167 protein-coding genes and 2 pseudogenes (1 of these 169 cut by a window edge) are annotated in these 182,445 nt (G+C 63.8%); 67 read left to right on the forward strand and 102 right to left on the reverse strand.

What is annotated here, in order from left to right; genetic code table 11:
- The 10 genes from WHT83_RS24955 to WHT83_RS25000 all read right to left on the reverse strand — a co-directional run.
- Nucleotides 1-1,824, reverse strand: partial view of a 3-hydroxyacyl-CoA dehydrogenase NAD-binding domain-containing protein gene (locus WHT83_RS24955; RefSeq protein ID WP_341878592.1) — the 5' portion only. It extends 144 nt beyond the left edge of the window; the window shows 1,824 of its 1,968 coding nt (coding positions 1-1,824); it begins with the start codon at nt 1,822-1,824; its stop codon lies off the left edge, out of view.
- Between the two features lie 6 nt (nt 1,825-1,830).
- Entirely contained in the window at nt 1,831-2,226 is a 396-nt protein-coding gene (locus WHT83_RS24960; RefSeq protein ID WP_108610340.1) for a RidA family protein, read from the reverse strand.
- A complete protein-coding gene (locus WHT83_RS24965; RefSeq protein WP_268738268.1) occupies nt 2,219-2,635 on the reverse strand; it encodes a thioesterase family protein in 417 nt (138 codons plus the stop codon). The genes WHT83_RS24960 and WHT83_RS24965 overlap by 8 nt, the downstream gene beginning before the upstream one ends.
- An 11-nt stretch (nt 2,636-2,646) precedes the next feature.
- Complete coding sequence (locus WHT83_RS24970; protein WP_406874081.1) at nt 2,647-3,840, reverse strand: acyl-CoA dehydrogenase family protein; 1,194 nt, start codon at nt 3,838-3,840, stop codon at nt 2,647-2,649.
- A gap of 3 nt (nt 3,841-3,843) precedes the next feature.
- Nucleotides 3,844-4,692, reverse strand: coding sequence for an enoyl-CoA hydratase family protein (locus WHT83_RS24975; RefSeq protein ID WP_341878593.1), 849 nt, complete (start codon nt 4,690-4,692; stop codon nt 3,844-3,846).
- On the reverse strand, nt 4,689-5,480 hold the full coding sequence (locus WHT83_RS24980; RefSeq protein ID WP_341878594.1) for an SDR family NAD(P)-dependent oxidoreductase: 792 nt from the start codon (nt 5,478-5,480) through the stop codon (nt 4,689-4,691). The genes WHT83_RS24975 and WHT83_RS24980 overlap by 4 nt, the downstream gene beginning before the upstream one ends.
- Entirely contained in the window at nt 5,477-7,804 is a 2,328-nt protein-coding gene (locus tag WHT83_RS24985) for a bifunctional salicylyl-CoA 5-hydroxylase/oxidoreductase (protein WP_341878402.1), read from the reverse strand. The genes WHT83_RS24980 and WHT83_RS24985 overlap by 4 nt, the downstream gene beginning before the upstream one ends.
- 183 nt (nt 7,805-7,987) lie before the next feature.
- Nucleotides 7,988-8,512 carry a MarR family transcriptional regulator gene (locus WHT83_RS24990; protein WP_341878403.1) on the reverse strand — a complete coding sequence of 175 codons (525 nt, stop codon included), beginning with the start codon at nt 8,510-8,512 and terminating at the stop codon, nt 7,988-7,990.
- A gap of 99 nt (nt 8,513-8,611) precedes the next feature.
- The gene (locus tag WHT83_RS24995) at nt 8,612-9,580 is read right to left on the reverse strand and encodes a pyridoxal-phosphate dependent enzyme (RefSeq protein ID WP_341878404.1); all 969 of its coding nucleotides are present in this window, start codon (nt 9,578-9,580) and stop codon (nt 8,612-8,614) included.
- Nucleotides 9,577-10,356, reverse strand: a complete 780-nt coding sequence (locus tag WHT83_RS25000) for a GntR family transcriptional regulator (protein WP_183263896.1) — start codon at nt 10,354-10,356, stop codon at nt 9,577-9,579. The genes WHT83_RS24995 and WHT83_RS25000 overlap by 4 nt, the downstream gene beginning before the upstream one ends.
- 158 nt (nt 10,357-10,514) lie before the next feature.
- Between WHT83_RS25000 and WHT83_RS25005 the strand changes: the two genes are divergently transcribed.
- The 4 genes from WHT83_RS25005 to kynU all read left to right on the forward strand — a co-directional run bounded on the left by WHT83_RS25005 (nt 10,515) and on the right by kynU (nt 14,540).
- Nucleotides 10,515-11,501, forward strand: coding sequence for an ABC transporter substrate-binding protein (locus WHT83_RS25005; protein WP_108610332.1), 987 nt, complete (start codon nt 10,515-10,517; stop codon nt 11,499-11,501).
- 64 nt (nt 11,502-11,565) lie between these two features.
- Entirely contained in the window at nt 11,566-12,345 is a 780-nt protein-coding gene (locus tag WHT83_RS25010) for an ABC transporter ATP-binding protein (protein ID WP_108610331.1), read from the forward strand.
- A 5-nt stretch (nt 12,346-12,350) separates the two neighbouring features.
- A complete protein-coding gene (locus WHT83_RS25015) occupies nt 12,351-13,274 on the forward strand; it encodes an ABC transporter permease (RefSeq protein ID WP_108610330.1) in 924 nt (307 codons plus the stop codon).
- 18 nt (nt 13,275-13,292) lie between these two features.
- Complete coding sequence (gene kynU, locus WHT83_RS25020; RefSeq protein ID WP_341878405.1) at nt 13,293-14,540, forward strand: kynureninase; 1,248 nt, start codon at nt 13,293-13,295, stop codon at nt 14,538-14,540.
- Between the two features lie 49 nt (nt 14,541-14,589).
- Here the strand turns inward: kynU and WHT83_RS25025 are convergent, their stop codons facing one another.
- From WHT83_RS25025 to WHT83_RS25055, 7 genes are all read right to left on the reverse strand, one after another.
- Nucleotides 14,590-15,276 carry an ABC transporter ATP-binding protein gene (locus tag WHT83_RS25025; protein WP_108610328.1) on the reverse strand — a complete coding sequence of 229 codons (687 nt, stop codon included), beginning with the start codon at nt 15,274-15,276 and terminating at the stop codon, nt 14,590-14,592.
- Entirely contained in the window at nt 15,273-16,022 is a 750-nt protein-coding gene (locus WHT83_RS25030) for an ABC transporter ATP-binding protein (RefSeq protein WP_341878406.1), read from the reverse strand. Before WHT83_RS25030 ends, WHT83_RS25025 begins: the two co-directional genes overlap by 4 nt.
- Nucleotides 16,015-16,986, reverse strand: coding sequence for a branched-chain amino acid ABC transporter permease (locus WHT83_RS25035; RefSeq protein WP_341878603.1), 972 nt, complete (start codon nt 16,984-16,986; stop codon nt 16,015-16,017). Before WHT83_RS25035 ends, WHT83_RS25030 begins: the two co-directional genes overlap by 8 nt.
- Before the next feature lie 26 nt (nt 16,987-17,012).
- Complete coding sequence (locus WHT83_RS25040; RefSeq protein WP_341878407.1) at nt 17,013-17,933, reverse strand: branched-chain amino acid ABC transporter permease; 921 nt, start codon at nt 17,931-17,933, stop codon at nt 17,013-17,015.
- Nucleotides 17,934-18,099: 166 nt separating this feature from the next.
- Nucleotides 18,100-19,236: an ABC transporter substrate-binding protein gene (locus WHT83_RS25045; protein WP_341878408.1), complete on the reverse strand. Its 1,137-nt coding sequence runs from the start codon at nt 19,234-19,236 to the stop codon at nt 18,100-18,102.
- Between the two features lie 42 nt (nt 19,237-19,278).
- A complete protein-coding gene (kynA, locus tag WHT83_RS25050; protein WP_268738084.1) occupies nt 19,279-20,115 on the reverse strand; it encodes a tryptophan 2,3-dioxygenase in 837 nt (278 codons plus the stop codon).
- Nucleotides 20,112-21,737 carry an AMP-binding protein gene (locus WHT83_RS25055; RefSeq protein ID WP_341878409.1) on the reverse strand — a complete coding sequence of 542 codons (1,626 nt, stop codon included), beginning with the start codon at nt 21,735-21,737 and terminating at the stop codon, nt 20,112-20,114. The genes kynA and WHT83_RS25055 overlap by 4 nt, the downstream gene beginning before the upstream one ends.
- Nucleotides 21,738-21,864: 127 nt before the next feature.
- On the opposite strand from WHT83_RS25055, the gene WHT83_RS25060 reads away from it, so the two are divergent.
- Nucleotides 21,865-22,026, forward strand: a complete 162-nt coding sequence (locus WHT83_RS25060; RefSeq protein WP_159091755.1) for a hypothetical protein — start codon at nt 21,865-21,867, stop codon at nt 22,024-22,026.
- Nucleotides 22,027-22,051: 25 nt separating this feature from the next.
- A complete protein-coding gene (locus WHT83_RS25065) occupies nt 22,052-22,882 on the forward strand; it encodes an alpha/beta hydrolase (RefSeq protein ID WP_406874061.1) in 831 nt (276 codons plus the stop codon).
- A gap of 21 nt (nt 22,883-22,903) precedes the next feature.
- Here WHT83_RS25065 and WHT83_RS25070 read toward each other — a convergent pair whose 3' ends face one another.
- The 5 genes from WHT83_RS25070 to WHT83_RS25090 form a co-directional block, all read right to left on the reverse strand.
- Nucleotides 22,904-24,097 (reverse strand): Zn-dependent hydrolase, encoded by a 1,194-nt coding sequence (locus tag WHT83_RS25070; protein WP_406874082.1) that lies wholly within the window; start codon nt 24,095-24,097, stop codon nt 22,904-22,906.
- A gap of 264 nt (nt 24,098-24,361) precedes the next feature.
- A complete protein-coding gene (locus tag WHT83_RS25075) occupies nt 24,362-24,910 on the reverse strand; it encodes an L-2-amino-thiazoline-4-carboxylic acid hydrolase (protein WP_406874083.1) in 549 nt (182 codons plus the stop codon).
- Between the two features lie 109 nt (nt 24,911-25,019).
- Nucleotides 25,020-25,931, reverse strand: coding sequence for a LysR substrate-binding domain-containing protein (locus WHT83_RS25080; RefSeq protein ID WP_108610320.1), 912 nt, complete (start codon nt 25,929-25,931; stop codon nt 25,020-25,022).
- 173 nt (nt 25,932-26,104) lie between these two features.
- Entirely contained in the window at nt 26,105-27,139 is a 1,035-nt protein-coding gene (gene ftsZ, locus WHT83_RS25085) for a cell division protein FtsZ (protein ID WP_108610319.1), read from the reverse strand.
- A gap of 159 nt (nt 27,140-27,298) precedes the next feature.
- Nucleotides 27,299-27,988 (reverse strand): alpha/beta hydrolase, encoded by a 690-nt coding sequence (locus WHT83_RS25090; RefSeq protein ID WP_341878412.1) that lies wholly within the window; start codon nt 27,986-27,988, stop codon nt 27,299-27,301.
- A 345-nt stretch (nt 27,989-28,333) separates the two neighbouring features.
- Between WHT83_RS25090 and WHT83_RS25095 the strand changes: the two genes are divergently transcribed.
- Nucleotides 28,334-29,722, forward strand: coding sequence for a PLP-dependent aminotransferase family protein (locus tag WHT83_RS25095; protein ID WP_341878413.1), 1,389 nt, complete (start codon nt 28,334-28,336; stop codon nt 29,720-29,722).
- Here WHT83_RS25095 and WHT83_RS25100 read toward each other — a convergent pair.
- From WHT83_RS25100 to WHT83_RS25115, 4 genes are read right to left on the reverse strand one after another with little or no spacing between them, the layout of a single operon-like run.
- Nucleotides 29,689-30,630 carry a hypothetical protein gene (locus tag WHT83_RS25100; protein ID WP_341878414.1) on the reverse strand — a complete coding sequence of 314 codons (942 nt, stop codon included), beginning with the start codon at nt 30,628-30,630 and terminating at the stop codon, nt 29,689-29,691. The two genes, WHT83_RS25095 and WHT83_RS25100, sit on opposite strands and share 34 nt — an antisense overlap.
- Nucleotides 30,631-30,652: 22 nt before the next feature.
- Complete coding sequence (locus WHT83_RS25105; RefSeq protein WP_341878415.1) at nt 30,653-30,796, reverse strand: DUF2474 domain-containing protein; 144 nt, start codon at nt 30,794-30,796, stop codon at nt 30,653-30,655.
- Nucleotides 30,796-31,803, reverse strand: coding sequence for a cytochrome d ubiquinol oxidase subunit II (gene cydB / locus WHT83_RS25110; RefSeq protein WP_341878416.1), 1,008 nt, complete (start codon nt 31,801-31,803; stop codon nt 30,796-30,798). Before cydB ends, WHT83_RS25105 begins: the two co-directional genes overlap by 1 nt.
- Before the next feature lie 3 nt (nt 31,804-31,806).
- The gene (locus WHT83_RS25115; RefSeq protein WP_341878417.1) at nt 31,807-33,237 is read right to left on the reverse strand and encodes a cytochrome ubiquinol oxidase subunit I; all 1,431 of its coding nucleotides are present in this window, start codon (nt 33,235-33,237) and stop codon (nt 31,807-31,809) included.
- A gap of 352 nt (nt 33,238-33,589) precedes the next feature.
- Between WHT83_RS25115 and WHT83_RS25120 the strand changes: the two genes are divergently transcribed.
- Nucleotides 33,590-34,042, forward strand: coding sequence for a DUF983 domain-containing protein (locus WHT83_RS25120; protein ID WP_341878418.1), 453 nt, complete (start codon nt 33,590-33,592; stop codon nt 34,040-34,042).
- Between the two features lie 319 nt (nt 34,043-34,361).
- Nucleotides 34,362-34,535: a hypothetical protein gene (locus tag WHT83_RS25125; protein WP_341878419.1), complete on the forward strand. Its 174-nt coding sequence runs from the start codon at nt 34,362-34,364 to the stop codon at nt 34,533-34,535.
- Nucleotides 34,536-34,586: 51 nt separating this feature from the next.
- Here the strand turns inward: WHT83_RS25125 and WHT83_RS25130 are convergent, their stop codons facing one another.
- Nucleotides 34,587-35,753: an MFS transporter gene (locus WHT83_RS25130; protein ID WP_341878420.1), complete on the reverse strand. Its 1,167-nt coding sequence runs from the start codon at nt 35,751-35,753 to the stop codon at nt 34,587-34,589.
- 102 nt (nt 35,754-35,855) lie between these two features.
- Nucleotides 35,856-36,053 carry a DUF1127 domain-containing protein gene (locus tag WHT83_RS25135; RefSeq protein WP_341878605.1) on the reverse strand — a complete coding sequence of 66 codons (198 nt, stop codon included), beginning with the start codon at nt 36,051-36,053 and terminating at the stop codon, nt 35,856-35,858.
- A gap of 174 nt (nt 36,054-36,227) precedes the next feature.
- Here WHT83_RS25135 and WHT83_RS25140 point away from each other — a divergent pair, with 174 nt between their 5' ends.
- From WHT83_RS25140 to WHT83_RS25170, 7 genes are all read left to right on the forward strand, one after another.
- Nucleotides 36,228-37,748: a winged helix-turn-helix domain-containing tetratricopeptide repeat protein gene (locus WHT83_RS25140; protein ID WP_341878421.1), complete on the forward strand. Its 1,521-nt coding sequence runs from the start codon at nt 36,228-36,230 to the stop codon at nt 37,746-37,748.
- Nucleotides 37,749-38,185: 437 nt separating this feature from the next.
- Nucleotides 38,186-39,220 carry an ABC transporter permease gene (locus WHT83_RS25145; RefSeq protein ID WP_406874062.1) on the forward strand — a complete coding sequence of 345 codons (1,035 nt, stop codon included), beginning with the start codon at nt 38,186-38,188 and terminating at the stop codon, nt 39,218-39,220.
- Nucleotides 39,217-40,116, forward strand: a complete 900-nt coding sequence (locus WHT83_RS25150; protein WP_268738097.1) for an ABC transporter permease — start codon at nt 39,217-39,219, stop codon at nt 40,114-40,116. Before WHT83_RS25145 ends, WHT83_RS25150 begins: the two co-directional genes overlap by 4 nt.
- Before the next feature lie 50 nt (nt 40,117-40,166).
- Complete coding sequence (locus tag WHT83_RS25155; RefSeq protein WP_341878423.1) at nt 40,167-41,174, forward strand: BMP family protein; 1,008 nt, start codon at nt 40,167-40,169, stop codon at nt 41,172-41,174.
- Nucleotides 41,175-41,183: 9 nt separating this feature from the next.
- Nucleotides 41,184-42,716: an ABC transporter ATP-binding protein gene (locus WHT83_RS25160; protein WP_341878424.1), complete on the forward strand. Its 1,533-nt coding sequence runs from the start codon at nt 41,184-41,186 to the stop codon at nt 42,714-42,716.
- Between the two features lie 265 nt (nt 42,717-42,981).
- Nucleotides 42,982-44,169: a urate hydroxylase PuuD gene (locus tag WHT83_RS25165; protein ID WP_341878425.1), complete on the forward strand. Its 1,188-nt coding sequence runs from the start codon at nt 42,982-42,984 to the stop codon at nt 44,167-44,169.
- Complete coding sequence (locus WHT83_RS25170) at nt 44,166-45,107, forward strand: polysaccharide deacetylase family protein (protein ID WP_406874063.1); 942 nt, start codon at nt 44,166-44,168, stop codon at nt 45,105-45,107. The genes WHT83_RS25165 and WHT83_RS25170 overlap by 4 nt, the downstream gene beginning before the upstream one ends.
- A 128-nt stretch (nt 45,108-45,235) precedes the next feature.
- Here the strand turns inward: WHT83_RS25170 and WHT83_RS25175 are convergent, their stop codons facing one another.
- Nucleotides 45,236-45,655 (reverse strand): hypothetical protein, encoded by a 420-nt coding sequence (locus WHT83_RS25175; protein ID WP_406874086.1) that lies wholly within the window; start codon nt 45,653-45,655, stop codon nt 45,236-45,238.
- Here WHT83_RS25175 and WHT83_RS25180 point away from each other — a divergent pair.
- From WHT83_RS25180 to WHT83_RS25225, 10 genes and pseudogenes are all read left to right on the forward strand, one after another.
- Entirely contained in the window at nt 45,641-46,582 is a 942-nt protein-coding gene (locus WHT83_RS25180; RefSeq protein WP_406874084.1) for a leucyl aminopeptidase family protein, read from the forward strand. The two genes, WHT83_RS25175 and WHT83_RS25180, sit on opposite strands and share 15 nt — an antisense overlap.
- A gap of 18 nt (nt 46,583-46,600) precedes the next feature.
- The gene (locus WHT83_RS25185; protein ID WP_341878428.1) at nt 46,601-46,990 is read left to right on the forward strand and encodes a RidA family protein; all 390 of its coding nucleotides are present in this window, start codon (nt 46,601-46,603) and stop codon (nt 46,988-46,990) included.
- Nucleotides 46,991-47,049: 59 nt separating this feature from the next.
- Nucleotides 47,050-48,396: an amidase gene (locus WHT83_RS25190; RefSeq protein ID WP_341878429.1), complete on the forward strand. Its 1,347-nt coding sequence runs from the start codon at nt 47,050-47,052 to the stop codon at nt 48,394-48,396.
- On the forward strand, nt 48,381-49,127 hold the full coding sequence (locus tag WHT83_RS25195; protein WP_341878430.1) for a fumarylacetoacetate hydrolase family protein: 747 nt from the start codon (nt 48,381-48,383) through the stop codon (nt 49,125-49,127). Before WHT83_RS25190 ends, WHT83_RS25195 begins: the two co-directional genes overlap by 16 nt.
- A gap of 92 nt (nt 49,128-49,219) precedes the next feature.
- Entirely contained in the window at nt 49,220-50,386 is a 1,167-nt protein-coding gene (locus WHT83_RS25200) for an alanine--glyoxylate aminotransferase family protein (protein ID WP_183263924.1), read from the forward strand.
- Between the two features lie 105 nt (nt 50,387-50,491).
- Nucleotides 50,492-50,890, forward strand: a complete 399-nt coding sequence (locus WHT83_RS25205; RefSeq protein WP_108610299.1) for a heme-binding protein — start codon at nt 50,492-50,494, stop codon at nt 50,888-50,890.
- A gap of 59 nt (nt 50,891-50,949) precedes the next feature.
- Entirely contained in the window at nt 50,950-51,972 is a 1,023-nt protein-coding gene (locus WHT83_RS25210; protein WP_183263925.1) for an NAD(P)-dependent oxidoreductase, read from the forward strand.
- A 213-nt stretch (nt 51,973-52,185) separates the two neighbouring features.
- Nucleotides 52,186-52,239 (forward strand): annotated as a pseudogene (locus tag WHT83_RS25215) (hypothetical protein); the annotation flags it as partial.
- A gap of 104 nt (nt 52,240-52,343) precedes the next feature.
- Nucleotides 52,344-53,258, forward strand: coding sequence for an amidohydrolase family protein (locus WHT83_RS25220; RefSeq protein WP_406874064.1), 915 nt, complete (start codon nt 52,344-52,346; stop codon nt 53,256-53,258).
- 159 nt (nt 53,259-53,417) lie between these two features.
- On the forward strand, nt 53,418-54,368 hold the full coding sequence (locus WHT83_RS25225; protein WP_183263927.1) for a LysR family transcriptional regulator: 951 nt from the start codon (nt 53,418-53,420) through the stop codon (nt 54,366-54,368).
- Nucleotides 54,369-54,615: 247 nt separating this feature from the next.
- On the opposite strand, the gene WHT83_RS25230 is transcribed toward WHT83_RS25225, so the two are convergent.
- Nucleotides 54,616-57,801 carry an efflux RND transporter permease subunit gene (locus tag WHT83_RS25230; RefSeq protein ID WP_341878431.1) on the reverse strand — a complete coding sequence of 1,062 codons (3,186 nt, stop codon included), beginning with the start codon at nt 57,799-57,801 and terminating at the stop codon, nt 54,616-54,618.
- Entirely contained in the window at nt 57,798-59,036 is a 1,239-nt protein-coding gene (locus WHT83_RS25235; RefSeq protein WP_341878432.1) for an efflux RND transporter periplasmic adaptor subunit, read from the reverse strand. The genes WHT83_RS25230 and WHT83_RS25235 overlap by 4 nt, the downstream gene beginning before the upstream one ends.
- Nucleotides 59,037-59,554: 518 nt before the next feature.
- Here WHT83_RS25235 and WHT83_RS25240 point away from each other — a divergent pair.
- The 5 genes from WHT83_RS25240 to WHT83_RS25260 all read left to right on the forward strand — a co-directional run bounded on the left by WHT83_RS25240 (nt 59,555) and on the right by WHT83_RS25260 (nt 62,417).
- On the forward strand, nt 59,555-59,791 hold the full coding sequence (locus WHT83_RS25240) for a DUF1344 domain-containing protein (RefSeq protein ID WP_183263929.1): 237 nt from the start codon (nt 59,555-59,557) through the stop codon (nt 59,789-59,791).
- 474 nt (nt 59,792-60,265) lie between these two features.
- Nucleotides 60,266-61,000: a septum site-determining protein MinC gene (gene minC / locus WHT83_RS25245; protein ID WP_268738110.1), complete on the forward strand. Its 735-nt coding sequence runs from the start codon at nt 60,266-60,268 to the stop codon at nt 60,998-61,000.
- 40 nt (nt 61,001-61,040) lie between these two features.
- Nucleotides 61,041-61,856, forward strand: a complete 816-nt coding sequence (gene minD, locus WHT83_RS25250; protein WP_108610289.1) for a septum site-determining protein MinD — start codon at nt 61,041-61,043, stop codon at nt 61,854-61,856.
- The gene (minE, locus tag WHT83_RS25255; protein WP_108610288.1) at nt 61,853-62,116 is read left to right on the forward strand and encodes a cell division topological specificity factor MinE; all 264 of its coding nucleotides are present in this window, start codon (nt 61,853-61,855) and stop codon (nt 62,114-62,116) included. The genes minD and minE overlap by 4 nt, the downstream gene beginning before the upstream one ends.
- Before the next feature lie 91 nt (nt 62,117-62,207).
- On the forward strand, nt 62,208-62,417 hold the full coding sequence (locus WHT83_RS25260) for a hypothetical protein (RefSeq protein ID WP_341878433.1): 210 nt from the start codon (nt 62,208-62,210) through the stop codon (nt 62,415-62,417).
- Between the two features lie 249 nt (nt 62,418-62,666).
- On the opposite strand, the gene WHT83_RS25265 is transcribed toward WHT83_RS25260, so the two are convergent.
- Entirely contained in the window at nt 62,667-63,842 is a 1,176-nt protein-coding gene (locus tag WHT83_RS25265; protein WP_341878435.1) for a M20 aminoacylase family protein, read from the reverse strand.
- 154 nt (nt 63,843-63,996) lie between these two features.
- Between WHT83_RS25265 and WHT83_RS25270 the strand changes: the two genes are divergently transcribed.
- From WHT83_RS25270 to WHT83_RS25305, 8 genes are all read left to right on the forward strand, one after another.
- Nucleotides 63,997-65,151: a M20 aminoacylase family protein gene (locus WHT83_RS25270; RefSeq protein ID WP_183263932.1), complete on the forward strand. Its 1,155-nt coding sequence runs from the start codon at nt 63,997-63,999 to the stop codon at nt 65,149-65,151.
- 224 nt (nt 65,152-65,375) lie between these two features.
- The gene (locus tag WHT83_RS25275) at nt 65,376-66,113 is read left to right on the forward strand and encodes an IclR family transcriptional regulator (protein WP_341878436.1); all 738 of its coding nucleotides are present in this window, start codon (nt 65,376-65,378) and stop codon (nt 66,111-66,113) included.
- 18 nt (nt 66,114-66,131) lie between these two features.
- Nucleotides 66,132-69,983, forward strand: coding sequence for a hydantoinase B/oxoprolinase family protein (locus WHT83_RS25280; protein WP_341878437.1), 3,852 nt, complete (start codon nt 66,132-66,134; stop codon nt 69,981-69,983).
- 85 nt (nt 69,984-70,068) lie between these two features.
- Nucleotides 70,069-71,637, forward strand: coding sequence for an ABC transporter substrate-binding protein (locus tag WHT83_RS25285; protein WP_341878438.1), 1,569 nt, complete (start codon nt 70,069-70,071; stop codon nt 71,635-71,637).
- Between the two features lie 57 nt (nt 71,638-71,694).
- A complete protein-coding gene (locus tag WHT83_RS25290) occupies nt 71,695-72,702 on the forward strand; it encodes an ABC transporter permease (protein ID WP_341878439.1) in 1,008 nt (335 codons plus the stop codon).
- The gene (locus WHT83_RS25295) at nt 72,699-73,595 is read left to right on the forward strand and encodes an ABC transporter permease (RefSeq protein ID WP_341878440.1); all 897 of its coding nucleotides are present in this window, start codon (nt 72,699-72,701) and stop codon (nt 73,593-73,595) included. Before WHT83_RS25290 ends, WHT83_RS25295 begins: the two co-directional genes overlap by 4 nt.
- Nucleotide 73,596: 1 nt before the next feature.
- Nucleotides 73,597-74,634, forward strand: a complete 1,038-nt coding sequence (locus WHT83_RS25300) for an ABC transporter ATP-binding protein (protein ID WP_341878441.1) — start codon at nt 73,597-73,599, stop codon at nt 74,632-74,634.
- Nucleotides 74,627-75,451 carry an ATP-binding cassette domain-containing protein gene (locus WHT83_RS25305; protein ID WP_341878442.1) on the forward strand — a complete coding sequence of 275 codons (825 nt, stop codon included), beginning with the start codon at nt 74,627-74,629 and terminating at the stop codon, nt 75,449-75,451. Before WHT83_RS25300 ends, WHT83_RS25305 begins: the two co-directional genes overlap by 8 nt.
- Here the strand turns inward: WHT83_RS25305 and WHT83_RS25310 are convergent, their stop codons facing one another.
- The 12 genes from WHT83_RS25310 to WHT83_RS25365 all read right to left on the reverse strand — a co-directional run bounded on the left by WHT83_RS25310 (nt 75,452) and on the right by WHT83_RS25365 (nt 87,863).
- On the reverse strand, nt 75,452-76,129 hold the full coding sequence (locus tag WHT83_RS25310; RefSeq protein WP_341878443.1) for a class II aldolase/adducin family protein: 678 nt from the start codon (nt 76,127-76,129) through the stop codon (nt 75,452-75,454).
- A gap of 3 nt (nt 76,130-76,132) precedes the next feature.
- Nucleotides 76,133-76,450, reverse strand: coding sequence for an L-rhamnose mutarotase (rhaM, locus tag WHT83_RS25315; RefSeq protein ID WP_341878444.1), 318 nt, complete (start codon nt 76,448-76,450; stop codon nt 76,133-76,135).
- 13 nt (nt 76,451-76,463) lie between these two features.
- Nucleotides 76,464-77,744, reverse strand: a complete 1,281-nt coding sequence (rhaI, locus tag WHT83_RS25320) for an L-rhamnose catabolism isomerase (protein WP_406874085.1) — start codon at nt 77,742-77,744, stop codon at nt 76,464-76,466.
- Between the two features lie 28 nt (nt 77,745-77,772).
- A complete protein-coding gene (locus WHT83_RS25325) occupies nt 77,773-78,612 on the reverse strand; it encodes a TIGR01459 family HAD-type hydrolase (RefSeq protein WP_341878446.1) in 840 nt (279 codons plus the stop codon).
- The gene (locus tag WHT83_RS25330) at nt 78,609-79,886 is read right to left on the reverse strand and encodes an FGGY-family carbohydrate kinase (RefSeq protein ID WP_341878447.1); all 1,278 of its coding nucleotides are present in this window, start codon (nt 79,884-79,886) and stop codon (nt 78,609-78,611) included. The genes WHT83_RS25325 and WHT83_RS25330 overlap by 4 nt, the downstream gene beginning before the upstream one ends.
- 1 nt (nt 79,887) lies before the next feature.
- A complete protein-coding gene (locus tag WHT83_RS25335) occupies nt 79,888-80,949 on the reverse strand; it encodes a class II aldolase/adducin family protein (protein WP_341878448.1) in 1,062 nt (353 codons plus the stop codon).
- A 103-nt stretch (nt 80,950-81,052) separates the two neighbouring features.
- Nucleotides 81,053-82,159, reverse strand: coding sequence for a substrate-binding domain-containing protein (locus tag WHT83_RS25340; RefSeq protein WP_341878449.1), 1,107 nt, complete (start codon nt 82,157-82,159; stop codon nt 81,053-81,055).
- 59 nt (nt 82,160-82,218) lie between these two features.
- Nucleotides 82,219-83,166: an ABC transporter permease gene (locus WHT83_RS25345; RefSeq protein WP_341878450.1), complete on the reverse strand. Its 948-nt coding sequence runs from the start codon at nt 83,164-83,166 to the stop codon at nt 82,219-82,221.
- Nucleotides 83,167-83,177: 11 nt separating this feature from the next.
- Nucleotides 83,178-84,179, reverse strand: a complete 1,002-nt coding sequence (locus WHT83_RS25350; protein ID WP_341878451.1) for an ABC transporter permease — start codon at nt 84,177-84,179, stop codon at nt 83,178-83,180.
- Complete coding sequence (locus tag WHT83_RS25355) at nt 84,176-85,684, reverse strand: sugar ABC transporter ATP-binding protein (RefSeq protein ID WP_341878452.1); 1,509 nt, start codon at nt 85,682-85,684, stop codon at nt 84,176-84,178. Before WHT83_RS25355 ends, WHT83_RS25350 begins: the two co-directional genes overlap by 4 nt.
- Nucleotides 85,681-87,090, reverse strand: coding sequence for a carbohydrate kinase (locus WHT83_RS25360; protein ID WP_341878453.1), 1,410 nt, complete (start codon nt 87,088-87,090; stop codon nt 85,681-85,683). Before WHT83_RS25360 ends, WHT83_RS25355 begins: the two co-directional genes overlap by 4 nt.
- Nucleotides 87,087-87,863: a DeoR/GlpR family DNA-binding transcription regulator gene (locus WHT83_RS25365; RefSeq protein ID WP_341878607.1), complete on the reverse strand. Its 777-nt coding sequence runs from the start codon at nt 87,861-87,863 to the stop codon at nt 87,087-87,089. The genes WHT83_RS25360 and WHT83_RS25365 overlap by 4 nt, the downstream gene beginning before the upstream one ends.
- 234 nt (nt 87,864-88,097) lie before the next feature.
- Between WHT83_RS25365 and WHT83_RS25370 the strand changes: the two genes are divergently transcribed.
- Nucleotides 88,098-90,200 (forward strand): bifunctional rhamnulose-1-phosphate aldolase/short-chain dehydrogenase, encoded by a 2,103-nt coding sequence (locus tag WHT83_RS25370; RefSeq protein WP_341878608.1) that lies wholly within the window; start codon nt 88,098-88,100, stop codon nt 90,198-90,200.
- Between the two features lie 161 nt (nt 90,201-90,361).
- Here the strand turns inward: WHT83_RS25370 and WHT83_RS25375 are convergent, their stop codons facing one another.
- Both WHT83_RS25375 and gcvA read right to left on the reverse strand, forming a co-directional pair.
- Nucleotides 90,362-91,420, reverse strand: a complete 1,059-nt coding sequence (locus tag WHT83_RS25375; protein WP_341878454.1) for a GlxA family transcriptional regulator — start codon at nt 91,418-91,420, stop codon at nt 90,362-90,364.
- Nucleotides 91,421-91,557: 137 nt separating this feature from the next.
- Nucleotides 91,558-92,442: a transcriptional regulator GcvA gene (gene gcvA / locus WHT83_RS25380; protein WP_268738124.1), complete on the reverse strand. Its 885-nt coding sequence runs from the start codon at nt 92,440-92,442 to the stop codon at nt 91,558-91,560.
- Nucleotides 92,443-92,545: 103 nt separating this feature from the next.
- Here gcvA and WHT83_RS25385 point away from each other — a divergent pair, with 103 nt between their 5' ends.
- The 4 genes and pseudogenes from WHT83_RS25385 (at nt 92,546) to WHT83_RS25400 (ending at nt 98,233) form a co-directional block, all read left to right on the forward strand.
- The gene (locus WHT83_RS25385; protein WP_341878455.1) at nt 92,546-93,745 is read left to right on the forward strand and encodes an aromatic ring-hydroxylating dioxygenase subunit alpha; all 1,200 of its coding nucleotides are present in this window, start codon (nt 92,546-92,548) and stop codon (nt 93,743-93,745) included.
- Nucleotides 93,746-93,922: 177 nt separating this feature from the next.
- On the forward strand, nt 93,923-94,879 hold the full coding sequence (locus tag WHT83_RS25390) for a PDR/VanB family oxidoreductase (RefSeq protein ID WP_183263954.1): 957 nt from the start codon (nt 93,923-93,925) through the stop codon (nt 94,877-94,879).
- A gap of 74 nt (nt 94,880-94,953) precedes the next feature.
- Nucleotides 94,954-97,374 carry an FAD-dependent oxidoreductase gene (locus WHT83_RS25395; RefSeq protein WP_341878456.1) on the forward strand — a complete coding sequence of 807 codons (2,421 nt, stop codon included), beginning with the start codon at nt 94,954-94,956 and terminating at the stop codon, nt 97,372-97,374.
- Between the two features lie 77 nt (nt 97,375-97,451).
- Nucleotides 97,452-98,233, forward strand: a pseudogene (locus WHT83_RS25400) (DeoR/GlpR family DNA-binding transcription regulator).
- 52 nt (nt 98,234-98,285) lie between these two features.
- Here the strand turns inward: WHT83_RS25400 and WHT83_RS25405 are convergent.
- The gene (locus WHT83_RS25405) at nt 98,286-98,945 is read right to left on the reverse strand and encodes a dihydrofolate reductase family protein (protein ID WP_268738129.1); all 660 of its coding nucleotides are present in this window, start codon (nt 98,943-98,945) and stop codon (nt 98,286-98,288) included.
- Between the two features lie 215 nt (nt 98,946-99,160).
- Between WHT83_RS25405 and WHT83_RS25410 the strand changes: the two genes are divergently transcribed.
- Complete coding sequence (locus WHT83_RS25410) at nt 99,161-101,638, forward strand: FAD-dependent oxidoreductase (protein ID WP_341878457.1); 2,478 nt, start codon at nt 99,161-99,163, stop codon at nt 101,636-101,638.
- Nucleotides 101,639-101,696: 58 nt separating this feature from the next.
- On the opposite strand, the gene WHT83_RS25415 is transcribed toward WHT83_RS25410, so the two are convergent.
- Nucleotides 101,697-102,026, reverse strand: coding sequence for a multidrug efflux SMR transporter (locus WHT83_RS25415; protein WP_341878458.1), 330 nt, complete (start codon nt 102,024-102,026; stop codon nt 101,697-101,699).
- A gap of 2 nt (nt 102,027-102,028) precedes the next feature.
- Nucleotides 102,029-102,655 carry a glutathione transferase GstA gene (gene gstA, locus WHT83_RS25420; protein WP_341878459.1) on the reverse strand — a complete coding sequence of 209 codons (627 nt, stop codon included), beginning with the start codon at nt 102,653-102,655 and terminating at the stop codon, nt 102,029-102,031.
- A 139-nt stretch (nt 102,656-102,794) separates the two neighbouring features.
- Between gstA and WHT83_RS25425 the strand changes: the two genes are divergently transcribed.
- Entirely contained in the window at nt 102,795-103,703 is a 909-nt protein-coding gene (locus WHT83_RS25425; RefSeq protein WP_341878460.1) for a LysR family transcriptional regulator, read from the forward strand.
- Between the two features lie 14 nt (nt 103,704-103,717).
- On the opposite strand, the gene WHT83_RS25430 is transcribed toward WHT83_RS25425, so the two are convergent.
- Nucleotides 103,718-105,340 carry an ABC-F family ATP-binding cassette domain-containing protein gene (locus tag WHT83_RS25430; RefSeq protein WP_341878461.1) on the reverse strand — a complete coding sequence of 541 codons (1,623 nt, stop codon included), beginning with the start codon at nt 105,338-105,340 and terminating at the stop codon, nt 103,718-103,720.
- Nucleotides 105,341-105,524: 184 nt separating this feature from the next.
- Here WHT83_RS25430 and WHT83_RS25435 point away from each other — a divergent pair, with 184 nt between their 5' ends.
- Complete coding sequence (locus WHT83_RS25435; protein ID WP_341878462.1) at nt 105,525-105,908, forward strand: YciI family protein; 384 nt, start codon at nt 105,525-105,527, stop codon at nt 105,906-105,908.
- A 100-nt stretch (nt 105,909-106,008) separates the two neighbouring features.
- The gene (locus WHT83_RS25440) at nt 106,009-106,800 is read left to right on the forward strand and encodes a hypothetical protein (RefSeq protein WP_341878463.1); all 792 of its coding nucleotides are present in this window, start codon (nt 106,009-106,011) and stop codon (nt 106,798-106,800) included.
- A 17-nt stretch (nt 106,801-106,817) separates the two neighbouring features.
- Here the strand turns inward: WHT83_RS25440 and WHT83_RS25445 are convergent, their stop codons facing one another.
- Nucleotides 106,818-107,687, reverse strand: coding sequence for a LysR substrate-binding domain-containing protein (locus WHT83_RS25445; RefSeq protein ID WP_341878464.1), 870 nt, complete (start codon nt 107,685-107,687; stop codon nt 106,818-106,820).
- A 141-nt stretch (nt 107,688-107,828) separates the two neighbouring features.
- Between WHT83_RS25445 and WHT83_RS25450 the strand changes: the two genes are divergently transcribed.
- The 8 genes from WHT83_RS25450 to WHT83_RS25485 all read left to right on the forward strand — a co-directional run bounded on the left by WHT83_RS25450 (nt 107,829) and on the right by WHT83_RS25485 (nt 119,082).
- Complete coding sequence (locus tag WHT83_RS25450; protein WP_341878465.1) at nt 107,829-109,496, forward strand: Na/Pi cotransporter family protein; 1,668 nt, start codon at nt 107,829-107,831, stop codon at nt 109,494-109,496.
- Between the two features lie 120 nt (nt 109,497-109,616).
- Nucleotides 109,617-110,819: a 2-aminoethylphosphonate--pyruvate transaminase gene (locus WHT83_RS25455; protein WP_341878466.1), complete on the forward strand. Its 1,203-nt coding sequence runs from the start codon at nt 109,617-109,619 to the stop codon at nt 110,817-110,819.
- A 31-nt stretch (nt 110,820-110,850) separates the two neighbouring features.
- Entirely contained in the window at nt 110,851-112,107 is a 1,257-nt protein-coding gene (phnA, locus tag WHT83_RS25460; RefSeq protein ID WP_341878467.1) for a phosphonoacetate hydrolase, read from the forward strand.
- A gap of 13 nt (nt 112,108-112,120) precedes the next feature.
- A complete protein-coding gene (gene phnY, locus WHT83_RS25465) occupies nt 112,121-113,578 on the forward strand; it encodes a phosphonoacetaldehyde dehydrogenase (protein WP_341878468.1) in 1,458 nt (485 codons plus the stop codon).
- A gap of 166 nt (nt 113,579-113,744) precedes the next feature.
- On the forward strand, nt 113,745-114,581 hold the full coding sequence (locus WHT83_RS25470) for a DMT family transporter (protein ID WP_268738140.1): 837 nt from the start codon (nt 113,745-113,747) through the stop codon (nt 114,579-114,581).
- 228 nt (nt 114,582-114,809) lie between these two features.
- Complete coding sequence (locus tag WHT83_RS25475; protein WP_108610246.1) at nt 114,810-115,832, forward strand: putative 2-aminoethylphosphonate ABC transporter substrate-binding protein; 1,023 nt, start codon at nt 114,810-114,812, stop codon at nt 115,830-115,832.
- Nucleotides 115,833-115,904: 72 nt separating this feature from the next.
- Nucleotides 115,905-117,068 carry a putative 2-aminoethylphosphonate ABC transporter ATP-binding protein gene (locus WHT83_RS25480; protein ID WP_183263972.1) on the forward strand — a complete coding sequence of 388 codons (1,164 nt, stop codon included), beginning with the start codon at nt 115,905-115,907 and terminating at the stop codon, nt 117,066-117,068.
- 1 nt (nt 117,069) lies between these two features.
- Nucleotides 117,070-119,082 (forward strand): putative 2-aminoethylphosphonate ABC transporter permease subunit, encoded by a 2,013-nt coding sequence (locus tag WHT83_RS25485; protein WP_341878469.1) that lies wholly within the window; start codon nt 117,070-117,072, stop codon nt 119,080-119,082.
- Nucleotides 119,083-119,084: 2 nt separating this feature from the next.
- Here WHT83_RS25485 and maiA read toward each other — a convergent pair whose 3' ends face one another.
- From maiA to hmgA, 3 genes are read right to left on the reverse strand one after another with little or no spacing between them, the layout of a single operon-like run.
- Complete coding sequence (gene maiA / locus WHT83_RS25490) at nt 119,085-119,720, reverse strand: maleylacetoacetate isomerase (RefSeq protein WP_341878470.1); 636 nt, start codon at nt 119,718-119,720, stop codon at nt 119,085-119,087.
- A gap of 6 nt (nt 119,721-119,726) precedes the next feature.
- Nucleotides 119,727-120,743 carry a fumarylacetoacetate hydrolase family protein gene (locus WHT83_RS25495; protein ID WP_341878471.1) on the reverse strand — a complete coding sequence of 339 codons (1,017 nt, stop codon included), beginning with the start codon at nt 120,741-120,743 and terminating at the stop codon, nt 119,727-119,729.
- 13 nt (nt 120,744-120,756) lie between these two features.
- Nucleotides 120,757-122,106, reverse strand: coding sequence for a homogentisate 1,2-dioxygenase (gene hmgA / locus WHT83_RS25500; protein ID WP_341878472.1), 1,350 nt, complete (start codon nt 122,104-122,106; stop codon nt 120,757-120,759).
- An 84-nt stretch (nt 122,107-122,190) separates the two neighbouring features.
- Here hmgA and WHT83_RS25505 point away from each other — a divergent pair, with 84 nt between their 5' ends.
- Entirely contained in the window at nt 122,191-122,634 is a 444-nt protein-coding gene (locus WHT83_RS25505; protein WP_341878473.1) for a MarR family transcriptional regulator, read from the forward strand.
- A 5-nt stretch (nt 122,635-122,639) separates the two neighbouring features.
- Here the strand turns inward: WHT83_RS25505 and WHT83_RS25510 are convergent, their stop codons facing one another.
- Nucleotides 122,640-123,107, reverse strand: coding sequence for an Lrp/AsnC family transcriptional regulator (locus tag WHT83_RS25510; protein WP_108610379.1), 468 nt, complete (start codon nt 123,105-123,107; stop codon nt 122,640-122,642).
- Between the two features lie 125 nt (nt 123,108-123,232).
- Between WHT83_RS25510 and hppD the strand changes: the two genes are divergently transcribed.
- Together hppD and WHT83_RS25520 are read left to right on the forward strand one after the other, a co-directional pair.
- A complete protein-coding gene (gene hppD, locus WHT83_RS25515; protein WP_341878474.1) occupies nt 123,233-124,342 on the forward strand; it encodes a 4-hydroxyphenylpyruvate dioxygenase in 1,110 nt (369 codons plus the stop codon).
- Nucleotides 124,343-124,508: 166 nt separating this feature from the next.
- Nucleotides 124,509-124,934 carry a hypothetical protein gene (locus WHT83_RS25520; RefSeq protein WP_268738146.1) on the forward strand — a complete coding sequence of 142 codons (426 nt, stop codon included), beginning with the start codon at nt 124,509-124,511 and terminating at the stop codon, nt 124,932-124,934.
- A 1-nt stretch (nt 124,935) separates the two neighbouring features.
- Here WHT83_RS25520 and WHT83_RS25525 read toward each other — a convergent pair whose 3' ends face one another.
- From WHT83_RS25525 to WHT83_RS25570, 10 genes are all read right to left on the reverse strand, one after another.
- On the reverse strand, nt 124,936-125,199 hold the full coding sequence (locus WHT83_RS25525) for a hypothetical protein (RefSeq protein WP_108610237.1): 264 nt from the start codon (nt 125,197-125,199) through the stop codon (nt 124,936-124,938).
- A 9-nt stretch (nt 125,200-125,208) separates the two neighbouring features.
- Nucleotides 125,209-125,907: a hypothetical protein gene (locus WHT83_RS25530; protein ID WP_108610236.1), complete on the reverse strand. Its 699-nt coding sequence runs from the start codon at nt 125,905-125,907 to the stop codon at nt 125,209-125,211.
- Nucleotides 125,908-125,968: 61 nt separating this feature from the next.
- A complete protein-coding gene (locus WHT83_RS25535; protein WP_108610235.1) occupies nt 125,969-127,366 on the reverse strand; it encodes an APC family permease in 1,398 nt (465 codons plus the stop codon).
- 10 nt (nt 127,367-127,376) lie between these two features.
- Complete coding sequence (locus tag WHT83_RS25540) at nt 127,377-127,544, reverse strand: hypothetical protein (RefSeq protein ID WP_108610234.1); 168 nt, start codon at nt 127,542-127,544, stop codon at nt 127,377-127,379.
- 12 nt (nt 127,545-127,556) lie between these two features.
- Complete coding sequence (locus WHT83_RS25545; protein ID WP_183263981.1) at nt 127,557-127,937, reverse strand: hypothetical protein; 381 nt, start codon at nt 127,935-127,937, stop codon at nt 127,557-127,559.
- Between the two features lie 11 nt (nt 127,938-127,948).
- Nucleotides 127,949-128,266, reverse strand: coding sequence for a hypothetical protein (locus WHT83_RS25550; RefSeq protein WP_108610232.1), 318 nt, complete (start codon nt 128,264-128,266; stop codon nt 127,949-127,951).
- 383 nt (nt 128,267-128,649) lie between these two features.
- Nucleotides 128,650-129,585 carry an esterase-like activity of phytase family protein gene (locus tag WHT83_RS25555; RefSeq protein WP_341878475.1) on the reverse strand — a complete coding sequence of 312 codons (936 nt, stop codon included), beginning with the start codon at nt 129,583-129,585 and terminating at the stop codon, nt 128,650-128,652.
- An 11-nt stretch (nt 129,586-129,596) separates the two neighbouring features.
- Nucleotides 129,597-130,409 (reverse strand): polyphosphate polymerase domain-containing protein, encoded by an 813-nt coding sequence (locus WHT83_RS25560; protein WP_183263983.1) that lies wholly within the window; start codon nt 130,407-130,409, stop codon nt 129,597-129,599.
- The gene (locus WHT83_RS25565) at nt 130,387-130,902 is read right to left on the reverse strand and encodes a DUF4956 domain-containing protein (RefSeq protein ID WP_183264015.1); all 516 of its coding nucleotides are present in this window, start codon (nt 130,900-130,902) and stop codon (nt 130,387-130,389) included. Before WHT83_RS25565 ends, WHT83_RS25560 begins: the two co-directional genes overlap by 23 nt.
- 532 nt (nt 130,903-131,434) lie before the next feature.
- Entirely contained in the window at nt 131,435-132,862 is a 1,428-nt protein-coding gene (locus tag WHT83_RS25570; RefSeq protein WP_341878476.1) for a S8 family serine peptidase, read from the reverse strand.
- 157 nt (nt 132,863-133,019) lie between these two features.
- On the opposite strand from WHT83_RS25570, the gene WHT83_RS25575 reads away from it, so the two are divergent.
- On the forward strand, nt 133,020-133,559 hold the full coding sequence (locus WHT83_RS25575; RefSeq protein ID WP_341878477.1) for an RNA polymerase sigma factor: 540 nt from the start codon (nt 133,020-133,022) through the stop codon (nt 133,557-133,559).
- Entirely contained in the window at nt 133,556-134,335 is a 780-nt protein-coding gene (locus WHT83_RS25580) for an anti-sigma factor (protein WP_341878478.1), read from the forward strand. The genes WHT83_RS25575 and WHT83_RS25580 overlap by 4 nt, the downstream gene beginning before the upstream one ends.
- Before the next feature lie 31 nt (nt 134,336-134,366).
- Here the strand turns inward: WHT83_RS25580 and WHT83_RS25585 are convergent, their stop codons facing one another.
- The 3 genes from WHT83_RS25585 to WHT83_RS25595 all read right to left on the reverse strand — a co-directional run bounded on the left by WHT83_RS25585 (nt 134,367) and on the right by WHT83_RS25595 (nt 139,139).
- Nucleotides 134,367-135,014, reverse strand: coding sequence for a response regulator transcription factor (locus WHT83_RS25585; protein WP_341878479.1), 648 nt, complete (start codon nt 135,012-135,014; stop codon nt 134,367-134,369).
- Between the two features lie 83 nt (nt 135,015-135,097).
- Nucleotides 135,098-136,402 carry a serine hydroxymethyltransferase gene (glyA, locus tag WHT83_RS25590; protein ID WP_183263987.1) on the reverse strand — a complete coding sequence of 435 codons (1,305 nt, stop codon included), beginning with the start codon at nt 136,400-136,402 and terminating at the stop codon, nt 135,098-135,100.
- A gap of 43 nt (nt 136,403-136,445) precedes the next feature.
- On the reverse strand, nt 136,446-139,139 hold the full coding sequence (locus WHT83_RS25595; protein ID WP_108610224.1) for a phosphoenolpyruvate carboxylase: 2,694 nt from the start codon (nt 139,137-139,139) through the stop codon (nt 136,446-136,448).
- Between the two features lie 374 nt (nt 139,140-139,513).
- Here WHT83_RS25595 and WHT83_RS25600 point away from each other — a divergent pair, with 374 nt between their 5' ends.
- Entirely contained in the window at nt 139,514-139,894 is a 381-nt protein-coding gene (locus tag WHT83_RS25600) for a hypothetical protein (protein WP_108679493.1), read from the forward strand.
- Between the two features lie 155 nt (nt 139,895-140,049).
- Here WHT83_RS25600 and WHT83_RS25605 read toward each other — a convergent pair whose 3' ends face one another.
- The 15 genes from WHT83_RS25605 to WHT83_RS25675 all read right to left on the reverse strand — a co-directional run bounded on the left by WHT83_RS25605 (nt 140,050) and on the right by WHT83_RS25675 (nt 157,769).
- Nucleotides 140,050-140,682, reverse strand: a complete 633-nt coding sequence (locus WHT83_RS25605) for a sarcosine oxidase subunit gamma (protein WP_406874065.1) — start codon at nt 140,680-140,682, stop codon at nt 140,050-140,052.
- Complete coding sequence (locus WHT83_RS25610) at nt 140,675-143,734, reverse strand: sarcosine oxidase subunit alpha family protein (RefSeq protein ID WP_341878481.1); 3,060 nt, start codon at nt 143,732-143,734, stop codon at nt 140,675-140,677. Before WHT83_RS25610 ends, WHT83_RS25605 begins: the two co-directional genes overlap by 8 nt.
- Before the next feature lie 2 nt (nt 143,735-143,736).
- The gene (locus tag WHT83_RS25615; protein WP_108610222.1) at nt 143,737-144,045 is read right to left on the reverse strand and encodes a sarcosine oxidase subunit delta; all 309 of its coding nucleotides are present in this window, start codon (nt 144,043-144,045) and stop codon (nt 143,737-143,739) included.
- 16 nt (nt 144,046-144,061) lie between these two features.
- Nucleotides 144,062-145,315: a sarcosine oxidase subunit beta family protein gene (locus WHT83_RS25620; RefSeq protein ID WP_108610221.1), complete on the reverse strand. Its 1,254-nt coding sequence runs from the start codon at nt 145,313-145,315 to the stop codon at nt 144,062-144,064.
- Between the two features lie 82 nt (nt 145,316-145,397).
- Complete coding sequence (gene glnT / locus WHT83_RS25625) at nt 145,398-146,741, reverse strand: type III glutamate--ammonia ligase (RefSeq protein WP_108610220.1); 1,344 nt, start codon at nt 146,739-146,741, stop codon at nt 145,398-145,400.
- A gap of 29 nt (nt 146,742-146,770) precedes the next feature.
- Nucleotides 146,771-148,099 carry an FMN-binding glutamate synthase family protein gene (locus WHT83_RS25630; RefSeq protein WP_055976086.1) on the reverse strand — a complete coding sequence of 443 codons (1,329 nt, stop codon included), beginning with the start codon at nt 148,097-148,099 and terminating at the stop codon, nt 146,771-146,773.
- A gap of 8 nt (nt 148,100-148,107) precedes the next feature.
- Nucleotides 148,108-148,845, reverse strand: coding sequence for a GXGXG domain-containing protein (locus tag WHT83_RS25635; protein WP_108610219.1), 738 nt, complete (start codon nt 148,843-148,845; stop codon nt 148,108-148,110).
- A 4-nt stretch (nt 148,846-148,849) separates the two neighbouring features.
- A complete protein-coding gene (locus tag WHT83_RS25640; RefSeq protein WP_108610218.1) occupies nt 148,850-149,746 on the reverse strand; it encodes a glutamine amidotransferase family protein in 897 nt (298 codons plus the stop codon).
- Between the two features lie 399 nt (nt 149,747-150,145).
- Nucleotides 150,146-150,883 carry an XRE family transcriptional regulator gene (locus WHT83_RS25645; protein WP_341878482.1) on the reverse strand — a complete coding sequence of 246 codons (738 nt, stop codon included), beginning with the start codon at nt 150,881-150,883 and terminating at the stop codon, nt 150,146-150,148.
- A gap of 163 nt (nt 150,884-151,046) precedes the next feature.
- On the reverse strand, nt 151,047-152,348 hold the full coding sequence (locus WHT83_RS25650; protein WP_341878483.1) for a DUF4147 domain-containing protein: 1,302 nt from the start codon (nt 152,346-152,348) through the stop codon (nt 151,047-151,049).
- Nucleotides 152,348-153,316, reverse strand: coding sequence for a D-glycerate dehydrogenase (locus WHT83_RS25655; protein ID WP_183263992.1), 969 nt, complete (start codon nt 153,314-153,316; stop codon nt 152,348-152,350). The genes WHT83_RS25650 and WHT83_RS25655 overlap by 1 nt, the downstream gene beginning before the upstream one ends.
- A 164-nt stretch (nt 153,317-153,480) precedes the next feature.
- Nucleotides 153,481-154,380, reverse strand: a complete 900-nt coding sequence (gene sucD / locus WHT83_RS25660) for a succinate--CoA ligase subunit alpha (protein WP_108610214.1) — start codon at nt 154,378-154,380, stop codon at nt 153,481-153,483.
- A 12-nt stretch (nt 154,381-154,392) separates the two neighbouring features.
- Entirely contained in the window at nt 154,393-155,577 is a 1,185-nt protein-coding gene (locus WHT83_RS25665; protein WP_108610213.1) for a malate--CoA ligase subunit beta, read from the reverse strand.
- A gap of 13 nt (nt 155,578-155,590) precedes the next feature.
- Nucleotides 155,591-156,556: a CoA ester lyase gene (locus WHT83_RS25670; RefSeq protein ID WP_108610212.1), complete on the reverse strand. Its 966-nt coding sequence runs from the start codon at nt 156,554-156,556 to the stop codon at nt 155,591-155,593.
- A gap of 22 nt (nt 156,557-156,578) precedes the next feature.
- The gene (locus WHT83_RS25675) at nt 156,579-157,769 is read right to left on the reverse strand and encodes an aminotransferase class V-fold PLP-dependent enzyme (RefSeq protein WP_108610211.1); all 1,191 of its coding nucleotides are present in this window, start codon (nt 157,767-157,769) and stop codon (nt 156,579-156,581) included.
- 297 nt (nt 157,770-158,066) lie between these two features.
- Here WHT83_RS25675 and WHT83_RS25680 point away from each other — a divergent pair, with 297 nt between their 5' ends.
- Complete coding sequence (locus WHT83_RS25680; protein WP_341878484.1) at nt 158,067-159,308, forward strand: S41 family peptidase; 1,242 nt, start codon at nt 158,067-158,069, stop codon at nt 159,306-159,308.
- An 11-nt stretch (nt 159,309-159,319) separates the two neighbouring features.
- Here the strand turns inward: WHT83_RS25680 and WHT83_RS25685 are convergent, their stop codons facing one another.
- Entirely contained in the window at nt 159,320-160,645 is a 1,326-nt protein-coding gene (locus WHT83_RS25685) for an FAD-binding oxidoreductase (RefSeq protein ID WP_341878485.1), read from the reverse strand.
- 134 nt (nt 160,646-160,779) lie between these two features.
- Between WHT83_RS25685 and WHT83_RS25690 the strand changes: the two genes are divergently transcribed.
- The 3 genes from WHT83_RS25690 to WHT83_RS25700 are packed head-to-tail and all read left to right on the forward strand — an operon-like array spanning nt 160,780 to nt 163,413.
- On the forward strand, nt 160,780-161,721 hold the full coding sequence (locus WHT83_RS25690) for a nucleoside hydrolase (RefSeq protein ID WP_341878486.1): 942 nt from the start codon (nt 160,780-160,782) through the stop codon (nt 161,719-161,721).
- A 14-nt stretch (nt 161,722-161,735) separates the two neighbouring features.
- Nucleotides 161,736-162,332 carry a TetR/AcrR family transcriptional regulator gene (locus tag WHT83_RS25695; protein ID WP_341878487.1) on the forward strand — a complete coding sequence of 199 codons (597 nt, stop codon included), beginning with the start codon at nt 161,736-161,738 and terminating at the stop codon, nt 162,330-162,332.
- Nucleotides 162,333-162,363: 31 nt separating this feature from the next.
- Nucleotides 162,364-163,413, forward strand: a complete 1,050-nt coding sequence (locus WHT83_RS25700; RefSeq protein ID WP_341878488.1) for a histidinol-phosphate transaminase — start codon at nt 162,364-162,366, stop codon at nt 163,411-163,413.
- A 137-nt stretch (nt 163,414-163,550) separates the two neighbouring features.
- Here the strand turns inward: WHT83_RS25700 and WHT83_RS25705 are convergent, their stop codons facing one another.
- The 9 genes from WHT83_RS25705 to WHT83_RS25745 form a co-directional block, all read right to left on the reverse strand.
- Nucleotides 163,551-164,948 carry an NAD(P)(+) transhydrogenase (Re/Si-specific) subunit beta gene (locus WHT83_RS25705; RefSeq protein WP_341878489.1) on the reverse strand — a complete coding sequence of 466 codons (1,398 nt, stop codon included), beginning with the start codon at nt 164,946-164,948 and terminating at the stop codon, nt 163,551-163,553.
- Between the two features lies 1 nt (nt 164,949).
- Nucleotides 164,950-165,372: a proton-translocating transhydrogenase family protein gene (locus WHT83_RS25710; RefSeq protein ID WP_268738159.1), complete on the reverse strand. Its 423-nt coding sequence runs from the start codon at nt 165,370-165,372 to the stop codon at nt 164,950-164,952.
- A complete protein-coding gene (locus WHT83_RS25715; protein WP_341878490.1) occupies nt 165,372-166,673 on the reverse strand; it encodes a Re/Si-specific NAD(P)(+) transhydrogenase subunit alpha in 1,302 nt (433 codons plus the stop codon). The genes WHT83_RS25710 and WHT83_RS25715 overlap by 1 nt, the downstream gene beginning before the upstream one ends.
- 158 nt (nt 166,674-166,831) lie before the next feature.
- Nucleotides 166,832-167,632: an ABC transporter ATP-binding protein gene (locus WHT83_RS25720; RefSeq protein ID WP_108610204.1), complete on the reverse strand. Its 801-nt coding sequence runs from the start codon at nt 167,630-167,632 to the stop codon at nt 166,832-166,834.
- A 55-nt stretch (nt 167,633-167,687) separates the two neighbouring features.
- Complete coding sequence (locus WHT83_RS25725; RefSeq protein WP_183264772.1) at nt 167,688-168,464, reverse strand: ABC transporter permease; 777 nt, start codon at nt 168,462-168,464, stop codon at nt 167,688-167,690.
- A 64-nt stretch (nt 168,465-168,528) separates the two neighbouring features.
- Nucleotides 168,529-169,437 carry an ABC transporter substrate-binding protein gene (locus WHT83_RS25730; protein WP_245440017.1) on the reverse strand — a complete coding sequence of 303 codons (909 nt, stop codon included), beginning with the start codon at nt 169,435-169,437 and terminating at the stop codon, nt 168,529-168,531.
- Nucleotides 169,438-169,875: 438 nt separating this feature from the next.
- Nucleotides 169,876-170,874 carry a GTP-binding protein gene (locus WHT83_RS25735; protein WP_341878491.1) on the reverse strand — a complete coding sequence of 333 codons (999 nt, stop codon included), beginning with the start codon at nt 170,872-170,874 and terminating at the stop codon, nt 169,876-169,878.
- Nucleotides 170,875-170,876: 2 nt separating this feature from the next.
- A complete protein-coding gene (locus WHT83_RS25740) occupies nt 170,877-171,344 on the reverse strand; it encodes a RidA family protein (protein WP_341878492.1) in 468 nt (155 codons plus the stop codon).
- A gap of 25 nt (nt 171,345-171,369) precedes the next feature.
- On the reverse strand, nt 171,370-172,110 hold the full coding sequence (locus WHT83_RS25745; protein WP_108610200.1) for a GntR family transcriptional regulator: 741 nt from the start codon (nt 172,108-172,110) through the stop codon (nt 171,370-171,372).
- Between the two features lie 299 nt (nt 172,111-172,409).
- On the opposite strand from WHT83_RS25745, the gene WHT83_RS25750 reads away from it, so the two are divergent.
- On the forward strand, nt 172,410-173,774 hold the full coding sequence (locus WHT83_RS25750; RefSeq protein WP_341878493.1) for a cytosine deaminase: 1,365 nt from the start codon (nt 172,410-172,412) through the stop codon (nt 173,772-173,774).
- 104 nt (nt 173,775-173,878) lie between these two features.
- Here WHT83_RS25750 and WHT83_RS25755 read toward each other — a convergent pair whose 3' ends face one another.
- From WHT83_RS25755 to WHT83_RS25795, 9 genes are all read right to left on the reverse strand, one after another.
- Complete coding sequence (locus WHT83_RS25755) at nt 173,879-175,072, reverse strand: amidase (protein WP_406874066.1); 1,194 nt, start codon at nt 175,070-175,072, stop codon at nt 173,879-173,881.
- Nucleotides 175,073-175,182: 110 nt separating this feature from the next.
- Nucleotides 175,183-176,172, reverse strand: a complete 990-nt coding sequence (locus tag WHT83_RS25760; protein ID WP_268738162.1) for an ABC transporter substrate-binding protein — start codon at nt 176,170-176,172, stop codon at nt 175,183-175,185.
- A gap of 456 nt (nt 176,173-176,628) precedes the next feature.
- Nucleotides 176,629-177,618: an isochorismatase family protein gene (locus tag WHT83_RS25765; protein ID WP_108610197.1), complete on the reverse strand. Its 990-nt coding sequence runs from the start codon at nt 177,616-177,618 to the stop codon at nt 176,629-176,631.
- Nucleotides 177,615-177,815: a 2-hydroxymuconate tautomerase gene (locus tag WHT83_RS25770; protein ID WP_108610196.1), complete on the reverse strand. Its 201-nt coding sequence runs from the start codon at nt 177,813-177,815 to the stop codon at nt 177,615-177,617. The genes WHT83_RS25765 and WHT83_RS25770 overlap by 4 nt, the downstream gene beginning before the upstream one ends.
- A 1-nt stretch (nt 177,816) precedes the next feature.
- Nucleotides 177,817-178,500 carry a resolvase gene (locus WHT83_RS25775; RefSeq protein ID WP_341878495.1) on the reverse strand — a complete coding sequence of 228 codons (684 nt, stop codon included), beginning with the start codon at nt 178,498-178,500 and terminating at the stop codon, nt 177,817-177,819.
- A complete protein-coding gene (locus WHT83_RS25780; RefSeq protein WP_341878496.1) occupies nt 178,497-179,843 on the reverse strand; it encodes an amidohydrolase family protein in 1,347 nt (448 codons plus the stop codon). Before WHT83_RS25780 ends, WHT83_RS25775 begins: the two co-directional genes overlap by 4 nt.
- Complete coding sequence (locus WHT83_RS25785; RefSeq protein WP_341878497.1) at nt 179,840-180,730, reverse strand: dipicolinate synthase subunit DpsA; 891 nt, start codon at nt 180,728-180,730, stop codon at nt 179,840-179,842. The genes WHT83_RS25780 and WHT83_RS25785 overlap by 4 nt, the downstream gene beginning before the upstream one ends.
- A complete protein-coding gene (locus WHT83_RS25790; protein WP_183264767.1) occupies nt 180,727-181,815 on the reverse strand; it encodes an NAD/NADP octopine/nopaline dehydrogenase family protein in 1,089 nt (362 codons plus the stop codon). Before WHT83_RS25790 ends, WHT83_RS25785 begins: the two co-directional genes overlap by 4 nt.
- Nucleotides 181,816-181,987: 172 nt before the next feature.
- A complete protein-coding gene (locus WHT83_RS25795) occupies nt 181,988-182,419 on the reverse strand; it encodes a heme-binding protein (RefSeq protein WP_108610191.1) in 432 nt (143 codons plus the stop codon).
- Nucleotides 182,420-182,445: the final 26 nt, after the last annotated feature.

Genomic DNA, 182,445 nt, shown 5'->3' on the forward strand with positions numbered 1-182,445 from the left:
GAGCAATCGAGTGACGATTTCCTCCGCCGAGAAGTGGCGTGGTTCAATGTCCTTGGCCGCGCGCGCAGCCTCGATAAGCGCCGTGACTTCCGGATCGACGGCACGCTCGCCGCTCGCATAGTCGTACCAGCCGCGGCCGGCCTTGCGGCCGAAACGCTCGGCTTCACATAGCTTGTCGGCGATCTCGACATACCGCGCCTTGGGATCGCGGGTCGCAGCCTGGCGCTTGCGCCGCGCCCAGGCGATTTCCAACCCTGCCATGTCGTAGACGGCGAAGATGCCCATCGGAAATCCATAGGCTTCGAGCGCGGCATCTATCTCGTGCGGGGCAGCGCCATCCTCGACCATGAATTCGGCTTCGCGGCGGTAGGCCGAAAAGATGCGGTTGCCGATGAAGCCTTCCGTCACGCCGCAGACGATGGGCAGCTTGCCTAGCCGCTTGGCGAAGGCGAGGGCGCTGGTTAGCACATCGGGCGAAGTCGCCTTGCAGTCGACGATTTCGACCAGCCGCATGATGTTGGCCGGCGAGAAGAAGTGCAGGCCGACAACGCGTTCGGAATGCGCCGTTGCAGCCGCAATCTCGTCGGGGTTCAGGTAGCTGGTGTTGGTGGCGAGGATGGCGTCCGGACTGACGATACCGTCGAGTCGCTGGAACAGATCGGTCTTGACGGTGAGATCGTCGAACACGGCTTCGATGACGAGATCGGCGGCGGCAAGCTCGCTGGCATCGGCAGTGATCGCAAGCCGGGCAAGGCAATCGTCCCGGCCCGCAGCCGCCAGACGCCCTGATTGAACCGACTTGTCGAGCGTGCCTGCGATACGCTCGCGCCCCTTGTCGGCGGCCTCATGCGTCTGCTCGACACCGATGACGCGATAGCCAGCGGTAAGTGCCGCAACAGCGATGCCGGCGCCCATCAGACCGGTACCGACGATGCCGACTGTCTCGATCTTGCGGGCTGCGATGCCGTCGAGCTTGTCGACCTTGCCTGCCTGCCGTTCGGCGAAGAACACATGGCGAAGCGCTGCCGCCTCCGTGGAATCGCGCAGCCGCAAGAACGTCGCGCGCTCGTCGGCGAGGCCCTGCTTCAGATCGACCTGAGCGGCCGTCTTGACGAGGCGAACGGCCTCGGCGGGCGCAGTCTGCCCTCGCGCTTTGGACAGCACCTTTTTCGCCGCTGCATCGACGGCTGCCTGTTCGGCGGCCGGCACGTCGAGCAGGCCTGTCCGCCGCAGCGGCCCTCCGGCGAGGTCGTGGACAAGGCTGAGGGCTGCGTCGAGATGATCAGCGGCCACACCGTCGACGAGGCCGAGCGAAAGCGCTTCTGCGGCCTTGATCGTACGGCCGCTGCCGATCAGGTCGATGGCGGCGATTGTGCCGATCAAGCGGGGCAGGCGCTGCGTACCGCCTGCGCCCGGCACGATGCCGAGCTTGACCTCGGGCATGCCAAAACTAGCCTTGTCGCTGGCGACGCGGCCATGGCAGGCGAGCGCGAGCTCGCAGCCGCCGCCGAGTGCCGCACCATTGACCGCGGCGACGATGGGCTTGTCGCAGCTCTCGATGCCCTCGATGACCTCCGGCAGGGTCGGCTCGACCGGGGGCTTGCCGAACTCCTTGATGTCGGCGCCGCCGACGAAGGTGCGGCCAGCGCCCGTGACGACGATGCCGACCACCAGACCCAGCGATACGCCATGGTCGAGCGCCTCGACCAGCCCCTGGCGGACATGCGCCGAGATGGCGTTGACCGGAGGATTGTCGATGGTGACGACGAGCACGCCGTCCTGGATCGTGCCCGTGACGCTTTCGGAAAACCGCATCGCGCTCATCGGGCCTTACTCGGGAATGACGGCGGTGGCCTGGATCTCGATCTTGGCGCGGTCCTCGACCAGCGCCACGACCTGCATGGCGGCCATGGCCGGGAAATGACGGCCGATGACATCGCGATAAGCCTGGCCGAGGCCGCGCAGGTTTTCGGTGTATTCCTTCTTGTCGGTGAAATACCAAGTCATGGTGGTGATGTGGCGCGGCTCGGCGCCGCCGGCCTTCAGCACGGCGACGACGTTTTCCAGCGTCTGGCGCACCTGGCCGACAAAATCGTCGGTTTCGAATTCGCAATTGCCGTTCCAGCCGATCTGGCCGCCAACGAAGATCGTGCGACCGGTGGCTGCAACGCCATTGGAGTAACCGATCGGCTTGGTCCAGCCCTCGGGCTGCAGGATCTCATGCATCTGACGTCTCCAGATATTTTTCGAGCGCGGCGCGGAGGTCGTCCGGCCAGGCGAGCGATTTGTGGGTGTCGAGCGAGGTCGCGACCACGCTGTGGCGAGCGCTCCAAAGCAAGGTGCCGCCGGCCGTGATCCTGTGTTCGAGATCGAGCGACGAACGGCCGACGCGGCGGACGAAAAGCGCGAAGTCGAGGGTGTCGCCATGGAAGCCCGGATGGACGAAGGTCAGGTCGAGCCTGACCGTCGGCGTGCCGATGCGGCGCTCGCCGACGAGCTGTTTCCACGGTGCGCCGATCGAGCCGAAGAACTCCTCGAGAACACCGACGAGGATGTTCAGGTAGGACGGGAAATAAGCGATGCCGGAGGGATCGCAGTCCCCGAAACGCAACGGCCGGCTGGTGCGGAAGGGCATGGCAGCGCTCCCTATCTTGCGGCCTTCATCAGCTCGCGGCCGATGATCAGTTTCTGCACCTCAGTGGCGCCTTCATAAATGCGCAGGGCGCGGATCTCGCGATAGAGCCGCTCGGTGATTTCGCCGACGCGCACGCCGCGGCCGCCGAACATCTGCAGCGCCTGGTCGATGACCCACTGGGCGTTTTCCGTCGCCGTCAGCTTGGCCATGGCCGCTTCCCGCGTGATCGGCAGCTTCTGCACGTCGCGGCGCCAGGCAGTGCGCACGGTGAGCAGCGAGGCGGCGTCGATGGCGGTCGCCATCTCGCCCAGCGTGCTCTGTGCCGTCGGCAAGTCGGCGAGCGTCGCCCCGAACATCTTTCGCGACTTGGCGTGGGCCACGGCCTCGTCGAGCGCGCGGCGGGCAAAGCCGAGTGCTGCGGCGGCAACCGACGGGCGAAAGATGTCGAGCGTGCGCATGGCAATCTTGAAGCCTTCGCCCGGCTCGCCCAGAAGCTGGGATGCCGGGATGCGGCAATTGTCGAAACGGACACGCGCCAGCGGATGCGGCGCGATCGTCTCGATGCGTTCTACGATGGAGAAGCCCGGGGTGTCGGCAAAGACGACGAAGGCCGAGATGCCGCGCGTGCCGGGCGCCTCGCCGGTGCGGGCAAAGACCGTGTAGACATCGGCGATGCCGCCATTGGAGATGAAGATCTTCTCGCCGTCGAGCACATAGTCGTCGCCGTCGCGGCGCGCGGCGGTAGCCATCGCCGCAACGTCGGAGCCGGCTTCCGGCTCCGTCAGCGCAAACGCCGAGATCAGCTCGCCCTTGGCGATTTTCGGCAGGATGGCCTGCTTGAGTTCATTCGAGCCCGAAAGGCTGATGGCGCCGGTGCCGAGACCCTGCATGGCGAAGGAGAAGTCGGCGAGGCCGTCGGCATAGGCCAGCGTCTCGCGGATCAGGCACAGCGAGCGGCTCTCGATTTCTTCGGATACGCCGCCGAATGCCGCCGGCACGCAGTTGCGCAGGATGCCCGCATCCCCCAGCACTTTCACCAGCTTCTTGCAGGCGCCATCGGCATCGGCATGGTCGATTTCGCCGAGGCCGCCCCTTGATATGAAGCCGTCAAGCTCGGCCGCAAGCGCGCGGTGGCTGTCGGCGAAGAACGGCCAGTCGAGGTGGTCACGGGCCGGCGCACTGGTCGGCATCAAATGCGCGGCCATGGCTCAGTTCCCCTTGAATTCGGGCTTGGCCTTGGCGGCGAAAGCTTCGAAGGCGCGGCGGAAGTCGCCTGTCGCCATGCAAATCGCCTGGGCCTGCGCTTCGGATTCGATCAGTTGGTCAATGCCCATCGCCCATTCCTGGTCGAGCATCTTCTTGGTCATGGTGTGGGCGAACCACGGGCCGTCGGCAATGTCGCGGGCGAATTTCTGCGCAGCGCCCAGCAAGGCAGGGCGCTCGTGCAACGCGTTGTAGAAGCCCCAGGCATGGCCCTCGGAGGCGGTCATGACGCGGCCGGTGAACAGGAGTTCGGCGGCACGGCCCTGGCCGATGATGCGCGGAAGGATGCCACAGGCGCCCATGTCGGCGCCGGCGAGGCCGACGCGATTGAACAGGAAGGCGGTCTTGGCTTCGGGCGTGGCGACGCGATAGTCGGACGACATGGCGAGGATGGCGCCGGCGCCGGCGCAGATGCCGTCGACGGCAGCGATGATCGGCTGCGGGCAGGCGCGGATCTGGCGCACCAGGTCGCCGGTCATGCGGGTGAAGTCGATAAGGTCAGGCATCGACATCTTGGTCAGCGGCTCGATGATATCGAAGACGTCGCCGCCCGAGGAGAAGTTGTTTTCCGCACCTGTCAGCACGACGGCGCGGACATCGCTGGCGCGGCCGAGCACACGAAACAGGTCGGTAAGTTCCTCGTAGCTTTCGAAGGTCAGCGGATTCTTCTTCTCGGGACGATTGAGCGTGACGGTGGCGACGCGGCCGTCGGCATCGGTCTCGAACAGGAAGTGCTTCGCCTGGTGGCCCTGGAACGGACGCTTCTTGTCCTGCATCGGGTTGGTCATCGTCATCCTCCCAGAACTTCGCCGCCGGCGACCGGAATTGCCTGGCCTGTGATTGCAGTTGCCTTTTCCGAGGCGAGCCAGAGCACGGTGTGAGCCACTTCCTCGGGCGTGACCAAGCGTCCCTGCGGGTTGGCACGGGCAAGGCTTGCGCGGGCCTCGTCGGCCGTGCGGCCGGTCTTGCCGGTGATCGTTTCGACCGCACCTTCGAGCAGCGGCGTGTCGGTGAAGCCGGGGCAGACGGCGTTGACAGTCACGTCGGTGCGGGCGAGCTCCAGCGCCAACGCCCGGGTCATACCGACCACGCCATGCTTGGAGGCGCAGTACGCGGAGACGTAAGGGTAGCCGGTCAGGCCGGCGGTGCTGGCGACGTTGACGATACGTCCGTTGCCGGCTCGCTTGACCGAGGCAAGGGCTGCCTGGGTGACGAGATAGGTGCCGGTCAGGTTGATGCCGATCACCCGGCTCCACATGCCAAGGTCGGTCTTGTCGAATGGTGCTGACGGCGCTTCGCCGGCAGAATTGACCAGCACGGCGATGTCGCTGGCCTGAGCAATCGCCTTGGCGATACCTGTCTCGACCGACTGCGCGTCGGTGACGTCGAAGCCATCAAGTACAAAGGCTTCGCCACCGGCGGCGGCGATCTCGGCACGCACGGCCTCGAGCGGTGCAGCACGCCGGCCGCACAGGCTGACGCGGTGGCCGTTGCTCGCCAGCGCAAGAGCGATGGCGCGGCCGATGCCGCTGCCCGCACCGGTGACGAGGGCGTGGCGCCCGTTCTTGCTCTGATTGCTCATGCCTTGCCCGTGGGCGCTGCAGCCGCAGCGCGTGCAAGGTTGTTCTCGTATTGCGCGCGAGCGGTCCGGTACTGCTTCGGCCAGGCCTGCTCGGCGTAGCCGATCTTCGCCGCCTCATGCATGACGAAGGACGGGTCGGCGAGGTGGGGGCGGGCGACGGCGCAAAGGTCGGCGCGGCCGGCGGCGATGATCGAATTGGCGTGGTCGGCTTCCGAAATGGCGCCCACCGCGATGGTCGGCACCTGGATCTCGTTGCGGATCTTGTCTGAGAACGGTGTCTGGAACAGGCGGCCATAGACCGGCTGTTCTTCCTTCACCACCTGGCCCGACGAGCAGTCGATCATGTCGGCGCCTGCGTCCTTGAACATCTTCGCAAAGATCGCGGCATCGTCCGGCGTGTTGCCACCCTCGTACCAGTCGTGGGTGGAGAGGCGCACCGAAATCGGCCTGTCCTCCGGCCAGACGGCGCGGATCGCGTTGAACACCTCAAGCGGATAGCGGGCGCGGTTCTCGTGGCTGCCGCCATACTCGTCGTCACGCAAATTGGTCAGCGGCGACAGGAAGGACGACAGCAGATAGCCGTGGGCGGCGTGCAGTTCGAGGATATCGAAGCCGAGGTCGCGCGCACGCTCCGTGGCGCTGACGAAGTCGGCGGTCACCCGGTCCATGTCATCGCGGGTCATTTCGCGCGGCATGTCGGAATGCTTGAGATAGGGCAGGGCGGAGGCCGAGATCAGCGGCCAGCCGCCTGAGGTCACCGGCTGGTCGATGCCTTCCCAGGCAACCTTTGTCGCCCCCTTGCGGCCGGCATGGCCCAGCTGGATGCCGATCTTCGCCGGTGTTTGATGGTGGACGAAATCGACCATGCGCTTGAAAGCGCTGGCCTGCTCGTCGTTCCACAGGCCGAGGCAGCCGGGCGTAATGCGCGCGTCCGGCGAGACGCAGGTCATTTCGGGGAAGACGAGGGCAGCACCGCCCATGGCGCGCGAGCCGATATGGACGAGGTGGAAGTCGTCGGGCAGGCCATCGGTCGCCGAATACATCGCCATCGGCGACATGACGATGCGGTTCTTCAAAGTCATCCCGCGAATGCTGAAGGGCGTGAACATCGGCGGCGGCACCGAGCCGTTCGGCGCCGGGCTGACGCCGGCGCGCTCGGCGAACCAGCGCTCGTAGCCTTCGAGCCAGTCCTTGTCGCGCAGGCGCAAGTTTTCATGGCTGATGCGCTGCGAGCGGGTCAGCATCGAATACATGAACTGCTCGGGTTCCAAAGTGTCGGCATAGCGCGTGCCGACGACTTCGAACCACTCCATGGCGTTGCGCGCCGCATTCTGGATCCGGGCGACGTCGACGCGGCGCACGTCCTCATAGGCTTCGAGCACGGCCGGGATGCTGGCCTTGTCGTGGCCGATGAGGTCGAATTGTCGGGTCAGTTCGATGGCGTCGTCGATGGCAAGCTTGGTGCCCGAGCCGATGGCGAAGTGTGCGGTGTGGGCGCTGTCGCCCATCAAAACGACATGGCTAGTGCCGTTGAAATGGCTCCACTTGTCGCAGATCAGGCGGCCGAAATTCAGCCAGGCCGAACCGCGCAAATGGCGCGCGTTGGTCATCAACCTGTGGCCATCGAGCGTGCCGGCAAAAAGCTTCTCGCAGAACGCGATGGACTGGTCCTGGTCCATCTCGTCGATGCCGTGTGCCTGGAACACGTCGTCGGTGGTCTCGACGATGAAGGTCGAGGTATTGTCGTCGAAGCGATAGATGTGGGCCTGGAACCAGCCATGCTCGGTGCGCTGGAAATCGAAGGTGAAGGCGTCGAAGCGCTTGTCGGTACCGAGCCAGATGTAGCGGTTGGGCCGCATCACCATGTCGGGCTTGAAGACGTCGGCATATTTGTGCCGGATGCGCGAATTGACGCCGTCGGAGGAAATGATCAGGTCGGCGTCCGGAAAATCCTGGTCGCCCTGGACGTCGGTTTCGAACACCAGCTCGACGCCGAGTTCGAGGCAACGCTCCTGCAGGATGTTGAGCATCTTCTTGCGGCCGATACCGACGAAGCCGTGCCCGGTGGTGCGGATCTTGCGACCCTTGAACACCAGCTCGATGTCGTCCCAGTGGTTGAAGGCGACTTCGATGGTCTCAGCCGTCTGGGGGTCCCACTGGCGCATCGACTGCATGGTGGCGTCGGAGAACACCACGCCCCAGCCGAAGGTGTCGAAGGGGCGATTGCGCTCGACGACGGTGACCTGGTGCGCAGGGTGCTGCTTCTTCATCAGCAATGCGAAATAGAGACCGGCCGGCCCGCCACCGATACAGACAATGCGCATGCCGTTCTCCTCCGAAGGTGATGCAGCCGCCAGGACAGGGCTCGCCCGACCTTGACCGTACCGGCACCATGGACTCGTTTCAGAGAAACTTCAAGCTTAAAGTTATTTTCGCGATGGGCACTTCAGCCCGTCGTCAGTGATGAGTGCGGTGAAGACTACAGGGGATAGCGCGCGTAGCTGGGGTCAGCTCCCCTTGCCGAGCGACGCGACGATGGAGCGCTTGAGCTTGGCGAGTTCGTCGAGCAGGACCGCACCGTCCTTCGCGGCAAGGCCGCCAAACAGGTCGGCGATCCAGTCGGCATGCGCCGACGCCATCTTTTCAAACTCGGCGCGGCCGAAAGGGGTCAGCGCGATGATCTGGACGCGCCGGTCGGTCGGCGAGGTCGTGCGGCTGATATGGCCGCTTTCGGCCAGCCGCTCAACCAGCACGGTGATGTTGCCGGGCGACACCATCATGCGCTTGGATACTTCGCCCAGCACCATGCCGTCACTGGCGCGCTCGAGCTGGGCCATCAGGTCGAAGCGGGGCAGAGTGGAATCGAATTCCTCACGCAGCCGGCGCCGCACCTCGGTCTCGATCAGGGTCGAACAGGTGAGCAGCCTGAGCCACAGCCGCAACTCGGCGCCATGGTCGCCGGGTGCTTCGAGAACCTTGGTCTCGCCGTCGACCCATCCGCTGGCGTTCGTCGTTTCTTCGCGCTCGTCCATCTTCAGCCCGGTCTTTCCCAACCTCGCAGACCGGGGAAGCCAGCCGGTCCGAACAGGCTTTGTAGTGCCGTTTCGCCGGTTCGTACAAGCTTGAAAGATTTAGGGCGCAGGAATGCCGCCGCCGAGCACCGTGGCATAGGCCGCGGCGTCGATGTTGCCGCCCGACACGACGCAGACGACATTGCCCCTGGCGTGCTCGCTTGACAGCGCGGCAGCCAGAGAGGCCGCACCCGCGCCCTCGGCAACGACCTTGGCCTTGGTGAACAGCAGGCGCATCGCCTCGGTCACCTGCGCCAGACTGACGGTGATCGCGCCGTCGATCAGTTCGCGGGCCACCGGCCAGAGTTGCGGCACCAGCGAAGGCCCGCCGATGCTCTTGATGAAGGAGGGGCGTGTTTCGATCTCGACGATGCGGCCGGCAGCAAGCGCCGCCGTCACTGGCGCCGCGTTCTCGTCCTCGACGGCGAAGATTTTTGCCTGCGGCCGCAGCGCCTTGACGGCACTGGCGACGCCTGAGGTCATGCTGCCGCCGCCATAGGGAGTGAGCACCACGTCGACTTCGGGCAGGTCTTCCAGAATTTCCGTGCCGATCGAGCCGTTGCCCGACAGCACGGCCTGGTCGGTCACCGGATTGATCAGCAATTCGGGAAAGTCGGGCAATTCGGCACCGATGATGTACTGCCACCAGGTTTCCATCGAGATGAAACGCACCTCGCCGCCGAGCCGCCGCACCCCGTCAATCTTGGTCTGTGGCGCACCTTGGTACATGTAGGCGGCCATCGGCACACCAAGTCTGTTCGCCGCCCAGGCCATGCCGTAGGCCATGTTGCCCGAACTGACCGTGGCGACACCATTGCGCAAGACGTCGGCGTCGCGCGACAGCAGCGCATTGAGCGCCGGGCGAAGTTTGAATGCGCCGATCGGCGACAGCGTTTCGAGCTTGAGGAATATCTGGCGGTCCGGCAGGCCGAGATCGAGACGCATCATGGGCGTGCGCGCCATGTGGGGTGCCAGCCGCACGCGCGCCGCGGCAATCTCTTCCAGCGTCGGGCGATGCGGCGCGCTCATTCGGCTGCCGTAGGCGATTTCACGCGGCCGGTGCGTGCAGCCAGTTTGCCTCCGCTGCCGTCTTCGGTATGGACATAGACATGCAGCGTATAGCCGATGTGGTCGATCATCAGCTTCTTGGCCCGCTCGACGTCGCGGTCGAGTGCCGCCTCCATCAGTGCCGTATGGTGCTCGATCGCCATGGCCTCGCGCAGGGCGGCAACCGCCGCCTCGTAGCCGTTCTTCTGGCCGGCAGCAGCCTTCATCGTCGGCGACAGACCGAGGAAGCGGTGGTGGCGGCGTAGCTGGTCCGAGACCGTCGAGCGGAAGCGCAACAGCCAGTTCGACGTCGCCGCGCTCAGCAATGCTGTGTGAAAGGCCTCGTGCTTTTCGTCCCATTCGTCGACCGCTTCGTCGGAGGGGTCGTCGGGTGCGATCTTGCAGCGGGAGAGCCGGTAATGCGCCGTGACAACGGCTGCTTCCCAGTCGGCGTCGCCCTTGTCCATGGATTCGAGCAACAGTGGAATCTCGACCACCATCCGGGCACGGGCAAGGTCTTCGAGTTCGCCGCGCGAAACGGGCGCCACGGCAAAACCGCGATTGGAAATCGCCGTCACCAGGCGCTCGGCCTCCAGCCGCGACAGCGCCTCGCGCAGCGGCGTCCAGCCGACACCGTAGGTGTTGCGAAGCACGCTTAGCTTGAGCGGCGCACCCGGCATCAGGCGCGTGGTCAGGATATCGCGACGCAGCAGCCGGTAGGCCGCTTCCGTCTTGGTGGAGTGCTCGTCATCCTGCATCTCTATCCATCCGCGAGACCGCTTGACTCGAAAAATTATATATCATGGGAGCAGCTTGCAAGAATTATATATAATGTTGACAGGCGCGCTGCGACTGCGCATGATCTTGTCCATGCCGCCGTTCAGTGAGCGGCGCCTTGTCAATCTGGGAGGAATAGATGAGAAACCTGAAGTCCGGCCTGCTGTCGGGCCTGTTCGTGGCCGGCGCTCTCGCCGCCAGCCTCGGTGCTGCCATTGCCGATCCGATCAAGATCGGCATCGCCAATTTCGGCGAGCATCCGCAGCTCAACGCCTCGATCGCCGGCTTCAAGCAGGCGCTGTCGGAGAACGGCTTTGTCGAAGGCAAGGACGTCGTCTACACCGAGAGCCACACCAATTTCGACGCCTCGCTGGTGCCGCAGATGATCGCCAAGCTCCAGGCCGAACAGCCGAAGCTGATCTACACCGTCACCACCCCGGTCTCGCAGATCGCCAAGAAGGCGCTCGCCGGCTCCGGCATTTCGGTCGTCTTCTCGGCCGTCACCGATCCGGTCGCCGCCAAGCTCGTTCCGTCGTGGGATGCGGGCGACGAAGGCATGACCGGTGCCACCGACCTGCAGGACATGGCAGCCGTCATGGAATTCACCAAGAAGCTGCTGCCCAACGCCAAGCGCTTTGGCGTGCCCTACAATCCGGGTGAGGCGAACGACGTCGCCCTGCTCGAAAAGATCAAGGAAGTGGCACCCGCTGCCGGCTTCGAGGTCGTCGCAGTGGGCGTCGACAACGTCAACGACATCCAGCAGCGCATCGCTTCCTTCGCCGGCAAGGCCGACGTGATCTACACGCCTGCCTCGAACCTGCTCCAGCCGGCGGTTGCCGCCGTGTCGGCAGCAGCGCGCCAGGCCGGCATCCCGATCGTCAACTCCGACGACGGCGCAGTCCGCAACGGCGTTGTGCCGGCAAGCTTTGCCGTGAACTACACCCAGGTAGGCATGAACGCCGGCAAGATCGCTGCCGAGATCCTCAAGGGTGCAGATCCCAAGACCATTGCACCGTCGCGCCCGGCCTATGCCGACCACGCCCCGACGATCTCCAAGAAGGCGATGGCGGCGTTCGGCATCGAGATCCCCGAGACGCTGGCCGATTGCGGCTGCATCGTCGACTGACATAGCACTTCGTCAAAACAGGCGGCGGCGTCCTTGGCGCCGTCGCCTCGTTCGGGAGGGACGGATGCTCGAAATCCGATCTGCACGTAAAGTTTTCTACAAGGGCCAGGCCGACGAAAAGGTCGCGCTGGACAGCCTCAGCCTGAAACTCGCCACCGGCGAGTTCGGTGTCGTCATCGGCTCCAACGGCGCCGGCAAGAGCAGCATGCTGAACGCCATATCAGGCGCGCTGGTGCTCGATTCCGGCCAGGTCATCATCAACGGCGACGATGTGACGGCCATGCCCGTCCACAAGCGCGCCATGCGGCTTGCACGCGTCTTCCAGGACCCGATGAAGGGCACCGCCGCCTCGATGACGGTCGCCGAGAACATGCTGCTCGCAGATCTGCGCAGCCAGAAGCGCACCTTGCGCCAGGGCCTCAATGCGACCCGCCTTGCCACCTACAAGGAACGTCTTTCGCTCCTCGGTCTCGGCCTCGAAAACCGCCTCGACACCCGCGTCGAGCTGCTTTCGGGCGGCCAGCGCCAGTCGCTATCGCTGATCATGGCGGTCGGCGGCTCACCCGACCTCTTGCTGCTCGACGAACATACGGCCGCGCTCGACCCGCGCACCGCCGACATCGTCATGCAGGCGACCGTTCGCGCCGTCGATGCGTTGAAGCTCACCACGCTGATGGTGACCCACAACATGCAGCACGCCGTCGATTTCGGCCACAGCGTCATCATGCTCGACGCCGGCAAGCTCCGGCTCGAAATCTCCGGCGAGGAAAAAGCCAAGGTGACGGTTGTCGACCTGATCGGCCATTTCTCCGTGAAAACCGACCGCATGCTGCTGGCGAGCTGATCATCATGGACCTTATCCAGAACATCTTTTCGAGCTTCGTCGCGCTCGTCCCCGTGACCCTGGCGCAGAGCCTGATCCTGGCATTCGTCGTGCTCGGCATCATGATTCCATTCCGCACGCTCAACTTCCCCGACCTCACCAGCGAGGGCGCATTTCCGCTGGGCGGCTGCGTCTGCGGTGTGCTGCTGGCGGGCGGCGCTTCGCCGCTGACGGCGATTGCGGTTGCCGTCATCGCCGGCTTCCTCGCCGGCTGCTGCACCGCCTTCATCCATTTACGCTTCCGCATCCACACGCTGCTCGCCGGCATCCTGATGATGACGATGCTCTACAGCATCAACCTGCGCATCATGGGCAAGTCGAACCTCTCGGTCTTCGGTTCGCCTAGCGTGTTCGACTGGGCGCCATATCTGCAACCCGGTTTCCCGGCGAGCAAGATCGTCATTGCGGGCCTGATCGGCGCTGCCGTCTTCATCCTGCTCAACATGTTCTTCAAGACCGAGAAGGGCACTGCAATCCGCGCCGTCGGGGCCAACCCCGACATGGCCGAGGCCCAGGGCATCAATGTCTGGGTCGCCACCATCGGCGGCGTCGGCCTCGCCAGCGCGTTCTCGGCAACGAGCGGCGCCTTGATGGTGCAGTCGCAAGGTTTTGCCGACGTCAATATGGGCCTCGGCATCCTGATCAACGGCCTTGCGGCACTGATGATCGGCGAAGCCATCGTCGGCAAGCAGACCGTGCTGCGCCAACTCGCCGCCCCGTTCGTCGGCGCGGTCGTCTATTACCAGCTGGTCTCGTTCTGCCTGGCGGCCGGCATGCCGCCCCCCGATCTCAAGCTCGCCACCGGCCTGTTCGTGCTCGCCATGCTTGCACTGCCAAGCCTCAAGCGCAGCCGCGGGTCGGCGCCCGCACGCGAAACCATTCGCGAATAATCGAGGATAGGCCGCATCATGAGTGGAACTCCTGATTTCGTCGCGATCGAGGCGATGGATGCAGCCGATGTGCTGCGTCCGATGCGTGATCGTTTCGTGCTGCCCGAGGGGCTGATCTATCTCGACGGCAATTCACTGGGCGTGGCATCACCTGCGGCTTTCAACGAACTTGCCGAGGCCGCCAAACAGGAGTGGGGCCAGGACCTCATCCGCAGCTGGAACAAGGCCGGCTGGTTCGACATGCCAGTCGAACTGGGCGACCAGATCGGCTGCCTCGTCGGCGCCGCACCAGGCCAGACGGTCGTCAGCGACACGACTTCGATCAACATCTACAAGGCGCTGCATGCGGCGATGGGGCTCCGGTCCGAGCGTTCGGTGATCGTCGCCGAGGGCGGCAGTTTCCCCACCGACCTCTACATGGCCGAGGGCGTCGCCTCGACACGAGCCGGCGCCGTGCTCAGGCTCGAGGGCGTCGACGCGCCGTCGATCGAAGAGCTGATCGACGAAAGCGTGGCCGTCGTCCTGGTCAATCACGTCAACTACAAGTCGGGCGAACTGCGCGACATGGCGGCGTTGACGAAGAGGGCCCATGAGGCTGGTGCACTGATCGTCTGGGACCTCTGCCACACCGCCGGCGCACTGCCGGTCGATCTCGACGGTTCGAACGCCGACTTCGCCGTCGGCTGTACCTACAAGTACCTGAATGGCGGTCCCGGCGCGCCGGCCTTCATCTACGTCGCCAAGCGACATCTGGCGGAAGCGCGCCAGCCACTCAGCGGCTGGTGGGGGCATGCCAGGCCTTTTGCCTTCGAGCAGAGCTATGCCGCCGACGCCGGCATTCGCCGCTTCCAGTGCGGCACCCAGCCGATCCTGTCGCTGCGGGCGCTGAAAGGCGCGCTCGACATCTGGAACGACGTCGACATGAAGGCGCTGCGGGCCAAGAGCATCGCGCTCACAGACCTGTTCATTCAGCTCGTCGAAGCGAAATGCGCCGGCTACGGTCTCGAGCTTGAAAGCCCGCGCGACGGCACAAGGCGCGGCAGCCAGGTCTCTTTCGCGCATGATAACGCCTACCAGATCATGCAGGCGCTGATCGAGCGCGGCGTCATCGGCGACTTCCGTGCGCCAGCCACGCTCCGCTTTGGCTTCACGCCACTCTATGTCGGCTTCAAGGATGTCTGGCAGGCCGTCGAGGTCCTCGAAGACATCCTGCGCACCGGTGCCTGGAAAGAAGCGCGTTTCGCCGTCAAGTCGGCGGTGACCTGAACGGCCAGAACCAAGAGATCAAGGAAAAGGGCGGCCGGGCCGCCCTTTTTCATACCCCGAGATAACGGTCCTGAAGTTCAGGCGTCAGCGCCTCGGGCGCGCCCGAAAAGACCGCCACGCCCTTTTCCAGGACGAAGCAGCGGTCGGCCACCGGCAGCAATTCGGACAAAGTCTTGTCGACGACCAGGATCGACTGGCCTTCAGCCTTGAGCTTGCGGATCGCCGCCCAGATATCCTGGCGGATGACCGGCGCCAGGCCCTCGGTCGCCTCGTCGAGGATGAGCAGGCTGGGATTAGTCATCAGCGCCCGGCCGATGGCCAGCATCTGCTGCTCGCCACCCGACAGCGTGTTGGCGTATTGGTCGCGGCGTTCGCCGAGACGCGGGAACAACTCCACCACCTTGTCGTAGGTCCACTCGCTGCCGCGGGCTGCGGCGACGAGATTTTCGAACACCGTGAGGTTGGGAAAGCAGCGCCGTCCCTCGGGCACCAGCCCGAGACCGAGACGCGCAATGCGGTGCGGCCGCATGCCGGCGACCTGGCGGCCGCCGAAGCTGATCGTGCCCGAGCGTGGTTTCGCCAAGCCAAGTATGGAATTGATCGTCGTCGTCTTACCCATGCCGTTGCGGCCCATCAGCGCCACGACTTCGCCCTCGCTGACGTCGAGCGTAACGCCGAACAGCGCCTGCGAAGCGCCGTAGAAAGTCTCGACGCCCTTGAGTTCGAGCAGGCTCACGCGGCTTCTCCGAGATAGGCCCGGCGGACTTCGGGGTCGTTGCGGATCTCGTCCACCGTGCCGGTAGCGACGACGCGGCCATAGACGAGAACGGAGATGCGGTCGGCGAGCGCGAACACCGCATCCATGTCGTGTTCCACCAAAAGGATCGGCGCCTCGTGGCGTAGGCCGTCGAGAAATTTTGTCAGGCTTTTCGAGCCTTCCGGGCCCATGCCGGCCATAGGCTCGTCGAACAGGAAGGCTTTCGAGCCAAGCGCCAGCGCAATGGCTATTTCGAGCTGGCGGCGCTCGCCATGCGACAGCTCGGCGGCGGGCATGTGCGCACGCCCGGCCAGGCCGACGCGTTCCAACATCGCCATCGCCGGCTCGGTCAGCGTCGGATCGCCCATGACGGGGCGGAAGAAGCGGAAGCTCGAACCTTGCCGCGCCTGCACCGCCAGCATGACATTGCGCAGCGCTGAAAATTCCTGCACCAGCGACGATATCTGGAAACTGCGCCCAAGCCCCAGCCGGGCGCGTGCGGCCATGTCGAGCCCGGCCATGTCCTGGCCGAGGAAACGGATCGTGCCACTATTAGGCCTGATCGAGCCCGAAATCTGATGGATCAGCGTGCTCTTGCCCGCACCGTTGGGACCGATCAGCGCGTGGATCTCGCCCGGCATCAGCGTTAGGCTGACGCCGTCAGCCGCCTTCAGCGCGCCGAAGGTCTTGCGCAACTCCAGGATTTCGAGGACCGGCTCAGCCATGACGCGCCTTTCCTGCCAAAAGGCCGAGCAACCCGCCGCGCGCAAACAGCACGACACCGAGCAGGATAAGGCCGAGGAAGAACTGCCAGCGTTCGGTGATGCCACCAAGCGCGAATTCAAACAGAACATAGAGCATGGCGCCCGCGACCGGCCCGAACAGCCGGCCTTTGCCGCCGAGGATGATCAGCACGATCAGTTCGCCCGACATGTGCCATGACATCATCGACGGGCTGACGAACTTGTTGAGGTCGGCAAACAGCGCGCCGGCCACACCGGTGACCATCGCCGAGACGGCGAAGGCGACCAGCCTGATGTTGAACGGCGCGATGCCCACCGCAGACAGCCGCGTTGCATTCTGCCGGGCTGCCTGCAGAGCAGCGCCAAAGCGCGATCCGCGCAGCAGCCAGAACAGGCCCAGCGCTGTCATGAGCACGGCATAGCAGATCAGGAAGAACGGCAGCGGCTGGGCGGTGTTGGCACCGGGAAAGGCACTTCGGACGTAGATCGACAGCCCGTCCTCGCCGCCATAGGCCGGCCAGGAAATGGCGAAGTAGTAGATCATCTGCGCGAAGGCGAGCGTGATCATGATGAAATAGACGCCAGTCGTGCGCAGGCTGATCGCACCAATGGGCAAGGCGAGGAGCCCGCAAACCACCACCGTGACGAGCCAGATGATCGGCATCGAATCCGTGCCCGGGATGCCGGCGAAGAGCGGCACGCCGTCGAAGGCATGGGTCGCGAGGATGCCCGCCGCATATCCGCCAAGGCCGAAGAATGCGGCATGGCCGAACGAAACCAGCCCGCCAAGGCCGAGCGCGATGTTGAGGCCGACGGCGGCCAGCGCCAGCACAGCGATGCGCGTCGCAAGCGTGATGTAGAACGGTTCGCCCATGGCGGAGGCGCCGAGCGGGATCGCCAGCAGCAGCAGCGCCAGGAGAACGTTGACGATGGTTTCGCGTGTCATCAGGGATGCGTTTGTCATGGCCGGCCTCACGACTGCGCCGCGAACAGGCCGCTCGGCCTGAAAGCGAGGATCAGCGCCATGACTATGTAGATCAGCATCGAGGCGAGGGCGGCGCCGATCGGGCCAGCCTGCGCCGCAGGTATCATCAGAGCGAGCGCCTTGGGCAGCAGGAAGCGGCCCATGGTGTCGACGACGCCGACGAGGATGGCGCCGAACAGCGCGCCCTTGATCGAGCCTATGCCGCCAATGACGATGACGACGAAAGCGAGGATGAGCGCCGGTTCGCCCATGCCGACCTGCACCGACTGCAGCGCGCCGACAAGTGCTCCGGCGAGACCAGCGAGGGCGGCACCCAGCGCAAAGACCACGGTGTAGAGCGTGCGGATATCGACGCCGAGGGCTGCAATCATCTCGCGGTCGGATTCGCCGGCTCGGATGCGCATGCCGAGACGGGTGCGCGAGATCAGGAAATAAAGCCCGACTGCGACCACGATGCCGACGCCGATGATGGCGAGGCGATAGAGCTGATATTGCCCGCCGCCGGGGAGCGGAACGGCTCCCTGGAGCAGCGGCGGAATGTCAAGATAGAGCGGGAACGATCCGAACAGCCAGCGCGTGCCTTCCGAAAAGATCAGGATGAGCGCGAACGTCGCCAGCACCTGGTCGAGATGGTCGCGGTCATAGAGCCGGCGAATGACGGTCACCTCCATGATCGCGCCCGCAGCGGCTGCCGCTATCAGGCTGGCGACGAGGCCGATCCAGAACGAGCCGGTGGCGGCTGCCACCGCCGCACAGGCGAAGGCGCCGACCATGTAGAGCGAGCCATGGGCGAGGTTGATTAGGCCCATGACGCCGAAGATCAGCGTCAGGCCGGCGGCCATGAGGAACAGCATTACGCCGAGCTGCAGCCCGTTCAGAATTTGCTCGATGAGCAGTGCGATGGACAAGGGGACGCTTTCGCTGGCTGGGTTTAAAGATGCGACGAAGACGCCTCCCTCTCCCCGTTTGCGGGGAGAGGGTAAGGGTGAGGGGCAATGTTGAGGTTTGCGGGCGCCGCTCCGCCCCTCATCCGCCTGCCGGCAACTTCTCCCCGCATGCGGGGAGAAGGGAAGCCTACATCTTGCACTGTTCGGCGTAGGCGTCGCCGTGCTTCTCGAAGGCAGTGGCAACGATCTTGTTGGTCAGGACGTCGCCTTCCTTCACCACCTCGCGCACGTAGATGTTCTGGACCGGGTGGTTGTTGGTGTTGAAAGTGAACTCGCCACGAACCGACTTGAAGTCGGCTGCCTTGAGGGCGGCGCGGAAGGCGTCCTTGTCCTTGACGCTGGCCTTGCCGAGCGCCGACAGGATCAGGTTTGCGGTGTCCCAGCTCTGGGCGGCATAAACCGAGGGCAGGCGCTTGTACTCGGCCTGGAAGGCTTCGACGAACGCCTTGTTGGCCTCGTTGTCGAGGTCCTTGGACCAGCTTGCCGAGTTCTTGACGCCGAGGGCCGCATCGCCAACCGCAGGCAGGATGTCCTGGTCGAAGGAGAAGCCGGGGCCCATGACCGGGATGTTCACACCGGACTGGGCGTATTGCTTCATGAAGGAGATGCCCATGCCGCCGGGCAGGAAGAAGAACACCGAGTCGGCGCCGGAATCGCGGATCTGGGCAATCTCGGCGGCGTAGTCGGTCTGGCCGACCTGGGTGTAGGTCTCGCCGGCCAGTTCACCCTTGTAGTAGCGCTTGAAGCCGGTCAGCGAATCCTTGCCGGCCGGATAGTTCGGGGCGAGGATGAAGGTCTTCTTGTAGTCCTTGTTGGCGTACTGCCCCATCGCCTCATGGAAATTGTCGTTCTGGTAGGCGACGTTGAAGTAGTTCGGGCTGCATTTGGCGCCGGCAAGGGCCGACGGGCCCGCGTTCGGCGACAGGTAGATCACGTCCTGCGCGACCGCGTTCGGCACCACGGCCATGGCGAGGTTCGACCAGATGATGCCGGTAAGCAGGTCGACCTTGTCGCTCTGGATCATCTTTTCGGCGAGCTGCACGGCAATCTCGGGCTTCTGGGCATCGTCCTCGATGACGAGTTCGACATCCTTGTTGCCGGACTGCTTCATGGCCAGCGCAAAGGCATCGCGCATGTCAACGCCAAGGCCCGCACCACCACCCGAAAGCGTGGTGATGACGCCGATCTTGACCGGTTCGGCATAGGCCAGGCCGGATGTCGCCAGCGACAAGCCGAAGATGCCGGCTGCAATAATCTTCTTCATTAGGTTCTCCCTCCGAGTGTTCTCGTTGTAATCAAAAAAGCTTCAGAGCCGGGTGCGAACTTTCCAGAGTTCAGGGAACAGTTCAACCTCCAGCATCTTCTTCAGATACGATGCGCCCGACGTGCCGCCGGTGCCGCGTTTCATGCCGATGATGCGTTCGACCGTGGTGACGTGGTTGAAGCGCCAGCGGCGGAAATAATCCTCGAAGTCGACCAGCTTCTCGGCCAGTTCGTAGAACATCCAGTAGCGCTGCGGGTCGCGGTAGATCGCCTGCCAGGCGACAAGCACTTCCTCGCTCTCGGTGCGGGTCTCGCGCCAGTCGGTCTTCTTCGCCTCGGCGCCGACGTCGAAGCCGTTGCGAGCGAGCAGAAGGATCGCCTCGTCATAGAGCGAAGGCTGGGCTAGCACCGCTTCCAGTTTCTCGGTTAGTTCCGGCTGATGCGCATGCGGGCGCAGCATCGCCACGTTGCGGTTGCCGGCCATGAACTCGATCGCCCGGTACTGCCAGGACTGGAAGCCCGAGGACTGGCCGAGCGAGTCGCGGAACTCGGTGTATTCGCTCGGCGTCATCGTCCTGAGCACGTCCCAGGCATTGTTCAATTGCTCGAAGATGCGCGATACGCGCGTCAGCATCTTGAAGGACGGTTCGAGGCGGTCGGCACGGATGGACCGGATCGCCGAGCTGATCTCGTGCAGGGCGAGCTTCATCCACAGCTCCGAGGTCTGATGCTGGATGATGAACAGCATCTCGTCGTGGGCAGTGGATAGGGGCTCCTGCGCGTCCAGCACCTTTTCCAGGTGCAGGTAGTCGCTGTAGGACATGCGGTCCTTGAACGACATCTGCGCGCCCTCGGCCGAGGGATCGTATGGCTTGCTCAATTCATCTTCTCCGCGCGGAGCCGGAAGCGCTGGATCTTGCCGGTCTGGGTCTTGGGCAGGGCGTCGATGAATTTCACCGAGCGCGGATATTTGTACGGTGCGATCGTTGCCTTCACATGGTCCTGCAGGCGCTTGATGGTTGCAGCATCCGCCGCCACGCCTTGCACCAGCACGACATAAGCCTCGACGATCTGGCCGCGATCGCCGTCCTCGGCGCCGATCACGGCGCATTCGGCGACTTCCGGGTGCGAGAACAACGCCGCCTCGACCTCGGGTCCGGCGATGTTGTAGCCGGCGCTGACGATCATGTCGTCGGAGCGGGCGGCGAAGTGGAAGAAGCCGTCCTCGTCCTGCAGGAAGGCGTCGCCGGTCAGGTTCCAGCCGTCGCGGACATATTCGAGCTGGCGGGCATCGGACATGTAGCGGCAGCCGGTCGGGCCGCGCACGGCAAGCTTGCCCACGGTGCCGCGCGGCACCTCGTTCATGTTCGCGTCGACGACACGCGCCTCGTAGCCACCGACCGGCTTGCCGGTGGAGGCGGGCTTCATGTCCTCGAAGCGGTTGGAAATGAAGATGTGCAGCATCTCGGTGGCGCCGATGCCATCGAGGATCGGCTTGCCGGTCTTTGCGGTCCATTCGTCGAAGACCGGTCCAGGCAGCGTTTCGCCGGCAGAGACCGCGACGCGCAGCGACGACAGGTCGGCGCCTTCGTCCATCGCCTTCAGCATCGCCCTGTAGGCGGTGGGCGCGGTGAACGAGATCGTCGCTTTGTAGGTCTCGATGATGTGGACCATGTTCGGTGGCGTCGCCTGCTCAAGCAGCGTCGCGGCCGCACCGAAGCGCAGCGGGAAGATGGCGAGGCCGCCGAGGCCGAAGGTGAAGGCGAGTGGTGGAGAGCCGACGAAGACGTCGTCCGACGTCACCGACAGGACCTCCTTGGCATAGGCGTCGGCGATGATCAGAAGGTCGCGATGGAAATGCATCGTCGCCTTCGGAACTCCCGTCGTTCCGGAGGTGAAGCCGAGCAAAGCGACGTCGTCGCGGCCGGTCTTCACTGCTTCGAAGATCACCGGCTTGTCGAGGGCGACGCGGTCGAGCTCGGCATCATGATTGGCGGTGCCATCGAAGCCGATGACTTTTCTGAGGAAGGGGCTGTCCTTGGCGCAGGCGACCATCTCGTCCATCAGGCGGGTGTCGCAGAGCGCGATAGTGATCTCGGCCTTGTCGACGATCTTGGCCAGCTCGCCGGCACGCAGCATCGGCATGGTGTTGACGACGACGGCGCCGGCCTTGGTGGCAGCCAGCCAGCAGGCGACCATGGCCGGATTGTTGGCCGAGCGGATCAGCACCCGGTTGCCCGGCTTGACGCCGTAATTCTCGACCAGCGCATGCGCCAGCCGGTTGGTCCAGTCGGACAGTTCCTTGTAGGTGCGGCGGCGGCCGTTGCCGATCAGCGCCGTGTGGTCGCCCAGTCCTTTTTCGACCAGCCGGTCAGTCAGCTCAACGCCGGCATTGAGGTGTTCGGGATAGTCGAAACCGTTGAGCAGGAACGTCGGCCATTGGTCCTCGGGCGGGAGGTTGTCGCGCGTGAAAGTGTCGATATGCGCTGACGGTCCAAGCATTCTGCGGCTGTTCCCTATCTGCTTCCTCACCGTGGCGCGACTGTGCCCGGCTTCGTTGTTATCTGCATTCTCTGGGGGAGGGGTCGCATCGGCGGCCGCTGCGCAGTGCCTTCGAGAGAAGGCGGGCGTGGAAGAAACTTCGGCACGTCTTGCGAGCGGCGCAGCGAGACCTCCCATTCTCGACTGGACGGCAGGAGAATGGCATCAGTCCAAATTTATTTCAAGCCTAAAGTTTTTGGCGCGCAAAGCATTGACGCCGCCGCTGGCGCTGGCCATTGCTACGACCTGAAACGATGCCGCCAGGGAGTGCGCCGGTGCTCGAACATCACATCAACGATTGGGACAATGCCTATACCAATGGCGCCAACATCCCCGGCGGCGACCGCTGGCCGGCGGCGTGGGTGGAGCCGGCGCAGGCGTTTCGCGACGCGCTGGCTTCAGCCGGGCGGGCCAAATTCGACATTGCCTACGGCGACAAGCCGCGCAACCGCCTCGATCTCTTCCTGCCCAAAGCTGCGCCGACGGGGCTCGTCGTGTTCGTGCATGGCGGCTACTGGATGGCGCTCGACAAGAGCTTCTGGTCGCACCTGGCGGCCGGCCCGGTTGCCAACGGCTATGCTGTGGCGATGCCGTCCTACACGCTGTGTCCCGAAATCCGCATCGCCGGCATCGTCAAGGAGATTGGCGCGGCCGTCGGCAAGGCCGCCGAGATGGTGGATGGCCCCCTGATGCTGACCGGGCATTCGGCCGGCGGGCATCTGGTTTCCCGCATGGTCGCGGCCGGCTCCCCGCTTGCGCCGGAAGTCCAGGCCCGCATCCGCCATGTCGTATCGATCTCGGGCCTGCACGACCTGCGCCCGCTGATCAACACTGGTATGAACGGGACACTCCGGATCGACGAAGCCGAGGCACTGGCCGAGAGCCCGGCCTTGCTGCGGCCGATGGAAAATGCCCGCATCACCTGCTGGGTAGGCGGTGGTGAGCGCGCCGAATTTCTGCGCCAGAACGCGCTGCTCGCCAATATCTGGACCGGCCTTGGCGCCACGACGTCGGCCGTGGTCGAGCCCGACCGTCACCACTTCAACATCATCGATGGCCTTGCCGATGCGAACCACCAGCTGACCCGCACCCTGCTTTCGGAATAGCCCCTTCCGGCTCGGGGCAAATCAGCCCGTTACGACAGCCGCCTCCAGCACGGCGTGCAAAAGCACATCGCAGCCGGCGGCTGCCCATTCCGGATCTATCTCCTCGGCCTCGTGGTGTGACAGGCCGTCGACGCAGGGGCAGAAGATCATCGCCGTCGGCGTCACGCGGTTGAGCCAGCAGGCGTCGTGTCCAGCGCCCGAGACGATGTCGCGGTGGCTGTAGCCGAGCCCTTCGGCGGCATTGCGCACCATCTGCACGCACTCGCTGTCGAAGGCGACGGGATCAAAGTGGCCGACCTGCTCGACATCGTGCCCGATGTCGAGCGCCTCAGCGATCAGGGCGATGCCCTCGCGGATGCGCTGGTCCATGGCATCGAGCACGTCCTTTTCGGGCGAGCGGATGTCGATGGTGAGAACGGTGCGGCCGGGAACGGTGCTGCGCGAGTTGGGATGAACTTCGACGTGCCCGACATTGCCCACCGCGTCGGGCTGGTAGTCCATCGTCACCTCCTGGACCAGCTCGATCACCCTGGCCATGCCGAGCGCGGCATTGCGGCGCTTGTACATGGGCGTGCCGCCCGAATGCGCTTCCTTGCCGACCAGCGTCACCTGCAGCCACTTCAGGCCCTGGCCGTGGGTGACCACGCCGATGTCGATGCCTTCGTCCTCGAGGATAGGCCCCTGTTCGATGTGCAGCTCGAAATAGGCCTTCATCTTGCGGGCGCCGGTCTTCTCCGTCCCCTTCCAGCCAATCCGCTCGAGTTCGTCACCGAAGCGCTTGCCCTTGGCGTCCTCGCGGGAATAGGCCCAATCCTTGTCGATGGTCCCGGCGAAGACGCCCGACGCGACCATGGCGGGCACGAAGCGACAACCCTCCTCATTCGTCCAGTTGGTAACGACGATGGGGTGCCTAGTCTGGATGCCCAGGTCATTCAGCGTGCGCACGACCTCGAGGCCGCCGAGCACGCCCAGCACACCGTCGAACTTGCCGCCGGTCGGCTGGGTGTCGAGGTGGCTGCCGATGTAGACCGGCAGGGCGGCGGGATCGGTGCCCGCGCGGCAGGCGAACATCGAGCCCATGTCGTCGACGCCCATCTCCAGCCCGGCCTCGTCGCACCATGTCTTGAACAGGCGGCGGCCCTCGGCGTCCTCGTCGGTCAGGGTCTGCCTGTTGCTGCCGCCGGCGATGCCGGGTCCGACCTTCGCCATTTCCATCAGCGAATCCCAGAGCCGGTCCTGGTCGATCCTGGCGTTCGTGCGGGTCACTGGCTTGTCCAACTTTCCAACTCCTCGTTTTGCCCGCGCAGAACAGCCTTGCCGTGGCGGGGGCACCGCATCGGCATTTGGCCTTTCGCATCGCAAGGTCAAAGAGCCAGTGCATGAACCCCAGATCGGAAGCGATTCCGAAAGGATCATGCACAGGTTCAAAGTTCTGCAGCGCCCATTGCGCGTCCAGTTGGGCGTACAGCGCCGTAGCGTCTAGCTGCTCGTGTTGGCGTCGTCGTTGCTGTTCATCCGATACCTGAAGTCGCAGCTGCCGTTGCCTTCCATGATGGTGCGGGTGCGCGTCATCGAAATGCGCGGATCGTAGCCTTCGCAGAACGTGCCGTCGCGCTGGCAGGACAGCAGCGTGCCGATCTCGCCGAGGCCCATCGAATGATACATCTCTGCATAGCGGCAGCGGGTGACGTTGTAGTCGAACTGGTCGGCCGTCTCGGTCAGCACTTCGAAATGCAGCGCATCGTCCTGGCGCCATTTCGGCTGCAGCGCTGCGAACGACTTGAGGTCGACCGGCCCCTTCTCGCCCGCGGCAAACTTCTTGCCGGCCTCGATCGCCGCATTGGTGATTGCCGTACGCAGCGTTTCGCGCGCCGCCTCGCGGCCGAAGCGCGCCACCATCTCCTCGTAGATCGGCTTGATGATCTCCGCCTCGATGCGGCGGCGGGCAAGGATGCCCAGGCCATCGATGGCTGCCTGCACGTTCGACTGGGGATCGAGCGGATCCCGTTCGGGCGTGGTGGGTTGCATGTCGGTCATTTGAGCCTCTGCAGTTGCGCCCATATGGGCGTCTCGAGGCGAGACTAGAGATTGCGCCAGACCATGACCATCGCAGATCCCTCAACTGCTGAGCTCAATTTCACGATTGCAACTGGTGTTTGTCGCGTTCGGCCCGCATCCAGGCGACGAAGCGGCGGGACATCTGCGGCAGCTCCCGGTCGGTCCTGGTACAGAGATAATAGTTCCGGCCGTCGTCCAGCGAGCGGTCGGAAAGCACGACCAGCCTGCCATGCGTAATGTCGTCGGCGACGAGCGGCAGCCGGCACAGGGCAGCGCCTAGGCCGGAGACGGCAGCGGCGCGGACCAGCAACCCGTCCTCGAACAGCGGGCCGGAAAGATGCTGGTGATCCGCCCGCACGCCGGCCGCGCGAAACCAGTTCAGCCAATGGTCGCGGCTTTCGTCGTGGATCAGCGGCAGCCCGGCAATCGTTTCCTCGCCCGGCAATCGGTCGCGGCCTTGCAGCAGGGCAGGGCTCGCCACCGGCACGACGGCGCCGCTGAGGAAGAGCTCGCTCTTGTAGCCCAGCCAGGCGCCAGCGCCGAACCGCACCGATATATCGGCCGCATCGCTCGAATAGTTGCGGTTCTGGGCATAGGTCACGCGGACGTCGATATCGCGGTTCTGGCGGCTGAACCCGGCAAGACGGGGGATCAGCCAGCTTACGGCAAACAGCGGGATGGCGCTGATCGAGATCTCGTGCGCACTCGCCCTGAAGCGCAGCTGGCTGGTGGCGGTGCGCAGCAGGAAGAACGCCGGCAGGATCGATTCCAGATATTCCCGGCCCTCGGCGGTCAGCGCCAGACCGCGTCCGTGCCGTTCGGTCAGCTTGGTACCGACGAATTCTTCCAACTGCGCCAGGCGATGGCTGACCGCCGAGGCTGTCAAGCCGAGTTCGTCGGCTGCCGCCGTCACGCTGCCCAAGCGGGCAAAGGCCTCGAACGCCTTGGCGGCGTTCAGCGGCAACAGATCTGATTCATGAGCCAGCTTCATCGATTTCCGCCAGAAGGCACGTCGTCGCCAACTTCTGACATACGCAAGCGGAGTGCAACGCGTCTCTGGGTCGAAAGCCGGCTTTCAGGCAGGCGGGGCAGGAAGACAGCCCCCTTGCCGATCAGCGTCGATCCTGCCTACCTGGCCAACGTCGACGACGCTGGCCGCACGCTTCAGTGGAGCGGCTGCATCGATCCTGGTGCCGGCTGTCCACGCATGTTGACGACGGGCTCGCCCTGATTGGCGGACATCTCGAGGCCTGTGGCGACGACGGACACCTTGAACTGCCCTTCGAGCGAATTGTCGAAGATGGCGCCGACGATGATGTCGGCATCGTCGCCGACTTCCTCGCGGATCCGGGTCGCGGCCTCGTCGACCTCGAACAGCGTCATGTCCATGCCGCCCGAAATCGAGATCAGGACACCGCGTGCACCCTTGATCGAGTTCTCGTCGATCAGCGGGTTGGCGATCGAAGCTTCCGCTGCCTTGCTGGCGCGGTTTTCGCCAGTGCCGACGCCAGTGCCCATCATCGCCCGGCCCATGTCACGCATCACCGTCTTCACGTCGGCGAAGTCGAGATTGATCAGGCCTTCCTTGACGATGAGATTGGTGATGCAGCTGACGCCCGAATAGAGCACCTTGTCGGCCATGCCGAAGGCATCCTCGAAGGTCGTCTTTTCGGTCGCGATCCGAAACAGGTTCTGGTTCGGAATGACGATGACCGTGTCGGCGGCCTGGCGCAAAAGCTCGATGCCGCGGTCGGCCATCTGCATGCGGCGCTTGCCTTCGAAGGTGAAAGGCTTGGTGACGATCGCCACCGTCAGGATGCCGGCGTCGCGCGCAGCCTTGGCGATCACCGGGGCGGCGCCTGTTCCGGTGCCACCACCCATTCCGGCGGTGACAAAGCACATATGCGTGCCGGAAAGCTGATCCATGATCTCGTCGATCGATTCTTCGGCCGCGGCCTGCCCGACCTCGGGCAAGGAGCCGGCGCCCAGCCCCTCGGTCACCAGCGCTCCAAGCTGGACCAGCCTCGGCGCCTTCGACATGGTGAGCGCCTGGGCATCGGTATTGGCAACGATGAACTCGGTGCCTTCCAGGCCCTCGGCGATCATGTTGTTGACGGCATTGCCGCCGCCACCACCGACTCCGATGACAGTCAGCTTCGGCCTCATCTCTGAGATTTCAGATTTCTTGGAAGTGCTCATGATGCCGTTTCCTGCGCAGCGCCCCTGCCCGAATCGGACAGCCCTAGGGAATCAGATAGATTCATACGCTGCAAGGATAGCTTGTGGATTGCGGCTTTTAGCCGGCCAGACGACACAGGTCCGCACGGCAGCGATAGCCGCCGTGCGGACCCTGGCGCATCAGAATGACTTGGCGGCTTCGTCGATCAAGGTGACGATTTCGAGCGGATGCGAGGCCAGCGAAGCGTGGCTGGCGTTGAGGGTGATGGTCTTGCGCGCCTTGATGCGCTCGGCCATCCATTGCTCGGTCTCCGGCGGGATCATGTTGTCGCGGCTCGATACCTGGTACCAGCTCGGCTTGGTGTGCCATGCCGCCGGTCCCGACTTGTCTTCGAAGCAGCGCGCGGCAATCGGCTTCTGCGTCACTGCCATGACCAGTGCCTCGGGCTCGCTGAGGTCCTGGCCAAAACTCTGGCGGAACGTGTCCTGGGCGAGCCACAGGAAGCCTTCCTTGTCGGGGCGGATGCTGCCTGCGCCCGACGGTGGTTCGCGCCGGGCGAAGATGCTGCCGAGGCTGTCGCCTTCTTCCGGCGCGAAGGCAGCGATGTAGACCAGCCCGACGACGTTAGGTGCATGGCCGGCGCCGGTGATCACCGCACCGCCATAGGAATGGCCGACCAGAAGTGTAGGTCCGTCCTGCGCCGCGGCGAGCTTGGTCGTGCGCTCGATATCGTCTGCGAGCGAAGTCAGCGGGTTTTGCACCGCTGCCAGCTTGTAGCCCTTGGCGTGGAGCGGCGGAATGACGTGGCGCCAGTGCGAGGCATCGCCCCATGCGCCGTGGACCAGAACGATATTCTTTACCGATGGCATAACCAGTCTCCTTCATTGATTGAATTCGAGCCGTTTTGCGTCTGGCGGCAGGTCGCCTTTCGAAATCTGGACGGCCGCCCCGACATCGCAAGGGCCGGCAGCTTCGCCTTCAGGATCATCAGCAGCAGCAGGCAATCGGTGTTGCCTGGCGACGACTATGCGCGGGGGAGCCTATTCCTGAGCGAACCCGGCGTCGATTCATTGTCGTCCATCGCAAACAAATGTGATGCGGCTCACGCGAGCAGCTCTGCCTGCACGGCGACGATGCGCCGATTGGCAATGATGGGTGGCATTTCCCATACATTGTGCATATATATGGAAAACGCTGTTGGAACCTGCTGAGCAATGACGACAACGAACTGGTCTCCCTCCATCTCCAAGGCTGGGGGCCCTCTTTACCTGGCGATCGCCGACGCGCTTGCGACGGACATTGCGTCGGGCAGGCTGACTGACGGTTTCAGGCTGCCGCCGCAGCGAACGCTCGCCGACCAACTCGGCATCGACTTCACCACGGTCAGCCGCGCCTATGCCGAGGCCCGCAAGCGCGGGCTGGTCGAAGGCCGCGTCGGGCAGGGCACCTATGTCACGGCGCGGCGTCCCGCATCCGCCGGGTCGGCGGTGACGGGGATCATCGACATGAGCATGAACCTGCCGCCGCGCTTCGACGATCCGGACCTTGCGGCGGCGATGTGGGACGGCATCGCCCAACTGCAATCGAGCCACGGACTGGACCTGCTGATGCGGTACCAGGAGGCCGGTGGCACCTCGCGTGATCGCGCGGCGGGAGCAGCATGGCTGGCCCCGCGGCTCGGCGAGATCGATACTGGCCGGTTGCTGGTCGCTCCCGGTGCGCAAGGGGCGTTGCTCGCGCTTCTCGGCGCGCTGGCCGCGCCGGGAGAAACGATCTGCGCCGAGGCGCTGACCTACCCGGGCCTGCTTGCCGTGGCGCAGCATCTGCGCATCCACGTCGCCGGCATTGCGATGGACGCACAGGGCCTCATCCCTGAGGCGTTCGAGGAAGCCTGCCGCAAACACGCGCCCAAAATCTTGTACTGCACGCCGACGCTGCACAACCCGACGACGGCGACGCTGTCTCTGGCTAGGCGCGAACGCATCGTATCAATCGCCCGCCAGCACAATGTCCTGATCGTCGAAGACGACGCCTACGGCGCCTTGCCAGCCAAGCCGGTGGCCGCCTTGGCAGCACTCGCCCCCGACATCACCTATCATGTTGCCGGGCTGGCCAAATGCGTGGCGCCGGCGCTGCGCGTGGCCTATGTGGTCGTCCCGCAGGGACGCACCGTCGCCCACCTCGCCGGTGCTGTCCGCGCGACCGCCGGGATGGCTTCGCCGCTGACGTCGGCTGTCGCCACGCACTGGATCGAAACCGGCATTGCCCATTCAGTGCTGGCTGCGATCCGCATCGAGGCCAAGCAGCGCCAGGCGATTGTGTCGAAGATCCTGCCGGCAAAGCTGATCCAGGCCGACCCCGAAGGCTTCCACGTCTGGCTGAAGCTTCCCGGCCACTGGAACCGTAGCGATTTTGCCGCGCGGCTGCGTTCGGCCGGCATCGGCGTGGTCACCAGCGATGCCTTTGCGGCCACCGAGCCCGCTCCCGAAGCGGTGCGGCTGGGACTGGGCGCTGCGCCCAGCCATGCCTCGCTTGCTGCCAGCCTCGAGGTCGTCGCCGCCCTTTTGGCTCAGCAGTCGGCCATGTCTTCGATGGTGGTGTGACGGCTGGCAGGGAAGGGGCCTTTGAATGGCTCGACCCGGCCCATGCCGAGGATCTCGTTGAGCGGAACCTCGTCGCTCACCCGCCGGAACATGCCGGGCGACATCCAGCGCGCATGACCGTCGACATTAGGCGCGCCGCGCCCGGAGCGGACGTCGTCGATCCAGAGCGTGCGGGTCTCCAGCGAGATGCGCGTCACACCGGTCGAGTTGGGCACGCCGGCATGGGCGTGCGCACTGGAGAAGGCGATCACCTCGCCCGGCGCCAGGACGACCGGCGTGGCGTCGGTAACCTCCAGCTGTTCGGTCAAATGCGGGATGGCCGCGTCGGCGTCATTGGCGTTGCGGCCGCCCGCCTTTGACCGGTCCAGCAAGGCCGCGAGATCGAATTCGGCACTGGTGTTGGCCACCGCACGCTGCCACAGCGACGGATAGATGGCGAAGGTGCGCCCGGCGTCGATGTCATAGATCGGCGCCCACCAGTTGGTCTGCGCATAGAGGTTGGAGCCCCAGGTGTCGCGGTGAAACGCGATGGTCGCCGTGGTGCGGGCGCGAGGCACGACGGCGCCACGGTCCTGATGCGGCTGGAAGCGGAGATAGAGGCTGTCGCGCGCAAGCCCTTCGGCATCGAGCCCGGCCGCCTCGAAGAGGTCACGCCACAAGCGCTTGACCTCTGGCGCGCGGGCAAAGTCGCGCTGCCGCTGGGCAAAGCTCTCCATCTGCTGCTGATGCGTCAGGTGCTTGTGTATCTGGACCGGATTGAAAGGCGCAAACGCATCCTCAAGCATTGCGCGTGTGAAGTCGACGAGCTCGCGCATCGGCTTGAGATGGCCGAAGCGCAGCACGTCGCCGGCATAGATTCGGTCGTGGAAATCGCTCTGGTCGAGCGCCCTGGAAACGTCGGTGTACATGAGGTTCGATCCGTTATCGGGGTCAGACAGTCAGGCCGGCGAGGCCCATCACGAAGCGGAACAGGTAGGCCACGATGCCGAGGCTCAGCACGCTGGCGATCCAGATCAGCACCAGCCAGCCGATCCGCTTCGGCCAGGAAACCGGCGCTTCGGTGGGCGCGGCCATCAGTGATAGCCCTCGCCGGCCTTCACCTTGCCGCGGAACACATAATAGGACCACGCGGTGTAGCCGAGGATGAAGGGGATGATGAACAGCGCGCCGACCAGCGTGAAGCCCATGCTCTGCGGCGGGGCCGCCGCCTCGCGGATGGTGATGTCGGGCGGAATGATGTTCGGCCACAGGCTGATGCCAAGGCCGCTATAACCGAGGAACAGCACGAACAGCGCAAGCAGGAACGGCGCGACGTGCGGCGCACCGTTCAGGCTGCGCAGGATCAGCCAACTGCTGACCAGTACCAGGACCGGCACCGGCGAGAAGAAGACGATGTTGGGGAAGCTGAACCAGCGCTCGGCGATGTCTGGATGGGCGAACGGCGTCCACAGGCTGACGATGCCGATAACTGCGAGGAGCGTCAGCGTGATCGGCCGCGCCAGGGCAACCATGCGGTCATAGAGGGCGCCTTCGGTCTTGATGATCAGCCATGTGCTGCCGAGCAGCGCGTAGGCGACGATCAGCCCAAGCCCGGTGAACAGGCTGAAGGGCGTGATCCAGTCGAGCGCACCGCCGGTATAAGAGCCATTCTCCATCGGGAAGCCGTTGAGGAATGCGCCAAGCGAAACGCCCTGGAAGAAGGTCGCGACATAGGAGCCGCCAGCGAAGGCCCGGTCCCAGAACGGCTTATGATGTTCATCGGCCTTGAAACGAAACTCGAAGGCGACGCCGCGCCAGATCAGCCCGAGCAGCATCAGCACCAGCGGCAAATACAGCGCGCTGAGGATGACGGCATAGGCGAGCGGGAACACCGCCATCATCGCCGCGCCGCCCAGCACCAGCCAGGTCTCGTTGCCGTCCCACACCGGGGCGACCGTGTTGACCATGGTATCCCGGTCCTGGCGGTCGCGGACGAAGGGGAACAGGATGCCGATCCCGAGATCGAAACCGTCCATGATGACATACATCATCAGGCCGAAGGCGATGATGACGGCCCAGACTACGGGGAGATCGATGCCCATGTTTCAGCCCCTCCTGTCCTGGTTCGTCGGCACGAACATGTCCATCTGGTCGGGCGCGGCCGAAAGCGGGCGCGCGGGTCGGCGCGCACCGGTGTCGTCGGTCGGCTCGTGCTCATGATCTTCCGGGCCCTTGGCCACCAGCTTCAGCATGTAGCGGGTTCCGATGCCGAAGACGATAAAATAGACCACGATGAAGGCGACCAGCGTCGTGCTCATGGCGAGCGCCGAATGGTTCGACACCGCGTCCTTGGTGCGCATCACGCCATAGACGATCCATGGCTGGCGGCCGATTTCGGTGGTGTACCAGCCGGCAAGGATGGCGATCAGGCCCGTCGGTCCCATGACCGTGGCAAAGCGCAGGAACAGGTTGGTGTCGAACAACCTGTCACGCCACCTGAGCCACAGCCCCCAGGCCCCGAGCAGCAGCATCAGCATGCCCAGGCCCACCATGATGCGGAAGCTCCAGAACACTACCGTCGAGTTCGGTCTGTCCTCCTTGGCGAACTCCTTCAGGCCGGGGAACTGGCCGTTCCATTCATGCGTCAGGATCAGGCTGCCGAGACGCGGGATCTTCAGCGCGTAGAGCGTCTCTTCCTTCTCCATGTCGGGCCAGCCGAACAGGGTGAGCGGGATGGCTTCGCCCGGCTTGTTTTCCCAGTGGCCTTCAAGTGCTGCGATCTTGGCCGGCTGGTGCTTCAGCGTGTTGAGGCCGTGCAGGTCGCCGATCAGGATCTGCAGCGGCGCCGAAGCCAGCAGCATCCACATCGCCATCGACAGCATGGTGCGGACGCGGCGGTTGTCGTTGCCGCGCAGCAGATGCCAGGCGCCCGAGGCGCCGACAAACAGTGCGGTGGCCAGGAACGCCGCCACCGTCATATGCGCCAGGCGATAGGGGAAGGAGGGATTGAAGATCACCTCAAACCAATTCACCGGCACGACGATGCCGTTGATGATCTCGAAGCCCTGGGGTGTCTGCATCCAGCTGTTCGAGGCCAGGATCCAGGTGGCCGAGATCAGCGTGCCGAGGGCCACCATGATCGTCGAGAAGAAGTGCAGTCCCGGGCCGACCTTGTTCCAGCCGAACAACATGACACCGAGGAAGCCGGCCTCGAGGAAGAAGGCGGTCAGCACCTCATAGGCGAGCAGGGGGCCCGTCACGCTGCCGGCGAAGGCCGAAAAATAACTCCAGTTGGTGCCGAACTGGTAGGCCATGACAAGGCCCGAGACGACGCCCATGGCAAAGTTGACGGCAAAGATCTTCGACCAGAAGTGATAGAGGTCGCGGTAGACGGTATCGCGCTTCCATAACCACAACCCTTCCAGCACAGCGAGATAGCTTGCGAGTCCGATGGTGATCGCAGGGAAGATGATGTGGAAGGAAATGGTGAAGCCGAACTGTATGCGGGCCAGTTCCAGTGCCGTCAGTCCGAACATTCGGGACCTCTCTTGCATGAACAATCGGCTTGCGCACGATTGCCGGTCGAAGCGCGATACTCGCCAACTTTCGTCAGGTATTGCTCACAACTGCAATAGACCTGCATTCTGGTCCGCGCATCGCGGAAAGTCGACGCACCCCCACGGACATTTTGACCCACGCCAGGCTTGCCCGGGTTGCAAGCGGCATAATCCATACAAATCACCGCATCAATCCATATTGATTGGAGTGTATGCTAATTATATGCATCTCGTGTCTTGCACGCAAGCGCCATGAGGATTATGTATGGATGCAAATGGAGCGCCGGCATGTGGCGCCAGCCGCTTTAGCGGCTCCGAGATGGAGGCGAGTATGTCTGAGAGCAGATTTTCGGCGGAAGGTTTCACCCCGACCGACAACCCGATGAAGACAGGCATCAAGGGGCTGTGCCCGCGCTGCCAGATGGGGCACCTGTTCTCGGGCTTCCTGAAACTCGCCCCGCGCTGCGAGGTCTGCGGCCTCGACTATTCCTTCGCCGATCCGGCCGACGGCCCGGCCTTCTTTGCGATGACCATCGCCGCCGTGCCGGCGCTCGCGTTCGGCGTCTGGTTCCAGATGGCGTTCGGCCTGCCGCTTTGGGTGCATATCTTCATCACCTTGCCGTTGACCGTGCTGAGCTGCATGGCGCTTCTGCGGCCGCTCAAGGGCTGGCTGGTGTGTTCGCAATTCTTCCACAAGGCCGAGGAAGGCTCGATCGACTTCGACTGGCACGCCAAGGCGAAGCTGGCCAAGCAACAGACTGGGCAAAAGCCGGGCGGCGCCTGATCGCGTCCGCGGCCCGATAACTGTGGGCATCGGCGGCAAGGCAGGGCATAGCCGTCAACCGACACCAATTACCGGCAAGGCCGAGCTGTCGGCCGGCCGTCGAGACGTGTCATATCATTGGTCTCGGCACGACCGCGCTCGATGCGAGCGCCATGGCAAAAAATCCACTGGTGTGAAAAAACAATTCATGGTATGAATTAGTCACATCGGATATCGCGTGCCGCAGGGCACCAACCGAAGCATCCGCAGGACACAACAACCGAAACATGCGCTGAAGCCATCCTGGCTGCAGGCAGGACGTTTTTGACCGGCGACGACCATGAAAACCGCATCGACCACACTCCAGTTTGTTGCACTGACCGCCTGCCTGGTGGCGCGGCTTTGTTGCGCGGGCGAACTCCAGATGCCGGGCGCACGCCGCGCCATGCAGACGATGGCAGCTGCCGGCCAGTCGGCGATCACGGAGAGCATCGACTACGCAGCGCAGGCCTAGGAACGCAGCTCAACCGGCATGCACGGACGCGGCCCGAAGCACGTGGCTCGATCATGCCCGCCGTCTCTCCGCCATCAGAAACACCACCAGCACACCGCACAGCAGGCCAAGGGACAATGGCAGCCCCTGATGTCCCATCAGTTGCATCGCGAGGCCCGTGATCGGCGAGCCGACAAAGCCGCCGATTCCCCAGACCAGCGCGAACGCCGCGTTGCCGGCGATGAGTTGTTGCCCCGAGAACCGTTCACCGAGCTGTATCAGAGCCATGGTGTAGATTCCGAAGGTCACCGCTCCCCAGACGAACACCATCGGCCAGATCAACGCGGATGAAAACAGCGGTGGCAACAGGGCACAACCGAGCAGCGCCAGAGAGCAGCACAACAGCATCGCACGGACCGAGCCGATCCCTTCCGCAAGGCGCCCGAGCGGTATCTGCAGGGCGGCATTGCCAAGGATGAAACAGGCGATCAGCGCGGAGATGCGGCTTTCGGGACTGCCATAGGCAGCGCCGTAAACGGCAAGCATGGCAAGCAAACTCTGTTCAAAAGCAGCCGCTGCGAATACCGCAAGCAATAGCAGCGGCGCCAGTGCGAAGAAGCGGCCGACCGATGTCGCCTCGCCTTCATGCGGCATGTCAGGCAAGCGTGGGATGACTGCCAGGACAATCAGCCCACACAGCAGGAACGCAGAAATCCCGACCAGAAACGGTGGCCAGCCTTCAGTCCCGAAGAGCCGGAGGGTTAGCGGGCCGATGGCGAAGCCACCCGAAACGATGGATGCATAGAGGCCCATGATGCGGCCCCGGCGTGACGCGGGCGCGATCGTGATCAGCCAGGTCTCGCTGATCACGTAAAGCGGATTGGCGAAGAAGCCGAGCATGAAGCGCAGCGGCATCCAGGCCCAGACGTCCTGCGTCCAGGCAATCGCGGCCAGGGTGGCTGCTGCCAGGATCGAGCACAGGATTGCAAGCCGAGCCGCGCCCATGCGCCGCACCAGTGCTGGAATAAGGGGCGCGGACACGATGAAACCCAGCGGCGTCATCGCCGCCGACAAGCCGATCAGGCCCGGCGACGTTTCCTGCCGCTCGAGGATGAAGCTGAGCAGCGGATAGGTCAGCCCCTGCGCCACGGCGAACACCGTGACGGTCGCGATGATACCCGCCATCGCGGCCCATGGCATCCGATCCTCTCGTGGCGATGTCGTGCTTTCGGCAGTCATGCGGACCTCGAAGAAGGGCCGGCACGTTCCGGCAGGTGCACGTGCCGGCGAACCATCGCGGCACCCGGAAACTGGCGATCAAGTATCATTGCAGCATTCGCCTCACGCTTGCCAGAAGCGCTTGGCGATCTCTGCCTCGACCTGTCGCCTCGTCAGGCCGATATCGTCGACCAGATGGGGATTATCCTTCAACTTTTGCTCAAGTTCCCAGCGAAAATGTATCCGCCAGCGCCAGGTCTCGACAATGCCCCGCAGGGTCGCCGGGTACCGACGCGACACGTCTGCCGGCTCCACAGGCATTCCGGGCCGCTCTGCCTGATGCGGGGCCGACGCAAGACCATCGTCCATGGTAACCTCCATGCGGTCCGAGGGCACGAAGCCCTCGACCTGAAAGAGGATGAGTTGTGCAGGAGACGGACGGCGCCGTCGTTAAGCCCTGCCAAATAGTTCCAAAAACTCCCAAACGAGCTAAAGATGCGCCGCATGCAGCGGTCGCGCTTTGCCTTTGGTCCGTTCGTGCTTGATCCGGATGCGGGAACGCTGCTCCGGAACGATGAACCCGTTGCGGTCGGCTACCGCGGGCTCAAGCTGCTCGCAGCGCTCGTCGAACGGCCGGGCGACATCCTCGGCAAAACCGAGCTGATGGACGCCGCGTGGCCGGGCACGGCTGTCGAGGAAGGCAACCTCACCGTCCAGATCGCGCAGCTCAGGAAGCTGCTTGGCCCGGCAGCCGGCGGCGGTGAATGGATATCGACGGTTCCACGCGTCGGCTACCGCTTCACGGGGACCGTCGAAGAGCTCGGTGGCACGAAGCGAAAACCTTTGCCGCTGCCCGACAAACCATCGATCGCCGTGCTGCCCTTCGTCAATGTCAGCAACGATACCGAGCAGGAATCCTTCGCGGATGGGTTGACCGAAGACCTGATCACCGACCTGTCCAGGATCCCCGGCCTGTTCGTCATCGCCCGCAACTCGGCCTTTGCCTACAAGGGCAGGGCGACGGACGTGCGCACGATCGCCGAGGATCTCGGCGTGCGCTACCTGCTGGAGGGGAGCGCGCGGCGCGCCGCCGGGCGTGTGCGCATCAATGCCCAACTGGTCGATGCGGCCAGCGGCGAGCATCTGTGGGCGGAACGCTTCGATCGCAGCCTGGATGACATCTTCGCCGTCCAGGACGAGGTTACCGGCAAGATCGTCGACGCATTGCTCGGCCGGCTGCAGACGCCGCCGCCGCCGCGCAATCGGCCCAGAAGTCTCGAGGCTTACGATCTCTGCGTGCGGGCGCGCAAGCTGATGGACGACTCCCCGCAGTCGGCCCGGGAAGCACACCTGTTGCTCACCCGCGCGGTTTCGCTCGATCCCGAATACGCCGAGGCCTATCGCTGGCTTGCCATGAACCACTGGATGGGATGGGTCCACAGCGGCGGGCCAAGCGAAGCTGCCCGTAGCGTTGCCTTGGAACTGGCGCGCAAGGCGGTGGCGATCGATCCCAACGATGCCGGCTGCCGCTGGGTCCTGGCTTACCTGCTGGCCTACGAGCGCAGCTTCGCCGAGGCAGATGCGGAATTCGCCAAGGCGATCCAGCTCGACCCCAACGAGGCCGACACCTGGGCGGCGCTTTCCGACATCGCGATCCTGTCCGGGCGGGTCGAGGAGGGCCTGGACCACATTCGCAAGGCGTTCCGGCTCAACCCGTTTCCGGCGGCCTGGTACTACCTGACGCTCGGCCAGGCGCAATATGCGGCCGGCGACTACGAGGCCGCTGTCAAGACACTGCGCCGGGACGAGACCTATCGGACAAGCTCACGCCGTTTCCTGGCGGCGAGCCTTGCCCAACTCGGCCGGCTCGAAGAAGCGCAGGCCGAGGTCGAACTGTTCCTTGTCGGCAACCCGCAGTTCACCACCCGCCACTGGGCCGCGACGGAGCCATTCCGCGACACAGCCACGCTCGAGCATTTCGTCGACGGCTACCGCAAGGCGGGTCTTCCGGCGTGACGCGGCGGCGCCACCTCCCGATACTAACCAGGACTCGCAACGGGACAGTCCTCGGCCGCGTCCTACCCTGAGGTCTGTTTCCCCCACGCGACAGCCATCGTTGAGCCGCTCATCGCAGCGATTGGCCGACATGCGCCTCGCCCGGCGGCAGGTGCCGCAGCGGCATTCATCGCGAAATGCGAATTATAGTGTCTATTTTAAGGATTGTTCCATCAGTCGATTGACGGTCAGATGAATGCACAGAGGGGTCGGCAGATTGCCTAAACGGGCCGCTGACATTTCAAGAATACGTGCTGCGCCGAAAGCAGCCTTTGACTATGGGAACGCTTCTCGAGTGGCCGGAGACCAATCCGGATACGCTGCCATTCGCCTTGATACACGGCGGCGCGGGGGAAGCAAACAGTTGAGGATTACGCTTGAACGCGTTGCAAACGTCCATGAATCTCGGCCGCTTTCGAATATTCACCAACATTGCCATCTTCGCCTCGTCACTGATCGTGACCATGCTGGTCGTGGCCGGTCTCGTCGAATTGATCGGAGGCAGCGCCACCAGCGCACTTTCCGCGATGGTCGAGGGCGTGCTCGGCAGCCGCCAGGCTATCGTTGAAACGGTGATTGAGGCGACACCGACAGCACTTTGCGGGCTGGCGTTCCTGATCCCGTTCAAGGCTGGCTTCTTCAACATCGGCGCGCAAGGTCAGTTGCAGCTCGGTGCGCTGGCTGCCGTCTTCGTCACCACGGCCTTCACGCTGCCCGCTCCCTTGATGGTCGTTCTGGCATTTGCGGCCGCGGCGGCCGCGGGGATGCTTCTCATCGTTCCGCCTTTGTTGCTCAAGACGAAACGCGGCGCCAGCGAAGTGACGACGACGGTGATGCTGAACTTCGTCGCCGTTGAGTTCGTGCTCGCGATGGTCACCGGCCCGATGAAGCAGCCGGACTCGTTCTTCGCCGAATCCGCGCTGATCCCCGTCGAGTATCGCCTGCCGGTGATCGTCGTGCATGTCGGCGTGTTCCTTGCCGTCGCCATCGTGGTGATCGCGGGCTGGATCCTCAAGCACACGGTTTTCGGGTTCCGCCTCAAGGCGCTCGGCGGCAACCCGGGTGCGGCCGAGGCGCTGGGCATGCGCACCAACATCACATTGACCAAGGCCGTGCTCGCTGCGGGGGCCATCGCTGGAATTGCCGGTGGCATACAGGCGCTTGGGGTCGTGTTCCAGGTTGCCGAGCTTTGGGCGAAACCGTGGGGCTTTCTCGGCATCCTCGCTGCCCTTATCGGCCGCAGTCCGGTCGGCGTGATGTTTGCCGCCCTGCTGCTCGCCGGCCTCGAAACGGGCGGTAGAAACATGCAGGCGATGACCGGGGTGCCGGCGGCGCTGGTCTTCCTTCTGCAGGCATTGCCGGTGCTGCTGCTCCTTGCCGTCAGATCGACGCATCTTTTCAAAATGATCTCTTTTGGCGGAGTGGGACGTTGATTTTCGATCTCGAATTTGTGCTCTCCGCGCTGCGTATCGCCACGCCGCTCATGATCGTCGCACTGGGCGTGCTGATCGCCGAGCGGGCAGGCGTGCTGTTCCTGGGCGCCGAGGGCGTCATGCTGTGCGGCGCCTTGTTCGGCATACTCGGCGCCGTCTATGTCGGCGATCCCTGGATGGGCGTGGTCTGGGGACTGAGCGCCGGTGTGGTCATGGGGCTTGTCACCGCGGTGTTGACCGTCTGGCTACCGACAGACCAGGTGGTCATGGGGCTGGCGATGAACATCGCGGCCATCGGACTGACCAGCTTCATCTTCCGCATCGCCGCCGACGACCTGCAGCAGATGAGCCCGCCCATGGGCTGGTCGGCACCGAGCGCGCTCAGCGAGAACCCGATCGCCGCGTTCCTGTTCGCCGTCCCGCCATTGGCGTGGCTGGCGGTCATCCTCTACTTCGTCGTCTGGTACATGCTGTTCCGCAGCGCGCCTGGGCTGTTGCTCCGGTCAGTGGGGCAGAACGTCAAGGCGGCGCGCTCGGCCGGCATCAACGTCGTGCTGGTGCGCACAGTCGCCCTGGCGCTTGCCGGCGGCCTCGCCGGCCTGGGCGGTGCTGCCCTGACGGTTGGCTGGGTCCGCAGCTTTGCCGACGACATCACCGCGGGACGTGGTTTCATTGCGCTGGCGGCAGTCTATTTCGGGCGCTGGTATCCGCGCTGGACGCTGTTCGGCTGCCTGCTGTTCGGGCTCGGCGAGGCACTGGCCCTGCGCACCCAGGTGCTCGGCGGCAACGCCCATTTCTACCTGATGATCCCATACCTTCTGACGGTCGGCGTCCTTGCCTTCGCAGAGCGCGGCCGCGCGCCGCGTGAGGTCGGCAAGCCCTACGAGCAGCTTTGATCGCTGCGTCGAACATATTTCTGCAACTATAACTTGGGGAGAGAGCAATAATGGGTACCTTTACAGCAGCCATTGGCAGGCATTTCGGCCGAATGCTCGCGGCAGTCGCACTATGCGGTGCCATGATCGGCACAGCTTCCGCGCAAGACAAGATCAAGGCCGCCGTGATCTTCGGCGTCAGCAACCCGGCTTCCGTCAACGGATGGGACCGCGGTCATTACCAGGGCGTGCGCAAGCTGATCGACGAGCACGGCTGGGACGTGACCATGGCTGAAAACGTGCCGTTCCCGCTGATCGCCAGCACCGCCGAGAACTATGCCAAATCCGGCTTCCAGGTGGTGATCTTCACCTCGAGCGGCCAGGTCAAGGCCTGGGATCAGGTGGCACCGAACTATCCGAACACGCTGTTCGCCATGCTGTCGACGACCAGCAGCCTGCCCAAATCCAACAACGTCGCCGCCTATGCGCCCGACTTCTATTCCTACGGCGTCATCAATGGGCTGATCGCGGGCCAGGCCACCAAGTCCAACAAGATCGCCGGCGTCGCCGGATTGCCGGTCAAGGCGGTCGAAGACATGTTCAGCGGCATCATCGAGGGCGCCAAGGTCGTCAATCCGAACGTGGAATTCCTGTCGGCGTTTTCCGGCGACTGGACCAACATCCCGCGTGCCCGCGAAGTTGCCGCGCTGCAGATCCAGCGAGGCGCCGATATCGTGCTCGGCAATGCCGGCGTCGGCACCCGTGGCATTCTCGACGCTTCGCAAAGCGGCAAGACCAAATTCGTCGGCTACGCGACCGACTGGGCGGTAGATGCGCCCGAAACTGTGCTCTCCAGCGTCATTCTGGATGTCGCCGGCTGGTACGATGCTCTCGCCAAGGACGTGGCCTCCGGCAAGGTCGAGCCGAAGATCAACGAATTCGGCGCCAAGACCTTCTCCGTGATGCCGCTCAATAAAGAGCATCTGACGACGGAGGAAATCACCAAGATCGAAGACAGCGTGCGCCGGTATCAGGCAGGCGAATTGTCGGTTCCCGTCGTCGCGCACAAGTTCAAGTAAGAGAGCCGGATGATGGTCGAGGCAAGTCCTGGAAGCGAAGCGGTAAGGCTTGAAGGAATCTCCAAGGCATTTGGCTCCTTCAAGGCCCTGGACAATGTCAGCGTTACTCTTCGGTACGGCGAAATCCATGCGCTGGTCGGCGAAAATGGCGCCGGCAAATCCACGCTGATGAACGTGTTGTACGGGATCCTGCAGCCAAGCGCAGGTCGCATGCTCGTCGGCGGGCAGGACGTCGGCTCTCATTGGTCGACACGGGACGCGATCGCCCACCAGATCGGCATGATCCACCAGCATTTCTCTTTGGTGATGGAACATTCCGTGCTCGACAACATCGTCATGCCGACGCTGAAATGGACCGATCTGGCCCCCAAATGGGGCCAGTATCGGGAGCGGTTCAGCGAGTTGTCGGCGCAGTTCGGTTTCGATCTGTCGCCTGACACATTGGTGGGCAAACTGTCCGTCGGGCAGCGCCAGCAGGTCGAGATATTAAAGATGCTCTACCAAGGGGCAAAGATCCTGATCCTGGACGAGCCGACGGCAGTTCTGACGCCGCAGCAGAGCGACCGCCTGCTGGAGATGCTGCTGCAGTTCCGCGACCGCGGCTATGCGGTGGTGATCATTACCCACAAGCTGGAACACGCGCTGGATCTTGCCGATCACATCACCGTCCTGCGAAACGGCCGCCAGATCGCAACTGTAGCGAAGGGCGAGGGCACGATTGCCGACATCGCCCGCATGATGGTGTCGCAGGAGGTGAACACGACGCAACGGCGAAGCCGTTCCGCGATGGGCAAAGTCGTGCTCGACATGGACAATGTCTCGCTCGACGTCGACGGGGTTGCCTTGCTCGACAAGATCTCCTTGCAAGTCAGGGAAGGAGAAATCCTGGGCGTGGCCGGCGTTGCCGGGAACGGCCAGTCCGAGTTGGCCGAAACGATCATCGGCCTTCAATCCACCACTGCCGGCAGTATCAGGATCTACGGCAAGGAACTCGGGACCACCTCGGTCGAGGCGCGACGCCGGGGCGGTATCGCCATCATTCCGGAGGACCGTCACGCCCATGCGGTGGTCGGCGAGATGGACATCGCCTCCAACTTCATCATGGGCCACGAGGGCGATCCGCAATTCTCCCGGCGCGGAATACTGAATCGTAAGAACATCGCCGAGTTCGCAAGGCATTGCATCGCCGAGTTCGACGTCCGTACGCGCACGGCGGAAACCAAACTCGAATTCCTGTCCGGCGGAAACCAGCAGAAGGTGGTCATCGGCCGCGAACTGTCGGCCAATCCAAGGCTGATCATCGCGCACGAGCCGGCGCGGGGACTCGATTTCGCGGCCACCGCCTATATCAGGCAGCGCCTGGTGCAGGCGGCGGAAGCAGGGGCAGGCGTACTGCTGATTTCGAGCGATCTCGATGAGTTGATGGAGCTCTCGACCCGTGTCGTGGTGCTTTATTGCGGACGCGCCGTGGGTACCGTGGATGCCGACGCCTACGATCCGCAGCATTTCGGAAGCCTGATGGCGGGTGCCGAGGCAGCTTGACGCCAGTTGGTCCTGCGCAGCCGCCCGGCAAATGCCCGGCTGCTGCGCGGCATTCGCACAATCCACATCCGGGCCGCTCTGGCAGCCACTGTGCAGGTTCAAGCCAAGCCGCCGCTCCCAATCGTTGTGCCGCAAAAGCATTGATCGTTTTCTCGAAACAAAAGTATCGATCTTCGCGATTGAATGATCACCGGCATTCGCCATTCTTAGCGCAGGCCGAACACCAAGCGGCCGCTGGATTTTTAGTGAAGGCATATCCCAGATTATGGAAAACTACATTGCCGACTGGCTCCATCTGGTACTGCGCTGGTTCCATGTGGTCGCCGCGATAACCTGGGTCGGTTCGTCGTTCTACTTCAACAAGATTGACCGTTCGTTCCGGCCGCCGGAGCCGCCGGTAGACGGTGTCAGCGGTCAGCTCTGGTCGATTCATGGCGGTGCGATCTACAACTACAGCCGCTACCCGCTTGGCCCCGGTTACGTTCCGGGACAGCTGAAATGGTCGAAATGGGAATCGCTGGGCACCTGGATGTCCGGTGCGCTGCTCCTGGCCGTGGTCTATTGGTATGGTGCGAGCCTGAACCTCGTATCCGGCAGTGCCGATGCGCTTTCGCCGGTACTGGCGATATGCGTCAGCATCTTCTCGATCGTCTTCGGCTGGATCGCCTACGACGTGACCTGCAAGCAGATCAACGACGAGCGCATCCTGTTTGCCGTGCTCGGCGTCCTACTCTCGGGTTCGGTGTGGGTGTTCTTCCAGATATTCAGCGGCAAGGCGGCGTTCCTGCATGTCGGCATCGTCATGGGTACGATCATGGCGGGCAACGTCTGGTTCGTCATTCTGCCGGGCCAAAAGCGCATGCTCAAAGCCATGGCGGATGGAACGATCGCCCAGTTCGACGTCGGCGCCGAAGCCAAGAAGCGCAACTATCACAACAACTACCTGACCCTGCCGGTGGTCTTCGCGATGATCGGCGCCCATTTCCCGATGGTCTATGGACATGAACTGGGCTGGCTCGCCTTCATCCTGATCAGTGCCGCCGGCGTTTCGGTGCGCTACTTCTTCAATACCATGCACGCTGGCGAGGCCAAGCCCATCTACATCGCCTTCGGCGCGGCGCTGATCCTGGCCACCATGTTCATGATCGCTCCGACCCCGCGCAGCGTTGTGTCCGGCGAAACATCCGCCGTCACCTACAGCCAGGTTGCCGACATCCTCACCCAGCGCTGCGTGGCTTGCCATGCGGCAGATCCGTCGAAGGGGGGTTTTGTTGAGGCGCCCCCCAAGGGCCTGATCCTGGACGCCGCGCCATCGGCGATCAAAGCCGCCCAACTGGTCTACCAGCAGGCTGTCCAGACTCATGTCATGCCGCCTGGAAACGTAACCGAGATGACCGACGACGAGCGCGAACTGCTTCGTCAGTGGATCGAAGGCGGAGCCAAGGCGGAGTGAACATGAGCGAACAGGATAGCCAGGGCCCGGCGCGGGATTTCATAGGCTACGGCGCAACCCCACCAAATCCGAAATGGCCCGGTGGTGCCAGGCTGGCGGTGAACATCGCCCTCAATATCGAGGAAGGTTCCGAATACTCGCCGCTCGACGGCGATGCCAGGACCGATACCGCGCTGACCGAAGGCGAGGGGATGGACACCGGCATCGCAGGGCGCGATCTCGCCGCCGAGTCGATGTACGAATATGGCAGCCGTGTGGGCGTCTGGCGGCTGCTGCGCATGCTTGCCGACCGCAACGTGCCCTACACCGCCTTTGCCTGTGCCCTGGCGCTGGAACGCCACCGCGAACTGGCCGAACGCATTGCCGCCGACGGAGCCGATATCTGCTGTCACGGCTGGCGCTGGGAGAAGCCCTGGCTGCTGACGCGTGAGCAGGAGCGCGAGCACATACAGCGCGCCATCGACAGCCTGCAGGCAACCGTCGGACGCAAGCCCGAAGGCTGGTGCTGCCGTTACGGGCCCAGCACGAATACACGCGAACTGCTGGTAGAGGCGCAGATCGGCTACGATTCCGACGCCTATAACGACGAAGTCCCCTATTGGGTCGAGGTCAAGGGCGTCCAGCAGCTCATCGTGCCCTATTCGCTGGTGACCAATGACTGCAAGCTGGTGCCCCGCGGTCTTCAGACGGCCGACGAGTTCCATGCTTTGCTGAGAGATGCCTTCGACCAGCTCTATGAAGAGGGCGCTGAGGCGCCGCGGATGCTGAATATCGGGCTGCATCCGCGTATGGCCGGCCACCCCGGCCGAGCACGCGGCCTTGCTCGATTCCTCGACCACATTGTCGGCCACAAGGACGTCTGGATCTGTCGACGCGCCGACATTGCCAGCCATTGGAAGACACATTTTCCTGCTCCGGCCACAGGTGCGGAGGCATGAGCGATGGGTCATGTTCCACCTCGGTCGATCGCATACTGCGCGGAGCCGATGCCGTCGTGTTGTGCCTGACGGCTGATCACTCGGATCACCCGGAGCTTGCCGCGGTCGAAACGAGACTTCGCCTCGCTTCAGGCTCCGTTCCGCAGCCGCTCTTCCTGGAAAACCGGAATATGCCAGTCGTCGCTGCCCTGCTCGGCGCCGACATTGCCGACGGTCGACGCCAGGCGGCGCAGGCCGTGGGCACCTTGCGCAAGATGAAGGTAGAGGGAGCGGCTATCGTCATCCCGTCTCGCTGCCAACTGGGGGACGATCCAGAACTCAAGCTGCAAGCGATCGCCGAAGGCGCTTTTCTCGCAAACCACGACTTTGTTTCTCGGGCCTTTCCCCGTTCCGGGGAACCTGCCCTGAGGCTGGGTTTCACCTTTGGCAGTGGCTGGGAGAGTGCCAAAGCCGACCGCGCGCTCGAGAGGGCGCGAGCGATAGCCGATGCCGCCGCGCTGGCGCGCGACCTTTGCACCGAGCCGCCGAACGTGATGACGCCGCCGCATTTTGCAGCTCGCATGAGGGAACTCGCAACCGAGGCCGGCCTGTCCATCTCGATCATGGGCCGGGCGGAACTCGAAAAGCAGGGCATGGGCGGGCTGCTGGCCGTGGCTTCGGGCAGCGCCTTCGAGCCGTTGCTGATCCGCATCGACTACAGGCCGGAGGGGGTGACGCAGAAGCCGGTCGTCCTCGTCGGCAAGACCGTCACCTTCGACAGTGGCGGCATTTCGCTCAAGCAGGCCCACGGCATGGAGCAGATGAAGGCCGACATGGGCGGCGGGGCGGCGGTCGCCGGCGCCATGCAGGCGGTTGCCAGACTGAAGCCTGATCTTGCCGTGACGGCGATCTTCGCGGTCGCGGAAAACATGCCGGGCCCCAATGCGATGCGGCCAGGGGACGTGCTGCGTACCCATTCCGGCAAGACTGTCGAGGTCATCAACACCGACGCCGAGGGCCGGCTGATCCTGGCGGATGCATTGTCATACGCCCGGTCGCTCGAACCACAGTTGATCATCGATCTGGCGACGCTCACCGGCGCGACCATGGGCATCTTTGGCCCGCTCGGCATTGCCACTTTCTCGACGGCGCCTTCCTGCCTGTCATTGCTCATCGAATCCGACAGGGTCGCCGGCGAGAAGATCTGGCCAATGCCGCTGTGGGATGAATATCTCGCCTTCCTGGAGAGCCCGGTCGCCGACCTGCGCAACTTCTCGAAGACCGGGCAGATGGGCAGCACGCCAGTCGCGGCGATGTTCCTGAAGCAGTTTGTGGGCGACGCGCCATGGCTGCATCTCGACCTCTACAACACCTGCTGGTCGGAACAGCCGCACGTCTTCGGGCCTTCCGGGCCGACCGGCAGCGGGACCCGCGTGCTCACGCAATTCGTGCTCGCGCTCGCCGACCGTGAGACCACTCGCAGCTCTTCAATTTAAGCATGAGGACTAACTGAAATGGCAATTCGTACCATCTACTCGCCCAAGGTTCTTGTTTCGCCGAACCCGCATTCCCAGGCCACCATGGCCGGCAATCATTTCTACACCGCGACCGTGTCGCTGGATCTGGAAGGCAAGGTCGTGGGCGTCGGCGACATCCGGGCGCAGACCAGGCAGGCCCTGACCAACCTGACGCACTTGCTCGAAGCAGCCGGCGGCACCCTCAAGGACGTGGCACGGGTCATGATCTACCTGTCCGACATGCGTTATTTCCAAGGCATGAACGAGGCCTACCGGGAGTTCTTCCAAGGCGACGTGCTGCCGTCGCGCGCAACCGTCACCGGCACCTTCGGCATACCGGAACTGCTCGTCGAATTCGATGTGATCGCGCATATCGAAAACGACTGAGGTTCTGAACATGGCGTTATGGAAGCATGATGTGGCCGAGCTCAACGCCGGCTACAAGTTTGGCAGGTTCGATCCGGTCGACGTCTTGTCGGAAACGCAGGCCAGGATTCTGCGTCGCCAACCCGATCCTCAATGCCATCATCACACCGGACGAGAAGGGGGCGGCTGAAGCCGCTCACGCCAGCGCCATGCGCTGGCGCGCCGGTCAGCCGCTTGGGCCGCTTGACGGTGTCCCGATCACCGTCAAGGACAACCTGCAGGTGCGCGGTTTGCGCTGCAGCTGGGGCAGCAAGCTGTTTGCCGACCATGTTCCCGACGCCGACGAGAGCCCGGTCGAACGCCTCAGGGCGGCGGGCGCGATCATTCTGGGCAAGACGAACGTCCCTGAATTCACCTTGCAGGGCTTTACCGACAACCTGCTCTTCGGCGCGACCGGCAATCCATGGGACCCGAACCTGTCTCCAGGCGGGTCAAGCGGCGGCGCGGTTGCGGCGACGGCTTCGGGCATGGGCGTGTTTGCCGTCGGCACGGACGGGGGCGGCTCGATCCGTCGGCCATGCGGTCACACCGGCCTCTATGGGCTCAAGCCGAGTCCGGGCTTCGTTGGCCGTAGTGGCGGGTTGCCGGGCCTGCTGCTCGATTTTGAAACCGTGGGACCAATGACGCGAACGGCGCGGGATCTGCGTCTCGCGGCGTCGGTCCTGGCTGCCCACGATCCGAACGACCGCGCCTCCTTCGCTTTCCCCGCCAAGGCGCGCATCAGCAGCTATCGCGTGCCCAAGACCACCAGGATCCTCTATGTGCCACGGTTCGGCTCGGCGCCAGTTGACACCGAGGTTGCGGCAAGCGTCGACCGCGCGGCCTCACGGCTCGTCGATCTCGGCTGTCGCGTCGACCAGGGCGAGACGCCGTTCGACGCGGAGGTGCTGGACGCCATCTGGGGCATGGTCGGGCCGGTTGGGCTGGCCTGGCTGATGCAGACGAGGGATGCGACCCAGGTCAACGAAAGCCTCGTGCCGATGATACGCACGGGCGGCGAAGTCAACGCTATGTCCTATTTCGACATGCTCACTCAGGTGGGCAGGCTGAGGGCGCAACTGGCGAAGGTCTTTGCCACCTACAATTTCATCATGACCCCCAGTATCGCGGCCCTGTCATGGCCGAAGTTGGAGACACATCCGTCCAGGATCAACGGCATCGAGGTCGGGCCCCGCGGTCACGCCGTCTTCACCGCCTTCGCCAACGCAGGTGGATTGCCCGGCGTAGCCATTCCCGCCTCGCCATCGTCTGGCGGCCTGCCGATCGGCTTCCAGCTTGTCGGCGCGTTCGGGTCGGACAACAGCCTCATCGACCTGGCCGAACACTACGACAACGCCTACGGAGGTTATCAATGGCCGGCGATCTGACCTCCCAGGCAGGCGAACTGCTGCTATCGGCTCACCGCACCGGGACCGGTGTTGAGCCGGAAATACCGGCTCCGCAGAGCCGTGCCGATGCCTATGCCATCCAGGATCACGTGCTGCGCCAGCTCGGCTCGGCGATCGCATGGAAGATCGGACGGGCGGCCAACGATCCCGAGCCCTATATCGCGCCGATCCCGAAGCTCGGCATCGTGCGACCGGACGGGCGCTGCGTGTTGCCCCCGGGTGCTGCGCAGCTTGGTGTCGAGGCGGAACTGGGCATGCGGCTTGGCAAGGAGATCACGCCGGAGATGGCAACGTTGGGTCGGGCTGAGTGCCTGGCGCTGTTCAGCCATGTCGTTCCGTTGCTTGAGATCTTGCACACTCGACTTGCCGGTGCCAACGCCGCTGCGCCGCTTTGGAAACTGGCGGATTTTCAGGCCAGCGGCGGTGTTGTTCTTGGGGCGCCCATCGCCTGGATCGGACAGGATCTGGCTTCGGTTCAGGTCATGGTCAATGGCGAGGCGAGGGAGGCCAGGCATCCCTTCGGCGATCCGCTCGAACTGTTGCACTGGGCGGTCCGGCATCTCGCGCGGCGCGGCGGGGCGCCGACAGGCACGGTGCTGACCACAGGCAGTTATACCGGCATCACCCAGGTCGGTGCCGGCGGGCGGTTCGAAGCTGAGTTCTCCAGGTTCGGCGAAGTCAGGACGCAGGTCATTTCGCCCGGCCATTGATGAAATAACCTGCATAAAAGCCGATAGTTTTTCAATTGTAAGATCAAAGACGTTCGCCGAATACTCTCGGAGACGATTGGGAGAAGACTACTATGATGCACCAAGGGACCCACTTCCTGCAGATACCGGGACCTTCGCCCGTGCCGGCGGACGTCCTGGCGGCCACGGGCCGCCAGGTGATCGATCACCGCGGCCCCGAGTTCGGCGAACTGGGTTCCAAGCTGCTCCGCGACATCAAGAAGATCTTCAAGACCCAGCATGACGTGGTGATCTTCCCGGCTTCGGGCACCGGTGCGTGGGAAGCTGCGCTGGCCAACCTGTTTTCGCCCGGCGATCGCATCGCCACCTTCGAGACTGGCCATTTTGCCAGTCTCTGGAGCCGCATGGCGATCAAGCTGGGGCTCAAGCCGACCACGCTCGGCACCAACTGGCGCGCCGGTGCCGATCCGGCCGTGATCGAAGACGCGCTGCGCCAGGACCGCAACCATGAAATCCGCGCAGTATGCATCGTGCACAACGAGACCTCGACCGGTTCGACCTCCCGCCTGGCCGATATCCGCGCAGCCATCGACGCGGCCAACCACCCGGCGCTGTTCGTGGTGGACACGATCTCGGGACTGGCGTCGGCCGATCTGCGCATGGACGAGTGGGGCATCGATGTCGTCGTGTCTGGTTCGCAGAAGGGGCTGATGCTGCCGCCCGGCCTGTCGTTCAACGCGGTTGGCCCAAAGGCCCTCGAAGCGTCGAAGGCTGGCGGCATGCCTCGCTCCTATTGGGACTGGAGCGAGATGATCGCCATCAACAAGAGCGGCTACTTTCCCTACACCCCGGCCACCAATCTGCTGTTCGGCCTGTCGCTCGTGCTCGACAAGCTGCTCGACGAAGGGCTGGAGGCCGTGTTTGCTCGCCACGAGCGCCTTGCCGAGGCCACCCGCCGCGCAGTCCAGGCCTGGGGGCTCGAGAACCTCTGCAACTCTCCGATCCACTATTCGCCGGTGCTCACCACCGTCATGATGCCGGAAGGCCATAGCGCCGATGCCTACCGTCGGATCGCGCTGGAAAAGTTCAACATGTCGCTTGGGTCGGGCCTGTCGAAGGTTGCGGACAAGGTGTTCCGCATCGGCCATCTTGGCAACATCAACGAACTGACGCTTGCCGGCACGCTTGCCGGCTGCGAGATGAGCCTCGACCTCGCCGGCGTTCCGCATCAGCGCGGTGGCGTCGACGTGGCGATGAAATACCTCGCGGAAACGGCTTGAGGGTTGGTCGCCATGACGGCACTGGCAGAGGCTGGGCACGATCCCCGTCTTCGCCGATGTTCGCGATCGATCTAAATGGCGCGAAATGAATTTTGGAAGGACATCATGAAATCGACGACGAAAATCGAACAGGGCGACATCGAGCGGGTGTTGGCGGCAGCTGTAGCTGAGGCAGCCTCCAACGGCTGGAATGTCAGCGTCGCCGCAGTCGATCCCGGTGGCCATCTCTTGGGGTTCATCCGGCGTGACGGCGCCAACGCCGCTTCGGCCGAGGTGGCCGTGGCGAAGGCACGTACGGCTGCAATCTTCAACGGTCCGACAGGTGCACTGGAGGATCGCATCGCAGGTCGTCCAGGCGTCATGACCTTGCCGGGTGCAACACCGCTGCGTGGCGGGCTGCCGCTTGTCGCAGGTGGCGAGCTTGTCGGCGCTATCGGCGTTTCCGGCGTCGCACCGCAGCAGGACGAGCAGATCGCGCAGGCAGGGGCCGCAGCACTCGGTTGACTTGCCATCACCCGCTCGCAACGGTGCCTCGGCATCACCCGCTTCAAGAAGGCAACGCCGTGTCCAATCTGAAAGTCCTGTTTGCTACCTTCCGCGCCCCACGGCATCAGAAGATAGCCATGGAGGCAGCGCCCGAGGGGCTCGACATTACGATGTGCGAAGCGCCGTCGCGTGCCGAGCTCCTGGAGCAGCTGCCGCTCGCCGATGTCTTCATAAGCGAGCGCAGCGGCTTGATCGATGCGGAGATGCTTGCCACCGGCCGCAGGCTTCGCCTGGTCCAGCGGCTCGGTCGCATGACACATGACATCGACGCGGACGCGGCGCGAAAGGCTGGCATACCCGTGTGCCGATGGCCGCTGCGCGGCTGCTCGATGGTTGCCGAGCACGCCATGATGCAGGTGTTGTCCTTGGTCAAGGCCAGCCGCGAGGCGGAGCATGCGCTGGTTGCTACGCCAGACTGGGGGACGCCGCCCAAGAAATGCGACGAGAACCATTTTGCCTACAACTGGACGGAGCGCCGCAAGATCCGCTCGCTGGCCGGCGCGACGGTCGGCATTCTCGGATTCGGCGAGATTGGTGCCGAACTTGCCGTTCGGCTGCGGGCCTTCGATTGCGAGGTCTTGTACAACAAGCGGTCGCGGCTGCCGGCGGCGGTCGAAGCCGAGTTCGGCGTCGAATATGCGGATATCGATTCCATACGCGCGCGCAGCGACGTCCTCTGCATCCTGCTGCCGCATGGCGAGGGCATTGGCGAGATGATCGACCATGCTTTCATCGAGCGGATGAAGCCGGGCGCCTATCTCGTTTCGACGGGGGCAAGCACGGTTCTCAACGAGGCCGACGTGGCCGCCGCCTATCGCGTCGGCATCCTGTCGGGCGTGGCGACGGACGGCTGGACCTGGGAGCCGGTGCCGCGTGACAACCCGTTGCTGCGCCTTGCCGACGACCCGCAGGCGAATGTGGTCTTTACTCCCCACATTGCTGGCGGCGTGCGCTCGAATGACAGGTCGATGCGCGAACTCGAATGGGAGAACATCCGGCGTCTGATGGATGGCCGGGAACTGCGTCACCGAGTTGTCTGACAAGGCTGAAAGGCGGGAGACAAAGGCATGACAGGACAGCCTCGGCTACTGCTGCGAAATGGTATGTCTCCCGTGGGCACGGGTGGCTCGGCCCCTATCGACATCCTGATTTCCGCCGAGGGACGGATGCTCGATATCGCACCGGGGATCTGCGCCAGCGAAGTGATGTCGATAGACGTCGGCGGACGTCTGGTTACACCCGGCTTCGTCGACATGCACCAGCATCTCGACAAGAGCTTCACCTTGGCTGACGCGCCCAACCGTGACGGCACGTTGATGGGCGCGATCGAGGCGTTCCGCGCCTATTCCAAGGGGCTGGAAAAAAGAACATTCTCAAGCGCGCCGAAGCGACGCTCGACACATGCGTCGCGATGGGCACGAGCGCTATCCGCACGCATGCCAATCTCGACTACGAGCTGGAACTCAAGAGTGTCGAGGCCATGTGCGAACTGCGGGCGAAAAGCCGTGGCAGGATACACCTCGAGGTCGTGGCCTTTGCAACGTCGAGTGCGGCGCGGGGCGATCTGGCTGTCGCACGCGAACTTCTCGAACGCGCCATTGCGGCCGGTGCCGACTGCATAGGCGGTACGCCCAATCTCGCTCCCGATCCCAGGAGCTATATCGACATGCTCCTTGACGTAGCCGAACGTCATGACCGCTGCGTGGATCTGCATATCGACGAAACGCTCGATCCCGGCGCACGCTGGTTCGACTATCTTGTCGAGCAGACAATGCGGCGCGGCATGGGCGGCAGGGTGGTCGGCAGCCATGTGTCGTCGCTTTCCGCGGTCTCCGACGACGAGGCACGACGTTCGATCGATGCAGCCGCCAAAGCCGGCGTCGCTGTATGCACGTTGCCCGCAGCCAATCTGTTCCTCCAGGGCAGGGACAGGCGTCAACTCGTTCCGCGCGGCCTTACCCGCGTGGCGGAGATGCTCGACGCCGGCGTGCCGGTGGCGACCGCTTCCGACAATATCCAGGACGCCTTCGTTCCCGTCGGCTCCGGCGATCTGCTCGAGATCGCGCGATGGACCATCCTTGCCGCTCACTTGATGGAGGATGCGACCGGCCGTGCCTTTCGCATGATCACCGACGCGCCCGCGCAGATCATGCGACTGGGCGCCGACTACGGCTTGCGTGCCGGCGCCTTCGCCGATCTTGTCGTGAGCCGCAGCGAAAATGTCGGGCGTCTCGTCGCCGGTGGCGCTGCCGACCGTTCGGTCATGCATCGTGGGGAATTTGTCGCGGGCCCGCTTTGCGCAATCCACACGGCTGCTCCCGCCTAGAAGACCAGGCACGATCTGCCGCCTGCATGAAGGGCCAGATGGCTCGTCATGCGCCATTGCCGCCGGGGCCTTCATGCGCTGCCTGGAGTTCGGCCGCGCGATGGACCTTCGAGCGGCTTTCTGCAATGGTATTGCTTGGGGGAGACGACACGCATTTCAATGAAAAATGTCACCATCAAGCAGTTGCGCGCATTCGTTGCAGTCGCGGAATTAGGACGCTTTCGGCTCGCAACCGAGCATATCGGCGTGACGCAGTCCGCCATCAGCGTCTTGATCAAGGAACTTGAGTCACAATTGGGCGTGATGCTGTTTGATCGGCATACGCGCATGGTCGGGTTGACCTATGCGGGAGAGATATTCCTGCCGCTGGCCCGCCGGGCCATCGAACAGGTCGACAATGCCATCAACACGATGGATGACATTGCGTCGCTTCGAACCGGCAAGGTTACGATCGCTGCGGCCATCGTACTTGCTTCGTCGCTTCTGCCCGACGTGATTGCACGCTTCAAGAAAGAGCATCCGCTGGTCAAGGTGTCGCTGCTGGACTTGCCGGAGAACCGTATTCGCGATCTCGTTGCGGACGGTTCCGTCGACATCGGTGTCGCCACCAGCCGTCCGATCGAAGAAAAGGTGCGCGAGCACCATCTCTTCTACGACCGTTTTGCGGTGTTCTTTGCAAAGGGCCATCCGTTCGAATCCGGCACGCAGGTTCGCTGGATCGACATGGAGGGGCAAGATCTCGTAGGCTTTCCCCCCGACAGTCCGATCCAGAAGATGGTTGATCGCGTGCTGGGTGAGAACGAGATTTCCGTAAACCGGCTCTTTGCCGTCAATTTCTCATCGACGATGCTGTCCCTGGTCGATCGGGGTCTCGGGGTGTGCATTGCTCCAGAGAACTCTCACTCGCTGTCGGCCTCGACACTGACCGAGGTGCGCCCCCTGGTAGAGCCGCAACTAGATCGGGAGGTGGTCACCCTGACCTTGCGCGAGCGGACCCCGAGCACGCCGGTGCGCAGCTTCCTCGACATGCTGATTGCAAGCGCGGCGAAGCAATATCCGAAGGTATCGAAACCCGCATTGACGGTGGCGACGGCAAGGTCGGCGGGTTGACGCGCAAAGTGACCCACGGGTGTCGAAGAGGCTGAGCAATCGGCTCCGGCTCGGCATCATGGCGATCATCGCTGCGGTACCGACGACAACGCCACACAGAACCGCACCACCATCGCTCGGCGCTTTCCAATAAAAAAGCCGCGCCAACGATTCAGTCGCGCAAGGAGCGGCTCCAAGCCGCCGGCCGGGAAGCCCCCGTGTCAGCCGTCGAGGGCAACCCCAGCCGGTGCTACGTCAATGCCTGGATCTAGTGAACGACCTCGCTTTCGGAGGCGGCCATCGTCGCCCCGATGTTGCGTTCACGCCGCAGCACAAACCGTCTGATGACCACGTAGAAGACGGGCGTCAGGATCAATCCGAACACCGTAACGCCAAGCATGCCGGCGAACACTGCGATGCCCATGGCATGGCGCATCTCGGCGCCAGCGCCGGTTGCGATGACCAGAGGCACGACGCCGGCAATGAAGGCGAGCGACGTCATCAGGATCGGCCTCAGGCGCAGGCGCGCGGCTTCGAGCACCGCCGCCAGAGGATCGCTGCCTTTCTTTTCCTCCTCATGGGCGAACTCGACGATGAGGATCGCGTTCTTGGCCGCAAGCCCGACAAGGACGACAAACGCGATCTGCGTGAAGATGTTGTTGTCGCCGTTCGAGAGCCAAACCCCTCCGATTGCCGAGAGCACTGCCAGCGGCGCGATGAGCAGGACAGCAAACGGCAGGGACCAGCTGTTGTACTGTGCCGCCAAGATCAGGAACGCCAACAGGACCGCGAGCGGGAACACGATCATGGCCGTGTTGCCTGCCTGTTTCTCCTGGAAGACCAGATCGGTCCATTCGTACGCCATGCCGGCCGGCAGCGTCTCGCGCATGATCCGCTCGATGGCCGCCGTTGCCTGCCCGGACGAATAGCCGGAAGCTGGCCCTCCCGTAATGTCCACTGACGGATAGCCGTTGTAGTGCATCACACGGTCGGGGCCGGAGCTGGTTGCGATGGTGGCAAGTGCCGCAAGCGGAACCATTTCGCCAGCGGCGTTGCGAACCTTCAGGCGCGCGATGTCGTCCACCTCGGCGCGGAAGGGCGCATCGGCCTGGACGATGACGCGATAGGTGCGGCCGAAGCGGTTGAAGTCGTTGGCGTAGAGCGAGCCGAGATTGACCTGCAGGGTCTCGAAGATCCCTGTCAGCGGAACACCTTGTGCCTTGGCCTTGACTCGATCGAGATCGACATGGACCTGCGGGGCATTGACCTGAAAGCTCGCCATCATGCCGGCGAGTTCAGGTGCCGCGGCCGCCTTGGCCATGATCTCGCCCTGCACCTTGGCCAGGGCCTCGAGGCCCATGCCGGCGCGATCCTCGACCTGAAGCTTGAAGCCACCTGTCGTGCCGAGCCCGGGGACCGGAGGCGGCGGGAAGATGCCGACGAAGCCGTCGGGGATCTGGCTGTATTTGCCCATCAGGCGACCTGCGATGGCGTTGGCCGACAGCGACGGATCCTTGCGCTGATCGAAGGGGTCGAGCATGGCGAAGACCACCGCGGCATTGGGCAGGTTGACGAAGCCGTTCACCGAGAGGCCGGGAAAGGCGACGATGCTTTCGACGCCGGGCTCGGCCAGCGCAATCCTGGACATCTCCTTGACGACCGCCTCGGTCCGGTCGAGCGAGGCGCCAGAAGGCAACTGCGCAATGCCGACGAGGTAGTACTTGTCCTGCGCAGGCACGAAGCCGCTCGGGATGCTTTGGAAGCCGAAATACGTCGCGCCCAGCAGCCCCGCATAGATGACGAACACCACGCCGCTGATGCGGATGGCTCGGCGCGCGGTTCCGACATAGGCATTCGACGCCCTGTCGAAGAAGCGGTTGAACAGCCGGAAGAACCGTCCGAACATGAAGTCGATGCCGCGGGTCAGCCAATCGCGACGGGCACCACCATGGTGCGGTTTCAGCAGCATGGCGGCCAACGCCGGCGAAAGCGTCAGCGAGTTGATCGCCGAAAGCACCGTCGAGATGGCGATCGTCACCGCGAACTGACGGTAGAACTCGCCCTGAAGACCCGACAGAAATGCCGACGGGATGAACACGGCGGCAAGGACTGAAGTGATTGCGATGATCGGTGCGGTCACCTCGTCCATCGCCTTGCGGGCCGCTTCCTTCGGCGTTTCGCCAAGGCCGATGTGCCGTTCGACGTTCTCGACCACAACGATGGCGTCGTCGACCACGATGCCGATCGAAAGGACCAGGCCGAACAACGACAAGGTGTTGAGCGAGAAACCCATGAGATACATCACCGCAAGCGTGCCGACGAGCGATATGGGCACGGCGACCAACGGAATGATGGAGGCACGCCATGTCTGCAGGAACAGGACGACGACGATGACGACCAGGACGATCGCTTCGAGAAGCGTCGTCATGACGGCGGCGAGCGACGCGCGCACGAAGACGGTCGGATCGTAGGCAATCCGGTACTCCAGCCCCTCTGGAAAACCCTTCTGCAACTGCTCCATCTCGGCATGCACGGCGTTGGAGACATCAAGCGCATTTGCACCGGGCCGCTGGATGATCTGAATCGCGACGGCCGGCTCGCCGTCGAGCAGGCTGCGCAACGCGTACCCATCTGCGCCGAGACCAATCCGGGCAACATCGCGCAGGCGCACGATCTGCCCGTCATCGCCTGTCTTGATGACGATCTCGCCGAACTGTTCCTCGCTGGACAGTCGCCCCAACGTACTGACCGTGACCTCGTAGCTGGCTGCCGCCGACGGCTGCTGGCCTACCGAGCCGGCTGCGACCTGGACGTTTTGTTCGCGAATGGCAGCGACGACGTCGCTCGCGGTCATGCCGCGCGCGGCAACCTTGGCGGGGTCCAGCCAGACGCGCATGGCGTATTCGCCGGCGCCCCAAATGATGACGTCGCCAACCCCTGGCAGGCGGGCGAGCGTGTCGCGAATCTGGAGGGTGGCAAAGTTGGAGATGTAGAGCGGATCGTAGCGCTTGTCGGGCGATACAAGATGCACCACCATCAGGATGTCGGGCGACGTCTTCTGGGTAACAACGCCGATGCGCTGAACTTCTTCCGGCAGGCGTGGCAGCGCCCGCGACACGCGGTTCTGCACCTGGATCTGGGCCATATCAGGATCCGTGCCCTGCGCGAAGGTGACCGTGAGCGTCATCCGACCGTCGGTCGCGGCCTGCGAGCTCATATAGAGCATGCCTTCGACGCCGTTGATCGACTGCTCGAGCGGCGATGCGACCGTCTCGGCGATCACCTCGGGATTGGCGCCGGGATAGCTCGCCGTCACCTGCACGGTCGGCGGGGTGACGGACGGATATTCGCTGAGCGAGAGACGAAACAGCGCCATCGCGCCGGCGATCAGCATGAGAGCCGACAGCACGATCGCAAAGATCGGGCGGTTGATAAAAAAGTGCGGCAGGCTCATCGACGTGCCTCCTGCGTGTTGCCGTCGGCAGCGCCGTCGACCGAACGCTGATCGGGCGCCATCGCGATCCGATTCGGGGTAACCTGCATGCCGGGCCGGACAAGCCCCTTGATGATGACCGTGTCGCCGGGGTTGAGGCCGCTTGCAACAACGCGCAGTCCCTCGTTCATCGCGCCCAGTTCGACCGGCCGGTATTCGACCATATCGCCAGCGCCCAGCACCAGGACGTAGCGGCGTCCCTGATCGGTCCCGACTGCCTGATCGTCGATGAGAACGGTTTCTTGGGGCGCGCTGGTCGCAAGTTTCACCCGCGCGAACAGGCCAGGTGTCAGCCGGCCGTCGGGATTGGCCAGCACCGCTCGGGCGCGGATCGTACCGGTGCCACGATCGAGACGATTTCCGAGGAAGTCCAAGCTACCCGAATGCGGGTAGCCGTTCTCGGTGGCGAGCCCGACTTCCACCGGGAACGAGGCGCCCTTGCGCCCGGCGGCGGCGGGGCGGGCTTGGCCCAGAAAGTTCAGATAAGTCGCTTCATCGATATCGAAATAGACATGGGCAGGGTCGACCGACACGATCGTGGTGAGCAATGTCGCGGCGCCTCCGGATGCGCCGGTGACGAGGTTTCCTTCTGTCACAAGTACCCTGTCGACGCGTCCGGCGATCGGGGCAGTCACGCGGGAATAGGAAAGGTCGAGGCTGGCTGCTGCATTTGCGGCCTTTGCCTCAAGCACCTGCGCTTGCCGCTCCTGCCTCCCGGACACGTCGTCATCATAGGTCTTGCTGGCGATGGCTCCACTCGGGAGCAGCCGCTGCGATCGATCGAGGTCGGTCTCGGCCTGGGAGAGCAGAACCTCGGCCCGTTGCAATTGCGCTTCCGCATTCTGGAGTGCAACCTCAAACGGGCGAGGGTCGATCTGGAAGAGCAACTGGCCGCGCTCGACGAGCCCACCCTCGGGAACGCTGACCGATTCGATGGTGCCGCCGACACGGGAGCGGAGTTCGACGGTCTTGGCGGCTGCGACGACGCCGGTAAACTCGGACGACGGCGCAAGCACGCGGGTGATGACTTCCGCCACCGGCACCTGTGGAGGCGGGGGTGTTGGCGCGGTCTGGCTCGTCTCGCCGGAGGCCATAGCCTGCCTGACATAGGCTGGCACGCCATCGGTATAGGAGAACCATGCAGCGCCACTCAACGCGGCTGCGGCCACCAGTATTATTCTAGTCTTCCCAGTCATTTGAAACGATCCCGTCGACAAAAATGCGACGTCTGTGACGACGCCGCTTGATGATTTTCGGCGAAGCTAGAGTTTCCAGTTACAGGAAGGTCAACCGTCTTCTGTTGCTGCAGCCAATTTGCATGCATCGCCGCAGAAAACCTCCGATCGGCAGCGAATCAACCGCGCTCACATCCTCATGAGAGATGGCCAGATGCCCATGCACGAGGGTGCTAACCGCCGATTTGCAAAGAGGTTTCTACCCGGCAAAGCCATCAGACACAGCTGTCCATCGACCCGCTTGACTTTCCAGTAACTGGAAAGCGCAGCCTTCAACAACGGCTCGAAAAGCCGCCACCAGGAAGGAGACGGAAATGCCCTGCTGATACTCGAACATGGCTAGCGGCCAGTCCGCAGGCCCGCATCGCCGGTCATCGGACCGAAGTCAGATCTTTACGAAAAACACTGGCGTGGACGATCCAGGCATCAGCGATGCCAGGAGCGCCCCTCCATTGTCCAAAATAGAAGGCACACCTAAAATGAAGACCATCCTCCTCATCGCTTCGCCTCTCATTTTCCTTGCGGGCGCAGCACTGGCATCGTCCAGTGGCGGCGTCGTAGCCAAATACAATCACGACGTGCGTGTCATCACGCTCGAGAACGGCAGAAGCTACACGGTGCCGCGCGACGTCGCCTTGCCCCCGCTCCAGGCCGGCGACAACGTGTCGATTCAACTGAACGACGAAGGAGACCGCGTGACTGCCGTGCTGAAGTAGTCGACTCGCACGTCCACGACGACAAGCGCCACGGGACCTCCGACCCGTGGCGTATCGTTCGCCGAGGTTCCATTCCGCTTTCACCGGGTGAGCTTCCCGATGCTCGTAGCGCGCATAGACGGCGGGTCAAACTGTCTCTGTTGCATTTGAAAATCTGCGCGCGGCCAACGCGAAAGCCGCATAAGAGATATTATGGAACAAATCTCGAACTGTTCTCTTGTGGGCTCGATTCTTGCCGAAATCCATCTTGTCGGCCGCTCAATGCCCGCATTCGAGTTTTGACGTCGAGATCAGCATGCTGGGCTCGTATCAATTTTAGTTTCAGCCGATATTTCGATTAAGCGTCTGATTAACAATAGTTTTTATCTACATCATCAAATTTCAAAAGGGCGAACTCCGGTCAAGCCTGCCTCAGATATTAACCATTCGTTAACCATTTCCTCGCTACACCGAAGCAACCGAAAATTAACCAAGATGACCGAAGTGTTAACTCAACCCCGGCCGATCCGCCTCAAGGGGCGATCCTTCCTTGCGCTCGCGCTTACCCCGGAACTCCCTTTCGAGGACTGGCTGGCGCGCCTCGACGATCTGGCCGCCCGCTCGGCCGGATTTTTCCTGCGACGCCCGATCGTCCTCGACGTGGGCGGGCTACCCATCGATCGCTTGCAGATTCGCGAACTCGTCGACCAACTCGGCAGACGCAATGTGCGGATCATGGGCATTGAAGGCGCGATGCCCTCATTGCTCGGCTCGGACATGCCACCGGCGATGAGCGACGGACGCCCGGCCTCGGACTTCGAAGCGCCGGTCGCGCATGAGGACGACGAAGCCGGCCCCACCCAACACGTCGTGCCTTCCGACCCGCAGCCGGCCAAGGCCACGCCTTCGATCGTCGTTACCCAGCCGGTGCGCTCGGGGCAGTCGCTCTTCTTCCCCGAAGGCGATGTGACCATTGTCGGATCGGTTGCATCCGGCGCCGAGGTCGTTGCCGGCGGATCGATCCACATCTACGGCACGCTGCGGGGTCGTGCGATGGCCGGCACGACGGGCAACGCCTCCGCGCGCATCTTTTGCCGCAAGCTCGAAGCCGAACTCATCGCCATCGACGGCTTCTACAAGACAGCCGAGGACATGGAGCCCAATCTGCGCGGGAAGGCCGTCCAGATCTGGCTCGAAGGCGACGCAATCAAGGCGGCAACCCTCGGCTGAGCCGAAGGCGTGCCCAATCGAATAAACAGGAGAGAGGTCTATGGGCAAAGTGGTCGTGGTCACTTCGGGTAAAGGCGGCGTCGGCAAGACGACGTCTTCCGCCGCACTGGGCGCGGCCCTCGCGCAAAGCGGCGACAAGGTCGTGGTCGTGGACTTCGACGTCGGCCTGCGCAATCTCGACCTCGTCATGGGCGCCGAAAGACGGGTGGTCTACGACCTCGTCAACGTGATCCAAGGCGAAGCCAAGCTGGCGCAAGCGCTGATCCGCGACAAGCGGCTGGAGACGCTCTACCTGTTGGCGGCCTCGCAGACACGCGACAAGGACAACCTCACGCCGGAAGGCGTCGAGAAGGTCATCGCCGCGCTGAAAAAGACTTTCGACTGGGTCATCTGCGACAGCCCGGCTGGCATCGAGCGCGGCGCGACGCTTGCCATGCGCCATGCGGATGTCGCCATCGTCGTGACCAATCCGGAAGTTTCTTCGGTGCGCGATTCCGATCGCATCATCGGCCTGCTCGATTCCAAGACGCTCAAGGCAGAGAATGGCGAGCGCATGGAAAAGCACCTGCTTCTCACCCGCTACGACCCGGCTCGCGCCGAGCGCGGCGACATGCTGAAGGTGGACGACGTCCTCGAGATCCTGTCGATCCCGCTGCTCGGCATCATACCGGAAAGCATGGACGTGCTGCGCGCATCCAATGTCGGCTCCCCCGTCACCCTGGCGGATGGCCGCAGCGCGCCGGCGGTCGCCTATTTCAATGCCGCGCGCCGGCTCAAGGGCGAGGACCTGCCAGTCACCATCCCGGGCGAAAAGCGGGGTTTCTTCGGCAAGATCTTCGGAAGGAAAGCGGCATGAAATTCTTCCAGCTCTTTTCCCGCCCCCAGTCGGCCCCCGCCGCGCGCGAGCGCCTGCAGGTGCTGTTGGCCCACGAGCGTGCTTCGGCAGGCGATTCGGACCTCGTTGCCAAATTGCGCGACGAAATCCTGCGCGCTATCTCCAAGCACATGCAGATCGACGACGACAAAGTCAGCGTCAAGATGGAGCGCGGTGCCAAGGTCTCGACGCTCGCCGTCGACATCGAGATCCCGTTCGACGCAGGCAAGAAGGCGGCCTGACGGCCGCCACCCGCCAGCTCGCCGTAAGTCCCGCAGGGTTCGTTTGGGATGCTCTCAACGACCACTCCCCTGCCAGCAAAGGAGGGAAATCATGACCCGACTCGCACTTCTGGAAAGGCTGAAGGAGGTCCAGCAGATGCCCAAGCATCAGGGACGCGACATCACCACCATCAGCGCAGTCCTTTCGAATCAGGCGCTGGCCAGGCATTTGGAACTCTGCGAGGAAGCCGCGGGCGCCACGCCGCGGTTCGCAGGAAAAGCCGGCAGTGCGGCCGGGCAGCCGCACACCGGCAGGGATTGAAGCGACCGCCCTATTGGCATGTCGCGTGCGGTGCAGGCCCGCCAACCAAATCCGGTCGGATCGGCGCCGCTGGGGCGTTCAGGCGCCCAGACTGTAAAGCGCCGATGTCGCGGCCCCACCCAGCACCAGAACGCCAAGCGTCGGGAAGCGTGGGATCCAGATCAGGATCGCTGTCGACGTGATCGCGATCGCTGTTGCCAAAAGGCCGCCGCCCGAAAGTGAGCGGGCCCAAAGCCCAGCAGTCATCATTCAGCTGGCAGCGCTAGTTCTCCCACTGACGAGCGCCGTCCAGTAGCGAACGCCATGGATGATCGCGTCGTCGTTGAAATCATAGGCGGGATTGTGAAGCCCGGCCGAATCGCCGTTGCCCAGCCAGATGATCGCCCCGGGCCGCTTCTCGAGCATGTAGGAGAAGTCTTCCGCGCCCATCGTGCACTGACAATTGCCATTGACCTTGTCCGCGCCGGCAACGTCGGAAGCGACCGAAATCGCGGCCTTCGTCATCTCCGGATCGTTGACGGTGACCGGATAGCCGGGGCGCCAGTCGATCTCGGCCTGAGCCTCGAAAAGGCGCGCGGTGTTGGCGACGATATCCCTGAAGCGCTGCTCGACGGCCTTGCGCGTCTTGGCGTCGATCGTCCGGATCGTGCCACCGACGACGGCCTGCTCCGGGATGACGTTCAGTGCCGCCGCACTGCCGCCGGCGAGATAGGTCACCGAGACCACGACGGGGTCGAAGGGATCCACGTTGCGCGAGGCGATCGACTGCAGCGCCGTCACCAGATGCGCGCTTATCAGGATAGGGTCGCGCGATTCATGCGGCGAAGCGGCATGCGAGCCCTTGCCGTTCAGCGTGACCACGAAGCGGTCTGCCGCTGCCAGCATCGGACCCGGCCGAATGGCGAAGGAACCGACAGGCAGGCCCGGCTCGTTGTGCATGCCGAACACCTCCTCGATGCCGAAACGTTCGAGCAGCCCCTCTTCCAGCATCACGCGCCCGCCGGCGCCGCCCTCCTCGGCCGGCTGGAAAATGAGCACGGCCGTGCCGGCGAAGTCCCTCGTCGAGGCAAGGTGACGCGCAGCGCCGAGCAGCATCGCCGTGTGGCCGTCATGGCCGCACGCATGCATCTTGCCCGGAGTCTTGGAAGCATGGGCCAGATTGGTCTGCTCGGCTATCGGCAGCGCGTCCATATCGGCCCGTAGGCCGATGGTGCGGCCGGCACCCAGCTTCCCCTTCACCACCGCGACGACGCCCGACGTGGCAATGCCGGTGACGACCTCGTCGCAGCCGAACGACCTCAGCTTGTCGGCGACGAAGGCCGATGTCGCGGGCAGGTCGAACAAGAGCTCCGGATGCTGGTGGAGGTGGCGGCGCCACTGCCCGGCTTCTTCCGCAATCGTCTCGATTGTCTCTTGTGCTGGCATGTCTTCCTCTTTCAGGCGGCTGGATCTGGAAGTGTCGGCGCGACGGTCAGTCGACCCGTGCCTCCGTTCACGTCTTCGACGCCCTAGGACGAAACGCTTGCCTTCACAAGACGCCAGTGCCACAGACGGGCAAAGCCAACAATGACGGTCCGCCATGCCTGTGATTGAACAGATCGCCCAGTTCGCCGACGATCTCACCGCGATACGTCAGGATTTCCACCAGCATCCCGAACTCGGCTTCGAGGAGCATCGCACCTCCCAACGGGTGGCGGAACTGCTTGAAAGCTGGGGCGTCACCGTCGAGCGCAGCATCGGTGGAACCGGCCTGGTCGGCGTCATCGAGGGTATCAGGCCAGGGCGCAGCATTGGCTTGCGCGCCGACATGGATGCCCTGCCGATGGATGAGCTGACCAACCTGCCCTATGCGTCGAAGAACCCCGGCGTGTTTCATGGCTGCGGTCACGATGGCCACACCACCATGCTGCTCGGCGCAGCGCGCTATCTCGCCGGCAATCGCGATTTCGCAGGTCGTGCCGTGCTGATCTTCCAGCCGGCGGAGGAAGGCCTTGGCGGCGCGAGGGCCATGCTGCGCGACGGCCTGTTCGACCGCTTCCCCTGCGACGAGCTCTACGGTATGCACAATTCTCCCTACCAGGGGCACTCCCAGCTGACGATCCGGCCGGGCAAGGCACAGGCCGGCGCCAGCTTCTTCGACATCACCCTGCATGGCCGCGGCAGCCACGGGGCCATGCCCCAGGCAAGCCGCGATCCGATCACCATCGGCTCAGGTCTGGTGAAGGAGATGCAAGAGATCGTCTCGCGCAACACCGACCCGACGCATCCCGCCGTCGTTTCGGTCACGCAGTTCCACGCCGGCTCCGCCTACAACGTCATTCCGGAAACGGCGATCCTGCGCGGCACCTTCCGCTATTTCGACGACGCCGACGGCGTGATGATCGAAAACCGCATCCGCAAGCTCTGCGCCGGCTTCGCGCTCGCCCATGAGATCGAGATCGTGGCCGACATCCGCAACATCTTCGACGTCCTCTCGAACGATCCGGAGCGGGTGGGCAACCTCATCGAGGTGGCCCAGGAGATCGTCGGCGACAAGGCACAGCCGAACGCAGAACTGACGATGGGATCGGAGGACATGGCCGATCTCCTGCGCGTGGTTCCGGGTGCTTTCTTCAATCTGGGGCATGGCGGAACCGTTCCGCTGCACAATTCCGGATTCATTTTCGACGACACGATCCTGCCCGTCGGCGCCAGCCTTCTGGCCCGGCTCGTCGAGGTGCGCGGCGCCGCCTGAGGCGACTGCGCCCAATAAAATCAATTTCTTGATCTGAGGACTTCGCTCGATCCCGGCATCACTGCCGGGATCGGCGGAGCATTGCCTTTGCGATCCCCGATGCCGCCTGCCCGGTAGCATCGGGAAGTCGGCTCATTTTTTAACTTGACCGAATGAACAGACGAGAGCATTGGTTGCATAAAGTGGAACCAGAGTTCCATTTAATGGAACGACTCGGAGGAGCAATGTCGGTCCTGAACAACGCCGCGGATGTGCTGAGGTGTTTCGGCAACGACTGTCCCGACCTCACGGTCTCGGACGTCGTGAAGCTGCTCGGCATGCCGAAGGCCAATGCGTCGCGCCTGTTGAAGGCGATGCGCGAAGCGAACATGCTGGAGACGATCGGCGACAGCCACCGGCATCGCCCTGGCCGCCTGATGCTCGACCTTGCCGCGGCCTACCGTCGTTCCTCGCTACTGATCGGCCGCGCCAGCGAAGTGGTCGGCGAAGCCAGCACCACCTTTGGCCATACCGGATACATCTCCGTGCGCGACGGCAAGGAAGTGACTGCCGTGGCCGACTTCCAGGGCACCAACGCACTGCGCGTCGTCAGCAACATCGGCCGGCGCCTGCCTGCCCATCTCAGCGCTACCGGCCGCTCGCTGCTGGCGCGACTTGGCGACGAGGCAGTCCATGCACTCTACGCCGGACATGGCGCGCTGGCCGATCTCACCGAACAGCTCATGAAGGTACGGCACCAAGGCTTCGCCTATTCGAGCCAGGAGGCGACACCTGGGGTAGACGCCATCGCGATATCGGTCGCCGACCCCCGCACCGACGAAGCCGTCAGCCTCTGCATCGTTTACCCCCACGCACTCGTGGACATCAAAGGCCGCGACGAGATGATCGCTGCCCTCGCCAAAGGTGCGGCCCGCATTGCCGAGGACCTTGGCGACAGCGCCTTCGTCGCACCCCGGATCTGAAGAAAAGGACATCATGTAATGAGTGATCTGCCCAACCGCTGGCGCGTCGGGTTCGACATTGGTGGGACCTTCACCGACTTCGTGCTTTACGACAGCCAGAACCACTCCGTCACGCTTCACAAGCGCCTGACCACGCCTCACGACCCCTCCCAGGCCGCACTTCTTGGCCTGCAGGAGCTGCTTGCCCTGCAGAACATCACGCACCGGGATGTCGGTGAGATCGTTCACGGCACCACGCTGGTCACCAACGCCGTCATCGAGCGCAAGGGCGCGCCGGTCGGCCTCATCACGACGCGCGGTTTCCGCGACCTGCTCGAGATGGGAACGGAACAGCGCTACGACATCTACGACCTTTTCGTTTCCTTCCCCGATCCCATGGTCAGACGCGACCTGCGCCTCGAAGTCGATGAGCGCATGACTGCCGGCGGCGACGTGGAGACGCCCCTCGACGAGGCACAGGTTCTGCTGGCCGCGAAATCGCTGGTCGCGCAGGGCTGCGAGGCCATCGCGATTGCCTTCATCCATTCCTACGCAAACACCGCGCATGAACGCCGCGCCGCCGACATCATCCGCGCCGCCTTCCCTGATCTCTCGATCTCAATGTCGAGCGAGGTCGTGGCGGAAATGGGCGAATACCAGCGCACGGTCACGACCTGCGCCAATGCCTTCGTGCAGCCTTTGATGCACCGCTATCTCACCAAGCTGGAGAAGTCGCTGCGCAGCGCAGGCTTCACGGGCTCGCTGCGGCTCATGCATTCCGCCGGCGGGCTCATGTCCCTGGAAACCGCACGAGACTTCCCGATCCGCCTGCTGGAAAGCGGCCCTGCGGGCGGCGGGCTCGCCACCGCGCTGTTCGGCCAGGCAGCCGGGCTTTCCGACGTGATTTCCTTCGACATGGGCGGCACGACCGCCAAGGCCTGCATGATCGAGAACGGCCGCGCCGAAATCTCGCCGATGATGGAAGCCGCGCGCGTCCACCGCTTCGTCAAGGGCTCGGGGCTGCCGATCAAGGCGCCAGTGATCGAAATGATCGAGATCGGCGCCGGCGGCGGCTCGATCGCCGCCATCGACGACGTCGGCCTCTTGAAGGTAGGCCCTCATTCCGCGAGCTCCGACCCGGGCCCGGCCTGCTACGGCATGGGCGGAAAGCAGCCGACGGTTACCGACGCCAACCTCACGCTTGGCTACTACGATCCCAACTTCTTCCTCGGCGGTCGCATGAAGCTCGACCTCGAGGCCGCCCGTGCAGCCATTTCGCGCGTGGCTGAGCCCCTGAACCTGACCATCGAAGAAGCTGCCCTCGGCATCCACAAGGTGGTCGTCGAGAGCATGGCCTCGGCCGCGCGCGTGCACCTGGTCGAGCGCGGCAAGGATCCGCGTGAATACTCCATGGTCGGTTTCGGCGGCGCCGGTCCGGCCCATGCGGTCGACGTGGCGCGCGCCATGGGCATCAGCTCCGTCCTGATCCCGCCGGCATCGGGTGCTGCATCGGCGCTCGGTTTCCTTGCAGCGCCCTTGTCCTTCGAAGGCGTGCGGTCGCTGCGCGTCGAGCTGAAATCAGGGTTTGACGCGGAAGCCGCCAATGGCGTGCTGACGGGCCTCGAAGACGAGGGACGTCACCAGCTTACCCGTTCTGGCATCGCGGCAGCCGATATCGTGGTCGAGCGCAGCGCCGACATGCGCCTTGTCGGGCAGATGCACGACATCAGCGTGCCGCTCCCCAACACCACGCTCGGCGAAGCCGACCTGCCCGCCATTCGCGAAGCATTCGTTCGCGCCTATTCCGCCCGCTATGCCGAGCCTTTCGAGGGCGCGCGGTTCGAATCCGTCAACTTCCGCGTTCGCGTCGCCGGCCCCACGCCGCAGCTTTCGCTCACCGGCGCCACCGGTGGCGGCGATACGGCAGCCCGGGTCAAGGGTCACCGCGTCTGCTGGTTCGACGAAGGCGAGTTCGAGACTGCGGTCTACGACCGCTACGCGCTGCGAACCGGCGACACGATCCCCGGCCCGGCAATCATCGAGGAGCGGGAATCCACCACCGTCGTCGGCCCGTCGGATAGCGTGACGATCGACGCCAGCCAGAATCTTTGCGTGCAGGTCGGCGCGCTCAAGGCCGCCGATGCGTTCGTCACTGCTGACATGACGAGGGCAGAAGCGGTGGCCCGCATCAAGGCCGACCCTATCGGCCTCGAGATCATGTGGTCGCGCCTCGTCAACGTCGTCGAGGAAATGTGGCTCACCGTGTGCCGGACCGCATTCTCGCTGGTCATCGCCGAGGCGCAGGACTTTGCCTGCGAACTGCTCGACAAGGACGGCGAAACACTGGCCCACAGCCCGCGCGCGATGCCGGTCTTCAACCTGACGCTTCCCCGCGCGGTCAAGGCGCTGCTGGCACGCTACCCCGCCGAGACGCTCAAGCCCGGCGACGTGCTGATCACCAACGACCCGTGGCTGTGCGCCGGTCATCTGTTCGACATCGCCATCGTCACACCGGCCTTCCGCAATGGCAAGCTGGTGGGCCTGATGGGCACTGTCGGCCACGTCTCGGATATCGGCGGCACCAAGGACTCGCTCCATGCCCGCGAGATCTACGAGGAAGGCCTGCAGATCCCGCCGATGAAGATCTTCGAGGAAGGCAAGCCGAACGAGACGCTGATCCAGCTCATCCGCCAGAACGTCCGCAACGGCGACCAGGTCCTGGGCGACATCTTCTCCTTCGTCGCAGCCAACAAGCTCGGCGCGGAACGTCTCGATGCCTTCATGCACGACTATGGCATGCATGACCTGGGCGCGTTGGCCGAGGTCGTGCAGGGCTTGTCGGAAAAAGCCATGCGCGACGCCATCCGGGCGCTGCCCGACGGTGACTACCGCTCGGTCATCACCAACAACCCGCTCGGCGAAAAGATCACCTATCCGGTTCTGGTGAAGGTCGAAGGCGACAGCATCACCGTCGATTTCGACGGCGCCCCGCCGCAACTGCCGCAGGGTGGCCTGAATTCGACGCTGAACTACACGGCGGCCCACGCGACCTATCCGTTGAAGTGCATGCTGACGCCGACGGTGCGCGGCAATGCCGGGTGCTATCGCCCGTTCACCGTGAGTGCGCCGGAAGGGTCGATCCTCAACCCGACCTATCCGGCAGCGGTGAACCTGCGCACGCGCACCGGCTGGTATCTCGCGCCGAACATCTTCGCGGCACTCGCCTCGGCTTCGCCGGACATGGTCCAGTCCTTCACCGGACTTGCCGTGGCCGCGAATGTCTACGGCCAGACCAAGGACGGGCAGTTCTACTCGGACATGCTCTTCTGCGGTGGCGGTCAGGGTGGCTCCGAGCGCGGCGACGGCCATTCCTCCCTGCTCTGGCCGACATCGGCGGCCAACACCTCCATCGAGCTGATGGAAAGCCGCGTGCCGGTGCTGGTGCTGGAGAAGGCATTCCTTCCCGACAGCGGCGGCTCCGGCAAGATGCGAGGCGGACTCGGTCAGGCCTTGCGCTTCCGCAAGCGTGACGAGGACGGCCTGGAGATGCTCGTATCCGTCTACCCAGAAGGCGTCGACAATCCGATCGATGGCCTGTTTGGCGGACAGGCCGGCGGCGGGGCGCGCGGACGCGTTCTTTCCACGGATGGCCGCGTGCTGCGCGATTGCGGCACGGGCGAGCTGGTTTCACTGCACCGCACCGACCAGGTGGTGGAACTCGTCCTTGCCGGGGGCTCCGGTTACGGCAATTCGGCGGAACGCGATCCCGCGGCGATCACCCGTGATCTCGCACTTGGTTTCGTGACGCCGGACCATGTGGCGCTCAACTACCGCAAGGAGCCCGGAACTCCCGGTTCCGCCGCGCTTCAGGAGAACAAGGCCTGGGCGTAAGTCCGAGCCTACAAGGCGGCGCCCGGCCGATCAGGCGCCGCCCCATTTTGCAATGACGACCAGACATCCGACATGGAGCAATGCAATGACTGACCATTTCAATATCTCGCGGCGCGGCCTGCTGGCCCTGGCCGGCGTGGGCCTCGCCACCACCGTTTTCCCCCGCGCACTCTTCGCGCAGTCGGGCGGCGTCCTGATCATCGCCGCCGGCCAGGACATCCCCAATTTCGACCCGCACACCGCAACCGGCTATTCGGCGTCCTTCTTCATGCGCAACGTCTACGACCCGCTGGTGCGCATCTCGGGCAATCCGCCCGTGCCCACCCCGGGAATTGCCGAGAGCTGGACGGTCAGCCCCGACGGAACGGAGTACACCTTCGTCCTGAACAAGGCCGCGAAGTTCCATTCCGGCAATGCCGTGACGGCCGACGACGTCGTCTATTCCTTCGGCCGCGCGCTGAAGCTGGCGAAGGGCAATTCGTGGATGATCCGCGACATCGTCTCCGCCGAAGGCGTGACGGCGCCCGACGCCGGCACGGTGAAATTCAAACTCGCAACGCCGTTCGCGCCGTTCCTGCAGGTCCTGCCGTGGATCTTCATCGTCGAGAAGGCGGTGGTCGAAGCCAATCTCGGCAGCGACTCCGGCGAGACCTATCTGATGACCAATACTGCCGGTTCGGGCCCGTTCGCAGTCGCCCGCTTCGAGGTCGGCACGCTCTACCAACTGGCCCGTGCACCCGAGGCGTGGCAGGCCGGCGGCGGCAATCTCGAAGGCGTCATCTGGCAGATCGCGCGTGAAACCGCGACGCAGCGGCTGTTGATCCAGCGCGGCGAAGCCCATCTCGCGACCGATCTTACCAGCGAGGACATGGACGCCCTGAAGGATGCACCCGGCGTTGTCAGCATCATCGAGCCGGAATACCGTACCTTCTCGATCAAGATGAACACGCAGCAGGGTCCCTGTGCCGACATCAACCTGCGCAAGGCGATCTCCTATGCCACGAACTATCAGGCGGTCCTCGACGCCGCGGGTTATGCCGACCTGATGACCGGCCCGCTGCCGAACGGCATCCTCGGCTTCAATCCCGATCTCGTCGCCTATCGTACCGATCTCGCCAAGGCGAAGGAGTACATGGCGAAGTCGGCAAAGCCGGAAGGCGGCTTCAAGCTCAAGATGTACCACGTCTCGGGCCTCGAGCAGCAGCGCCGCTGGGCGCTCATCATGCTCGACAGCCTCAAGCAGCTGAACATCGACCTTGAGATCGTGCCCATGAACTGGCCCGACATGGTGACCGCCTGCAAGTTGCCCGAAACTTTCCCGGACCTGTTCCCGGTCTACCAGACGGCGAACTACGGCGACCCGGACAACATCGCCTATGCAGCCTACCACTCGTCGCGCAACGGCGCCTGGCAAAACGCCGTCTACAACAACCCGGAAGTCGATGCCCTGATCGAAGCCGGGCGCAAGGAGATCGATCCGGCCAAGCGCGTGGCGATCTACGGCGAGTTTCAGAAGAAGGTTGTCGACGACGCGCCCGACGTCTTCGGCGTGGTGGAACGCCGCAAGCTTGCCATGCGTGACGCCGTCAAGGGCTACAGCTTCACCCCGGTCGCTTCCAACGCGATCGAGGCGTGGGGCCTGTCGCTCGGCTAAGTCGACTCTTTGGCGGGCCTCCGGGCCCGCCAAAGCCCCAAACAGAGGACATCGGCAATGCTGCGTTTCATCCTGCGGCGACTCCTGCTGCTCATACCGGTCATCATCGGGCTGACGATCATCATGTTCGCCATCGCTCGGCTTCTCCCGGGTGATCCGGTGGCGCTCGCCGCGGGTCCGAACGCGACCCAGGCCGAGATCGCGGCGCTGGCCGTGGAATACGGCCTCGATAAGCCGGTCTGGACGCAGTATGCCAACTATGTGTCGGGCCTCGCCCATGGCGACTTCGGCACGTCGCTCCTCACCCGACGTCCCGTCGCGACCGACATTGCCGCCTACCTTCCCGCCACGCTCGAACTCGTTTTCGCCGCGATGATCATTGCCGTCGCGGTCGGCATTCCGCTCGGCCTCGTCACCGCAGTGTGGCGCAACCGCTGGCCGGACTATCTTGCCCAGGTCGGCGCGATCGGCGCGATTTCCATGCCGCGCTTCTTCCTCGGGCTGCTCCTGCAGCTCTGCTTTGCCATGTGGCTGATGTGGCTGCCGCTCGGCGGCCGCCTGCCGATCGTCGTCATCCCTCCGCCCAGCGTGACCGGGTTCCTGACGATCGACTCGTTGATCGCGGGCAACTGGACGGCTTTCGTCATGTCGCTGCGCCACCTCGCGCTTCCGGCCATCGCCATGTCGCTCTCGCCGCTTGCCACCATCATGCGCATGATGCGCTCCTCGACGATCGAGGTGATGCAGCAGGACTATGTGATGACCGCCCGCGCACTCGGCCTCCCATCCAGGAAGATCATCACCAAATACGTCGCCCGCAACGCGGTCTCGGCGACGCTGACCGTGATCGGACTGTATTTCGGCTGGCTGCTTGGCGGCACGGTGCTGGTCGAGACCGTGTTCGACTGGCCCGGCCTCGGGCTCTACGCCACCAAGGCCATCGTGTCGCAGGACATGATGCCGGTGATCGGCGTGGCACTGGTCATCGGCCTGCTCTTCGTCTTCGCCAATCTCATCATCGACGTGCTCTACGGCGTCATCAACCCCAAGGTCCGCTACTCATGACCACGATGGAGCAGAACACCGCGGAAGATCCTGGTACGCCTCGTCGCGACAGGCTGCGCCGCGCCTTCTTCCGCTTTTCGCAGAGCAAGCTGTCGATGCTCGGCGCGGTCATGGTCGCGGCGGTGATCTTCTTCACCATTTTTGGCACCGTGCTCGCCCCCTATCCCGCCCATGTCGCAGGCGGCGTCGATACCGCCTCGCGCTTCCTGGCGCCGTCGGCGGCTCATCCTTTCGGCACCAACGAGCTAGGCCAGGACGTGCTGTCGCTGGTCATGGCCGGCACTAGCGTGTCGGTGCTGGCGGGCCTCGGCGTTGTGCTGATCGGCTCGGCCATCGGCACGCTCGTCGGCGCAATCGCCGGCTTCGCCCGCGGCTGGGTCGACGAAGTGCTGATGCGGCTGACCGACCTCACGCTGACCATTCCTGGGCTGATCCTTGCCATGGCCATCGCCGCGGCCCTTGGGGCGGGCTTCGGCAACATGGTCATCGCCATCGCCCTGTCGTGGTGGCCCGGCTATGCGCGGCTGGTGCGCGGCGAGGTGCTGGCTGCGCGCGAGGAAGTCTATGTGACCGCGGCACGTGCGCTCGGCGCCACGCCCAAGCGCATCCTCTTCCGCCATATCCTGCCCAACGTCGTTTCGCCGATCATCGTCAAAATGTCCCTCGACATGGGCTTCGCCATCCTCACCGTGGCGGGCCTCGGCTTCATCGGCATCGGCGTCCGCCCGCCCACGCCCGAATGGGGCACACTGCTTTCGGTCTCGCGCTCCTACATGCCCGACTACTGGTGGACGGCCATGGCCCCGGGCATGGCGATGTTCCTAGCGGTATTCGGATTCAATCTTCTCGGCGACGGCCTGCGCGACGTGCTCGATCCGAAAGCGAGGCGCTGAGATGACCGCACCTCTGCTTTCGATCCAAAACCTCCACCTCAAGATGTCGAGTTTCGACGGCCGGGCGCATGTCCTGAACGGCATCAACCTGACCGTGAACCGGGGCGAGATCTGGGGTCTCGTAGGGGAAAGCGGCTGCGGGAAATCGCTGACCGGCCTGTCGATTTCGCGCCTGCAGCCGACGCCGCCGGCGCACTACGTCGCAGGTGAGATCCTGCTCGAGGGGCAGGACCTTCTCAAGCTCAGCCAGGCCCAGATGCAGCGCCTGCGCGGCAAGCGCATCGGCATGATCTTCCAGGACCCGACGACCAATCTGAACCCGGCCTTCCGCATCGGCGAACAACTCGTCGACGTGGCGCTGGCCGCGGCGGAGCATGATGCCGGCGTACTCGATTGCCCGCCCAATGCCGGCCGGCGGGCGCGCCGCATCGCCGCGCGCAAGCTGGCCGGCGACATGCTGGCACGTGTCGGCATTCCCAATGCGCAGGCAAGGCTCGACAGCTATCCGCACCAGTTCTCCGGCGGCATGCGCCAGCGCGTGCTGATCGCCATGGCCCTGATCGGCCGGCCTGACCTCCTCATCGCCGACGAACCGACGACGGCACTCGATGTCTCGGTCCAGGCCCAGATCCTCGAGCTCATCAAGAACAGCGTCAACGACTTCGACATGGGCGTCGTGCTGATCACCCACAATCTCGGCGTCGTCGCCCAGACGTGCAGCCATGTCGCGGTGATGTATGCTGGAAACATCGTCGAAAGCGGTCCGGTCGCAGCTGTGATCGGCAGTCCTGTTCATCCCTATACGCGCGCGCTGATGTCGGCGATCCCGACCCGGGAAACCAAGCGCGGCATGCTGCGCGGGCTGGCGGGTTCGGTGCCGAACCTCATCGTGCCGCCGCCAGGCTGCCGCTTTGCCCCGCGCTGCCAGTTTGCCCTGCCCGCTTGCACCGCGGCCATGCCGGCGGCGGTTCCCGTCGGCAACGACCACGCCGCCGCCTGCATCCGCGTGGCCGAGATGGAGGCGCTTGTCCATGGCTGAGATCATGCTTGAAATCGACAACGTCTCGAAAATCTACCCCGGGCGTCGCGGCATCTTCGGGACATCGGCCGAGGTCCATGCCCTGAAGAGCGTCTCGCTCAGCGTGCGCAAGGGCGAAAGCTTCGGCCTCGTCGGCGAAAGCGGTTCCGGAAAGACGACGCTCACCCGCTCCATCCTGCATCTTGAAACGCCGACCTCGGGCAGCATCCGCGTGCAGGGCCAGGATCTGGGGAAACTCTCCGATGTCGAGTTGCGGAGGCTGCGCGCGCGTGTGCAGATCGTGTTCCAGGATCCCTATGCCTCGCTCAATCCGCGCATGTCGGTGCACGACATCGTGACCGAGCCGCTGCTGATCCACCACGAAACGCTTGGCCTGAGCCGCAAGCAGCGCAGCGACCGCGCCGCCGAGCTGCTTTCGCTCGTCGGAATGGGCCCGCAGCACCTCCACCGCTATCCGCATGAATTCTCCGGCGGCCAGCGCCAGCGCATCTGCATCGCGCGTGCGCTCGCCTCCGGGCCGGAGCTCCTGCTCCTGGATGAGCCGACTTCCGCGCTCGACGTGTCGGTACAGGCGCAGGTCCTCAACCTGCTATGCGACCTGCAGGATCGCCTCGGGCTGACCTATTTCTTCATCAGCCACGATCTGGCAGTGGTGCGTTACCTCTGCGACCGCGTGGCGCTGATCAATCGCGGTGAAATCGTCGAACAAGGCGATTGCGCCGACATTTTCGACGCCCCAAAAAGCGACTATGCCCGCATGCTGATCGGCGCGATGCCGGAGGTGAAAGTACCGGCAGACACCGGCCGCGGCGGCTAGCTAGCGCGGACGGGCGACGTCGTTGGTGCCCTCGGCGTCCGGTGCCAGGCCGTAGCTCATGCGGCGCATCTGTTCGATGACGCGCGCCATCTCGTCGTCGGGCAGGACCAGCGGCTCGCCGAGGGTGAGCGCCTGGACATACATGCGCGACAGTGTCTCCACCTCGATCGCCAGCCACAGCGCATGTTCGAGATTGGTGCCGAGCGAGATCTGGCCGTGCTGGCCGAGAAGGCAGGCGAGCCGGTCCTTGAGCGCGACCAGCGCATTGTCGGACAATGCCTGGGTGCCGAAGGTGGCATAGGCGGCGCAGCGGATGGTGGTGCCGCCTGCGACGCCGGTCATATAATGGAACGACGGAATGGTCTTGTGGTGGCAGGCGAGCGTCGTCGCATAGACCGAGTGGCAGTGAAGCACAACGCTGATGTCCTCGCGTGCCTTCAGGATATCTCGGTGGAATCGCCACTCCGAAGACGGGCGGCGACCGACATATGTGCCGTCGAAATCCATCTCGACAATGTCGTCCGGGCCCATGATGTCGTAGGGCATGCCCGACGGCGTGATCAGGAAGCCTTTGCCTGAGCGCACCGACAGATTGCCAGCCGTGCCCTGGTTGATGCCGCTCGAATTCATGCGCCGGCAGATCGACACCATCTCGTCGCGCAGTGCCTTGTCAGTCATGGTCTACTCCAGATGAAAAACCTTGTGCAGCGGCACGACCAGAGGCTCGTTGCGGTCGGTGTACTGCATGATGTCGGCCATGAAGTCCCACCAGCGGCGGTTGACTTCGGTTTGCGGTAGTGCGTCCATCGTGTGGTCGTCGGTGCGGACCAGGGTTGCGAACAGGTGATTGGTCTCGGGATCGAGCCAGATCGTGTAGTCCGACACCCCCGCCTCGCGAAGAGCGATGCTGAGCTCCGGCCATATCTCGTCGTGCCGCTTCTTGTATTCGGCAGCCTGGCCCGGGTTGAGAACCATGCGGAAGGCGACGCGCTCGGGCATGTCCGGCCTCCCCTCAGACGATGCCGCCACTGCCACCAACTGATGCCGGCCGTTCGGCTGCGACCTTCTGGCGGTAGCCGCTGGCGCGGTAGGCCGCGACCGGATCGATGGCACCGCCTCTGTTGAGCCGCGCCATGGCAAGGATGGGCTCGACATCGGTGCGGTAGGCGACCTTCAGCGTCTGCGTCGCCATCAGCGCGTCATTGGCCTCCTGGAAGCCTTCGAGCGCCTTGCGATCAACCAGCATTGCGGTGGCATAGGCGCGCTGCACCTCGACAGCCGACAGCATCAGGCTCTCGATCGGGTCGGTGACATTATGGCTCTGGTCGAGCATGTGGGCCGGGTGAAAATCCTTCGCCCCCGAAAGCTCGGCGTCGACCAGTTCGTTGAAGACCAGGAACAGGCGGTAGGGGTCGATCGAGCCGGCATCGAGATCGTCGTCGCCATACTTGCTGTCGTTGAAATGGAATCCACCCAGCTTGCCGAACTGGATCAGCCTGGACACGATCATCTCGATGTTGACGTTGGGGGCGTGATGGCCGAGGTCCACAAGGCAATAGGCCTTCTCGCCCAGCTCCTTCGCGATGAGGTAGTTGGTGCCCCAGTCCTGCACCACCGTCGAATAGAAGGCCGGCTCGTACATCTTGTGCTCGGTGAACAGCCGCCAGTCGTCGGGCAGCGCAGCGTAGATCGCCTTCATCGCGTCGAGATAGCGCTCGAAGGCACGGGCGAAATTGACCTGGCCGGGAAAGTTGGAGCCATCGCCGATCCACACGGTCAGCGCCTTCGACCCCAGCGTCCTTCCGATCTCGATGCATTCAATGTTGTGCTCGACCGCCTGTCGCCTGGTGGCCGTGTCGGCGTGGCTGAGCGAGCCGAACTTGTAGGATTGCTTCTGGTCGCGGGCGTCGGAGAATGTGTTTGAGTTCATCGCGTCGAAGCCTAGGCCGAAGCGCGCAGCGGATTGCTTCAGCCTGTTCGGATCGGCCTTGTCCCAGGGGATGTGCAGCGAAACGTTGGGCGTGGCGCGCGTGAGCTGGTTGATGACAGAGCAGTCCTCGATCTTGTCGAACACGTCGCGCGGCTCGCCAAGCCCCGGAAAGCGGGCAAAGCGCGTGCCGCCGGTGCCCACGCCCCAGGACGGGATCGCGACGCCGAAGGCTTCTACCTTGGCGAGGATGGCATCGATGGCGATGCCGCGGCGGTCTAGCTGCTCGCCAAGGGAAGCGTAGTCGGCGCGCATGGCCTTCTCCCTGTTGGCATTGCTCCTTTCGACGGCGTCGCCTGAAATCATATCCATCAAATCCTCCTCTTGAGCGGCCTCACCACGCAAATGTCCGCACAAGAAAGTCCGGGGTAGCGCCGTGCTCGGCGAACAGCCGTTCCCGCTCGGCTGCGCTGCTCGTCTCGAGCACACCGGTCATGACAAGGGCGGTCCGCAGCCCAGCCCCCTGCCCGCCTGATATGTCATGCTCGATGCTGTCGCCGACGCAGACGACGCGCGCCGGACCGGGATCGCCGAGCACTTCGAGCGCTGCGGCGTAGATCTCGGGAAACGGCTTGCCGATCCAGGTCACCTCACCACCAAGTTCGGCGTAGAGCTCGGCGATGCGCCCCGCGCCGAAGCGCGGGCCAACCGAGGTCAGCATGATCTTGTCGGGATTGGTGCAGAGGCACCTTGCGCCTCGCGCGACTGCAGGCTGGAGCAGCCGGCGATAATGGTCGAGGTCGTGGCGGTCGCCCTCGCTGGCTGAAAGCAGCACGATGTCGGCCTCTTCGCCTGCGTCGACCAGCGTCAGCGGCAGGCCCTCGACCGCCGAGCGGTCGCCGTCGCGGGCGATGAGCAGGCAGCGGAGACCCGCTTCGCCGACGAGCTGCTTTCGCAGGCTCTGCCAGGCGACTTCGCCCGAGGAGAGGAAAAAATCCCAGCTGCCGGGTACGAAGCCGAGCCTTTCCAGTCGTGCCTCGTTCGGCGCCGAGCGCTTGCCCGAATTGGACAACAGCAGCGTCCGCTTGCCGGCTTGCTTTAGCTTCACCAGCGTTTCGACTGCGCCGGGATAAGGGGCCGTGCCGTCATGCAGCACGCCGAACTGATCGAGGATGAAAATCTCGAAGCGGTCGGCCAGGTCGCGAATGCCTGAAAGCTGTCGGGCGGCCATCACAAATCCCCCACCGCTTCGAGGCCGATCAGCGCAAGCCGGGCGGTTCCAGCGGCTGCCTCCTGAGAATGTGCCGGCAGGAACGGTACGCCGAGCCTGCTTTGGCGGATCGCAGTCCAGGCAGGGTTCTCCGCGCCGCCACCGAGGCTGCGCATGGAATGCAGCGGCGGCGCTCCGAGTTCGGCCAGCCTGTCGTAGCCGAGCTTCTCGATGGCCGAGATGCCTTCGAGCATGGCCTTCAGGAATTCGGCATCGTCTGCAGGACGGGGCTCCAGACGTGGCGCCCAGGCCGGATCAAGCACTGGGAAGCGTTCGCCCGGTTCGAGCAACGGGTAGAAGTCGAGGCCAGTCGAGATATCTGCGTCGATGCCGTTCGACATCCGCGCGATCTCGTCGGTCGAGAAGAAATGTGCCAGCACCTTGCCGCCGCTGTTGGAAGCGCCGCCGGCGAGCCACATGCCGTTGATGCGGTGGCTGTAGATGCCGAAGTCGGGCGCGAAGATGGGCCGGTCGCAAAGCAGCTTGAGCGTCAGCGTCGAGCCCAGAGCCGTGACGCCATCGCCCGCCCTGTCGGCGCCGGTCGCCAGGAACGAGGCGCAGCCGTCGGTGGTGCCGGCAATGATCTCGACCTCCTCGCTCAGTCCGAAGGTGCTGGCCATCTCCGGCGCGATGGTCTCGATCGGCGCGCCCGGAGCCACGACGCGCGGCAGAAGCTCGGTTCGGAGTCCGGTCGCGGCGATCCACTTCGGCCAGTGTCGGTCGATCGGGTCGTAGCCGGTCTTCAGCGCGTTGTTTTCGTCGGTCGTGCCGAAATGACCGGCGAAGCGCCCGGCGATCCAGTCGGCCTGATGCAGGACTTTTGCCACCCCCGGCACCGACTGGAACACTAGCGCCTTGGCAAGCCCGGAGGTCGCGCCATGGGCCGCACTTTCGGCAGGGATGACCGCAGCGATGCGGGCGAGCAGCGCCGCATCGCTCACCTTGTCGTCATACATCAGCGGCTCGGCGAGCGGCGTTCCATCGACATCGACCGGCAGCAGCGTGCCGGAAGTGGCGTCGACGGCAATCGCATGGACCCAGGCGCGGTCGACCTTGGCAAGCACTGCGCGCAATGCCGCTTCGACCGCCTGCCACCAGATGTTTGGCGCGCGCGGGCTGGCGCCGAAATCCGCGAGCCTTGCCGCCCCTTGCGCCACGATCTCGAAGTCAGGCGTCATGGCCACGGCGCGGGCACCTGACGTGCCGAGGTCGATGCCGATGGCAAGTGGGGTGTTCATCTCAAGCGGTCTTCTCGGCGGCGGCCCTGCGGGCTAGGTCCTGCCGGTACTTTTCGGCGTCCCAATCGGTCAGTTGGAGGTGCTCCTCAAGCGTCAGTACACGCACCGGCGCGGCTTCCTGCACACGCGCCAGCACATCGGCAAGGCAGCGGGCCATGGCGTCGGCACCCAGCGTCGCGTCGTCGCGCATCAGGATGCCCTCGCCGGGAAACAGGATCGAGACCGGCGATGTTCCGAGGCGAGCAACGACGGCAGACGCGTCCTCACCATCCCTTGCGATGACCGAGCCGGTACCGAGGAAGATCACATGGTCGGGATAGAGGCTGCCCTTGGCGGCCAAGCCGGTGCTTTGCGGGTCGGTTGCGGCGGCATGGGCGGCTTCTGGTTGTGGAAGCCGGTAGCCGGTGCCGGCGGCACGTTGGACAAGCTGGTCCAGACGAGGCCCGGATGCGGCGCGCGGTACGATCCGCAGCCTCGCCTTGACATCGTCGAGCAAGGCTTCGGCCTTGGCGACCGTTTCAGCCGCAACGACCAGCCCGTGATTGGCGAGGATCAGCACATCCGGCCGCTGGCTGCGATGTTCAGCAATGGCGAGCGCAAGCGGCAGGCCTGGCCGCGCATAGGGCACATAAGCCCAATTGAGCCCGGCAAGACGCGGGCCGACCTGTTCGATACAGTCGCTGCGCACGGCATGGGCGATGGTGTCGACACAGTGGACGTGCAGCACGACACGCTGCGGCATCAGCGCATGGACGGTCGTCTCGATTGACGGGCGCAGGCCAGAACTGTTGAGGGCGGCGATGGTAAACTGGTGTGCTTGTTCGGCAGCCGGATCGATCGCTTCGACCGCAGCAATCAACGGCGCCATCTCCACCGGCACCATGATGTCGCGCTCCAGCGCATGCGCCAGCCAGGTGCCGGACGCCTTAATCCAGAGCGTTCCGCCGACCTTGAGAGACGTGTTGCCGCCGGCGCCTTGCGTCAGCAGCGGGTCGCTACCGATACGGGCCGACACGACTTTCAGCTCTTCGAGTTCGGCTTGCCAGCCGGCCGATTCTGGCATGGCGTTTTTCCCTTCCATTGCAGTGGCGGAGCTGGCCGGCGGTGATGTCGCCGGCCAGCTCCGAGAATTGGAAAGACGCGCGAGCGCGTCTCCCGTTTCGACCTCAGAAGTCGAAATTGTTGATGTTATCCTTGTTGAACACCGTCGGCGCGCCGAGCAGGATCTCCGAGCCGTTGATGACGGAGAGATCGCCGAGCTTGCCGGCCTTCACCGAGGTCGCGCCCGATGCCAGCGTGCCGTCGGCTGTCGCGCGCAGAACGTAGGCCGCGGCATAGCCGAGGTCGACAGGGTTCCACAGAACCACCGACTTGACGCAGCCGGCGCCGACATAGGGCTTCATCGCGTTCGGCGTAGCGAGGCCGACAACGGCGACGCTGCCGCATTTCTTGGCCTGGGTCACGGCGTCGGCAGCGGCCGGCGTCGCCACGCTGGTCATGCCGAAGATGCCCTTGAGCTCGTCGCCATACTTGTTGATGAGCGTGTTCGACTGGTTGAAAGACAGGATGTTGTCTTCCTGCGCCTCGACCGTCTCAAGCCACTTCATCTTGGGATGGCACTTGGCCTGGTAGGCAGCCATCTCGGCGATCCAGCGTGCCTGGTTCGGCGTGGTGAAGGTCGAGGTGACGATGGCAAACGCACCCTCGTCGCCGATTTCGGCGGCCATAGAATCGACCATGGCCTTGGCGATGCCGTTGAACTCGGCCTGGTTGACGAACCACTGGCGGGCATCAGGCGTCGAGTTGGCGTCGTAGCCGACAACGTTGATCCCGGCTGCGAGCGCCTTCTTCAGCACTGGGGCAATAGCGACCGGGTCGTTGGCGGCGAACAGGATGCCGTCGACACCTGACGTGATGTAGTTGTCGATGAGCGTGACCTGGTCGTCGATGTTGGCCTTGGACGGACCGTCTGTCTTGGCGTCCATCGAGCCCATTTCCTTGGCCGCGTCGGCGATGCCCTTGGACGTGGCATTGAAGTAACCGATGCCGATAAGCTTGGGCACGTCGACGACCTTGATCGTCTTGCCCTTGCGGTCGGGCGCATTGGTCGGCTGGCCGCCATCGTAAGGCTTGGCCGCCGCGGTGGCCGGGGTGGCGTCACAGGCCAGCGGGTTGGTGGGCAGGTCGTCGCCGCCCGTCCAGACGGACTGGGCATGGCTGAGGCTTGTCGAGATGGACAAGGCCAAAAGCGCAGAAAACACTATTTTACGCATTCCATCCTCCAATTGATCGTCCGGACACTTTAGAGCGGCAGTGAAGGACGTTTCTCTCCCTAGGTTCGAGTGCCGCTCCTCTCGAAGAGGTTGCTGGCAAGGATCGCCAGAATAAGAACGGCGCCGATCAGCATGATCGTGCCGTCACCCTTGACGCCGGCAAGCGACAGGCCGTTCTTCAGCGCCTGGATGAGGCACAGGCCGATGATCGTGCCGACGATCGTGCCACGCCCGCCGAAGATCGAGGTGCCGCCAAGCACCACGGCAGTGATGGCGTCGAGCTCGATGCCGGTGCCCATGTCGGAGCGCGTGGTCGAAACCCGCGACACGAAGATGACGGCGGCAACCGCAGCGGCGAAGCCCGAGGCGGTGTAGAGGGCAAGCTTGGTCTTTGCGACCGACAGGCCGGAGAAGCGGCTGGCGACCTCGTTGGAGCCCACGGCGTAGACCGTACGGCCCCAGGTCGTGTAGGCGAGGATGATCGAAGCGACGACAGCTGCGAAAAACAGGATCCACAGCTGCGTCGGCACGCCGAGCACGTCCTGCTGGCCAAGCACGTAGAACCATTCGGGGTAGCCGCGCACCGAGCGCGCCTGGCTGATGCCTTCGGCAAGACCGCGATAGAGTGCCAGCGTCGCCAGCGTCGCGATCAGCGGCGGTACCCGGAAACGCGTGATGATGACGCCGTTGACGAAGCCGGCGAAGGTACCCGCCGCAATCGCAGCAGTTGCCGCGACAGGCAGCGGCAGGCCGACATTCTGCCAGAACACGCCGGTCAGGATGGCGGTGAGGCCGAGGATCGAGCCGACAGACAGGTCGATGCCGCCGGTGGCGATGACGAAGGTCATGGCAATGGCGATCAACCCGATCTCGGTCATCAGCCGGCCCTGGTTGAGCAGGTTGTCGACGGTGAAGAAGCGGTCTGACTGGAAGGACAGCACGATCAGGACCACGACCAGCAGCAGGGCCAGCAAGGTCTCGTGGCGGATGAGGAATTTCAGGTTCATCTCACAGCCCCTCAGCTTCTGCCGCGCCGGCGCAGCATGTCGGCCAGGACGGTTGCCAGGATCAGCAGCCCGATCACGGCGCGCAGCCAATAGGCCGAGACGTTGACGAAGATCAGCGCCGAACCGATGGTGGCGAACAGGATGGTAGCAAGCGTCGAGCCGATCACCGTGCCCGAACCGCCGAGGATCGACACGCCGCCGATGACGGCTGCGGTGATGACCGTGAGCTCCAGATTCGGCGGAACCGTCGACTGGATGACCTGCAACTGGGTAGCGAACAGGATGGTCGCGAGGCCGGCAAAGGCGCCGTGGATGACGAAGACAGCGACGGTACGGCGGGCGATCGGAATGCCGGTAGCGAGGGCTGCCTCGGCATTGCCGCCTATGGCGTAGAGCGAGCGGCCGAAGGCGGTGTAGCGCATCCACAGTGCTGCAAGCGCTGTCAGCACGACCATGAATACGAGCGGCACCGGCAGGCCGAACACCTGTTTCTGGGCGATCAGGTAGTCGGGCGGCAGGTCGGTGATCCAGGTACCGCCAGTGACGCTGATCAGGCCGCCGCGCAGGATGGACAGCGCGCCGAGCGTCACCACGATGGACGGTATCCGGGCATAGGCGACGAGGATGCCGATGACGGCATTGATCGCCATGCCGACCAGCACCGGCGCCAGCCAGGCGAACCAGATCGGATAGCCTGCGACCGCAAGCGTGCCCGAGATGGTCGCCAGCACGCCGATCAGAGCGCCGACCGAAACGTCGATATTGCCAGTGACGATGACCATCGCCATGCCGATGGCTGCGACGGCGATATAGGCATTGCCCGAGAAGATGGTGGTGAGGTTGTTGGCGCTGATGAAGCGCGGGTTGACCATCGTCACCACGGCGAACAGGACGACGATGGCGGCAAGCACCACGATCTCCTGGCCGTATTCGGCGAACAGCCGCTTGAAGAAGCCGGGGCGCTGGGGTGCCGAGCGCGAACGTGCGGTCGCTTCGACTGTCGTCGTCATCATGCGGCCTCCCCGGTGCGATGCGCGGTCATTGCTGCGCCGACGCGCTCCGGCGTCGCTTCTGCACGGGCGATCTCGCCGGTAATGCGGCCGCCACTGATCACCAGGACGCGGTCACTCATGCCGAGTACCTCAGGCAGTTCGCTGGAGATCATGATGATGGCCACGCCCTGCTTCACCAGTTCCCCCATGATCGTATGGATCTCGGCCTTGGCGCCGACATCGACTCCTCGGGTTGGTTCGTCGAGGATCAGCACCTTCGGCATGGTCTCAAGCCACTTGGCAATGACCACCTTCTGCTGGTTGCCGCCCGAGAGCTCGCCGACCGGCTGGCCGATGTTCCGGCAGCGGATGCTGAGCCGCTTAACCGCGTCGAGCGCGCGCTGCGCTTCCTCGCCGGCCTTGATGAAGATGCCCGACGACAGCCGCTCGATGGTCGCCATCGACACGTTCTTGCGGATGGCCATGGATTTCACCAGCCCCTGCTGGCCGCGATCCTCCGGCACATAGGCAATGCCGAGATCGCGCGCCTGGCGCGGCGATCCGATACGAACCACTTTGCCCTCCATGGCGATCTCGCCAGAGGTTGCCGGCGTCATGCCGAACAGCGTCAGCGCCAGCTCGGTGCGGCCGCTGCCGACGAGGCCGGCAATACCGAGGATCTCGCCACGCCGCAGATCGAAGGAGATGTCGCGCACGTGGCGGCCGTGATTGAGGTTCGTCACCCGAAGAACGGTCTCGCCGATGGTTGCGTCGGCCTTGGGGAACAGGCTCTCGATCGAACGGCCGACCATCATCGAGACCAGTTGGTTCTCGTCGACCTCGCCGATGCCCCTGGTGGCGACATGGGCGCCGTCGCGCAGCACCGTCACCCGGTCGGCAAGCGCAAAGATCTCGGGCATGCGATGGCTGACATAGACGATGCCGACGCCGCGCTCCCGCAGCTGCCTGACGATCATCATGAGCCGCTGCACGTCGGATTCGACCAGCGATGCGGTCGGCTCGTCCATGATCAGGATGCGGGCATTCTTGCTCAGCGCCTTGGCGATCTCGACACGCTGGCGCTGGGCGACCGACAGGCTGAGCACCTTGGCATCGACGTCGAGATCGTAGGTGTCGAGCTGGTCGAGCAGATCGCGGGTGCGGCGGCGCACTTCGGCCCAGTCGATGACGCCCAAGGCTGTGCGCGGATAGTTGCCGAGGAACACGTTTTCGGCCACCGACAGCTCAGGGAAAAGCAGCAATTCCTGATAGACGGTGGCGATGCCGACCGCGGCCGCATCGCGGGTCGAGGAGAACTTCACCTCCCTGCCATCTACCGTAATCGTGCCGGCATCGGGTGTGTAGAGACCCGACATCATCTTGATGAGCGTCGACTTGCCGGCCCCGTTCTCTCCCAGAAGCGCGTGCACCTCGCCGGGACGGACGTCGAAGTTCACCTCCTTCAGCACCTTCACGCCGCCGAAGGACTTGGACATGCCCGCGAGGCTGACATAGGCGGTGCTCATCGGCTCGCCGCCTTCGCTTCCGACTTCGCAGACCTCGCATCGGCCCGCGCGCCGTCGGCCAGTTCGCGCCAACGGGCGCGGTAGTCGTCAAGCCCGGGAATATGGCTTGCGGTCACGGGAACGGTCTCGTCCTTAAACGGCTTGAGGCCGAGCGCCTTGAAGGCCAGCGCGGCGGCACCCGTCGCTGAACCTTCGCTCATCGTCGAGCGCACGACGGTCTGGGTCGGGCGCAACTGCGCCAGCATCGCGGTGAACAGATCGACCTTCGCCAGGCCACCATCGACGACGAGGAGATTTTCCGACTTGATCAGGTCGAGCGACAGATCGGTCATCATGGCGACATAGAGGACGGCAACCGCCGCCCGCTCCTCGCCGCTGACCTCGCCGCCGACGATTTGCCCTTTCGTCTCCAGGAAAGGTCCGCCGGCTGCCCATGACGGCATGGCAAAGACGCTGCGTTCCATCACGCGCTCGACCGCACCTTGCGTGATCGGCTTGTTCCAGCCTTCGCTGATGAGATCGTATTCCCGCCCGCCCATGAAGCGCAGCGACGGCGCCGGCTCGCCATCGACGGTGACGTTGGCGATCATGTCGCGCTCCTGGTCGAGCGCGCCCAGCGGACAGTCGAGATTGATGATGATGACCCAGGTGCCGGTCGAGACGAGCGTAAAGTCGCTCAGCCCCGTCATGCGGTAGTAGGCCAGCGCCGCATTGGAGTCGTGCACGCCGTTGTGGACAGCAATGGCGCGCGTGCTGCCATCGGCCAAGGTTACCTTGGCTTCACCGACCACCCCGCCAGCCGGAGCGATCGCCGGAAACCTGTCCCGCCAGCCAAGCCGCTCGACCAGCGAGCTGTAGTCCCGCTCGAGCGGCGCCCAGAGCTGGCTGTGTGCGCCGAGATAGGACCATTCGGCCAGTTTGCGGCCGCTGAAGCGCCACACCCAGTATTGTGGATAGCAAAGGATCGCCTCGGTCACGGCGAAAGCCTCGGGCTCTTCAACCTCAAGCCAATAGATGTGGCGGGCAATGGAAAAGCCTAGAGGCAGCCATGGCGTATAGGTCTCGGCGAAGTCGGGCAGGATCGGGTCGATCGCATCGGCAACCGCATCGGGAATTTCCTGCTCGTAGTCGAGGATCGGATGCAGGAGCTCGTTGCCGCGCACCAGCGCAAAGGCGCAGCCATGGGCCGATATCGTCAGCCGCGTCACGTCGTGCGTCGCTGCGACCTCGGCCAATTCATGGTTCATCCAGGCGAACAGCCGTTCGTCGTCGAGCACGCTCCGCCCGTGAAAATCCTGCCAGATCGGCTTGGTGCGGCGTTCGTCGAGCAATGTGCCATCGGGCGAGAACACGAACAGCTTGGAGTTCGTCTTGCCGAGATCGAAGACTGCGAGCGCGCCGCTCATGCCGCGCCCCCGTTGGAAGCGATGCGAAGCGTTATGCCTGCACTCTCCAGCATCTTGGCATGCTGGTCGGACAGGCCGTCGTCGGTGATCAGCATGCCGACACGCGACAGCGGCAAGGCAGCATTGCGGGCATGGATCGAAAATTTTCGGCTGTCGGCCAGCACGACGATCTGGTCGGCATTGCGGCTGAGTTCCTGGATCGAGCGCACCATCAGCGGATGCGATTCATGCAGACCGTCGGGACTGATCCCTTGCGCCCCGAGGAAGAACTTGGAGGCGTAGAAATTGATCGGCTGCGACGGCGAGTAGATCACCCGCGGCTCGCGATGCAGCTCGCCGCCGGCAAGTGTCAGGCTGCATTTGCCGTGCTCGCCTAGATAACCGGCCAGCGGCATGGAGTTGGTGAACAGGCGGACATTGCGGTCGGCCAGCATGACGCCGAGATGGAAGCAGGTCGAACCGCCATTGACGATCACCGCGTCGCCATCGGCAACCATGGTCGCGGCAAGCTCGGCGATCAGCCGCTTGGGCTCGACGGCCAGATCGCGGTTCTCGTCATATGGCCGCGCGAATGCCGTGCCCTGGGCTGCGCCATCAAGCGCGGAGACACCGCCATAGACCTTGCGGGCACCACCAGCCTCATCGATCTTGTCGATGTCGCGCCGCACGGTGGCCGCGGAAACACCGAGATGCTCCTGCAACTCGCGCACTGAAGCAAAGGGTCTGTCGCGCAAGAGCTCGACGATCTGCCGTTGGCGGACCATGTCGTTCACGAAAACACCTCCCATGGCTTCGCGAAAAGGCAGTACCATGAGCTAACTTACGCAAATCAGATTCTTGCGCAAGCGGTTTGTGACGAAAATTGCTCATATCGCGCTGCAGCTAGATCATATTGCGCCGCACAATGACAAAGTTCAATCTTTTTGCGATTGACAAACCGCATGGCTTGGCCTGATTTTACGGCCAAACGAGAGCGGCGCCCGATCTCGCGCCGGGAGGAATCCGACATGCCCGACACCAACTCCACGCGGCTTGCAAATCTGTGGGACGACGCGAAGGCCGCCGCCATGAGCGAGCCGGAGCGGCTGGTCTATCGCTCCAACATCCTGGGTTCGGACAAGCGCGTCACCAACTATGGCGGCGGCAACACCTCGTCCAAGATCATCCAGCAGGATCCGCTGACCGGCGCCGAGGTCGAGGTGCTATGGGTCAAGGGGTCAGGCGGCGACAGCGCCTCGATCAAGCTCGGTGGCTTCGCCACGCTCTACATGGACAAGCTCAGGGCTCTGAAGGGGCTCTATCGCGGCCTCGCGCATGACGACGAGATGGTCGGCTACCTGCCGCACTGCACCTTCAACCTCAACCCGCGCGCGGCCTCCATCGACACCCCGCTTCATGCCTATGTTCCAAGGGCTTACGTCGACCACATGCATCCCGACGCGATCATCGCGATCGCCGCGGCCAAGGATTCCAAGGCACTGACCGCCAGGATCTTCGGCGACGAGATCGGCTGGCTGCCGTGGAAGCGGCCGGGCTTCGAGCTCGGGCTGTGGCTGGAGAAGTTCTGCCTGGAGAACCCGACGGCCAAGGGCGTCGTGCTCGAAAGCCATGGCCTGTTTACCTGGGGCGACACGCCCAAGGAATGCTACACGACCACCATCGATACCATCAACAAGGCCGTTGGCTGGTTCGAGGGCGAGACCAAGGGCAAGCCGGCTTTCGGCGGCACGGCCGTGAAGTCGTTGCCGGCGGTCGAACGCCGTGCAATCGCTGCGCGCTTGATGCCCCGCATCCGCGGCATGATCTCGCAACAAGGTGTGCGCAAGCTCGGTCATTTCGACCATAGCGATGCCGTGCTGGAGTTCGTCAACTCGCACGACCTGAGCGACCTCGCGGCGCTCGGCACTTCCTGCCCCGACCATTTCCTGCGCACCAAGATCAGGCCGCTGGTGATCGCCTTCGATCCGGCAAAGCCTGATGTCGACGCCGTGGTTGCCGCACTGCCCAAGGCACTGGACGATTACCGCGCCGGCTACCAGGACTATTACGATCGTTGCAAGCATGCGGATTCGCCCGCCGTGCGCGATCCCAACGCCGTGGTCTACTTGGTGCCCGGCGTCGGCATGTTCACCTTCGCCGCCGACAAGGCGACCGCCAGGATTTCGGCTGAGTTCTACGTCAACGCCATCAATGTCATGCGCGGCGCCTCGGCGGTGTCGACCTATGTCGGCCTGCCCGAACAGGAGGCTTTCGACATCGAATACTGGCTACTCGAGGAAGCCAAGCTCCAGCGCATGCCCAAGCCGAAGTCGCTGGCCGGGCAGATTGCCTTGGTCACCGGCGGCGCCGGCGGCATCGGCAAGGCAACCGCAGTCCGGCTTCTGCGCGAGGGTGCCTGCGTCGTGCTCGCCGACATCGACGATACGGCGCTGGCCACTGCCCATGACGAGTTGGGCAAGGTCTTCGGCAAGGATTTCGTGCGTCCGGTGCAACTTGATGTCACCGACGAAGCCGGCGTGGCTTCGGCCTATGCCGACAGTTCCGTCGAGTTCGGCGGCGTCGATATCCTGGTCTCGAACGCTGGCATCTCGTCGTCGGCGCCGATCGAGGATACGGAACTCACCATGTGGAACCGCAACATGGACATCCTCGCCAAGGGCTATTTCCTGGTGTCGCGCGAGGCCTTCCGGACCTTCAAGCAGCAGCAGCTCGGCGGCAACATCGTCTTCATCGCCTCGAAGAACGGGCTTGCCGCCTCGCCCAATGCGGCGGCCTACTGCACAGCGAAGGCGGCCGAGATCCATCTCGCCCGCTGCCTGGCGCTCGAAGGGGCGGAGCACCAGATCAGGGTCAATACCGTCAACCCCGACGCCGTGCTGCGCGGCTCGAAGATCTGGACCGGCGAATGGCGCGAACAGCGTGCCGCAGCCTATGCGATGCAGCCGGACGAACTCGAGGAGCACTACCGCAAGCGTTCGATGCTGAAGCGCTCGGTATTCCCCGAGGACATCGCCGAGGCGGTCTACTTCCTCGCCTCCGACATGTCAGCCAAGTCGACCGGCAACATCATCAATGTCGACGCCGGCAACGCCCAGAGCTTCACACGCTGAGGTGACGCAAGTCCAGGGCTATGCCGTGGCCCTGGAGCGCAGCGCCGAGTCTTCCGCGCCGGGTAGTGACGCCCTATGGCGGCCTGAGCAGCAGCGATCGCCTGGAAACGACAGGCTGTCCAGCCTGATGTCGAAGCGCCGTTAGCGTCGACGCCTGATCGTCACGCCGCGGGCGAGCGCAACTTGCTCGGCAGGACCTTGAAGTGGTCGCGAAAGCTTTTCGAGAAATGCGACGACGAGACGAAGCCGCAGGCAACGGCGACGTTCATGATGGGCATGCTGGTGAGTTCGATCAGTTGCCGCGCCTTGGCGAGCCGCAGGCCGAGATAATGCTGCCATGGCGTCGTCGCGAGATGCCGCTCGAACAGCCGTTCGATCTGGCGCCGCGACAGCGACACCTGGGCCGAGATCTCCTCCAGCGACAGCGGCTCCTCGATGTGCTTTTCCATCATCTGGACGATGCGCAACAGTTTCTTGCCGGTGCTGCCATAACGAAGACCCGGCGGCACCGACTGGCAGGCGGCGCCGTCGCGCCAGCGATCGGCGGTGACATGCTGGCAGATGCTGCGCGCCAATTCCGTGCCGCAGCGTTCCTGCACGATGTCGATGGCGAGATCGAAGGCGGCGAGTTCGCCGGCGCAGGTGACGATCTGGCCGTCGCGCACGAACAGCGCGTCGTCGATGGCGAGATCGTAGAAGGTTTCGGAAAGTGCTGCCATCTTGCCCCAGTGGATGGTGCAGCGCGCATCGCCGAGCAGACCCGCATCGGCCAGCAGCCAGGTCGCGGTGCCCAACGCATAGATTGGGAGTTGGGCGCGGCCGATACGGCGCAGGCAGGCGCGCAGCTCCTGCGCGCCGTGTCGCTCCACGCCCTCCCCGGCACAGATCGCCAATGCCGCCTGCGGCTCGAACGGCAGCGCCTTGGCCGCCTCGGCGAAACTGCCTGATACCTCGACGGCAATGCCGCTGGCGCTCGCCACCGAGCGTCCGTCGAGGCTGACGAGCTTCCAGCGAAACAGCTCGGTGCCGGCCAGCGCATTGGCAAGCCGCAATGGCTCGACCAGTGACGACAGGCAGAGCTGGGAAAAGCCCTGCAAGAGCAGGATGGAGAACTCGGCAGATGCTTGTGCCACTTGGGATCGCGGCACCGGACGCTGGAAATCCACACCCGGCCAGCGAGCTCCAACATCGAAGTCCGTGTGCTTGCTTGGCGCGTTCATGTGGCCCTCCCGGCGCATGCGGCAAGGCAGGAGCTCGACTTTTCCCAGGCCAAAACCGTTGAGTCACAAATTGGCGCAAAATAACACAAAATGCAACATTGCAATTTGCGGCAAGCGTCACCCCAGGCAGTCCGAGATCACGCCCCGACGGCCGCCACGGGCGCGGTCATGCTCAACAGCCAGTCACGGAAAGCCGTCACCTTCGGTGTCCTGGCTTTCTGCGGCGTGGCAAGGAACCAGTAGGATCCCGCCCCGCGCAGTCGCTGCTCGAACGGCGCCACCAGGAGGCCGCTCGCCAGTTCGCGTTCGATGAGCGCCGTCCTGCCGAGCAGCACGCCCTTGCCTTCGATCGCGGCACGAATGCCCATGATCGATTGGTCGAAGAACGAACCGGCCGATGTGTCGATGCCGGTAACGCCGACATGGGCGAGCCAGGTGTCCCAATCCTCGTCATAGCCGGGCACATGCAGCAGGTCTCGAGCCCTCAGGTCCTCGGGTGAATTCAGCGACTCGGCATATTTCGGCGTACAGACCGGAAAGGTCTCGTCGCGCAAAAGCAGCGTCGCCTCGCGCTTCGGCCAGTTGCCCCAGCCAAACTCGATCGCGGCATCGACCTTGCCTTCGCCATGGTCGAGCGCGGTCAGCCTGAGATCGATGGTCGGATGGGAGGCACGAAACAGGTCGAGCCGTGGCGCGATCCACTGGCTGGCAAACGACGTCGGCACATGCACGACCAGCATTTCGCGCGTGCCGCGTCCGGCGATCCTGGCGGTCGCCTCATCGATCAGGCCGAAGGCACGTCCGAGCTCTTCGGCATAACGGCGGCCGCGGTCGGTCAACCTGACGCCATTGGCGTGGCGGTCGAACAGCTCCTTGCCGAGCCTGAGCTCGAGCGCCCTGATGTGCTGGGAGATGGCCGAGGGCGTGACGTTCAGCTCCGCGCCGGCTCCGGCGAAGCTGCCGAGCCGTGCGGCGGCCTCGAAGGCCCGGAGCCAGTTCAGGGGTGGTCGGGCAGAGGCCATGGTACCATTAGATTTTCTTGTGCTTCCCCCAAGGTAATCGCGTTTGCTTGGGCAGGCAAGAACGTTTCCAATCTGCCCAGTTCAGCATCTGGGAGGCACTGCTATGAACGTCCACTGGCTCCAGGGCTATCGACCCGGCTACGGTCTGCCACGCGATTTCTATACCAATCCCGAGATTTTCGCCGAAGAGCAGGCCCGCATCTTCCGCAACAGCTGGTTCTTCGCCGGCCACTCGATCGAGCTGCCCAAGGCGGGCGACTACATGACGCTCGATGTCGGCGGCGCGCCCGTCGTCGTGGTGCGCGACCGCGACAGCGAGGTGCATGCCCACCATAATGTCTGCCGCCACCGCGGCTCGATCATCTGCACCAAGGAGAAGGGCAAGGCGACACGACTGGTTTGCCCCTATCACTCCTGGTCCTACGCCCATGACGGCACCCTGATCGGCGTGCCGATGATGGGCGAGGACTTCGACAAGTCGGCGCACGGCCTGAAGCGGGCGCATGCCGAAGAGTTCGACGGGCTGATCTTCGTCAACCTGTCGGAAACCCCCTCGCCTTTCCAAGAGCTGCGCGACCACCTGTCGCCGATCCTGAAATCGCAGGGCATGGCCAAGGCAAAGATCGCGCTGATCCGCGATTACGAGATCGACGTGAACTGGAAGATCGTCGTCGAGAACAACCGCGAGTGCTATCACTGCGAAGCCAACCACCATGGCTATGTCTCGGTGCAGTACGACACCGAAAACGACAATCCCGACCTCAAGGACGAGATTTCGGAGCGGCTGGGCGACTGCCGCATCCGCTGGGAAAAAGCCGGTCTCGACACGGCCCGCGTCAACACCTCTTCCAACAACACGTCCGAGTGGTTCCGCGCCAACCGCACCCCGGTGCGCAAGGGCATGGTCACCGAGAGCCCGGACGGGCAGCTGGTCTGCGACGTGCTGATGGCCGGCTTCACTGATCCCGACATGGGCACGGCGCGCGCCAACACCAATATCAATTTCTGGTGCCACGCCAATTCCGACTATGCCCACACCGTGCGGATCACGCCGTTGTCGCCGACCAAGACGATCGTGCGCGGCTACTGGCTGGTCGATGAAAAGGCTGTCGAGGGCCGCGACTACGACCCCGGGAAGATCGCCGCGTTCCACGATCAGGTGATGTCGGAGGACTGGGAGATCTGCCGGCGCCAGTGGATCGGCATCACCTCCCCCGGCTTCGAGCCCGGCCCCTATTCGCCGACCAAGGAAGCCAATGTCGATCGGTATGTGCGCTGGTACGCCGACCAGATGACGGCTTGATCCGGCCGGCCAACCTCCCTCCCCCTTGTGGGGAGGGATCGAGGGTGGGGGGTCCGCTGGCGATGCCATGTCAGGTTCCCATCCCGGCGGGCTCCGCCTCTGGCAATACCCCCACCCCTTACCCCTCCCCACAGAGGGGGTCGCCAGCGCCTAGCCCTAGGGACAAGTGTGAAAAAAATGCTCTCCAGGCCGGAAATCCTGCTGCAGATAGCCGAGATCGAGGTGTTGACGCCACGCGTCTCGGCCTATCGGCTGGTCTCGCCCCATGGCGAGCGATTGCCCGCCTGGAGTGCGGGCGCGCATCTCAACTTCCGCCTGCCGAGCGGCCGGGCACGCTGCTACTCGCTGTGCTGCGACCCGGCCAACAAGGCCGAATACTGGGTGGCGGTCCAGCGCGAGGAGAATGGCGAAGGCGGTTCGCTCGAAGTCGCCGAGACGTTTTCGCGCAGCGTGGTGGTGCGCGCCGATCCGCCACGCAACGGGTTCCCGCTTGCCGAGAATGGGCAACACCACGTCCTCATGTCAGGCGGCATCGGCATCACGCCTGTCATCGCCATGATCCACCATCTCAAGCGAAGCAAGGCGAGCTATTTCGTCCATGTCTGCGCCCGCTCGCTGAAGGAAGTGGCGTTTCGCGATATCATCCAGGCCGAGGTCGCGGCAGGGCGTGCGGCACTCCATCTCGACGGCAACGACCCGGCTCGCAGGCCTGACATGGCGGCGCTCGTCGGCACTGCGGCTGCAGGTGTGCATGCCTATGCCTGCGGTCCCGCCGGTTTCCTGAAAGCCTTCAACCGCGCCACGGAAAGCTGGCCGCGCGAGCAAGTCCATGTCGAAAGCTTCACACCCGAGGCCAGGCAGGCGGAAGGCGACAAGCCGTTTTCGGTGACCATCGCCTCGACCGGCAAGACCATCCAGGTATCCGTTGGCACGACATTGCTCGCCGCGCTCAAGGCCGACGGCCACGACATCGCGACCAGCTGCCGGCAGGGTATCTGCGGCTCCTGCATGGTTCCTTATCTCGACGGCGAACCCGACCACCGCGACCAGGCTTTGACCGACGACGAGCGCCGCGACTTCCTCACCGTCTGCTGCTCGCGCGCCAGGTCAGCCAGCCTCACCCTCGATCTCTGAACAGGCCGGCACGCCCCGGCCGCACCGAAACCGAAATTCCTCGCCGCCTGCGAGGCCAGTCCCGAAAGGCCAACATGTCCAAGCTTCCCTCGCACGCCCGCATCGTCATCGTCGGCGGTGGCGCCATCGGCACCTCCATCGCCTACCACCTCGCCAAGGCCGGCGAAAAGGACGTGCTGCTCCTCGAAAAGAACCAGCTGACGGCGGGCTCGACCTGGCATGCCGCTGGCCTGATGGGCCAGCTGCGCAGCAAGGTGAACCTGACGCGCCTGATGCAGTACAGCGCCGACCTGTGTGCGAAGATCGGTGCCGAGACCGGCCAGGATGTCGGCTGGAAGAATGTCGGCAGCCTGCGCCTCGCCGCTTCCGATGCCCGCTGGGAGGAACTCAAGCGCGCCCATACCGCCGCCAAGAGCTACGGCTTCGACATGGAGCTGGTCGGGCCTGACGAGGTGAAGCGGCTGTTCCCGCTGGTCGACACCAAGGACCTGCGCGGCGCGACCTGGATCGCCTCGGACGGCCATGTCGACCCCTATTCGCTGACCCATGCCTACGCCAAGGGCGCACGCGCGGGCGGCGTACGCATCGTCGAGGGTGTCACCGTCACCGGCTTTGCCATCAAGGATCGCCGCATCACCGCGGTGAAGACCGCGGATGGAGATGTCGGCTGCGAGATCGTCGTCAATGCCGCTGGCCTGTGGGCGCGCCAGCTCGGCGAACTCGCCGGCATCGACCTGCCGATCACGGTCGTCGAGCACGAATATTTTGTCACCGAGAAGTCGCCTGCCGTGCCCGACGACCTGCCGACCCTGCGCGATCCCGACGCCAATTTCTACGTCAAGCCGGAGCCGGGTGCTATGGCGATCGGCGGCTGGGAAAAGGAGACCCGCGCCGCTTACGGGCTCGGCAAACTGCCGATGAGTTTTGGCCAGGAGCTTTTCCCCGACGATCTCGAGCGCATCTCGGAAGTGATCGAAGGTGCCGCAAACCGCATTCCGATCCTTGGCGAACTCGGCGTGCGCGCCGTGGTCAACGGCCCGATCCCGATCTCAGCCGACGGTGAGCCGGTCATGGGCCTTGCCGGCGACTATGAGAACTTCTTCGTCGCCTGCGGCTTCACCTCAGGCATCGCCGCTTCCGGTGGCGCGGGCCGCGCCATGGCCAACTGGATTGTCGAAGGCGACCCGGGCATGGATCTCTGGGCCTTCGACCTGCGCCGCTTCGGCCATCCGCATGGCGGGCTCGCCTATCTCAGGGACAGCGCCATCGAGGCCTATTCGAAATATTACGCCATCGCCTGGCCGGAAGAAGAACGTTCGGCCTGCCGGCCGCTACGGCGCTCGCCGCTCTACCAGACGCTGACCGCGCAAGGTGCGGTCAACGGCGTCAAGTTCGGCTGGGAACGCCCCAACTATTTCCTCAAGCCGGGCGAGGCCAAGCCGCCGCTCGAAACCTTCGAACGCGCGCCCTATGCCGAAGTCATCGGCCGCGAGCACAGGATCGTCCGCGAAGGCGTGGCACTGGTCGACCAGTCGTCCTTTTCGAAATTCGAGGTCTCAGGCCCCGGCGCGCTCGCCTATCTGCAGTGGCTGGCGGCAGCCAATGTCGACCGCGGCGGCAATGCCGTCATCTACACCCAGCTGCTCAACAGGCGCGGCGGCATCGAGGCCGATCTCACCATCATGCGACGCGGCGCAGACCGCTTCCATGTTGTCACCGGATCCGCCTTCGGCACCCGCGACGGCGGCTGGATCCGCCGCCACATGCCGCGCGACGGCTCGGTCTCGGTGCATGACGTGACCAGTGCCTATGGCGTCATCAATCTGTGCGGGCCGCTTTCGCGCGAGGTGCTGGCCAAGGTTAGCGAGCACGACGTCTCCAACGAGGCCTTCCCCTACATGACCTGCCGCGAAATCCGCGTCGGCTGGGCTCCAGTCTTTGCCGCCCGCGTCACCTATGTCGGCGAACTTGGCTGGGAGCTGCACGTGCCAATCGAATACATGGCCTATGTCTATGAGGTGCTGCGCGATGCCGGTGCGCCGTTCGGCATCGCCGATGTCGGTTACAAGGCAATCTCCAGCCTGCGCATGGAAAAGCGCTACCTCTACTGGGGCGCCGACATCACCCCTGATGATACGCCGCTCGAAGCCGGTCTTGGCTTTGCCGTTGCGATGAAGAAGGGCGACTTCCAGGGCCGCAAGGCGCTCGCCGCCCAGAAGGAGCGTGGACTGACCCGCAAGCTCGCCTGTTTCCGGTTGGCGGATCCCCTGCCCGTCTATGGCGGTGAGGCGATGTCGGTGAACGGTCGCGTCGTCGGCATGACGACGAGCGGCGACTTCGGCCACACGATCGGTGCGTCCCTGGTCTTCGGTTATCTCAGGGGCGACGACATGGGGCTCAAGGAAATCGAGGTCGAGGCTTTCGGCCGTCGGAGCCGGGCCACCGTCATCGAGCGTTGCGCCTACGACCCCACGGGCGAACGCGTCCGGATCTGATGTGGCGGCATGCGCCGCATGCCACATATTGCAACATCTTCTTGCCAATGTGGCGGCATTGCCGCCACATTGGCCGCATGTCCGACTCGCAGAACCACAAGGCGCTCGCGCCGCGCCGCCACGACGAGATCCTCAGGCGTCTCGCCGCCGACGGCTCGGTCGGCATCACCGAGCTTGCAGCCTTCTTCGACGTCTCGCGCGAGACCATCCGCCGTGACATGAAGTTCCTGGCCGAGCGCGGCCAGCTCGACCTCGTCCATGGCGGCGCGACCCTGTTCGAAGCAACAGAGCCGGCGCTCACCCTGCGCAGCCAGGAGAATGCCGGCGGCAAGGCCGCTATCGGCCGGGCGGCGGCGGCATTGGTCGAGAACGGCATGGTGGTGTTCCTCGATTCCGGCACCACCACGCTCGCCGTGGCGCATGCGCTTACCGGCAAGCAGAACCTGACCATCTGCACCACCAGCCTGACGATCGCCCTGCATATGTGCCGCCAGCCGCATGTGCGCGTCCACATGCTGGGCGGCGAGATCGACCCGTCGGAAGAGGCTGCCGTCGGCATCGACGCGCTCGACGCCATAAGCCGCTTCCGCATCGACGTTGCCTTCCTCGGCGCCGGCGCGCTGTCGCCCGACGGCGAGGTCACCGACTTCACCCGCAACGGCGCCGAGCAGCGCTCGCGCATGGCGGCCACCGCCGCTCGCGCCTATTTCGTGCTCGACAGCTCGAAGTTCGGCCGGCTGACGCCGCTGCGCATCCAACGCTTCGAGCTTGCCGCCGGCATCATCGTCGACGCCCCTCCCCCGCAGCGATGGTGGAGGCACTGGAGCGCAAGGGACCGAAGGTGATCGTCGGCGAATAGCCGACCTGGGGGAGCGGCGAGGCTGCCGCTCCGCGTTTGCCCGGCCCGACGATCAGGTCAGCTTCCGCCGCCGTTCCAGTTCAGCCTCGGTCGGGGTCTCGAACTCGAACGAGCCGGTGACGATGTCGCCGTCACGGATGTACTTGTTGACCGTCACGCCGGTGCCGGAAACCTTCGACGACACCAACTTCAGCGCCGCCGGCAGGGCGGCATCGCCGAACAGGCGCTTGCCCTTGCCCAGCACCAGCGGGAAGATCGAGATGTTGAGCTCGTCGACGAGGTCGCCGGCGAACAGGGTCTTGAGGAAATCCGTCGAGCCCTGGGTCAACAGGTCGGGACCGTCCCCGGCCTTCAGCTTGCGCACGGCGGCGACTGCGTCCGGGCCGAGTGAATGGCTGTTTTGCCAGCCGAGCTTCAGGTCAGGATTGCGGGTGGCCACATATTTGTTGATGCGGTCGAACAGCGGGCCGATGGGATCGTCCGCATCGACATAGGGCCAATGCGCGGCAAAGATGTCGTACGTCTTGCGCCCAAGCAGCAGGTCGAACGGCCTGGCGAACATCTCGCCCACCGCCTCGGTCATCGTGTCGTCGAAATAGGGCGCCGCCCAGCCGCCGAGTTTGAAGCCGCCGATCGGATCCTCGTCGGGTCCGCCGGGTGCCTGCATGATGCCGTCGAGGCTCATGAATGCACCCACCACGATCTTTCTCATGTCTGATCTCCTCATCGCACCTGCCGACTGTACGCCTTGAAGACGTTCGGCGGAGACTCGTTCCGACAGGGTCGGGAAAAAATTTCTGGACTCTGCACCGCGCGGTCCCTGCCTCGTCGGGTTCCAGGCATATGTGATTATTTGTTGCATTTAATGTTGCATTTTGTTGCGACCACGCTAAGGTAGCGACCATCACCTTGGGAGGTCTTTTCATCATGGCGCAGGAATTCCCGACGCAGGCACGCGTCGTCATTGTCGGCGGCGGCATCATCGGTTGCTCGGTCGCCTATCACCTGACAAAGCTCGGCTGGACCGACGTCGTGCTGCTCGAGCAGGGTCAGCTCAGCGGCGGCACCACCTGGCATGCAGCCGGTCTGGTCGGGCAATTGCGCAGCCACGCCAACATGACGAGCCTGATCAAATATTCGACCCAGCTCTACAGCGAGCTTGAGGCCGAGACGGGCCTTGCCACCGGCTGGAAGAACTGCGGCTCGCTGTCGGTGGCCCGCAGCGCTGACCGCATGACGGTGCTGAAGCGCACCGCGGCATCCGCCCGCGCACAGGGCGTCGACATTGAGGTGATCTCGGCCAGGGAAGCGCAGGAGAAGTGGCCGGTCATGGCCATCGACGACCTCGTCGGCGCCGTCTGGCTGCCCGGCGACGGCAAGGCCAACCCGACCGACCTGACCCAGTCACTGGCCAAGGGCGCACGCAACCGCGGGGCGCGGGTCATCGAACGTGTCCGCGTCACCGGCATCACCGTCAAGGACGGCAAGGCCTGCGGCGTCGAGACCGACAAGGGAAACATCGCAGCCGAGATCGTGGTCAACTGTGCTGGCCAGTGGGCGCGCAAGGTCGGCGCGATGTGCGGGGTGACGGTGCCGTTGCATTCGGCCGAGCACATGTACATCGTCACCGGCAAGATCGAGGGCGTGCATCCGGACTTGCCGGTGCTGCGCGATCCAGACGGCTACATCTATTTCAAGGAAGAAGTCGGCGGCCTCGTCATGGGCGGCTTCGAGCCCGAGGCCAAGCCGTGGGGCATGAACGGCATCCCCGACGATTTCGAGTTCGCACTTTTGCCCGACGACTGGGACCAGTTCGAGATCTTAATGCAGAACGCATTGGTGCGCGTGCCGCAGTTGGAGACTTCAGAGGTCAAGAAATTCTACAACGGCCCCGAAAGCTTCACCGCCGACAACAATTTCATCCTCGGCGAAGCGCCGGAGCTGAAGAACTTCTTCGTCGGCGCCGGCTTCAACTCGATGGGCATCGCCAGTGCCGGCGGCGCGGGTCGGGCGCTGGCCGAGTGGATCGTCAACGGTGCCGCGACCATGGACCTGTGGCCGGTCGACATCAGGCGTTTCGCCGGCTTCAACAACAATCCGCGCTGGCTGCACGACCGCGTCAAGGAAACGCTCGGCCTGCACTACGCCATGCCGTGGCCGAACCGCGAACTCGACACGGCGCGGCCGTTCCGCCGCTCGGCGCTCTACGACCGGCTGGCCGCCAGGGGCGCCTGCTTCGGCTCCAAGATGGGCTGGGAGCGCGCCAACTGGTTCGCCGCGCCGGGCGAGAAGCCGGAGACCGAATATTCCTTCGGCCGACAGAACTGGCATGGTGCCGTGCAGCGGGAGATGAAGGCCACCCGCGAGGCCGCCGGCATCTTCGACCAGACCTCCTTCGCCAAGATCATGGTGCAGGGCCGCGACGCAGCCTCCGTGCTCAACCGCATCTGCGCCGCCGACGTCGACGTCGAGATCGGCCGCTCCATCTATACCGGCCTGCTCAACGAGCGCGGCGGCTATGAGAGCGATCTGACAGTGATGCGGCTTGGCCGCGATAAGTTCCTCATCGTCACCGGTTCGGCCCAGGCCGTGCACGACGCCGACTGGATTTCGAAAAATATCCCCGAGGACGCACATGTCACTCTGACCGACGTCACCTCATCCTATGCGGTGCTGGCGCTGATGGGCCCTCGCTCGCGCGACATCCTTGCCAAGCTAACCTCGGCGGATCTCTCCAATGCCGGCTTCCCGTTTGCCAGTATCCGCGAGATCGACATCGGCTATGCCACCGCCTACGCCAACCGCATGACCTATGTCGGCGAGCTTGGCTGGGAGCTGATCGTGCCGACCGAATTCGCCGTCGGCGTCTATGAGGCGCTGCATGAGGCAGGACACGAACACGGCCTGTCCGACTGCGGCTACTACGCGCTGGAGGCGCTGCGCATCGAGAAGGGCTTCCGCGCCTGGAGCCGCGAGCTGACCCCCGACATCAACCCGTTCGAGGCTGGCCTTGCCTTCGCCGTGTCGATGGACAAGCCGGGCGGCTTCATCGGCCGCGAAGCGCTGATCGAAACGAAGGCCAAGGGCAAGCTCACCCGCCGCATCGTGCAGTTCACGCTCGACGATTCCGCCCCCATGCTGTGGGGTGGCGAGCTGATCCTGCGCAACGGCAAGCCGGTCGGCGAAGTGCGCTCGGCGTCTTACGGCCACACGCTCGGACGCTCGGTGGCGCTCGGCCTGCTCGACAATGCCGAGGGCGTCGACAAGGACTTCATCGAAAACGGCCGCTTCGAGATCGACCTTGCCGGTGAACGCCACACCGCTACCGCCCATCTCAAGGCGCCCTACGACCCCAAGTCCGAGCGCGTGAGAGCGGACAGCACCGACCTGCGCGAAGCCGCCTGATCATTTACCCTACCCACCCCGACTGCCCCTCCCATCGCGGAGGGGCTTTTCTTTGGCGTCAGGCCTCAGCCAGCTTGAGCATGGCGATGCCAGCAAGCACGACAACGACCCCGCCCAAACGCAACGGCCCAAGCGTCTCGCCAAACAGCACGACGCCCATGATGACGGTGCCGGCAGCGCCTATGCCAGTCCACACCGCATAGGCGGTGCCGACGGGCAACGCCTCCAGCACCCTGCCGAGCAGGTAGACAAAGGCTGCCAGCAGAAGCACCGAGACGATCGACCAGCCAAGGCGGGTGTAGCCTTCGGCATATTTCATCGACACCGCCCAGGCGACATCGAGAACGCCGGCTACCACAAGCAGGGTCCAGGCAAGTCCCTGGTTCATGGTCAGGCCGCGAGCTTCATGCCTTCGGCACGCATCGCTTCGCGCACCGTCGGCCGTGCGCCGACACGGTCCATGTAGGCGCGCAGCCGCGGGAAGGCGGAAAGATCGACCTTGGCGAAGCCTGACCAGCCGACGATGGTGAAGAGATAGGCGTCGGCCGCGCTGAAGGTCTCGCCCATGAGGTAGGGGCCGGTGCCTGCCAGATGGCTTTCGACAGAGGCGAGGCGTTCGGCGATCTTGCCGCGCGCCACCTCCTGCGCCTGGGCGCCGTATTCGGGATGGAACAGCCAAGGGCTGTACATCTTGTGTAGTTCGGAGGCGACGAAGTTGAGCCAGGACTGCAGCTCGTAACGTTCGCGCGTGCCGGCCGCAGGGGCCAGCTTCGCTTCCGGCCTGAGGTCGGCAAGATATTGCACGATCGCCGCGCCCTCGGTGAGCAGCGAGCCGTCGTCGAGTTCGAGCACCGGCACGTAGCCGTTTGGATTCACCTTGGTGAAGTCGTGGCCTGTCGAGGTGACATGCGGCTTCTTGAAGATGTCGACGCGTTCGATGTCGAGCGAAATGCCCGCTTCGAGCGCCACGATATGGGGCGACAGCGAGCAGGTGCCGGTGGCGTAATAGAGCTTCATGATCTGTCCTCTCGGATTTTTGACCGTGCGGTCGTTGCTTCCAGGGAAAAAGCTAGCTCTTGCGTTGTCGCAATGCTCATTGGGTTTTCGCCAGCATCGCTTGCATGACTGCAAGCACCGGCCGTGCTAGAAAGCAGGCATGGAAGACTGGAACGAACTTAGGCTTGTGCTGGCGGTGGCCCGCGCCGGCAGCCTCACTACGGCGGCCGGACTGCTCGGCATCGACCACTCTACCGTGTTTCGCCGGCTCAACGCGCTTGAGCAACGGCAGGGAGTGCGCGTGTTCGAGCGCCTGCCTGGCGGTACATACCAACTGACACCGGCAGGCGAACGCATGGCCGCTGCCGCAGAGCGCATGGAAGATGAGGCGCTGGCGCTGGCGCGCGACATCGCCGGCGCCGATGGCCGGCTGTCCGGGCGGTTGCGTGTCACGTCGTCGGAAACGCTCGCCTGTAGCAGGCTGACGAAGCACCTTGCCGAATTCCGCGCCGTCCATCCCGGCATCGTCGTCGAACTCGCCATCGACAACCGCGTGCTCAGCCTGTCGCGCCGAGAAGCAGATGTCGCGCTGCGGCCGATCCGGCCGAAAGAGGGCGACCTCTGGGGCCGCAAGCTCGCCGGCGTCGCCTGGACGTTCTTTGCCTCGCAAGCCTATCTCGACATCAACGGCGGCCCGATCGGCGAAGCTGCGGCGCTGGGCGCACATGCATTGATCGGCTGGGAGGAAACCGCGGGCGGCATCATGGCCGCGGACTGGCTGGAACAGTACGTCTCGGCGAGCAGCTTCGTCTACCGCACCAACAGCCTGGTCAACCATTCGGTGGCGGCCAAGGCCGGCATCGGGCTTGCGCTGCTGCCCTGCTATCTCGGCGACAATGAGCCGGGCCTCGTGCGTGCGCTGGCCGAACCGATCGAGGAACTCGCCGGCGAACTTTGGATCGTCACCCATCAGGATCTGAAGGGCACGGCTCGTGTCCGCGCCTTCTTCGACGTCGTCGGCGAAGGGTTGGCGCGCGAGCGCGACCTGTTCGAAGGTCGTGCCAACTAGGCTGTCAAGCTAGATCAGTGCCTCAGGCCGGGCGCTTCCTGGCCGGTGCGCTCGACATATTCGACATAGCCGCCGCCATACTGGTGGACGCCGTCAGGCGTGATCTCCAGCACCCGGTTCGACAGGGCAGCAAGGAAATGGCGATCGTGCGACACGAACAGCATGGTGCCTTCGTATTGTGCAAGCGCTGCGATCAGCATCTCCTTGGTGGCGATGTCCAGGTGGTTGGTCGGCTCGTCGAGCACCAAAAGGTTGGGCGGGTCGAACAGCATGATCGCCATCACCAGGCGCGCCTTTTCGCCACCCGACAGTACCCGGCACTTCTTCTCGATCTCGTCGCCGGAGAAGCCGAAGCAGCCGGCGAGCGCGCGCAGCGGCGCCTGCCCCGCCTGCGGGAAGGTGTATTCCAGCTGCTCGAACACGGTGCGGTCGCCATCAAGCAGGTCCATGGCGTGCTGGGCGAAATACCCCATCTTGACGCTTGGGCCGCGGGCGACCGTGCCGTCGTCGGGCTCGGAGGCGCCGGCAACCAGCTTCAGCAGCGTCGACTTGCCGGCGCCGTTGAGGCCCATGATGCACCAGCGTTCCTTGCGGCGGACCTGGAAGTCCAGGCCTTCATAGATGCTGCGACTGCCATAACGCTTGTGCACGTTCTTGAGCGTGACCACGTCCTCGCCCGAACGTGGCGCCGGCTGGAACTCGAAGGCCACCGTCTGGCGACGCTTGGGCGGCTCGACGCGATCGATCTTGTCGAGCTTCTTGACCCGGCTCTGTACCTGGGCTGCGTGGGAGGCGCGCGCCTTGAAGCGCTCGATGAACTTGATCTCCTTGGCCAGCATCGCCTGCTGGCGCTCGAATTGTGCCTGCTGCTGCTTGTCGGCAAGCTGACGCTGCTGTTCGTAGAATTCGTAGTCGCCGGAATAGGTGGTCAGCGAGCCGCCGTCGATCTCGATGATCTTGTTGACGATGCGGTTCATGAAGGCGCGGTCGTGCGAGGTCATCAGCAGCGCGCCGTCGTAGCCCTTGAGGAAATCCTCCAGCCAGATCAGGCTTTCAAGGTCGAGATGGTTGGACGGTTCGTCGAGCAGCATCACGTCGGGCCGCATCAACAGGATGCGGGCGAGCGCCACGCGCATCTTCCAGCCGCCCGACAGCTTGCCGACGTCGCCGTCCATCATTTCCTGGGTGAAGCTCAGGCCGTCGAGCACCTCGCGGGCGCGGCCGTCGAGCGAATAGCCGTCCAGTTCCTCGTAGCGCGCCTGCACCTCGCCGTAGCGTTCGATGATGGCGTCCATCTCGTCGGCGCGGTCGGGGTCGACCATAGCCGCCTCGAGCTCGCGCATTTCGGCTGCGACCTCGCTCACCGGCCCGGCACCTTCCATGACCTCGGCCACCGCACTGCGGCCCGCCATTTCGCCGACATCCTGGTTGAAATAGCCGATGGTGATGCCGCGCTCGGTGGAGACCTGGCCTTCGTCGGGCAGTTCTTCGCCCTTGATCATGCGGAAAAGCGTCGTCTTGCCGGCGCCGTTGGGGCCGACGAGGCCGATCTTCTCCTGCTTCTGCAGCGTGGCCGAAGCCTCGATGAAAAGCAGCCGGTGGCTGTTCTGCTTGCTGATGTTCTCGATGCGGATCATGGAAACCAAGGCCTGGGAGGGGGAGTTGCGGCGGCTTATGGCACGCGCGCGCGCCGAGCGCGAGAGCTCTCTGTCGGGGCATAGCAGCGCATGGGAAAATGGGCCGTCGGTCGCGGCGCTTGCCCGCGGGCAGTCGAACCCAATACTGTGCCTCCGAGATGTACAGACAAGCGAGAGGCAGCGCATGTTGTACGCAATCCTGGCATATCACGCCGAGGGCGTGGTCGAATCCTGGACCGAGGAGGAGGATGCGGCCCTGATGAAGGATCTGCTCGAGGTCAACGACCGCCTCGTCCGCGAGAAGCATCTGGGCCCGGCGGCGCGCCTGGGGCCGACGGAGAGCGCGGTGACGCTGAGGGGCAGAGGGCTCGGCCTCGTCACCGACGGTCCCTTTGCCGAGACCAAGGAGCAGTTGCTCGGTTTCTACGTCGTGGACTATCCGACGATGGACGCGGCGGTTGCGGCAGCGCGCGAGCTCCGCTCAGCCAACCCGACCGCCGTGTACGAAATCCGGCCGATTTCGCTCTATCTCCCCGGCACCCCGATAGAGACGCGGGAAGAACACTAGGCCCTTTGGACTTGCCGTGCTCCCCACTGGCATTGTGCCATCCAGCGGTGTGGGTTAGCCTCGGCTGAAGCCGACAGTCGGTCCCTCACCGTCCAGCACCATGGAAATCCTCTACGGGTTCGGGTTCCTGATACTGTTCATCGTGGCCGCCATTTGCGGGGTGGCGCTGCGCGTGCGCCTGCATGAAGACCATCTGTCGCAAGGCAACATGGATGCACTGCGGCTGGTGACGGGACTTCTCGTCACCTTTGCCGCACTGGTTCTCAGCCTGCAGCTATCGACGGGGAAGCAGGCTTTCGACGCGGCCAACAAGGACCGTTCGCTCTATGCCGCAAGACTGGCCCGGCTCGACCAGTGCCTGCGCAATTTCGGCATCGAGATGGAGCCTGCAAGGCGGATTCTTCGCCGATACACCGCCGCCGTCATAGCCAGCACCTGGACGAGCGAGCCCGCGCCTGTGGTCGACGGCATGCCTGATATCAGCAAGATCGCCGCAAGCGGCGAGGACCAGGGCCTGAAGGCGCTCATCAACGAGGTTGGATTGATAGTGGACGGGCTGACGCCATCGGATGCCTTGCACACCAACATGGCTGCCAGGTGCCGCAGCGATTACACCCTGGTGCAGGAGAGCCGCTGGGCGGTCATCGAGGATGCCAACGGCGTCTCCCGCGGTTCGTTCAGCCGCATCGTCAGCGTCTGGCTGGCGCTGGTATTCCTGAGCTTCGGGTTGCAGATTCCGCGCAAGATGCTGGGCGCCGTCGTGCTAACCATCGGCGTGGTGGCCGTCGCCAGCGTCATGTTCGTCATCATCGACCTCCACATCCCCTATGGCGGCATGTTCGGCATCACCAGCTCTGCGATGCGCGAGGCCCTGGCCGACATGACGAGATAGTCGGGACTGCCAGCCCGTCAGCCCGCAGCCATCGACCGGGCGATGTCGAGGAACACGCGCACCAGCTTGCCGCCGCTGCGCTCCTTGAGGCAGATCAGCGCCTCGTCCATCAGCATTTCGGGTGCATCGATGGGGATCTGCACCAGGCGCGCGTCCTGGCCGAACTCGGCCGCCGAGACGAAGCCTATGCCGGCGCCTGACGCCACGATCTCGCGGACCGCCTCGCGCCCCTCCGCCTCGATCGCCGGCTTGAATTCGAAGCCTTCCTTGGCGGCCAGGTCTTCCAGCTTGGCCCTGGTCTTCGAACCACGCTCGCGCATGACCAGCGGCAGCAGCGACAGTTCATGCAGCGACAGCGACTTGGCCGCCGCCAGCGGGTGGTCCGTCGAGACGAACGCCACGATCGGCGTCGAGTTGAGGTTCACCACCTCGAAATCGCGCCCGGTCGGGATTTCGCCGAGCACGCCGATGTCGGCCTCGTAGCTGTAGAGGCTGGAGATGACGGTCTCGGTATTGCCGGCACGAACCGAAACCTGGATGCCGGGATATTTCTGCCGGAACTGGCCGAGAATGTGCAGCAGGTGATGGGCGGCGTCGGCGACGATGCGCAATGTGCCCGAACGCAGCGCGCGCGATTCCGACAGCAGTTCCAGCGCCTGCTGCTCGGTGTCGAACATCCGCCGCGTGATCTCGAGCAGTTGCTGGCCTGCGGCCGTCGGCGTCACCTGCTTCTTATGGCGGTTGAAGAGCAAAACATCGTATTCTTCCTCGAGCTTGCGCACCTGGTCGGAGATCGCCGGCTGGGTAAGAAACAGCGTCTCGGCAGCGCGCGAAAAGCCGCCGCAAATCGCGACATAGTGGAATGCTCGAAGCTGTACGTAGCGCATACTCGTTCCCTGACGTGGGGGCAGAATAGCAATAAACTCAGCCAATACAAATATCGAAACTAACGATTTGATTTATGTTCACAACGGCCGAGGATAGGGCAAGCGCCACAGCTGCGCGCTTGCAATCGGAGGCTCGCGGCCATGCAATTCATGTTCATCCTGCTGCAACTGGCAGGCGCCATCATGCTGCTTTTATGGGCCGTGCGCATGGTGCGCACAGGCGTCGAACGCGCGCATGGCGCAGTGCTGCGCGAAGCGCTGCGCGGCGCGACCAGGGGGCGGGTGCGGGCGGCAGCCGCAGGCACCGTGCTCGCCGTCATGCTGCAGAGCGCCACCGCCGTGGCAGTGCTCGCCTCAGGCTTTGCTGCGACCGGCGTGATGACCGTCTCGGGCGGGCTCGCGGTGATGCTCGGTGCCGACGTCGGCTCGGCGCTGGTGGTGCAAGCGCTGTCCTTCGACCTCAGCTGGCTGGTGCCGCTGCTGCTCTTTGCCGGCGCAACGCTGTTCCTCAAGGTCGAGGCGCGGATCGTCAAGCAGACCGGACGCACCCTGCTCGGCATCGCCTTCATCCTGATCTCGCTGCGCATGGTCGGCGAAGCGACGGCGCCGATGCGCCACAGCGCGTTGTTGCCGATGGCGGTCGATTACCTGCGCAGCGATCCGGTAACGGCCTTTGCCGCCGCCGCCCTGTTCACCTGGCTGATCCATTCCAGCGTCGCTTCCGTGCTGCTGTTCATGTCGATGGCGGCGCAAGGCGTGCTGCCGGCCGAGGTGGCGCTGCCGATGATTCTCGGCGTCAATCTCGGCGCCGGCCTCGTCGCCGTCGGGCTGACTCGCGGCCAGGCCATCGATGCCCGACGCATCCCCGTTGGCAACCTGATCTTCCGCGCCACAGCTGCAGTCGCGATCCTGGTTGCCCTGCAACTGGTGGAACTGCCGATGGCCTGGTTCGGCGAAAGCGCCGCGCGCCAAGTGGTCAACATGCACCTAGCCTTCAACCTTGCTCTGCTGGTCCTGTGCCTGCCCTTCACCGGCCCGATGGAGCGGCTGGTCCGGCTCATCCTGCCGGACGCGCCAGCCGGGCAGGAAAGCTTCGACCTGATGTCACGCCGTACAAGTGCGCTCGACAGGACAGTCATCAAGATGCCGAGCGTGGCTCTCGCCTGTGCCACGCGCGAGGTGCTGCGCATGGCCGAGGTGGTGGAGATCATGCTGCGTCCGGTGATGGATCTTTTCGAATCCGGCGACCGGGCGCGTGTCGACCAGGTGCGCAAGCTCGACGACGAGGTCAACCGCGCCCACACCGACATCAAGCTCTACATTGCCGAGGTCAACCGCGGGACGATGACCCAGGACGAGGCGCGGCGCGGCATCGAGCTCACCGACCTTGCCATCAATCTCGAGCATGCCGGCGACATCATCGCCAAGAACCTGCTCGTGCTGGCCGAGGAGAAGAGCGACAAGAGGCTGAGCTTTTCCCGGGAGGGGTGGTCGGAGCTGACCGTGCTGCATGACCGGGTGCTGGCAAACATGCAGATCGCCATGAACGTGCTGGTATCCGGCGATCTCGAGGCGGCGCGCCAGCTGGTGGTCGAGAAGGAGCGCATGCGCAGGCTCGAACGCGACAGCCACGAACGCCATCTCAAGCGCCTGCAGTCGGGCACTCCGCAAAGCATCGAGACCAGCGACATCCATCTCGAGGCGGTGCGGGCGCTGAAGGAGTTCAATTCTCTGCTGGTGTCGGTCGCCTATCCGATCCTGACCCAGAGTGGCGACCTGCTGGAAAGCCGGCTTGCCAGGACCGCCTGACAGTTGTCGACGATCATCGTTTTAGCTTATCGAAGAATACAAAATAACGATTTTACATATGGATCGAAGAGACCCAAGGTGAGGTCGAACCAAACATCTGAAGACGGCGAGGAGAAAGAAATGCTGTCCGAACACAAGCTTGCAGCCGCAGCCCCCTTCCCTGCCCCGGCGCTGGGCGAGCCCTATTTGCTGACCCCCGGTCCACTGACGACCTCCTATGCCGTCAAGCAGGCAATGCTGCGCGACTGGGGCTCATGGGACGGCGACTTCAGGGCGATGACGGCCGAGATGCGCCAGCGGCTTCTGGCCATGCTCGGCGACGGAAACGGCGAATTCGACTGCGTGCCGATGCAGGGCAGCGGAAGCTTCTCCGTCGAGGCGATGCTCGGCTCCTTCGTGCCGCGGGATGGCAAGGCGCTGGTTCTGGTCAACGGCGCCTACGGCCAGCGCATCGTCCAGACGCTCGGCTATCTCGGCCGCGACCATGTCGCCATCGACAAGGGCGACTACATGCCGCCACGCGGCGATGAAGTGGCCGCAGCGCTCGATGCCGATCCGGCCATCAGCCACGTCATCCTGGTCCACTGCGAGACCAGTTCAGGTATCCTCAATCCGGTCGCCGAAATCTCCGAAACCGTCTACGCCAAGGGCCGCAAGTTCCTCGTCGACTCGATGAGCGCGTTTGGCGCGATCCCGCTCAACGTCAGCGAAATCCGCTACGAGGCGATGGTGTCGTCGGCCAACAAGTGCATCGAAGGCGTGCCCGGCTTCGGCTTCATCATCGCCCGCAAGAGCGAGCTTGAAGCTGCCAAGGGCCGCAGCCACTCGCTCAGCCTCGACGTGCACGCCCAGTGGGCGCACATGAACAAGACCGGCCAGTGGCGCTACACGCCGCCGACGCATGTGGTCGCCGCTTTCCTCGAGGCGCTGCGCCAGCACGAGGCCGAAGGCGGCGTCGCCGGTCGCGGCGCCCGCTATATCAGAAACCGCGACGTCATGGTTTCAGGCATGCGCGAGCTCGGCTTCGAGACGCTGCTCAAGGAGCGCTGGCTGTCGCCGATCATCGTCACATTCTTCAACCCGGCCCATCCGGACTTCGCCTTCGACCGCTTCTACGAACTGATGAAGGAAAAGGGCTTCATCATCTATCCGGGCAAGCTGACCGTTGTGGACAGCTTCCGCGTCGGTTGCATCGGGCGGATGGACGAACACGTCATGCGCAAGGTGGTGGAAGCCGCCGGACAGTCGCTGCACGAAATGGGCGTCGACACCGCGGCTCCCCCGGCCGCCGCAATTGCCGAGCGCGCCAAGCTCGCCGCCTGATAACAAGAAGATTACAAAGGACCCTCCCCCCATGAACAAGATGACCACGATCAACGTCAGCGCCAACGGCCGCAACTACGAATGGCCGCGCGTGCCGGCGATTGCCATCTGCCTCGACGGCTGCGAGCCGGCCTATCTCGACGAGGCGGTCAAGGCCGGCCTGATGCCCTCGCTCGAAAGGATCCGCGCCAAGGGCACCGAGCGCACCGCCCACAGCGTCATCCCGAGCTTCACCAACCCCAACAATCTGTCGATCGCCACCGGCCGGCCGCCGGCCGTGCACGGCATCTGCGGCAACTACCTCTACGAGCGCGAGACCGGCAAGGAAGTGATGATGAACGACCCGCGCTTCTTGCGCGCGCCGACCGTCTTCCAGGCCTTCTACGACGCCGGTGCCCGCGTTGCCGTCGTCACCGCCAAGGACAAGCTGCGCGCGCTGCTCGGGAGCGGCCTGAAGTTCGACGACGGCCGCGCCATCTGCTTTTCGTCGGAGAAGTCCGATGTCTCGACCAAGACCGAGCACGGCATCGACAACGCGTCGGCCTGGCTCGGCAAGCCGGTGCCGGAAGTCTATTCGGCCGAACTGTCGGAGTTCGTCTTCGCCGCCGGCGTCAAGCTGTTGAAGGAATTCAAGCCTGACGTGATGTATTTGACCACGACCGACTACGTGCAGCACAAATATGCGCCCGGCGTGCCGCAGGCCAACGCCTTCTACGAGATGTTCGACAAGTATCTCGGCGAGCTCGACGCACTCGGTGCCGCCATCGTGATTACCGCCGACCACGGTATGAAGCCCAAGCACAAGGCCGACGGCACCCCTGACGTTGTCTATGTCCAGGACCTGCTCGACGAGTGGCTGGGCAAGGACGCCGCTCGCGTCATCCTGCCGATCACCGATCCTTATGTCGTCCATCACGGCGCGCTCGGTTCGTTCGCCACCGCCTATTTGCCCGAGGGCGCCGACCAGGCCGGCATCATGAAGCGCCTCGCCGCCATCGAAGGCATCGACGTCGTCATCGACAACGCCACCGCCTGCCAACGCTTCGAACTGCCGTCGGACCGCATCGGCGACATCGTGCTGGTCTCCACCGAGAACAAGACCATCGGCACCAGCGAACATCGCCACGATCTGGCGGCACTGAACGAACCGCTGCGCTCGCATGGCGGTCTGACCGAACAGGCTGTACCCTTCATCGTCAACCGCAAGCTGCCGACGCTCCCCAACGAGCCGGTTCTGCGCAACTTCGATGCGTTCCACTATGCCGCCATGGCGGCGGCGTTGGCGTGAGGGAGGACCTGTGATGGTCAAGGCTGAAACAACCTTCAAGGTGCGCCACGAGCCGATGCGCATCGCCGGACGCAAGGTCGACGCCGATGGCGTCGTCAACGTCCACTACCCCTACACCAATGCGGTGATCGGCACAGTGCCGGCGGGGCGTACCGAGCACGCCCGCCAGGCTTTCGACATCGCCGCCAACTACCGCTCGAAGCTGACACGCTACGAGCGCCAGCAGATCCTGTTCCGCACGGCCGAGGCACTTGCCGCGCGTAAGGAGGAGATCTCCGACGTCATCACGCTGGAGCTCGGCATCTCGAAGGTCGACTCGCTCTACGAGGTCGGCCGCGCCTATGACGTGTTCACGCTGTCGGCGCAGATGTGCATACAGGACGATGGCCAGATCTTTTCTTGCGACCTGACCCCACACGGCAAGGCGCGGAAAATCTTCACCACGCGCGAGCCGCTGAAGGCGATCTCGGCGATCACCCCCTTCAACCATCCGCTCAACATGGTGTCGCACAAGGTGGCGCCGGCGATCGCCACCAACAACTGCGTGGTGGTCAAGCCGACGGAGCTGACGCCGATGACGGCGTTGATCCTCGCCGACATCCTCTATGAAGCCGGCCTGCCGCCGGAGATGCTGTCGGTGGTCACCGGCATGCCTGCCGACATCGGCGCCGAGATGATCACCAACGAGAATATCGAACTGATCACCTTCACCGGCGGTGTGCCGGTGGGCAAGCTGATCGCCCGCACCGCCGGCTACAAGCGCCAGGTGCTGGAGCTCGGCGGCAACGATCCGCTGATCATCCTCAACGACCTCTCCGACGACGATCTCGCCAAGGCGGCCGATCTGGCGGTCGCGGGTGCCACCAAGAACTCGGGTCAGCGCTGCACCGCAGTCAAGCGCATCCTGTGCCAGGAAAGTGTCGCCGACCGTTTCGTGCCAATGGTTCTGGAGCGGGCGAAAAAGATCAGGTTCGGCGACCCGATGGACCGGACGACCGATCTCGGCACCGTGGTCCACGAGAAGGCAGCGGCACTGTTCGAAAACCGCGTCTACATGGCCGCCGAGCAAGGTGCCGAAGTGCTCTACGACCCCGGCCGCAAGGGCGCGCTGTTGCCGCCGATCGTCGTCGATCGCGTGCCGCACAAATCCGAACTGGTCATGGAAGAGACCTTCGGGCCGATCATTCCGATCGTGCGCGCTCCAGACAACGACGACGAACTGATCGCGCTGTCCAACTCCACCGCCTTCGGCCTTTCATCAGGCGTCTGCACCAACGATTTCCGGCGTATGCAGAAATACATCGCCGGCCTGCAGGTCGGCACGGTGAATATCTGGGAAGTCCCGGGATATCGTATCGAGATGTCGCCATTTGGCGGGATCAAGGATAGCGGCAACGGCTACAAGGAAGGCGTCATTGAAGCGATGAAGAGCTTCACCAACGTCAAGACCTTCTCTTTGCCCTGGGCCTGAGCCACTTGTCTTAAGCCGGCAAATCAGATGAGTGTCGATGAGGGGGCGTTCGCGCTCCCTCATTTGCGTGGAGGGGAAATGCTGCTGCCGACTTCCAGGAAGCGTCGCCTGACCAGGGTCTCGCCTCGATCCCTTCTTCCCCTGACCGCCCTGAAAGCCTGAACGCATGTCCGGCTTTGCCCTTACCATCGTCCTGATCGCGGCATTCCTGCACGCCAGCTGGAATGCCGTGGTCAAGGCGGCGACCGATCGCGCTGTCGTTCTCGCCGCCGTCTCGGCCACCCATGCCACGCTCGGCACGGTGCTGGTCTTGTCGGCGCCGTCGCCATCGATGGAAAGCTGGATCTACATCTTGCTTTCCACTGTCATCCACTACGGCTACTACGTCTTCCTGTTCCAGTCCTACCGGCTCGGCGACTTGAGCCAGGTCTATCCCATCGCGCGGGGATTGGCTCCGGCCCTTGTCGCCTTCGGCGCCTATGTGATGATCGGCGAGACGCTACCGCCGCTGGGCTGGGCTGGGCTTGCCGCCGTCACCTTCGGGATCGCTTTCCTCGCCTTCCAGCGCGGTGCAGCGAACGCCGATCCACGTGCCGTGGGCGCCGCGGCCATCAACGGCATGCTGATCGCGTCTTATTCGGTCATCGACGGCATCGGTGTGCGCCTGTCCGACAGTCCGTTCGGCTATATGGGCTGGCTGTTCCTGCTCGAATTCCCGGTCACGTTGTTCGTGCTTTTCCGCCGGCGCGGCGCCATCCGGATCATCGATCGCCGCACGATCGGGCTCGGGCTGATCGGCGGGCTCGGTGCGGTCACGGCCTATGGACTTGTCATCTACGCCAAGACCATTGCCCCCTTGGGAGCTGTCTCCGCCGTACGTGAATCGAGCGTCATCATCGCTGCGCTGATCGGCCTCTTCATCTTCGGCGAGAGGCCATGGCAGGCACGTATCGTCTCAGCTGTGATCGTCGCCTGCGGCGTCGTTGCTCTGGCTTTTTCCTGACTGTTTCATCTCCCGGCAACCGCCCGGTCATATGCCTGATACACAGGCATGCAGATCATAAGCTGAGGCTACAGTATCATAAAAAGAATAGATTTTACTTATTGACCCCTCGTTCCCAGTATCAGCCTTGGACGAGGCGCAATCGGGGCAATCGCGGCACGCGCATCCCGGCTCAAACCTCTCCCAATCAGAACGTGCCTAAGCGATTCAAATGGGAGCCAGATATCCATGAACCAGAAGAAAAACTTCGTACTTGCTGCTGTTGCCACCATGCTGATGTCCTCGGCTGCCTGGGCGGAGACCGAGCTTACCGTCTACACGGCGATCGAGGCTGAAGACCTCAAGCGTTACGCCGAGACGTTCAACCAGGACCACCCCGACATCAAGCTCAATTTCATCCGCGACTCGACCGGCGTCATCACCGCCAAGCTGCTGGCCGAGAAGGACAATCCGCAGGCCGACGTGGTCTGGGGTCTCGCCGCCACCTCGCTTCTGGTTCTCAAGTCCGAAGGCATGCTGGAAGCCTATGCGCCTAAAGGCGCCGACCAGCTGAAGCCCAATTTCGTCGACACAGACACCCCGCCAAGCTGGGTCGGCATGGATGCCTGGGCGGCATCGATCTGCTTCAACACCGTCGAGGGCGGCAAGCTCGGCCTGACCGCGCCGAAGAGCTGGAAGGACCTCACCAAGCCTGAATACAAGGGCCATGTCGTGATGCCGAACCCGGCTTCGTCGGGCACCGGCTATCTCGACGTATCGAGCTGGCTGCAGCTATTCGGCGAGAAGGATGGCTGGACCTATATGGACGGCCTGCACCAGAACGTCGCCGCCTACACCCATTCCGGCTCCAAGCCATGCAAGATGGCGGCCGCCGGCGAGACGGTGATCGGCATCTCCTTCGAATTCCGCGCCGCTAAGTCGAAAGCCGAAGGCGCACCTATCGACATCATCATCCCGGAAGAAGGTATCGGCTGGGACATGGAGGCGTCGGCCATCGTCGCAGGCACTGCCAAGGAGGAAGCCGCCAAGACGTTGCTCGACTGGTCGGTCTCGAAGAAGGCCAATGAGATGTACAATGTCGGCTATGCGGTCGTGGCCATGCCCGGCGTCGCCAAGCCGGTGCCGCACCTGCCCGCCGACATCGAAGGCAAGATGATCAAGAACGACTTCGAATGGGCAGCCAACAACCGAAACACCATCCTCGAGGAATGGACCAAGCGCTACGACTCGAAGTCCGAGCCGAAGAGCTGACATAGCCGCCTCGACAGACGGGCGCTGCCTAGTGCAGCGCCCGCGCCCTTGCCCCCAATCCGGATGGTTACGATGAGACACGAAACCCTCGCCGGGCAGCCGCGAATTCCGACTGAAGTGAGCGCCATGACCGCCGCCAGCCTGAACGTGAAGCCAGCCTATCTCAAGATCGCAAACGTCTGGAAAGCCTTCGGCGACTTCCATGCGCTGAAGGACATATCGCTCGACATCAGGGAGGGCGAGTTCGTCTGCTTCCTCGGCCCATCGGGCTGCGGCAAGACCACGCTTCTGCGCGCGGTTGCCGGCCTCGACCTGCAGACGCGCGGCTCGATCCATCAAGGTGGCAAGGACGTTTCCGCGCTGCCGCCGTCGCAGCGCGACTACGGCATCGTCTTCCAGTCCTACGCGCTGTTTCCCAACCTGACGATCGCCAAGAACATCGCCTTCGGCCTCGAAAACACCAAGCGCCCGCGCGCCGAAATCGACAGCCGCGTCACCGAACTGCTCAAGCTCGTCGGCCTGGCCGACCAGGGCAACAAATACCCCGCGCAGCTTTCCGGCGGACAGCAGCAGCGCATTGCACTCGCACGCGCCATTGCCATCTCGCCCGGCCTGCTGCTGCTCGACGAGCCGCTGTCGGCGCTCGATGCCAAGGTGCGCACCCATCTGCGCCACGAAATCAAGGAACTGCAGCGCAAGCTCGGCGTCACCACCATCATGGTCACCCACGACCAGGAAGAAGCCCTGTCGATGGCCGACCGCATCGTGGTGATGAACCATGGCGTCATCGAGCAGATCGGCACGCCGACAGAGATCTACCGCCACCCGGCAACGCTGTTCGTCGCCGACTTCATCGGCGAGGCCAACAAGTTCGAGGCGAAGGCGGCCAATGGTGCCGCCGTCGGCTTCGGCGCGGCAAGCTTCAGCTGCACGCAGCACGGCTTCGATGACGGCGCGCCCGTCATCGCCGCGATCCGTCCGGAGGACGTCATCCCCCATGCCATCAACTCGCTTGCCAACGGCGCTGCCACCAACACCATCGACGTCACCATCAGCGAGATGGAATTTCTGGGCTCGTTCTGGCGGACCCGGCTGCACGGCCACGCGCTCGGCAACGAAACACTGATCGCAGATTTCTCCATCAATGCCGCCCGCCGCCTGTCTCTGACGGAAGGCGTGCAGCTTACCGTCGAGCTGCCGGCCGAGAGGCTGCTGATCTACCCCCGGGGCGCCTGACATGGCGATGACAATCGACACCGCCCTGCCAGTCGGCCGCGCGCTCAGGCTCAGGCTCGACCGTGACGAATTGATCAAGCGCGGTCTGATGGTCGTGATCGCGCTCTATCTCGTGGTCGCGCTGGCGGCCCCGCTCGCGATCATGCTGTCCAAGTCGTTCTCGACCTACAGCTTCGACCTCGCCAGGTTCGAGTTCCAGGTCTCCGACAAGGACGGCAACTGGAGTAAGCCGACCACGGCGGAAGCGCTAAACAAGGCACTCAATGCAGTGCCCCCGGCCAAGCTCGCCACCAATTCGGACGGCCGTCTCCAGGCGACCAGCTTCTTCCCGGACTTCAGCTTCCGCAGCCCGGTGAAATACAAGATCCGCGGCACGACTACCGATGCTGCATATCTCGTCGGCCTCAAGCTGCAATCGGGCACGGAATGGCAGGAACTGACGTCCAATGATTTCCGCCGCGTGATGCTGCGGCCGTCGCGGGCGCTAGGCTTCGAGAACTACGTTGCCTATTTCTCGACCCCGACTTTGTTCCGCTCTATCGAGAACTCGGTCTTCATCGCCTTCATCAGCACCATCGTCACCGTCGGGCTCGCCTTCGGTTTCGCCTATGCACTCAACCGCAGCTGCATGCGCTTCAAGGATGCCTTCAAGCTGGTAGCAATGGTGCCGATCCTGGTACCGTCGTTGCTGCCCGGCATTGCGCTGATCTACCTCTTCGGCAATCAAGGCCTGCTCAAGGATCTCTTGATGGGCGTGCCGATCTACGGGCCGCTCGGCATTGTCGTCGGTTCGGTCTTCTTTGCATTTCCGCACGCCATGCTCATCATATCGACAGCGCTGGCAATCTCCGACCAGCGCCACTACGAGGCGGCAGCCTCGCTCAGGGCCAGCAGCTGGCGCACATTCTGGACCGTCACCATCCCCGGTGCGCGCTACGGCCTGATCTCGGCGGCCTTTGTCGTGTTCACGCTCGTCATCACCGATTTCGGCCTGCCCAAGGTCATCGGCGGCCAGTACAACGTGCTTGCCGTCGACATCTACAAGCAGGTCATCGGCCAGCAGAATTTCGAGATGGGCGCTGTCGTCTCAGTCATCCTGCTCGTTCCGGCCATCGCCGCCTTCATCGTCGACCGCATGGTGACGAAGAAGCAGGTAGCGTTGCTGTCGGCCCGCTCGGTGCCCTACCAGCCCAATCCGAACCGCGGCTTCGACACGCTGTGCTTTGCCTGGTGCTCGCTTGTCGCCATCTTCATCCTCGGCATCATGGTGACCAGCCAGTTCGCAGCGTTGGTAAAGCTCTGGCCCTATGACCTCAGCCTCAGCCTCAAGCACTTCGCCTTCGACCGCATGGACGGCGGCGGCTGGGGCTCCTACTACAACTCGATCCGGCTGGCCGCGCTGACGGCGGCCATCGGCACGGTCATCATCTTTGTCGGCGCCTACATGGTCGAAAAGACCGACGGCTTCCGCAGCGGGCGCACGGCATTCCAGTTCCTGGCCATGCTGCCCATGGCGGTGCCGGGCATGGTGCTGGGCCTCGCCTACATCTTCTTCTTCAACGATCCAGCCAATCCGCTGCACGCCATCTATGGCACCATGACCATCCTGGTGGTCTGCACCATCACCCACTTCTACACGGTGGGCCACCTGACCGCGCTGACGGCGCTCAAGCAGATCGACCAGGAATTCGAACCGGTGGCCGCGTCGCTCAAGCAGCCCTTCTACAAGCTGTTTGCCCGCGTCACCGTTCCGGTCTGCCTGCCGGCGATCCTCGACATCTCGATCTACATGTTCGTCAATGCCATGACGACCGTGTCGGCAGTGGTGTTCCTCTATTCGAAGGATACGACACTGGCGTCCGTCGCCGTGCTCAACATGGACGACGCAGGCGACGTGGCGCCGGCGGCCGCGATGGCGATGATGATCTTCTATACCAACGCGGCGGCTCGCCTGATCCACATGTTCCTGTCCAAGGCGCTGATCAAGCGCACCCAGGCCTGGCGGATGCGGTAGGGCTACGGCTTGACCCGGTCGGGATGGGCCTTGGCGAAAGCGTCGAGTTGCTCGCACCGACTAGCTATGTCGAGAACACGCGGCATCGCCGACAGGTCGATGTTCCAGCGCCGCGCGTTGTAGACCTGCGGCACCAGGCAGAAATCAGCCATGGTCGGTGTGTCACCATGGCTGAATTGCCCGGTCGAGGGATGGTCGAGCAGTTTCTCGAAGGCGGCCATGCCATCACCGATGAACTTCTGCATCCAGGCATCTCGCGCAGCCTCGCCGTCCGGCGCGAGCCGCATCAATTCGGCCACCACGCCAGTGTTGCAGACCGCGTGGATTTCCATGGCGATGGCGTAGGACAGCTGGCGCACGCGCTGGCGCCCAACAGGATCGGACGGCAGGAAGCCAGCGCGCCGCGTCTCGTCGAGGTATTCGATGATCGCCAGCGACTGGGTGAAGGCGTGGCCGTCGATCTCCAGCACCGGCACGAGCCCTTGCGGGTTACGCGCCAGATGCGCCGATGATTTCTGGCCCTTGGCCAGCAAGTCGACGGACACCGAACGAAATTGCTCGCCCAGCATGTTGAGCGCGATGCGCACGCGGTAGCTCGCAGACGAGCGCCAATAATCGAACAGGACAGACTCGCTCATGACGGCTCAAGCCTTCTCGTATTTCGCCACAGTCTGCTCGATGGCACCGAAGATCGAGTGACCCGAACGGTCGTGCATCTCGATGCGGACCTGGTCGCCGAACTTCAGGAACGGCGTCTTCGCAGACCCTGTTTCAATGGTCTCGATCGTCCTGATCTCGGCGATGCAGGAATAGCCCGCGCCACCTTCGGTGACCGGCTTGCCAGGTCCGCCGTCGAGCTTGTTGGATACCGTGCCCGAGCCGATGATCGTGCCTGCCACGAGCGGCCGTGTCTTCGCGGCATGGGCGACGAGCTGGCCGAAATCGAAGGTCATGTCGACGCCGGCATTGGCACGGCCGAACGGCTTGCCATTGATGCTGGCCAAAAGCGGCAGATGCAGCTTGCCGCCGTCCCAGGCATCGCCCAGCTCATCTAGTGAGACTGCGACAGGCGAAAACGCCGTCGACGGCTTGGACTGGAAGAACCCGAAACCCTTGGCCAGTTCGGCCGGGATCAGGCCGCGCAGCGACACGTCGTTGACCAGTATGACAAGCCGGATGGCATCGCGTGCCTCTTCGACCGAAGCGCCCATCACCACGTCGTCGACGATGACGGCGACCTCGCCTTCGAGGTCGATGCCCGAGGCTTCGTCGGCCATGACGATCGGATCGCGCGGGCCAAGGAACGAGTCCGAGCCGCCCTGATAGATCAGGGGATCGGTCCAGAAGCTTGCCGGCATCTCGGCGCCCCGTGCCTTCCGCACCAGCTCGACATGGTTCACATAGGCAGACCCGTCGGCCCACTGATAGGCACGCGGCAAGGGCGAAGCTGCATCATGCTCGTGGAAGCGCATGGTCGGCTGGCTGCCTGTCTCGATGCCTTCGGCGACATTGGCGAGGCGCGGCCCGACATGAGCCCAGTCGTCGAGTGCTGCCTGCAGCGTGCGGGCGATGTGGCCAACCTCGGAACAGCGGGTCAGATCCTTCGAGACGACGACAAGCCTGCCGTCGCGGGTGGAGTCTTTCAGCGTCGCGAGTTTCATGGTGTTCCCGTCTTCACTTGATGCCTGGCGTGCCGTCGAACTTGCGCTCGAGACCATCCCAGCAATCGATGTAGTTGTCCTGCAATGTTTCCAGCTCGGCGGCGAATTTCGTCAGCTGCTGGGGAAAGCGCGTCTCGAACATGAAGGCCATGGTGTGGTCGAGCTTGACCGGCTTGAGCTCGCCGTTCGACGCCTTCTCGAAACCCATGGCGTCGGGCCCGTGCGGCAACATCATGTTGTGCAGGCTCATGCCGCCGGGCACGAAGCCCTCCTCCTTAGCGTCGTACTGGCCATAGATCAGGCCCATGAACTCGCTCATGATGTTGCGATGATACCAGGGCGGTCGGAAGCTGTGCTCGGCGACCAGCCAGCGCGGCGGGAAGATGACGAAGTCGACATTGGCCGTGCCCGCTTCCTCCGTCGGCGCCGTCAGCACGGTGAAGATCGACGGGTCGGGATGGTCGAACAGGATGGCGCCGACCGGCGAGAAGGTCCGCAGGTCATACTTGAACGGCGCGTAATTGCCATGCCAGGCGACGACGTCGAGCGGCGAGTGGCCGATCTCCGTGACATGGAACTTGCCGCACCATTTGACCAGCACGCGGCAAGGCGTTTCCTTGTCCTCATAGGCAGCCGTCGGCGTCTTGAAGTCGCGCGGGTTGGCGAGGCAGTTGGCGCCGATCGGGCCGCGGTCGGGCATCGTGAACTTGGCACCGTAATTCTCGCAAATGTAGCCGCGCCGCAGTTCACCGTCGCCGAGGCGCGAGACCTTGAACATCATGCCGCGCGGGATCAGGCAGATCTCCGACGGCTCGACGTCGATGATGCCCATTTCGGCAAAGATGCGGATCGCTCCGACCTCCGGCACGATCAGCAATTCGCCGTCGGCATTGAAGAAATAGTCGTCGACCATGTCGTCGTTGAAGGCATAGACATGCGCCGCCATGCCGACCTGGGTCATCGCATCGCCCGCCGTCGTCATGGTGCGTATGCCCTGGATGAAGTTGAGCTTGTCCTTGGGCTCAGGCAGCGGTCCCCAGCGCAGCTGGCCGAGCGCCAGCGAATGATCGTCGAGGCAAGGTGCGGTCTTCCAGTGCGGGTAGCTGGCGGCCGAGAACCGCTTGGTGTGGCGCACGCTCGGGCGGATGCGGTAGAGCCAGGAGCGCTCGTTGGTGCCGCGCGGCGCGGTAAACGGCGAGCCTGACAGCTGCTCGGCGTAAAGCCCGTAATTGCATTTCTGCGGGCTGTTCTGGCCCTGCGGCAGGGCGCCCGGCAGCGCCTCGGTCTCGAAGTCGTTGCCGAAGCCGGGCATGTATTTCAAGGCCGTGGCGGCCCCCGCCTGCTTGTCGGTTTTGTCCAGCATGGCTTGCACCTCCCGTCAGCACATGAGATCGTCGAATTGGTTGCAATTGTAACCGTTGATTTTGTAACTATCAAAGGCTGTTCGATGCCTCCGTCCTTCGATCTCGAGAGCTTCCTGCCCTATCGGCTGAACCGCGCCGCCGAGTTGATCAGCCTGAGCTTCGCACGCGAATACAAGCAGCGCTACCAGATGACCCGTCCGGAATGGCGTACGCTCGCCGCACTCGGCAGCGCCGGGCGGATGACGGCGACAGCGGTCGGGGCGCATTCCAACATGCACAAGACGAAGGTCAGCCGTGCCGTGCGCGAACTGGAACAGCGGCGCTGGCTGAAACGGACGGAAGACGATGCCGACCGCCGGGTGGAGCACCTGGAACTGACTGCCGCCGGCCTCAAGGCCTATCGCGAGATCGCCGACCTCGCGCGCACCTATCAGGCGAGCCTCGAACAGGTACTCGGCGCCGGCGCCATCGAGCGCATCGAAGCAGGACTGGCAGATGTCGAGCGGGCGTTGTTGGCGAAGACCTAACTGATTTACCCGATCGGCAGCCCGCCGAAGCTCTTCAATGTCGTGAGCACGATCGACGTCTTGACGTGCTGGACCGCGTCATGCGGCAACAGCACCTCGTTGACGAAGCGCGACAGGTCGGAAAGCCCGCGAACCACTACCTGCAAGTGGTAGTCCATCTCGCCGGTCAGCGAATAGGCCTCCAGCACTTCCGGCAGATCGTTGACCAGTTGCGCGAAGCGCCGCGCGTTGTCTCGATTATGGGTCGCCAGCGTCACAGCCACCACCACCAGCAAATCCAGCCCCAGCTTCTCGCGGTCCAGCATGGCCTGGTAGCCGCGGATGAAGCCGTCGGCCTCCAGCCGAGCACGGCGGCGTGAGCACTGCGACGCCGACAGCGCGATCTTTTCCGAAAGCTCGTTATTGGTCAGCCGGCCATCGCGCTGCAGTTCGCGCAGGATCTTGAGGTCGAACTGGTCGAGACCGTCAGCCATTGCATGATTCTCCCGCTTCATGCGCGTATCGCGCATAGATCGGCCCATACGGCGTCAGAATGCAAGCACATTGCATCGAAATGGGAGCACAATATGCGTCAGTCAGTTTCCGAGGAGGAGTTTCCATGGGTCCGTTTCCGCACGACGCGCCGCCTGCCAAGATCAGCGCCGACAACCCTGCCGGCACCGACGGCTTCGAGTTCGTCGAATTCGCCCATCCCGAGCCCGAGAAGCTGGAAGAGCTTTTCACCCGCATGGGCTATCAGCCGGTCGCCCGTCACAAGGCGAAAAAGATCACCGTCTGGCGCCAGGGCGACATCAACTACATCGTGAACGCCGAGCCCGGCAGCCACGCCATGCGCTTCGTCGACGAGCACGGCCCGTGTGCTGCCTCGATGGCTTGGCGCGTGGTCGATGCCAAGCACGCCTTCAACCACGCGGTGTCGAAGGGTGCCGTGCCCTACACCGGCAACGACAAGGCGCTCGACGTGCCGACCATCGTTGGTATCGGCGGCTCGCTTCTCTATTTCGTCGACAAATATGGCGCCAAGGGCTCGGCCTATGCGGCGGAATTCGACTGGCTCGGCGAGGCCGATCCGAAGCCGGAGGGCGTCGGCTTCTACTTCCTCGACCACCTGACCCACAATGTCTATCGCGGCAACATGGACAAGTGGTGGGACTTCTACCGCGAGCTGTTCGGCTTCAAGCAGATCCATTTCTTCAACATCGACGGCCGCATCACCGGCCTCGTCAGCCGCGCCATCACCTCGCCCTGCGGCAAGATCCGCATCCCGCTGAACGAGTCCAAGGACGACACCAGCCAGATCGAGGAATATCTGAGGAAGTACAAGGGCGAAGGCATCCAGCACATCGCAGTGGGCAGCGACGACATCTATGCCGCCACCGACAGGATCGCCGGCAAGGGCCTGAAGTTCATGCCCGGCCCGCCCGACACCTATTACGAGAAGTCGCGCAACCGCGTGCACGGTCATGACGAGCCGATCGAAAGCATGAAGAAGCACGGCATCCTGATCGACGGCGAAGGCGTGGTCGACGGCGGCACGACCAAGATCCTGCTGCAGATCTTCTCCAAGACCGTGATCGGGCCGATCTTCTTCGAGTTCATCCAGCGCAAGGGCGACGAGGGCTTCGGCGAAGGCAACTTCCGCGCGCTGTTTGAATCCATCGAGGAAGACCAGATCCGTCGCGGCGTGATCTCGCAGACCGCCGCCTGACAGGCAATTTCACGCAGGGCCTCTGTTGGGGCGGATTGCTCGCCGGGCAATCCGCCCCTTTTTCGTTTTTGATCGCCAGTTTGATCCAGCACAAGGAATGCCGCCGCCCGGCCTGCCACAGTTGCGCAGGGTGAGGGTCTCCTCACGTATCGGGAGGTTGCAGAAAATGAGTGGGATACCGCAAGCGTACGAACTTTGGCGCTCAGCCGTGCTCCTTTACAAGGATTGGCGCCAGCGCAGTGCCGCGCTGCAGGAGATCAGCCAGTTGGGCAATGACGGCGAGCGCATGCTCGCGGAGTGCGGGCTATCGCAGTCGGATTTCAGGCAGTCCATGCGTGTTGCCTTCGCTTCGAAGGTCCTCCTGCCCGAGGCTGTCAAATCCAGGGGTATCGATGCAGAGGCCTTCGAGAACCGCTACCCGGTATGGAACCGCGACATGCGCCGGACCTGCATGATGTGCTCAGTACGACGCCTCTGCAGCGACCGGCTTTCCACGGGAGAGTTCGAAAGATCCTATCGGGATTTCTGCCCCAACGCCGGCAGCCTCGATGCACTGGCTGAGCGCCGCGATTGCCGGATAACGGGCCGATAAATCAGGCCTTTGGCGCCATGACGCTGAGCAGGCGGGCGCGGCGATAGGCATCGGGGATCGACAGCGCCCAGACGAACAGGCCGCCGGCATGACGGCCGATGAACGACGTCTCGGGCGTTGTGGTGGCGTAGGAAATCACCGCGAACAGGACGACGAAGAATGCGAAGGCGAGCCCTCGCTTGGGATCGCGCACCGCGACGTGGCCGGCCCCCGGCAGGACGATCGCCAGGGCGAGCACGAGATAGGGATTGATCGGCTTGGCCATCGATTTTCCTCAGGCTGCTTCACAGGCCGAAACTGCGTGTTCGTCTTCGGCAAGTACGGCGCTCAGCGCCTCGGCTTCGGCAAGGGCGACCCGCACCAGTTCGGCCGGGATCGATGTTAGCGGAAAGCGCGCCTGCCGCAGCACCTTATGTGCGCCAGGGTCGCCTTGCGCGGCTTGCCTTATGATACGGGTGCCACCCGGGGTGATGACGGCTTCCTTGACCGTTGGATCGGCAAACAGATTTTGGAAGAGTGCCGAGACCCGCTCGGCCTGCCAGGCCGTCGCGCGGCCGTCGCCGCGCATCAGCAGCGAAGCCTCCGTCTCGGGAGGCGTGATCCAGTCCGTCATGTCGTGGACGAGCGAATAATATTCGGCGCCGGTCGGACGAGCCAGCGCTCCGATGATCGGGCGCTGGATGGTACGATGTTCGCTGAGTGTGACCCTGAGCCAGAGCTGGGGAAGCCGGCGCGTGACCATCGTGTCGGCAATGAGTTCGATCTTGGCCTGCCTGCCGTCGTCGAGCCGGCCCACCACAACAGGAAAATGGTCGGGCCCGAAAGTGATGCGGGAACTGGCAAACAGCCTCGCCGCGTCGTCGAGCAGGCTCTTGCGCTCGGCCAGTGCCGCGCGATGGTCGCGAACAGCGCACACGCCCATCCAGCCGCAAGAAACCGCGGCGAAGACTGATAGGGCAATGGTGGTGAGCATTGGGGGGCCGCCTTGTTGCGAAAATGGCGGCGCGAGGTCCGCGCCGCCATTCCTTGGATGGTCAGTAACCGACCGGCTTCGGCCAGGGCATGGTGAACTGGTCGCCGCGGCGCACGAACTGGTAGCGCCGGAAATGGAACCAGAGCGATGCCACGATGTAGAAGCACATCATCGCGCTGAGCTGCGTGCCATAGCCGAGGAAGACGGCGAAATAGGCGGTCGAGCACAGGATCAGCAGGACGATCGTCGGCAGCGGGTGGAACGGATGCACATAGCCGCGCTTGATCGTGTCGAGCGGCCACTTGTTGCGGAACATCACCATGTTGAAGGTCATGAAGGTGTATCCGAGCAGACCCGACAGGATCGAGAAGGTCACGACCTGGTCGAGCGGTGCGCCGAGCGCGAAGATGAGCGCGATCGGAACCAGGAAGACGATGGCGCGGTAAGGCGTCCGGTAGACCGGATGCACGGCACCGAACCAGCTCGGCAGGTAGCGGTCGCGGCCCATCGAGAACCAGGCGCGCGAGGCGTCGTTGATGCAGCCATTGGCCGACGCCAGCGTGGCGAAGGTGGTGCCGACGAACAGCAGGATCATCAGCCCGGTGCTGCCGGTGACGCGAGCGGCATCGAACAGCGGAGTGCCGGCCTGGCCGAGATATTCCCACGGCACCAGGCCCGAGCAAACATACCAGGTCATGGTCGCCGCGATCAGCAGCGTCATGATGCCGGCCATGGTGCCGTAGGGCAGCGAACGTGCCGGCGAGCGCACTTCCTCGGCCGCCTGGCAGGTACCCTCGATCCCGAGATAGTACCAGAGGCCGAAATGCAGCGCCGCGACGATGCCGACCCAGCCATAAGGCAGCGGATCGGTGGTGACCGCCGAGAAGTCGAGCGGCACGTTGGACGCGCCGAACTGCACGGAGATGAACAGCGTGATGATCGCCAGGAAGGCGATTGCGGTGATGACCAGGTTGAAGGTCAGCGTCGCCAGCACGCCGCGATAGTTGAGCCACGCCAGGAACATGATGGCGAGGATGATGAAGGGTTGCTGGTTGAGCCCGGAATGCCCTTGCATGCCCGCAACCGTGTCGAGCAGGAAGCCGACAGTGATCGCATTGGCAGCCTCGAGCATGGTGTAGGCCATGACCAGGAACAGGCCGACGTTGAAGGCCATCAGTGGGCCGACGATGTGCTTGGCCTGGGCATACTGGCCGCCGGCCGCAGCGACCGTCGAGGTCACTTCGGAGTCGATCATGGCGACGCAGGTATAGAGCAGGCCGGCAACCCAGCAGGCGACGAGGCCGGCGATCATGCCGCCTTTGCCGACCGAGAAGTTCCAGCCCATATATTCGCCGACGAGCACGATGCCGACGCCGAGCGCCCAGATATGGGCCGGACCGAGGACGCGCAGCAGCTGAAGCCGTTCAGGCTCCGCCGCCGTTGAAGTTACATTTGCCATCGTCGTCCCCTCAGATCTCGTGGCGTTCTGCCGTCGCCTCGATCTCGCCTTCGCGAGAAGAGATCAGCAGTTCGTTGTCGTAGGTGGTGTCGATGCGGATGAGGTCGATGAGCATCAGCACGCCGAACATGGCTGAGAGTGCCCAGGCCACGTATTCCAGGATGTTCCAGGTATCCATTGTGGCCTCTCCCTATCGCTTCTTGCCGAAGCGTTCTTCGATGACTTCGCGATATTCCTTGTCGGACAGCCGCACGACCATGACGAAGTAGCCGATGACCAGCACGGCCATGACGATCAGCGCGACCCAGCTGAAGCTGTAGTCGAAACGAGCGGTGATGATGTCGTTGGCGGCTGCCGGATCGGTGATGCCGAGTGCTGCCCATTGCTGCTGCTCGGTGGCGTTCTGGCCAAGCGCTTCCCAGGTCGGGTTGGCGATCGGGTTCGGCACTTTGGCGGCGCCGGCGAGGCCCAGGTAGAGCGGAATGTAGAGCGCTCCGATTGTGAGCACGAGCAAAGTCAAGACGTCAAAAATCTGGCCCGCGAGGCCCTGCTTTGGAGGTTTGTAAGCCATTGTGCGTTTCCTCAGCCCCGGCGACGCCGCATCTCGTCGAGATGCTTGAGGTCAAGGCCATAGATGAAGTGTTTGTCTTCGACGTAGTGGCGCAGCATGGCGACGATGGCCGCCGTGTTGAACGTCAGCACCAGCGCGCAGGCGATCGAAAGGATCACGCGGATGGCGGGCAGCGAGATGTAGGACCAGACGCTGAACAGCGCGAACAACATGGTGCACCACAGCACCACAACAAAAATCACGAGGCCCGCTCGATCGCGCCTGTGCATCTTGTCGATGCGCTGCTCAAGCGTCGCATCTCCGCTTCGATGGGCTAATGTCGCTTCCATTCTCCTCCTCCTCCTGGCCGTTTTCGGCTTCATTGTGCGGGAAATTAATTTCCCCAGAGGAATGTCAGACAAACTTAAATTGCTGTCAAGCGAAGCCGCGCGCACATGCCGCACCACAACGTTGGGCCAAGGCAGAACAACGTTGAATAGATTGACTTTTACCGATCTGGCAGGATGTCGGAAATTTTGCGGGACAGGCCCGAAGCCCTGGGTGAAGGGCTCGCACACGGCGTTTTCGGCTGCCAAAGCGTCATTTTGACTTGTTAGCGACATCGGGAGTCGCGAACCGAGCGGCACCGGAACGGCGTTACTCATGATTTTCGGCAGGCAACAATATGCCTGCCGGGTCGGTCCATTGATCAAGTGACTTCGCCGCCGCGACGTCAGTCCGGCTTGCTGACCGAAAACAGGACAAACTGCGTCGACGGCGTTTCCTTCTTGGTCTTGTCGGTCACAGCCAGATAGAGCTCGTCGGTGAGACGGGCCATGCCTTCGAAATTGTCGTTCAGCAGCGTGCTGGCCCCCGCATCCAGTTCCGTGGCCGTGCATGTCTCGGCAGCGCAGGCCTGCGGGTCGACAACGCGCAGCCGGCCGATGCTGGGACCTCCCTTGGTTTCGCGCGTGCGTTCGAGCACCAGCAACTGGCCACCGGGCATCGTCTCGATGGCTTTCAGATTGCTTCGCTTCGGCTGGAAGGTCGGGAACGTCCAGCGTCCGCCATCCAGGCCGTAGATCGTGTGCGTGTCGCCGGGCTGGCCCTGCATCGCCTCCTCCGGAGCCGTCACGATGCCGCGGTCGCTCGTGGCGGCCACCGCTTCCAGCCGACTGTTCGGTTCGTTGTACTGTGCAACATCCGACAAGGTGCCCGGCAGCGCCACGGCTTCGACCGGCATGCCGTCCGGCTTGAATCGATGGATCGCGGGGCCATCCTCGAACGCGACGAGGAGTTCGCCGTCGGATGGCACGCCATTCTCGCCATTGACCACGGCGAGCCCTTCGGCGTTGACGAGGGCGGGCGTCGTTCCAGTAGCGAGTTGCACCGAAAACACCGGTTCCATGCTGGCGATCTTGTTGTCTTTGATTTCGACGCGGAAGTGATGCAGCACGCCGTCGTCCGAAACCGCATAGAGCAGCTTGTCGTCCGCATCCCAGGCAAGGCCGGACAGCTCGTTGACATTGTGGCCGTTCGGACCGCTGGCCGGGCCGGCTTTGCTGTCAAGCAAGGTCAGCGCGAAAGTGGGCGACTGTGCCGCCGCAAAGGATACGGGTGCGAGCACTGAGGTGCACAGAAGCAGCGCGGGCATGATTTTGTTGGTCATCTCATTCTCTCCTATTGTTGGGTAGCCAGGGGCTGTGCCCCGCGGCTCGGGAAGCCGCCAAGCTTGCGCAAGGCCGGCAGGAATTTGTTGTGCTTGGTGCCTGGATTGAGCAGCGCGGTGCCGACGCAATATTTCGAGCATCGTTTCGTCGGATGCTGATGCAGCGCCCTCAGTATGGCGTCGGCGACGCCATTGCCGTTGGCCGATTTCGTCTCGACGATGAACAGGCCATCATCGACCGTGTGCTGCGCGTCCGGGGTGAAGAACTGCAGGCCGCAATCGATCGTCATGCGCTCGCCGCCTTGCTTGGCGACCAGCGTCATGCGCCGGTAGCGCATGTCGATGACGCGGGACAGCTGGTGCGGAAACGGCTGGCCGTACTGGGCTCGATACACATCGTCGATGTAGGCGATGGCCGCATCGTCCAGAACGCCGAACTTCGACAGGTCCCGGTCGAGGCGCTTCTTGACGGTGATGCCGCGCTTGTCCTTCAGCTTGACTTCAAGGAAGCACAGGCCGGCCTCGGCGTAGCGGCGCACCCTGACCTTGGCACGCTGGCGCCTGCCCTGATGATGGTCGAAATAGCTGCGACGGTCTGCATCGTCGAAGTAGCAGGTCTCGTAGGTGAAGGCCCGCAGCCCGTCGATTTCCAGCATGTCGAAAGCCTGTGCCAGGTCGCCGGCGGCGTGCTTCAGCACTGTGGCGTCGACGACGTATTTGTTGTCCAGCCGCTCGAGCATGGCGGCTTTGCCGTTCAGCTGGGAAAGGCTGATGGGCAGGAAGCCACGCTCCAGCCAGGTGTCAGTGCTTGCGATAATGGACATTGAGCTTCGCCATTTCGGTGATGTAGTCGAGCTGGAGGACCTGGTAGGACAGCACGTCGACGCCGAGCCGCGCGGACAGTTCCGCGCGCATCGCCACCGGATCCGACAGCAGCGCCAGATGGATCTTGTCGAGCGAAACCTTGGTGCCGCTGACGGATTGCAGCATCTTCGGGTGGTCGATGACATAGGCGCCGATCAGCACGAACAGCACGGTCGCGGCCGCGAACGGTATCGTGGTTCCCTGCACGGATGAAATTACCGCGATGGCGACGCTGCCGAAGAAATAGGTCATCTCCGTCTTGCTGAGCGGCTCCGACCGAAGCGTGAAAAGCGCCAGGATCGCAAACAGTCCGAAACCGGCTGCCACGCCGAAATCGACCACCGAGAGCACGGTGAGGACCGCGAAAACGAAGATGTTGAAAAGCGCCGCGGCGGTGACGAGTTCCTTGTCGCGATAGCGCCGGTAGTACATGCCGAACAGCAGGATCGACATGCCGGCAACATCCACGGCAAAGCGCACGAATTCCATGACGAAGAGGTTCTGCAGTACCTGCGGTGTCATTTCGACCTCCCCTGGACACAGACTTGTAGGCTTGGGCAGGTCGAGGCGCGTGGGCCCGATGACAAGCAGCCCAAGGGCGCTGGGGAATAGAGGAATGGCATATTCGATCTCCTGACTTTTCCGCCGCGATGGCGGCGACGTCAGGAAGAACGGACGTAAACAGACTCTATTCCGCCGCAGGCGATTTTTTTCATGCGATCAGGAAGACTGAAAATTACTATATAAAACAATGCGTTATGATTTGACTTTCCGCACCCATGAATGTCCGATGACCATTTCATGAATGACGCCGGCTTCAGAACGGACAGCCCTGGATTATTCTGATTTTCGCTAATGCAACGCTTAGACATTGCTCACTTGAGCCGCCAAGGAACAATATCCACGGCAAAAGAAAAAGCCGCTGCGGGCCCGCACCGGCTTCCTTTTTTCGGCTGCTCAGATGGAGAAAGGTGGTCGGTCCGCTTCAAGTCCCGCAGATGGTACGAGCGTTCAGCAGCCCCCAGCCAAAGACCGGATCCTTGCCCGGCTTGCCCAGATCCTCGGCCGACTGCTGCAGCAGCCCTTCGACATCGGCTGCCTTCAATTCAGGATTCGCAGCCAGCATCATTGCAGCCGCCGCAGTTACAAACGGTGCCGCAAAAGAGGTGCCCGTCTTCGATTGGGCGCCCTTGATCGAAGCGGCGGTCCACACCTGAACGCCCGGCGCAGCGATGTCGACATGGTCGCCGGCGCCGGCGCGGCGGTAGGGGTTCTTGCTCCGGTCGATCGCCGTCACCGCAATCACGCCGTCGTAACCTCCAGGATAGAGCGGTGCTGCGCGCGGTCCATCATTGCCAGCCGCCGCCACCAGCACGATGCCACGTGCGGCAGCCCTCTCGATCGCCTGCTTGAGCAGCAGGTTGGGAGGGCCGGTCAGGCTCATGTTGATCACCTTCACGCCACGAGCCGCCAGCAGGTCGATCGCGCGGACAAGGTCATAGACCGCCGAGCGATCATCATTGCCCGCGCCACGATGGAAGGCATCCACCGCAATGAGTTCGCCTCCGGGCACCAGGCCGGGCGTGCGGCTTTCAGCCGAGCCGACAAGCAGTGCAGCCACGGCGGTGCCATGCTGGCGTCCTGAGTCAGGCAGATTGCCAGCCTCCAGGCGGATCGTCTCGACCTTGGCGCCTACGAAAGCCAGATGGCCGGAATTGATGGCCGTATCGATGAGGCCGATCCGCGTCGGCACGGCGCATCGGCCAGGCATCGCGGCACCCTCGGGCCAGCCGACGACGTTGCGGGCTAGGCAATTGTCTGCACCGCACGGTTCGGCATGGGCGCCATCTGGCCGATAAAAGTGGTTGAGGTCCACCGCCGCAGCGGGCGCAGCACCGGCCACGCGCGCGCGCGCAGCTTCAAGCGTCACCCCGCGCGGAATTGCCAATCTCACCATATCGGCGCCGGCAATCGAAACCGTCCTGCGATCTCGAACTGAGTATCCGGTCGCGGTAAGCTCGGCTATCGCTGCATCGTCGAGGCCAAGTGCTACGATCTGCCGAGGTGCCTGGCGATCGACCTGAACCACGCGAGAAGCCAGGGCAGCACGCCTGCTGGCACGATTCGACCGATCCCCGCCCCTGCGGTCGTCCGCTACGCCATCGCCATCGATATCATCGTCGTCGCCATCATCGGGATCACTGGTATCGCTATCGTCGCTGCTGTCACTATCGTCGCTGCTATCGCTATCGTCGCTGCTGTCACTGCCACCGTCGTCGTCGTCGGCCAGTGCAACTCCGATACCGAACAGCCCTCCGTAATTCGGCGCCACGAAAGGCACGCCAACACTTCCGCCGGCCAACGCCAGCACAAAGGCAACCGCAAGCGAAGCTGATGGCGTTTTCAGAAGCATGGTTCGTCCTTCCCCGGCATCACGACACACTCGCGGCAAATGTCAGCGATCCACATAAGTGTGTCGGCATACCATATCATTTCGAATGCAATTGTGCATTTTGGGAGCAACGGGCCAGTGTCCGTTTTATTCCGTGGGAAGCGATAGGTACGACCGCATGAGGGGTGACGAGGTTCAGGTCAGCGACCGCCTGATTGCTTTCCTTCCCAATTTGCGCCGGTTCGCCATTTCGCTGTGCCGATCGCGCGATCTCGCCGACGACCTCGTGCAGGCAGCGTGCGAGCGCGCGCTGGCCAGCCAGGACCGATTCGAGCCCGGCACCAGATTCGACGCCTGGATGTTCCGCATCCTGCGCAACCTGTGGATCGACCACGTTCGTCGCGCCAAGACGACGGGACCGCAACAAGACATCGACGACACCCCCGACATTACCGGTTCAAGTGGCGAGCGCGACGCCGAAGCCCGGCTGACCCTGAAAAGCGTCGCCCTGGCAATCGACCAGTTGCCGGACGATCAGCGGGAGGTGCTGCTACTCGTCTGCGTCGAGGACCTTTCGTACAAGGAGGCGGCGGAGATATTGTCCATCCCGATCGGCACCGTCATGAGCAGGCTCTCCCGCGCCCGCAAGAATCTTGCCGACGCGGCTGGAATAAACTCCAGGACCGACCGTTCACCCGAAAAAGGTGGAAACAAATGAGCAGGCGCGAATTCGACGACGAAACCTTGATGGCATTTGCCGACGGCGAACTCGACGCCGAGACGACGGCAACCGTCGAGGCCGCCATGGAGACGGACGACGATCTCGTTACCCGGGTCGCCGCTTTCATCGAAAGCCGCGCACTAGCAGCATCCGCGCTCAAGCCGCTGATCGAGGAGCCGGTCCCAGAAGCGCTGACACGGTCGGTCCAAAAGATGATCAACGAGGCGCGGGAACTAGCCACTGATCCTTCAGCCCCGCAGGTGGCGGCGAACAACGTCGTCGCCTTTCCGCCGCGCGACACGCACCCGGTTCGTTCGACCTGGGCAATGCCGCTGGCGGCATCGCTGGCGGCTGTGGCCTTCGGCGCTGGCGGCTACCTCGCCGGCCAGGCAGGCGCGCCGGCCTCCGGCAACCTGGCCATGACGACGATCGGCGACGCCGCAATTATCCAGGCACTCGGCTCGGCGCCCTCAGGCACCGATGTCGTGGCGGGCGATGCCACGCTGAAACTCGTTTCCAGCTTCCGTGACGCGAGCGGCACATTGTGCCGCGAGTTCGAGCTTCACCGCGCGTCAAGATCTGCCATCGTGTCGATCGCCTGCCGCCCGGAACAGGGCTGGGACGTCCGGCTGGCAGTGGCGGCCCAGGCGGCGGAAGAAGATTATGTTCCGGCCGGTGCCACCGAGGCAGTCGATTCCTACCTGATGACGATCAATGCGGGAGCCCCGCTGTCGGAGGCGGAAGAGAAGAAGGCCCTGGCTCTGCCGCAATGACCACGACAGCCACCGACGTATAGCTGGTATCCTATCGCGGGATCGGCTGCGGACCGCGCTTGCGCTCGCTGGCGTAGAGTGCAACCGCCATCGCGCGGTTGCGCACGCCCAGCTTGTCGTAGAGATTTTTCAGGTGGTACTTGACCGTGTTTTCCGAGATTCCGGTCCGCGTCGCGATCTGCAGATTGGTCCAGCCGTCGGACAAGACGCCGAGCAGTTCGAGCTCGCGGGTGGTCAGGCGCGACAGCGGCGTCTCGTTGATCTTGGCGACATCGATGTAAGGGATGCAGATACGGCCGTTGGCGACTGCCAGAAGCGTGTCGAACAGGATGCAGGGATCGTCGAACTGGTAGCAAAAGCCCTGCGCGCCCAGCCGTACGCATTGCTTGAGGATGCCGATGTCATGGTCGTTGGAGAAAATGACCAGGCGCGCCGTCAATTGCCGGCGCTGAAGCTCGATCAGCACCTCGCTGGCATCCATGTCGGACAGCTTCCAGGCGACGATGGCGACGTCGAACAAGGGCTGCGATCCCGCCACCGCCTTGATGAAGGCATCACCGCTCTGGACGCCTTCGACAAAATCGAAGCGCTCGTCGCGGCTGATCATGTCGCGCAACGCGGCGATCACCAGCGGGTTGCGCTCGGCAACCAGGACACTCAGCTTTTTTTGTTGCGCCATTGGCCCGCCATCGACATCGGCATCATGCCTTGGCGCATTCCAATCGAATTTGCCAAGGCATGCCCGCTCTCCAGCGACAGGAATCAGTCGTAGATTCGGAATCGACCGACCAGATCGTGGGTTTCTTCGCGAACGGCGGCTTCGATCTTGGCGTTGCCGGCCTCGCCATTGGCCGCAAGACCGTCGATGACAGCCATGGTCATGCGCCCGACCTGGCGGAACTCCTCGGCAAGGAAGCCGCGGGTCGTGCAGGCTGGCGTGCCCAACCGGACGCCCGAAGTGACCATCGGACCCTGTGGATCGAATGGGATGCCGTTCTTGTTGCAGGTGATGTGGGCCCGCCCGAGGGACGCTTCCACCGCCTTGCCGGTGAGGTTCTTGCGCCGCAGGTCGACAAGCATGAGATGCGTGTCGGTACCGCCCGAGACGATGTCGACGCCACCCTCCTGCAGGGTCTCGGCCAACACTTTGGCGTTGGAGACGACGTTCGCGGCATAGACCTTGAAGTCGGGCGTCAGCGCCTCGCCGAAGGCAACCGCCTTGGCGGCGATGACGTGCATCAGCGGACCGCCCTGCAGGCCCGGGAAGACGGCCGAATTGATCTTCTTGCCGATCTCTTCATCGTTGGACAACACCATGCCGCCGCGCGGACCGCGCAGGGTCTTGTGCGTGGTGGTGGTCACGACATGGGCATGTTCGAGCGGGTTGGGGTGGACGCCGCCGGCGACCAGGCCCGCGAAGTGGGCCATGTCGACGAACAGCTTGGCGCCGACCTCGTCGGCGATCTCACGGAACGCCTTGAAGTCGATGATGCGCGGATAGGCCGAGCCGCCGGCCAGGATGACCTTGGGCTGGTGCTTCTTGGCGAGATCGCGCACCTCGTCCATGTCGATGCGGTGCGTATCGGGCTTCACGCCGTAGGAGACGGGGTTGAACCACTTGCCCGATTGGTTGACCGGCGCGCCGTGAGTGAGATGGCCGCCCGCAGCAAGGTTCAGGCCGAGATAGGTGTCGCCCGGCTGCATCAGCGCCATGAACACTGCCTGGTTGGCCTGGCTGCCTGAGTTCGGCTGCACGTTGGCAAAGCTGCAGTTGAACATCGTCTTGGCGCGCTCGCGCGCCAGATCCTCGATCTCGTCGACATAGGCGCAGCCGCCATAGTAACGGCGGCCCGGATAGCCCTCGGCGTATTTGTTGGTCAGCACCGAGCCCTGTGCCTCGAGCACCGCCTTGGAGACGATGTTTTCCGAGGCGATTAGCTCGATCTCGTCGCGCTGGCGCTGCAGCTCGCGGTCCATAGCATCGCTGACGGCGGGGTCCGCCTGGGCGACGCCGGTGCGGAAGAAGTGGCGGGCGCTGCCGATGCCGGGTCTGGTTGGAATATTCATGAGGCTTCTCCCTTGCGGCGCCCTGCGGCGCCAGAAAATGTGGTCATCCGGTCCAGCCAAGGCCGGCGGATATGCAGTTGATCGAAAGCAGGAGCGCGTTGACGGCGCGCTTGGGCTTGGCGGTGGCGCCGTCCTGGGCGCGCACCTCGCGCAGCAGCTGCACCTGCAGCCGGTGGATCGAGTCCATCTGGGGGCGGATGCGGTCGAAATGGCGCTTGAAGGCGGGGAAGCGTTCGGAAAGCTTGAGCCCGCCATTGACCTCGGAGATCATCCGCCGCGTCAGCGCGTATTCGGCCGAGATCTTGCGGTAGATGCGCTCGCCGACCTCGCGGTCCTGCACCAGCCCGGCATAGAGGTAGCCGATATCCATGTCGGACTGGTAGAGGCCCTTGTCCACCTCGTCGACGACGAGGCGGAAGAAGCGTGAGCGTTCGAACATCTGCCTGAGCAGTTCCAGGCCAGCGTCGCCGCGCACGTTGACGAAGGAATTGAGCGCGCTGCCGATGCCGTACCAGTTGGTCAGCAGGTGCCGGTTCTGGCTCCAGGCGAAAACCCATGGGATGGCGCGCAGGTCGGAAATGTCCCTCGCGCCGAAACGGCGCGCCGGGCGCGAGCCGATCTTGAGCAGCGACAGTTCTTCAACCGGGCTAGCCTGGTGGAAGTAGTCAATAAAGCCCGGCTCGTTGATCAGGCCCGAATAAGACGCCTGCGACATGCCGGTCAGCGCTTCCAGCGCCTCGCTGAACTCGGGAATGTCCTTGAGCTCAGGCTCGTTCGGCGACTTGACGGTGTGGGCAAAGACGCTCGCCGCCAGGATCTCGAGCTGATAGAGGCCGGTACCGCGGTTGGCGAATTTCGACGACACGACCTCGCCCTGCTCGGTGACGCGCATCGCGCCGCCGATGGTGCCGGCCGGCTGGGCAGCGATCGCCCTGCCTGTCGGTGCCCCGCCCCGGCTGACCGAGCCGCCACGGCCGTGGAAGAAGCTGATCTTGACCTTGCGCTTGATGGCGAGCGCCGTGATCCGCCGCTGGGCCTTGTTCAGCTCCCAGTTGGAGGCGAGGAAACCGCCGTCCTTGTTGCTATCGGAATAGCCAAGCATCACTTCCTGGCTGTTGCCGAAATCGCGCACCGAGCGGCGGACAATGGAAACACCGAACAGTTGGTCGAGGATTTCCGGCGCGGCGCGCAGGTCGGCAATCGTTTCGAACAGCGGCACGACCCTGAGCGCAATGGTTCCGCTCCCGTCTGATGCCGTCGCCATGCCGGAATACTGCGCCAGCAGATAGACCGCCAGGAGATCGTCGCTCGACCGCGTCATCGACAGGATGAAGGCCCCGACCGCACCGCCGTTCAGCCCGGCCGAAGCCTTGCGGATGACGTCGTACAGGTCGAGAAGCTCTTGTGCTTCTTCCGACAGCGCCAGCCGGTCGACTTCAAGCTGTTCGCCGCAATTCAGTGCCGCCCGGATACGTGCCGTCCATTGCGGTGTGTCGGGAGCAGGCGCTGTCTCCGGATCGGCGTGCTTGAACAACTCGCTCAGCACACGATTGACGACGGTGGAGTTCTGCCTGATGTCCAGCGAAACCGTGCGGAAGCCGAAGGTTTCGACCTGCTGGCGCACCGGCCGCACGAAGCGCCGTGCGATGAGCTTGCCGCCAAGCTGGCCGAGCACGTTTTCAAGCTCGCGCAAGTCAGTCTTGAAGGCATCGGAACGGGTATAGGGCTTGGCCGACGCCTCCCCGCGCATCGCCTCAAGGCGATCAAGCATCGCGGCTGCGAACTGGCGCAAGGGTTCGTCGGGATTGCGTGCCACGATCTCCGAGGCATTGCCGCTGCGATGCAGGGCATGGCCCAGTGCCTTGGTAAAGGCTTCCGGGATGTCGACGACATTGGCGCTGATGCTGAGCACGGTGACCAGCTTGCGCACCTGGCTGATATACCAGCCAACGATCGCCTGACGGCACTCGTTGAGCGCGTAGGCCGTGGTCTTGGCCGTGACGTTCGGATTGCCATCGCGATCGCCGCCGATCCACGAGGCGTACCGCATGAAGGACGGCACCTTGAGATCGTATTCGGGGTAGTGGCGGGCCAGCGCTTCCTCGACGCTGTCATAGAGCTTGGGCGTCGCCTCGAAGATCACTTCGCGAAAGAAGTGCAGGCCCCAGGCGATCTCGCGCTCGACCGAAGGCCGCTCGAGCCGCAGTTCGCCCGACATCCAAAGCAGTTCGATCTCGCTCTTGAGGTCGTCGATCAGCTGTTCGCGCTCACGCGGCGCCCAGCGCTGCTGCTCGAGTTCGGTCAGCTTGCGGTAGATGCGGCGGTGGATTTCGAGGACGGTGACCCGCTTGGCCTCCGTCGGATGCGCCGTCATGGTAGGCCCAACGCTGAGCGCGTCGAGGGTAGCCTGGATGTCCTCAGCCGGGTAGCCGGCGGCGGCGATCTCGCCCACGACATTGGCGAAGGAGCCGATGACTTCGTCGGCACCGCCCATCTGCTCCAGCTCTCGGCGAGAGCGCATGGCCAGAAGCTCGTTGGCAATGGCGACGAGCTGGAACCACATACCGGTGGCTTGCAGCGCGGCGATGCGTTGCCCGCTTTCGAGCGCATCGAGGCTCACGCGGCCGGTAAGAACCTCCGCCATATCGGGCTCGCGTTCGCTGACGACGGCCAAAAGCACCCTGAACAGCAGGCTGCGGACGTCCTCACGAAAGCTGAGTGGTTTGCTCTCCTCCAAGCGACACCCATTCATCTCGTGTTGCTCCGGGACACCGGTTCGTAGAGCCGGCCATCCGGGAAATGCAGTTTTCCTGATGCCGAGCAGATCGGTTTTCCGTCTCTTTGAAAACGCCCGGACGGGTAGATTTCCTATTCGTTCGGGTGGTGCCGATACTGGCCGAACGATGATCGCAAAACTCAAATCCGACTACCGCCCGGGGCAGAAATTCTGGAGTTTCCAGAGGATTGGTCCAGTGCGATTTGCAGTGGACGAGATTTAACTCATGTGCAAATATGTTGCATATAAGGCAAGTATGGGAGGCACATTACAGTGAGGTCCAATACCCGATTCCGCGTTGCCGCAGCACAATCCAACAGAGCTTGAAGAGGAACATGCCCATGCAGAAAGTGCTGCCGGAACTCTATGAGGGCCACGCGCCCATCACCGTTCAGAACGCCTTCCATGACGCGCTCGAAGCGCTCGAGGAATGGAAGGAAGGAAACGAGGAACCTCTCGTACCGGTCGACGGCTTCAACGTCCCGATCAGCCATATCTTCGCCCGGATGAGCACTTGCACCGACCTGTTGCCGCTCAGGACGCGCGATGTTCTCGAGACCATCATCGACAAGGGCTCGTTCCGCGCATCGGGCGGTTCGCTCTATGCCGACGGTGCCAAGCTTGTCATGCCGCTCTGCGTCGAGCTCCTGACCCTGTCGTTGCTACGCCCGACGGCATCGCTGGCCCAGCTGCACAAGGCCTGCGTCGACGCCTGAGCGACGACCGAGCTTATTAGCCCCCTGGCCGCCACGCATGCCGTGGCGGCAGTCGTATTTTTGACCTCTTGATTTTTGTCTCAGCAGTGACCGCCAACGAAAAAAGCCCCGGATCGCTCCGGGGCTTTCTTTTGTCTGGCGCTGCTGACGCGCGTTCAGGCCGCGCGATTCCTCGACGTGTCGACGCCATATTCCAGCGAAGAATCCACGATGGCGTGCCACAGGCTGTCGGCGAAGCTGGTGAAAACCAGCATGCTGTAGACCGGATGGCCGTCGGCACCGTTCGCCTCGCGCCAGAAATTGACCGCCGTGTGGTCGACCGACGTATTCGCGGCAGTGCCAACCGGAAAGACAGCATCATGCAGGTCGAGCGACGAGAACTTGGCGATGGCATCGCGGCCGCGCGGGCCGGAAACCCGGATCAGGCAGCGGCCGTCCGACTGATCGGAAAGCGAGGCCGCGCCTGAGAAGGCCTGGCTCATGGCGTCGATCTGCGAGCTCTCGTCCGTCCGCGGCGCCAACACCGTGAACTGGTCGGGTCCCGACCAGACGAGCGTCGCGGACTTGCCGGCGACGGCCTTCGGCGTGTTTGGCGCATCGACGCCGAACAGCTTTTTTGCCGCCTTGGCAGTGTCGGCTGCCTTGCCGCGCCGGGCCATGACCTGGACCAGCACGAGATCGCGAACCTCGACAAGCGTCACGCCTGCCTGTGCACCGGCCACGCCATGGCGGCCGGCGACGAGCGCCTTCTGGAGCGGCGACTGGGTGTTCCAGAGATAATCAACCACGCTGGCGCGCTCCTTCTGGATCATAGAAGACAGGATTGCAGATCTCGGCTTCGTAGTCCTCGCTCCGCAGCGGATCGTGGATGCGGACGATTTCGCCGATACGTTCGCGGCCGCGTTCGACCAGGCCGAGGCCGATCCACTGTTCCATCATCGGCGAGAAGCAGACCGAGGTGACGTAACCCTGGTCAGTCGCCGGACCCGGGATGCCGCCCTTGGGGATGACATGCGCGCCGGAGCGCAGCCGGCGTGCACGGTCGAGCGGCTTGATGCCGACAACGACCTGGCGGTCGGGTGCAGTCAGCCCCTCGCGACCGGCCATGACGCGGCCGATGAAGTCCTTCTTCTTCGACATCATCTTGCCGAGGCCAAGGTCGTCGGCCGTCGTCATGCCGTTGAGCTCGGGACCGGCAACGTGGCCCTTCTCGATACGCATGACGCCAAGCGCCTCGGTGCCGTAAGGCGTCACGCCATAGGGCTTGCCGGCGATCATCAGGTTCTCGGCCATCGCCGCGCCGTAGCGTGCCGGCACCGAGATTTCGAAGGCGATTTCACCCGAGAACGAGATGCGGAACAGGCGAGCGGTGACGCCACCGCGCAGCTTGACCTCGCGGGCCCCCATGAACGGGAAGCCTTCGTTGCTCATGTCTTCCGACGGATCGACCAGCGCCTGCAGAAGCTTGCGGGTGTTCGGCCCGGCGATCGAGAACTGTGCCCACTGGTCGGACGCCGACGACAGCTGCACGTCGAGCTCCGGCCAGAGCACCTGGCGGCAGAATTCGAGATGCGCCATGACCGGACCGGCCTTGGCCGTGGTCGTGGTCAGGAAGTAATGGTCTTCAGCAAGACGCGAGGTCGTGCCGTCGTCCATGACGATGCCGTCCTCGCGCAGCATCAGGCCGTAACGCGCCTTGCCGACGGCAAGCGACGAGAAGGCATTGATGTAGACGCGATCGAGGAAGGTGCCGGCGTCGGCACCGCGCACGTCGACCTTGCCGAGCGTGGAAACGTCGCAGAAGCCGACGCCGTTGCGCACGGCGAGCACTTCGCGGGAGACCGATTCGATCCAGTCCTTCTCGCCCGGCTGCGGATACCATTGAGCGCGCTTCCAAAGCCCGGTGTCGACGAACACAGCACCGCGCGCAGCCGCCCAGTGATGCGACGGCGTCAGGCGCCAGGCGTGGAAGTTCTCGTCGCGGTGATGGCCGGCGAGTGCGCCGATCGCCACCGGTGCATAGGGCGGACGATAGATCGTCGTGCCGGTCTGCGAGATGGTGCGGCCGGTGGCATCGGCCATGATGGCAAGGCCGGTGATGTTGGAGGTCTTGCCCTGGTCGGTCGCCATGCCAAGCGTGGTGTAGCGCTTGAGATGTTCGACGCTCTCGAAGCCTTCGCGCTGCGCCAGCGTCACGTCGGATGCAGTGACGTCGTGCTGGAAGTCGACGAAGGCCTTGCCCTTGGCCTTGACCTGCCAGAGCGGCGAGATCGCGTAGACCTCGTCGCCGGCTTCCGATGCTTCGCCGGCATTGCCCGACGCGCCGCAATCGGCGGCCGCAGCCACACCGGCGGCATGGCCGTCGCGCAGGCAAGCGCCAAGCGAGAATTCGCCATTGGCGGCACCCGCCATGACCATGCCCGTCGGGCAATCGCCGGGGACAAAGGCTGCGATATCGTCACGCCAGACCGGCTTGCCGCGATGGAAACAGGACAAGCCCACATTGGGGTTCCAGCCACCGGACACTGCCAGGCAGTCGGCATCGATCTGCTGCTTCCTGCCGTCGGCGGCAGTAACCACTAGGCCACGCACGCCATCGACGCCACCCTTGACGTCGGACACGCCGCCAGCCAGCACGCGCAGGTCGGAGAGTTCGGCCAGTGCCTGGTATTCCGCCGGCACCTTGCCGCGCGGGTCGATCACCGCTGCGATATCGCCACCGGCCTGCTGGATCGCCTCGACAGTGCGCCAGCCGTCGTCATTGTTGGTGAACAGCGCGACGCGCTTGCCCGGCATCGCGGCGAAGCGATGGACGTAGGTGCGCACGGCGGACGCCATCATCACGCCCGGACGGTCGTTGCCCGGGAAAGCAATCGGCCGCTCGATGGCACCGGCAGTGACAACCGAACGCTTGGCAACGATGCGCCAGATCCGCTGGCGGACCTGGTGCGGACCCGGCACCGGAACATGGTCGTTGACGCGCTCGAGCGCGGCGTGGACGCCGCCGTCATAGACGCCGAAAAGCGCCGTACGGGTCATGATGCGGACGTTGGGCAGCCCGGCGAGTTCGTCGGTCGCACGACGCACCCACTCCTCGGCATGCATGCCGTCGATCTCGCCACCGTCGCTGAGCAGGCGGCCGCCGAGACGGACGTCTTCTTCGACCAGGATGACACGCGAACCGGCGCGGCCGGCGGCCAGAGCCGCCGAAAGACCGGTGGGCCCAGCACCGACGACGAGCACGTCGCAATGCGCCCAGGCCTTGTCGTAGTGATCGGGATCCGGCAGTTCCGCGCTCTTGCCGAGACCGGCGGCACGGCGGATGATCGGCTCGTAGATCGCCTCCCAGAACTTCGCCGGCCACATGAAGGTCTTGTAGTAGAACCCAGCGACGAAGATCGGCGAGAAGAGCTGGTTGATCGACATGAAGTCGCGACGCAGCGACGGCCAGCGGTTCTGGCTCTGGGCGATCAGCCCGTCATAGAGCTCCTGCGTGGTGGCGCGGGTGTTCGGCTCCTTGCGGGCGCCGGTGCGCATCTCGACCAGCGCGCTTGGCTCTTCCGAACCAGCGGTGATGATGCCGCGCGGACGATGGTACTTGAATGAGCGGGCAACCAGCTTGACGCCGTTGGCGACGAGCGCCGAGGCCAGCGTGTCGCCGGCAAAGCCTGTCATGGTCTTGCCGTCGAAGGAGAACTGCAGCGGCGCCTGGCGATCGATCAGACCACCGCTGCGCAGCCGGTGCGACTGGCTGGCGGATGCAGCCTGGCTGCGCGCGTTGGTGCTGCCTTCGGCAGCGGCCGTCCTGCCGAGCGGTTCGGATCCGGAATAGCCCGACATCTTTATTCTCCTGCCTGCACCGGCTTGGACGCACCCACGCCGGGGGCTGCCGTGACCGATCTGAATTCATGCGTCACGGTGTTGCGCTCGGCTATCAGCCAGGAGCGGCAGCCACCGCCGTGATACCAGTACTCGCGCATGAAGCCGGCTACGTTGTCGCGCAGATAAACATAGTCGTAGAAGGCGTCTTCGACGCGCTCGGGGCTTTCGCCGCTATCGACTGCGAAGGTGGGCCGCTTGGGCGAGGCGTCGCCGAGATAGGTGAACTCGCCGTTCTCGCGTTCGCCGCAGAAAGGACATGCAATACGCATTCCGCCAGTCTCGCTTTCAGTGCAGGTTGGGTTGGGCGCCTTGGCCCTTTTCGTCGATCATCGCGCCGCGGCGGAACCGGTCGAGCCGGAAGCGCGCAGCTTCTGGGTGCGGTTCGTCACGCGCCAGCAGATGGGCGAAGACGAGACCGGAAGCCGGCGTCGCCTTGAAGCCGCCATAGCACCAGCCGGCGTTGAGATAGAGGCCGTCGATGGGCGTCTTGTCGATGATCGGCGTGCCGTCCATCGACATGTCCATGATACCGCCCCACTGGCGCAGCATGCGGACGCGGCCGATCATCGGCATGACCGCCATGCCGCCTTCGCAGACGTCCTCGACCACCGGCATGTTGCCGCGCTGGGCGTAGGAATTGTAGCCGTCGAGATCGCCGCCGAAGACGAGGCCGCCCTTGTCGGACTGGCTGATGTAGAAGTGGCCGGCTCCGAAGGTGACGACGCCAGGGATGAGCGGCTTGATCGCCTCGGTGACGAAGGCCTGCAGCACATGGCTTTCGATCGGCAGCTTCATGCCAGCCATGGCGGCGACGCGCGAGGTATTGCCGGCGACTGCCATGCCGACCTTGCCGGCGCTGATCTTGCCGCGCGATGTCTCGACACCGGTGACCTTGCCGTTCTGGTCGCGGACGAAGCCGGTGACTTCGCAGTTTTGGATGATGTCGACGCCACGCTGGTCGGCGGCGCGCGCATAACCCCAGACCACCGCGTCATGGCGGGCCGTACCGCCGCGACGCTGCATCAGGCCGCCCATGATCGGGAAGCGCGGGCTGTCGTAATTGAGGAATGGCAGTTCCTTGCGGATCTGCACCGCGTCGAGCAGTTCGGCATCGATGCCGTTGATGCGCATGGTGTTGCCGCGGCGGGCAAAGGCGTCGCGCTGGGCATCGGAGTGATAGAGGTTGATGATGCCGCGCTGGCTGACCATCGCGTTGTAATTGAGATCCTGCTCCATGCGCTCCCACAACTTCATCGAAAGCTCGTAGAAGCCGGTATTGCCGGGAAGGCCGTAGTTGGAACGGATGATGGTGGTGTTGCGGCCGGCGTTGCCGGAACCGATCCAGCCCTTTTCGAGCACCGCGACATTGCGGATGCCGTACTCGTTGGCGAGGAAGTAGGCCGTGGCCAGGCCGTGGCCGCCACCACCGATGATGATCACATCGTAGTGGCTCTTGGGTGCCGGATCGCGCCAAGCCCGGGTCCAGCCCTGATGACCGGACAAAGCTGCCTTGGCGAGTGAGAAGATCGAATATTTCATCGCATGTGTTCCGGCGAAATGTGAGGTGTGCCCGGGGCAGCGCCCGATCTGGATGATCGGGCGCCGAGCCTGTTCTTGTGCCTCAGACGTCCAGCGTGTGGTCGCGCTCCCACTGGGTGAAGTGCGACGCGTAGGAGTTCCACTCCTGATGCTTGAGCTTGATGAAGGCGGCGGAAAACTCCTCGCCCATCGCAGCTTTCAGCTCGCTGTCTTCGTCATAGGCACGCAGCGCGTCAAGCAGGTTGAGAGGCAGCTTGGCGCCATGCGTGACGGTGTGGCCTTCACGGTACATGTCGACGTCGCTGCGCGGACCGGGATCGGCCTTGGAGCGGATGCCGCTGAGGCCGGCAGCGATGATGATCGCCTGCATCAGGTACGGGTTGGCAGCGCCGTCGGGCAGGCGCAGTTCGAAGCGGCCGGGGCCGGGCACGCGCACCATGTGGGTGCGGTTGTTGCCGGTCCAGGTCACCGTGTTCGGCGCCCAGGTTGCACCCGAAAGAGTGCGCGGTGCGTTGATGCGCTTGTAGGAGTTGACGGTCGGATTGCAGATCGCGGCAAGTGCCGAGGCGTGCTTCATGATGCCGCCGAGGAAGTACCTGCCCTTCTCGGAAAGACCCAGCTCCATGTTCTTGTCTGCAAAGGCATTGTTCTTGCCGCTCAGATCCCACACCGAAATGTGGGCATGGCAGCCGCTGCCGGTGAGGCCTGGGAAAGGCTTCGGCATGAAGGTCGCGCGCAGGCCATGCTTTTCGGCGATCGAGCGGACCATGAACTTGAAGAACGAATGCTTGTCGGCAGTCTGCAGGACGTCGTCGTACTCCCAGTTCATTTCGAACTGGCCGTTCGCGTCCTCATGGTCGTTCTGGTAGGGCTTCCAGCCGAGATCGAGCATCGCATCGCAGATTTCGGCGATGACATCGAAGCGGCGCATCACGGCCTGCTGGTCGTAGCAGGACTTTGCCGCCGTATCGTACTCGTCGGCAATCTGCTTGCCATCCGGCGTGGTCAGGAAGAATTCCGGCTCGACGCCGGTCTTGACGCGCATGCCTTCCTTGGCGGCTTCGGCGACGAGGCGCTTCAGCGTGTTGCGCGGCGCCTGGGCCACGCCCTTGCCTTCCATCAGGCAGTCGGATGCGAGCCAGGCAACTTCCGGACGCCAGGGCAGCTGGATGACCGAGATCGGATCCGGCACAGCCAGCATATCCGGGTGCGCCGGCGTCAGGTCCAGCCAAGTCGCGAAGCCGGCAAAGCCGGCTCCGTCCTTCTGCATGTCCGATATAGCCTGCGCAGGCACCAACTTGGCGCGCTGCCCTCCGAAGAGGTCAGTATACGACACCATGAAGTATCTGATGTTGCGAGTCCTTGCGAACTCTTTGAGATCAGTCACCTCCGACTGATCGATTTTGGCTTCGAAGGCCGTACCCATGTAAAATGCTCCTCCCAATCCTTGTGGTTTTAAAAGGGACCCTTCCCGGGTACCCAGCTCGTCCCCGCAAGCGGCACGCCAGCCATGGCGGCAGCTTCGATCGAAAGAGCGCAGAGATCCTCAGGCTCGAGATTGTGCAGATGATTTTTGCCGCAGGCACGGGCGATAGTCTGTGCCTCGAGCGTCATGACCTTCAGGTAGTTCGCCAGACGGCGACCAGCCGCGATCGGATCGACGCGCTTCATCAGCTCGACGTCCTGCGTGGTGATGCCGGCAGGGTCCTTGCCCTCGTGCCAATCGTCGTAAGCGCCGGCAGTGGTGCCGAGCTTCTGGTATTCATCCTCCCAACGCGGATCGTTGTCGCCCAGCGCGATCAGCGCTGCGGTTCCAACCGATACTGCATCGGCACCGAGGGCGAGCGCTTTGGCCACATCGGCACCATTGCGTATGCCACCGGAAACGATCAGCTGAACCTTGCGGTGCATGCCGAGGTCCTGAAGCGCCTTCACTGCCGGGCGGATACAGGCGAGCGTCGGCTGGCCGACATGCTCGATGAACACTTCCTGGGTCGCTGCGGTGCCGCCCTGCATGCCGTCGAGCACGACGACGTCAGCGCCGGCCTTCACTGCGAGCGCGGTGTCGTAGTAGGGGCGTGCGCCACCAATCTTGACGTAGATCGGCTTTTGCCAGTCGGTGATCTCGCGGATTTCGAGGATCTTGATCTCGAGATCGTCAGGACCGGTCCAGTCGGGGTGACGGCAGGCCGAACGCTGGTCGATGCCCTTGGGCAGGGTGCGCATCTCGGCGACGCGGTCGGAAATCTTCTGGCCCAGAAGCATGCCGCCGCCGCCCGGCTTGGCGCCCTGGCCGACAACGATTTCGATGGCGTCGGCACGACGCAAGTCACGCGGGTTCATGCCGTAGCGCGACGGCAGGTATTGGTAAACCAGGTGCTTGGAGTGGCCGCGCTCTTCCTCGGTCATGCCGCCGTCACCGGTGGTGGTCGAGGTGCCGGAAAGCGTTGCGCCACGGCCGAGGGCTTCCTTGGCCGGACCCGACAGCGAGCCGAAGCTCATGCCGGCGACGGTGATCGGGATCTTCAGCTCGATCGGCTTCTTGGCGAAACGCGTGCCCAATACGACCGAGGTGTCGCACTTTTCGCGATAGCCTTCGAGCGGATAGCGCGAGATCGAAGCGCCGAGGAACAGCAGGTCGTCGAAGTGCGGGACCTTGCGTTTGGCACCGGAGCCGCGGATGTCGTAGATGCCCGTCGCTGCGGCGCGACGGATTTCGGACATTGCGTATTCATCGAACGTGGCCGACTTGCGTGGCGTCGTCGGAGGATTGTGATAGCTCATTTTGTTCCTCAGTATGCGTCAGCGTTGTCGATGTTGAAGTTGTAGAGCGTGCGCGCCGAACCGTAGCGCGAGAACTCTTCCGGCTTCACGTCGGTGATGCCGGCGCGGTCGAGCAGATCCTGCAGGATGGCGATGTGCTCGGGGCGCAATTCCTTCTTGATGCAGTCAGCGCCGAGGCTCTTGACCGAGCCGCGAACGAACAGGCGGGCTTCGTAGATCGAGTCGCCGAGCGCGTCGCCGGCATCGCCGAGCACCACGAGGTTGCCGGACTGCGCCATGAAGGCCGACATGTGGCCGATGTTGCCGCGAACGACGATGTTGATGCCCTTCATCGAGATGCCGCAACGCGACGAAGCGTTGCCTTCGATGACCAGCAGACCGCCGCGACCGGTGGCGCCGGCGTACTGGCTGGCGTCGCCCTTCACGACGATGGTGCCCGACATCATGTTTTCACCGACGCCCGGGCCGGCCGAGCCATGCACGGTGATCGTCGAGAGCTGGTTCATGCCGCCGCAATAGTAGCCGACACTGCCCTGCACATCGATCGAGATCGGGTGCTCGGCGCCGACGGCAACCGCATGACTGCCCTTCGGGTTGATGACTTCCCAGTTCGGCTCGGTGGAAGCGTCCTTCACCTCATGCAGCGCCTGGTTGAACTCGCGCAGCGTGTTCTTCGAAAGATCGAACACCTTCGGCGCGTAGTTGACCTGGTGCAGGGGGGACGTCGCAAGATTCGTTGAATGCATAGTCTCAGTGCTCCCAGAAATAGACGGTGGAGGGCTCAGGCTCCCAGACCTTGGCGTCTTCGATGCCGGGCAGGTTGGCGAGCGCGCGATATTCGGAGCCGAAAGCGACATACTGGTCGGTCTCAGCCATGACGGCGGGCTTGCAGGAGATCGGATCGCGGACAACGCCGAAGCCGTCCTTGGTGCCGACCACGAAGGTGAAGAAACCGTCGAGGTCATTGAGGCTGCTTTCCAGCGCCTCGCCGAGATTCTGGCCATGCGCAATCTTCGACGACAGGTAGGCGGCGGCCACCTCGGTGTCGTTTTCGGTCTCGAAACGCATGCCGTCGCGGATCAGCTCGCGGCGCAGATTGTTATGGTTCGACAGCGAGCCATTGTGCACCAGGCACTGGTCCGGGCCGGTCGAGAAAGGGTGCGCGCCGAGCGTGGTGACAGCGGATTCGGTAGCCATACGGGTGTGGCCTATGCCATGGCTGCCACCCATCGAGGCAATGTCGAAACGCTTGAGCACTTCGATCGGCAGGCCGACTTCCTTGTAGATTTCGATGGCTTCGCCAGCGCCCATGACGCGGACGTTGGGGCGCAGCTCGGCGAGTGCCACGCGGGCTTCACCGATCTTGTCGGCCGGCACGTCCAGCACCGCATGGGTGGACTTTACCGTCGACGAAACCTTGGCGTTGATCTTCTTGCCGAGCTCGGCGTCGAGACCCTTGAAATCCGCGTCCGGGGTAGCCGACTGGATGGTGATCTTGCCATGACCCTTGGCACCGCCGCCATAAATGGCGATGCCCGCGCTATCGGGGCCGCGATCGGTCATAGTTACGAGCATTTCGGACAGCAGCGCGCCCAATTGGGGCTCCAGCGACTTGTCCTTGAGAAAGAGTCCTACAATTCCGCACATCCCAGTTTCCTCACCTGATTGGCTGCCTGTGACAAAAGCTAGCAGGTTCCCGAGGCCAATTCAACTGTGATGAATTTTTTATTCCTGTAGAAAAACAAGAAAGCGACAATTCGGCCACTCCGGCTAACGCCAGGGCAGCGTCCCGCGCGGTTTTTCGCCGCGCGGCGCGGAATTGCGGGGCTGACTGCACCGTGGAAGACTTGAATTTCAGAAGTTTGAGGCCGCGCTCGCCGGGCTTCATTGCCGATTTTTCGGACATCCGAGCGCGTACAAGCGTCCGCGCCGGCGCACTTTTCGAAGCTGCACTCGGTCGAGCCGGCCTTGGGCCAGCCGCCAGAAATCATGGATGCAGGTGATCAGGCCCAAGGACGAGCGCCAAAGCTCGACCCTGCCCGAGAGCTAGTCGCTGCCGCGACCGCGTGGATAAGAGATGATCGACAGATATCTGATCGGCAAATGGGTCAGTTCTTCCGGGCCGTGCGGCGCATCGGCATCGAAGAACAGGCTGTCGCCCGGAGTCATGCGGTAGAGGTTGTTGCTGTGGCGATAAACGACCTCGCCCTCCAGCATGTAGAGAAACTCCATGCCGTCATGCTGGAATGTCGGGAAGACATCAGAATCTTCCGACAGCGTGATCAAATATGGTTCGACCGTTACGCCTGACGTGTCCGAACCGATATGGCCAAGCAACGTATATTGGTGTCCGGCGCGGGTGCCGCGGCGTTCGACGTCGACCCCTTCGTTGGCCTTGACGAACACGGCGTTTCTCTCTTCCTCGAAGCGGCGGAAGAAGGCGGTGACCGGGACGCCGAGCGCGCGGGAAAGCGCCTGTAGCGTCGTCAACGATGGCGAGGTGATGCCGTTCTCGATCTTGGACAACATGCCGAGCGAGATATCGGTGGCCGAAGCAAGATCGGCGACCGTGATGCCGAGCTTCTTGCGGAAGGCGCGGACCTCGTGGCCGATCGCCACCTCCAGCACCTTTTCTCGGGTATCGCGCGTCGCATGCGGATCCTGAGACAGCGGCGAGACGCGCGACAGCGCCGATTTGGCCGCAACCGCCGGTATGGCTGCCGACAGGGCCTTGCCATTCTTCTTCGAGTGTCCGTGCTTTTCCGCTGCCTTGGCCTTCGTCATGTCGATGCCGTCTGCTCCTGCTCGCTGAATCTATTTCACCGAGAGTAAACATTTTAGGCAAAATGCACAACAGGTGTAAAGGCTGCAGTCCACCGAATGGAGTTGCCAGGACAGTAATCGGCCGAGAGTTCAACTTCGTGCGGGTTGGCCGGGACAGTTACCGCTACTGCATCAGAAGTATTTGCAGGTCGGCGACATTGGTGCCGGTGGCGCCGGTCATCACCAGGTCGCCGGATGACGCCAGCGCATGGTAGGAATCGTTGTTCTGCAGCAGTGCCACGGGGTTGCATCCCAGCTTGCGCATCCATGTGGTCGATCCGGCATCGACGATCGCACCCGCCGCATCGGTCGGGCCGTCGCGTCCGTCCGTGCCACCGCTCAGGAAGACCCAGGGGCGCTTGATCGACGTCCATTCGTTGAGAAGCGCAAAACGCAGCGCCAGTTCCTGGTTGCGGCCGCCCTTGCCGTTACCGGCGACACGCACCGTCGGCTCTCCGCCGGCGACGATTGCCACCGGACCGCGCTGGCTGGCTGCGAACACAGCCATCCGGTGCAGCGTCTTGGCGACATCGGAGACGTCGCCGCTCAGCCAGTCATCCGCCTTGACGACGACCGGATAATTGGTGCCGGCGCTGTTCATCACCCGCTGCAGGCTGATGCCGTTGGAGCCGATGACGATGTTTTCAACATGCTCGAAAGTCGAGGCGGGCTGTTCGTTTTCGAGGACGAAGTCGAGATGCGACTTCAGCGCCGGCGACAATGTCTTGATCAGGCCGTAGCGACCGAGAATGTCGATGGCGCCCGCCTGGGTGGCCGACGGGCGGGCCGTCGGGCCGCTGGCGATGGTGCCGACATCGTCGCCCGGTACATCCGACAGAATGAGAGAGAGCATCTTGGCGCGCGAAGCGAGCTGTGCCAGGCGCCCGCCCTTGAGCCGCGAAAACAGCTGCCGGACCGCATTGATCTCGCTGATGTCAGCGCCGCAGCGGATCAGCGTGTCGTTGAGTTCAATCTTGTCGGCAAGTCCAATGCCCGCCGCCGGAGCGCAGGTGAGCGCCGAACCACCGCCGCTGACCAGCACAAGGACCAGGTCGCCCGGTTCGGCGGAACGGGCCGCACGTTCGATCGCCTCGGCACCCCTGATGCTGCCCTCGTCGGGAAGAGGATGGCCTCCGGCAATGACCTCGACGCCGTCGATCTCGGCATGGTTCTCGAGATTGGTCACAGCGCAGGCGGAAACCAGCTTGTCCGTAACGAAAGGCAGCGCGGCGCGTGCCATCGGGCATGCCGCCTTGCCGAAGGCGATCAGGATCACCCGTCTTGCCGCCGCGATGTCGTCCAGTCTCGTTTCAAGCGCCGCGATGACCGCCTGCTCGGGATCCGACGCTGCGATGCCTTCGCGAAACAGGGCCATTGCCTGCGCGCGAAGCTTGACCAGTGCCGATACCGAGCAGTCGAGATACATCACACCACCTTGTCGGGTAAGGCGCGGCCCTCGAAGAAGGCGGTCAGGTTGTCCACCGCCTTCATGCCCATGGCCACGCGGGTTTCTTCCGTGGCGCTGCCAAGATGCGGCAACAGCACCACATTTTCCATACGCATCAATGCACCGGGCACATCCGGTTCGCCGTCATAGACGTCGAGGCCGGCACCCGCGATCTGGCCGCTGTCGAGGGCCACGACCAGCGCTTTCTGGTCGACGACGTCGCCGCGCGCCGTGTTGATCAGGAACCCGCCGCGTTTCATGGCTGCGAGGCGTTCCGCATTGATCAGGTGCCGGTTCTCGGCTCCACCCGGGCAATGCAGCGAGACGAAGTCGGCCTGTGCCAGCACGTCCTCGATAGAGGCCAGCTGCCTTGCGCCCATGGCGCGGGTTTCCTCGTCGTCGACCTTCGAGCGATTGTAGAAGACGACATCCATGTCGAAGCCGAAATGCGCGCGCTTGGCCATCGCCTTGCCGATGCGGCCCATGCCGATGATGCCGATCGTCTTGCCGGTAACCTTGGCGCCGATCATGTGCGTCGGGCACCATCCTGCCCATTGGCCGGCGCGTACCTGGCGCTCGCCCTCGCCTGCCCGCCGGGCGACCGAAAGCAGGAGGCTCATGCCGATGTCGGCGGTGCAGTCGGTCAATACGCCGGGTGTGTTCGTCACGACGATACCACGGGCCTGCGCGGCGTCGGTGTCGATATGGCTGAAGCCGACACCGAAATTGGCGAGGATCTTGGTACGGACATCGGCGTCGGGAAATACCGTCGCCGGCAACTTGTCGCTGACGGTCGGCAGGATCGCGTCAAAATTCAGGAACGCTGCCTTGAGCTCGGTCGAGCCCAGCGGGGCGTCGCCCTGATTGAAGGTCGTGTCGAACCGCTCCGCCAGGATCTGTTCGACTGCCGCGGGCCAGCGCCGCGTGACGATAACGCGAGGTTTCATTTCAATTCCTTGGTCTTGCCTTGGAGCGCCGCCCGTCCGAAGGGACGCGCAGAGGACGATCCAGCACCACATAGGTTACGCATCGTCGCGCCTGAAAATCGAGACCGATTTCGGGCCGATGCGAGAAAAGGGAGCCGGTCGGCGCCGGCTCCCCGAAGGCCGGGTCAGGCGGCCTTCTTCTGTTGCTCGAGCACGCCCTGAACCGTCGGGCCAAAGGCGGCCGGGGTCGGCACGATGGTCACGCCGGCGTCGCGCAGGATCTCGACCTTTTCCTGAGCGGATTCGCCGAAGGCCGAGATGATGGCGCCAGCATGGCCCATACGCTTGCCCTTCGGCGCCGATAGGCCGGCGATGTAGGCGATCAGCGGCTTGCGCATGTTGTGCCTGGCCCATTCGGCGGCCTCGGCTTCCTGCGGACCGCCGATCTCGCCGATCATCACCACGGCGTCGGTGTCGGGATCGTCCTCGAACAGCTTGAGGATGTCCTTGAAGGACGAGCCGTTGATGGGGTCGCCGCCGATGCCGACCGAGGTCGAAACGCCGATGCCGAGCGCCTTCATCTGCGAGGCGGCCTCGTAGCCGAGGGTGCCCGAGCGGCCGACGATGCCGACGCGGCCCGGCAGGTAGATGTTGCCGGGCATGATGCCCATCAGCGCCTGGCCTGGCGTGATGACGCCGGCGCAGTTCGGACCGACGAGGCGCATGCGGTCTTCATAGCGGAACCGGCGCATGTAGCGCTTGACCCGCATCATGTCCTGGGAGGGGATGCCGTCGGTGATGCAGACGCAGAGCTTGAGGCCTGCATCGGCCGCTTCCATGATCGAGTCCGCCGCAAAGGGTGGCGGCACGAACACGATGGAGGCTTCGGCCCCGGTCTCGCGCACCGCGCCCCTGACCGTATTGAAGACCGGGATGCCCTGGTGGACAAGTCCGCCCTTGCCGGGAGTGACGCCGCCAACCACGTTGGTGCCGTAGCGCTTCATGTCGTCGGCATGGAATGAGCCGATCTTGCCGGTCAGACCCTGGACGATAACGCGCGTCCGGCGATTCAATAGAACTGCCATTTCGACCTCCCTTTAGTTCTTTTTTGATTTCGAATAGGCGCGCATCGCTTCGACCGATTTCTCGGCCGCCTCGGCGAGCGTGTCGGCGATGATCACCTTTTCGCCCGACTCGGCCAGGATGCGCCGGCCCTCCTCCACATTGGTTCCGGCGAGCCGCACGACCAGCGGCACCTTGACGCCAACTTCGCGGATCGCCTTGATGACGCCCTCGGCCACCCAGTCGCAGCGGTTGATGCCGGCGAAGATGTTGACGAGGATGGTCTCGATGTTCTTGTCGGCAAGCACCGCGCGGAAAGCCTTGGCAACACGCTCCGGCGAGGCACCGCCACCGATGTCGAGGAAGTTCGCCGGCTCGCCGCCTGCGATCTTGATCATGTCCATGGTTGCCATGGCTAGGCCGGCGCCATTGATGATGCAGCCGATGTTGCCGTCGAGGCCGACATAGGAGAGGCCGCGGTCGCTGGCGAAGGTTTCGCGCGGGTCTTCCTGCGACTTGTCGCGCAATTCCGAGATCTCGGCGCGGCGGAACAGCGCGTTTTCGTCGAACGACATCTTGGCGTCGAGCGCGATCAGGTTACCGTCGCGGGTGATCACCAGCGGATTGATCTCGAGCATCGAGGCGTCGAAATCGCGGAAGACGCGGTAGCAGCCGAGCAGCGTGTCGACGGCCTTGCCGATGAGGCTGTTCTCAAGCCCGAGGCCGAAGGCGATCTCGCGTGCCTGGAACTGCTGCATGCCCGCGCCCGGATCGACGATGGCCCGGATGATCGAGTCGGGCTGCTTTTCGGCAATCTCCTCGATCTCCATGCCGCCGGAAGCCGAAGCCACGATCATGACGCGTTCCGACTTACGGTCGAGCACGATGCCGAGATAGAGCTCCTGGCGGATGTCGACGGTTTCCTCGACATAAAGGCGCGACACCAGCTTGCCCTTGGGGCCGGTCTGATGCGTCACCAGCTTGCGGCCGAGCATCGACTCTGCTGCTTCCGATACTTCGTTGTCGGAGCTGCAGATGCGGATGCCGCCGGCCTTGCCGCGGGCACCGGAATGGATCTGTGCCTTTACGACCCACTTGCCGCCGCCGATCTCGCTGGCGCGATAGGTCGCCTGCTCGGGGCTGTAGGCAAGTCCACCGCGCGGGATCTGCACCGAATAGCGCGAGAGCAGTTCCTTGGCCTGATATTCATGAATATCCATGTCAAACTCCTCCTCAGTTTGGCAGGCTCGTGCGCGACCGCGCCGACTGCTCTATTGCCTCGTGCATGACCAGCACATTGCGTGCCATGCGTTCGGATGCTGCGTCGATCATCTTGCCGTCGAGAGCGGCAGCGCCCTTGCCTTGTTCCTCGGCTTCCTTGAGCACTTCGATGATGCGGCGCGCGCGGGTGACTTCCTTTTCCGGCGGCGAGAACACGGCGTTCGCCAGCTCGATCTGCGAGGGGTGGATGGCCCACTTGCCTTCGATGCCGAGCGCTGCGGCACGTTTTGCACCGGCGATGTAGCCTTCTGGATCGGAGAAATCGCCGAACGGGCCGTCGATGGGGCGCAGGCCATAGGCACGGCAGGCAACCGTCATGCGCGACAGGGCGGCGTGCCACTGGTCACCGGGATAGTCGGGGTTGAGGCCGCCGATGCTGACGGTGCGCGCCTTGCAGCTTGCGGCATAGTCGGCAACGCCGAAATGCATCGCCTCGAGACGGCCGCCATAAGCAGCGATCGCCTCGACATTGGCCATGCCAAGCGCCGTCTCGATCAGAGCTTCCAGACCGACACGGGTCTTGAAACCCTTGGCCGTCTCGATCTGGCTGACCATGGCGTCGACCATGTAGAGGTCGGCGGGAACGCCGACCTTCGGTACCAGGATGGTGTCGAGCTTGTCGCCAGCCTGTTCCATCACGTCGACCACGTCGCGGTACATGTAATGGGTGTCGAGGCCGTTGATGCGGACCGAAATGGTCTTGCCCTTGGCGCGCCAGTCGATCTCGTTGAGCGCCTGGATGATGTTCTTACGCGCCCGCTCCTTGTCCGGCGGTGCCACCGCATCCTCGATGTCGAGGAAGATGTAGTCGGCTTCACCGTCGGCAGCCTTGCGGATCATCTCCGGGTTTGAGCCCGGTACTGCGAGTTCGCTGCGCTGCAAGCGAAGCTTGCGCAGATGGTGGAGTGTATGGCTCATTCTGTTTCCTCCCGGTTCTGCGTCAGGCTGCTTTGGCAACGGCCGGCTGGGCCGACAGGCGGTAGTGCTCAAGGGCAGCACCGACACCGGAACCCGGCTGGACCTTGACGCCGCAGTCGCGCAGCGACATCTCGGCCGCCGAAATGGCGCCGCACATCATCACTTCGTTGACCCAGCCGAGATGGCCGATGCGGAACACCTTGCCGGCGACCTTGCTGAGACCGACGCCGAGCGAGGTCTGGTAGCCGTGGAAGGCGCGACGGACGACGTCGGCGCTGTCGATGCCTTCGGGAACCAGGATCGCGCTGACGGTGTCGGAATTCCACTTGGCTTCCTTGGCGCAGACACGCAGACCCCAGGCGTCAACCGCCTTGCGCACGCCCGTTGCCAGGCGGTTATGACGCTCGAAGATGTTGTCGAGGCCTTCTTCCTGGATCAGGTCGAGGGCAGCGCGCAGGCCGCGCAGCAGTTGCACTGCCGGCGTGTAGGGGAAATATCCGGTGTCGTTGGCGCGGATCTGGTCTTCGAAGGAGAAGTAGCAGCGGCCGAACTTCGCCGACTTGGCGGCGTCCAGCGCCTTCTGGCTGACCGACAGGAAGCCGAGGCCGGGCGGCAGCATGAAGCCCTTCTGCGAGCCGGAAACGGCACAGTCGACGCCCCATTCTTCCTGGCGGAAATCGATCGAACCGACCGACGAGACACCGTCGACGAACAGAAGTGCGGGGTGCTTGGCGGCATTGAGCGCGGCGCGCACCGCGCCGACATCGCTGGTGACGCCGGTGGCGGTTTCATTGTGGGTAACGAAGACCGCCTTGATGCGGTGTTCCTTGTCCTTGGCGAGGCGCTCGGCATAGATCTCAACCGGAACGCCCGTGCCCCACTCGGCATCGACAACGTCGACGTCGAGGCCGAAGCGCTCGGCCATGTCGACCCACAGATGCGAGAACTGGCCGAAGCGCGACATCAGCACGCGGTCGCCGGGGCTAAGCGTGTTCGTGATCGCCGATTCCCAGGCGCCGGTGCCCGAGGACGGGAAGATGAAGGCACGACCGGTCTCGTTGCGGAAGACCTTCATCAGGTCAGTGAAGAGGCCGCGCGTGAAGCTCGGATAATCCGGTGCGCGCATGTCCTCCATCGGCATGTTCATCGCCTGCCGGACGGTCTCCGGAACGTTGGTCGGTCCTGGAACGAAAAGCTGATTGAAGCCGGCCATGAAAAGTCCTCCCGGAGAATGTTGCGGCGTGGTGCCTGTCTGTGGCTTTCGGAAGGATGATCGGTTTTGCCCCGATCGCTCACAACACCTGTCGGGATAGATTCGCGGACCTTGGGGCGTTGGGCGGCGCCTACTCTTTCAGATGCGCCGGCGTCCTATCGGATAGGGCGGAACCTACCCGGCGTCATGATCGCCATCCACATTGCCGGCTCACGGAATGTTGTCATCGAAGGGCTCGTTCCGGCCTCGGTTCGGTCTGATAATGGCGCAACTGGCGAAACGGACCGGCCTGTGGATATGAAGACCTTTGCCTCCTTCGCAGCGACCGCCTGGCTCATTCTCCAGGCTCCGCATGCGCTGGCGGACGACGCGCTGCGTTCCGGCCAGCCGGTGTTCGACCGGGCCGTCGAGCTGGTGATCGACCATCACCATGACGCGTCGGCACTCGAGCGGTTCCGAGCCACCGTGAAACAAGAGATCGCGAATGCGCCGCTTGATGCCGACACGCCGAGCATCCGCGTCGACGAGGCGATCGATGCTGTGCTTGCCAGCCTCGGCGCATCCCATACCGGACGTTTCCAGCCCGACACGATCGCCTATTTCGAGCTGGCCGACATCTTCCGCTTTGCGATCCGCAACGATCTGAGGCGGCTGTTTCCGCCGGATGGCGAGGTCAGCTACCCCGGCATCGGTATGATCGCGCAACGGGCCAGCGGCTCCCTGTTCGTCAGCGATGTCTATGATGGTTCGCCGGCGGCTCGGGCCGGCATCCGGGTCGGCGATGAAGTCCTGTCTGTGGATGGTGCGCCCTACCATGAGATCGGTTCGTTCCGCGACAAGGTCGGCCGCACCGTGGACGTGCGGATACGACGAAGCACCGGCACGGATCCCGTGGCCCTGAAGGTCGCGGTGGAGCGGCTGCGCCCGCTGCGGATGTTCGAGAAAGCGATCGAAGACAGCGTGACCGTGATCGAGGGCAACGGCAAGCGCATCGGCTATGTCAGGCTGTGGACGCTTTCGGCGCCCGATGGCCTGAGCATCGTCGCCCGCGAGCTTGCTGCCGGACGCCTCAAGCACGCCGACGGGCTGATCGTCGACCTGCGCGGCCGCTGGGGTGGCGGCCCCTCCGATGCGGCGGAGCTGTTCGTCGGCGACACGCCGACGTTCCGGCTCATCCAGCGCGACGGTGAGGCGACGCTTGCCAATGTGCGCTGGCGGCGTCCCGTCGTCGCCATCATCGACGAAGGCGCGCGGAGTGGGCTGGAACTCTTCGCCTATGCGCTGAAGACCAATGGCATTCCGCTCGTCGGCTCCCGGACGGCCGGCGCGTTGCTGGCCGGCCGTGCCTATCTGTTACCAGACGACAGCCTGCTCGAAGTGGCGGTCTCGGATGCCGTCATCGGCGACGACGTGCGGCTCGAAGGGCGCGGCGTCGAGCCAGACATTCCGGTGGCGTTCAGCCTGCCTTATGCTGCGGGCCGGGACCCGCAGCGCGAAGCCGCACTGGAACAGATGCTTCGCATCCTTGCCGGCGGCTAATCCAGCCGGTGTCACACGCCCGTGGTCGGGCGATGCTTCGTGCCGTCGATGAAGCGCTCGTAGCGGAAGGCCGTGGGGTCCACCAATGGCGTGTTGCCGGTGACGAGGTCGGCCGTCAGCCGCCCCGCGGCCGGACCGATGCCGAAGCCATGGCCGGAAAAGCCTGTGGCGATCACCAGCCCCGGCAGCGAGTTGACCGGCGAGATAACCGGCACCGCATCGGGCGTGGCATCGATGAAGCCGGCCCAACGCTGCAGCGTGGGTACTCCTTTCAATGCCGGAAAGACCTTCTCCATGTTGGCGCGGGCACGCTCCAGCGGAGCAACCGCCGGAGCGGGATCGAGCGTACGATTGCGCTCGTAGACGCTGCCTTCGCCTTCCAGCTTGGGCGAAAGCCCAAAGGGACCACCGAGAATATCGCCGAAACGCAGGCCGATCGAGCGCCATTCGCGCGACAGGATCGGCAGGAAGTCGGCGAAATAGCGGAAGCTGTCCGGCGAGACATGGTGATAGCTGATCATGCCATTGGCAATGGTGTAGCCGCCGTCGAGCCGCTTGCGGTAGGCAAAACCTTCCGTCCAGGCCGCACCGTCCGGGCCGCCTTCGACCGGACCGGTGCGCATCACCGACGAGCGAACGGCAAGTTGCGGCAGGCGAATGCCGAGCGGGCGGCACAACGTGCTCGACCACGCACCTGCCGCGACAACCACCGTTCCGGCACGGATCGGGCCGTTCTCGGTGACGACGCCCGAGACACGGCCGCCTTCGGTCTCGATCTCGCGCACGGCACAGCGCAGCAGGATACGGGCGCCGGCGCGTTGGGCGGCACGCGCGATCGCGGGGGCCGCCTTCTGCGGTTCGGCCCGACCGTCGCTCGGCGTGTGCAGTGCCGCACGGAATGTCTTCTGCGCGCCGGGCATGAGATCAGCCAGTGCCCTGCCCTCGATCATCCTGGTGTCGAGGCCGTAGTCGCCGGCACTCGTCAGCCAGTCGGAATGATGCTCGACGTCGCTTTCGTCCTGGCAGAGATAGAGGATGCCGGTGCGGCGAAAGCCGACGTCCTCGCCAACCAGATCCTCGATGCCGCCCCACATCTTCATCGCCTCGACGATCAGCGGCAGTTCGCGCGGATCTCGGCCCATGCGCCGGCACCAGCCCCAGTTGCGGCTCGACTGCTCTCCGGCGACATGGCCCTTCTCGCAGACGACGACGGAAATGCCCTTGCGCGCCAGGAACAGCGCAGCGCTAACGCCGATGATGCCGCCGCCGACAATGACGACGTCGGCGCTCTTCGGCTGGAGGTCGCCAGCGGGAACCGGATCGACTGGAGGCCCCATTCATTTCTCCCCGATGAGCCGACGGGAGGCCTCCCCTGCCGGCTTGAAAATAACATACAGTACTGTATGCATGACGCTCGAATTCTTGCAATGCCGCCGGAGGCTACCCGGCGATCGAACCGGGGGAAAGTGCCATGTCGCCACGCAAGATCATTATCGACACCGACCCCGGCCAGGACGACGCCTTCGCCATCCTTTTCGCGCTCGGCTCGCCGGAGCTGGAGGTGGTGGCGCTGACCACCGTCGGCGGCAACGTGCCCCTGGCGCTGACCTCGCGCAACGCGCTGCAGATCGCAGAACTCGCCGGCCGTTCGGACGTGCCGGTCTATGCCGGCTGCTCGCGGCCGATGGTCAAGGCGCTCAAGACCGCCGAATATGTCCATGGCCCGACCGGCATCGACGGCTGCGTCCTGCCCGAACCAAGCCGGCCATTGCAGGACAAGCACGCGGTCAACTTCCTCGTCGACGCGCTGATGGCCGCTCCTGAAGGCGAGATCACCGTCTGCACGCTCGGGCCGATGACCAATCTTGGCATGGCCATGGTGATGGAGCCACGCATCATCCCGCGCATCCGCGAAGTCGTACTGATGGGCGGCGGCTTCTTCGAGGGCGGCAACGCGACGCCGGCCGCCGAATTCAACATCTGGGTCGACCCGCACGCAGCCGCCGTCGTGTTCGATTCCGGCGTGCCGGTTACCATGGCTGGCATCGACTGCACCTACACCGCCCAGATGACGCCGGAATGGCTGCAGCAGTTGCGCGCGCTCGGCACGAGATCGGCCGTCGAGGCCGCCAACATGGCCGACTTCTATCGCCAGTACGGCTCACACAAGTTCGCCACCGAGGCCCGCCCGATCCACGACGCCTGCGTCACCGGCTATCTGCTGGCGCCGCATCTCTACGAGCAGAAGCAGTGCAACGTCACCATCGAGCTGATGTCACCGGAGACCATCGGCATGACCGTGGTCGACTGGTGGCACGTCACCGGCCGGCGCAAGAACTGTAACGTGCTGCGCCGCATCGACGCCGACGGCTTCTTTGCGCTGATGCTGGAGCGCTTCGGCAACCTTCCCTGAGCAGGCGATGAGCCATGAAAAGCAGCGCAATCTCTGAACGACCGGCCAAGCCTGCGGCGCGGAAAACGCTGTCGCGCGAGGCGTGGATTGCCGCAGCGATCGCCACGCTTGAGAAGAAGGGCATCGCCAACGTCAAGATCGACCACCTGTCCAGGCAACTGAAGGTCACGCGCGGCAGCTTCTACTTCCACTTCAAGAACCTGAAGGACCTGCTCGACAGCCTTCTCGAGCAATGGCGGCAACGCAATTGCAAACCGTTCGAGGCGCTGATCGACCAGGAGGTCATCGACGGCCCTGCCTATTTCGACGCTGTGACCGGGGTGTGGATCAGCGAGGATCCGTTCAGCCCACGCCTCGACCTCGCCATCCGCGACTGGGCACGCAGTTCGGCCGTGATTGCCCGCAAGGTGCAGGCCCAGGACGATTTTCGCATGGCGCTGCTCGTCCGCGCGTTTGCGGCCATGGGTTACGACGATGACGAAAGCCTGATCCGCGCTCGCATCACCTACTTCCAGCAGATCGGCTACTACGCCACCCACTTCAAGGAACCGCCAGCAGACCGCAAGCGCTTCCGCTCTCTCTACACCAAGATCCTGATCGGCTCCGAATGACGGAGCCATCGGCATGAACCGAGGAAACGAAATGTCCCTGCCTGTGCCCTATCTGTCCGCGCGGACGCTGACCGTCGTCAAGAAGATCGACACGTCGGGTGCGGCGCGCGTCGTCAATCTCGGGCTCAACGAAAGCTGGCTCGGTGCTGCGCCGGGTGTGGTCGAGGCCATCCGCGAGGCAGCACCCCAGGTCTACCGCTATGCCGATCCGGGCTGCGGCACCATGCGCGCCGCCATCGGCAAGCAGTTCAACCTCGATCCGGCCCGCATCGTCTGCGGCAACGGCTCGGAAGAGCTGCTCGACGCCGTCGGCCGCGTCTATGCCCGTGCCGGCGACGAGATCCTGTTCCCGGCCTATTCGTTCCTGCAGTTCGCCATCGTCGCCTATCGCCTCGGCGCCAAGGCGGTCGAAGCGCCGCTCGGGCCTGATTTCTCCGTCGATGTCGACGCGCTCCTGGCCGCCGTCACGCCGGCGACCCGCATCATCTTCCTCGCCAACCCCAACAACCCGACCGGCTCGGTGGTCCCCATGGACGAAGTGGCACGCCTGGCGCGCGAACTGCCATCGCATGTCGTGCTGGTGCTCGATGCGGCCTACGCCGAATATGTCGATCCGGCCGAGGCCGTCGCAACCTTCGAGATCGCCGACCGCCACCCGAACGTCATCGTCACCCGCACCTTCTCCAAGGCCTACGGACTGGCGTCCGCCCGCGCCGGCTGGGCCTATGCCTATCCGGAGGTCGTCGCCGCACTGAACAACGTGCGCGGCATCGGCAACGTCAACGGCCTGGCTCAGGTGGCGGCGACGGTTGCCGTCGGCGAACAGGATTTCATCCAGCATGTCCGCGCCCGCACCGCCAAGGAACGCGACTATCTCGAAGGAGCTGCGCACGCTCGGTTTCGAGATCTCGCCAAGTGCTGCGAACTTCGCATTCGTCCGCTTGCCCGGCGCGGCAGCGGGCTGGGCGCAGGCGACTGTGGCACGGCTGGCGAAGCAGGGCTTCATCATCCGCTCCAACGAGGATTACGGCCTGCCGGAATGGCTGCGCATCTCGATTGCCGACCGCGCCGATCTCGATGAAATGCTTGGCCTGCTCCGCGTCGAGGTCCGCGCCGCAAACGGCGAGCGACTGGCCGCCGGGGCATAGGCACAAAAAAGCCCGGCTTTTGGCCGGGCTTTTTTCGTCATTATTGTCGGTTGTCAGCCGAGCCTTCGGCTCAGTGGTCCATGGCCTTGACGATCTCTTCGGTCATCTTCTTGGCGTCGCCGAGCAGCATCATGGTGCCGTCCTTGTAGAACAGCGTGTTGTCGATGCCGGCGTAGCCGGAGCCGAGGCTGCGCTTGACGAACAGGCAGGTGCGGGCCTTGTCGACGTCGAGGATCGGCATGCCGTAGATCGGGCTGTTCTTGTCATCGCGCGCCGAGGGGTTGGTGACGTCGTTGGCGCCGATGACATAGGCGACGTCGGCCTGGGCGAACTCCGAGTTGATGTCTTCGAGCTCGAAGACCTCGTCGTAAGGCACGTTGGCCTCGGCCAAGAGCACGTTCATGTGCCCGGGCATGCGGCCGGCGACCGGGTGGATGGCGTATTTGACCTCGACGCCATTGGCCTTGAGCTTGTCGGTCATCTCGCGCAGCGCATGCTGGGCCTGCGCCACCGCCATGCCGTAGCCCGGCACGATGATGACCTTCTGGGCGTTCATCATCAGGAAGGCGGCGTCGTCGGCCGAACCCTGCTTGACGGTGCGCTCGATGCCGTCGTCGGCAACAGCGGCGGTCTCGCCGCCGAAGCCGCCGAGGATGACCGAGATGAACGAGCGGTTCATGCCCTTGCACATGATGTAGCTGAGGATCGCACCCGACGAGCCGACCAGCGCACCGGTGATGATCAGCGCCAGATTGCCGAGGGTGAAGCCAAGTGCTGCCGCTGCCCAGCCCGAATAGGAGTTGAGCATGGAAACGACCACCGGCATGTCGGCGCCGCCGATCGGCACGATGAGCAGCACGCCGAGCACCAGCGACACGGCCACGATCAGCCAGAACACCGTCGTCGACTGCGTCGTCACCAGCATGACGATGAGCACGACAAGGGCGATGGCCAGCGCGGCGTTGATGAAGTGGCGGCCGGGCAGCATGATCGGCTTGCCCGACATGCGGCCGTCGAGCTTGAGGAAGGCGATGACCGAGCCGGTGAAGGTGATGGCGCCGATGGCGACACCCAGGCTCATCTCGACCAGGGCCTGGCCGTGGATGGCGCCGACGGAGCCGATGCCAAAGCTTTCCGGCGCATAGACGGCGGCGGCCGCCACCATCACCGCGGCCATGCCGACGAGGCTGTGGAAGGCTGCGACCAGCTGCGGCATCGAGGTCATGGCGATGCGCCGCGCGGTGACCGCACCGACGCCGCCGCCGATGGCGAGGCCGAGCACGATCAGGCCGAGGCCGGCCAGCGTGGGCTTGGCCAGCGCCAGCGTGGTGGCGATGGCGATGCCCATGCCGATCATGCCGTAGGTGTTGCCCTGGCGGGAGGTGGTCGGATGCGACAGGCCGCGCAGCGCCAGGATGAACAGGATGCCGGAGACCAGGTAGAGGAAGGAAGCGAGGTTCAGGGTCACGTCACTTGTCCTTCTTCTTGTACATCGCCAGCATGCGCTGGGTGACGAGGAAGCCGCCGAAGATGTTGACCGAGGCGAGCACCAGGGCAATGAAGCCGAAGCCGGTGGCAAGCCCGGAGGCTGCGATGCCGACGGCGAGCAGCGCCCCGACCACGATCACCGAGGAGATGGCGTTGGTCACCGCCATCAGCGGCGTGTGCAAAGCCGGCGTCACCGACCAGACGACGTAGTAGCCGACGAAGATCGCCAGCACGAAGATGGCGAAGCGGAACACGAACGGGTCGATCGCCCCGCCGCTCAGCGCATGTGCAGCGTCGCCCGCGGCGTCCGCCGCACCTTGGCTGGTGGCGAGATCCTGGATGCCGAGCCGGACGGCACCAACCGCCTGGTCGAGCTGGTCGAGGGCTTTCTGAAGACCTTCCATCACGCGTCTCCCTGCTTGGCCGGCTTCTTGGCGGTGGTTTTCTGGGCAGTGGTCTTTTTGGCAGCGGCCGGTTTTTCGGCCTTGGCCGCACCGTCGCTTGCCGGGTCGTCGCCGCGGTTCTGGCCCGCAACGACCGGCTTGGGCTTGTCCGCTGCAGCCGCTGCCGCGGCATTGGCGAAGTTGGGGTGAACGACGCGGCCGCCATCGGTCAGCATCGTTGCCTTGACCAGCTCGTCGTCGCGGTTGATGACAATCTGCTTGGTCGTCTTGTCGACCATGGTCTCGAGGAAGGCGAACAGGTTCTTGGCATAAAGCAGCGAGGCCGAGGCCGCGACACGGCCCGGCACGTTGAGATGGCCGACGATCTTGGCCCCGTTGGCGGTGGTGACGACCTTGCCAGGCACCGCACCCTCGACATTGCCGCCGCGCTCGACGGCGAGGTCGACAAGCACCGAACCCGGCTTCATCGAGGCGACCATGGCCGCCGACACCAGCTTCGGCGCCGGACGGCCCGGGATCAGGGCGGTAGTGATGACGATGTCCTGCTTGGCGATATGCTCGGCGGTGAGTGCCGCCTGCTTCGCCTGGTACTCCTTCGACATCTCCTTGGCGTAGCCACCGGCGGTCTCGGCCGCCTTGAACTCCTCGTCCTCGACGGCGAGGAACTTGGCGCCGAGCGAGGCGACCTGCTCCTTGACCGCCGGACGCACGTCGGTGGCGGTCACGATCGCGCCCATGCGGCGGGCGGTGGCGATCGCCTGCAGGCCGGCGACACCGACACCCATGATGAACACTTTCGCCGCCGGCACCGTGCCGGCCGCCGTCATCATCATCGGCAGCGCGCGGTCATATTCGGCGGCACCGTCGATCACCGCCTGGTAGCCGGCGAGGTTCGCCTGCGACGACAGCACGTCCATGACCTGGGCGCGGGTGATGCGCGGCATGAACTCCATGGCAAACGCCGTGACGCCTGCCCTGGCCATCGCCGCGACCGCGGCGTCGTTGCCATAGGGATCCATGGTGGCCAGCACCGCGGCACCTGGCTTGTAGCCCTTGAGCTCGGCTTCGGACGGACGGCGCACCTTGAGCACGACATCCGCCTTGCCGGCATCGGCGGCCTTGCCGATCTTGCCGCCGACCGCAGTGAAATCGGCGTCGGGAATGCGCGACAAGGTCCCCGCCCCGCTCTCCACGATCACGTCAAAGCCCAGCCCGACCAGGCGTTTCACCGTATCCGGCGAAGCACCAACCCGGCTCTCAATCGCATCAATCTCTCTCGGTATGAATATCGTTCCAGGCATCCGGGCTCTCCGCGCAACTGGTCGCCCGCCGGGAAAATGTCCCGGCGGCGTTCATGTCATTTCTGTCGCAATTGCCGATTGGCGGATCGGCCGAACCGATCGGGGGCGTCAGGTGCCCAGCGGGCCCGAAAATCGTCGCCGGTTTCCGGGCCTGTCCACTAGTGGGCGACCAGAATGCCCTTGGCCTCGAAGATCGCGCGGATCTGCCGGACGTAGCCGTGATAATCCTTGTCTTCGTGGGTCTTGCTCCACTGCCGCGGGCGCGGCAGATCGATCTTGAGGTCGAGATCGACGCGGCCGGGACGCGGCGACATCACCAGCACGCGGTCGGCGAGGAAAACCGCCTCGTCGATGCCGTGGGTGATGAACAGCACCGTGTTGCCAAGCCTGAGCCACATCGACTGCAGATCCATGATCATCTGTTCGCGCGTCAGCGCGTCGAGCGCGCCGAATGGCTCGTCCATCAACAGCAGGCCCGGCTCCTGGATCAGCGCCCGGCAGATCGCCACGCGCTGGCGCATGCCGCCGGAGAGCTCGGAGGGATACTTGTTGCCGAAGCCTTCGAGGCCGACCTGGGCCAGCAATTCTTCGGCACGTTGCCTGTATTTCGCGGCATCGAGCTTCTTGATCTCGATCGGCAGCAGGATGTTGTCGAGCACCGTGCGCCAGTAGAGCAACAGATCCGACTGGAACACGACGCCGGTTTTCGGATGCGGCCTGCTGACGCCGTCTCCGTCGATGGAGATGCTGCCGGTCGAGGCGGGTGTCAGGCCGGCGAGAAGCGAAAGCAGCGTGCTCTTGCCGCAACCGCTCGGCCCGACGACGGCAACAAAGCTGCCGGGCTCGATCCTGAGATCGATCTTGTCGAGGGCGAGGACGTCATCGTCCTCGCGTGTCTTGTAGATCTTGGAAAGCCGGGAAATGTCGACCGCCGCGCCAGTCTGGGTAGTGGCACTCATGGAATTGCCTCACTGAACCTGTATTCGTTGTTGCCGGACCGATTGAAGGGCCGGGTTATTTGGCGGAGTCGCGCTTGTAGGTGACGCGGGACTCGATGGTGTCGATGATGAAATAGAGCATCACGCCAAGTCCCGAGATCGCCACCACGGTGGCGAAGTTGAGCGTCGTGTCGAACTGCGAGTTGGCCTGGAGCTGCAGGTAGCCAAGGCCGCGCTCGGCAGCGACATACTCGCCGATGACCGCACCGATGACCGCCAGCGACACCGCCACCTTGAAGCCGCCGAAAATATTCGGCAGTGCTGCTGGCAGGCGAACCTTGAAGAACGTCTGCCATTCGCCGGCACCCATCGAGCGGACGAGATTGACCAGGTTCTTGTCGAGCGATTGCAGGCCGACGACGGTGGAAATGACGATAGGGAAGAACGAGATCAGGAAGGCCAGCGTGATCTTGGGCGCCCAGCCGTAGCCGAGATAGAGCACCAGCAGCGGCGCCAGCGCTACCTTGGGCACCGTCTGCAGCGCCACCAGGATCGGGTAGATGGCACGTTCGAAAGCCCTGGAATAGAAGATCGACAGCGCCAGGGGGATGCCGACCAGCACCCCCATGGCAAAGCCGACGACCACTTCAAAAAGCGTGACATAGCCATGGGTGGCGAGCAGCGGCAGCTCGTTGACGATCCGCGTGGCGATAGCCAGCGGGGTCGGCAGGACGAACTCCGACAGCCCCGACAAGGGAACCAGAATCTGCCAGGCACCGAGCAGCACGACCGCGAGGATAAGCGCCGAGTAACGCTCCAGCCAGGGTCCTCGCGATTTTTTCTTGCTGCTCATGTTGTTGCCTTGCTTTTTCTGCGCCTGACCGGCGCCGATTACATCCGTGCTCGCCACCGTAGCCTCACTGCGTCAGAAGATCATTGGTATAAAAGGTCGAGATGGGCTTCGGTTCACCGATCTCGTCGACGCTGCCGATCAGCTTGAGCGCATCGGCAATCGTCTTCTCGTCGACCCATCCGAGAGGTTTGCCCGTGGATGCCGGAATGGACTTTGAAGTCGCTTCGACCTGCTCGCGGACGACCTTGTCGGACGGTCCGGCCTGCCATACCGCCTTCAAAGCGGCGGTCGCTGCGGCAGGATCGCTGCGCGACATTTCGATTGCCTTGCTGGTGACGGAAAGGAAGTTGCGAAGCACGTCGCCCTTCTTCTCCACACCGTCGGCGCTGGCGACAACGGCCAGGCCGGGAACTGCGAGGCCGAATTCCTCCATGTCGAGGACAGCGAAATTGGTCGAGGTCTTGTCGATGAGAACAGGCAGATCGCTTGTGCGGTACACGCCAACCACGTCGACCTTCTTCTGCACGAACTGCGGAATGCGGGTCTGGCTGTCCATCTGGATCTTATTTACCTTCTTGCAGTCGATATTATTCACACTGCAGAAGACATCCATGTAGGCCGTCGACGTTTCGCCGATCGAGCTTGCGATGGACTTGCCCTCGAGATCGCTTGGCTTGACCACCGGATTCTCGGGATGAGAAATAAGGACAACGGGCGCGGCCGGCTGGTAAAGAGAAATAATCTTGACCGGCATGCCTTTCTGGATTGCCGTGATCGCAAATATTCCAGGAACCACTGCAAGGTCTTCCTGGCCCTGAAGAAGGGCCGCGAGGGCCGCCTGCGCGCCAGCACCTTCACCGAGCGTCACATTGAGGCCGGCATCCTTGTAGAGGCCTTTTTCCTGCCCCAGGTAGAAGAAGCCGTATTCGCCCTTCAGCTTCCAGCTGAAACGTAGATTGATGTCCTCGGCCATCGCACTGTGACTTGCCAGGACGGTGGCTATGGCAGCGGTCGCGGCCAGAGCCGTGCCGCGAATGAGACCTGTGACGTACAACATTTCTCTCCTCCCTAAACGAGCACCGACTGGCGCCCCCTATGGCCCGAAGGCCTGCCTCTCTCCCCCGAACAAGGCACGACAGCTCACGCTTTCGATCCTCATTCTTGATCTCATAGTGTGATCACAATTGAACTTTGTCAAGCGCCGAATCTAAGCTTGCCTCTAACAAATGTCGGGCGTTCTGCTGGCACTTCGCAGCTGCGCGACCTCTCCCGCAAGCACCGGAAATCGCTTCTGGATTCGCCACGCGTCGCGACGTCGCGACCGAGCCTCGGCACGGCTTAGCGCGCGCAGCCGTCAGGGCCGACACAAAAATGTTTGGGCAAAAGTCGGACGCCAGCGGCTTTCGGATCGTCAGTGCGCGGTGGCGAATGTGCTCGGCAACGAATTCTCAATCGCGGCGCGGGTCAGGTCGCGGGCAATGAAAACCAGCCAGCCATGCGGCATGCCATCCGGCCAGCGCTCCAGATACTCCGGCGGATAAACGACGTGCTGGACGCCGTGGATGACCACCGGACGCGCATCGCCCTTGACCGGCAGCAAACCCTTCACGCGAAGGATCGATTGGCCGCGACCGGCCAGAAGCAGTTCGAGCCAGTCGACGAAAGCAGGCCAGTCCACCTCTCGCTTCACTTCGACCGTGAAGGTCTCGATGCCGTCGCTGTGCTTGCCCAAGGCTGGTGTGTCGGCCATTTCGAAATGGCGCGGCTGCCAGCTTTCTTCGTGATCGAAGATATCGGTCGCGCTCGGCATGCTTGCGCGGCTGGAAACAAGCTGCCTGACCTGAGGGTTCACCTTGCCGACATCCTGGCCAAGCGCGTCGAGCCGCCAGGGCTCGACGAGATCCGACTTGGTGATGACGACGCAATCGGCAAGCGCGACCTGCTGCACCGCTTCGGCGAAGCTGCCGATGCTGTTGACGCCGCTGACGCCGTCGACGGTGGCAACGATGCTGCCCGCCCGATAGCCGCGACGAAGCTGAAGATCGCTCATCACCGCCTGCATGATCGGTGCGGGATCGGCGAGGCCCGTGGTTTCAACCACGACCCGGCGGAAAGGCGCCACCTCGCCGCGACGAACCATCGCCAGAAGGTCCGCCAATGTGGAAACGAGATCATCGCGCACCGCGCAGCACAGGCAGCCCGAGGACAACAGCACGGCGTCCTCGGATACTTCCCGCACCAACAGGTGGTCGAGCCCGACTTCGCCAAACTCGTTGATGATCACGGCCGTATCGGCGAGATCCGGCTCGCCGAGCAGATGCCTCAGGAAGGTCGTCTTGCCGCTTCCCAGGAAGCCGGTCAGCACATGGACCGGAATTCTGTCGTCAATCGTCGAAGCGGCAGGCTGCACGGTCAGTTGACCTCGAAGATCGCGTCGACTTCGACTGGCACGTTGCGTGGCAGCGAATAACACCCGACGGCAGCACGGGCATGGCGCCCTGCCTCGCCGAACACGTCGACCATCAGGTCGGATGCGCCGTTGATGACCTTGGGGTGATCCTTGAAGTCAGGCTCGGCATTGACGAAGCCGCCGAGGCGGATGACGCCGACAACGCGATCGAGATCGCCATCGAGCGCCTGCTTGAGCTGGGCCAGGATGTTGACGGCGCAGAGCCGGGCCGCCGCCTGGCCTTCCTCGACCGTGTAGTCGGAGCCGAGCTTGCCGGTGTATTTGTCCTTGCCGGTCTCGCTCGGCACCTGGCCGGAAATGTAGACCTGGTTGCCCAGGCGGCGCGCCGGCACGTAATTGGCGGCAGGAGCCACGGTTGCCGGCAGGCTGATGCCCAAGCGCGCGAGATTTTGTTCAAACTTACCCGCCATGGCGCGGTCCTCCCAGATCGTGATTTCAGTAGTCGAATTGCAGTTCCGGCCCCTGCGCGAAGGGCAGTTCGATGCCCTGCGAACCTGCGACGCTGAGCAGCGCCTTGCAGGTGGTGCGGATGTCGTGGACGATGCCCTTCTTGGCCGCAGTCGCGTTGCCATCCTTCAGCGCGGCAAGAATGTCTTCGTGGTCGGAGGCATTCCACGGCATCGATGGGATCAGCAGCGACATGTACATGGTCGGGCCGAACTGCAGCCAAAGCGATTCGATCAGCGGCATCAGCACTTCGGAATCCGCAGCCTCGTAAACCGTGAAATGGAATTTCTGGTTATAGGACAGGCAGTTCAGGATATCGCGCTTTTCGATCGCCACGAGCAGTTGCTTGTTGAGGCTGGTCAGTTGGCTGATCAGGGCAGGTGTCACCTTCTTGGCGGCAAGCTCGGTCGCCATGCCTTCGAGCATCTCGCGCACGGCGAAAAGATCGCTGAGCTTTTCCGGTCCCAGCCGCGGCACACGCACCGAACCGCCCTTGGTCTCCTCCAGGGCATTCGCCGCAACCAGCCGGCTCAGCACTTCGCGAACCGGCATCGGGCTGGTGCCAAAACCTGCCGCCAGCTTGCGCAGGCTCATCACCTGGCCGGGCAGGAATGCGCCCACCATCAGCCCACGGCGCATATAGCTCAGCACGTGCTCGTGGACGTGACCGCGCGCCGGCTTGACGGCATCTTTGTCGCCGTTGGCGCCTTCGACCTTGTCTATCCGCATTCCGCTTCTCCGCCTCTCGCCAATTTCCTCAAGAGTTGCGCTGTACGAGGAACGACGTTGCTGCGGTCGGCCGCAGACAGACGCCGGCCGGGGGCAGAAGTTGACAGGCCGCAATCTGTGATCTCATATTGTGATCAATAAATGATCTTTCCCTGAACGGCAACCTTTAACTGCCGCCGGTCGGCCGAGCGAATTGGTGCCTGCCCACGCTGTCGGGTTGCGGCATTCCTGCCTCAGCCTGAATTGGCGACAACGCGGTTTTCAATGGCAAAGGCCGTGACAATTGCAAAGGAATATCGATGACCATAGCTGCACCTGACCAAGTATCCCTGCACGAAACGATCACCGCAGCCGCAGTGCATGGGCGATACATGCTGCGCAATGTCCGTCTCAACAATGCAGTCACAGGAACAGGTGCCATCGAAACCGCGGGTGCCGAGTTCTTTCTCGCTGACCTGACTGTAGAGCACGGCAAGATATTGGCAATAACCCCGGCGGCCATTCACCCCCATCCGGCGGGCATCATTTCGGTCGACGCCGGAGGCCGTATCGTGCTGCCGACCTTCGTCGATTGCCACACGCATCTCGACAAGGGCCACATCCTGCCGCGAACGCCAGGTGCCGACGGGTCTTTCCCCGGCGCCATGAGTTCCACCGGCGCCGACCGCCTGGCCAACTGGTCTGCCGAAGACGTTGCCCGGCGCATGGACTTCGCTTTGCGTTGCGCCCACCACTACGGGACATCAGCCATGCGCACGCATCTCGATTCGGCGCCGCCACAGGATGCGATCTCGTGGCCTGTCTTCGAGCAGATGCGCGAAGCGTGGCGGGGCAGGATCGACCTGCAGGCAGTCTGCCTCGTCGGCATCGACTTTGCCCGCAACGAAGCCGCCCTCGACGCCCTGGCGCAGCGCGTGGCGGCGGCCGGAGGCGTATTTGGCGCCGTCGCATTCCCCGTGCCCGACATCGATGCACTGCTCGACCGCATGTTCGCGACAGCGACCCGGTACGGCCTCGACCTGGATTTCCACGCTGACGAAACGGCCGATCCGGCGGCCAACTCCCTGCATCGCATCGCCGAGGCAGGGCTGCGGGCGCGTTTTTCGGGCAAGGTGCTTGTCGGCCATTGCTGTTCGCTTGCCACGCAGGACAGTTCGATCGTCGACAGGACGCTCGACACCGTCGCGGCCGCCGGACTTGCGGTCGTGTCGCTGCCGATGTGCAATCTCTACCTGCAGGATAGGCGCCACGACGGCACCACGCCGAGGTGGCGGGGCGTCACCCTGCTGCACGAGATGAGGCGCCGCGGCATTGCGATCGCGCTCGGCTCCGACAACACGCGGGACCCGTTCTATGCCTATGGCGATCTGGACATGATGGAGACCTATCGGATGGGGACCCGGATCCTGCACCTCGACCACGAGGTCGGAGACTGGCCGAGAGCGGTATCGGCAACGCCTGCTTCCGTCATGCGCCTCGACGGGAGGGGCATGATGGGCGAAGGCCTGGCAGCCGACTTCATCTTGTTCGAAGGACGCTGCTGGTCGGAATTGCTGTCGCGGCCCGAAAGCAACCGCATCGTCATTCGCAGCGGCGCGCCCATCGCCTCGCCGCTTCCCTCCTATGGGGAACTGGACGATCTCGTCGGCCTGGCTCCGCGCTGAATTGCAAAACACGGCTCGGCCGCCGGGTGAACCAGCGGCCGAGGTCCTCAAGTTGGATCGGGCTCGCGCTCGCCCGGTCCGACACCCGGCGTGAAACCGGCCTGTCACCCGACCATCATGCGCGCCGCCGCCATGAGCGACAGGTCCGAACCGCGAGGGCCGATCAGCGAAACGCCATAGGGAGCTCCGTCCACCTTGCCCGCCGGCAGCACTATCTGCGGAAGGCCGGCGAGACCGGCGACGCAAAGCAGGGTCATCGCCTCGTGGCGGTAGCCGTCGAAAACCTCCCCTGGCGCGTCCAGGCGGAACGGTGCATCGTGAACCGCGGGCGCCAGGAGGATGCCATCCAGCCCCAGCAGATCGTCCATCCTTTGCCGGAAGCTGTCCCGGATACGGTTGGCCGCGAGATGGTCATCGTCGGTCAATGACATGGCATAGGCATATCGCTCATCAAGTCCACGCGAGCGCGGCATGCCGGACGCGGTCATCCACGAAATGACGGACTTTCTGGTGTCCCAGGCCTGCAGCTTGCGAAACGCTTCGTAGACCGCGCTCACGCCGGGTCCCGCATAGACCGACGCCGGTGTCGCACCAAGATGAGCGAAAGCTTGATCAAAGACCGCCCGGGGCCCGTCGGCGAGCCTGTCCGCCATGTCCTTTGCCAGCAGGAGCCGTGGCTGGGCGGGTAGCACGATGTCGTCGTCGCCCAGGACCACCTTTCCGGCAGCCTCGAGCGTGTCGATGTCGCGCGCGAAGAGGCCGAATGTATCGAAGCTGGCGGCCAGATTCATGCAGCCGGCGAGCGACACGCGACCGTGGGTCGGACGGAAACCCCACACCCCGCAGAAACTGGCGGGAAGGCGCACCGAGCCACCCGTATCCGTTCCGATGCCGATGTCAGCCAGGTTCGCAGCAACGGCAACAGCGGAGCCGGAAGACGAGCCTCCAGGCACGCGATCTGGAGCAGCGGGGTTTACCGGCGTACCGAAATGGGCGTTCACACCATAGAGCGACCACGCCAGTTCGTCGGTGTGGGTCTTGCCGACAAAGCGGGCGCCTGCGTCGAGCAGGCGCTGAACGGCAGGAGCCGTTCGGGCCTTCACATCGCTCTCGGCCAGCATGAGCGGACATCCGCATCCGGTGCGGTATCCGGAGACATCAAACAGGTCCTTCACCGCAAGGCGCAGCCCCGCAAGCGGGCCAATGCCGGCATTGGCCACTTCGACCGCCCCATAAGGCATGAAGGCGCGAAAATGATCTTGTTGCGGCGACATAAATGCTTCCTGGAAATTGTTCATTCTCGCCGGCTCGACCACGGTCGAACCGGCGCTTAAGCGGCGCAGATCGCATATGCGCATCGGCGCGTTCAGTCTTTCAGTCTTTCAGTCGCCGAGGCGGGCGGTCGGCCTCACTCACCCAGCAGTTCGTTGGTGTAGAAGTCGGAAAGCGGCCGGGGCGTGCCGATATCATCGACGCTGCCGATCAGCTTCAGCGCGTTGGCGATGACCTTCTCGTCGACCCAACCGACCGGGGTGCCCCCGGACGTCGTGAACGATGCCGCCGTCGTCTCGATCTGCCGCTGGAGGACCTGATCCGAAGGCCCTGCCTTCCATACCGCCTTCAATGCGGCTGCCGTTCCCGCCGGGTCGGCCCGCATCATTTCGATTGATTTGGCGTTGGCGGCCAGGAAGCTGCGCAAGGCATCTCCATTCTTGGCGATACCCTCGTCGCTGGCGACAATCGCCTCGCCGAGCACGGACAGGCCATAGTCGCTCATGTTGAGGGTCACGAACTTCGCTCCGGCCTTGTCCTCGAGCACCGGCAAATCGTTGTTGCGGTAGACGCTGACGACGTCGACCTGTCTCTGCAGGAACTGGGGAACGCGCGTCTGCGAATCCATCTGGATCTTGTTGATCTTGGTGCAGTCGACACTGTTGATCTCGCAGAAGGCGCCGAGATAGGACGTGCCGGTCTCACCCACCGCATGCGCGATGGTCTTGCCTTCCAGATCTTTCGGCGTGTTGACCGGATTGTCGGGATGCGAGATCAGCGCAAGCGGGGTCGAAGGCTGGTAGACCCCGATGATCTTGACCGGCATGCCCCTCTGGATCGCCGATACGGCAAAGATCCCAGGCATCACCACCACGTCTTCCTGGCCCTGGATCAACCCACCCAGTGCGGCCTGCGAACTGGCCCCCTCGCCGAGCTTCAGTTCCAGCCCGGCGTCCTTGTACACGCCCTTCTGATCGCCGAGATAGAAGAAGCCATACGCGCCACTCAGCTTCCAGCTGAAACGGACTTTGAACTCCTCGGCCATCGCACCGTGAGATGCGAAAGCAGTGACGACGGCAGCAGTGGCGGCAAGCGCCAGGCTACGTATAAGACCTTTGCGATACAACGTTTCTCTCCTCCTTTTTGCGGCATCGTGCGGGGCCGACACGGCCCGGCACGCGCGTCTCTATCCTCCAAGAGACGCGGCAGAATTGCGTGCACACTCCATTCTTGATCTCATCGTGTGATCACAATTCATTGGTGTCAAGGCAAGAGTATGGTCCGGCCAAAAAGTAGTTTTGCTAGCGGCGACTGTACTTCTGAGTAGTAAAACTCAGGCTGACAGGTCCGGATTGCTAACGGCGTCCAGGCCAAATGTATGGACGACTTGCCATCAACTTTGCCGCCCGGTGGGATGCCGGCCTCAACCCTGCAGGATCCTGATCATGGCGTCGCCTGGATAGGCGACTTTCCGGCGCCGACCGCCAGCAGCGATCTTTCGGCCTGGCATGTGCCGCAGCTCAAACGCAATTCGGCCGCCGGGCGAGCCGGCGGCCGAATGCACTCTTGAGAAATGCCAGGATCAGGCGGTGGCGCCGACCTGGTAGAGCTCGACCTTGGTGCCGTCGGGATCGGCGATGTAGATCGTCAGCCCGTAGGGTCCGTCATGCAGCTCGTTGAAGTAACGCACGCCGGCCTTCTTCAGCTTGGCGTCCAGAGCGCGGACGTCATTGACTTCGAAGGCAATGTGGTCGAGCTGGCGATGGTCGCTCGTCTTGCCGTGGATCAGGGCGATACCCTGATGGAAGGCGGTGAACGGACGGCCGTCGGCGAGCGGCTTGGCCTGCCGGATCGTGAAGCCCAGCTGGTTGGTGTAGAACGCCACCGAAGTGTCGATGTCGTTGACCATGATCAGCTGGTGGCCGTAGTTGGTGACGCGCGGCTTGACCTGTTCGCCGATCCAGTCGAGCACCTCCGAGGAGGGCGCGATCTCGCAGAAATACTGCTTCCAGATCTGCTTGGCGGTTGCTTCCCACTCGGCGTTGACGCCCGACACGCAGTCGTCGACGGCAATCACGTCGAGATCGCGCAGATAGGCTTCGCGGATCGAAGTCTCGACGCAGGCATTGGTGGTCGCGCCGGTGACGAACAGATGCTGGGTGCCCAGCATCTTCAGCATCATTTCGAGGCGGGTTTCATAGAATGCGCCGAAGCGATGCTTGCGGATGACGAAGGCCGGATCGAAATCGGCGAGTGGCTTCAGCTCGTCGATGATCTGCTCGTCCCAGCTGCCGGCCAGCGCCGATACCTGCTTGCGCCGGGCGGTATGGCCGAGCAGCTTCTTCTTGGCGCGGTTCTGGTCGACGGCGAAGTGTTCCTGCATCGTCCAGATGACCGGAATGCCGGTATCCTGGCAGCGCTTGATCAGCTTGGCCAGCGGCGGCACGATCGAGGACAGGCGCTTGGTGTCGACGCCCGAAATACCGAGCGTGCCCTTTTCGTGGATGAAGGCGTTCTGCAGGTCGATGACCAGCAGTGCCGACTTGCGGTAGTCGAGGGCTTCGAGGCTCATTTCTTGTGCTCCACCATGTCGATGCCGAGCACGCCACCGCGGCCCCAGCTGTCCTTGGGCGTCTCGTGAATCACGACGTGCAGGTGATCGGGCTTGCAGGCAGCCTCATCGACCATGGCCTTGGTGATGGCTTTGACGAGATTGCGCTTCTGCTCGACAGTGCGCCCTTCCCACATTTCTACGACGACGAACGGCATTCTATTTCTCCTCTCTTTCGGTGGGCAGCGCGCCGGAGGCCCAGACGGGCACGGCGGGCGCGAAGCCCGAAACCAGATCGTTGTCCGCCCGGTCGGTGCCGCAAAGCAGCCACAGCGGACGATTGGAATAATTGACCAGTACCCGCTCTTGCATGCAGGCGAGATTGGCCGGGTGCCTGGAGTCACGATCGAAACGGCTCGTCGCCGGCATCACCCGGATGACATAAAGCGGTTCCGAAGGATCATACCCTTCAAGCACCTGCGGCCCGATATCATTGAGGCTGACCGCCCTGGCCTCGGGCTTCTCCCGTCCCACAGGCAGCAGGATTATGGCGCCGGCAAGCGGTGTCACCGGCCAGTAGCGGCCTTCCCTGCTTTCTCCGAGGAACTCGGCGTAACCGCTTGCTTCGGCAAACAACTCGCTGTCCCACAGGATGACATCAGGCCCGACGACCTTGCGTGCGGCGTCGATCACGACATCGCTCTCGCACAGGTCGAGAAAGCTCCACGGATCGGTGAGGCCGATGACATGGCCCCACGGATTGTGGATCCCCGACAACCGCTCCTGGCGCACCGTTGCCTTGCGGGCAACGATGCCTGCCACCGCTTCGCGCACCGGCAGACGCGCCGGTATCAGCGAAACCCGGCCGGCCAGGTCCAGTTGATCGGTGGCCGAAGGTGTCATGCCGGCAGCGTCACGCAGCGGCCGCGACCGTAGTTGGTTTCGGCGACCACGCCATTTTCGTAGACGATGTCGCCGCGCGCCACCGTCATCACCGGCCAGCCCTTCAGCTTCCAACCTTCATAGATGCAGGTGCCCTTGCCGGTGTGGGTGACGGTGCGCTCCTCGTCGAGGTCGACCAACACCAGGTCGGCATCGAAGCCGACATCGATGTGGCCCTTGCGCGGCCACAGGCCGAAGCGCCGCGCCGGATTGAACGAGTTGAGCTCGACCAGGCGGCTGAGCGGCATGCCGCGCTGATGGACGCCGAAATGCAGCATCAGCGACAGCTCCCACGGGAAGCTGACGACGCCGGGGAATTCGGTCCACAGGTCCTCGAGCTTCTTGGGCAGGAACGGCACGTGATCGGTGCCGAGGCTGTAGACCGAGCCGTTGAGCATGCCGGCCCAGAGGCCTTCGAGTTCGTTGCGGTCACGCAGCGGCGGCGAGATCTTGGCGCGCATGTCGAGATCGTCGTCATAGCAGGTACGCGTCAGGTAGTGCGGGCAGGTCTCGACCGTGACGTGCACGCCGCGCGCCTGCGCCTCGGCGGCCAGCACGGGGCCCATGCCGACCGAGGTATGGACAAGATGCAGCGAGCAGCCGGTCTTTTCGGCAAGGAAGATCATGCGGCGAATGGTTTCTACCTCGCAGAAGGCCGGACGCGATTCCGTGTAGGCGCCGAGATCCTGGCGGCCGGTCGCGGCGATCTCCTTCTTGATCCAAGAGGCGATCTGGGTGTTTTCGCAGTGGACGTTGATGACGCCGCCGGGAACCTTGGCGAGGATGCGCATCGCCGCATAGACCCAGCCATCGGTCGCCGGCACGATGCCAATCGGATTGTCGGGCTCGTAGCCGAAATAGCACTTGAACGACTTCACGCCGGTCTTGGCGACGATCTCGGGGATCTCGGCGATGTGCTCTTCGCGCTGGATGCCGAAGTGGAAGCCGAAGTCGATGACCGAGTTCTCCTCGCCCAGCGCCTTGCGCTCCTCGTAGAACGGCAAATAGGATTCCTTGAGGTTGCGGATGTAGAGAAGTGCGGTGGTCACGCCGCCGGAAGCCGCCGCCGCCGTCTCGGTACGCATGTCCTCGGCGAAGGGGAACTTGACGCCGAGGTGGCAGTGCGGGTCGATCAGGCCCGGCATCAGCACGCGGCCCTCGGCATCGATGGTGCGGGTTGCGTCGGGCAGCGACTCGTCCGATCCGGTCAGGACGATCTTGCCGTCCTTGACCGCCACGCCGCCGTGGAATTCGCCGTCGTGGCGAACCACCCACGCATTCTTGATGACCAGATCCGCTTTCATGACTTCTGCTCCAAAATTCCTGCAATGCGCCGGCTGATGCCGCTCCACTGGCTGCGGCCGACGGTGATCGGCGCCCGTGCGCCCATGCCACGCGCCCAGACGGTCTTCAGTCCGAGTTCGCCAGCCGCATCCCTGTCGATCGTGCCGGGAGGGGCCGCGACATCGACCAGCAAAGCATGCTTGGGCAACAGCGCCAGCTGTTCGCGCTCGAGCAGGCGCTTGGGCACGCTGCCGATGACGATGTCCATCTTCGGCAGGTATTCCGGCAATTGTTCGAGCGTCAGCGATTCCGCACCCGCCGCGTAAGCCGCAGCGCGCTGGACCGGGTTGCGCGCAGCAACATGGACATGGGCGCCGAGGGCCAAGAGTGTGTTGGTCAAAAGCGAGCCGATGGTGCCCTGCCCGACCAGGCAGATGTTGGACTTGTGGATGGTGATCTGGGTGTTTTCGATGATCACCTTGAGCACGCCCTCGACGATCGCCGGGCCGCGCAGCAGCATCAGGTCGACGTCCCACTCATATTCGTGCAGCGTGATGCCGAGTGCTTCGCAATGGCCCTTCAGATTGGCGTCGCCCCAGCCGAGGATGATATGGCCAGGCTTGTTCATGCCGTCGAGCATTTCGCGCGTCGGGATGATCTTTTCCGGGCACTTCGGCGCAAACAACGCGCCTTCGGCGGTGATGCCGGGGATCGGGAACAGCGCGATGTCGGCGCCCTTCAACGCATCGGCAGCGTCCTTTGCATGGTAGACACCCTCGATACCCTCATCCGGCCAAGGGAAACCATAGGCGCGGACGGTCGCTCCGGCACGGACCGCGCAACGGGCGATCTCCTGTTCGCGGGCGTCGCCGGCGACGACGGCGATGACTGTGTTATGCCAGCTCATTGCGCCCTTACCTTCTGAATGACCTGATCCCTGGACATGCCGGCGATACCCATCGCCTCGGCGGTGCGGCCGCCCTTGCGATAGTCGGTGCCGACGGCGATCTGCGCCAGGCTGTAGAGCGAATGCGCAACCGGCGTCTCGACGCCTGCGATCTTCGCGAGTTCAAGGAAAGGCAGCAGGCCGTGGCCGAAGTCTTCCTTATAGTAGCGGTATTCGAGCGAGTCCGGGCCCTTGATGCGCTTGTTGGCCTCGCCGCCGGCAATTGCCGCGCGGAAATCGCTGGTATCGACCACATCGGCCTCGACCGTGCCGAGCAGCTTCATCTCTTCGACGAGGTTGGGCAGATCATGCCCGAAGGCCTTGGCGACCGCCAGCCGCTCGTCGTCGAGCTGCTTCATGACACGGGCGACGCCCGGGGTCATGGCATCGACGTAGAAAGTGAAGTTGCCACCCGTCGCCTCGACCCAGGCTGCCGCCAAAACAGCCGCCGGCGGATGCAGGACCATGTTGACGTTGGAGAGATCGGAGGCGATCACGTCGGCAACCGGGGTGAGGCCCGGATAGAGCTTTCCTGCGATCTCCAGAACTTCCGAACCGCCCTTGAGCGCTGCCGCCTTGAGCTGCTTGGCCCGGCCGGAGACGGTGACGCCGTCGGGGCGATACTTGCGCGCGACATAGGTCAGCGTCGAGAACTCGACCACCGGAGGTGCGGCACGGCCGGTGCGTGAAAACGTCTCGGCGAATTCGAGCGCGCCACCGGTGTGGCCGGGATTGAGCACGACAGGCTTGCTGGATGACCATCCCGCCCCTGCCAGCGCCGAAGCGATGGCCGAGTGCGAGAAGGTCGGAAGGACAACCACTGCGACGTCGACACCGTCGATGGCCGCCTTGAGATCGGTGGTGATCAGCGCCGGCCTGGCGACGCCTTCGCCGAGCTTGCCCTCGTAAGCGACACCGCCGAGCTTGATATGCGGCTCGAGCGTTTCGGCCGAGCGCGCCCAGAAATGCACGTCATGACCGGCCTGGACCAATTCCGCGACCGATGCTGCACCGCCCGCGCCTGCGCCTAATACTGCAACCTTCATACTCTCCTCCGAGGATCGAAGCGCAGCGATTCTAGCCGCGCGCCCTCAAGCGCCATGGTGCTGCGGACTGGTTCCTCCCGAGCCCATGCGCTGAATTGCTTTCATCAACCAGTTTGATCACACTTTATGATCACAGATGGAATTGTCAAGCGGAAGAATGCCCTTCCGCCCGTTAGCCTGCGACTGCCGCGAAGCCTGCGGCTTCGATGCCCGATATGGCCGCCAGTTCGTCATTGTCGGAGGTGTCGCCAGTGATGCCTACGGCACCGAGCAAGGCGCCAGATGCGGTCCGGATCAGCACGCCGCCAGGCACGGGCACGATGCGGCCACCGGAGACAGCATTCAGGCCTTCCATGAAGTGCGGACGCTCTTTTGCGGTCGTGTCGAGCCAGCGCGAGCCCATGCCGACGGCGAGCGCGCCATAGGCCTTCCCACTCGCGATTTCGAATCGCAGCATCGACGAGCCGTCCTGTTTCTGGAAGGCGATCAGATGGCCGCCGGCATCCAGCACCGCCACCGACAGGGGCTTCATCTTGGCGTCCTGGGCTTTGGCGAAGGCCGCCGCGATGATGGCATTGGCCTTGGCAAGGGTCAGTTCGGACATGTGGTGTTCCTATCGATTTCCAGAAA

Origin of the sequence: Aminobacter sp. P9b (assembly GCF_045345995.1) — a bacterium.
GTDB lineage: Bacteria > Pseudomonadota > Alphaproteobacteria > Rhizobiales > Rhizobiaceae > Aminobacter > Aminobacter niigataensis.

Excerpts from the sequence above, each read along its gene's own strand:
- WHT83_RS25275 (WP_341878436.1), top strand. The coding sequence starts at position 65,376 with ATGTCGGTCCTGAACAACGCCGCGGATGTGCTGAGGTGTTTCGGCAAC.
- WHT83_RS25120 (WP_341878418.1), top strand. The coding sequence starts at position 33,590 with ATGTCTGAGAGCAGATTTTCGGCGGAAGGTTTCACCCCGACCGACAAC.
- WHT83_RS25600 (WP_108679493.1), top strand. The coding sequence starts at position 139,514 with ATGCCCATGCAGAAAGTGCTGCCGGAACTCTATGAGGGCCACGCGCCC.
- gcvA (WP_268738124.1), bottom strand. The coding sequence starts at position 92,442 with ATGGCCTCTGCCCGACCACCCCTGAACTGGCTCCGGGCCTTCGAGGCC.
- WHT83_RS25005 (WP_108610332.1), top strand. The coding sequence starts at position 10,515 with ATGAGAAACCTGAAGTCCGGCCTGCTGTCGGGCCTGTTCGTGGCCGGC.
- WHT83_RS25580 (WP_341878478.1), top strand. The coding sequence starts at position 133,556 with ATGAGCAGGCGCGAATTCGACGACGAAACCTTGATGGCATTTGCCGAC.
- WHT83_RS25715 (WP_341878490.1), bottom strand. The coding sequence starts at position 166,673 with ATGCCTGGAACGATATTCATACCGAGAGAGATTGATGCGATTGAGAGC.
- WHT83_RS25565 (WP_183264015.1), bottom strand. The coding sequence starts at position 130,902 with ATGTCGATCCTGCTGTTCGGCATGTACTACCGGCGCTATCGCGACAAG.
- WHT83_RS25720 (WP_108610204.1), bottom strand. The coding sequence starts at position 167,632 with ATGAGTGCCACTACCCAGACTGGCGCGGCGGTCGACATTTCCCGGCTT.
- WHT83_RS25510 (WP_108610379.1), bottom strand. The coding sequence starts at position 123,107 with ATGGCTGACGGTCTCGACCAGTTCGACCTCAAGATCCTGCGCGAACTG.
- WHT83_RS25415 (WP_341878458.1), bottom strand. The coding sequence starts at position 102,026 with ATGAACCAGGGACTTGCCTGGACCCTGCTTGTGGTAGCCGGCGTTCTC.
- WHT83_RS25775 (WP_341878495.1), bottom strand. The coding sequence starts at position 178,500 with ATGACACCTTCGGCCACCGATCAACTGGACCTGGCCGGCCGGGTTTCG.
- WHT83_RS25450 (WP_341878465.1), top strand. The coding sequence starts at position 107,829 with ATGCAATTCATGTTCATCCTGCTGCAACTGGCAGGCGCCATCATGCTG.
- WHT83_RS25090 (WP_341878412.1), bottom strand. The coding sequence starts at position 27,988 with ATGCCATCGGTAAAGAATATCGTTCTGGTCCACGGCGCATGGGGCGAT.
- WHT83_RS25055 (WP_341878409.1), bottom strand. The coding sequence starts at position 21,737 with ATGCTTGGACCGTCAGCGCATATCGACACTTTCACGCGCGACAACCTC.
- WHT83_RS25550 (WP_108610232.1), bottom strand. The coding sequence starts at position 128,266 with ATGGAAGCGACATTAGCCCATCGAAGCGGAGATGCGACGCTTGAGCAG.
- kynU (WP_341878405.1), top strand. The coding sequence starts at position 13,293 with ATGAGTGGAACTCCTGATTTCGTCGCGATCGAGGCGATGGATGCAGCC.
- WHT83_RS25205 (WP_108610299.1), top strand. The coding sequence starts at position 50,492 with ATGAAATCGACGACGAAAATCGAACAGGGCGACATCGAGCGGGTGTTG.
- WHT83_RS25560 (WP_183263983.1), bottom strand. The coding sequence starts at position 130,409 with ATGTCCATTATCGCAAGCACTGACACCTGGCTGGAGCGTGGCTTCCTG.
- WHT83_RS25385 (WP_341878455.1), top strand. The coding sequence starts at position 92,546 with ATGAACGTCCACTGGCTCCAGGGCTATCGACCCGGCTACGGTCTGCCA.
- glnT (WP_108610220.1), bottom strand. The coding sequence starts at position 146,741 with ATGGGTACGGCCTTCGAAGCCAAAATCGATCAGTCGGAGGTGACTGAT.
- WHT83_RS25350 (WP_341878451.1), bottom strand. The coding sequence starts at position 84,179 with ATGATGACGACGACAGTCGAAGCGACCGCACGTTCGCGCTCGGCACCC.
- WHT83_RS25235 (WP_341878432.1), bottom strand. The coding sequence starts at position 59,036 with ATGACTGGGAAGACTAGAATAATACTGGTGGCCGCAGCCGCGTTGAGT.
- WHT83_RS25370 (WP_341878608.1), top strand. The coding sequence starts at position 88,098 with ATGCCCGACACCAACTCCACGCGGCTTGCAAATCTGTGGGACGACGCG.
- minC (WP_268738110.1), top strand. The coding sequence starts at position 60,266 with ATGACCGAAGTGTTAACTCAACCCCGGCCGATCCGCCTCAAGGGGCGA.
- WHT83_RS25445 (WP_341878464.1), bottom strand. The coding sequence starts at position 107,687 with ATGCGCTACGTACAGCTTCGAGCATTCCACTATGTCGCGATTTGCGGC.
- WHT83_RS24970 (WP_406874081.1), bottom strand. The coding sequence starts at position 3,840 with ATGGCCGCGCATTTGATGCCGACCAGTGCGCCGGCCCGTGACCACCTC.
- WHT83_RS25620 (WP_108610221.1), bottom strand. The coding sequence starts at position 145,315 with ATGAAATATTCGATCTTCTCACTCGCCAAGGCAGCTTTGTCCGGTCAT.
- WHT83_RS25015 (WP_108610330.1), top strand. The coding sequence starts at position 12,351 with ATGGACCTTATCCAGAACATCTTTTCGAGCTTCGTCGCGCTCGTCCCC.
- WHT83_RS25665 (WP_108610213.1), bottom strand. The coding sequence starts at position 155,577 with ATGGATATTCATGAATATCAGGCCAAGGAACTGCTCTCGCGCTATTCG.
- WHT83_RS25555 (WP_341878475.1), bottom strand. The coding sequence starts at position 129,585 with ATGACCAACAAAATCATGCCCGCGCTGCTTCTGTGCACCTCAGTGCTC.
- WHT83_RS25685 (WP_341878485.1), bottom strand. The coding sequence starts at position 160,645 with ATGGGGCCTCCAGTCGATCCGGTTCCCGCTGGCGACCTCCAGCCGAAG.
- WHT83_RS25100 (WP_341878414.1), bottom strand. The coding sequence starts at position 30,630 with ATGTACACCGACGTTTCCAGGGCGCTCGACCAGAGCGATTTCCACGAC.
- WHT83_RS25080 (WP_108610320.1), bottom strand. The coding sequence starts at position 25,931 with ATGAAGCTGGCTCATGAATCAGATCTGTTGCCGCTGAACGCCGCCAAG.
- WHT83_RS25295 (WP_341878440.1), top strand. The coding sequence starts at position 72,699 with ATGACCACGATGGAGCAGAACACCGCGGAAGATCCTGGTACGCCTCGT.
- WHT83_RS25300 (WP_341878441.1), top strand. The coding sequence starts at position 73,597 with ATGACCGCACCTCTGCTTTCGATCCAAAACCTCCACCTCAAGATGTCG.
- WHT83_RS25335 (WP_341878448.1), bottom strand. The coding sequence starts at position 80,949 with ATGCCAGAATCGGCCGGCTGGCAAGCCGAACTCGAAGAGCTGAAAGTC.
- hmgA (WP_341878472.1), bottom strand. The coding sequence starts at position 122,106 with ATGCTGGACAAAACCGACAAGCAGGCGGGGGCCGCCACGGCCTTGAAA.
- WHT83_RS25520 (WP_268738146.1), top strand. The coding sequence starts at position 124,509 with ATGAGTGGGATACCGCAAGCGTACGAACTTTGGCGCTCAGCCGTGCTC.
- WHT83_RS25230 (WP_341878431.1), bottom strand. The coding sequence starts at position 57,801 with ATGAGCCTGCCGCACTTTTTTATCAACCGCCCGATCTTTGCGATCGTG.
- WHT83_RS25180 (WP_406874084.1), top strand. The coding sequence starts at position 45,641 with ATGACGCCGCCGCATTTTGCAGCTCGCATGAGGGAACTCGCAACCGAG.
- WHT83_RS25645 (WP_341878482.1), bottom strand. The coding sequence starts at position 150,883 with ATGACGAAGGCCAAGGCAGCGGAAAAGCACGGACACTCGAAGAAGAAT.
- WHT83_RS25145 (WP_406874062.1), top strand. The coding sequence starts at position 38,186 with ATGAATCTCGGCCGCTTTCGAATATTCACCAACATTGCCATCTTCGCC.
- WHT83_RS25240 (WP_183263929.1), top strand. The coding sequence starts at position 59,555 with ATGAAGACCATCCTCCTCATCGCTTCGCCTCTCATTTTCCTTGCGGGC.
- WHT83_RS25410 (WP_341878457.1), top strand. The coding sequence starts at position 99,161 with ATGGCGCAGGAATTCCCGACGCAGGCACGCGTCGTCATTGTCGGCGGC.
- WHT83_RS25785 (WP_341878497.1), bottom strand. The coding sequence starts at position 180,730 with ATGAGCTGGCATAACACAGTCATCGCCGTCGTCGCCGGCGACGCCCGC.
- WHT83_RS25585 (WP_341878479.1), bottom strand. The coding sequence starts at position 135,014 with ATGGCGCAACAAAAAAAGCTGAGTGTCCTGGTTGCCGAGCGCAACCCG.
- WHT83_RS25795 (WP_108610191.1), bottom strand. The coding sequence starts at position 182,419 with ATGTCCGAACTGACCCTTGCCAAGGCCAATGCCATCATCGCGGCGGCC.
- WHT83_RS25330 (WP_341878447.1), bottom strand. The coding sequence starts at position 79,886 with ATGAACACCCCACTTGCCATCGGCATCGACCTCGGCACGTCAGGTGCC.
- rhaI (WP_406874085.1), bottom strand. The coding sequence starts at position 77,744 with ATGATTTCAGGCGACGCCGTCGAAAGGAGCAATGCCAACAGGGAGAAG.
- WHT83_RS25195 (WP_341878430.1), top strand. The coding sequence starts at position 48,381 with ATGGCCGGCGATCTGACCTCCCAGGCAGGCGAACTGCTGCTATCGGCT.
- WHT83_RS25355 (WP_341878452.1), bottom strand. The coding sequence starts at position 85,684 with ATGAGCACCGCCTATGTCAGCCTCGCGGGCATGTCCAAGTCCTTCGGC.
- WHT83_RS25770 (WP_108610196.1), bottom strand. The coding sequence starts at position 177,815 with ATGCCGTTCGTCGTCGTAGAAATGTGGGAAGGGCGCACTGTCGAGCAG.
- gstA (WP_341878459.1), bottom strand. The coding sequence starts at position 102,655 with ATGAAGCTCTATTACGCCACCGGCACCTGCTCGCTGTCGCCCCATATC.
- WHT83_RS25010 (WP_108610331.1), top strand. The coding sequence starts at position 11,566 with ATGCTCGAAATCCGATCTGCACGTAAAGTTTTCTACAAGGGCCAGGCC.
- WHT83_RS24985 (WP_341878402.1), bottom strand. The coding sequence starts at position 7,804 with ATGCGCATTGTCTGTATCGGTGGCGGGCCGGCCGGTCTCTATTTCGCA.
- WHT83_RS25765 (WP_108610197.1), bottom strand. The coding sequence starts at position 177,618 with ATGAGCCTCGAAGCCCTCGACTACCGCAAGTCGGCACTGCTGGTCATC.
- WHT83_RS25220 (WP_406874064.1), top strand. The coding sequence starts at position 52,344 with ATGGGCACGAGCGCTATCCGCACGCATGCCAATCTCGACTACGAGCTG.
- WHT83_RS25115 (WP_341878417.1), bottom strand. The coding sequence starts at position 33,237 with ATGTTCGGACTGACGGCACTGGAACTGGCCCGCATACAGTTCGGCTTC.
- WHT83_RS25780 (WP_341878496.1), bottom strand. The coding sequence starts at position 179,843 with ATGAAAGCGGATCTGGTCATCAAGAATGCGTGGGTGGTTCGCCACGAC.
- minD (WP_108610289.1), top strand. The coding sequence starts at position 61,041 with ATGGGCAAAGTGGTCGTGGTCACTTCGGGTAAAGGCGGCGTCGGCAAG.
- WHT83_RS25395 (WP_341878456.1), top strand. The coding sequence starts at position 94,954 with ATGTCCAAGCTTCCCTCGCACGCCCGCATCGTCATCGTCGGCGGTGGC.
- WHT83_RS25680 (WP_341878484.1), top strand. The coding sequence starts at position 158,067 with ATGAAGACCTTTGCCTCCTTCGCAGCGACCGCCTGGCTCATTCTCCAG.
- WHT83_RS25200 (WP_183263924.1), top strand. The coding sequence starts at position 49,220 with ATGATGCACCAAGGGACCCACTTCCTGCAGATACCGGGACCTTCGCCC.
- WHT83_RS25140 (WP_341878421.1), top strand. The coding sequence starts at position 36,228 with ATGCGCCGCATGCAGCGGTCGCGCTTTGCCTTTGGTCCGTTCGTGCTT.
- WHT83_RS24995 (WP_341878404.1), bottom strand. The coding sequence starts at position 9,580 with ATGAGCGCGCCGCATCGCCCGACGCTGGAAGAGATTGCCGCGGCGCGC.
- WHT83_RS25455 (WP_341878466.1), top strand. The coding sequence starts at position 109,617 with ATGCTGTCCGAACACAAGCTTGCAGCCGCAGCCCCCTTCCCTGCCCCG.
- WHT83_RS25185 (WP_341878428.1), top strand. The coding sequence starts at position 46,601 with ATGGCAATTCGTACCATCTACTCGCCCAAGGTTCTTGTTTCGCCGAAC.
- WHT83_RS25470 (WP_268738140.1), top strand. The coding sequence starts at position 113,745 with ATGTCCGGCTTTGCCCTTACCATCGTCCTGATCGCGGCATTCCTGCAC.
- WHT83_RS25675 (WP_108610211.1), bottom strand. The coding sequence starts at position 157,769 with ATGGCCGGCTTCAATCAGCTTTTCGTTCCAGGACCGACCAACGTTCCG.
- WHT83_RS25035 (WP_341878603.1), bottom strand. The coding sequence starts at position 16,986 with ATGACACGCGAAACCATCGTCAACGTTCTCCTGGCGCTGCTGCTGCTG.
- WHT83_RS25480 (WP_183263972.1), top strand. The coding sequence starts at position 115,905 with ATGAGACACGAAACCCTCGCCGGGCAGCCGCGAATTCCGACTGAAGTG.
- maiA (WP_341878470.1), bottom strand. The coding sequence starts at position 119,720 with ATGAGCGAGTCTGTCCTGTTCGATTATTGGCGCTCGTCTGCGAGCTAC.
- WHT83_RS25790 (WP_183264767.1), bottom strand. The coding sequence starts at position 181,815 with ATGAAGGTTGCAGTATTAGGCGCAGGCGCGGGCGGTGCAGCATCGGTC.
- WHT83_RS24990 (WP_341878403.1), bottom strand. The coding sequence starts at position 8,512 with ATGGACGAGCGCGAAGAAACGACGAACGCCAGCGGATGGGTCGACGGC.
- WHT83_RS25525 (WP_108610237.1), bottom strand. The coding sequence starts at position 125,199 with ATGGCCAAGCCGATCAATCCCTATCTCGTGCTCGCCCTGGCGATCGTC.
- WHT83_RS25640 (WP_108610218.1), bottom strand. The coding sequence starts at position 149,746 with ATGTGCGGAATTGTAGGACTCTTTCTCAAGGACAAGTCGCTGGAGCCC.
- glyA (WP_183263987.1), bottom strand. The coding sequence starts at position 136,402 with ATGAATATTCCAACCAGACCCGGCATCGGCAGCGCCCGCCACTTCTTC.
- cydB (WP_341878416.1), bottom strand. The coding sequence starts at position 31,803 with ATGGGCATCGATCTCCCCGTAGTCTGGGCCGTCATCATCGCCTTCGGC.
- WHT83_RS25730 (WP_245440017.1), bottom strand. The coding sequence starts at position 169,437 with ATGGCCGAGGACATCAATCTACGTTTCAGCTGGAAGCTGAAGGGCGAA.
- WHT83_RS25570 (WP_341878476.1), bottom strand. The coding sequence starts at position 132,862 with ATGCTTCTGAAAACGCCATCAGCTTCGCTTGCGGTTGCCTTTGTGCTG.
- WHT83_RS25305 (WP_341878442.1), top strand. The coding sequence starts at position 74,627 with ATGGCTGAGATCATGCTTGAAATCGACAACGTCTCGAAAATCTACCCC.
- WHT83_RS25425 (WP_341878460.1), top strand. The coding sequence starts at position 102,795 with ATGGAAGACTGGAACGAACTTAGGCTTGTGCTGGCGGTGGCCCGCGCC.
- sucD (WP_108610214.1), bottom strand. The coding sequence starts at position 154,380 with ATGGCAGTTCTATTGAATCGCCGGACGCGCGTTATCGTCCAGGGTCTG.
- WHT83_RS25545 (WP_183263981.1), bottom strand. The coding sequence starts at position 127,937 with ATGGCTTACAAACCTCCAAAGCAGGGCCTCGCGGGCCAGATTTTTGAC.
- WHT83_RS25095 (WP_341878413.1), top strand. The coding sequence starts at position 28,334 with ATGACGACAACGAACTGGTCTCCCTCCATCTCCAAGGCTGGGGGCCCT.
- WHT83_RS25530 (WP_108610236.1), bottom strand. The coding sequence starts at position 125,907 with ATGCTCACCACCATTGCCCTATCAGTCTTCGCCGCGGTTTCTTGCGGC.
- WHT83_RS25535 (WP_108610235.1), bottom strand. The coding sequence starts at position 127,366 with ATGGCAAATGTAACTTCAACGGCGGCGGAGCCTGAACGGCTTCAGCTG.
- WHT83_RS25695 (WP_341878487.1), top strand. The coding sequence starts at position 161,736 with ATGAAAAGCAGCGCAATCTCTGAACGACCGGCCAAGCCTGCGGCGCGG.
- WHT83_RS25155 (WP_341878423.1), top strand. The coding sequence starts at position 40,167 with ATGGGTACCTTTACAGCAGCCATTGGCAGGCATTTCGGCCGAATGCTC.
- WHT83_RS25075 (WP_406874083.1), bottom strand. The coding sequence starts at position 24,910 with ATGCAACCCACCACGCCCGAACGGGATCCGCTCGATCCCCAGTCGAAC.
- WHT83_RS25105 (WP_341878415.1), bottom strand. The coding sequence starts at position 30,796 with ATGGCCGCGCCCACCGAAGCGCCGGTTTCCTGGCCGAAGCGGATCGGC.
- WHT83_RS25310 (WP_341878443.1), bottom strand. The coding sequence starts at position 76,129 with ATGACTGACAAGGCACTGCGCGACGAGATGGTGTCGATCTGCCGGCGC.
- WHT83_RS25575 (WP_341878477.1), top strand. The coding sequence starts at position 133,020 with ATGAGGGGTGACGAGGTTCAGGTCAGCGACCGCCTGATTGCTTTCCTT.
- WHT83_RS25070 (WP_406874082.1), bottom strand. The coding sequence starts at position 24,097 with ATGGAAATGGCGAAGGTCGGACCCGGCATCGCCGGCGGCAGCAACAGG.
- WHT83_RS25440 (WP_341878463.1), top strand. The coding sequence starts at position 106,009 with ATGGAAATCCTCTACGGGTTCGGGTTCCTGATACTGTTCATCGTGGCC.
- WHT83_RS25280 (WP_341878437.1), top strand. The coding sequence starts at position 66,132 with ATGAGTGATCTGCCCAACCGCTGGCGCGTCGGGTTCGACATTGGTGGG.
- rhaM (WP_341878444.1), bottom strand. The coding sequence starts at position 76,450 with ATGCCCGAGCGCGTCGCCTTCCGCATGGTTCTCAACCCGGGCCAGGCT.
- WHT83_RS25360 (WP_341878453.1), bottom strand. The coding sequence starts at position 87,090 with ATGAGCGGCGCGCTCGCAGTCTTCGATCTCGGCAAGACGAACTCCAAG.
- WHT83_RS25290 (WP_341878439.1), top strand. The coding sequence starts at position 71,695 with ATGCTGCGTTTCATCCTGCGGCGACTCCTGCTGCTCATACCGGTCATC.
- WHT83_RS25130 (WP_341878420.1), bottom strand. The coding sequence starts at position 35,753 with ATGACTGCCGAAAGCACGACATCGCCACGAGAGGATCGGATGCCATGG.
- WHT83_RS25225 (WP_183263927.1), top strand. The coding sequence starts at position 53,418 with ATGAAAAATGTCACCATCAAGCAGTTGCGCGCATTCGTTGCAGTCGCG.
- WHT83_RS25505 (WP_341878473.1), top strand. The coding sequence starts at position 122,191 with ATGCCTCCGTCCTTCGATCTCGAGAGCTTCCTGCCCTATCGGCTGAAC.
- WHT83_RS25435 (WP_341878462.1), top strand. The coding sequence starts at position 105,525 with ATGTTGTACGCAATCCTGGCATATCACGCCGAGGGCGTGGTCGAATCC.
- WHT83_RS25655 (WP_183263992.1), bottom strand. The coding sequence starts at position 153,316 with ATGAAACCTCGCGTTATCGTCACGCGGCGCTGGCCCGCGGCAGTCGAA.
- WHT83_RS25495 (WP_341878471.1), bottom strand. The coding sequence starts at position 120,743 with ATGAAACTCGCGACGCTGAAAGACTCCACCCGCGACGGCAGGCTTGTC.
- WHT83_RS25610 (WP_341878481.1), bottom strand. The coding sequence starts at position 143,734 with ATGTCGGGCTATTCCGGATCCGAACCGCTCGGCAGGACGGCCGCTGCC.
- WHT83_RS25615 (WP_108610222.1), bottom strand. The coding sequence starts at position 144,045 with ATGCGTATTGCATGTCCTTTCTGCGGCGAACGCGAGAACGGCGAGTTC.
- ftsZ (WP_108610319.1), bottom strand. The coding sequence starts at position 27,139 with ATGAGCACTTCCAAGAAATCTGAAATCTCAGAGATGAGGCCGAAGCTG.
- WHT83_RS25260 (WP_341878433.1), top strand. The coding sequence starts at position 62,208 with ATGACCCGACTCGCACTTCTGGAAAGGCTGAAGGAGGTCCAGCAGATG.
- WHT83_RS25175 (WP_406874086.1), bottom strand. The coding sequence starts at position 45,655 with ATGCGGCGGCGTCATCACGTTCGGCGGCTCGGTGCAAAGGTCGCGCGC.
- WHT83_RS25635 (WP_108610219.1), bottom strand. The coding sequence starts at position 148,845 with ATGCATTCAACGAATCTTGCGACGTCCCCCCTGCACCAGGTCAACTAC.
- WHT83_RS25345 (WP_341878450.1), bottom strand. The coding sequence starts at position 83,166 with ATGAACCTGAAATTCCTCATCCGCCACGAGACCTTGCTGGCCCTGCTG.
- WHT83_RS25475 (WP_108610246.1), top strand. The coding sequence starts at position 114,810 with ATGAACCAGAAGAAAAACTTCGTACTTGCTGCTGTTGCCACCATGCTG.
- WHT83_RS24980 (WP_341878594.1), bottom strand. The coding sequence starts at position 5,480 with ATGAGCAATCAGAGCAAGAACGGGCGCCACGCCCTCGTCACCGGTGCG.
- WHT83_RS25750 (WP_341878493.1), top strand. The coding sequence starts at position 172,410 with ATGACCATAGCTGCACCTGACCAAGTATCCCTGCACGAAACGATCACC.
- WHT83_RS25745 (WP_108610200.1), bottom strand. The coding sequence starts at position 172,110 with ATGCGGATAGACAAGGTCGAAGGCGCCAACGGCGACAAAGATGCCGTC.
- WHT83_RS25340 (WP_341878449.1), bottom strand. The coding sequence starts at position 82,159 with ATGCGTAAAATAGTGTTTTCTGCGCTTTTGGCCTTGTCCATCTCGACA.
- WHT83_RS25650 (WP_341878483.1), bottom strand. The coding sequence starts at position 152,348 with ATGTATCTCGACTGCTCGGTATCGGCACTGGTCAAGCTTCGCGCGCAG.
- WHT83_RS25125 (WP_341878419.1), top strand. The coding sequence starts at position 34,362 with ATGAAAACCGCATCGACCACACTCCAGTTTGTTGCACTGACCGCCTGC.
- phnA (WP_341878467.1), top strand. The coding sequence starts at position 110,851 with ATGAACAAGATGACCACGATCAACGTCAGCGCCAACGGCCGCAACTAC.
- WHT83_RS25630 (WP_055976086.1), bottom strand. The coding sequence starts at position 148,099 with ATGAGCTATCACAATCCTCCGACGACGCCACGCAAGTCGGCCACGTTC.
- WHT83_RS25690 (WP_341878486.1), top strand. The coding sequence starts at position 160,780 with ATGTCGCCACGCAAGATCATTATCGACACCGACCCCGGCCAGGACGAC.
- WHT83_RS25740 (WP_341878492.1), bottom strand. The coding sequence starts at position 171,344 with ATGGCGGGTAAGTTTGAACAAAATCTCGCGCGCTTGGGCATCAGCCTG.
- WHT83_RS25135 (WP_341878605.1), bottom strand. The coding sequence starts at position 36,053 with ATGCCTGTGGAGCCGGCAGACGTGTCGCGTCGGTACCCGGCGACCCTG.
- WHT83_RS25165 (WP_341878425.1), top strand. The coding sequence starts at position 42,982 with ATGGAAAACTACATTGCCGACTGGCTCCATCTGGTACTGCGCTGGTTC.
- WHT83_RS24975 (WP_341878593.1), bottom strand. The coding sequence starts at position 4,692 with ATGACGATGACCAACCCGATGCAGGACAAGAAGCGTCCGTTCCAGGGC.
- WHT83_RS25045 (WP_341878408.1), bottom strand. The coding sequence starts at position 19,236 with ATGAAGAAGATTATTGCAGCCGGCATCTTCGGCTTGTCGCTGGCGACA.
- WHT83_RS25375 (WP_341878454.1), bottom strand. The coding sequence starts at position 91,420 with ATGAACGCGCCAAGCAAGCACACGGACTTCGATGTTGGAGCTCGCTGG.
- WHT83_RS25670 (WP_108610212.1), bottom strand. The coding sequence starts at position 156,556 with ATGAGCCATACACTCCACCATCTGCGCAAGCTTCGCTTGCAGCGCAGC.
- WHT83_RS25725 (WP_183264772.1), bottom strand. The coding sequence starts at position 168,464 with ATGAGCAGCAAGAAAAAATCGCGAGGACCCTGGCTGGAGCGTTACTCG.
- WHT83_RS25710 (WP_268738159.1), bottom strand. The coding sequence starts at position 165,372 with ATGGAAGGTCTTCAGAAAGCCCTCGACCAGCTCGACCAGGCGGTTGGT.
- WHT83_RS25265 (WP_341878435.1), bottom strand. The coding sequence starts at position 63,842 with ATGCCAGCACAAGAGACAATCGAGACGATTGCGGAAGAAGCCGGGCAG.
- WHT83_RS25430 (WP_341878461.1), bottom strand. The coding sequence starts at position 105,340 with ATGATCCGCATCGAGAACATCAGCAAGCAGAACAGCCACCGGCTGCTT.
- WHT83_RS25485 (WP_341878469.1), top strand. The coding sequence starts at position 117,070 with ATGGCGATGACAATCGACACCGCCCTGCCAGTCGGCCGCGCGCTCAGG.
- WHT83_RS25700 (WP_341878488.1), top strand. The coding sequence starts at position 162,364 with ATGTCCCTGCCTGTGCCCTATCTGTCCGCGCGGACGCTGACCGTCGTC.
- hppD (WP_341878474.1), top strand. The coding sequence starts at position 123,233 with ATGGGTCCGTTTCCGCACGACGCGCCGCCTGCCAAGATCAGCGCCGAC.
- WHT83_RS25755 (WP_406874066.1), bottom strand. The coding sequence starts at position 175,072 with ATGAACAATTTCCAGGAAGCATTTATGTCGCCGCAACAAGATCATTTT.
- WHT83_RS25270 (WP_183263932.1), top strand. The coding sequence starts at position 63,997 with ATGCCTGTGATTGAACAGATCGCCCAGTTCGCCGACGATCTCACCGCG.
- WHT83_RS25030 (WP_341878406.1), bottom strand. The coding sequence starts at position 16,022 with ATGGCTGAGCCGGTCCTCGAAATCCTGGAGTTGCGCAAGACCTTCGGC.
- WHT83_RS25540 (WP_108610234.1), bottom strand. The coding sequence starts at position 127,544 with ATGGATACCTGGAACATCCTGGAATACGTGGCCTGGGCACTCTCAGCC.
- phnY (WP_341878468.1), top strand. The coding sequence starts at position 112,121 with ATGGTCAAGGCTGAAACAACCTTCAAGGTGCGCCACGAGCCGATGCGC.
- WHT83_RS25405 (WP_268738129.1), bottom strand. The coding sequence starts at position 98,945 with ATGAGAAAGATCGTGGTGGGTGCATTCATGAGCCTCGACGGCATCATG.
- WHT83_RS25160 (WP_341878424.1), top strand. The coding sequence starts at position 41,184 with ATGATGGTCGAGGCAAGTCCTGGAAGCGAAGCGGTAAGGCTTGAAGGA.
- WHT83_RS25285 (WP_341878438.1), top strand. The coding sequence starts at position 70,069 with ATGACTGACCATTTCAATATCTCGCGGCGCGGCCTGCTGGCCCTGGCC.
- WHT83_RS24960 (WP_108610340.1), bottom strand. The coding sequence starts at position 2,226 with ATGCATGAGATCCTGCAGCCCGAGGGCTGGACCAAGCCGATCGGTTAC.
- WHT83_RS24965 (WP_268738268.1), bottom strand. The coding sequence starts at position 2,635 with ATGCCCTTCCGCACCAGCCGGCCGTTGCGTTTCGGGGACTGCGATCCC.
- minE (WP_108610288.1), top strand. The coding sequence starts at position 61,853 with ATGAAATTCTTCCAGCTCTTTTCCCGCCCCCAGTCGGCCCCCGCCGCG.
- WHT83_RS25000 (WP_183263896.1), bottom strand. The coding sequence starts at position 10,356 with ATGCAGGATGACGAGCACTCCACCAAGACGGAAGCGGCCTACCGGCTG.
- WHT83_RS25390 (WP_183263954.1), top strand. The coding sequence starts at position 93,923 with ATGCTCTCCAGGCCGGAAATCCTGCTGCAGATAGCCGAGATCGAGGTG.